Source organism: Sporomusa aerivorans, assembly GCF_041428895.1.
GTDB classification, from domain to species: domain Bacteria; phylum Bacillota; class Negativicutes; order Sporomusales; family Sporomusaceae; genus Sporomusa; species Sporomusa aerivorans.
Genome location: NZ_CP156926.1, coordinates 5219554 through 5450239, shown reverse-complemented (window position 1 = coordinate 5450239; position 230686 = coordinate 5219554). Strand labels below are relative to the sequence as shown.

Here is a 230686-nt window from a genome sequence, read left to right as displayed (position 1 = left end):
AATATGCTGATTCATGCAGTAAGTTTGCTAAAAAATATTTTCAAATTAAACCTAAAGGGGAATGAATATGAGACAAACCAGTGTATTGAGGCAGTTACTGGCCGCCGGAAGCATTGTTGTAGCCCCGGGCGCACATGATGCCTTAACCGCCAAAATTATTGAGAAAACAGGGTTCCCGGCAGTGTATATGACCGGCTATGGTCAGGCTGCCAGCCATTTGGGGAAACCGGATGTCGGCCTGTTAACCATGAGTGAAATGGTAGCCCGAGCGGCCAATATTGCCGAAGCCGTCAATATTCCGGTCATAGCCGATGCGGATACCGGTTTTGGCAATGCCATCAATGTCATGCGTACAGTGCGCGAATACGAGAAGGCCGGGGTGGCCGCCATCCAGTTGGAAGATCAGGTCGCGCCGAAAAAGTGCGGTCACATGACCGGCCGGCAGGTTGTACCCCAGGCGGAAATGGTCGGCAAAATCAAAGCGGCCGTGGATGCTCGCCGGGATGAGGATCTCATGATTATTGCCCGCACCGATGCCCGTACCGTTCATGGCATTGAGGAAGCGCTGGCCCGCGGCAAAGCATATGAAGAAGCAGGCGCCGACATCCTGTTTATCGAATCGCCGGAAAGCCTGGAAGAAATGAAAAAAATTACTTCTGATTTCAAAGTGCCGGTGCTGGCCAACATGGTCGAGGGTGGCAGAACACCGCTCTTAACCGTCACCGAACTGGCTGCACTTGGGTATGATCTTGTTATTTTCCCGACTGCGTCCACCTACACCATGGCCCGGGCGATGACCTCCTTAATGGAAAAACTTAGAGAGACCGGGACCACAGCCGGTATGCTGGAGCAAATGGTAACCTTTACCGAGTTTAATGAGCTCGTTGGCTTGCCGCAAATTAGAGAATTAGAGAGCACCTACGTAAAATAGAAAATTCCATGCCCTCAAAACGCCGAGATGCTTTGTTGCCTTGAGGCGTTTTCGGCATGTATAATGGTAATATATAGAAGATATTAAAAAATAATAATCAGTAACGGAGGATCGATGCGATGTCTGAAAAGGATAAGGCTATCTTGGATAGCCTGCTGTATGCTTTACCGGTAATCCAGCAAGCACTGCAAAATGATGCCGGGGTAACCCTTACTGACCGGGAGAAGTTTATACTGTACAAACCAGGCAAAAAACTTGATCTTAAAGTACCGCAGGATCAGCCCATCAAAGTAGGCAGTGGCGTCTATACGGCCATCCACGAAAAACGGCGGGTCGCCATGCGGTTTGATAAAACGCTGTATGGGCTTCCTTATACTTCGGTTGCCGTACCTGTTTTTAATGAGGAGAAAGAAGTCATTGGCGCCATAGCCATTACTCAGCCGGTCGAGTTGCAGGAATCCATGAAACAGATGGCCAGTGAGCTGCTTGACAGCATTAATATATTAGCCGCAACAACCCAGGAAATTTCCGCTCAGACGCAGGAGATTGCGGCCACCGGCCGGGCGCTGGCCCAGGTAGCCAGTGAATCGCAGGTGCGGGTTAAAGAGACCGACCAGGTGTTGGGTCTAATCCGAAACGTAACCAGCGAAACCAATTTGCTGGGGCTTAACGCGGCGATTGAAGCTGCACGGGTGGGGGAACAGGGCCGCGGCTTTGGCGTTGTTGCCGGAGAAATCCGTAAGCTGGCCACAACAAGCGCCGACTCCGTGAAGAGAATCGAGGAGATTATTACCAATATCAAGTCCGACGGCTCGACAATCTATACACAGATCCACGGTACGCAGGAGTCTATTGACCAAATAGCCACGGCGGTGACACAGGTGGCCGAGACCATCCAGCAGGTAAGCAGAATGGCATCTCAACTTGACGAAATTGCCGAAACTTTAAATTGCCAGGAAACATGCTAGTGCCTTGGCAGATTAGATATTAAGTTTAGATGACGTAGACTTTTGCGTGCAAGGCGGAGGGGCCGCGCATAGCGGAAATATGTAAGGCGGCGACAACGCGGCAGTGCGGAAAAAGATGCGCTAGCTAAGCCAGGAGTTAATCTGGTCAAGACACTATGTAACAGGAGGTCGGAATTATGCGGGATAATAAAACTTCCCAGGCAGCCGCAGAGTATGATGCCAATGTCCATAAAACTATTCCCCGGTATCACTTGTTTCATGAGGAAACGCTGGATTTGGCCAGGGCAATTGTACCCAAGCCCCAAGCCTGGCTTGATACCGGCTGCGGCACAGGCACGCTCATCTTAAAAGCAATTGAGCACTTTGGACCAGTACAGTTTGTTGCAGCAGATCCTTCGGGTGCTATGCTGCAGTTTGCTGCCGAAAAACTGGTTAACCGTGATATAACCTTTATTTCAGCAGGCAGTGAAGACTTAGATTATTCGGACAGCTTTGATATTATAACCGCCATTATGGCCCATCACTACTTAGATGCGGCAGGACGCCGGCAGGCTACCCGCAATTGTTTTACAATGCTTAAACAAGGCGGTTTGTATATTACTTTTGAAACAATTAGAGCCGCCAGCGAGACAGGCACACAAACCGGGCTAAAGCGCTGGCGGAATGCGCAAATCGCAAATGGTAAAGATCCGGAGGCCGCTGACAGGCATGTTAGCCGGTACGGGAGCGAACTGTTGCCAATTACTCTTACAGAACATGTACAGCTATTAGAAGAAACCGGGTTCTCGGTAGCTGAAGTTTTCTGGGTATCAGGCCTGCAAGCCGGTTTTTACGGAATAAAATAATAAAGCAGAGCTGTGGTGTCTTTGGATAAGCCACAGCTTTTGGTTGCGTTTGGGGAAGTTAAAGTCCGTACACATGAGTGGGTACGGACTTATTTTATTTTATTGAAAGAAATTCTTGTAGTAATAGAGCAACTGGTCTGCCATCTCGCCAGGATTGGGCGCGATTCAGACCGGTTTTCTCCATTTCTCTGTTTATATAGCTGTGATGTTAATCACTGACTAAAACATAGGTTTATTATATTATAGACTCAAGAGGAACGGAGGAAGTTCCATACGTACAGAGATTAAAGGAGGAAAAGATATGTTACGGAAAATTGTTCAGATAAATGAAGAAAAATGCGATGGCTGTGGGCTGTGTGTGGGGGCGTGTCATGAGGCGGCTCTCAAATTGATTGACGGCAAAGCAAAATTGATCTCTGACCATTTATGTGATGGCTTGGGAGCTTGTTTACCGGATTGTCCCCGCGGAGCTATTGAGATTATCGAACGGGACGCAGCTGCTTTTGATGAGGCGGCTGTAGAGCAACATGTTGCCAGCAGCCGGCCTGTATCCGAGGTGCCGCCACTGGCGTGCGGCTGTCCCGGCAGCTCGGCTAAAGCTATCAAACGGGCGCCTGCCGAGACCCGGCACGAGGAAGCCATCCCTGTTCAGTCAGAATTACAGCAATGGCCCTGCCAATTGCAATTGGTACCTGCCGGCGCTCCCTACTTTGACAATGCGCATCTATTAGTTGCGGCTGACTGTGCGGCGTATGCTTACGCTAACCTGCATGCGCGTTTCATGCGCAACAAAATTACTGTGATTGGCTGTCCTAAACTGGACAAGGCCAATTATGCCGGTAAACTGACGGAAATACTGCAATTGCATGAAATCAAAAGTGTTACCGTAATCAGGATGGAGGTGCCTTGTTGCGGCGGCCTGGTCAACTCTGTTAAGGAAGCCCTGGCAGCCAGCGGCAAACTGATTCCCTGGCGTGTGGTGGTTATCGGCACAGACGGCACTATCCGGGAAGATTAAGGTATAGCGTTAAATTGAAGAGGTAGCAAGTAAAACTCCTGTAGAGCCTTCAAAGGGACATTACAGGAGTTTTATTCTTAATTCATCATGAACACGTCAGGTATTTGACCAGCATGACTTCATTGCCCTGTTTATTATATAGTACCTTATCCGACCATAACACCATCAATGGAATTCCCCGGCCCCGCTCACTTGTGAGCAAAGCCTCGAAGCGCCCGCCTATGTCTGCTGACGCTAATTCGGCAACCCTGGCATTACCGCGGAAGCCTGCGCCGTTATCTTGTACACGGAGAATAAGTTTGGCGCCGATTTTATTGATTTTTATGTGGACGGAGCTGCCATGCTGGGTCGCATTCACAATAGCTTCGCCGAAGGGTATACTGATTTTCGCTGCTTTTTCGCCTGTTAAATTAATAAGGAGCTGATTGATACGGTGGCGGATTATCAAACGCTGGCTCAAGTCCGAGTAATCAAAATACAAGGGAAACTGTTTTAATCCCCTGAGCTCGATACAAAGCGCAGAGCAGTCGTCGCTAACAGTACCGTTCGTAAAACGCCGAAGCTGATCAAGTGTTTCGTCAAAGTGAGCTGCATGATTAACAATTTCACGGGGTAACCGTTCTGAAATACCGTCAGACATAAAGTAGAAAGTATCGCCGTTTTGCAACGGTAAAGTGAGCGAGTCAAATTTGGGTGTCCGGGTTGCGCCCAAATAAATGCCTGGTATGGCTACTATCCCATTGCTACACTGGGTACTGGCCAAAAGATAGTTAATGCCGCCGGACCAACAGGTGATTTGCCTAACGGTGAAATCAATTGTGAACGTTATTAGTGCAACCAAAACATTGTCTGACATGTGATCAAAAATATACTGATTTAACCAGTTGAAAGTTTCTCGGGACCATGGATCTTCCCGGTCAATGGCCTCATTCAGTAAGCTGCTGATTGCCGAAGTATACAGCGCAGTAGCTATACCGTGACCGGATACATCGATCAAATACCCATGAAGTTTTGTTTTGTCGTGTGTCAGACGATAGCCGAAAAAATCGCCGCTAACGACTGTAAGTGGACGAAAAATCGGATGAATTGTCAACTGGTCATCCTGATAATAGGGTGGCAGCAGGGATTTCTGTACTGCTCCGGCTAGCTTTACCTGCTCGTGGATTTCGGCCTGCATTTTTCTTAGTTCGGAAATATCTCGGATAACACTGAATACCACCTTCTCATTGCCGACGCTTTTGACACTGGAGCTGACTTCTACCGGAAAGAGGCTGCCATTTTTCCGCCGGTGGATGGCTTCAAAGGTGATTCCGCTTTCAGTGGCAATTTTCATTTGTGACTTTACCAGCAAAATATCCTGTTCCTGGCGCAAATCAAAGATATAGCTGTCCAGGAGTTCTTCACGTGTATAGCCATAGGCTTTGGACGCGGCGGGGTTGGCTTCCAGAATCCTGCCGCTATTACGGTTTACAAACAACATGATATCCCGGCTGTGGAGGAAAAAGAGACGGTACTTTTCCAACGCCTCCTGCACGGCCTGACGTTCAGTGATTTCTTCTTCCAATGTGGCGCTAAGCTGCTGTAATTCGACAACGGATTTTTCCAACTCTATGTTAGTGTCGCGTAACGCTTTCGCGGCATTTTTCTGCTGGGTAATATCGCTTACAAAGGCTGCGGAGAGGGTGCTTTGCGGCAGGTTAAGGGTTTTGCGTTCGGCCAGGTAGTAACGGTCGCCGGTACTGTCATAGCGTTCCCGGGATTCAGAGTTATTGCTGCCAGTCAGGTTCTTCGCGACAGGACAGTTCGGGCATACTGATGTAAAGCCAAACAACTCATAACATTTTTGAGTATTTGCCGGATCTAGACAATTAGGACGGGCTAAACTCTTATTTACGTAGATTAATTCATATGTCCTTAAATCCACAATATAGGCCAGGCTGCTGATACCGGCAACGATGTTTTCCAATAATGCCTTAGTATCCTGGATGGTCTTTACGGAATTCTCCACGTGGGCTCTGGCAAGAACCTCGCCGACCAGCGGAGCAATAAATTCGACAAATTCCATTGTCGCCAGGCTGAGCATGTTAGGCTGAAAGTCGGCGAGATGAATTATGCCAACGACGCTGCCGCTATAGACAATGGGAATAATCGCTATGCTGCGAAAGCCGGTTTTGACGCAAGTGCCGCGATATAAGCCAAATTCAGCCACGGACAACTGCTGGACAAAATCAGCCGTATCATTAACGCACAAAGAACCGCTGCTATTTACCGACAATTTGTCGCAAGCCAGCAGATTGCCGGTAATAATTCTGGTACAACTGCAATCTTCGCACGATATTAGAATCATATTTTCCGTTTCCCAAAACTCCCGGCTAAAGCCGACATAAGACTGATACGGAATATACCCATGCTCATCCAGTACTCTGATGCCGATACATTCAACGCCGGTTTCCTGCTGAATAAGCGTAACTACATTATCCAGAAACGTAGCCGGTGAGCCACTAATGCTAAGGCTGCGAATCAATGACTGAGCAGCTTGCATATAAGAACGCCGCTGATAAGGGCTACTTTCGATATTGCCAGGCAAGGCCTTTATCTCCCCCATGTCTCCCAACTAAAATGCCTCCCTTCGGGATAGTCGCGCAGCATGTTATACGCCAAGCATGTTAATAAATATATTGGTGAGCTCGGGATCAAACTGACGACCGGCATACTTTTTCAATTCCGCCACTGCTTCAGCCGGAGCTAGCGCCCGCCGGTAGGGACGGTCGCTAATCATGGCGTCATACGCATCTACAATGGAGAGAATGCGGCACTCCGCAGGAATACTGGCGCCGCTAAGGCCCAAGGGATAGCCTGTGCCGTCAAACCACTCATGATGCTTTAAGATCCAATCGGCGATTGCTGCCAGCTCCGGGATAGACTGGGCAATACGGAAGCCGATCTGCGAGTGCCGGCGCATTTCCTCCCTTTCTGGAGGCGTGAGCGGGCCTGGTTTAAAAAGAATATTGTCAGATATGCCGACTTTTCCCAAATCATGAAACTGGGCGAACAACTGCAGTTCATTGAGGTTTATTGCCGGCAGACCTGCTGCTGTTGCCAGTTGAATAACAAGTTTCTGCAGCCGGTCACCGTGTTCTTCAGTGATGAAATCGCGCGCCTTGAGCATTTCTTTTGCGGTCAGGGCTAAGGCGCTTCTGTGACTTTGGCTGCGCAGCAGCTTTTCCTTTTGCATAGCATCATCAACACGCTTAAATAATTGTTCGAAATTTTCCCGGGTTAGGTTTGTTGTCGCACAACCCGAAGAAACACTCATAGGAATATCGCCGAGACCGGAATTAATCAGCCTAATGCCTGCGTCGATTTGCTGGCAAAGGGTTTCCATATCGGTTAACGGAATATTGGGAATAATGGCGGCGAATTCATCCCCGCCAATGCGGGCTACCGTTCCGCGGGCGCCTACTAACTTATCAAGTAAACGGGCTACTTGCAGCAAGACTTTATCTCCGGCCTGGTGCCCTAAGGTTTCATTTATAATCTTAAGTCCGTCAATATCCCAGAGCAGTAGTCCGATATTAGTAATTCCTTGCCGGGATAAATTGGTTATCTTTTTCTCGAAATAACGCCGGTTGTAAATGCCGGTCAGAGCATCGTGCTCACTAACGTAAAGTAAATCACTTTCTAATCGTTTCCGTTCGGAAATATCTCTGCTGACACCTAATGTTCCCACGATCCTGCCGGTAACGTCGTAGACAGGGCTGCGGCGAACCTCAAAGCATTGTTCGCTGCCGTCCGACAGCAATTCATACTCCAGGAACAGATGCGTTTTTGCATCATCCATGACAAGATGATCATTGTGCGTATATTGCAAGGCCAAATGATGAGGGTGAATATCAAAATCAGTCTTGCCTGTTATTTGATCAGCGGTGTGCCCGCGTCGCCGGGCGAAAGAATCACTGACCAGCACATAGTGCCCGTTTAGATTCTTAACCCATAACACATCGTCAATATTGTTTAAAATCGAGGTTGTAACCTGCAAATTGAGGATTTCTGTTATTAATTGTTCTTTATTCTTTTGTACTTTAAGCATAGAGTTCCTGTCCCCCTTACTCTGTGCTGACGCAAATTTTTACAATTAACCTGCAGCTTTGCCCATTTTTATTCCTCTATTGTGAAGATGCTTTTCAACCTTGTTATTTCAAACAGCTCATTGATTGTGCCGTGTAACCCTTTCAAGGTTATACAACCGCCCTGACTGAGAACACTTTTGTTAACGGAAATTAACGCCGCTATCCCCAAACTGTCAATGTAATTCAAATTCTGCATATCAATGATAAATTGTTTACTGCCTGTTGCTATACATTTCATCAGGTCTTGGCGGAATAGAGCGGCATCTTCTGTATACATTTCACCATTTAACTTTACCAGTGAACAATTTTTCTGAACGGTTATTTGTTTCTCCATACCAGTTCACCTCCTAGAATATTGTGTAAAATTGTCACTGCCATGAAGAAAGAAAAAATAATAAAACACGCTTTTGACTAACCAATTTAATTATGAACGATTAAATTTTATTGGATATTAATTCAACAGTAAACGATTTTTTCCTGCGCTAAATACTAATATTTTTCAAATAATGATAATTCCTTTTCAACTTTTACTACTTTATACTATAAACAGCTTCTGGAAATCAGAAACTGTCACAGTTCGACAGTAATTTTCCGGCGGCTGACTGCAAAAGTGAAGGAATTATATGTTAATTAGTAGAAATAGGATTCCAGATATATAATTTCAAAGTACGGCTATTTATGAGTAATACACAAGGATATTGAGAGGAACTGGACATGAGGATATTTGATCCCGCCGACACATTATCAGCTTCCTTACATTCGGATCAGATAACGGTGATAAAAGAGGCGTTGGCCGCCCCGAACAATTTTTTTATTCAAAATTCGCCGGCTGTGATGAATAAAGCTGAGCTTATGGCTGAGATTTGTTATCAGCATGCTAAGTGCAATCTCAAGATATTATTGCTAGCCCGCTCCGGTCAGGATGTGGATGATGTGCTGCGCTGTATAGCTAAACAACGGCACATCCGGATTTTACGCGCAGGCAGTAGCGGCAAGCGGGGCGGGAAGGTGCCTCCATATACCGCCGCCAGAATCGTGACCGGCTGGCTTGGGCGGACTGCTTCCCTTTGTCAGCAGGATTTACTGGCCATAAACCAAAGACAGGCAGAAGCCGAAACGCTGCGCATGGAATTAACCGGCCTTACAGCACGGAAAACCAGGCTAAAAGCCGAATGTGATGCAGTCGCAGCCGGCATCCAGCGGCATACCAAGCAGCTGCAGGAACTAGCCCAGGGGGAAGAAAAATTGCAGCGGGATTGCCAGGGCCTCAACAGGCAGCGAGAGCAGTTAACTGCTGAGCAAACAAAAATACTCTGTGAACTGCGGGCTAATCATACCGCGCGAGAGATAGCAGATACAAAACTGGTCAACTTACTGGCTGCCAAACAAAAAAACGAAACAATTATTGCCCACAATTTGGCTAGGCGGGCAGAAATAACAGCCAAGCTGAACCGTTTGTCAGAACAGGCGGCCTGGCTTGAACAAAAGGATAATTTGAACGAAACGGTAAGTGACAGGGAGATTGCGCTCCGGCGCTTAGAAACCGAAAAAGAACGTCTGGTAAATTGCCTGTCCCTGCTTATCGCCCACAAACCAGCGGAGCCTGTATTTCTGAGTAATAACCGGGAACCGCAGGTTACTGCCGTGGCCCACTTCATCCAGTACTTCCTGGAGTTTGCCATTGTCGCCCAGAAAGTCCAGTGCCAGGACTATGTGCCGGCAAGTCCTTTTCTTAGTCAGGATATCAGGCTTTTGTCGGAGCGCACTGTGATTCTCAAAGAGCGCCATAGTGACCTTAATTTTACCGCCGAAGAAAAAATAAGCGAACTGCGTGAACTAATCCGGGTATTGCTGGAAACTGCGCACGAGTATGGCTGGACAACCAGTCTGCTTAAACCTTCCACTCAGGGAGTGACGGCAACCTATCACACTATCCGCTCATTGCGCGAGGCGGCCAATGATTTACTATGGAATCCGCCCCCGGCCATATTAGCCCGTTTAGGCTTTAATACTCAATGGAAAAGGGCATTATTTGATTTAATCGTCAAAGCTAAAGCTATAGAGCAGCTTGCTGCTTCTCCCGGCGGTTTACGGGAACAAACCTATAACGAATTTGACAATATGCTGTTGGAGTGCTGTTATCTGACCCAGCGAATTTACGAAGCCTGCTATAAACATCTTATGGCTTGCGGTCATGCAGTGGAAAAAGCCTGTAATCAGGTCAGGGAGGAGTTGGCGATTGCGGCGGCAAAGCTGCAAAAGCTTGAGACGGAGGCCCGGACTTTTACAGAGCAGACAAGCCTGTGCGCTGAGAACGGGGAAGTTGGCCTGCAAAAAAGTCTGGCTAGGATTGAGGATACGCTCCGGCAGGCCGAGGCTGGGCTAAAAAAAGCGGAGAACGCACTTGGGGAACACAAGGGTTTACTGGCCGGATCTGCCAGTAAAATTGAGCAAGAGCAGAATGAGCAGGAGGTACGGCTGAGCAGTCTTAGCGGGGAGCTTGCTGATGCCAAAAAGCGGCTGCAAGACCAGCAACGTACGCTGGTGGAACGAAAAGAGCTGCTGGCGGTGGAGCAGGCTAAACTGGCGGAGCTTACCGGTGAAATTAAAACGGTGGCTCATAAAATTACAGAAACTAGCGATAAAATGACCGAGTGGGAAACCGGGCTTGCTGAGGCCGCGGTCAAAACGTCAATTGTTGAGGAATGGATAAAGCGCATTACGGAAGTTTCACCGGACGAAAGGCAAAGTTTAATTAAGATTTATAGCAGAGAAGCTAATGTGGTAGGCATGTCTTTGGCGGAGTTAGACGCCTCTGGGCCTGCCGACTATCCTTACGAATGGAATGTTATTGTTACAGATATAGTTCAGGAAGAAACCGTTCCGGCCGTTCTCTTACCGTTATGCCGGGGGAAGAAGACCATTCTGGTAGGATAAAATTTTCAGGAGGGAAGATGTGTCCTTGGGTTACAAAAAAGAAGGTTTACAAATTAACAGCATCGCTCAGGACACAGTCTCAAGTCAGCCCGGCTTGTTTCTCCTGGAAACCCGCATGTGGGTGCTGCCTGTGACTGTTATGGCGGTGGGATTTACGCTGGGAGGGAAACGGCGCTGTACCCTGTTGGAAGAATTTGTCCTAAAGTGCCTGGCCAGTGAAGTACCCTCTCTTAAAACGCAGCAAGGTATAACCGCTCTGTTACGGTTGGATTCAATTTATGTTCAGAACTGCCTGCAGGAGCTGCTGCAACACAGGTTGGTGATACAAAGTACTGCTGCGGGTGAATTTATATACAGCTTAACAGATCTGGGCCGGGAAACGTGCCGAGGCGGGCTGATGCCTGTTCCGCCCGGTAAAGAAACAGTTTATATTTCGGTGAATGCGCAGTTTGAATTACTTGGCATTACCGGGCAGGCTGACGAAAACAGCGCTTATCCTGCGGCTGACTGGCCGGTTTTCCGATATTGCAGCTACCGGCAAACGCATGGTGAGTTCCTGTCAGCCGATAGCAGGGCTGACAGCCTGGTTAAGGAGCAGATGGCAGCCTGGTATGGCGACGACTGGCCGGCTATTGTGACGGAAAAGCATGAGCCGCAGTTTGCAGAGGAACGACAGCAGGTTTTTGGTGAAATATGGGTCTATGATGTGATTCGCCAGCAGGTGCTTTGTCATGTTTGGGATTTTGAGCGGCAAACATTTTGTGAGAAACTGGCTGCTGCTCTAACTGCGCTGGAAGCCGGCCAGCGTCTCAGACAGGCAGAGCAGGCTTTTTATCAAGCGGTGAATGATCAAAAGCTGGTAGCTCTATTTGGTAAGCAGCGTCGGCAGGACAACAATACCCTGCCGCGGATCGAAACTTTCCATGATACTGGGTTTTTTGCCCTCTGCCGGCAAGCTTGCAGCGATATGGACAAGATTATACTGCTAACGGTGCCGTGTATCGCTGAAATAAGCACCAATGAAACAGTGCTGGAGTTTATACGGGCTGCGATTAACCGCCAGGGAACTGTCTTCATTGGCGGGGGACCCGGCGTAGGCGCTGACCGGGAACCGGAACCGCCGCCTAAATGGGAAAACGTTATGCAGAGTCTGATTGATGCTGATAGCTTACCGGGAGTATTTTTATTTGAAATAGGTAATGTTAGGCAGCAGGCGGCTGTGGTTGACAGCCGGTATTGTCTGCTGGACCTATTACCATGGTTGTTTTATCAAGGCGCCCAGTGCCTTAGTAAACAGCCGGTTGCCCGGGTCTTTGAAGCAAGTTTTGTTGCTGAGCAGAGTGACTGCTTACAGGGATTGTTTTTACGACAATTGGAGCAGCAGTTGCTGAACGGTTATTTTTTGGATAAGGCCAACGGCGTTACCTGGTTTTGTGCTTTGCTAAGCCTGACGGCACATGGCCATATTCGGGAAATACTGGCTGCTGAGGCCATAGAAAAAGTAATTGCCATGCATTCCGGTGCTTTCCTGCTCAAGATTCTGGCGGTATATATCGCAAAAGGTGAATTTGCGCTTGGCTTCGAACGGCTGCTAGACTGGCTGGTGCAGCAAGGGGATAACGACGCGGTAACCGAATGGCTGGCCAAGCTATACATGGACAGTCCGGGCGCATATCAAAAAATAACAGCTATCTATGGCAAGAATAATATTAAGCAGTAATGCAAATTGCAGAGCAAAGGTTTTGGACGGGGCTTACACAGCCCTGTTTTTGTTTGCCCCTGACAATCGTGCGGCAGCGCTGCTGCCTTGCTGCAGGCTCGGTATGAGCCGTGTTTTCTATATCCTGAGAGAAAGTTCCTGGATAAGTGCAACATCGGCTTCTATATAAAACAGGCGAAAAAGATTTCTTAAAAGGATGAGTGGTATATATTGACAAAGCAGCCGGGAAGATTTACAATTATCATTATAGATGATAATGATAATCACTATCATGACTAAACGGGATTAGGCTGCGGTTTTGCACACAAGGCACTATCCGGGAATGACAATGGAAATCAATTATAGGGGTGATTACTATTAAGAAGATCGTTGTGATTTATTGGAGTGGCACAGGTAATACTGAGCAAATGGCGGAGGCTGTCGTTCAAGGGATTAAAAGCCAGGAGGATGTCAGTGTCGACTTGGTGGCAGTAGGCAGCGCCTCCAAGCAGCATGTGGCGGAAGCGCATGCCATCGCTTTCGGTTGCCCGTCCATGGGCGATGAAGTTCTGGAAGAGAGCGAAATGGAGCCATTTGTAAAGTCACTGGCAGCTGAAGATGTGTCGGGAAAACCGTTGGCTTTGTTTGGTTCTTACGGTTGGGGCGAAGGCCAGTGGATGCGGGACTGGGAGGACCGGATGAAAGGCCTGGGCGCCAAGCTTGTTGCCGAGGGTCTGATTTTACAGGAGGTTCCGCAGGAAGACGGCCTCAGCCGTTGCCGGGAACTGGGAGAAAAACTGGTGCAGGCCTGATCCCTATATTTATTATAGGCCGGGTTGAAGGATAGGCAGGGTATCTGGTTACGGCCAGGTGCCTTGCTTTTTTTGCAAGCAGGATACAATCTTTTGGTGAAAGAGCAACACAGCCTGGCAGGGAAATTAGCATTTTTTGACGAATAGATTAACAAAAAACTACAAATGCGGGAGGTATGACCATGAAGAAAAATATTCTGGTTCCATTTGACGGATCAAAGAATGCGCTTGAAGCACTGCAACTGGCAATTACACTAGCAAAACTATTGCAGGAAAAAGTCTGTGTGCTTAATGTGCAGCCAAGCTTTCATACCGCACATACCAAAATGTTTTTTAAAGAAGCTACCATTCGCGACTATCAGGAACAACTGTTTCATGAAACCACGGCTCCCGCCCAAAAGATACTGCAAGACGCTGGCATAGAATATGAACTGAAGTTAAGAACCGGCGATGCAAAAGAGCAGATTTGTCAAGAGGCAGCTACCGGCAGTGTAGAACAAACAGCTGGTTGTGCAACTACAGGGATCCGGATGATTGTTATGGGATCTCGCGGCATGAACCCGGTGGTGGGGGGCGTGCTGGGCAGTGTCAGTTACGGAGTTGTCAATGCGGCACTGTGTCCGGTTACCATTGTGCCGTTCTCCTGTTCAGAATAACTGTAGCTAATCCATATTATAAAGAAAACACGGCTTGCACCGAGCCTTTGGCGAAAGTGGAAGCCGATGTTGCCCTTATCCAGGCGAAAGTTATACTTTCAATCAGGATAAAGAAAACACGGCTTGCGCCGAGCCTTTGGCGAAAGTGGAAGCCGATGTTGCCCTTATCCAGGCGAAAGTTATGCTTCCTATCAGGATAAAAAAAGTGCGCCTATGTTGCTGTGACAGCGACATAGGCGCACTTTTTTATTTTACAATCCCAGCCAGGAGGCAATGCGTGACAAGAAGGAGCGGGACTCTACCGGTGCAGGCTGGCCGGCAGGCGTCGAACCGAAGATAGCTGTAAGATCTTGATCAGGAGTTGTGATAAGTTGCAGATTGAAATTGTCCTGCAGTACTTTCAGTACGTTCGGGGATATAAACGCCGGCGGTGTAGGGCCAATACGGATATTCTTGACACCCAGGCTTAGGAGTGTGAGCAGAATGGCGACTGCCTTTTGTTCATACCAGGATAAGATTAGGGTTAGTGGCAAATCATTTACCCCACAATTAAAGGCTTTAGACAGGGCTAAGGCAATCTGGATGCCTGAATAGGAATTATTGCACTGGCCGAGGTCAAGCAAGCGGGGAATTCCGTCAATATCGCCCAGTTCAAGGTGATTGAAGCGGTATTTGCCGCAGGCCACTGTCAGTATTATGCAATCCTGCGGAATCTGCTCCACAAGCTCGGTATAGTAATTACGGCCTGCTTTAGCTCCGTCACAGCCGCCAACCAGGAAGAACCGTTTTATTTTGCCGCTTTTTACTGCAGCAACAATTTTATCCGCCAAACCCAGCACGGCAGTATGATGGAAGCCAGTCGTGAGGCTGCCGCCTGCTTGATCGGGCAAAGACGGCAAAGAGTTAGCCTTGGCAATCAGAGCGGTGAAATCCCTGTCAGTGATATGGCCGCAGCCCTCCATGCCAACTACACCGCTGGTAAACAAACGGTCCCGGTAGGCGTCCTTAGCAGGCATAATGCAGTTGGTAGTTACTAAAATAGCGCCGGGAAATGCGGCAAATTCTGTTTGCTGGTTTTGCCAGGCGGTGCCGTAGTTGGCTACCAGATGCGGAAATTTGTGCAATTCAGGGTAAGCGTGGGCCGGCAGCATTTCACTATGGGTATAGACGTTTATGCCGGTACCTTCGGTTTGTTTCAGTAATTCATAAAGATCGAGCAGGTCGTGGCCGGTAATTAAAATGCCGGGACCCGCCTTGGTGCCTGTGGAAACTTTGGTAGGCACCGGGTTGCCGAAACGCTCGGTGTGCGCTTTATCTAAAAGTTCCATAACCCGATAATTCATCTGGCCGCATTTCATAACCATCTCAATATGGCGATCCAAATTAAAATCAACATTTGTCAGGGTAAAAAACATAGCATCATGGACAAAGGCATCCACTTCTTCGTCGCGGGCGCCAAGTTCCCGCGCGTGATAAGCATAGGCGGCAATGCCCTTGAGGCCAAAGGTCAAAATATCCTGCAAGCTTTGCAGATCCTCATTCTTACCGCAAACTCCTATTTTGGTGCAACCGGCGCCATTGGCCGTCTGTTCACATTGATGACAATACATACTCATAGCGTTATGCCTCCCGCAGTTATTATTGCTAAATTTAGTATAAAGAAACGAAGCCTTGTTGGCTGTGATATACATCACTTGGTTGAGGATACTTCACGCTGACAACTGGCTAAGTATGTTCCGGTTGCGACATATTAAAGCCGGTTTTTTTGTTCATACTAGATTATATACTAACTATATTAGGGGACGAATTCCATATGTCACTAAACGAATCGATAATCAGTATAACTGCATTTATCATTGCATTGCTGGTCCTCATATTTGTGATTGACTGGCGATATTTCCGGGACTGGGTAGTTGTTTTTCTGTTCAAGAGCAATATAGACTTTCTCTGGGGCAGTCCGGTGGTTAGCCTGAAACTAATTGAGTATCCGGATCGTTGGTTTCCCCGCTATTATGAAACCAGTGTACTGTTTGAGGTATGGGTTTTTCCCATCCTTTGCGTTTGGTATAACCAGATTACCAGGGATAAGGGGCTTGGTTCCATTATTTTGTACGCTATTATATTTAGTGCCGGCATTACAGCGATCGAATATCCGCTTGAGATCTATACGGATCTGATCCACTATATCGAGTGGAGCTGGTTTACTACATTTTATACCCTGAATATTACCTTTCTCATGTCACGAACCTTCATAGCCCTGTTTAGGCGTGGTTGCAATCACTTTGGCCGTTAGCGGCGCCCGGCGGATTTTTAGTGTGGGGATCTAAAATTTTTATTGCTGTAATTTGGTTTTTGTAGTACCATAATTGTATTCTAGCCTGTTGAGGATGATACTCTTGAGGTCATACTGTCAAACGGCTGTTAGTATCCGGGTAACTGAATATTTTTTAATACCGCTTGGATCCTTTCAGGACTTAGACGGGTAATACTCAACAGGTGTGGTATGCCTTCTTGTCTGTATTTGTGCGGACAAGAAGGCTTTTTGTTTACCTTAATATGGTTGGAGGGTGAGAAATGACAAATGTAGTGGAAAGTGTTGCCGAAATGCGGGCTATAGTTGCCGCCGCCAGGAAATCAGGAAAAACAATTGGTTTTGTACCCACTATGGGAGCTCTTCACAACGGGCATCTGGAACTTATGAAGGAAGCAAGAAAGGCTTGCGACGCAGTGATTGTCAGCATTTTTGTCAATCCAACACAATTCGGGCCCAACGAAGATTATGATGCCTACCCGCGCACCTGGCAAGAAGATTTGCAGGCTTGCAAATCCGTCGGTGTTGACGCGGTGTTCCATCCCCAGGCGGAGGAAATGTATCCTGCAGGCTGGGGGACTTGGGTGGACGTAAACGGTGTAACCGATAAACTTTGTGGCAAACCACGGCCTGGTCATTTCCGCGGTGTTGCTACTGTGGTTACGAAATTATTAAATATTGTCCAGGCGGATAAAGCTTTTTTTGGACAGAAAGATGCGCAGCAAGTGGTTGTCCTCAAAAAGCTGGTTCGCGACCTGAATATGCTCACCGAAATCAACATGGTGCCTATTGTCCGGGAAGCTGACGGACTGGCGAAAAGCTCCCGCAATGTTTACTTAAATCCTAAAGAGCGGCAGGCTGCGCTGGTATTGTATCAAAGTCTGTGCAGCGCCAGGGAGATGGTTGCCGCCGGCGAGCATAACTGCCAGGCTATCAGGACGGCCGTGCTGCGCCAGCTTAAGTCGGAACCTCTTGCCAGTGTAGATTATGCCGAAATATACTCCTTTCCGGAACTAAAGGATATCGAGAAATTAAATCAGGACGTTCTGCTGGCAGTAGCGGTAAGGTTTGGTGCTACCAGGCTGATTGATAATATGATTCTGATCCCAAAACATAGCTAGGAGGCAACCCATGTTTATTACCATGATGAAATCCAAAATTCACCGCGCCACTGTCACAGAGGCTAATTTGAATTATGTAGGCAGTATTACCATTGATGCGGCTTTACTGCAGGCGGCTAAAATCTTACCGGGAGAGAAAGTGCAAGTTGTTAACAATAATAACGGAGCCCGGCTGGAAACCTACACGATTGCCGGTGAGGAGAACTCAGGCATAATTTGTCTTAACGGAGCGGCTGCCAGACTGGTACAGCCAGGCGATACCGTAATTATCATTACCTACGCTTTGGTGAATGCCGAGGAAGCACGGCAAATGAAGCCTGTTGTCGTTATGGTGGATGAGCATAACCGTATAGCTGAGTATCGGGATTGTGAACTGCATGGGCAAGTTAGCTAAGAACTCACAATATATAACCAGGTATGTATCGTTGTGGGTCATCCTTGGCGCTATTACCGCCTTTTTGTATCCGCCGGCGTTCAAGCCCTTTGCCAAGGATATTCCATATTTGCTGGCTATGATCATGCTGGGAATGGGTCTCACAATGACGCCGGCCGAATTTCAACTGGTTCTAAAACGGCCCAAGGATATTTTTTATGGCATAGCGCTGCGTTATTTGATTATGCCTGCGGTGGCCTGGGGGGTGGCAAAAGCCTTGGCTTTACCGCCTGAGCTGGCTGCAGGCCTGATTCTGGTTGGCTGTTGTCCCAGCGGAACAGCCTCCAATGTGATGACATTTATCGCCAGGGGCGATACAGCCCTCTCGGTTTCGGTTTCCAGCCTCAATACGCTATTGGCGCCTATTCTGACTCCGGCTCTTTTTCTGCTGTTGGGCGGGCTCATTATTCCGGTCAATTCGGCTGCGCTATTTAGCGATATTGTTAAAATCATTGTTGTCCCCATCCTCCTGGGGATATCGCTCCGGGTGCTGGCAAACAAGTATGTTACTTATATTCAGCCTGTGATTCCCGCTGTATCGGTCGCGCTGATTGTTATTACCATCGGCGTTGTTGTGGCCTTAAACGCTGCCAAACTAAGCGCCGTGGCCATGATTGCCCTGCTGGCTGTTATACTGCATAATCTTATTGGCTTAGGTCTGGGGTATGGCGCGGCCCATACACTGGGAATGAGCGAGCCTAAGGCCAGAGCTATTGCGTTTGAAATCGGCATCGAAAACTCCGGGTTGGCGGCTGCGCTGGCAATCGCCCATCTGGACCCTGTCGCCGCCATTCCCGGCGCTATCTTTAGCGTTTGGCACAATCTAAGCGGCAGTGCGCTGGCCGCATACTGGGTCAAAAAAGATCATGGACAGTTACAGGCTGACGACATTAAGGCGGAAACAGTGTCACCTACTCATTAATTCTTCCTCATCGATTCAGGCCACAGCTTTATCAGCGCCGGATTATACCGGGGAGTACTGCCGTGTGCCTTATTGCTGGCCGTTTTCTCGGGTTGCTGGTTTATCTATGACGGCTTTCATAAATTAGCGTTACTTGTCTAGCACAAGAAAACTCCCGCCATGACCAGTTGGCGGGAGTTTTTCTTTCAGGCTGGCAGTATATCTTTAGCGGCATCAATTTAAAAGTACATAATGTGTTAAAAGTGTTTATTTTTTTATCAATATTCACTAGAATAGAAATAACAGCAGGGTTCTGTTTTATACCAAGGAGAGTGTTTATGAAAAAAATTCGCCAGGTAATCGCTGCAGGGACATTTGTGTTATTGGCAGCCGGTACATATTGGTACTTGTACTATTCTCACCCCGCCGGACTGCAAGCTCCTGCCGCTTTACAGGAAAACACCGATAAGAGCCTTGTAGTTAAAGGCGTGGTGGTGCCTGTGCGCCACGCAGCCCTTACCCTGCCGGTAAACGGTGTTATTGCGGAGGTGCCGGTGCAGGCCGGTGAACAGGTTAAAGCAGGGCAGCTGTTGCTCCGGCTGGAAAGCGGCGAAACCAGAAATAAACTCAGGCAGGCGCAGGCTGACAAAGAACGGGCAGAAGCAATTATTGACTGGGTCAGACAAAATCGTACGGAAGAGATCGCCACCAAGCAGGCTGCACATGCTGCAGCCCAGGCGGAACTGAGCCGTGTCGAGGCTGACTGGCAGAGAATTCAGCAGCTTTATGCTATTGGCGCGGTATCTCAGCAGCGATTTGAGCAGGCTTATGCTGATTATATACAAAGCAAGGCAGATGCCCAAGCTGCGCAATCAGTAGCTGCGACTGCCGTTATCAGCACCAGTATCGATACCATTTTACCGGCCCGCCGCGCCGAATTGGAAAGCGCCCGCGCGCATCTTGAACAAATACAGTCCACCGTCAGGCAAAGTGAGCTATATGCCCCTTTTGACGGTACGGTTGCTTTACTCAATGCCAAGATTGGCGAATATGTAACAACAACGGCGCCGGTAATGTACCTGGGGGACTGCTCTGCCTGGAAGGTACATACCGAAGATGTCACGGAAGAAAAAGTTGAGCGCATTAAGCAAGGTGCAGCTGTGGTAGTAACTTTTGCAGCGCTGCCCGATTTAAAAATTCCGGGCAAGGTGACAGGTATCAGCAATTACGGCGAGAAAAAGGCCGGCGGCGAGCCCGCCTATCAGGCTGTTGTCGAATTAGAACGGCAGGACCTCAGACTGCGCTGGAATATGACGGCTTCGATAAGGCTTGCGTCAGAATGACAAACATAACAATTTTTTCAAAAGGAGTGGCCGGAATGTACAGTTTTAAAAATGATTATAGTGAAGGGGCGCATCCCAGAATATTAAATGCGTTACTGGCAACCAACTTAATACAGGCGGAAGGGTATGGTGAGGATTGCTATACACTGCAGGCCGTGGAACTTTTAAAACAGAAGCTTAACAGGAATGATGCCGATATTCACCTTTTGTCCGGCGGTACGCAAACCAACCTTACAGCCATTGCGGCTTTTCTCAGACCGCATGAGGCTGTCATTTCCGCCAATACCGGCCATATTCTGGTTCATGAAACCGGAGCTATTGAAGCTACAGGCCACAAAGTTATCCCGGTGGAATCACGCGATGGGAAAATCAAAGTTGACCAGATCAAGGCTGTTGTTGCCGGACACACTGACGAGCATATGGTGAAGCCCAAAATGGTGTATATATCAAATCCAACCGAAATCGGGTCTATTTACAGCAAGCGGGAATTGCAGGCGATCAGCAGCTTTTGTAAAGAGAACAAACTCATTTTGTATGTTGACGGCGCCCGTCTGGGATCCGCCCTGTGCGCCGAGGGGAATGACCTGGAATTAGCTGATCTGCCTTTGTTAGTGGATGCTTTTTATATTGGCGGCACCAAGGGCGGAGCTCTTTTGGGAGAGGCGCTGGTGATTTGCAGCGATTGGCTCAAGGCTGAATTCCGCTTTCATATGAAACAAAAAGGGGCGCTGTTAGCTAAGGGCAGAATTCTGGGAATTCAGTTTCTGGAGCTTTTCCGGGACAACCTGTATTTTGATCTGGCCAAACACGCCAATGAAATGGCGGCTTTGTTGAGACGAGAAATTGCATTAGCCGGTTATCGCTTTCTGACTGATTCGCCCTCCAATCAAATCTTCCCAGTCTTACCTGACAGGCTAATTGCTAAACTACAGGAAAAATACGCATTTTATGTTTGGGAAAAGGTAGATGACGGTCATTCGGCTATACGGCTGGTAACTTCCTGGGCTACTGAGAAAACGGCCGTTGTTGAATTCCTGAATGATTTGAAAAAGGCTTAATAGACATAGTGACCGGCTGACAGTAAATTGGAGTCAGCAGTAAAATATCCTGCCAAATGGTCTCATTTGGCGGGATTTTCATTCCTGACCGGTTCAATGAAGTTTTCCTGTAACTTTTTGGCTATGAATTTGCAGAGGAAAACCATTGTGCAATGAAGAATGTATCCTGGTAGAAGAGGTGGATTTTCTGTGGATAGTATTTATAAAAGATATATTCCGGCTACGATGCCTGTCGGCGGGGATGATGATTGTGCCTGGATGTTTATTTTTAACGATAATAAAATGTTAGTCCGGGCGGATTCGGCGCAAGACGGGATACCCAGCCTGGGGGATGTACTTAAACTAGAACCGGCGCTTATCAATAAACAGTATATGGGTAAAGTTGCCGGTTCGCCCTGTTATTGCATGGAAGCCGGTGAAGGTTTTCAACCGCCGGCGGGAATGGAGTTTAGAGAATTAAGGGCTTTGCTGGGTAAGCTTGATGAGGATATCTTTCTGCTGGCAGGCAGAGCCTTTCAATTAGTCAACTGGAACCGGCTGACTAGGTTTTGCGGTAAATGCGCTGCGCCGACAGAGATTAAGCAAAATGAACTGGCCAAACAGTGTCCTGCCTGCGGGGCGGTTTATTACCCTCGGATTTCCCCGGCAGTTATTGTCGCTGTCGTGCGGGACGATAAAATTCTGTTAGCCCATAACAAGAATTTTAGGGCAAGCTGGTATAGTGTAATTGCCGGCTTTGTGGAGCCGGGTGAGACTTTTGAGGATTGCGTAAAGCGAGAGGTGGCCGAGGAAGTCGGTCTAAGGGTAACAAATATTAGATATTTCGGCAGTCAGCCCTGGCCCTTTCCGGATTCATTAATGGTGGGCTTCATTGCGGAATACGAAAGCGGCGACATCATGGTGGACGGTGACGAAATTGACGCCGCGGCCTGGTACGGCAAAGATAATCTTCCGCCCTGTCCTGGCGGCAATACCATCGCCGGGCAGCTAATTGAAGCAGTTCTGTCTTAAGGCTGAGTATTGGTGTTAAAGTAAAGTAGCTTTACCTTATATTGGAATCCCGTAATATGTACAGGATACCGGTGCTATGGGCTGGATAAAAACAGGGTATTGATAAACCTTACTTGGCATAGTCTAGATAGAAGGAGTGAGGCAAATGAACAAAAAACTGCTGTCTGTATTAATAGGTTTGCTGTTTATTGTTGCTGTGGGATATGCTAACACAGCGCTCGCCAATGCGCAGGATGCCAACCCCATTGATGAGGCGTTTGCTAAGGATTTTCAGGAAGCGCATAGTACAGTGGAGACCAATTATGTAGCTGAAAAATATATGCAGGCCTGGAAGGCTGAACTGGCGAATATTGCGGTTGTGACGAAAGGCAAATACCAGTATGATGAGGATAAAGACCGTATTGACGCCTATGTAGCCGCTTATGAGAAGGTTGCTGCTGCGGCCGTATATGTAGAATGGCTTAGATGGTCTGATACCGATGCCCCGCCTGCGGGGCGGCATTTTGGCACAGGGGCCGCAAGTGGCGGTTTGTTGGCCAAAGCCCAGATCTATAAACAGGCAACACTTAATTTAGTTACTTCGTACCAAAGAAATTCCGCAGCCGGCAGCTATGTCTACTTGTACAGCGGCAACGGCGCGGAGTTAGCTAAAAGAAGGGCAGAGTAACTCGTGATAAAGTAGACTTAGCTTCAGGTGGAGTTTTAACCCCATCTGAAGCTAAGTCGCCCTTATCCAGGGACTTAGCCGCTCGCCTGTGCCCGTAGGGGTATAACTCCCACTTATAGAAGGGGGAGTCTTAGAGCGGGTTAGTCGTCGGATAAATACTTGGATAAGAAATGTATAAAATGTTATTGACAGGATACGTTTTTATCTATAATATGAAGATAAAATCAGTGTATATGCACCGAAACTATAAGATGTGGAAGGCGACAGCATAATGAAATCTAGTCCTGGTTATTATCCTAAACCCCCCAGTCCCTGTTTGTGTCTGAATATAAGGCGGGCGTCCCGGGCGGTAACCGATTTTTATGAAAATGTTTTGGAGCCAAGCGGTATTAAAGTTACCCAGTTTTCTTTGCTTAGACATCTTGAGATGGTAGAGCCGGCTACCATCAGTAAACTGGCTGAAACCATGCGCATTGACCGTACTACCTTGAATCGCAACATGAAACCGCTTCTTGAGGCTGGTCTGATTGCGGTTAATACAGGACAAGATCCGCGTTCGCGGCTGGTTACTCTTACAAAAGCAGGCCAGCTGGCATTAAAGCATGCGGCTGAACTATGGGAGCAGGCGCAGGCCTCACTGCAGGAATATCTGGGTGTTAACGATATTAAGCATTTCAATCATTTGATTGCTAAATTGGAAGCATTAATGCCGTAATTTTTTTAATCATATTGGTGCATATACACTCAAAGAGGAGTGAGAGTGTGGAAGAACAGATTAAGAACTATATCCTGGATTTAGGTGTTGATGATGTTGGCTTTGCCCGTATGGAGGACTACCAAAGTCCTAAATCTTATGCCATTACCAGTTTCCTGCCTTCGGCCAAATCCGTTATTGTGCTGGCATATAAGCCTCTGTCCAGTTGTGAAAGCCCCAGTATGACCGCCGCTCAGAACGGCTACCTGGATTTAGGCTCCTTTGCCAGATCGTCCAGTTATCAGATTGCCCGTTATCTGGAACGGACCCACAATGCCAAAGTAGCTACCCTGCCTGTTGCTTATCCGCTTGACATCCAGGATGATCGCAAAGCGATTGCCGATTTTTCGCAACGGCATGCGGCTGTTGCCGCCGGTCTGGGATCTTTTGGCCGCCACAACCTGGTTATCCATCCCCGGTTTGGTACCCGGGTGATTTTCACCAGCATCATCACCAACCTGTCTTTGCAGCCTTCGCCAAAATGCGAAGAGTTTTGCACCCACTGTAATCTGTGTGTGGAGAACTGTCCGGCCCGCGCTTTAGATGAAGAAGGCAAGACGGACGTTGTAAGATGTCTGAGTCATTCCCAGCCCTATGGGCTGATAGCCGATATCACCTTCCAAATGCAGCGGTTAGGCAGTCAGCCGGAAGAACAGAAGCAAATGCTGACAGGCGCGCAATATGCCAGACTGCGGCAGTCGGCCCATTTGGGCAACCAGTATATGTGTTACAACTGCCTGAAGAGTTGTCCGCTGGGGTTGGCTTAAGATAACGAACAGGAGGCCTGTCGGCATGAAAATATGTTTCCTGGGCTGCGGGATTTATCAGCCGGAACTCGAGCAGGTTTTAGCTAAGATTAAAGAGGAAAAGTTATTTGAATGTGAACTTACGGTGAATTATCTGCCTATAAATCTGCATATTGATTTAAAAAAACTAAAGACGGCAGTCCTGGAGGCTTTGGCAGCCACAGAGGCCGACCGGATTATTTTACTGTATGGTTCCAAATGTCATCCTGAGTTTGATATGTTTTTACAGGATTACCCGGTTACCAGATTTGAACAGTCCAACTGTATTGAACTGATAATGGGAGACGCTATACAGGGCGGGGGAATGGACTCCAAGACCTTTTACCTGACTTCCGGCTGGATACTCAAATGGCGGGAGCTATTTGATCCGGGCTGGGGCGTGGATGAAGTAGCCATGCGGCAGAGTTTTGCCTGTTATGACCGGATTGTATTTGCCGATAGCGGTATTTGTGAAATCAGCGATGAACAGCAGCTGGAGTTTTTTGAATACGCCCGGGTGCCGATTGAAGTACAGCCGGGAGGCTTGGATTATTTTAAAGACAATATTGTGGCGGCTATCCGTCAGGCCATTGCCGCAGCAGAAGAGGAATCCTTATGACAAACCAGGAGTTGCTCTGTTCGCTAAAAAAAGAAGCGGCTGCGTTGAGTTTGCCGGCAGCTGCGACTGAAAAGCCGGATAGTGAGTTGACACAGTCTGCCAGGAAGCACCGGTATCTTGCCAGCAGGGTAGCGGAATACAACCGGCAGATATTGCTGGAAATTAGCGATAAAGCCTGTGTTGATGCCATAGAAGAGATTGATCCCGACGCACTTAACGAATTTACTTTCCAGATCAACAGCTATTTAAAAAATACTGCCCCTGATCAGGCAGAACTGCAGTGCTATGTTCGCCTGACGACTACCTACTTGACCTTTATTGCCTGGAAGCCTTTACACCCGCCGGGCCTGATTTTTGCTGAAGGACAGAAGCTGATCGCGCAAGGCGGTATATTTTACTGCCCTGTCAAAAAGCAGCAAATGAACGCAGCAGTGTCTTTATGCAAGTACTGTGTGAGCAGAGATATCGGTGAATTGCAAAACAACCGGTGAAATCTCTTAAAACCAACCAAGCCGCTATTACTTCCCGTAATAGCGGCTTACCTTTTAAAACACGGGGACAGGGATTGTGTTTTAAAGATTGATCGACATGTAACGTTATAATCAGAAGAGTTATTCTCCGTCATTAATGAATTCCCGCGAAATAGGGAAGTTTTAATAAATAGCTTCAAAACATGGTCCCTGTCCCCCTGTTTTTCTGCGAGAGAAGCAGGGCGGCCTCGGGGCGATTAACTGCCGGCAGACAGCAGTAAAAATACGGCAATGATGGCTGCCGCAACCGAGGATACGAGACCGCCCCTGTACCAGGAGCAGGCGGCTGCGACTCCGATTCCCGCAAGCGTTATTAATGTCATGTCCGCGGTGGCGTCCAGTACGCCCCGGGTAATCAAAGCGCCGAGCGCCGTGTACGGTATATAAAAGAGAAACCGCCGCAGTAACGGTGGTAACGGACGCTCCGCCAGGACAAACCATGGCAAGAGACGTGGTACAAAAGTTACCAGCATCATGCCGAGGATCAACGGAAGATGGTTGCTCATGCCTGCACCTTCTTATTTGCTCCGTCTTTCAGCACGCATACGCCAAGCAATGAGGCCGTGATAATGGCGGCAATAAGACTCCAGCCGGCGGGAAGTATTTGAAGATAATAATTGCAGGCATATATGCTTCCCGACAGGGTAGCGAGACAAAGAACATTAACCGATTTTTTGATCTCTGGGATAATAATGGCGGTAAACATAGCATAGAGGCCGATGCCCAGACTGCTCTGAAGCGTTACCGGCAAGGCCGCACCGACCAGATACCCCGCCACGGTGCCGCCAACCCAGGCGGCATAGCCAATTCCTTGCAGGGCCAGCAAATAGGACACATTCAGTGAACCGCTTTTTAAGGCGGCAACGGAGAAGCTTTCATCGGTAATACCAAAAGCAATAAAAGGCAGCCAGGCTTTATTAGTTTCTTTAAGGCGTACAGCCAGTGCTGCGCTCATCATTAAATGACGCAGATTGAGAAGAAATGTCGCCAGGACAATGTCTACAGCGGCGATGCCGGCTTTAATCAAGTCCAAAGCCATAAATTGACTGGCGCCTGCAAACACCAGCAAGGAAAACAGACAACTGTCCATAAGTGAAATATTGACTGTTTTCGCAAGCAGGCCAAAGGCCATGGCGACCGGAAAATAACCAAGGACGAGCGGTATACCCGCAGTTAAACCTTCTTTAATGCTACCCGATACTTTGTTCACGATGCCCTCCTTATTACTCTGAAATGGTGATTATAAAACAGGTATGTTATACTATAAAGTAGACAGACTTAGCTTCAGGGGGGGTTAACCCCATCTGAAGCTAAGTCGTCGGATAAAGTAACTATCTTCCGGTGGTTTTTAAACCCCGCTGAAAGTTAGCTGCCTTTCAGCCACCCTTATCCGTTTTGCTCTCCCGCTTGCCAAAACGGGTGCCTTGGTGACAGGAGGACATAGAAAAGCTTCGTGCGTTAAACGAGATTGATTCGTGCGCTATAACGCGCTTTGTGTTATTATATAATAAGATTATGAGTAATACAAGAGGCGGAGGTGTCTTTTTTGCAGGATCTCAACCGGATAATTGCCAGCAATCTGCGGCGTATTCGCGAGGAGAAGAAACTCAGTCTGGAAAAGGTTGCCGATATTACCGGCGTCAGCAAATCCATGCTGGGTCAAATAGAGAGGGGCGAGTCCAACCCTACAATTAATACCATCTGGCGAATTGCCACCGGTTTGAAGGTTTCCTTCACCGGCCTGATTAATTCTCCTCAGGCTGATACAATTATAGTGCGAAAAACAGATGTCGAGCCGCTAATTGAAGATAATGGCAAATACAGGGTATATCCGGTTTTTCCCTATGAAGACGGCCGCCGGTTTGAAATGTACATTGTGGAGATCGAGCCGGATGGTTATTATAATACAGATACGCATGGCGACAAGACGCAGGAGTTTATCACGGTGGTGGACGGTCAGCTCATCATCCGGACCGATAATCAGGAATATATTGTACATAAAGATGAATCAATCACTTTTCGGGCAGACAGGTCCCATATATATTACAACGCCGGCAAAAGCCTAACACGGTTAAGTATGGTTATTTATTATTCACTGTAAATGGTCCTGTTTGCCGGGGAAGTCTCTGGCCATAGTTAAGGAGATGGCGTGAAATGCTGAAGAAACCGCTTATTTTGGCAATTTTACTGGGTGGATTGCTGCTGCTTGGCTGGATGGCTAAGCTGAGCTTTTTTCCCACGGTTGCACCGGATAATTTGCCCGGAGCCGGATCAGGAACCGGCCAGATCCCGCCAGGAAACCTGACAATGGACAGGAAACCAAGCCGTCGCCGCCGGTTCCGGAAACGGCTGAGAAAAAATCGCTGGGAACGCAGCGTTATTCTCCTGATAAGCCGGTAATTACAAATCGCCAGACGGTCGATTTGTCGGAACACGGTATGTCGCTTAAACGGGAAGAGAATAAAGGGTATGAAGTAATGCCGGGGGTAACTGTAAAAAAAGGGGCTGTTACCATTTCACTGGATCAGGAAGAGAAGAAATCCATCCAGCTTGAAAAAAGTCCGGCTAATTCCAATAGTCAATATCAGATGATGTTAAAAAATAAATTTTAATAAACCTTTACTGTTTTATAAGGTAGGAGAACGTATGGCAAAAACATGGAAGCCTTTTGCGTTAGGAGCTTTGGTCATGCTTGTCCTGATGATTGCAGGTTATCTGGCCTTTCTAGGACCGGACAAGGTTTTGCCTGGCTCTGACGGTAAGGGAGAAGATTTTAGTAAAAACTATAATGCGGTTACGATTACACCGCTGCCTTCACTTAGGATTATTCGCGGCACCGAAGTAGCATTTGAGGGTAAGGTGGAACTGCGGCAAACTATTGCCGGACGCCTGGCAAGAAATTTGGCTATCGTTGATTTTCAAGCGACTGGCGAACATGCCGATAAGTCCTATCTTAAGATTGTGTGGGAAAATGGCGAAGTTGAAAAAATATATCCGGGAACAAAAGACAAACAATTCGCCGAGGATAGAAGGGCTGCCGAGATTTCTATCGTGGGCTATAGCATGCGCGAGCGGAAGCTCTTTAAAGATTCTCCCCGTAAAGGGACACTGACCTGGGAAATCCGATATGAGCCGGTACAATAAAACTTTATTCTGAAAGGTTGGATGGTTATGCAGTATCGTTTATTGGGCAAAACAGGGTTAACGGTATCAGAAGTCGGTTTTGGCTGTATTCCGATTATCCGTCTGGAGACAAATCAGGCGGTCAAGACGTTACGGCACGCCTACGAGCAGGGCGTCACCTTCTATGATACGGCCAATGCGTATCGCGACAGTGAAGAGAAGATTGGCCGCGCGTTTGCGGGACTGCGCGATAAAATTGTCATTGCCACGAAGACCGGGCGGCGCGACGGAGCGGGCGCGCTGGAACATCTTGAAAACAGTCTGCGGATGCTCCAGACCGATTATATTGATTTGTATCAGCTGCACCAGGTTTCGAATGAACAGGACTGGAAAGTGGCGAGCAGCGCCGGCGGAGCGCTTGAGATTGTAACCAAAGCGCGGGAACAGGGGAAAGTAAGGCATATCGGCATTACGTCCCATAGTCTGTCTATGGCCTTGCGGCTTGTAAAAACCGGACTGTTTAGTACGATTCAATTTCCCTTCAATTTTATTGAAGAGGCTGCTAAGGATGATTTGCGCGAGCTGGCCGCGGCGATGAATGTAGGTTTTATTGTTATGAAACCGTTTGCCGGGGGTATGATTGACAATGCCACGATAGCGTTCAAGTATCTGCGGCAATTTCCTGATATGCTGCCTATTCCGGGTTTTGATTCGCCGGAAGCCGTTGACGAGATTCTGGGCTTGTATGGCGAGCACAATGTTATCACCGACGCTGACCTGGCTCTGATGGACAAATACCGGATCGAGCTGGGTAAACAGTTTTGCCGTCGCTGCCAGTACTGTATGCCTTGCCCGCATGGGGTTAACATTACGCCGGCCATGGGTTACCAGGTAATAGCAGGACGGATGTCACCGGCTGTTGCTATTGAGTTTGCGCGCAATTTCATGGAAACGGCAGCCAAGTGCATCGAATGCGGGGAGTGTATCAAACGCTGTCCCTACGACCTGCCCATTCCGGATATGCTGAAAAAGCACTATGAGATGTATCAACAGCATTGCGAAAATGCCAAAAATAATAACAAGTTGTAAATTATCAGATAAATTTAGTGTTGACACAGAATAGATTTTTCTGTAATATATCAACAACAGCATATGTGAAACTTAAATGACGATGAACGGAAGAGTAGTTATACCGCGATATTGACAGCGAGCTGGGAATGGTGTGAGCCAGCAGTATCAACTATAATGAAAATCATCCGCGAGTTGCGTGCTGAACTTGTTTAGTAAGCCACGCCGGGTTCTCCTAAGGAGAAATTGCCGCCCGTTATTGCGGCGAGGTATCGAGTTATACTCCGTACCTATGAGCGGCTATGGCTTGACCATAGCAATTTGGGTGGTATCGCGGATTAACCTCCGTCCCTTGTCTTAGGGACAGAGGTTTTTTTACTTTTTATGTTAAAATAGTGCAAAGATATGAGGAGGTAAACCGGCTTGAAGATGTTGGGGGCAGAAGCTGTTATTGAATGTTTGAAGGCTGAAGGAGTGGAGATGGTATTCGGGTATCCGGGCGGATGTGTGTTAACGCTGTATGATGCGCTGTTTAAAGCTAACTTTCCCCATGTTTTAACCCGGCATGAGCAAGGCGCCGTCCATGCTGCCGATGGTTATGCGCGGGCCACCGGAAAAACAGGGGTTTGTTTTGCGACTTCGGGGCCGGGTGCAACCAACCTGATCACGGGTATTGCCACCGCTTACATGGATTCTGTTCCCTTAGTTGCGATTACCGGGCAAGTGGGCGTAGCTGTCATTGGCAAAGATGCTTTTCAGGAAGCCGATGTCTGCGGTATAACAACGCCTGTTACCAAACACAATTACCTGGTTAAAAGAGTTCAGGATTTGCCGCGGGTCATGAAGGAAGCCTTTTATATTGCCCGCACCGGGCGGCCGGGGCCTGTTGTTGTTGATATATCCCGCGATGTTTTTAATGCCGCCTTTGATTTCGTGTATCCTGAGACCGTTAACTTAAGAGGTTACAAACCGCTGTTTGCGGGTGAAACCGCGGCTGTGGAGCAAGCCGCCCAAGCATTGGCAGAAGCCAAAAGACCGGTGGTTTTTGTCGGCGGCGGTGTTACTATCTCAGATACTGCCGAGGAATTACGGCAGCTTGTCACTCATACAGGATTTCCGGTGTTTTCCAGTCTTATGGGGTTAGGCTGTGTGCCGTCCGACTGGCCCCAGCACCTAGGAATGGTTGGCATGCATGGTACTTATGCCGCCAATATGGCGACAATGGAATGCGATTTGTTACTGGGGGTTGGGGTTCGCTTTGACGACCGGGTGACAAGTTTAGTCAAGGACTTTGCGCCCAAGGCGAAAATTGTCCATTTGGATATTGATCCGGCCGAGGTTAACAAGAACGTAGGCGCCGACCTGCGGGTGGTGGGCGATCTTCGCTGGTCGCTGCCGTTGCTTTGTCAGATCGCCGCCCGGCGCAGTAAAACAGAGTGGCAAAATTCAATAATCGCGTGGAGTGCACGTGTGCAGGCCTGGAAGCGGGAACAGCCGTTAGTCTACAGCCAGGAAGCTAACTGGATTATGCCGCAGGCTGTCATCGAGACGGTGAGCCGGCTTACCCAGCAGGATACCGTCATTGTCACCGACGTTGGCCAGCACCAGATGTGGACTGCGCAGTATTATAATTTTACCAGGGAGCGAACTTTGCTTACCTCAGGCGGCTTAGGCACTATGGGCTACGGCTTGCCGGCGGCAATCGGAGCGCAGAAGAGTTTGCCTGACAAAAATATAGTGCTAATTACCGGTGATGGCAGCATTATGATGAATTGCCAGGAATTGGCGACAGTGGCCGATAATGAGCTGCCAATTAAAATTTTTGTAATGAACAATCAGGTCTTGGGTATGGTTAGCCAATGGCAGCGGATGTTTTACGGAGAACGGTATTCACATTCCAGTACAAAGGGGCGCACCGATTTTGTAAAACTTGCCGAGGCCATGGGTGTAACAGGGCTGAGGGTAAGCCATCCGGAAGACTTGCTGCCCACGGTGACCAAGGCCCTGCAGATTAGGGGGCCGGTTCTTGTGGATGTACTGGTGCCTCCTACCGAGGATGTATTGCCGATGGTACCGCCGGGAGGACGCCTGGATCAAATGGTGCTGGGAGGGTAACAGGATGAAATATACATTGGCTGTTTTGGTGGAAAATCGCCCGGGCGTATTGACACATATATCGGGACTGATCAGCCGGCGGGCCTTTAATATCGAAAGTATAGCGGCCGGCTATACTGAAGAAACGGATACCACCCGGATTACGATAAGTGTCGAGGTTGATAACGAGGTGGAACTGGAGCAGGTCGTCAACCAGTTATCCAAACTTGTTGACGTAATCAAGATTGTCAATCTTACTTATGTGGAGTCTATTGAGCGGGAGTTGGCGCTTATCAAGGTTAAAGCCAGCAAGTTAAACCGCTCTGATCTCGTGAATATCGTAGAAATTTTCCGGGCTAAAATTATTGACGTCAACCGGGAAACGGTAGCCATTGAACTTACCGGCGAGGAAAGCAAAATTGATGCTTTTTGTGAGGTGCTGCTGGATTTCGGTATTATTGAAATTGTCAGGACCGGCAAAATTGCGCTGTCGCGGGGGCCGGTGCCAGCTAAAGAAATGTAAATATAAAGTAGACTTAGCTTCAGATGGGGTTTTAACCCCATCTGAAGTTTAGTCGCCCTTATCCAGGAACTTAGCCGCACTTACTCCCGCTTATAGAAGCAGGAGTCTTAGTGCGGGTTAGTTACAGGATAAAACTTGCGGCTGTGGCAATCCCCATAATCTGAATAAGGTTGTGGGGATTGTTTCGTACATGATGTTGGAATGTTTTGAATTTTTTTCTGAAGGATGGTAGGAAATACTGAATCAATGTAGAACGTATAACATGTAAGTATTTAACAAGAATTACATTTTAGCCCATGCTTGCTCAACAGGCAGCAGCCTGACAACAGGAGAGCAAATTCATTAAGCAGCAAAAACATAACCCTATTTATGCTTGAATAAGTGAAAAAATGTTCAAATGCAATACTATAAGAATTCTACTAATTGATATTGTCAGAATTTTCTTTCTTAATCTGGGTTTTGCTTACCAATGTCACCTGGTTTTCCGGGCGGCGTAGGGAAACATTGATTAGATTTGGGAGGTGTTGCGGACGAATTGAATGTAGTGCGGTAGTTACATTTGCAATCCACGAATGAGAAGAGAAGAAAAAAGGGGGATTTATTTTTATGGCTTGGGATCCTACAGTATTAAAAGACTGGCAAATCGCCGAAGCGGCAGAAGGAAACATACCCTCTACAGAAAAGTATCAGGAAATGATGGGACTGCAAAAAGACGAAATCATCCCTTATGGCAAAACTCCCAAAATCGACTTTTTAAAGGTAATTGACCGTTTAAAAGATAAACCCGATGGCAAATACATCGAAGTAACCGCCATTACACCTACTCCGCTGGGCGAAGGTAAATCCACCACTTCCATCGGTATCATGGAAGGCCTTGGTAAACGCGGCGTAAATGTAGGCGGAGCCCTCCGGCAGCCTTCCGGCGGCCCGACCATGAACGTAAAAGGTACTGCCGCCGGCGGCGGCAACGCACTCTTAATTCCGATGACCGAGTTCTCTCTCGGCCTGACTGGCGATATCAATGATATAATGAACGCCCACAACCTGGCCATGGTCGCTATGAACGCTAGAATGCAGCATGAAGCCAATTATGATGATGCTGAACTGGCCAAAAGAAACTTAAAAAGACTGGATATAGACCCTAAGAATATCGAAATGGGCTGGGTAATTGACTTTGCAGCCCAGGGCCTCCGGAACATCATCATGGGTCTTGGCGGTAAAAAAGACGGTTTCATGATGCATTCCAAGTTCGGTATCGCCGTAGGCTCCGAATTAATGGCCATCCTGGCTGTAGCCAAGGACCTTGCCGATATGCGGGAACGCTTCAAGCATATCGTGGTTGGTTACAACAGGAAAGGCGATCCGGTAACCACCGGCGACCTCGAAGTAGACGGCGCTATGACCGCCTGGATGCGTAACACCATTAACCCGACCCTGTGCGCCACCGTGGAAGGCCAGCCTTGTTTCGTACATGCCGGCCCGTTTGCCAATATAGCCATTGGCCAATCCTCCATCATCTCCGACCGTATCGGCCTGAAGTGCTTCGATTACCACGTAACCGAATCCGGCTTTGCCGCCGACATCGGTTTCGAAAAGTTCTGGAACGTAAAATGCCGCCTGAGCGGTCTCAAGCCCAATGTCTCCATCCTGGTGGCCACCGTGCGCGCTCTCAAGATGCATGGCGGCGGACCTACCGTTGTTCCGGGACGCCCGCTGCCGGATGAATACACCAAGGAAAACCTGGGCCTCTTGGAAAAAGGCTGCGAAAACATGGTACACCTTATCAACGTTATCAAAAAATCCGGTATCAAACCGGTGGTTTGCATCAATGCCTTCTATACCGACACTCCGGCCGAGCATGCTTTGGTTAAGAGAATTGCCGAACAAGCCGGGGCGCGGGCCGCGGTATCCGAGCACTGGCTCAAAGGCGGCGACGGCGCATTGGATCTGGCCGATGCCGTTATGGATGCCTGCAAGGAAGAAGTCAACTTCGAGTACCTCTATCCGCTGGAAATGCCGCTTAGACAGCGTGTTGAACGAATTGCCAAAGAAGTCTATGGCGCAGACGGCGTAGACTGGGCGCCGCTGGCTGAAGAAAAAGCCAAGAAGTTCGAGTCTGATCCTAAGTATGCCGACTACTGCACTATGATGGTTAAGAGTCACCTGTCCCTGTCGCATGAGCCGACCTGGAAAGGCGTACCCAAAGGCTGGAGACTGCCGATCCGTGACATCCTCGTTTACGGCGGCGCCAAGTTCCTCTGCCCGATGGCCGGCGCTATCAGCCTGATGCCGGGAACCAGCTCCGACCCTGCTTATCGCCGGATTGACGTCGACGTTAAGACCGGTAAGGTCAGCGGCTTGTTCTAATTTGCCGGGCAGCTTTGTGGCTGCCACTGAAGGAAGTTGAATAAGAGTAAGCAAACACCCATAACATACTTTATAGTGTGTTATGGGTGTTTTTTAACTACAACTGCCGTAATATGTAAAGAGGATTTTGTCGTCCAGAGGCAGAACAGGATTAGCAGCGGGATAATATAGCGAAATATAATAGACTTTGAAGGTGATTATGATGTTCTTATGGCGCTCGCTTGTTTGTTTACTGCTGGCAGTATGCTTCGTAGGGGGAGGCAATACGGCCCAAGCCCAGTATAGCAACGGTATTCCGGTGTTGCTATACCACCATGTGAGTGACGACAAGACCGAACTGCCTGAGTTGACTGTGACAACGGCGGAATTTGAACGGCAGATGGCCCTTTTGCACGGCGCTGGTTTTTCGACCATTTCGCCGTCGCAGCTTAATGCCTATATGGAGGAAAAAACGGTTAGTTTGCCGGCAAAGCCTATACTCATTACCTTTGACGACGGTTATGATGATAATTATTTCAATGCTTTTCCGGTATTAAAGCGCTTCGGTTTTAGCTCGGTAATTTTTATGGTTGGCGTAAATATTGACAGGGAAAAGCGGCTATCCAGCCAGCAAATCCGGGAAATGTCCGATGCAGGAATTTTTTTTGGCAGTCATTCGGAAACGCATCGTAATATGACCACTTTATCTGCTGGCGAGCTTCGACATGAGGTCAAAACTATAAAACGAAAACTTGAAGCGATTACTCAGCGTGATACCGAACTGTTTTCCTATCCTTACGGGTACTATAATATAAGCGCCTGGGAGGCTGTTGAACTGGCAGGGTACAAAGGGTCTGTTACCGTTTTGCCGGGACTCAACAAACCAGACCGGGACAATCAGTTCTTGCTGCGCCGGATCCCCATTTATAACGATACTGATTTTAATGCACTGTTTTTACTCCTGGATCAAAATCAGCCCAAAACCAAATTGCTGCAGTACTCACCCGTTTTAAAAAAAATAGGGTGAATACAGGCAAAAGCAGGAATATGTTAACAAAATGAAGAATTATTTAGCAGAATATTAAGTTATTATTATATATTTTGCTAAATATGGTGAATTTTGTGCATAATCCTCAGCAAGCCGCACCATCGATACTTAATAAGGTGAATATGGAAGCCATCGAAGAGTTCTGCCGGCAGATTTACTATTGTGATCCATATACCTCCATGCATGCCGAGCATGTGGCCGAGCTTATGGCCGGTTTAGCCAGCCAAATGTGCATGTCTGCAGATGAGATTAATTTAGCCTATATCGTGGGTCTGATTCATGATGTCGGCAAGATAAAGATCCCTAATGACATTCTCACTAAGCCTGATAAACTTACTGATGAAGAGTTCGGGATTATGAAGCTGCATTCTGAGTACGGGGCCCAGATACTGGCCGGCATTGACGGTGCGGAAGCCGTTGTGCCCATTATGCGTCATCATCATGAACGGTATGACGGCAGAGGATATCCTGAAGGCTTAGCCGGCCATACTATACCCTTATTGAGCAGGATGCTTACCGTCTGCGACGCCTTTGATGCGATGACAACAAACAGATGCTACCGCAGACCGGTCACGCTGGAAGAATGTATTGCTGAGATAAGGCGTTTTGCAGGCAGCCAATTTGATCCTGAAATTTGTAATCTGTTTATTGAGTTTTTAGAAGAACGGTTTGGCATTGTAGCTGTAACGGCTGACTGCCGGCCATAAAAAGCATCTCCGGGAAATCGCAGGAACCCCTGGAACTTACCCTTGTAAGTTTCAGGGGTTTTGTGGTGAAAGTACAGCTTTTGCCTGAGTAAAGGCAAAAGCGGCTTCCACTTCGCCAACGCCTTGGCGCAAGCCGTGTTTTTACTGAGCAGCAGGCTATACGTTCGTCAAAGGCGTGACGGAAGCCGGTGCTGCTTTGTTATAACCGCGCTCGCCAAAAGGCTGCAGATTCTCTAACCATTTTTTCTCCAGCTTTTTCAAAGCCGCTTTGGTATCCATAATTTCGTCTTCTTTCTTTCGTAGCACCTCCAGAACTTCAAAAGTAAAAGCCGGTTCGCCGAACTGGTTCCAGTCGTCCTGCAGTCCTTTATTCCGGTATACGCCGGCCATAAGCTGCATGCGCTGCCCGGTCAGAGTTTTTAGATTAGGTGTACTGCCAATGAAGATTTTGTTATTTTGTGTATTCTTAATCTGATAAACACCCGCCTGCGGTTCAAAGGTCTCCTTGTACTCTAATTTGAGCTCTTTACGCCTGTCCATTATATTAGCCTCCTGTTATATGCTGCCGTACACTAACAAACGGATTCATCTTGATTTCATAGATTAATACGAAAAAGTTTATTAACATAAGATACTTTATGATTATATCTAGAATGTATCAAAGGATAAGCAAAAGACAACAAGTGGCAGGGATAACTGATCAAACCACTTTAGTAGTACAGCAAACTGGGCTTGCAGAAGGCAAGCCCAGTTTTTTTACGGTTCATCATCGATTACAACGGCCCAGACCCGAAACGGTCCATGGACGCCAATAGACAGATCCATTTCAATATCAGAGGTCCGGCTGGGACCTGTTATAAAGTCGATAGCCGACGGCAGATCGCCCTGGCCCCGCCGTTCAATCAAATGCCTCATAACGGTGGACATGGTCGGGACAATATTGGACGTATTCATGACCGCAATGTGTGTTGCCGGCAGCAAGCTAACCGAGCGGCCTGTTGTTGTCCCGTTAAATAAGGCGATTGTTCCGGTATAGCCGATAGCGTAATGAACCCAGGTAATACCCACATCGGCTTGTTCGGCTGCGCCAATCAGGTCGGTACGGGCGGTGTCGCTGTTCCAGAAAGTAGTTTTGACTGCCAACTGGGAGAAGTCGATGTACTTGCGTAGTTCAGGGTGATCCCAAAGTACTGCCGATTTTGCATTCAGCAGTTTAAGCCACAGTTTTATCTGATTGGTGGCTTCAGTTCCTGAGTTGACAATGGCTACTTTACCGGTCAGGGCTTCCAGATTAGCTTTAAATAATTTTAGCGGCTGATCGGCTTCAAATTGCTGTTCCCGCCAAAAGACCGGCGGGCCAACTTCCTGGCGTTTGGGAGGTTCAGTAAGGATTTTATCCCGTCCCAACGCTTTGGCCACGGTTTGTAAAAACAAGGTTTCCCGTGCAAGATCAACATGTATTTCAGTCATATGCTCACCCTATTTCTTGCGTTTTTCCCATCGGTCGCGGAATGTGACATCGGCAGCCGCCGGCAGGTACCGGGAGTTGGTCCAATTGGAGAGTAGCGGTAATTTGGCAGTAATGTAACCGTTTTTTACCAGTGGTTTTTGTCCCAAAGAAGCGGCCTTCATAGCGAACTTGTATGTGCTGGGCAATTTGAAGAATTGCCGCCACATACCAAAGGCGAATTTTTCAAATACCTTGGTGTGGCCGGCATTGACTCGCCGTTCGCGCAGTTTAAAGAGCAAATCCTGCAACGGGATTTTGGCCGGGCAGGCGCTGGTGCAGGCCGCGCAGAGCGTCGAAGCGTAGGGCAGCTCTCCCCAGAAAGTGAGGTCGTTCTCAAGGAGCGGTGTGATGACTGAGCCTATGGGGCCGGCGTACACCGAACCATAGGCATGTCCGCCAATTTGGCGGTATACGGGGCAAACATTAAAACAGGCGCCGCAGCGAATACAGTGGAGTGCCTGACGGTATTCGTCATCAGCCAGCAGGCGTGAGCGGCCATTATCCACGATGACCAGATGGAATTTTTCACAACCGTCGATATCGCCTTGTTGCCGGGGACCGTTAACGACCGAAACGTAACTGGTCAGTTTCTGGCCGGTGGCATTACGCGGCAGCATAGACAGTACGGTTTCCAAGTCTTCGAAGGTCGGAATAACCCGCTCCATGCCCATGACGCTGATAACAACCTTGGGCAGGGCTGTTGCCAGCCGGGCATTCCCTTCATTGGTAACCAGGGTAATAGACCCGGTTTCGGCAACAGCGAAGTTACAACCGGTAATGCCGATGTCTGCCCTTAAGAATTCGCCCCGCAGCGTTTTACGAGCAAACAAGGTAAGGGCCGGGGTGTCGGTTTTTACTTTTTCACCGGCAACCTTGGAGAATAACTCGGCAATTTGAAACCGGTTCTTATGGATGGCCGGGACAATGATATGAGACGGTGTTTCGCCTGCAAGCTGCAGGATGTACTCCGCTAAATCGCTTTCGACCACCGTCATGCCGGACTTTTCCAGGGCCGGGTTCAGGTGAATCTCTTCGGTAACCATGGATTTGGATTTAACGATGCGTTTGGCGTTATATTCCTTGCATAGGCCGGTAATGATGGCGCGCGCTTCTGACGCAGTCAGGGCAAAATGCACCTGTCCGCCTGCCTTTCTGACATTCTCGGTAAGCATTTTTAAATAATAGTCAAGATGGTTTACTGTATGCTGGCGGATTCTTTTGGTCTGCTCCCGCCAGTCCTCCCAGTTGGGAAGCTCCCGGGCCGCTTTGTCCTTGTTGCCGCTCAGGCGGTCGACAGCTTTGCGGACCGCTTGTCGCATCTGGTCATCCTTGAGTGCTTTGACTGCTCTGTCCCGTAGGTGTAGTGTGGGTTTTTCGCTCACGATCTCATCCCCTCATCTAGCAATTCGGCTACATGCATAACCCGTACGGCCGCTTTTTGCTTTTGCAGCCTGCCGGTAATATTCATCAGGCAGCTTAGATCGGTGCCAATAAGAACACTAGCCTTGGTTTCTAAAATGTTTCTTACTTTTTCATCCACCATTGCTTCCGAGATTTCCGGCAGTTTTACCGAAAACGTCCCGCCGAAACCGCAGCAGGCCTCTTCATGGGGCAGTGGCACATAATCAATGTCCCGGATGTTTTGGAGCAAAGTCCGGATATATTCGTCGGTATTCAGGAAGCGGCGGGCATGACAGCTGGAATGGTAGGTCACGCGATGAGGAAAACGGGCTCCCACGTCATCCTTATGTAGTACCTTAACCACGAACTCACTGAACTCATACAGCTTTCCAATCAGTTCTTTGGCTTGCCGGTACTTTTCAGGATCCTTTTCAAACAAGACTGGGTAGTATTCTTTGATGGCAGTGATACAGGAACCGGCAGGTGCGACAACATACTGACTGTGCTGAAAGGCCGTGAGCATGGTTTCGGCAATCGGCCGGGCATAGTCCCAGTAGCCGCTGCTTAAGGCCGGTTGTCCGCAGCAAGTCTGTTCAGGCGGGAAATCCAAGGTTACGCCAAGCTTTTCCAGGACGCGCACCATGGCTTCCCCGACATGCGGATACATGCTGTCACAGATGCAAGTTATAAATATGGATGCATTCATTCCCTAGTACCTCCAAAACAGAAAATATCGTCTGGCAGTCAGGCTTTTATAGTGTGTGCATTATATCCAGCATTATCCTGTGTTTTTTTTTGCTTTCAGGCAGACAATAAAATAACTTGGAGAATAGTACTGGGGAGGGTAATCAGGTTATGACATGGACGCAAGAGTACATCCCATTAGGCAATCTGGCTTTATCCGCATTGGCTGCCGCTATCCCGATCGTCGTGATCTTTTATTTACTGGCCATTCGCCGCGCTCCTGGGCAGGTGGCGGGGATTTCAGCGCTGGTAGCTGCTTTTCTGGTAGCCGTATTGATCTATAAGATGCCCGTTTCAACGGCCCTGATCGCTGCCATTATGGGTATAGCTTACGGCGTTTTCCCTATCTTCTGGATTGTAATTACGGCCATCTTTATCTATAACATGACAGTTGAAACAGGAAAGTTCGATATCATCAAAAACTCGATTGCCACCATAACCGATGACCGCCGTCTGCAGGCTTTGCTGATCGCCTTTGCTTTCGGCGCTTTTCTGGAAGGAGCGGCAGGCTTTGGCACTCCTGTGGCCATATCTGCCGGGATGCTTGTTGGCCTGGGATTTAATCCGTTATATGCAGCCGGCTTGTGCCTGATAGCCAATACAGCGCCGGTAGCCTTTGGCGGTATTGGCATTCCGATCATTGTAGCCGGGCAGGTGACTGGCATTGACACTATGAAGATTAGTCAAATGGTCGGCAGGCAATTACCGTTTATTTCCGTATTCATTCCTATTTGGCTGGTTGTGCTTATGGCCGGCTGGAAGGCTACCATGGAAGTAATGCCTGCCTGTCTTGTAGCCGGTGTGTCTTTTGCTGTGCTGCAGTATTTATCTTCAAACTTTATTGGTCCTGAACTTCCGGACATACTTTCTTCACTGGCTTCTATTCTGGCGCTGACGGTATTTCTGAAATCCTGGAAGCCGGCCTCAATCTGGCGTTTCCCGAGTGAGCAGGGCAACAAAGAAAAAGCAGCCGCTACCTTGCCATCCTATACGTCGGGGGAATTGATCACTGCCTGGGCTCCATTCATCATCCTTACCATTATGGTTATTCTCTGGGGTCTAAAACCAGTTACTAACCTGCTAAATACCGCCACAATTTCTGTTTATGTACCAGGGCTGCATAATGTTGTTACCCAGGTTGCTCCCATTGTAAAAACACCTACGGCAATGGCCGCCGCTTATAAAATTAACTGGCTCAGTGCGGCAGGCACCGCGCTGTTTATTGCCAGTATCTTATCGGCCGTTATCCTTGGCGTGAGTCCCGGACAATTCTTCAGTATTTTCGGCAAAACCTTCAAGCAGCTGACTAAGCCATTGATAACAATCCCGTCTGTGCTTGGTCTGGCCTATATCATGAATTATTCCGGGATGAGTTCGAGCCTGGGCCTGTTTTTGGCGGGGACCGGAACGTTTTTTCCCTTTTTCGCGGCGTGGCTCGGCTGGCTAGGGGTATTTCTTACCGGCTCGGATACATCAGCCAACGCCCTGTTTGGCAATTTACAGGCAGTGACAGCCCAACAGGTCGGGGTTGATCCTATACTTACCGTAGCGGCCAACTCATCAGGCGGCGTTACCGGCAAGATGATTTCACCGCAAAGTATTGCCGTAGCCACAGCCGCCACCGGACTTGTCGGTAAAGAAGGAGACTTGTTTAGCTTTACTGTCATTCATTCGATTGCTCTGGCTGTAATCGTCGGGATTATGACCTACCTGCAGGCATATGTACTGGCCTGGATGATTCCCTAGCCAGGTATATGATTAATGAAAAACACCGACACTGGGGTGGCGGTGTTTTTCCTGCGCTGTTTATAAATAAATGACCCTGCAGCAATACGTCTGTGGCTTCGAACGGCGTAGTACTAAATCCGGGTTATTAGCTTTCGCAGGGAAACGTAAGTCCCCATTTGGCGCGGACTTTGTCCAGTAAACGCATCATATCCAGTGTATTTTGATGAGTCATTATGGCGCTTTCTGTTTGTCCGCCCCGCAGGCATTTCTCTGCTTCACGGATCTGATACTCAAAACCATTGACAGCAAACGGGCAGTCGACGGTGTACCTGGTACCGTCGGCTTTTTCCACGCTAAATCCTTCCAGCGCCGAAAAGCCAGGCAGGACAATCTGACCTTTGGTACCGTAGAGAACGGCCTGGGGGTCGATAATGCTGCCGATGGTTGCAATTAAGTGCGCTGTTACACCATGTTCATATTCCAGCATGATACTGTCGAATTTGTCGGTGCCGTATTCGCCCATAATGGCGCTGGCATGAAGGGCTTGCGGTTTATAACCAAGCAACATGGCGGCTACGCCGATTGCATAAACGCCAATATCCAGCAAGGCTCCGCCGGCGAGGCCGGGATCGAATTTGCGAATATATCTGGCCCCGGTCGGCGCAAAGCCGTACTGGGCCCGGAAATGGGTCAGCTCCCCAATCTCGCCGGCGGCAATAGCCTGGGCCAGCTGTTGGTAGGCGGGGAGAAATTTGGTCCAGAAGGCTTCCGTAAGAAATAGCTGCTTTTCTTTAGCCAGCTCAATAAGGGCTTCGGCTTGAGACGCATTGACGGTAAAGGATTTTTCGCAAAGAACATGTTTGCCATTTTCCAGACATAGCTTGGCATTATCAAAGTGAAAAGAGTGCGGGGTAGCGATATAAATAATATCAATTTCCGGGTCTTGGACAAGTTCCTGATAATTGCCGTAGGCCGTGGGGATGTTGTACTCCCTCGCAAACTGCCCGGCTGTTTCCCGGCTGCGGGATGCCACTGCCTTTATGGCGCCGCAATCAGTTAACCGGGATACAGTAGCGGCGAATTTTTTGGCAATTGTTCCTGTGGAAATTATACCCCACTGAATTTGTCTCATAATAATCAGCCCTTCTTTCTTGTTTTTGAACGTGTGTTCGTGATACTATTTAGTTGTCTGCCCGGCTTCTGTCGGAGAAATATGTTATAGACTTTTTCTGTGCGCGGCGTCAGTAACCCTTTCTTACGCATAGCGGGTCAGGCGGCAATTAGGAAGCAAAAGGAACAGGAAATATGCCGGCAATAAGAGTTGTTAAAACGTCTGTCCGTAATTTAGTTGAATTTGTATTGCGATCAGGGGATCTGGTAGCTGCTTTTACCGGGAGTTCCCGGATGCAGGAGGGGAGCCGGATTCATCGCCGGCTGCAGCAGTCCCAGGGGGCTGACTATGAGTCGGAGGTAAGTCTGTCAATCGTCATTGAATTGTCAGATGCCTGTATTGAGATCAGCGGGCGGGCCGACGGTGTGATTACTGCCAGTGACGCGAATGGCGACCAGGCAGTAACTATTGAAGAAATTAAGTCTACTACCGCCGATATTGGTGAGATAGAGGAAGACTTCAAGCCCTTGCACTGGGCGCAGGCTAAATGCTATGCCCATATGTATGCGGTGCGGCACGGGCTGCCCCAAATGGGTGTTCAGCTTTGTTATTGCCAGGTTGATACCTTGGCGACTAAAACGTTTACAAAAGTATTTTCCGCCGCGGAGCTGGCTCAGTTTTTTGACAGTCTGATAACCCAGTATGCTCTGTGGGCAGCGCGGCTTGGCACCTGGACAGAAATCAGGGACGCTTCCGCTCAGCTTGTCGAGTTCCCTTTCGGTTCTTTCCGGCAGGGGCAGCGGCAGTTGGCGGTGGCCGTTTACCAGACGCTGACCAAAGGCTGTAAGTTATTTGCTCAGGCGCCTACCGGCACCGGTAAAACCATGGCAACACTGTTTCCGGCCATAAAAGCGCTGGGGCTGGGATATGTGGAAAAGATTTTTTTTCTTACCGCCAAAACAGTAACCCGGCAATTGGCCGAGGAGGCTTTCGATCGGCTGCGGCAGGCCGGATTGCACTGCAAAACGCTGACGCTGACTGCGAAAGATAAAATATGCTTTCAGCCGGAGGCAGCCTGTACGCCGGAGGAATGCAGCTACGCCAGAGGCTATTATGACCGGGTTAATGCAGCCTTGGCCGACTGCTGGCAGCAGGAAGCGTTTACCCGGGAGATTGTGGAAGAATATGCGCGTAAACATAACCTCTGTCCGTTCGAACTGTCGCTTGACCTGGCTTTATGGGCAGATGTCGTAATTTGCGACTATAACTATGTGTTTGATCCCAGGGTTTATCTGAAGCGCTTCTTTAACGAAAATAACGGCCAATACTGTTTTCTTGTTGACGAAGCGCACAATCTTGTGGATCGGGCCCGGGAGATGTTTTCGGCTGAGATAGCCAAGCAGGCATTTCTTGATATCAAAAAAGCGGTTAAAACTGAACTGCCTAAGCTCGCCCAAGCCGCCGGCAAAATTAACACTTTTCTTACTAAGGCCGGCAAACTGTGTTCCGAAGAATCTGTGGCCGGTCAGCCCAGACATTTGGTACAAAAGGAACCGTTCCAGGAGATTAATCCGCTGCTGCGCAAGTTTGCCGAGTTGGCGGAAAAGTGGCTGGCTGAGAATAAACCGGCTGTTTTCCGGGAAGAACTGCTGGAGCTTTTTTTTCAGGTTAATGCATATCTCCGGACCGGAGATATGTATGACCAGCGGTATGTCACCTACCTGGAAGCCAGGGAGAAAGACATCAGGCTTAAACTATTCTGTGTGAATCCTTCCGAACTGCTGCGGCAGGCGTTGGAGCGGGGACGGGCAACTGTCTGTTTTTCGGCAACGCTGACCCCGCTTGCTTACTTTGCGGAAATTCTGGGTGGCGAAGAAACAGGCGGTCAATTAACGGTAGCTTCCCCTTTTGACCCCGGTAATCTGAACCTGCTGGTAGCCGACAACATCAGTACAACCTACAAGACGCGGGAAAAAACGTATGAGCACGTAGTTGACAGTATTTGCGCCGCCGTCACCGCCCGTCAGGGAAATTACTTAGTGTTTCTGCCATCGTACCGGTATTTAGACGAAATTAGCCGGCGTTTTTGCCAAAGGCTGCTTCCGGTCGAGGTGATTTGCCAGCAGGGGGAAATGAATGAAGCCGAGCGGGCTGATTTCCTGCACCGGTTTGACCGGGATAACCCGGGAACGCTGGTGGGCTTCGCCGTGCTGGGCGGAATATTTGGCGAAGGCATTGACCTGACCGGCGAGCGACTGGTTGGCGCCGTAATTGTCGGTGTCGGTCTGCCGATGGTTTGCCTGGAACGGGAAATAATCAAAAATTGGTTTGATACCGAAAATGAGAGGGGATTTGAATATGCCTATGTTTATCCCGGGATGAACAAGGTATTGCAGGCTGCCGGGCGGGTGATTCGGACCGAACACGACCGGGGGCTTGTTCTTCTCATTGACGACCGGTTTGCCCACACCCGCTACCGGCGCTTATTTCCGCAGGAATGGCGCGGGGCTTTAAGAGTGAAAAATCCCGCAGGCATTGACGCCGCCGCCAAGCAGTTTTGGTCAGGCATGTGAACGGCTGTGAAGGTGCAGCTGACGCCTGGGATGGATAAAAAAGGATTTGACAATGAAAGGCAGAATAATAATCGATAACAAATAGTTAATAATAATGATAACGGAGGTGCTGTTATGCAATTAGAAAGGGCTTTTCTTGTATTAACCCCTTATGAATCCAGGCGGGTAATTGCCAAGGCAGTCAGTCAATTGACCGATGTTCAGGAAGCGTTGAAAAATGGCTGGATTATCGTGGCCACCGGGAGTACTAACGGCTATGTCGCCGAAGAACTGCTGGGCAGTCCTATCGTCAAGGAAAACTTTATATCCGGGCACATTACGCAGGGCGAAACCTGGAACACCCCGGGCAATCCTGACTTTATTTTCCCCATTGTCCTCTATAAAGGAGTGCGCCAGGATATGAGGGCCGAACAGGCGCTGGAGCAGTTCGGGCCCGGGGATGTCTTTATTAAAGGCGCGAATGCTGTTGATCACCAAGGGCACGCTGCCGTGTTTATGGCCCATCAGGCCGGCGGCACCATTGGCTCGGCCTTAGGGACGCTGTACGCCCGTGGGGCCAAACTTATTATTCCGGTTGGCCTGGAAAAAATGATTCCCAGTGTTACCGAGGCGGTTAAACATAGCGGCAATAGAAGCTATGCTCATACAACAGGCAGTCCGGTAGGAATGATGCCCATTGTGAATGCGATAGTAGTAACCGAGATCCAGGCGTTAACCGATTTATTTGCGGTACAGGCTTACCATATAGGATCAGGCGGTATCGCCGGTTCGGAAGGAGCGGTAAGTCTTGTGCTTGAAGGCGGGCGGGAAGCGGTTAAAAAGGCCTTTGATTTTATCCAAACTATCAAAGGCGAAAAGCCGCTGCAGCGCCCGAACGGAGTACCCAAGCAGTAAGGGCGGGAAATGACGCGGTTAAGATTCACAGGACAGGCAATCTGCTGGAGCAGAACAAGTAAGAGCCGGAGTTGCTACAAGCGGATCCGGCTTTTACTTGTTATATCAGAAATAATAGTTTTGTGAGACAGGAAGCCCTTGTAAAGCTAGGGGCGTTAAGGTAAAGGCCCGACACAGGCGACCGTTATACAACGCTTCGCCGCTGGCGCTTCACCTCCGCTTATGCAACATCCGCCTGCGCCTCAGCACTGTTTATGCCTAGCTTGGCAAGGAGGCGGTGGTTTTGTCTTGTTAACTCAACCTAAAATAGTACCACCACCCCTTCCAGTGGCAGGCGAGCAGGCGGGTAAGCCGGTGTACGCTTATAGCGAGCGCCGGCTTGTCATTTAATAGGCAGCAATTATAAGTTTTTGAGGCGGCAATCCCTCGGCGGCTTCCGCCTTCGCCAACGCGCGCCCGCCGTATTTTCTTTATCCGGATAATAATAGAGGATATGTCAGTTTAGGCTGCCGGTTTGTGTGAAGACGACTGCAGAGGGACGCTAATGCGTGCCGGGCGCTCAATGGCATTACCAAATGACGAATTATAGATTTATTTAATAAAAAAATAGTAAAGATTTTGCAGGAAATAGATTTGATTAGCAGAATTACCTAAAATTAACTCATTGTTTATAATGATAATTTATGAGTAAGAGTAGGCGGCTAAGAATTGAAGCAATGTAAAAAATGAGGTGGACTAAATGGGAAAAGCAATTTTTGAACAGCGGTCAGGCGTACTGGGGGTTGCCGTGGCCAGCGCCTGCGGGGTTGTTACTGCGCAACAATTAATCGGGCTGGGGGAATTGGCTAAAGCAATCACGGTGCATGCGATTAAGATGACAACGCGCCAAACGATTGTTTTCTTGATTAACCGTGAGGATTTGGAAACATTTCAACAGATGATCACCAAGCTGGAACTCAAAATGGGGGTATTTGGCAATGTGGTTCGCAGTGTCAAGGGCTGCGCCGGCAGTGACTCACTGTGTCAGCGCAGCCTGGGCAACGCCTTTGACCTCGGCGTCGCGCTGCAGGAACGGTTTATGAACCGGCCAACGCCTAAAGATTTCAAGATATCTACGGCCGGCTGTATCCGGGCCTGTACCGATCCCTATTGCGCGGATTTTGGCGTTATCGCCCAGGGACCGGATTCCTTTGATATCTATATTGGCGGCCGCGGCGGGAGTAAAAAGCCACTGCATGGCACCCGTATTCTGGATAACGTTACTGGCGAAAGTGCGGCTGAGGTTTTGGAATATGTACTGGCAAAGTATTGTGAGCTTGGACAGGCCAATGAGCGTTTGTGCAAGGTGATTGAGCGCTGCGGCATTGATGTTTTTAAACCGGCTGACGTAAAATATGCCAGTTCCCAAGAGTTTGATGACTTCCTTGCTTTTATGAATGAATAAGAGAAAGTGGTGAGTAAGGTGGAGCAAGAAACCAATTTGGCAAGAGTAAAACAATCCTTGCAGGAATGTTGCCGGGGTGACGTCAGTTGCAGCAGCTGCGCAGGCAAGCAATGTCTGGTGGGGTTCGCCAAAATTGTGGCGGACTATTCCAGCGTCAAAAAAACCTTAGTGATACCCAATGGTATTAAAATGGTGCCGCAGGCCGATTTTAAAACCTATGAAGTGGCTGACGTCGCCAGAGCATTGGCAATCATTAACCTGGAATGCAAAAACTGTATGGATAATCATGACGACAACTGCATTATCAATATCATCCGCTCGTCTTTAGAGGTGGCGTTAACCGGCGATCATCTTGAATTTACCGGCAACCCGCTGATGTATATGATGGCCCTGGGCCGTCTTAATAAGGAACTGGGCGGTGCCGTGATGGAACATTACAATGCACTGAAAAATCCATAGAATGAGAGAAAATACAAAAGAGCTGAAGTGAATGCTGGTTTTCCAGACTTCCTTCAGCTCTTTGTATTGTATGCGGAAAAAAATCCAATACTATATATCTGAGAGTAAACTCTGTTCTCACTTTAACAAGTAGGAGGCGCAGGAATGAAAAAATTTGTTTGTACAATCTGCGGGTATGTGCATGAAGGCGATGAGGCGCCGGACAAATGTCCTGTATGCAAAGCGGCAAAAGATAAATTCAAGGAGATGACCGGGGATTTGACCTGGGCTGATGAACACAGAATCGGTATTGCCAAAGATCTCTCGCCGGAAATTATGGATGGTTTGCGCGCCAATTTCATGGGGGAATGCACAGAGGTCGGCATGTATCTGGCTATGTCACGGCAGGCCGACCGGCAGGGTTATCCTGAAGTTGCCGAGGCCTATAAGCGGATTGCCTTTGAGGAGGCTGAACATGCCGCAAAGTTTGCTGAGATTTTAGGTGAAGTTGTTGTGGCTGATACCAAAGCTAATTTAAGCGCCAGGGTGGAAGCCGAGTATGGTGCCTGTGAAGGCAAAAAGAAACTGGCGACCTTAGCGAAACAAAATAACCTGGATGCCATACATGATACGGTACATGAAATGTGCAAGGATGAGGCGCGTCATGGCTGTGCCTTCAAAGGTTTGCTTGACAGATACTTCAAATAAGGAGAGAAAGCAAATGGCAAAAATAGATTGCGAGGTAACTAACTGTTCACATAATAAATCCGGTGAGTGTTACGCAAACTGTATCGATATTGTGGGCAGCTCGTCCCGGGAAAGCTTTGATACTGCCTGCGGTTCCTATTTAAACAGACTGCATTACTCGGAACTGACCAACAATGTTTTGAGTTCGGGTTTCTGTGACTGCCTGAAATGCACTGTGGAAACCTGCACATATAACAGCAACAAGCTTTGCACGTTAGACCACATTCAGGTTAGCGGATCTAACGCTGAGTATCACTCGCAGACAGCATGTGCGAGTTTTGAGTTCAGAAGCTAATGGCGATATAACACAATTAACGTATGTCTATTGATGCGTTAGCCGGTATGGCCAACGAGATCAACTAAGGATAGCGCGCTGAAGATGCAAAACGAGGGAGAGATACCTTAAATGGGTATCTCCCCCTCGTTTTGCATACTATACTCCGGACGTTGTGACCGGCAGCGACAACAACCGGTAATGGTGGTTTGGTGCTGTTAGTCGGCAAACAAATTATCTTAAAGTGGCCACTAATTTGGTGGCCACTTTTTTTATATACTGATTTAAAATATCTCCAGACCTACCGGGCAGTGATCGCTGCCCATAATGTCGGGATAGATCACGGCCTCCTTCACAGCCTCGCACAGCCGATTGGAAATAATAAAGTAGTCAATACGCCAGCCGATGTTTCGGGCCCTGGCATTCATCATATAGGACCACCACGTATAAGCTTCCGCTTTGTCAGGGAATAACAGGCGGAAGGAGTCGGTGAACCCGGCCTCAAGCAGTGTTGACATCTTGCCGCGTTCTTCATCGGTGAAGCCGGCATTCATCCTGTTGGCTTTAGGGTTTTTGATATCTATTTCCTGGTGAGCCACATTGAGATCGCCGCAGATGATAACCGGCTTTACGCTGTCAAGCTGTAAGAGAAAGGCCTTAAAATCATCTTCCCACTGGTTGCGGTAAGCCAGACGGGTGAGGCCGCGCTGGGAATTGGGGGTATATACATTAACAAGATAAAATTTTTCAAACTCCAGAGTAATGATCCGACCTTCCTGATCATGCTCTTCCTTATTCATGCCATAGCTAACTGACAACGGTGTAACTCTGGTGAAAACAGCCGTGCCGGAGTAGCCTTTTTTTACTGCGCTGTTCCAGTACTCTTCATATCCCTCCAGGACCAGTTCGGACTGTTCCCGCTGCATTTTGGTTTCCTGCACACAGAAAATATCGGCCCCCGCACTGTGGAAAAAATCTTCAAAGCCTTTGGTCAGGCAGGCTCTCAGACCGTTTACATTCCAAGATATTAGCTTCATAGTGTCCCTCTTTCTGACAAGCATAGTGTCGCCTATACCAGAGAATTCTCCGCGAACAGCCTGTTTCCTTTAGCACCGGGTAATTTAACCGCGGTTTCAATGCATTTACGTTCTTAAGGGGAACCAGCAGGCAGGAATTTTTTGCTTTTTGGATAATAACTATCAATAGAAAAATTACTCTGAGCTATTAGAGGAGGGATTTGCAATGTACGATGTCTGCATAATTGGCGCAGGCGTAGTCGGGATGAACATTGCCAGACAACTATCAAGGTACAATTTGCAGGTCTGTGTATTGGAAAAAAACGATGATGTAAGCTGTGGTTGTTCTAAAGCCAACAGCGGGATTGTTCATGGCGGTTATTCCGATGAACCGGGAACCTTAAAGGCCGAATTATGTGTCAGCGGGAACCGGATGTATGAACAACTTGATAAAGAATTAAACTTTGGCTATAGAAAGACAGGTTCGCTGGTCCTGGCTTTTAGCGAGGAAGAGATTCATACCTTGCATACACTTGCCGAATATGGCCGCCGGAACGGAGTTGAAGGACTGGAGGTTATCGCCGGCGACCGGATCCGGACTATGGAACCGTATGTAAGCACAGAAGTCAAGGCTGGTTTATATTGCCCCAACGCCGGGGTCACTTCGCCGTATGAATTTGTGGTGGCCTTGGCGGAAAACGCCGTAGCCAACGGGGTTGTGCTCAAACTGGCGACTGAAGTTACCGCAATCCAGTCCACCGCCACTGGTTTTTCGCTTACCACCGGTCAGGGCGACACCGTTATGGCCCGTTATGTAATTAATGCCGCTGGTATTCACAGTGACCGGATTGCCCAGATGGTCGGGATAAACGACTATCATATCAGTCCGCGGCGGGGCCAGTATGTAGTTTTGGATAAGGAACAGAACTATCTGGTCAAATCAGTGATTTTTCAGGTTCCGACCAAGCTGGGCAAAGGCATCCTGGTGACAACGACCTATCATGGCAACCTAATGATAGGCCCCAATGCCGAGGAGATTGAGGATAAAGAAGATGTGGGGACCGATGATAAAACCTTGGAATATATTGTGAGAACCGCGCGTAAATCCGTTCCTGATTTTAATATGAAAAAAGCTCTCAAATCCTTTGCCGGCAACAGGCCTGTATCCAGCCGGAAGGACTGGATTATTGAAGAAAGTGCTGTGAAGCGGTTTATTAATCTGGTGGGAATTGATTCGCCGGGACTCACATCTTCACCGGCCATTGCTCTAAAAGTGCTGGCTATATTACAGAGCGCCGGGCTGGCGCTTACGCCCAAGACAGACTTTAATCCGTACCGCAAGCCGATTATCCGGCCAAAGAGCGCTGACTTTGACGGGGATATCAATGCGGCCGAACCTGATCGTCATCTGATTTGCCGCTGCGAGAAGGTAACTGAGGCCGAGATCATCGATTGCCTGCAGCGTGGTATTCCTGTAAATTCGGTTGCGGCTGTAGGCCGGCGGACCCGGGCCGGCTATGGCACTTGTCAGGGTGCTTTCTGCGGGTCGAGAGTCCGGCAGGTGATTGCCCGTGAACTTAATATCCCGCTCGAGGCAGTGCCTGAACGGGGGGAGACATCTTCTACCTTAGTGGAGCGAGCAAAACGTATCGACATGCTCCAAATGTGAAAGGTTGGCCCAGTTAGGAGACCTGACGATGTCCCAATGCGGTTTTTTGCCCGGCAAAAAATTAAAATGGTTAGTTGTGGCCGTCAGCTTGCTAGTTGGCGGCCTCTCAGCCTATTTGCTGCTGGTGTGTCGCGGGACTCCCGCTGGATGAGCCTAATCGTCTTTCTGGGAGGCTGCCTCGGGCACACTGTTACTCATTTTTACCTTTTTAAGTATATTATGGATACTAGGGGACGAATAAGTGCCTACTTGCCACCGGAATCTGCAGTATTTACTATTATAACATAACAGTTTTCTGGACAACCGGAGGCGCGACTGAGACTGCCGTGCTTTCGGAGCTGGGATTTATCTACTGTACTATTTCTATTTCATATACAGAAAGGACGAATACATATGAAAATTACCAACATCCATACACGGCTTTTAATGCTGCTATTACCCTGCTTCATCATTTCTTTTGGTCTTTTGGCCAGCGTCAGCTATTATTTGTCCTCACATGCTCTCTCTAAGTCGCTTGACGAAACGGCACAGGCTGTTGGCACCGATTATGCAAAGCGTATTGAGGCTTATATTCAAAATGCTATTGTACAACAACAGTCGTTCGCTATGTTGCCCGGATTACGTAATCCGGCTGACCGGCAGCAGCTTATAGCCGCCTTGTCTGAGTGTCAAACCAATTCCCAATATCTTGAAACGACAGTTTTTATCGGTATGGACGGAATGGCTATCCGTGCAGACGGCAGTTCTATCCAACTGGGAGACCGGGAATATTTCAAAAAGGTTGTAGCTACTAAGAAACCGGTTGTATCCGAACTGCTGATGTCAAAAACAACCGGCAAGCTTGCTTTTAATATTGCTGTGCCGGTTATGAGCAATGGCAATATGATTGGAGTACTTACAGGTTCTTTTGCGGTTGACAAGCTGACCACTCTCATAAAAGATTTGTCCTGGCTGAATACCGGCTATGGTTTGCTGGCTAATGGTGACGGCACCGTTCTTGCTCACCCGAAACAGCCGGAATTAGTTGGCAAACTTAACCTGACTGAGAAAAAGTCCAGCGCCGATCTGAAATTACAGCAAGCAGAGCAGGACGACCGTATGGTCAATATGTTTAAAGCCAGTGCTGACAGTGGCAAAACAGTTCTCGGAGTTTATGATTTTAACGGCGTTACCCGGATTGCCCAGATGTCGGCAATCGATTTGCCGGGCGGCCAGCGCTGGATTTTATTGCTTACCGCGCCGGAAACCGAGGCCAGGCAGTCTCTTAACGTACTGACGCGCAGTATGCTGGGCGTTATGGTTATTTGTCTTGTTTTGGCTATCGCCGCCATCATTTTTATCAGCCGTCATATTGCCGCCCCCATCCGCCGGTTGCGTGATGAAACTATTAAACTTACCCAGGGAGATCTGCGTGAACGTCCGCTTACTGTCGACACTCAGGATGAGATTGGCCAGTTGGCCCGGGGGGTTGGCAATCTGCGCAGCAACTGGCACACTCTAATTGGCAAAGTTATCGCCGATGCCGAACAAGTAGCCGCCGCCAGCGGGGAATTGACGAACGGAGCCCAGCAATCGGCTAATGCCGCCAACCAGGTGGCCGGTTCTATTGTTACGATAGCCCAGGGATCTGCCGCACAAGCCGAATCCAGCAGCCGCATTGCTGTTGTTACGCAGGACCTAGCGTTTAAAACCGAAGAACTGGCCACTTCGGCCAATAACATCTCCGGCCTTGCCAACTCGACTTCGCAGGCTGCCGCCCAGGGTCAGCAGACCATCAGTCAGGCTGTTGAGCAGATGAAAACAATTGGGGATAATTCAGCCGTCATAAGTGCTACTATGGAAGAACTCAACACAGGCTCCCAGGAGATCAACGAAATCGTAACGCTTATCTCATCAATTGCTTCTCAAACCAATCTGCTGGCTTTAAACGCCGCCATCGAAGCCGCACGCGCCGGTGAACAAGGACGCGGCTTCGCCGTTGTAGCCGAGGAAGTCAGAAAACTGGCCGAACAAGCAGGTGAAGCCGCTCATAAAATTAGTCTGCTCATTACCCAAAATCAGGTTAATATGGATCGGGCGATCACTGCTACGCAGACCGGAACCGGCAGCATTCAAACCGGCATCGATCTTGTCGGTTCCGCCGGCGAGACCTTTAGCGTCATTGTTGCCAACGTGCTGAATCTTTCCGAGCAGATAAACACAATGTCTGCTTCCATCCAGCAGGCAGTTACCGCTATCCATTCTGTGGCCGCTTCGGCCGGAGAAATTGATACATCGGCTAAGATTGCAACTTCTGAAGCCGAGACGGTATCGGCAGCAACTGAGGAACAATCAGCTTCTATGGAAGAGATCGCTGCGTCGAGTCAAAGCTTGGCTAACCTGGCTGCCAACCTGAAGGCTGGTGTTGCCAAGTTTCAGATTTAAGCAAAAATATGTCATTGGCGGTTTCTTATCGCCAGCCAATAATCCATCTATATAACCTCTTATAAAATGAAAGCAAGTGGCACCTTAGGAAATGCCCTAAAGTTGTCCACTTGCTTGTCATTTTTAGGGCGACGTTGAAGGGAACCTGGTACTGCTGCCCGATTACCTTATCAGGTAACAGGCGCTGGATTGAAAAGACATAAGTCATTGTGTAAGCCCCATTGATCGGCCCAAGGTTTTTTTCGGCCGCTGGCTACATCCAAAATTAAGCGGAATATTTCCCAGCCTACCTCTTCTATTGTGGCTTCGCCTGTTGCAATTGTACCAGCGTTCACATCAATAAGATCATGCCAGTGTTCGGTCAAAGCAGTACGGGTAGAAACCTTAATTACTGGCGCCATGGCCAGGCCATAAGGCGTTCCCCGGCCAGTGGTGAATACCTGCACATGAATTCCTGAGGCCAACTGAAGTGTACCGCAGATAAAGTCACTGGCAGGAGTAGCCGCGTATATCAGGCCTTTCTCTGTTGGTCTTTCGCCAGGGGATAAAACTTCCGCTATGGGGCTGCTGCCGGATTTGGCTATGGAACCAAGCGCCTTTTCAACTATGTTTGCCAGTCCGCCTTTTTTGTTGCCGGGGGCAGTATTGGAACTGCGATCTACTTTACCGAGATCTAAATACCGGTCATAATATTTCATTTCCCGGATTAGGGCTTTCCCGACTTCCTCATTGACAACCCGGGGTGTTAACAGGTGAATTGCATCCCGCACTTCGGTTACCTCGGAAAACATTGCTGTTGCCCCGGCCCGTACCAGTAAATCGGCTGCATAGCCTACCGCCGGATTGGCAGTAACCCCCGAAAAAGCATCACTGCCGCCACACTGGAGACCAACCACCAAATCAGAAACAGGACAGGTGACACGCTTGCGCTCATTGAGTCGCTTTAATCTTTCGCCCGCCATTTTCACAATGGCCTGAACCATGTTTATAAAACCTTGGTGATCCTGAAGTGACAGGATATTGGCTTTGTCAGGTACGGGTATAACCTGTTCGGGTAATAATTTCTCGCAGCCTAAGCCTACAATCAGTACTTCCCCGCCAAAATTGGGATGGATGGCAAGATTGCGGAGTGTGCGAATAGGTACAACCGCTTCGGGGGCATTTATTGCTACGCCGCAGCCATAGTTATGCTTTAACGCTACTACATCATCCACATTGGGGTATAGGGGAAGAAGTTCCTCTTTAATTTTTTTAACAGCATAGTCAAGAACACCTACAACACATTGAACGCTCGTGCTAATTCCAAGAAGGTTCTTGGTGGCAACTGTGCCATTTTCATTGCGAAATCCTTCGAAGGTATAGCCTTCTAAAGGCGGCAGGACTGGCGGCACTTTATTACCTAAAAGCAAATCATCCAATTCCGGAGCTGTCGGCATGACTACCAATGACTCTTCTATCCAGCTGCCTTTGGGAATGGACTGGATTGCGTAGCCAATGACTTCACCATAACGGATGATTTCCTCATTTTGTGCTAAATCTTTTAAGGCTACTTTATGCCCTTGTGGCACATGCTCGATTAACGTTAGTCCACAAGGAAATACGGTTCCGGCAGGCAGGCCACCAGCGTTAACAATAATCGCTACGTTATCTTCGGCATTCACTTTAATATATAAGGGTTCATTAGACGTGCTAGTCATACTTGCAAATCCTCTCTATGTCAATTCGCTTTAAATTTCCTCTACTCGTTACTAATCATAGTTATCAGGCTTCCCGCGTTATCAAAGTCCAGAGATTCAGGCTCACCCTCTACAAACAAACCCTCATACTTTCCCTGAAGCACATCTCTGTAATAGGCTTCTGACAGCATAATGTGCCCGATATGAAGGCTGTTAGGAATACGAATGATTCTTGCATTGTCTTTGTCGGCATTGTTTAATGTTCGTATACATAATTGAATAGCCTCCTTATCGGTTGCCACTACAATCGGAATCCCTGCCGACTTTAATACAGTGCTAGTCAGGCAGTTGGGATACATTTTTTCAGGATCCAGCTTGTCAAACAACCGTTTCGTGATTGCGCTGGCCAGACCGGTACCCAGTCCGTTTCCATGAGAACATTCGGTGATATCTAAAAAACACGTTCTTTGAACCTTAACACCGCCGGAGGCATACTCCGTTGAAAATGTTCCCGTAATATTAGGATCTACCCCGGTTCCGCTAAAATTTTTACCTATTTCGTCGACGACAAGAACATCACATTCTCCCACAAGAAGTTTTGGCATGTTTTCAAAGGCATATTTTAATAGTTCCGGTTCTCTTTTCATAATGTCATCTCTGTGAATGGCCTCAATTTTACATGTCTCGTCAAAGGCATTTTCAATACAAGGAATTGCAAATAAAATAGGAGCTTTCGCAAGAATAACTTTTGCACTGGCGGGAATATTTTGCCCGATCTTCCCCATACCATCACTATGGACAACTTCTGCACCAGCTTGTTTTCCCAATCCTATTGTCATCATCTTGCAGGGGCCGCTCTCATAGGGCCCCCGGAATGCATTGTGAGGTTTTAACCGACAAGAAACAATTATACCGTCAGATTCATAAGCTAATTTATCCATATAGACTGGTTTTTCCAGTTCTGAATGACCTAACAGCACCGTTTCCATACAGGATTTTATGGGACATCCCATGGATGTTTCCGAAATGTTATAGCCTGCCAATAAATCAAGCTGACCTTCCGCAGTTGCCCCGCCGTGGCTTCCCATTGCAGGCACAATAAAGGGATTGGCACCACGTGATTTAACAAAGTCAACGATTGCTTTCGTAATGATATCGACGTTCGCGATCCCTCTACTTCCTGCGGTTATAGCGATATTCATCCCGCTCATAATTTGATTTGAGAATTTTTCCTGAGATAATTCTGCAAAAATAACTGCCGGTATATCCCGGGGCATAATCTGTGGCCTGGGAAAGATTTGTTTTGCGCGAAACATTTTGGGAATTTGCACATGTTCTAATAGCTTTGAAACAACGCCGCCTTTTTTTACTTCCACTTTACTCCCTCCCCGTCACTCAACTTACCTAATTTGCCGAATCTGTTTTGTTAGCACCAGCATGATTACTTTGCACGTCAGAAGGGTTGGCAGAACTTATCTCTAAACGTTTTACATCGCCAACAATAAACAAATATGAAAATGCTCCTAATAATCCAATCAGCCCTACATACAACAAAGCGCCGTTAAAAGAGCCGGTAGCTTTCAAAATGAAGCCAATAGCAAGAGGCGTGACTATGCTTGCTATGTTCCCGAAGAAATTAAAAATGCCCCCGCTAATCCCTAATAATTCCTTTGGTGATGTATCGCTAACAATACACCAGCCTAAGTTTCCTACTCCTTTCGAGAAGAAGGCCAGCGACATAACTCCGATAACGATGACTTCGGATGACACATAGTTTGCAACTATGATAGTACTTGAAAGAAGTAACCCCAGCACAATCGGAGTTTTACGGGCAACAGTTAAACTCTTCCCCCGTTTTAACAGCCAATCCGACCAAAGGCCGCCAACCATACCGCCAACAAAACCGGCAAGTGCAGGAATAGAAGCCACAAATCCAACTTTTAGCATGGACATGCCTTTCGCTTGCACTAAGTATGTCGGAAACCAAGTTAAGAAAAACCAAGTAATCGTGGTAAGACAAAATTGACCTAGGTAAACACCAAGCATCATTCGATTACTTACTAAGCCGCGGACCTGGGACCATTTGATTTCGGATTTCTTGTCACCGAGATTGGCTATTCCACCACCAGCTTGAATATAATCGAGTTCAGCCTGGTTTACACCTTTATGATTTTTTGGTTCTCTAACGTACTTTAGCCAAAATACACCTAATAGAATGCCAATGCCACCGGCCCAGAAGAAGATATGATGCCAGCTGAAAGCATGCAAAATCCAGGCCATTAATGGCGTGAATGCAGCCAAAGCAAAATACTGAGCTGATTGATATACGGAAGTCGCAAAACCGCGTTCATGAGTTGGAAACCACATTACAGTCAGTCTGCTATTTGTGGGAAATGCAGGTGTCTCTGCAACACCCATCAAAAGCCGTAAAATAAAAAGGGCAACAAAGGCCGACGAAAAATACCCTACAAAGCCTTGAAAAAAAGTGAAAATAGACCAAAGTATCAATCCCGTACCATAAACCAAGCGTGCCCCATATTTGTCCAATACCCAGCCACCAGGAATTTGCAATGAAGTATATGACCAGCCAAATGCGGAAAATGCCAATCCCATAGCGACGGTATCAAAACCGAGTTCCTTTCCCATAACTGGGGCAGCAATAGATAGTGTGGCACGGTCAACATAGTTAAAAGTAGTAACCATAAATATCATAGCTAAAATAACGTATCGGATATTGGTCTTCTTGGTAACCAATGAAGTATTATCCATCTAACTCTCTCCATTCATTTCAGATTAATCAAACTTTTCGGGTTATACAGGGTCCGTAAACCCTGTGCCTTGTACTGGCTACCGTTTTACTTCAATATTAGCAAGTTTCTCATAGAATTTCACTAAGCTGCCATGGTCACAGTCACCCAATCCGTCTACTTTGAGCGACTGCATCATTTCCATGACCGATGCGGTAAGCGGCAGTGAAACTCCGATTTCATGCGAGGTTTCAAGTACGTTAGCCAGATCTTTTATGTGAAGATTGATTCTGAACCCCGGGTTGAACTTACGATCCATTACTAAAGGAGCCTTAGCATCTAATACTGTGCTTCCGGCCAGACCGCCACGAATGGCCTGGTACACCAATTCCGGTTCAACGCCTGCTTTGGCAGCCAGGACCAGAGCTTCCGCCATAGCAGCAATATTAAGGGCTACAATTACCTGGTTGGCAAGCTTGGTCACATTGCCGGCGCCGATGTCACCGGTACGTACAACTGAGCCAGCCATAGCTTTCATAACAGCATAATACTTGTCAAATACCTCTTGTTTACCGCCGACCATGACAGATAATGTTCCATCGATGGCTTTCGGTTCCCCGCCACTAACCGGCGCATCCAATAGTTCGATACCTTTCTTTGCAAGTTTCTCACCTATTTCCCTGCTGACCAACGGTGCGATAGAACTCATGTCGATTACCACAGTTCCTGGTTTCGCACCTTCAATTACGCCATTTTCGCCAAGCACAACTTCTTTCACTTGCGGTGAGTTAGGCAGCATGGTGATTACAGCTTCAACCTGCTCGGCCACTTCTTTAGGATTAGTCGCGACGGTAGCGCCAAGTGCGGAAATTTCTTCCACAACCGCCAGATTGCGGTCAAGCACAACCAGTTCATACCCTGCCTGCAAAAGATTTTTGCTCATAGGCTTGCCCATGATTCCAAGACCAATAAAACCGATTTTCATATTATCTGACTCCTTTTATATCATTTTAGTTTATTTTAGTAAACCCATTCCGATTAGAACCTTGCGAAGACTTTCCCTCTCTTCCGCGGTCATCGGCCCTACCGGGTCCATACAAGGGCCGGCTTCAATCCCCAGTATGGTTAAGGACTCCTTTATTACAGCCGGGAAAGTGCCGATAGTAAAAGCGATTCGAAGCGGTGCCAGTGTGAATTGAGCCTGTAGCGAGCCTTTTAGGTCACCGGCTATAAATTTATCATAAATATCGGCGCATAATCTCGGCGCTACATTGGCGCATGAAGCAATAGAACCTGCTGCTCCGTAACAGAGTGCTCCGTAGATAAGCGTATCGCGGCCCACTAATACGTTAAAATCATCCCGGTCGCGAGTGAGGCGAATATATTCAGCAGTTAATGTTAAGTCGCCGCTTGAATCCTTAATGCTGATAATGTTAGCTACTTCAGCTAATTTGGCAACTGTTGAAGCAGCCAGATTCACACCGGTTTTAGGCGGATTATTGTAAAGCACTACCGGCAGTGATGTGTTTGCCGCAACCGTTTTAAAGTGTTCGAATAATTGCCCTTGATTCGGGGTAATGAACATCGGTGTTAAAACAGATACCGCATCGACTTTGCAGTCCTCGGCCAATTGCGTAAGCATCACTGTCTCCCGGGTTGTAATTCCATTTGTCCCTGCATAAACTGGAACTCTTCCTTTGGTTTCATCCATAGTTACCTGGAAAACTTCCCGCTTTTCTTCGGGCGTCAGCCCATAAAACTCGCCAGTTGTTCCGACAACAAACAGTCCATGAACACCGCCATCAATCAAGTAATTAACAAGCTTGCGCATGGCCGGTTCATTGAACTTGCCCTCTGACGTTAGCGGGGTGATCACGGCAGGTATAATTCCTCGTGCCTGAAACCGACTTTCCTTTTTGTTATTTGCTTCCATGAAAAGCTCCTCTCGTTAATCTGTTTAGTGGTAAAGCGCATAAACCATCATAGTTGTTGTGACTCATTAATCTAGATTGTCCCGCATGGAGTGGCATACCTCACTCCATACCACAAATTCTGCCGGCAAAGACATATACGCCTATACTGAACTCAATAGATATTAACGCAATAACTGTGCCAACTTCTAAAAACCCTGAAATTACTGAAAAGTATAACATTCGTCATCAAATAGAAAGCTGCTGACTCAACAACATTTGTTGTTGAACTTGTGGTGCAAAGATTATACAATACAAGTACAGCCCATTTTAGCGATATGAGGTGTACGATGTCTAAAATTGCTTTTATCGCACCGGACAAGCAGCTTTATCTGCAGAGTAAAAGAATAATCAGAGAGCTTGGCTTAGAAACAAAGATCGATATCTACCTGGCAAGACTGAAAAGAGCCATTACTCTTGCTCAGCGTCTGCAGAATGAAGATGTCGATGTTATTGTTTGCCGAGGCGGGACGGCAACATCTATTATCGATTCGAAAATCCGTATACCCGTTGTCGAAATTCCCATCACCGGACAAGACCTTGCCCAGTTATTTCACGAGGCCAAAAAAATAACAGGTCTTGCCGCTCCCAAGCTCGCAATGCTGGCATTTCGCAACATGACCCATGACATAGAATCTCTTTCTGATATTTTAGGAATTAAATTAACCATTTTACCCTTGAAGAATATGAATGACATTACTACCAGAAATGAAGAAATAGACATTAGTACTGTAGACGTAGTTGCCGGCGGAAGACGATCGGTACTTTTAGCATCGCGAAAAGGCATAAAAACACTATTAATAAAATCAGGCGATTTTTCGATAAAGTCAGCACTCTTGGAAGCCAAAAAGATCGTTCTGGCCAGAAAAATTGAAAAAGAGCAAGCACAAGAATTTAAAGCACTGGTCGACTTTTCGTCAGATGGCATTATTAGTGTAAGCCAGGATAGAATTATTAAAGTTTTTAATCCTACAGCAGAGAAATTGCTTAATCTCGCTGCTAAAGAAACCCTGGGACAGAATGTGGACACTATTTTAAACTTCCTTGACCTAAACCCATGTTTACAGAACGGACAGGAGCTTATAGGTCAGACGATTCAGGTAAACAACAACTGGCTGAGTTTTAACATAGCTCCCATTGTCGTTGACCGGCTAATAACCGGGGCCATTATAACCATTCAAGATATCACCCGTGTTCAAGAGATTGAAACAAAAATCCGCAATGATGTTCTTGCGAGAAAGTTTATCGCCAAGTACCAGTTTAAAGACATTATCGGCAATTCACCGGAGTTGGTTGAAAGTAAAAGAATAGCTCAGGAAATTGCCTCTATCGACGCTACTGTATTGATCTACGGAGAGTCAGGGACAGGCAAGGAATTATTCGCGCAAAGCATCCACAATAAAAGCCAAAGAAAAAACAGACCCTTTGTTGCTATTAACTGCGCTGCTTTGCCGTCAAACCTGCTGGAAAGCGAGCTTTTTGGCTACGTGGAAGGAGCGTTTACCGGCGCCAATAAAAAAGGCAAGCAAGGTTTGTTTGAAATGGCCCATCGCGGAACCATTTTTCTGGATGAGATATCTGAAATGGATAAGTACGGACAAAACCGCCTGCTGCGAGTATTGCAGGAAAAGCAGGTCATGCGCTTAGGTGACGACAAGGTTATCCCTGTGGATGTAAGGATCATTGCGGCAACCAACAAAGACCTTATAGATTTAATTAGTGAAGGACAATTTAGACAGGACTTATTCTACAGGCTAAAATTATTGACACTGGATCTGCCGCCGCTGCGAGAAAGAGATGGGGATGTTAAGCTTCTGGCCCTGCATTTTGTCGAGTTGTTCAGAAAGAAATATAATAAAAATCTCGATTTTAGTCCGGAAACCTACGGATTTTTAGATGAACATCCTTGGCCGGGTAATGTTCGGGAATTCATGTATTTTATCGAAAGGCTAGTAATAATAGCGAAAGAGAAAACGATCACACCGGCAGTATTGGGAAAATATTGGGATAGGAAGCATGCTGTCGGTCATAACAAACCCGGCGCATCTTTCCCGGCAGCGGCGAAATCGGAAAAAGATCAAATAATCGAAGCGCTGGAAGCGTGCAAATCAAATATCTCCCGCACGGCCCGGATGTTAAACATTGATAGAACCACACTTTATAAAAAACTGAGACTGTATGATATACAGGTTATGAAATCGTATTGAAAATCAAAGTACAATATTGAACTGAAAGTAAGGGGAGTCTTTTCGTGAACTGGCGGAGAAATCTTTGGACATTAGCACTGGCAGTGATGCTGTCAGGCTCAAGCTATACAATGGTAATACCGTTTTTGCCATTATACCTTTTGGATATCGGCGCAAGTCCGGATAATGTAAATATGTGGTCAGGCCTGGTATTTTCCAGCACCTTTCTGGTAGCCGCCGTGCTGGCGCCTTATTGGGGGCGCTGTGCCGACAGGAGTGGCCGGCGCCGCATGGTGATGCGGGCCGGGTTTAGTCTGGCCGTTGTTTATTTCCTGGGAGCGTTCGTCCGAAATCCGGTGGAATTATTGATTGTCAGACTGCTGCAGGGGTTTGCCAATGGTTTTGTACCGGCGGCCATGTCTATTGTGGCGACTTCAGCCCCCAAAGAACATCTGGGCTTTAGCCTTGGGATTATGCAGACAACGCTTTTGATCGGCGGAATTATCGGACCTTTGTTTGGCGGGACGCTGTCGCATATTTTCGGCATGCGTTTGTCCTTTGTAATTGCGGCGGTTATTATTTTTTGCGGAACGGTAATGGTGGGCAGGCTGGTAATTGAGCCGGAGACAAATCCGGAAAGTCAGGAAGGCAGCATAATGGACGATCTAAAAACGGCTTTCGCCAATCACCGGCTGATGCAGATGCTGTTTCTGCTGTTTGCGGTGCAGGCTGTAGCTATGGTACTGCAGCCGCTGATCGCCTTATACGTGGCAGAACTGCAAGGCAGCATCGAAGGGGTGGCGTTAACGGCCGGGATAATATATAGTCTGGCCGGTATTGCCGGTGCAATTGCCGCTCCTCAGTGGGGGCGGCTGGGCCAGCGGCAGGGTTTCGCCAAGATTTTGGTGATTGCGTTTGCCGGCGCCGGTATTTTTAACCTGGCGCAGTTTTGGGCGGAGAATATCATTGAGTTCAGTGTGCTGCAGTTTCTGTACGGCCTTTTTGTTGTCGGCGTTTTTCCGGCTATCAATACCATTGCCGTATCCTGTACCGATGCCAATTCGCAGGGGCGGGTTTTTGGCCTGACGACAACCGCCAATCAATTTGGCTCCATGACCGGACCGCTTATTGGCGGTGCGCTGAGTTCCTGGCTGGGCATTAAAGCGGTATTTCTTTTTACCGGCAGTATGTTATTGTTGTTGGGCGGCTTAGTGCTGTTTAACCGGTTTCACAGGGACGCGCCCGGCAATTGCCGGCCGGCTTCTGACGTCAGCAATGAATAATAAAATTTTTTTTACTTCCTAATATTTCAAAGGAAATTCTAAAAACAGTGGTTCATAATACAACCATAGACCCGATACAAACAGTAACGAGAGGATGGTTGATAAATATGAATAAAAATAAAAAATGGTTTTTAGCGTTGGGGGTTGCGGCCATGGTTACCGCAAATGGCATTGCGATGGCGGCTATGCCTGCCGACTCGCAGAATACAGTGGATGGAAAACGCCATGCTTTTGTTGGCAAGGAAGACCGCCCTGAAATGAAAGGTTTTAAGGAAGATCACGCTAAGCTGCTGGCTTTACTGAAAATAGATGCTGAAACCTTCCGGAGTGAGATCAAAGCAGGCAAGACCATGGTGACTATCGCCAAGGAACACGGGGTCTCGGAAAAGAAACTGAAAGATTTTGTCGTCAAGCAAATGACCACGCGGCTTGAGGAAGGCGTTAAAACCGGACATATAACCGCCGAGCAGGCAGCCAAAATGAAAGCCGAAATGGACAGCCGTGTAACCGATATGATTAATGGCAAGGGACCTATGCCCGGCGGTTTTGGACATAGGCCCGGACATGCGCCATTTGAAGACGCTAAATTGTTAGCGCTGCTCAAAGTGGATGCCGAAACACTCAAAAGTGAAATGAAGGCTGGAAAAACATTGGCAACTGTTGCCCGGGCGCATGGCGTTTCTGAGCAAACCCTCCAAGACTTCCTGGTACAGCAAATGACAGAGCGAATTGATGAGGGTGTAAAAGCCGGACGGCTGACTGAAGAAAAGGCTGATAAAATGAAAGCCGATCTGGCTACCCGTGTAGCCGATATGATTAACGGCAAAGGACCCATGCGCGGCGGTCCTGGTATGATGCACGGTCAGGCTCCTTTCGCCGATGCTAAATTATTGGCTTTGCTTAATATCGATGCCGAAACCCTGCAAAAGGAAATGAAAGACAACCACAAGACTCTGGTCACTATTGCCAAGGAACAGGGTGTTTCCGAACAAGCTCTCAAAAACTTCCTGACTGAACAAATGACAGAACGTATTAACGAAGGCGTGAAATCAGGACGTTTGTCAGCAGAACAGGCCGAGAAGATGAAAGCCGATATGGATACGCGTATCACGGATATGATTAACGGCAAGGGACCTATGCACCGTGGACATGGACCTCAGCCGGTCCCGGAAGAACAACAATAAAAATAAATGAAGCGCTTGCTTTGGCAAGCGCTTCATTTATTTTTACCTGCGTATAATTAACAACAATAAAGGAATTTACCATTTTTAAACAGAATACTGTGTGTGACTTCCTATATTGGAGAAATGATGATGATGCGTTTCAAAAACAGCCTTACTGTTAAATTTATGATAGGTATCGCAATAATCACCATTCTTCTTATGCTGATTAATCTGCTTTGGAATATCAGGCAGTTTAATATCCAGGCTGAATCGGAAATGAAGGAGAAAGCGGCGGTTGTTGCCCAGCAGCTTATCGCAACAAGATCTTTTATTGCGCTTAAACAAGATCAGATTAACGGCAGCTCCGGTGGCCATTATGAATTCAAACACTTAAATCCGGCCGCCGTAGGCAAAGGAATCGGGGAAATATTTAACGGCTATTCCGGCTATAAGTTTAAGCAAACAAGGCCAAGTGTGCGTGATCCGTATAACACTCCGGATACTTTTGAGATCGAAGCCATGAAGCAGTTGGCCGCCGATAAGAGTTTAAAAGAATTATGGGGATACGACAAAATTGAGGGGAACCGTGTGTTTCGCTATATGGTGCCTTTATACTATGATGAAACCTGTCTGTCATGTCACGGTAAACCTGTAGGCGTCAAGGATATATCCGGCTATTCTAAAGAAGGGTTTATGGCCGGAGAGTTTGCCGGGGCAATTAGTGTGGTATTTCCCATGTCCTTACTTGAATCTGCCCAGCGAAGCAATATTATCAGTCAGGTTTCCTTCATCCTGTTCATGGTTTTTGCCAGCATTGGGCTGACTTATCTGATGATGGAGCACATTATTATCATGCCCATCCGTGAGCTGACCGGCAAAGTCGTAGAATTGGGCCAGGGAAATTTGTCTGCGCAAATAACCGAGATTCATACATATGATGAGATGCGCAGACTGGCTAAAGAGTTTAATACTATGGCAAACAAAATGCACGATTTACATAACGGCCTTGAAGAAAAAGTAACAGAACGGACGTCGCTTTTGTCGGCGGCCAACCGGCAACTGCAGGGGCAGGGCGCTAAACTTCAGGCTATGAATGCAAAACTTACTGAGGCGGATCGCCTTAAATCAGAGTTTTTGGCAGTTATGAGTCATGAGCTCAGGACACCGCTTACGGCAATTATTGCTTTTGCCGAAATATTGCTGGTGGAAGGGGAGACGCTAAACAGTTTGCAAAAGGAATACATACAGGACATATTTGAAAGCGGTCACCAACTGCTTGATCAGATCAACGACATACTTAACATGTCCAAAATTGAGGCAGGATTAATTAAAATTAATTATAGTCAAACAGACATTAGAGAATTGCTGAGGCAGCTAATGCACAGTATTTCCCCGTTAGTAAGCAAAAAGGGACTTAGGCTTATCACCGAAATAGCGGATGATATTCCCCGGATTGCGGCTGACCGGGAAAAGGTTATGCACATACTGCGTAATCTTATTAGCAATGCCGTCAAATTTACGCCGGTCGGCGGAACCATTACCATTGCGGCAAGTTTTACCAGGATTGAGGGAAATATGCCGGCAGTGGAAGTTACAATACAAGATACCGGTATCGGTATCGACCGGGAAGACCAAAAATATATTTTTGATAAGTTTCGTCAGGCCGATAGCGCTGAATCAAGAGAGTACCCGGGAAGCGGGTTGGGGCTGGCCCTGGCGCGCAATTTAGTTGAATTACACGGGGGACGGATCTGGGTGGAAAGCGAAGTTGGCCGGGGCAGTACATTTACCTTTGCGTTGCCGGTCGTTGCGAAAGGGTGTTAGGATTGTCTTACGAGAAAATTTTAGTGGTAGATGATGATGCAAAGATACAAAAGATAGTAAAGCATTGTCTGGAACGGGAAGAATTCAGGGTTATTACGGCGGCGGACGGCGAGAGTGCGCTGGCCATGCTGAAAAAGGAAAAGCCTGATTTGGTTATCCTTGATTTAATGTTGCCTAAAATAAACGGGTTCGATGTTTGCAAAATTATAACTACCGAATATAACATTCCTGTTATTATTCTATCGGCAAAAGGCGATGAGCTTGACCGGATCATAGGCTTCAGACTGGGTGTGGATGATTATTTAACCAAACCCTTTAGCCCCGTGGAGCTGGTCCTCCGGGTTCAGGCTGTTATCCGCCGGATGCAGGGCGGGCGGCATAATCAAACCAGTCCGGCTTTGGTATATGGCGATCTTCGCATAGATTCCTGTACCAGGCAGGTAAGTGTTAACAGTGTTCCTGTCAATCTTACCAGTAAGGAGTTTGAGCTGCTGTGGCTGCTGGGAAGCAATCCCCAGCAGGTTTTTACCAGAATGCAGCTTTTAAACAAGATATGGCATAGTGATTACGAGGGGGATGAAAATACCGTTACGGTTCATGTCCGGCGGCTGCGGGAAAAAATTGAGCCCACGCCCTCATCTCCTTCTTATATTAAGACCGTATGGGGAGTCGGCTATAAATTCGTTTATGAAAAGTGATGATTTCATCAGGCGGGAAAGCCTGCAATAATAATAGGGTGTAGTACGGAAACTGCCGGTTGATGCCGGCAGTCTTTTTTTCCTGATAGAAAGTATAACTTTCGCCTGGATAAGGGCAACATCGGCTTCCACTTTCGCCAAAGGCTCGGCGCAAGCCGTGTTTTCTTTATCTCAGCATGAGAATTTTGGCAAAATGTAATAAATTTGTAAGAATTACTTAAGAATTCTGTTATTAATTTACGCTATTATAGAAAAGAGAAAGAACAAGGAGGCTTGCTGTTGGAAAGGGGCGCGAAAATAACTTTGTTCATTGGTGGTGTATTATCATTATTACTATCCGGTTTTACTGATGCTAAACCCCAAAATGAGCTGCTCCGTCCGCCGGGGGCATTGTCCGAACCGGAATTTCTGGCAACCTGTCTTCGTTGCGGCAAATGTGCCATGGTTTGCCCGCGGCGAGCGATAAAAATCGGAAAGGGCGACAACGGCTTGGCCATCGGGACTCCTTATATCGTACCCAGGGAAACCGCCTGCGATTTGTGCAGGGAATGTATCGCCGTCTGCACCAGCGGCGCATTGCGTTTAGTAGAAAAACTAAACGTCCGGATGGGGCTGGCGGAAATAAATCAGGATACTTGTCTGGCCTGGCTGGGCGATGAATGCAGACTATGTTATACCAGCTGTCCGTTTTATAATCAAGCCATAAAGCTTAAGGAGCATAAACGCCCGGTTGTGGACAAAAGTGTTTGTGTTGGCTGCGGCATCTGTGAACATGTATGTGTGGTTGAACCGGCTGCGATCAAAATCCGGGCGGGAAAACATCCATGAGTATTTTTGGTGCCCGAAAAATAGTTCAGATACTCATGTTTTCCTTACTGTTGCTGCCGGTGGTCTGGCCGCTGAATCCTGTATGGATAGGCACCTACCTGTCATCAAATGTTGCTGGCATTGCCCTTGCCGACCCACTGGCGGCGGTGGAGGTTACACTAGCCGGCCGGCATTTTGGGGAACCGCTTTTTTGGTCGGTAATTCCTTTGCTTATGGTTACTTTCGTGTTGGGCCGCGTTTTTTGCAGCTGGATTTGCCCGCTAAATACTGCTTTGGAGTTAGCTGCCATGCTTAAAACTCCCAAAGTTACCGATACCCGGAACGGGTGGTTGCCGTATCTGATTCTTGGCGTATTTCTTATGGCGGCAGTGGCAGCCAGTCTACCCCTGTTTACCATTCTGTCACCAATTGGTATTTTGTCCAGAGCCATTACGGTAGGTGCTGGAATGGAGTTCTTTTTGGTGATAACAATTGTTACGTTGGAATGGCTTTATGACCGGAAAGCATGGTGCCGGAAGTTTTGTCCGGCCGGAGCACTGTACGGACTTTTGGGAAAGTGGCGGCAGCTAACGGTCGGTATTGATCCTGCCCGCTGTAAAAATTGCCATAGATGCCGGCACGCCTGCACTATGCGGGTAAATATCGGTAACTGTACAGCGCTGGATCACCTTACCTGTACAAACTGCGGTGACTGTGTGCATGCCTGTACGGAGCAAGCCGTCTATTATACCTGGAGAAACAAAAAGAAAGGGGGAACTGTACCGCATGAATCTAATGACGGTGTTGCGAGGTAAAGAAAAGCTGACAGGTCGGCATGTGGTTTTATTTGGTATAATACTTCTTTTTTTTCTGATATTTACCGGCTGGTCGGTTGCTTATACCTCCCAATCGCAGTTCTGTGGCACCTGTCACGAAATGGAACCCATGTATCAGACTTGGCAAACATCCACCCATAGAAATGTTGACTGCGAGGATTGCCATACCAAACCGGGAGTCAGCGGGGTAGTTAACGCCAAGGCCAAAGGTCTAAAGGAACTATATTTGCATGTAACCAGCTCTAACATTGCGCCCAAAGCCGATGAGCGGGACGTAAATTGTTACAACTGCCACCAGGATAAGGTAAAACTCAATACTGGCAAGGCGCTGGCAGCAAAGGAGCCGCATACGGTGAAACATTTTGACAATGGCATGAACTGCATTACCTGTCACAGCGGCGTAGTCCATAACAGCAAGATGAATAATACGGTTCCGGGGCGGGATACATGTGCCAGATGCCATCTTGATACAATGCAGAAATAGTTTCTAAATTTTTGCCGGGAGGTAATTTTCATGAGGTTTTCACGCCGGGATTTTTTAAAGGCTATCGCTGTAAGCACGGCATTAGTAAGTTCTGGCTGTTCTCCGACACCGGGCGGCAGAAGCGCCCAGGGCACGACTGCCGGGCAAGATGTCGAAAAATGGGTCAAGGGTGTCTGCCGTTACTGTGGTGTAGGCTGCGGCGTACTGGTAGGAGTCAGTAAGGGGAAGATAACCACCGTAAAGGGTGATCCTGATAATCCTGTTAATAAAGGGCGGTTATGCGTTAAAGGAATCCTCCTGCCTAAGATCATGGACACCAAAGACCGCCTGCTTCATCCCCTGGTCAAAAAAAACGGCCAGTTTGTAAAAGTTACCTGGGAGGAAGCGCTGGAGCTTATCGCCGGGAAATTCCGGGAGGCGATTGATCAGTACGGGCCTGATTCTGTGGGGTACTACGGTTCCGGCCAAAATATCGCTGAGGAAGCGTATGTGGCTAATAAATTATTCAAGGGGGCCATTGGCACCAATAATATTGACGGCAATCCCCGGACTTGCATGGCCAGTGCAGTGGCCGGCTATGTAAGTACTTTCGGCAAGGACGAACCTATGGGCACTTATGCGGATATTGAGCAGGCCGATGTTTTTTTCATTATCGGCGCCAATATGGCGGAAGCTCATCCGGTTCTGTATTCCAGTCTGGTGGACCGGAAAAACGCCAATCCAAATGTTAAGATTATTGTCGCCGATCCGAGGCGTACCCGGACAGCAGATGTTGCCGACATGTTGCTGCAGTTTATACCGGGAACCGATTTAGCCCTGTTGAACAGCATGGCGAACGTTATTATTGAGGAAGAGCTGACTGATAGGACTTTTATTGATAATCACACCACCTTTTTGCAAGGTGAGAAGAAACTTACCTTTGCTGAATTTAAAACATTTCTTGCTGACTATACACCGGATAGGACGGCCGGTGTAACCGGCTTGTCTGCTGAACAAATCCGTGAAGCGGCCCGTTTATTTGCTGACAGGAATAGAAACGCCATGTCGCTGTGGACCATGGGACTTAACCAACGGATTCGCGGAACCTGGGCCAATAATCTTGTACATAACCTGCACCTTCTTACCGGGAAAATCTGTCGTCCCGGCAATACGCCTTTTTCGCTGACCGGTCAGCCGAGCGCCTGTGGCAGTATTCGCGAGGTAGGGGCGCTGTCTCATTTACTGCCTGCGCATCGCGTAGTGGCTAACCCCAAACACCGGGAGGAAATCGCCGGAATCTGGGGCGTCGACCCGCAAAAGATGAGCCCTAAACCAGGCTATCATACTATAGAAATGTTCCGGGCGGCGGCAAGTGGCGCTCTCAAGGTTCTTTGGGTGGTTTGCACTAATCCCGGACAGTCCATTCCCAACCTAACACCATATCGTGAGGGGATGGAAAAAACATTTATGATAGTTTCGGAAGCGTATCATCCTACGCGAACCAGTGAATTGGCGGATGTAGTCTTACCGGCGGCGCTATGGATGGAGAAGGAGGGGGTTTATGGCAACGGGGAGCGGCGAACGCAGCATATTGCTAAGGCAATAGAACCGCCCGGGGAAGCCAGACCGGATGTGTGGGCGCTCATTGAGGTTGCCAAGCGGCTAGGTTTTGGTAACCTGTTTCCTTACAGATCCAATGAAGAGATCTGGGAGGAATACCGGAAATGTACGGTCGGAACCAAGATGGATTTGCCGGCTTATGACAGGTTAAGGAAAGAGCATGGTTTGACCTGGCCGCTGCCCGACCCCGGTGGTCCGGAGACCTCCATCCGCTATGCGGCTCCTTACGACCCTTTTGTTAAAGAAGGAATTCAGTTCTATGGGAGACCCGATGGCCGGGCTGTTATTTTTGCCAGGCCTCATTCCGGTCCTCAGGAGATACCGGATGATGAATACCCCTTTTATTTGTCAACCGGCCGTGTTTTGGAACACTGGCATACAGGCACTATGACCATGAACGTACCTGAACTAAAACGGGCTATGCCGGAAATGTACGCTGAACTCAACCCGGAAGATGCTGAAAAAATAGGGGTAAAAGACGGTGAACCGGTAAAAATCATCTCCCGCCGGGGTGAGTGTATGCTCAAGGCAAAATTAAACGGCCGTGGTCAACCACGGCCGGGGATGGTATATGTGCCTTTCCATGATACCGAAATCGCAAGAATGATTAATTTTGTTACAATCGATGCCTTTGATGACGCATCTAAGCAGCCGGAATACAAAATCTGTGCTGTTAAGCTTGTTAAAGCCTAATTTACAGTAGTCGCCTCTTCATCAGCCATTGTTATATAGGCAGGGAATACGCCGAGCACACCTGGCTGCGCCCCGATGCAGCGGGCTGTTTCATTGATCAGATTCAGCGAAGCTGCTTCCACAACAATTATGATTTCCTGCCGGTCGGTAACGGCATGAACACTGACCCCTTTCATGCCTGCTAATAAGCCGGTTACCTGCTCTACAGAGGCAATCCTTGGTTTTACAATCATACTGGAAATGGCCATCACCTATGCACCTCATTTTGACATTATTGCAGTTTCTTAATCAAGTATAGAATGAGATCCATGGTGAGCACAATGGGGCATTTCTTAAGAAAGTATTACAAATGCGGCGGGCCATGCGGGCTGCACAATTTTTACTATAAGGAGAATGGATAATGCCGCACGGTGTGGTTATTGAACTGACCGGAATCAGCAAGCAATATGGACAGCGTCAGTTATTTGCCGGTATAACAGAGCGCATTCAGTCAGGTGAATGCTGGGGGGTCACTGGCCCAAACGGTTCAGGCAAATCAACTTTGCTAAAAATCATGGCCGGCATCATCCGGCCCAGCCTGGGTACAGTGCGAGTCTGCTCTGACAGCCGGGAGTTGCCGGTAAGTGAAAGGAGCGCCTGTTTCGGGATAGTTTCGCCGGAAATTATCTTTTACCGTATGCTGTCCGGTTACGAGAATCTGGAGTTTATCACCCGGGCCGGCGGTGTGGATCTAAGCGGCCGGCAATTGCTGGACTGCCTTGAGAGAGTCGGCTTGGCGCAGCGCCGGCATGATAAGATCGGCGTCTATTCCACAGGGATGCTGCAGCGCCTGAAGTTCGCGGTGCTTATCGCGATGCGGCCGCTGGTCTGGCTCTTGGATGAGCCTTCGTCCAATCTGGACAGCGGCGGCAGGATACTTGTCGCAGATCTGATAAAGGAGGCGCAATCGCAACAGATTGCGGTAGTTATTGCTACTAATGAAGCGGAGGAGGTCAACCGTGCCCAAAAGACAATTGCCCTGGCATAGCTCGCTGTGGGCTGTAATGCAAAAAGATTTGCGCTGTGAGCTTAGATCCCGGTATGCCGTTAGTTCGCTGGCGATGTTTGCGTTAGTAACGGTGGCGAGCATTAGCATGAGTCTGGCCGGTCTTAGTCCGAGTTCCGATTTGGCAGCCGCTTTGCTGTGGGTAGTTCTGTTCTTTTGCGCTATGGCCGGATTAGCAAGGGTATTTATCAGTGAACAGGAAGCAGGGACTTTGTTTGTGCTTCAGTTCTACGGAAGAGGGCAGGCGGTTTTATTTGGCAAGCTGATTTTTAATACCCTGCTGCTCATGGCAGTGACAGTTCTGGTTATTCCCTTGTTTATAGTGCTGATGAATTTGGCAATACCGCAATGGATCCCGCTTTTAGCCGTGCTGGTTCTGGGAAACATCGGCATTGCGGCGGTGGCCACGTTAACTGCCTTAATGGTTTGCCAGGCAGGCGGCAAAGGCTCGCTGTTCGCCGTTATTACCTTTCCGCTGTTGTTGCCGCAGTATCTGACAGTAATAGCAGCTACCGGCAAAATCCTTGAGAATGCTTGTCTGAGTATGCAGGATTTTTGGTTTATGGCCGGCTACGATATTACGGTACTCATTGCTTCATCCATATTATTTGACTATCTTTGGTGCGACTGAGAGGAGGTTTGTTGTGGCGCAGCGTTATTTGCCGACCGTGTTATTGTCGTTATGGACACTAGGAGTGGTCTACGCCGTATTTTATATTGTACCCCCGGCTGAAGGCCTGGGTGAACTGGTGCGAATTGCTTTCTTTCACATCCCGGTCGCCTGGGTTGCGGTATTGGCGTTCTTTTTATCGGCGGCTTGGGCATTGCAATTTTTGCGAACCCGCAGCCTGGAATATGATTGGCGCAGCTCAGCTGCTGCCAGTCTTGGTTTGTTCTTTTGTGTGCTGGCAACCGTCAGCGGCGCAGTTTTTGCGAAACTTACCTGGGGCGCTTACTGGAACTGGGACCCGCGCCAGACAACAATATTTGTCCTGCTGTTAATTTACGGGGCCTACCTGTCGCTGCGGTCTGCTATTGAAAACCAGGAGCAAAAAGCCAAAATATCCGCCATCTATTCCCTGTTTTCTTTTTTTACGGTGCCCTTTCTTGTTTTTGTCATTCCCCGCTACTATTTTTCGCTGCACCCGGCGCCTGTCATCAATAGCGCCGCCAGGGTGGATATGGATCGAATCATGCTGTATGTGCTGATCGGGGCGCTTGCTGCCTGCACGGCCATTTTCTGGCAGGCATTGACCTGGCGGGTGAACGTTAAACGGCGGCAGCATATGTTACATGTCAAAATGAGAGAGGATGTGGGCGTATGAAGAAGCGTCATATCATCGGCATCGGCATTATCATAGCCTTTGTGAGCTTCAGTCTCGTGGTTTTCAGTAATTCGCTCACGCCATATGTCAGTGTTGCGCAGGCGAAAACGGCCAAGAGTACCGTTCAGGTGCGGGGTGTGCTGGGGTCGGAAAAAGTGACCGTAGCCGATAACGGCAAAAGCGTAAAGTTCTCCCTTAGTGATGAAGCAGGGGACGAGGTTAAGGTGGTTTACAACGGTACAAAACCGGATGGCTTGGAACAAGCGACAAGCGTAGTTGCTGTCGGCAAATACCAAAATGATCAGTTTGTTGCGGAAAAGCTGCTGATTAAATGCCCGTCCAAATATCAGGGGAGTGTGAACAAACAATGATTGGCTATCTAACTACATTTCTTGCACTCGTCGCTACAGGCATCGCTTTATTTTGTTACCTTAACGCCTATCTAAAATCCTCGACCCGCCGTTCAGAACGGCATACAACCGGCGGTGCGGAAAAAGGATTGCTTTTTTATCGTATGTCAGCGGTCTTGGTTGCCTGTTCTGCCTTATACCTGTTCTATATTATTTTTAGCGATCAGTTTCAGTTTGCCTATGTGTTTGGCTATTCTTCCCGCGATTTAAGTAATCTCTATAAGTTTTCGGCCTTTTGGGCCGGACAGGAAGGATCTTTTCTCCTCTGGGCGTTGTTTCATGTTGGTTTTGGGCTGGTTGTTTCCCGACAGCGGCTTTGCGGCGCGATGATTGCTTACTGTGTTTTGCAGAGTATGCTATTGGTCACCCTGCTGGCCAAAAGCCCGTTTATGCTGCTGGCCACGCCGCAGCCTGACGGGTTTGGTCTGAATCCGCTGCTTAAAGATCCCTGGATGGTAATTCATCCGCCGGTGGTGTTCCTGGGGTATGCCGGCCTGGCTGTTCCCTATGCCTACGCGGTAGACGGTCTTTTGCGAAGAAAAAGTAATGAGTGGATCAATCAGGCCCTGCCGTGGTCTCTCTTTTCCTGGGCGGCGCTGGGGGCAGGCATATTTATCGGCGGGTTCTGGGCTTATAAGGTGCTTGGCTGGGGCGGCTACTGGGCCTGGGACCCGGTCGAAAACTCATCCCTGGTTCCCTGGCTGGCCTGTGGTGCGTTAGTTCACCTGCTGCTCTTGGCGCGTGTCCGGCAGGCGGCCTGCAAACCAGCCTATCTGGCCGCATTGTTTACCTTTGTTTTGGTCATGTATGGCACCTTTCTTACCCGGAGCGGCATCCTGAGTGACTTTTCCACTCACTCGTTCAGCGATGAGGGCGTGGGCGGCTTACTGGCCTGTTTTGTCATGATTACTGCCGTTGCGGCCCTGGGACTCACTATCGCGCGCTGGCCTCAGCTGCCGGACGGTGAGTTATTCCCCGGTATCGTAAGCCGGGAATTCTTTCTCGCCGCGGCTGCCCTGGTTTTTGCCGTGATCGGCGTTATTGTGCTTGTCGGTATGTCCACACCGCTTATTACTATGTTGCTGGGCAATCCGCAGAACGTAAATACCTCATTTTATAATACCACTACCTTACCGCTGGCTTTGCTCCTGGTTATGTTATTGAGTATTGGTTCGCTCGCCGGCTGGGGGGAAAACCGGACGCTTACGTCCCGGACGTATTTGTGGCTGAGTGTGCTTAGTCTTGTATTCGCCATTTCGCTATATTATTCCGGCATCAGGCAGCCATTGGCTGCGGCTGCTGCGGCTTTGTCCGTTACAGCCTTAGTGGTTAGTTTGTATGCCGTCCTGACTAAAAAGCTTACCCGGGCGGCCGGTTTTACTCATGCCGGTGTGGGGATAGCGCTTGTTGGCATTCTATTTTCCTCAGTGGCCAGCCAGTCTCATCATGTCCGTTTTGAAAAGGGAGACAGCCAGCAGGTCTTCGGCGCGAAGCTTACCTACCTGGGAGCCCGCCCAGCGGAAAAAGAAGCAGGCTTTTACCAGAGTTTTAAACTGGAGGGGATGGTCGACACGGTCTTGGAGCCCTTCACAAAACTTAATAAGGAAGGTCATCCCGCGGCCCGGGAGCCGGGTATTCACCGCGGACTTGCAGGAGATCTTTATTTAGCGCCGGTTATGGAGCATGAGACCAATCCGGCGCAAGAATTTAATTTGCAAAAAGGGGAGGAGGCGCAGGCGGGAGCGCTTGCCTTCAAACTAATCCGTTACGGTATGGCGGGCGGCGGGGGCAGCGAGGTCCGGGTTTATGCACTCCTGACGGCGAGCAAAGACGGTCAGGTCGAGGAGGCCAGGCCGGAACTTGTTTCCCGTAATGGTCAGGTAATTGCTGTTCCTTTTAAGGTTTTCGGGCAGTACGAATTTCGGCTGACCGCCCTTAGTCTTGGGCAGGGGACGGCCAGTATCGGTTTTACTGATTTACAGGCTGAGACTGAGCAACGGCCTATTGATGTTGAGGTTAGCTATAAGCCTTTTATTAGCCTGGTATGGCTGGGAACTGTCGTCGTGACTGTTGGGACGGCGCTCGCCGCCTGGCTGTGCTGGAAAAAATCCGCCGGTTGCGTTGTGCGGGAAAGTAAAACCAATAGACCGATGACACTTAGCAGAAGCGAATAACAGGAGGCCTCAATAATGATAGGATGCACAAAACTTCTCTGCGGTACGGCTACTGTATCAGATATTGTAAAATACGGGCGCAGTTCCCGCGACTTACCTCCCCATATGCTGCAATTCTCTTCCAATGCAACGCCGATTGTCGTCTGGAACTCTACCAATCGCTGCAATTTATCCTGCCGGCATTGTTATATCAATGCGGAAGATCACACCTACGAGGGGGAATTGACCAGCGCAGAAGCTCAGGCTTTTATTGATGACCTGGCAGGCGCCAGTGTGCCTGTGCTGTTGTTTTCGGGCGGAGAGCCGCTTATGAGGCCGGATGTTTTTGAACTGGGCGCTTACGCCAAAGACCGGGGCATCCGTCCGGTGATTTCCACGAATGGTACGCTTATCACCCCGGATATTGCCAGGAAGATTCGCGCTGCCGGCTTTCAATACGTCGGCGTCAGTCTGGACGGCGATGAAGCGGTGCACGATGAGTTCCGGGGAAAAAAGGGCTGTTTTGCCCAAACCCTGCAGGGGATCCGTAATTCAATAGCCGCCGGTAATAAAACAGGCATTCGCTTTACTGTCAATAAACTTAATTTTCATACTCTGCCGGCTATCCTCGACATTGTCGAACAGGAAGGCATTCCGCGTTTTTGCATGTACCATCTGGTTTACGCCGGCCGGGGCCAGGCAATGGCTGCTCTTGATACTACGGCTGAGCAAAAACGGCAGACGATAGAACTGCTCATGGCCAGAACGCAGGACTTCCATCGGCGCGGTATTGAAGTCGAGATACTTACCACCGACAATCATGCCGACGGCGTTTATATCCTGCAGCATTTTGAACGTAATCAACCCGAGCGGGTAGCCGAAGTTAACCAACTGCTTGAAATGCACGGCGGCTGCTCAGCAGGACAAAAAATGGCTAATATCGATCCTCAGGGAAACGTTCACGCCTGTCAGTTCTGGGGCCACAAAACCCTGGGCAATATCAGGGAGAAGCCTTTTAGCAGCATATGGCGGCAAACCCAGGACGAATTTTTGCTAAAACTGAGAGACAAAAAGAGTTACCTGGAAGGTCGCTGCGGCGAGTGCCGCTATAAGCAGCTATGCGGCGGCTGCCGGATACGGGCTGAAGCTGCGACCGGCAATTTATGGGGCGAAGATCCGGCCTGTTATCTAACTGACTGGGAGGCAAAAGGAGTATGATTATCTCTTGGAATATTACTAAGGCCTGCAATATCAACTGTATGCACTGTTACCGTGATGCCGGCGGCAAGGCCGCCGGTGAACTGGATACGGGTGAAGGAAAAAAGCTGTTGACCGAGATTGCCGAGGCCGGTTTCAAGATAGTGATTTTAAGCGGCGGCGAGCCCCTGCTCCGGTCAGACGTTTACGAGCTTATCGCGTATGCCCGCAGTCTAAAACTGCGTCCTGTTCTTGGTACGAATGGCATGCTGATTACGCCGGAAGTGGCAGTCAGGCTTAAAGACGCCGGCTTGGCGTGCGCCGGCATCAGTTTAGACAGCCGGGATAAAGCCAAACACGACAGATTCCGCGGGGCCGCGGGCATATGGGAGCAAACGCTGCAGGGCATGGCAGCCTGTCAGCAGGCAGGACTGCCGTTTCAAATTCATACAACGGTGATGAACTGGAATGCCAAGGAGATTGCAAGTTTGACCGACTTTGCAGTTGCCGCGGGCGCGGTGGCGCATCATGTATTTTTTCTGGTTCCCACCGGACGCGGTAAGGATATAGCAGAAACCAGTCTTAAAACAGCCGAGTACGAGGCTTTGCTTGAACAACTCTTGGAAAAGCAAAAAGAGGTGCCTATAGAAATAAAACCTACCTGTGCGCCGCAGTTTATGCGTATTGCCAAACAGAAGGAGATTTCCGTGCGTTTTAGCAAAGGCTGTCTGGCCGGCACTGCCTATTGTGTTATATTGCCTAACGGCGATGTTCATCCCTGTCCGTATCTGCCAATGAAAGCCGGCAATGTCCGGCAGGCTGCTTTCAACACTATTTGGCAAAACAGCCCGATCTTGAGCGAATTCAGGAGTGAGCCCCTTAAGGGCGGCTGCAGCCGGTGTGGTTTTGACGATGTCTGTGGCGGCTGCCGGGCCCGAGCCTATTATTATTCAAACGGCGATTATATGGCGGAAGAGCCATGGTGCAGTTACGGACGCTGACGGTCTGACTGCCGGTAAAGAGGCCAACTATTTTGGGGTCATTGTCCTTCTGCCGGGACATCTATTTATCCGACGACTAACCCGCTCTAAGACTCCCGCTTTTACAAGTGGGAGTTATACCCCTACGGGCACAGGCGAGCGGCTAAGTCCCTGGATAAGGGCGACTAATCTTCAGATGAGGTTAAAATCTCACCTGAGGCTAAGTCTGCTTTATACCCAATAAAACAGGAGAGGAGGAGATAGTGTTGGATACTGGTCAATATCTGAACCGCAATGCGCTAAAACTGATGGCGATTGGTTTCATTGTGGCGGTGGCTGGTATGGCAATGGCGGGGTTTGGTTATGCCCAGGCAGAAAAGCCGCAGTTTTGCGGGTCCTGCCATTCCATGGAACAGGCGTATGCCACTTGGCAGGCTTCCAATCATAAGCAAATCGAATGCACAGAGTGCCACCTGCCGAACAATAATCTGGCCGTCAAATTAGCTGCAAAGACTCAGACCGGTATTAACGATGTGTATCATGAAGTACTGAGGGATTATCCGGCAACAATCAAGGTAACAGCTCAAGGGAAAAAAATCATAGCGGATAATTGCCTGCGTTGTCACCAGTCTACGGTAGAAACTACCGGGATGGGGGCAGGCGGGCAGGATTGCACCAAATGCCATAGAAGTCTGGTTCATGGCACCAACAAGAGCAAAGGAGGGATAAAGGTTGAGTAAGTCGCAGAAATCTTTAATTGCTTTGCTTGGTGTACTGCTGCTTTTCTTTGGGTTTGTTATCATGAGAATTGGAGTAGCTAAACCCGCATCAACCGTCAAGGTGGCTAAAATTCCGGCAGGGGAGTATGATCCGGCGGTATGGGGGCAGTTATATCCACTGCAGTACGAAAGCTACAAAAAGAATGCCGACATGTCGCCATCGCCGACCGGTTATGGCGGCAGCGTGAAGGTCCAAAAATCAGAAATGATGCCTGAACTGACGACGAATTTCAAGGGAATGCCGTTTAGCATTGACTATACCGAGGACCGTGGTCATGTGTTCGCCATGGAAGATATCAGGGAAACCAAACGGATTGGTCCCAAATCCCCGGGAGCCTGTATAACCTGTAAAACTCCCTATGTTGAAAAGTTTTACAAGGAGTCAGGCTGGGGTTTTGCCAAGATACCCTTTAACGAGTTGGCAACACAGGTTCCTTCCCATGGTTCCATTAGCTGTGCTAATTGTCATAATCCGGAGAACATGGATCTCAGGGTTATCAATCCTGCGTTTACCGAAGCTATGCAGCAGCGGGGCATCGATGTGAGCAAGGCCAGCCGGGAAGACATGAGAAGCTATGTGTGCGCTCAATGTCATTCCGAGTATTACTTTGCCCCGGGCTCTATGAAAGTGGTCTTCCCGTGGGAAAAGGGGCTCAAACCCGGCGATATGTATGCATACTACGCCGATAAGCCGAACGGGTTCGTACAGGATTGGCAGCAGCCTGATTCCAAGGCGGCAATGTTAAAGACTCAGCATCCTGACTACGAAACGTTTGCCACCGGGACTCACGGTAAAGCCGGGGTTGCCTGCGCCGACTGTCATATGCCATATGTACGAAAAGACGGGCAAAAATATAGTTCTCACTGGATGACCAGCCCGCTCAAGGATCTGGATGCAGCCTGCGGCAGCTGCCATACCCAGGGAACTGCCTGGTTGGCAGATCGAATTAAGACTACCCAGGATTATACCTTTGAGGTACTGCATACCGCAGGACAAAATGTGGCCAGAGCCCATGAAGCTATTAAGAAGGCATCCGAGGCTCCCAATGCCGATCAGGCGGAATTGGCCAAAGCCCGCGAACTGGTGCGTAAGGCCGGTTGGTACTGGGATTTTGTTGCAGCTGAAAATAGCATGGGGTTCCATAATCCCGATCAAAGCTTAAACACCGCCGCCCAGGCTAATGAGTTGGCGCGCCAGGCAATAGAGTCTGCCAACCGCGCTGCGGGTATCAATCTGCTTTAACTTTTTCACACAGCAAGCACCGGTCCTTGTCAAGACCGGTGCTTGATTGTCCTGAAAGAAGGTATATCGATTTAGAGGGTTACCAGCCGGTATCCCTTTTTGTTTTGCTGGCGATTGGAACCTGTTATTCTGTCAAACTGGCAAGGGTGTAAAAAATTCTATTTGATTTACATATTACATTAAGTTCTGCAGTGTTGATGTGTGGCGGAGTCTGCTGTTTGTTACACAGGTGTGTTTATATTTCGAAATAATTGTTTTTTACAGATGGATGTTTACGAGTATACAGAATACATAGAATTTTTTTCTAATTTTCCCTTGCAATACTGTAAATAATAGGAGTCTTTGAGGTATAATGGAATAGATTACAGATATAGTTAGTAATGAGATGTGAGTTATTTATCGCTGGGTGAGGGAAGGTGATCTGAAAAAGTGCACTGGATACAAACTTTTTGTTATTGCAGGCAAACAATAGGGGGTGCGTAGTAGTTAACTTGGTATTTTTATAGCTTTAATCTTTTACAAAACTTTAGAGGAGGAAGTTTATGAAACAATACCAAAAGCTATTATTAGGATTTATTTTGGGTGTTATTGTCGGGTTAATTGCGTATTATAATTTACCTGAAAAAGCTTTTCCTTTCATGACGACATTTACAGAGTTTTGTACTTTAGCCGGTGCTATCTTCCTAAAAATGATTTTCATGGTCGTTGTTCCTTTGTTAGTTTCCGCTCTAATGCTTGGTGTTTATGAACTTGGCAAGGGCCGCAGCCTGGGAAAGGTTGCAGGAAAATCGTTAATGTATACTGTTGTTTTAAGCCTTATTGCAGTTTTTATTGCTATTGCAATTACTAACGTTATACAGCCAGGCGTTGGGCTGCAGTTTGACAAGGAACAGCTTGCAAAAAATCAGGCCGTTATCTCAATTAATAAAAACATGCAGCTTGCGCAAGCAAAACCTTGGACTACATACATTACGGATTTGATTCCTCAGAACCCTGTTGATTCTGCTGCCAGAGCATTCGGCGGTGAGATTATAGCTGTTATGGTATTTGCATTAATGTTCGGCTATGCTCTGAGCGTATGTGTTAAAGATGAAGAACATGCCTTTATTAAGGTACTGCAGGCAATTTTTGACTGTTCACTCAAAATAATCGACTGGGCTATGCAAATTGCTCCTTATGGTATATTTGCGATTGTATTTAACACTACCTACCGCATGGGTGCCAGCTTCCTGGGAAATGTTGCTTTATTTGCCGGTGTAGTTGTACTAAGCCTGCTGATTCAGCAATTTATTACGTATAGCATATTCCTTAAGTTTTTTGCTAAAACAAACCCATGGAAATTCTTTGCGGGCTGCCGGGAAGCATATGTATATGCATTTTCAACTGCTTCTTCCAATGCCACCTTGCCAATTGCCTTGGAGGTTGCAGAAAAATCGCTTAAACTTCCTTCCAAAGTTTCACGTTTTGTTTTGACTTGCGGTGCTTCCGCCAACCAAAACGGTTCAGGCTTGTATGAAGGTGCCGTATTACTGTTCTTAGCTCAAGTTTACGGAATTGATTTGACAATAAGCCAACAGGTTGTTGTGGTATTAACCGCAGTTTTGGGAGGTGTCGGCACGGCAGGTGTTCCTGGCGGTACTTTGCCGATAATCGCTATTTTGTGTGTAAATGTTGGCGTACCTGTTGAAGGTTTGGGCTTAATACTCGGCGTTGACAGATTCCTGGATATGTGCAGAACAACATTGAACGTATCTGGTGATTTGGTAATAGCCAAATTAGTAAGCACAGGTTTAACAGACGAACAATTAGCAGATGCGCATGATTCAACACCAAATATAAACGCGTAAGGATAAAAAAAGACTGTCTCAAAGAGGCAGTCTTTTTTTATCCTGATAGAAAGTATAACTTTCGCCTGGATAAGGGCAACATCGGCTTCCGCTTTCGCCAAAGGCTCGGCGCAAGCCGTGTTTTCTTTATTGCGCAAAAAAATACTTCGGTTTCAAAAATCGCATAGGCGGCAGGTTAAATTCGGGTAAGTGTAAAATACTACTACAGATCACAGGTTTTATCCTGTAACTAACCCGCACTAAGACTCCTGCTTCTATAAGCGGGAGATAAGTGCGGCTAAGTTCCTGGATAAGGGCGACTAAACTTCAGGTGGGGTTAAAACCCCATCTGAAGCTAAGTCTACTTTATGAAATGGATGGTGTTCTATATGAATTCAACGATAAACAAACATATTTCGCTGATTGGCGTCCCTATTGACCTGGGGGCCGAGCACCGGGGGGTTGATATGGGGCCTAGTGCTGTTCGTTATGCGAGAGTTAGAGAAAAGCTTGAGAGTCTTGGCTATGATATCGAGGACAAAGGCGATATTTTGACTAGCAGGCCGGGTTCCTGTTTTATAGATGGAACCAATCTAAAATATCTGGATGAAATTGAACGGGTGAATACTGAATTATGTCATATGGTTGCCGGAGAAATGGAAAAAGGCCGCTTTCCGCTGGTGCTTGGCGGCGACCACAGCATTGCCATCGGTACTATCTCCGGAGTTTTACAGCATAAAAAGCGACTGGGCGTCATCTGGTTTGACGCGCACGGCGATATAAACACTGCTGAAACATCACCTTCCGGCAATATTCATGGTATGCCGGTTGCCGTAAGCTTTGGTTTGGGGCACGAACGGCTGACAGGCGTGGGTGGCAGGGAAGCCGTACTTGACCCTAAAAAGTTTGTTATGATTGGCATCCGCGATTTGGACCCGGGAGAAAAATTGCTGCTGAAACAACTGGGGGTTCTTGTCTATACTATGCATGAAATTGACATGCTGGGTATGGCCAGGGTTATGGAAGAGGCAATCCGCATTGTTTCTGAGGACACCGACGGCGTTCATGTCAGTTTCGATATGGATGTCATGGACCCGTTGCATGCGCCAGGGGTCGGCACTCCGGTTTTCGGCGGGCTGACCTACCGGGAAAGTCACCTGGCAATGGAACTGATTGCGGCGGCTAACATTGTCAGCAGCGCCGAGTTTGTCGAAATCAATACTGTCCTGGACCATCGCAATCAGACGGCTAAGGTCGCGGTGGCGCTGATGGGGTCGCTGCTGGGGGAAAGGGTACTGTAAAGCAGGGCGGGCTCAGTACAGGATAAATTTTTTGGTATAAATTTCTGTAACCTTGCATAATTTAATAAGTTAGGTAGGTTTTTTCCTGTTAAAGTCAAATTATGTAGTAAAGGAATCCAAATCCCGCCGCAGTCTGGCAACGGCGGAGTATGAGCGAGGTTTTAAGTATGACGCAGGAAAAAACAAAACAGCTTATCGGTATTGCCTGTGTAAATCTGGCCACGTTGACATGGGCATCCAATATGGTGCTGGGCCGTTTGCTTAAAGACGCTATTGGCCCGATAACTCTATCGTCCGTCCGTTTTTGTGTCGCCGCACTGATTTTTGCCCTGCTTCTTAAGCGGCAGCCCGCCGCCGGGCAGCGTATGGGTAAGGACTTTTGGCTGCTGGCGGCTATGGCTGTTACCGGAGTAGTGCTTTTTTCCCCCATTCTGTACTGGGGACTGCACTATACCACCGCCGTGAACGGCACTATTATTAATGGTTTGGCGCCACTTATAACAGGCCTGTTTGCTACCTGGGTAATCCATGAGCCTATGTCCGGACGGCAAATGACCGGCGCTCTCTTAGCATTGGCCGGTGTTCTTTTCCTGGTTTCCGGCGGCTCCTGGTCCTTCTGGCAGACGGCGGGATTTAACATCGGCGATCTTATTATCCTTGCTGCTGTGGCCTTATGGGGGCTATACTCACTTTTCAGCAGCCGGGTTATGCGGCAGCGGTCCTCCGTCTCGGCAACCGCATTATCCATATTTATCGGCCTGCCGGCCCTGATACTTTTGGCTGTCCTGGAAATGCAGCATGTGCCTGTTCAGTTCGACGCCCGCTTGCTTCTGCTGACTGTGTATTTGGGTGTCGTACCGGGCGCCTTTGGTTTTTACGCCTGGAATGCGGGGGTTGCCCGGCTGGGAGCTGGCGGAGCTATGGTTTTTTATAACACGCTGCCTCTCTACGGGGCTTTGCTTGGTTATATATTTTTGGATGAAGCCATCGGCTTGCCGCATATTATTGGCGGCCTGTTGATTATCTCTGGCGGCATCTGGGCTGCGCGGCAGCCGGCAGCCGGTACCCGACCGGCGCTGGAGGAGCCGTAGCGTGCTGATGACCAAAGAAAAGAGGCTGATTAGGGGGATGCAACCTGATTTAATTATAATTAACGGCCGGATTTGGACCGGCGAGCCTGAGCTGCCTTATGCCGAGGCCCTGGCTGTACAGGCTGACATCATCATTGCTGTGGGGTCCAATGACCAGATCCGTTTGCTGAGCAGCTCTAACACCGAGGTTGTGGATGCTGACGGTCATTTGGTTTTACCCGGCTTCATCGACAATCACACCCATTTGCTGGTAGGGGGAATGCAACTTTTATCCCTGAATCTTCGCCAGGCCGGCAGCAAGGCGGAATTCATGCAAGCGGTTGCCAACAGGGCGGCCACTACATCGCCCGGCATATGGATTACCGGCGGTGGCTGGAATAATGACCAATGGCCGGGCGGGGAGATACCGGCCAAAGAGTGGATTGACAGTATGACTCCCCATAATCCGGTCTTTCTTGCCCGCAGTGATCTGCATATCGGCTTTGCCAACAGCCTGGCGCTTAAACTGGCCGGCATTACCCGGAATACTGCCGATCCTGCCGGCGGCGCCATCGTCAGGGATACTGACACAGGTGAACCTACCGGTATTCTGAAAGATACCGCCGTACGGCTTGTTCAGAATTGTATTCCGGCGCCTTCTGAGGAGCAGTATGATCAGGCGCTGATAGCGGCTATGCGGCATGCCGCTCAGGTGGGGGTAACGTCGGTTCAGGATATTACGGCCTGGGCTGATTGGAATGACTGGAAAACCTTTGAACGGTTCCGGCAGCAGGAAAAACTTACTCTGCGTATCTACGCCCGGACCCAAATCACGGAATGGGAAAAACAGCTGGAATTGATGGCGGCAGGGTTTTGTGGAGATGCCTGGCTGCGTCTGGGCGGCGTAAAAGGTTTTGTTGACGGTTCGCTGGGCTCAGGTACGGCGTTGATGTTCGGCCCTTATCAGGATGCGCCGGCGACAGCAGGCCTCTTAGCCGAGCAAATGTTTCCCGCAGGAATTATGCAGGAACGGATTACAGCCGCCGACAAAGCCGGATTGCCGGTCTCAATTCATGCTATCGGCGATAAGGCCAATCATATCCTGTTAGATATATTCGAGGCTGTCATTCTCGCCAATGGCAAGCGGGACAGGCGGTTTCGCATTGAACATGCGCAGCATCTGATACCGGCGGATATTGAGCGGCTGGCGCGGCTGGGGATATTGGCCTCGGTGCAGCCAGGACATGTTTATGAAGACGGCTGCTGGGCCGAGAAACGTATTGGCAGACAACGCTGTCAACTGACATATGCTTTCCGCTCACTGCTGACAGCCGGTGCAAGCCTTTCTTTCGGCACTGACTGGCCTGTTGTGCCGCTTAATCCTTTTCAGGGTATTTACAGCGCGGTAACCCGCCGGACGCAGGATGGCCGGAATCCGGAAGGCTGGGTGCCGGAGCAGAAGCTTTCGGTGGCAGACTGTTTATATGCTTATATGCAGGGGAGTGCGTATGCTGAGTTTAGTGAAAGCGCCAAAGGGACGCTTTCGCCAGGCAAACTGGCCGATATCCTTGTGGTGTCGCAGGATGTTATGACTGTTTTGCCGGAGGACATTGCCAAGACAAAAGTCTTATGCACCATTGCCGGCGGAAAAATAATCTATCAGACTTAGGCTGCGGGCCGGAAGCCGAAAGGCGGCAGGTATGACCGGGTATCAGATACGCGAACTTAGGATTACTGATTATGAAGCTTTGCTGGCTTTGTGGCAAAGTACGCCGGGAATGGGGTTGAGTGAAGCCGATTCCCGGGAAAACCTGGCAGTGTTTTTATCCCGGAATGCCGGGTTAAGTTTTGTGGCGCTTGTGGGGGAGGAAATAATCGGCACAATCCTCTGCGGTCATGACGGACGCAGGGGGTTTTTGTATCATCTGGCAGTACAGAAGCCGCAGCAGGGAAGAGGCATTGGACGAAGTTTAGTTAAGCACTCTCTGGCCGGGCTAAAAGCGGCCGGCATAACAAAATGCCATTTGTTTGTTATAGCCGATAACAGTCAGGGCATGTCTTTCTGGGAACATATCGGCTTTAAGCAAAGAACGGATATCCATATTTTTTCCCGAAACTTATAGTACGGCAGGCTATAGGAAAAACCGGTTTAGCTCCGGGGAATGCCCAAGCTGCATAATTTTGTATACCGGAATCGGGCGGGGCGGCAATTCCATGAGATAGCAAGCTCGGTTGAGATAGGCTAAGAGACATGGTGATAAATCTTAATAGTTCAAGCGCAAAGGGTTGCTGAGCACGCCATAGTGTTTATTGACTCTTTCTTTTTGTTCATTCTGGGAGTATAGTTAGATATGACAACCAAAGGCCGAATTCCAGACAAGGAAGCGGAGGAACCACTTATTGGGGTTAATTCTGCAACGCAGAAAGGATGTTTGTACTCTTGCCATCCTACCCGTCAGCTAACTTCGCAGGCTAAAGCAGGAGGTCGCAAGACCTTTAGTTTAAGGGTCTTCTTTTTATTGCCCTGACAACAAGTATAGCTTTCCGCCGGCTAGGGCAATATCGGCTGTAAGCTTTTGCTAAGGGTTCGGCTGAGGCCGTGTTTTCTTTATCCTGATAGAAAGTACAGCTTTCGCCTGGATAAGGGCAACATCGGCTTCCGTTTTCGCCAAAGGCTCGGCGTAAGCCGTGTTTTCTTTATTGCCCCGCTAATGTAATATGTTTGCGGGAGCTTTTAGGAGGGTACTTTGTGTTTCAGAAAAAAGCTGCTTTAGAAGCAGCCATCAGTGATGCCTTTATTAAGCATCACCGCAGCCTGGTGGGCAGGGGGCCTGTGGAAGCCAGGACCTATATTATCGAGGATATGGTACTCATCCGGTTTAAAGGTGTGCTGACGGTCGAGGAAACCCATTTGGCTAAAACCGACAAGGGCCGTCAGATTGTAAAAGAAATGCGGCAGATACTCAGGGAAACCTTTAGCACGGAGGCGGAGGAGCTGGTTGCCAAACTGACCGAATGCAAGGTGGTCAGCAGTCACAGTGATATCAGCACTAAAACCGGCGAACGGGTAGAAATATATATTATGGCTGAAAATCTGGAAAAGAAGCTTAGATGTTTGGAAAAGAACGGCTGCTGAGCCGATTTATAAATAAAGGGGATTTGTATGTTTGGCGAGCGGATTCAAGCATTGCGTGAACGTTGTGGAATGACGCAGGAGCACCTGGCGCAAGCTATTGGGGTATCGGTAACGGCAATTGAACATTATGAGGCCAACCGCTGGCGTCCGGGCAGCACGCTTGTTGGCAGGCTGGCAAAGGAATTAAAGACGACTGTTCCGGAACTGGTCGGCGATTGTCTGGCAGTGCAAAATGAGGACGGCAGTACTGTTTATATTAAGAACTTTGGCCTGGGCCGGTTTTGTGCCGTTGGTAAAACAAAATGACAGGCTTGGGTGATACTGTTTCATTGCGTGCGTAATTGGATGATTGAGTCGGGTTTTGTAAAAATATGTACAGTGGCAGCAGGATATAGTCTCTGTTATCGAGAAGTACCCATAACTTAGCTGAATGGCGGTTATGGGTGCTTCTGTTTATACAGAAACAAGTGTTTAACTACAGTAACCGGAGCAATGTATTGTACACGTGGGAGGAATATTCGGTGAAGGACAAAATAGGCCAGCGGGAGCGGATGATCAGCGCAAGGCGAAATAATTCTCAATGTGCTGATCCAGGAATATCTAAAGACCGATGTGACCGGCAGCGAGCCTGGCCAGGATCCCGATTTTTACCGGCGCTTTTTTGATACCGCCATGTATGGTTTAACAAATAATCTTGAACTATTAGAAACCTCATATAAACTGTATGTTAACATCTGCCGGCAGAAAGGGGTTATACTAAGCCGTAAACAGATTACCGGCTTTGATTTGCTTGACGGCGTACTGACTGACGTAGCTTTTTAGCCGGCGACTAACCTTCAGATGGCTTATAAGAAAGGACTTGGTTTGTGCTGAGTCTTTGGCGAAGGGTTAAAGCCGGTGTTACTCTTATCAGGGAGGAAAGTTATACTTTTAACAGGATAGAACGGGGTGCTGCTATTTGGAAATCCGGCAATTAAAAACGTTTATCACCATTGTGAAACTGGGGAGTTTTTCGCAGGCTGCGCAGTTTCTGGGCTATACCCAGTCTACTCTGACAACACATATCCAGTTGTTGGAGAAAGAACTGGATACTGTATTGTTTGAACGGTTTAGTCATCAGCTAATGCTGACAACCGATGGGGAAAGGCTGTATGACTATGCTGAACAGATTGCCAAGCTGGCTGATGATGCCAAAAATCAATTTGACAACTTTGCAGTGCCCCACGGGCCTATTGTTATTGGCATGCCGGAATCTTTAGGAGTATATTACCTGACCGATGTGCTGAAAGAGTATGTTGCGTTGTATCCTGACGTAGATTTAAAAGTGAAATTCGGCATAGCCAGCGATTTTCGTTATTTGCTTAGAAAGAACATGATGGATCTGGCCTTTTTTCTGGAAAAAAGTATTCAGGATACCGATTTGAAGGGACAACTATTGTGGCCGGAAGCTGTTGTTATGGTATCTTCACCTCAGCACAGGCTTGCCAGGCAGAAGCAGGTAAAGGTCAAGGATCTCCAGGGACAAGCCTTTGTTTTTACCGATTCAGGCAGCAATTACCGGATGACCTTGGAAGAAATTATGAGCAAAGCCGGCGTTCAGCCGCGCACGGTGCTGGAGATAGGACAGCTTGAGATTTTAAAGCAGTTTGTGATCGGCGACCTGGGTATCGCCATTCTGCCGCTCATCGCCGTGCAAACAGAAATTGCGGCCGGACTTTTATCGTCCTTACCCTGGCAGGGGCGTGATCTTACCACCAATACTTTTTTGGTGTACCACAAGGAGAAATGGCATTCGCATGCCATACGGGCCTTTATTAAGCTAGTTCACGAAAGACTGCTGAGATGAAGCGAGTTGACTGGGAATGAATGTATTACCGGATATTATACTGCAGCAGGCCGGTGAATTTGGTCTGGTAGTCGAATTAGGAACCGTCATATCACCGGAAATTAACGCACGTGTACAGCAGCTTACCAGGCTGCTGGCGGCCGAGAACCAGCCTGGCATTCTGGAGGTAGTTCCTACCTACCGGTCGGTAACGGTTTACTTTGATCCACTGGTTATAACACGGCAGGATTTATCAGGGGTTATTCGCCGGCTTTACGCCGGGATTACGCCGCTGAGTCTGAACAATTTGCCGTCCCGTGTGGTAAAGATTCCTGTCTGCTACGGCGGTGTCCTGGGGCCGGATTTGGATTTTGTGGCAAGATATGCCGGCTTGTCTGCCGGCGAAGTGATTGCCCAGCATACCTCCCAGACATATCAGGTTTATATGCTCGGGTTTACGCCGGGTTTTCCTTATTTGGGCGGCTTGCCGGAAAAACTGGTTGTACCGCGGCAGGAAACGCCGCGGAGCAATGTGCCGGCCGGGTCGGTGGGCATTGGGGGAAATCAGACCGGTTTTTATCCTGTGGAGAGTCCGGGCGAATGGTGGCTGATTGGCCGTACGCCCGTTCAGGCTTTTGATCCGCGGCGCAGCAATCCGTTTCTGGTTGCTGCCGGAGACTATGTCCGGTTTTGTGCTGTCGATATTGATGAGTATTTCAAGATTCGCAGAAAAGTAACGTCGGGGACCTATGCATTGCAGATGAGTCGCTGCGACGGCGGAGGATGTCCATGATTACCATTCTACAGCAAGGCGGCTTTACCACAGTTCAGGATGAAGGCCGTTGGGGCTTTCAGGCGTTTGGCATGCCCATTGCAGGCGCCATGGATAAATACGCCTGCCGGGTGGCTAACCTGCTGGCCGGGAACCGGGAGAATGCGGCTGTTATTGAAATGACAGACTGCGGGGCGGCGTTTAAGTTTGATCAGGAACAGTTTGTTGCCGTCTGTGGCGCCGATATGCAGGGAAAATTAAATGGCAAGGCTGTTGCGAACTGGTCAGCTTTTTTTGTCCCCAAACGGGGAGAACTCATGTTTGATACGGCAACAAGCGGTTTGCGCACGTATCTGGCTGTTCGCGGGGGCATAGATATACCGCCTATACTGGGCAGTCGCTCAACCTATACCCGGGCGCGCATCGGCGGTTTGGAAGGGCGGGCATTGCGCCAGGGCGACGTATTGTACCTTGGTGGGGACAGCGCATCTCAGGCTATATCCCGCATATTGCCAAGCCGTTATATTCCTGACTACAGCTCTGAGCTTACCTTGAGAGTTATGCTGGGGCCACAGGATTATATGTTTGCCGATAGCGCGAGAAAAAGTTTCCTCACCAGCACCTATGTTGTTGCGGAGGCCGACAGGGCCGGGTATTTACTTAAAGGGCCTAAAGTGCTGCCTGTCGGCAAAGAAACTGATATTGTGTCAGATGCGGTGGGGTTAGGCGCCATTCAGATCGCCTCAAATGGCCGGCCGTTCATCGTCACGGCGGATCACCAGACAACCCGGGGCTTTGCCAAGATCGGTTATGTAATTCGGGTGGATATATCTTTTTTGGCGCAGGCCAGGCCTGGCGATAAGATTCGTTTCAGCATGGTAAGCGAACAGGCGGCCATTGATGCATTGCTGGCTGAAAAGCAAATTTACGCCAAGATTATTAAAAAGTTGTAGGGCCATTTCAAGAAAATTGAAGGGCCCTATTTAATTTTTCAATTTTACGTATGGCTATTTACAATGGTATGATAAACAACAAGAAAATCATGTAACGTTGTAAAGAAGCAATGGCGCTTCAGACAAAGCTGGGAACGGACTTTGTTTGTTGCGCCCTTTTTCTGTGCCGCGTTAGCTGCAAAGGGGCGAGCAAGCGTGTTTAGGGTAGATTTAAATTGTGATTTGGGCGAGAGCTATGGCGCCTACAAATTAGGAGTAGATGAAGAAATACTGCCCTATGTTACCTCTGTCAATATTGCCTGTGGTTTTCACGCGGGAGACCCGGGAATTATGCGCAAGACAGTAGATTTGGCTCTGAAAAACAAAGTAGCAATTGGGGCGCATCCCGGTTTGCCGGATTTGATTGGCTTTGGCCGGCGCAATATGGCGATTTCACCACAGGAAGCGTACGATATGGCCGTCTATCAGATTGGTGCGCTGGCGGGTTTTGTCAAGGCGCAAGGCGGCAGAATGCAGCATGTAAAGCCACATGGGGCTCTGTACAATATGGCTGCGAAAAGTAAGGATCTGGCCAGGGCCATTGCTGAAGCCGTGTACAAAATTGATCCTGAGTTAATTCTTTTTGGTCTTTCCGGCAGCGAACTGGTATGTGCCGGCGAAAGCATGGGACTGAGAACGGCTCATGAAGTGTTTGCCGACAGGACTTACCAGGAGGATGGATCACTGACGCCGCGGAGTCACCCCGACGCATTGATTGCCGGGCATGAGCAAGCCGTAGTGCAGGTTATCCGCATGGTGCAGGAAGGCCGGGTAACTTCGCAGCAGGCAACAGAGGTTGCTATACAGGCTGATACGGTTTGCATTCACGGTGATGGCGCCGCAGCCTTGGCATTTGCCCGCCATATCCGGGAGGTACTTGAACGTTCGGGAATCGTAGTCCAGTCTTTTAGTAAGTAAAAGTGAATACCGCGCAAGTTTTTTGCAGAAAAAAACGCAGCAGCTGATAACAAGCAAGTGAACCTGTAGGCAATGGCGCCGGGCAAGGTCTCTTACAGGGGAACCTGTAAATTGTTGTCAGCTATTTTTATAAATGGGGTGAGACATTTGGGGCATACCAAGGCTGGTGGCCTATCAGCCGCAAATATGCTGCCGTTTGGTGAAACGGCTATTATGGTGGAATTCGGAAAAGGCATTGATCCTGTTTTTCATAGCAGGGTCAAGGCGTTATCCCAGTATCTTGATAACCATGCGTTTGCGGGCATGGTGGAATATGTTGCGGCTTTTGCCAGTGTTACTGTGTTTTATGATCCTGTTAGCATCACAGGCGATATGGTTATCGCTAGACTGCAAGCAATTCTAGCTAAGCTTGAACACGAAGAAACCTCCGAGGCCAGGGTTGTAGAGATTCCTGTCTGCTATGGCGGCGAATTCGGGCCAGACCTGGATTTTGTGGCTCAGCACAACGGCTTAACGACAGATGAGGTAGTTGAAATCCATACCGGCGGCCGCTATCTTGTTTACATGCTTGGCTTCGCTCCGGGCTTTCCGTACCTGGGTGGCATGTCGGAGCGGATTGCCGCACCGCGGCGTCAGTCGCCCCGGCCGGCCATACCGGCAGGAACAGTGGGAATTGCCGGGATGCAGACCGGTATGTATCCGATAACAACACCAGGTGGCTGGCAGCTTATCGGGCGAACGGCGGTTGCCTTATTCCGGCCTGCTGATAATCCTCCTACCCTCTTAAAGTCCGGTGATATCATTCGGTTCAAAGCGATTACTCCAGAGGAGTACCATACCTTAAAGGGGGCAGACAAATGAGTATAACAGTTATCCGTCCCGGTCTGCTCACAACCATTCAGGATCTGGGGAGATATGGCTATCAGAAATATGGGGTAATTGTCAGTGGCGCCATGGACCCCTATGCATTGCGGGTGGCTAATCTGCTTGCCGGTAATCCCGAGGGAGAGGCAGTACTTGAAATTACTTTGCTGGGACCCGCCCTGAAGTTTGATGCTGATGCCCTGATTGCCGTCACCGGCGGTGATTTATCTCCGGTTATTGACGGCAAGCCTGTGCCTTTATGGCGGCCGGTATATATAACTAAGGACAGTGTTCTCCAGTTTGGCGCAAGTAAGTCCGGCTGCCGTTCCTACCTTGCTGTAGCCGGCGGCTTCGGTATCGGTGAGGTGATGGGCAGCAAAAGCACTTACCTCAGGGCGGGTATTGGCGGCTTTGACGGACGGGCGCTGGCGGCCGGTGATGTGCTGGCAATAAATTCCCCGCAGAACGATTTGGATGAGTGGCTGGCGCAATTGGTCAAGCAGGGACCGAATCATCCGTTTCTGTCAACATCCTGGTATGCCGGAACGGAGCATTCTTTATCGGGCTCTGCGCCGGTTAGTGTAAGGGCTATGCGCGGCAGTCAGTATGAACAGTTTTCCGCCGCTGCGCAAACAGCGTTGTGGAATGGCGAGTTTAAGGTAACGCCGCAAGCCGACCGGATGGGCTACCGGCTGACAGGACCGGCCTTAGAATTGGCCGAGCCTCTGGAAATGGTGTCTGAAGCCGTAGCTCTCGGAACCATCCAGGTGCCGCCTGATGGCAATCCGATTATTTTACTGGCCGATCGCCAGACTACAGGCGGCTATCCTAAAATCGCACAGGTAGCTGCTGTGGACGCAGCCAAGGTTGCCCAGGTCAAGCCTGGTGGAAAAATTAAATTTACTGAAATTACCGTTGCCGAGGCGGCAAGACTGTATCGGGAACGTGAAAAGAGGATAGAGTGTCTGCGAACGGCGATAAAAATGAAGCATTTATAAGGAGTGAAACTATGCTAAGTATTAATGAAATTCTGGAGGTTATCAGAGCGGTGGATCAGTCGGCGATAAGCCGGCTGGAGTTAGAACAAGAGAAAACCCGGCTGGTGATTATAAAAGGCGCTAATGACTTACCGCCTGCGCCGGCGCAGGCGGCTGAGCCTGTCAGAGCCGCCGTGTCAACGGCGGAGGATTTGCCGGTAGAACCTGCCGCCGCTGTTGGTGAAGAAAAATATCATCAGGTTCTTGCCCCAATGCTGGGAACTTTTTATGCTGCTCCCGAGCCGGGGGCTCCGGCGTTTGTCCAGGTCGGACAAATAGTGGATACTGGTACCGCAGTCTGCGTACTTGAAGCCATGAAGCTATTTAACGAAGTAGAGGCCGGCATGGCGGGCGAGATCATGGAGGTGTTGGTGAAAGACGGTGAATTTGTTGAATACGGTCAGCCGCTCTTTAGGATAAAGCCTAAGTAACCTATCTCTTTATCGGTAAAATAAATTGAAACAAAGGAGCAAAGAAGTATGACACTGTTAGGTATTGTTGTGGTTATTGTTGGATTTGCGTTACGGTTTAATCCCCTGCTGGTGGTTGTTGTCGCCGGCATTGTCACCGGTTTGGCAGGAAACTTGTCGATTGACAAGATATTGACTATTTTTGGTGAGGCGTTTGTCAAAAATCGCTATCTTCCTTTATTCTTACTGACTTTACCGGTTATCGGCCTGCTGGAACGCAATGGCTTAAAGGAGCAGGCGCTCAATGTCATTGGCAAAATCAAGGCGGCAACTACCGGGAGACTGTTAATTCTGTACCTGTTTATTCGTGAAGCAGCTGCCGCTATCGGTCTGACTGCATTAGGCGGGCACGCTCAGTTGGTTCGCCCGCTTATCGCCCCGATGGCCGAAGCAGCCGCTGAGAATAAATACGGACCGCTGCCTGAAACAACACGTAATAAAATCAAGGCCTTTTCTGCGTCTGCCGATAATGTGGGACTTTTCTTCGGCGAAGACATTTTTATAGCCTTTGGCGCCATTTTGCTTATGAAAGGTTTTTACGAACAAAACGGCATTATTCTGGAACCGCTGCATATTGCCCTCTGGGGGATACCTACCGCTATCGCGGCTTTCATCATTCATAGTGTTCGGCTGTACCTCCTGGATCGCACCATTCAGCGGGAAGTGCAGCAAGGCATTGCGGCCAATGCATCGCAAAAGGAGTTGAACAATCATGCTAATTAGTCTTAATCACATCTATTTCATACTGGGGGCGCTTATTGCTGTTGTGGCACTGTTGTCTTTTCTGGATAAGGGTAATCCCAAGCGGTTCCTGACAGGTTCTTTCTGGGGGCTCTATGCCGTTAGTTTCTTATTTGGCAATATGATCAGTCCGGTGTATATGGGAGTTCTGGCTATCGCTATGGCCGTTATCGCCGGCTGCGGCGGTGTACGCATGGGGAAACATGAGGAAGCCGCTGTTGAAACCCGCAGTGATAAGGCTAAAAAGCTGGGGAACTGGCTGTTCATGCCGGCCCTCCTGATTCCTGTTATTACGATAATTGGAACCCTGGGCCTGAAAGATTTTAAAGTAGGCAGTCTGCAGCTTTTAGACAAAGCTAATATTACATTAGTCAGTCTGGGTATGGCTTGCGTTTTGGCTCTGGTGGCCGCGATGCTGCTCACAAAGGACAAAGGCTTGCAGCCTGTAAAAGAATCGCGCCGTTTGTTCGATGCTATTGGCTGGGCGGCTGTTCTGCCTCAGATGCTGGCTACTCTTGGAGCCCTGTTTGCCGCCGCCGGCGTCGGCCAGGTTGTATCCAACCTGGTTGGTGCGGCTATTCCGGTTGATAACAAGTTTATGGTGGTACTGGCGTATGGCGTGGGTATGGCTTTATTTACTATGATTATGGGCAACGCTTTTGCGGCCTTTCCGGTCATGACGGCCGGCATTGGCTTACCGCTGGTAGTTAAGATGCACGGCGGGGATCCGGCTGTATTGGCAGCCATTGGTATGTTCTCCGGTTATTGCGGTACGTTAATGACCCCCATGGCCGCTAACTATAATATTGTGCCGGCAGCTCTCCTGGATTTGCCCGACAAAAACGGGGTTATTAAGGCGCAGGTGCCAACCGCCCTGATGCTGTTGGCAGTCAACATATTCCTAATGTATTTCTTAGTATTTTAACGGAGTGTTGTTATGTTTAAAAAAGTACTGATCGCTAACCGGGGTGAAATTGCTGTAAGAATCATCAGGGCCTGCCGTGAGATGGATATTGCCACGGTGGCTGTATATTCAGCCGCAGACCGGGAGGCGTTGCATGTGAAGCTGGCCGATGAAGCCTATTGTATTGGTCCGGCGGCTGCTAAAAAAAGCTATTTAAACAGCTTCGCGCTTCTGAGCGCGGCCCTGGCCGCAGGCGCAGACGCCATTCATCCCGGCTACGGATTTTTGGCGGAAAACGCCGATTTTGCCGAAAACTGCACTGCGGCAGGACTGGTGTTTATTGGCCCGGAGGCCGGCGCCATTCGCGCCATGGGCGCAAAAGCCGTTGCCAGAAAAACCATGGAGAAGGCCGGTGTGCCTGTTGTACCGGGAACAGCGGGCATAATTGAAGATATCAAACTGGCAGTAAGCGTAGCGCAAAATATTGGCTATCCGGTTATTGTCAAGGCTACCGCCGGCGGTGGTGGCCGGGGGATGCGGGTAGCGCAGGATGAGGCCGAGCTCCTGAAAGCCATCCGCCAGGCGCAGAAAGAGGCCGAGCTGGCATTTGGCGATCCGGGTGTTTACCTGGAAAAATATCTTGAAGAACCCCGGCATGTTGAAATCCAGATCATGGCTGACAAAGAGGGGAATGTGATTTATCTTGGCGAACGCGATTGTTCCATTCAGCGCCGCCACCAGAAGCTGGTTGAGGAAGCGCCGTCGCCGGCGCTGAATCCTAAGCTCAGGCAAGAGATGGGCCAGGCAGCCGTACTGGCAGCCAAAGCCGTGCACTATCATGGCGCAGGCACGGTAGAATTCTTACTTGATAAGCATGGCCGGTTCTACTTTATGGAAATGAATACCCGCATCCAGGTAGAACATCCGGTTACCGAACTGGTAACCGGGCTGGACTTGATTAAAGAGCAAATTGCCGTAGCGGCCGGCTGCCCGCTTTCAGTCGCGCAGGATGAGGTCGCTATTAACGGCTGGGCCCTGGAATGCCGCATCAATGCGGAAGATCCGGGCAGAAACTTTCTTCCCTCTCCCGGAATTGTCCGTACCTACCTGCCGCCGGGGGGACCCGGAGTCAGGGTTGACAGCGCCGTGTATTCTGGTTATGAGATTTCGCCCCATTATGACTCACTGGCGGCCAAAGTCATTGTCTGGGGCAAGACCCGGCAGGAGGCCGTGAAACGTATGCAGCGGGCCTTAGCTGAGTTTGTTATTGAGGGAGTGGCGACGACGATTCCCTTTCACCGGAAACTTTTGCAAAACGAAGTGTTTCTTAGCGGAAATTTTAATACCGGCTTTTTAGACAATCATAACGATGCACTGTAGCCGCCCCGGCTGGTCAGCTGAAATCCATTAAGTTCTTTTAGGCAGGATGTTAGTAATCTGTTGCCCTGTATGCTTGAAATTGCTTATCCTAACTTTCTGTTCCTAATATTTTGGCTGGCAGCTGCTGCGGCTAAGCAAGGAGGAGAGCATGAAACGGCATTCAGGCGAAGAAATAATGCAATTGTTTACCGAAGTGGCGCCCTACCTTAATGAAATATTTGTTGAGGATGTAGGGATATCGGTAATTAAGGATGAGGTATACTCAGCCTATGTACCGGGTAAGTCCTTTGATCTGGGCCTAAAGGCAGGAGAGCCTATGAAAGGGCAGGTCAGCGAGCAGTGCATAAAAACCGGTTCCCGGGTTATCCGTCTTATTACCCGCGAACAATCGGCGTTTGACATTCCTTATATTGCCTGCGCCTATCCGGTCAAGGACGAGAACAATACAATTGGTTGCGTCATTACGACGCAGGCTATTGTCAATCAGGAGAAAATCCGAACAATAGCCAACGATCTGGTAGCTTCCTCGGAAGAATTCACGGCCAGCATGGAGGAATTGGCGGCAGGGGCGCAAGCGTTGGCGGCCGTTTGCAATGAGCTGGGGCAGGTAAGCAGCGGCTTGACCGACACCATCCGGCAGACTGATGAGATTGTCGCATTTATCCGGAACATATCCAATCAGACCAATCTCTTAGGACTCAACGCCGCTATTGAAGCGGCGCGGGTCGGTGAGGCAGGCCGCGGCTTCAGTGTTGTCGCCGAAGAGGTTCGCAAGTTGGCGACTGTCAGTGCTGAATCCGTAAAAAATATCAACGCATCGCTAACCAAGATACAGGGTTCAATTGCCCTGATGAATGATAAAGTAGTTGCTATCGATAAAACGGTTCAGATCCAGGAAACCTCCATTAGTGAAATGGCTTACACCAGCCAGGGATTAGCCACGATGGCCTCGGAATTGTCCGGCGTTTCCGACAGTATGATACATGGTGTAAAGTAAGCAGGTGTATTTACCTATAGTTGTTTATGGTCCGGAATTTGATAAATCTTGAGGATTACATGAGGTCAGCGGACAAAATCCGCTGACCTCTTTCTGTTCATTTGATGAGCAGGAATTTGTGTCAATATACAGAAGTTAGTAGAGAGGCTGGATGAAAAAACAGATTAGGGCAATAATGATGCTTATGACCAAGGAAATCAATCGTTACTATGAATGTGAGAGGTACATTACCGTGAGTAGAGAAAAAATGCTGAATAGAGAGCTTATTGTTCCGGCTATAAAAAAATATTGTTTGGAAAGCTATAAAGAATTTACTGTTTCAGACCTGATCCATAAAGGCGGGTATCGGTATAGGGTAGAAATAGAAGCCGATGGCACTGCCTTTTTTGTAGATTTCCATTTCAGGGCAAATGGAAGCACCTCAATTGATATATCTAGCGGTCAACACGTTGATAGAAAAAAGCAAATTAAGGATGCGATACTTGGAGATCCCGCCTGCTTGCTAGTGCGGTAGACAAAGTAACAAATTTAAAAACACGGACATTATCATTAAAAATGCTGAATCTGGCTTTCAAGGAGCCGGAAGAAGATAAATTTATCAAGCACTAAAATATAGCTGCTGGTAACATTAATTAATTTGGAGGGATTTTTTATGGGAAGATTTGAAACTGCAGAGAAAATTGGTTTGCGAGACAAGATTTCTAAAAAAATAATAGCAGTCTATCCCTTAAAAGCTACCGGAAGTGACACGGAAATCGAGAAGCTGGTTCGCGATTGGTACTATAAACAGAGTTGTAAGGCAGAGGATGAGCTTTTGACTGCGTTTGTCGATGTTTTGACTGAACAGGAAATAAAATCACGGCAATGACGGGACCGTTAGGGAAGGGCACTGCATAATCCCAGGATATGTAACTAGGAATAAAATAGAACCTGCGAAAATTCGCAGGTTCTATTTATTTTGCAATTGCTGAAGATGGCTTCTATCTACAGTATAAGGGGATAATTCCTGGAGAGTTCTGGAACCTGCAGGAGTTTGTGAAGAAACTGCAAAGCTAACAATCCATTTGGCAACTGCCAGCATGCTATTATAAGCCGCTAAAATATGGATAAATTCAATAATAAAGACCTGATTTAGGAAAAAACTTTTAACACTTCATATATCGCTATAGTCAATGAAAAAACAGGAAAATATTGGAATAATGCAGAAGTGATTATATAACATGTTACACAAAAAAAGTAAGAAATTTTTTGTGAAAGAAGAATGATAAAATTCCAGGGAGGAATCATGTATGAATGAAATGAGCCTGGTGCCTTTTGAAGTCAAAGAAGTAATTAATCAAGTTGCAGAAATCCCCGAAGGTGTCAAATTAATGAACGCTCCGGAAGTATGGAGTGAAAGCAAGAAAGGAAGTGGAGTAGTAATTGCGGTCTTGGATACGGGGTGCCAAAAAGATCATCCCGACCTAAAAGACCGAATTATTGGTGGCCGCAATTTTACTTCTGACTTTAACGGTGATGAAAACATTTTTGATGACAATAATGGACATGGGACGCATGTTGCAGGAACAATTGCTGCCTCGGAAAATAATCAAGGCGTTCTGGGCATGGCACCACAGGCGAGTCTGCTGATTCTCAAGGTTTTAGAAGGGAGTGGAAGCGGAAGTCTTCAGGGCATTGCCGATGCTATTGATTATGCGATTGACTGGAAAGGGCCGCAGGGAGAAACGGTACGCATTATTTCGATGTCCTTAGGCGGACCCCAAGGTTCGCAGGAACTGCATGATGCTATTATTAAGGCGACAAACAGCGGTATTCTCGTAGTCTGTGCAGCAGGAAATACGGGCAAACAGGAAGTGCAGTTTCCCGGCGCATATAATGAAGTCGTTGGCGTAGGGGCAGTTGACTTGAATAAAAAATTTGCTTACTTCAGCACAATGAACAATGAAGTCGATGTAGTGGCCCCTGGTGTTGATATCATATCGACATATCCGGGCAATAAATATGCGAAACTATCCGGCACCTCCATGGCTACTCCTCATGTCACCGGTGCGGCGGCTCTAATCATTAACCAGTGTGAAAAAGATTTTGAGCGTACCCTTACCGAAGTTGAAATATATGCACAGCTATGTAAAAGGACAAGTACGCTGGGGTATAAAAAGATGAAGGAAGGCAACGGTTTCTTAGATCTTACTGTGGGATACCAAATTGTCTTAAACCCTATGGAGGTAGAAACAAAGGAAGTTACTCTGGTATAAGTTTTTAAAACGCTCTCACAGTATTGTGTCTGTATAATCAGCCTTACAACCAACAAGTACAACATAAACGCAGCTTTAAATAAAACACAGCCTGTCCGGTCAGCGCTGTGTTTTTAACTGCAATCAGATTTGCATATATAATCATGAAACTCAGGCAAGTATTTTTTGATAAGCAACAACATCAAGCAATTGTCCGAATTTCTGTCCTACTTCTTTATAATGAGCGCATTTAACATAACCGTTCTTTTCAAAGAGCTGAATACTTGCTTCGTTTTCTCCGCATATCGTAGCTACTAACACATGCAGCTTCATTCTCTTAGCATATTCTTCGATATATCTTATCGCCATACTGCCAATACCCTTGCCGATAGAATCTGGCCGCAAGTAAATTGTTACCTCGGCAGTATTGTCATATGCTTCTCTTTTTTTGTGCTGAGCTATATAAACATAACCGCAAATTTCATCTTCCTGACAAACTACAAATGTTTTATATTTTTCATTATCAAAAAATACTATTTCACTCATCTCTGCCCGGGTTAGTGAGCGTGAATGAAATGTCGCCGAAGTATTTAAAACATAGTAGGTATAAATCTGTAGCACCTTATCTAAATATTCTTCTTTCATTTCACGAAAATAGTACTCTCTCATACCGAACTCCTCCTTGAATATTTGTGAATAAAAAAAGCACCGGGAAGCTACGGTGCTTTGAACAACTTTGGCCAATCAACCGAATCTAACTTTATTATAATACTAGTAGCACAAAAAACAAGATTGCTATGTGGCTGCTTCAGCTCCTTAATTCTAGGATTGTTATTCTTTTGGTGGCTGATAAATTTTTCTTTGGCGACTTTCAAGAATCTTTGGGTGGTGGGCATAACGCTCTTTATGCTGTATAATCTTAGTCAAAAAAGCCAATACGGAGGTGACGAGGGCCTTACAGGCCCCGGTTATGACAAAGTCTGTTCAGGTTAAGATTCTTGAGCTCGATGTGGAGGTATTCGGTAATAAAAGCAGAATACACCCTGTGCTCATCTGGGATGAGGCGGAGGCTACCCTGATTGACAGCGGTTATCCAGGCATCTTTGAGCAACTGCGGCAGGCGGTAGAGCAGGCCGGTGTTTCCTTTCAACAGGTTAAGCGCGTCCTAATAACCCATCATGACTGGGATCATATTGGTACGCTGCCGGACATTCTCCAGTTCAATGGTTCTGTTCAGATTCATGCGCATGCTGCTGAAAAGCCATATATTGAAGGCGATATTCCCCCTGTTAAGCTAACGCCGGAGCGTATTGCCGCCAGGATTGCAATGCTGCCGGAAAATATGCGGGCTGTAGCGGCTGCGACGTTTGCCAGTCTTCCTAAAGCCCCGGTTAGCCGGCTGGTGGCTGACAATGAACTGCTGCCTGTTCATGGCGGCATTCGGGTTATTCATACGCCGGGGCATTCACCAGGGCATATTTGTTTATATATTTGTGATTGCCGGCTTTTAGTTACCGGCGATCAGCTGCGGGTGGACAACGGGAAGTTAATCGGGCCGGCGCCGGAATACACGCCTGATTTGCCGGCGGCTTTGGCGTCGCTTGGTAAACTGCTGCGCTATGATATTAACAACGTAGTTTGTTATCACGGCGGTTTATATGAGGGAGATATCGCTGCCCGTATTGCCCGCATAACTGAAGAAATTTAATATTGGACGGTATAGCATATTCTTAACAGACAAAGGAATAACCAGCAATCTACTCTATTTACAAATAAAGCTATACATTGTAGAATATTGTCACAGGATAGGATACCGGCAAAGAAGCCTTCGACTCTTAAGGGTCGAAGGCTTTTATTATAGGAGAATGACTTTTATACAGGAATAGTGTTAGCTGGTTTTGGTCAGCTTACCGAACTAAGAGTTTCTTGTGTCGAAAGGAGGTGGCAAATACCGGTGTTTACTACATAATATCGCAATAATTTAGGAGGCAGAAAAATGAAGTTAAGGATTAAGCTTACACTCTTGTTCTCATTACTGACAATCATTGCATTATTGGTATCATCTATTTCAGGTTATATGTTTACTAAGGGCCAGGTTGCGGCCGGCATCCAGGAAGAAATGAAAGCCAATGTACTGTCGCATGTTAACAAACTTGACGGGTGGTTGATAAGCAAAGCCAGAATGCTGGAAATCACGGTGGGCAACTTGCGGAGTACAGTCGGTGACGGAGAAATAACCGTTCCTATGCTGGCCGGGTATAAGACCGTGGATAAAGAACTGTCAGACATGTACTTTGGCTCGGTAGACGGCAAAATGGTGGATGGCAGCGGCTGGACGCCGCCGGCCGATTATGATCCCCGCACCCGGGCCTGGTACAAGTCGGCCATGGAGCAAGGCAAACTGTGTTTCTCAGAGCCGTATTTGGACGCCGTTACCAAACAAATGGCAGTATCGGTGGCTATGCCGGTAAAGAACAGTTCCGGCCAGATTCGCGGTGTTATCAGTGAGGATATATTACTTAATACACTGGTTGACAATGTGAAAGACATCAGACTGCACGGTGAAGGGCATGCGTTTTTGATTGATGCCAAGGGCTTTTTGCTGGCTCACCCTGATCCTGAACTAGTGTCAAAAAGCGTTTTTGAAACAAATAAATTAAAAGAGATGTCAGCCACCGTTAAGAATATTCTTGGTCAGGAGCAAGGGGTGACCACCTATCGCGAAAACGGCAAGGAATATCTCATGGTATATCAAAAAGTGTCTTCCACAGGCTGGATGCTGGCAATCAGCGTTCCCCAGGAAGTGGTCTCCAGGCCGCTGGTTACCTTGAGCTGGCTGTTTGCGCTGGTAACTTTGGCCTGTGTTCTTCTAGTAACTCTAATAACCTTTGTTATGGCCAGACGCATAACCAAACCAATTGAAGCTTTGGCCGGTCAGGTCAACCTGGTTGCTGCCGGCGATCTTACCAAACAGGCTGATGCTGACGGTAAGGATGAAATTGCCGAACTCGCCGCGGGTTTTAATAACATGGTCCATAATTTGCGCGAACTTATTATGCGGGTACATACCAGCGCCGATCAGGTAGCCGCGTCATCGGAGGAACTGACTGCCAGTTCGCTGGAGTCGGCCGAGGCTTCCAATCAGGTTGCCGGCTCGGTTGCCGATATCGCGCAGGGGGCTCATTTACAGCAGAATACCGTGGAAGAAACGGCGGCGGCCATGGCTAAAATGTCCCTGAGTATCCGCCAGGCGGCTGCTGATGCTGAACAAACGGTTGCCAGGTCCGCGCAGGCGGCGGCTAAAGCCAGGGAGAGCGGTACCTCGATTGGCAAGGCTGTTGACCAGATGGCGCTTATAGAACAAACGGTGAACAGTTCAGCCAAGGTAGTTGCCAACCTTGGTGAGCGTTCCAAAGAAATCGGGCAGATTGTCGACACCATATCAGGTATTGCCGGGCAGACTAACCTGCTGGCGCTAAATGCCGCCATAGAAGCGGCGCGGGCCGGTGAACAAGGCCGGGGCTTTGCCGTTGTCGCCGAAGAAGTCCGCAAGCTGGCTGAGCAATCGCAGGATGCGGCTAAACAAATTGCTATGCTGATTACTGAGATACAAGAGGATACGGCTAAGGCTGTGGCCGCAATGGGTGACGGTACCCGCGAAGTTGGCCGGGGCGCAGAGGTAGTGAATGAAGCAGGCCGCGCCTTCCGGGAAATTACCGAGATTGTGTCGCAGGTTTCCGAGCAAGTAACTCAGATTTCTGCCGTTATGCGGCTGGTTGATGACGGTAATAAGCAAATTGTGGCGTCTGTGCATACTGTCGAAGGGTTGAGCAAAAAGGCTACGGTTGAAGCCGAAACGGTATCTGCGGCTACTGAAGAACAACTGGCTTCAATGGAAGAAATTGCATCCGCCAGTCAGAGTCTGGCCAACATGGCGCAGGAGTTGCAGGAAATCGTTAATAAATTTCATGTATAGTTGAACTAGCCGGGTTTTAAAACATGTGCCGCAAGGGTGCAGGCCAAGGCCAGTTATATTAAAAGCAGTTGAGAGTTCTCTCTCAACTGCTTTGTAATATTGGTGAAGAATGCGATTTTCTTATCTGTCTGCCGACAGACAGGAATTAACCTTATGCCGCAGGGACGGAGAGAGAGTTGTTAGAAACAGCACAAAAAAGTAATCCGACAACAAGCGAAACTGCATTACGAAACGAAAGGCCGGCAACAAGCGGAGCCGGGGCAGCTGGCTTGCGATTTTAATAAAGCCTGCCGCCAGGGCGATTAGGCTGACAATACCGGCCAAGGAAGACGGAAAATTTTTTTTGCCTCTGTTTTGTGGCATTTTCTCCGGCTCCTTTCATTAAAATGTCTTTGAGTAGTAAGCTTTTTAGAAGCTTCCTTAAGGAGACTCCTTCCTTAGTACTATTCGCTGCCGGTTGACAATAACCTGCCTGCCTGGCTGTGGTAGCTTCTGGCTGGTTGCGTGCACATATTTCGATTTATGCCGACATACATATAAAAGTCGCACAAGAGTACCGCGTATTGGGGGGGACAATATGGTAACAGTACTAGCAGGCCTTAGTCTGCTGCTGGGTGGTATTTTTATAATGCGGTATGGTTTACAAAAGGCGCTATGGCGAAGACTGCAGGCCGCTTTAGAACAACTGACCAAAACACCCTGGCGGGGGTTTGTGCTGGGAACGGCAGCGGCAGCTTTATTGCAAAGCAGTACAACCGTCTGTTTAATTACCATTGGTTTAGTGAGCGCCGACTATATTTCCTTTCGTCAGGCATTGGGGATTATTCTGGGAGCCAATGTCGGCACATGTTCAACACTGCAGCTTGTCAGCATGGAAGTTCCCCTGGCGTATACTTTGCCGTTATTGGCGGCAGCTATAATGCTTACTGCCTTCAGGCCATTCCGTTATGCCGGCATAGCCTTGAGCGGATTGTTGAGTATGTTTATCGGCTTGGATTTATTGGTTGCCGGTATTGCCCGGTTATCCGGCTCGGGTGAACTGGCGGAACTGCTTGTCCTGGCCAGGTCTAATCCACTTTATGGAATTTGGGGAGGCATTATAACAACACTGGTTTTTCAATCAAGCAGCGCCGCTACTGCCTTGTTGATGGTGCTGGCCGACATGGGCCTGCTGGATGCGGGCACCGCAGCTTATGTCGTGTATGGCAATAATATTGGTTCGTGCGTATCTTCCGTTGTTTTTAGCGCGGCGGCGCCGCTGGCCGCAAGGCGGGTTGCTTTAGCTCATATTGTTTTAAACGTTGCGGGCGTCATTTTTTTTTACCCGCTTACTCCTCTGCTTATTGCGGCTGCAGAATTTTTGTCGCCGGATTTCAGTGGTCAGATAGCAGCTATGCATACCTTGTTCAACCTGCTGTCTTCCCTGGCAGTGCTGCCGCTGTTTAACCAGTTTGTCCGGCTGGTTGTATTCTTACTGCCGGGGAGAAGGTAAAAGAATAGCTCCTTTTATCCTGAAACTAACCCGCACCAAGACTCCTGCTTCTATAAGCGGGAGATAAGTGCGGTTAAGTTCCTTATCGAAAAAATTAGTTGCTAATTTACCGGTAATACATTGCTGTTTCCGGAAAATTCTTTCTATATTATTTAGTAAAAAAAGATATACAAAATTTCCGGCAAATGTGGTAACATGTAAGCGGAGTTAAACAACTGCCAAGATAGCTGGTATTCCCTGAAACTAGACTGGCGGTCAATAAGCTCCGGAAAAAAATCGACTTATATCCCGGCTATAGGGAATAAGAACGGAGGAATGAAAATGGGAAAAACAGCAGCATTACGGACATCAGGCCGGTTTGGCGTACGGCAGATTGCTATTATCGGAATGTTATCGGCGATATCAATTATTCTTGGACTGTCAGGCTTCGGCTTTATCCCATTGCCGACGGCTAAGGCCACCATCATGCAGATTCCTGTTATTATCGGGGCGATTCTCGATGGTCCGCTCGTGGGGGCTATGATTGGTCTTTTATTTGGCTTATTCAGCATTGTTCAGAGTTTAACAACCCCGAACATTTTATCGTTTGCTTTTATAAATCCGCTGGTTTCGGTGTTACCACGCGTACTTATCGGTATAACCGCTTATTATGCCTACAAGCTGACCTGGGGCAGGCATGAAGGACTGCGAATCGGTATTAGTGCAATTGTCGGTTCGCTAACCAATACTTTTGGCGTGTTAACCATGATTTATCTCTTGTATGCGGCTCAATTTGCGGCAGCGCGGGGAATTGGCCTGGACGCCGCCGCCAAAGTCATTTATGGTGTGGCTTTGGTCAACGGCATACCGGAAGCCATTATTGCCATGGCCATCTGCGTGCCGGTCATCATGGCGATTAAAAAGCGCTATAAAAATTAATAATGATATATTGAAGATAACCCCTAACAGCCCTCAGAAAAGCAGGCTGTTAGGGGTTCTATTATTTTCTTTTTCGATAGAGAAACTTTGCGATAAAATGGGCAGACTAGCTCTAGAATATGGAGGTGGTACCCTTGTTATTGAACTGGATGATGATGAAAATGATGGATCCGATGGCGGATGAAGCTATGGTTAAGATGCTGACGGAAGATTATCCCGATAATCCGTTCCTGATGGTGACCGTAGCCGAGAAACTTTCGCCGCGGGCGCTCATGGAAGCCGCAATGCGGGCCGAAGCTGGCAAGGAATTAACCCGGCCATTAGGCAGCCCTGTGGTGTTATCCCCCTGGGATAAGGTACTGCTTAATCCCAGACAGTTATTTCAGCTACCCTATCCGAACTATACTAAAGTCGATACTAAGACGGTAATTGGTCCGAATGCCAAGCGCCCGTTAGTCCTGGATATTCCCATTATGATAACAGGCATGTCGTATGGCGGTTCGCTCAGTTTAGAGATGAAAATGGCATTGGCCAAAGGGGCTGCTTTAGCCGGAACATCGACAAACACCGGTGAGTCGGCGGTAACCAATGAAGAACGTGATGCAGCCAGATTCCTGGTTGGGCAGTATCACCGGGGCGGCCAGCTAAGCGGGCAGGAACAGCTAAGCCGTTTGGACGCCATCGAGATCCAGCTGGGTCAGGGAGCCTGGGGCGGAGCTGTTGATGAACCTATACCGGCCGATAAAATCGGCCAGCATTTAAGAGAGGCCTGGCATTTGGAAAAGGGGCAAGACAAAACTATTTATGCCCGGATGCCTGGTAAAGAGACGCCGCAGGATTATATTAAAATGGTAAATAGTATGAAGGCGCAGTATGAGGTGCCTGTGGGCGTGAAAATAGCCGGAACGGATTTCATAGAATATGAATTGGCCGTTATTGCCCAAACGCAGGCTGATTTTATTGTCATCGACGGCTCTGAGGGCGGAACGGCGGCGGCCAATCCTACACTGCAGGATAATGTCGGGCTGCCTACCTTCCATACGCTGGTTCGCACGGTGGATTGGCTGACAGCCAACAATCTGCGCAGCCGGTTTAGTATTATTGTTACCGGCGGTCTGACTACACCCGGCCATTTTCTTAAAGCATTAGCCTTGGGGGCCGATGCGGTATATATTGGAACAATCGCGTTAATGGCGGCAATGCAGGCCCAGGTGGTCAAAACCCTGCCGCAGGCGCCGCCTTCGCATTTGGCGATATACAGCGGCAGGATGACTGACAAGCTGGATATTGATAAAGCGGCCACGCATCTGGCTAACTTCCTGAAATCCTGTACGGTCGAGATGCAGCTGGCGGTCCAGGCCGTTGGCAAGCAGGCGTTCAAAGAATTGGATCGCAGCGACCTGGTGACAGTGGAAAGGGATTTAGCCGAGTTTACCGGCATCCGTTATGCCGCCAGCCATCGGCAGCAGCCGGGACAGGAGCAGACCGCCGACCGGGCGGCCAAGTACTCCCCCCAGGAGATGCAATTGCAGTAAAAAACGAGCCAGTCCGTGAATATTTTGTGTACTGACAGGCATTTTTTACTCCGGCCGTAATAGCTATATAGTAATAATTGCTAATACCGTGGCAACCTTAAAACTGTAGGATAATGGCGAGGAGATTTTTCGTAAAACAAGGCGGAGGAATGAGGCATACCGGACGTATGCCGATTGACGACAACGCAGGGTTACGGAAAATATCCCGTCAGTATCCACAGGATTAGGGTTGTCACGGTACTGGATACGGCAGGAGGGGATTGGTGTGGGTTTAGCGCAAGTTATGTCGGTCGGCACGGCTGTGCCGGCCTATTGTCTGCATCAGGAGGATATTCAGAGGTTCGCCGCCGCGTTGTTCCGGGATAACTTCGAACATCTGGAAAGGCTGCTGCCTGTTTTTGAGCATAGCCTGATTGCTACCCGGCACTTGTCCCGGCCGTTAACCTGGTATGCTGAGCAGCATTCTTTTGAGGAAGCCAACCGGATTTACGAACAGGTTGCTGTGGAACTGGCAGAGCGGGCCGCCCGCCAGGCTATCGAACGGACCGGGATCAGCCGGGACGATATCGGTGCGATACTGTTTGTGTCCTCAACCGGTATTGCCACGCCGTCGCTTGATGCCATACTTATTCAAAAGCTCGGTTTGTCACCTCATACTGCCCGCATACCGCTCTGGGGTCTGGGATGCGCCGGCGGTGTAGCCGCTGTGGCCAGGGCCGCTCAACTGGCCGCCTGTCTACGGGGGCAGGCTGTGCTGGTGGTTGCTGTTGAACTATGCAGTTTAACGTTTCAGCGTGGCGACTATTCCAAAGCCAATCTTATCGGCGCAAGTCTGTTTGCTGATGGCGCTGCCGCCGCCGTTATTGCGGTTGACGGCGGCGGTCCGGCTATTGTTGACAGTTTCAGCACCTTGTTTGCCGACACCGGCGATATCATGGGCTGGGACGTAGTAGAAGGGGGACTGAAGGTGAGATTCTCACGCGACATTCCTAGTATTGTCAAGCGGTATTTACCGGAACTTACAGGCGGATTTTGTGACAGGAACGGTATCCGTCCGGCCGAAGTCGAACATTATGTTGTTCATCCCGGCGGCGCCAAGGTACTGAGTGCTTATGCGGACAGTCTCAATTTGGCGCACGCCAAGCTAAAGCATGCCTATGACATCCTTGCGGCATACGGCAACATGTCAAGTGCTTCGGTGCTGTTTGTCATGGAGAGATTTCTGGCAGATACCGCTCCGGCCGGGCGGTATGGCTTAATGCTGGCGCTGGGGCCGGGCTTCAGCGCTGAGCAGGTGCTGTTCAAATGGTAGAATGGCCGCAGACTGTGATGGCTGCAGTGATTGTTTTGGAACGGCTGGGTGAACTGATTCTTGCGCAGCGTAATTTTAGCCGGGCTCTTGCCAGAGGGGCGCAGGAGTTTGGCGCAGGTCACTACCCTTTGTTTTTTCTTCTTCATACAGTCTGGCTACTGGGCTGGCTGATTGAAAGCACAGGCAGCAGCCTGTCGCCTTTCTGGCCGGCCTGGCTTGGGCTGTTCGCCGGCGGACAGTTGCTTAGATACTGGTGTATTGCCAGTCTGGGGCCCTGCTGGAATACACGCATTCTTGTGATCCCCGGCCTTAAAGCCGTGCAAAGAGGGCCTTACCGCTGGCTTGCCCATCCTAATTATGTGGCGGTCGCTATCGAACTGGCTGCCGTACCGTTGTTGTTCGGAGCTGTTAAAACGGCCCTTTTCGCCACTGTTGCAAACGCCGTTCTATTGTTATTGATCCGTATTCCGGAGGAGGAACGGGCGTTACAGCTATTTTACGGCGTAAAAGAGGACAAGCTTTGAACGGTAATTGACCTTGGGTTGCCTATTCAAGGCTGTTTGCTTTGGTGGCATACCGCTTTGTACAAGCGCGGGGAGTTTAAGCAGGAGTGACCGCCAGTGAAAAAATACATATTATGTAATATGGGCAAATGCCGGATGGCAGCCTGGGGAGGCGGGAGAATTGTCTTGGGAACTGTTTGACGGTCATAATTTTGACGAAGCCTATATGGTGACCGGGGAATGGGAGGTGCTGATCCGGCAAAGAAGGGTACGAATCCGGATTATCGTTGACCGTGATGGGATATACCGCTACCAAAACAATATACTATCGCGAATTTCAACTGACAGACCTCCCCGTATTTCGCCCAGGGGATATAAGACTCAGGAGGAAGCCCTGGAGGCGGTTATTAAGGAAATTACCCGGCGTGTGTAGCTACGCTTCGCAGGACTATAAAAAGTACCCCCGATAGAGGAAGGCCATCGGGGGTACATGCATTACTGAACGGTATCCCAAAAAAATTACATTCTAAATCTGCTAATTGAAGCCTGTAATTCATCGGCCATTCTAGCCAAAGCCTGGCTGGAAGCCGCAATTTCCTGCATAGCCGCAGACTGCTCCTCGGTAGCCGCCGACACGGTTTGTGTTTCCGCCGATGTATTCTTACTGATTTCGTCAATATGCCTGACAGAGGTGACAATTTTTTCGCTGCCGGCAGCTATTTGGGTAATTGCGGTGGAAATACCTTTGATTTGTTCTGAGACCTCACTGATGATGGCGACAATATCCAAAAACGCTTTCCCGGCGTTATTAACAACTTCGGTGCCGCGCTTTACTTCGTGCGTGCCGTCATCCATCGCTGTTACGGCTTTGGTGGTTTCAGTTTGCACTTCGGTAATCAGCGCTGCTATCTGTTTGGCGGCTCCCTGTGATTGCTCGGCCAGTTTCCTGACTTCTTCGGCAACTACGGCAAAGCCCCGGCCCTGCTCACCGGCGCGGGCGGCTTCAATAGCCGCGTTTAAAGCCAGTAAATTTGTTTGCCCGGCAATGCCGGAAATTGTGTCCACGATCTGGCCGATTTCCTTGGAATGCTCACCTAATTTGCCTACTACCGCGGCCGAGGCAGTAACGGCAGTTTCAATCTGAGCCATCTGACTAATTGCCTGTTCGATGGATTTTGAGCCTGCTTGCGCTGTTTGCGCCGCCTTTGCGGAGCTGGCAGCCGCTTCAGTGGCATTAGCGGCAACATTACGGGTGCTGGCAGACATCTGGGCAACAATGCTGGCTGTCTCATTAACCACGTTCAGTTGGCGAACAGCCCCTTCAGCTACTTCAGTAATGGAGATGGCCACCTGGGTGGCAGCCTGAGCAGATTGGTCAGCGCTGGCTGAAAGTTCCTCAGAGGCGGCGCTGACGCTTTCGGCTGATTGCGATACTCCACCGATGAGATTGCGTAAATTTGCACTCATGCGGTTAAAGGCGTGCGCCAACTCGCCAATTTCGTCCTGGGAAACTACCTCTAAAACCCGTTGTCTCAAATCGCCGTCGGCTATTTTAGCGGCAGCGCCGACAACCTGACTAACAGGTCTGGTAATGCTGCGACTTACCAACATACCTGCGCCAACGCCGACGAGGGCAACAAAAATATTCATGACAAGCAGCATTAATTCTATCTGATATTTTTCTTGATCAAGTCGTTGTTCTTCAGTTTTAATAAAGGCATGAATTGCTTTAACCAGGTCCTCGGCCGCCGCATTTGCCGCCTTATAGGGCTGGCCGGCCTGCTGCATATACTGGCTTACGGCAGCCATGTTGTTTTCGCGTTTGGCCTGAAAGGAGCTTTCTGCAATTGTCTCGTAGGTCATTTTCTCGGCCTTTATTGTCTGCAGTAACTTTTTCTCACCCTCGGTCGCAATAAGGCTGTCCAACCTAGCCAGCTTTTCATTCAGGCTTTGCTTGTATTGGTTATATATGGGCATGTCACCTTCGTTGCCGGTGAAATTGAAACGTCGCATTACTACCGCCTCATTGGCCAGATCACTGGCAGCTCCCAGCACTAGCAGCAATTTTTCCGTATTATTGCCGGTAACTTTTTTGGTGGCGGCGTCTAAACTGTAAAATTGCCCAAAGGTGAAAAGTGTCATAGCAGCAACCAGCAATGAGATCAGTAGAAATCCTCCCGTTATTTTTTTTCCAAGGGTTAGGCGCATTGTTTTTCTCCCTTTCTTGCGCAAATATCTATTTACCAAATGATAAAAATAACCCGAATATTGTAGAATTATGACGAATTTTATCAAATGATATCATTATTTAACGATAAATAACTGTTTATGTCAATAACACCAAGAGATTTCTATCCAGGAATATTTTACCGGTAGCTGCTGTATGTTTTATATGACAAGTTTTTGATAAAGGAAAAATAATCCGTAACAACGAAGATGAATATTAGTCTTCTTTGACGGTTTATTTTTAGAAGAAAGAGTTAATGGAGGGGTAGCCTGTGAGCTCTTTAGCTGATTCCTTAATGCAGACCGTCCAACTGCAACCCTTGACAGCCGGGCATTTTACAGAGGCACTGGAAGTGTTTAAAAACAGCGGCTGGGATGATGACAGCCTGCTATACCTGCAAGCGGAAATGAAGGCGTTTTTACAAGGTGATATTCTCGGTTATATCAGGGCCAGATTTATTGTGGCCACGCTGGATGACCATGTTATTGGCGTCGCCGCCTGGGCGCCGTCCATGTGCTCCTTTGCCGTCTATGAGCTATCGTGGGCCACTGTATCGCCGGCGTGGCGGCATCGCGGCATCAATACCATGCTGGTACAGGAACGCCTGAAGCAGATTAGGCTGCAGCACGGTTCGGGACCGTTTACCGCAATTGTGTATACCTGGAATAACCCTATGTATGCAGGACTTGGCTTTAGCTGCAGTAACGCCGGCGAGCTGCGGCCGGGGAACGGCAAGGAGAAGGAATTGCTCATGGCCCGGTTTGCCGCCGAGAAAGTGTGATCGCCTGTGTGCGTACCCGGCTAATCAGAGCAGAGTAGTATGATTGGAGTGCCTTCCGGGAGGTGGAATTATGAAAATTTACAATCTGGGTGTTTTAATTGAGCCAAGAGATAATAAATCTGCGGCGGAAATTATGACTGAAATACTACTGCAAGTCGAAAAAGACGGGCCGGAAGCCATTGCATGCCCGGTGGCCGGCAAGGTGCCGCATGAGGTTATAAAACAGGCGAAGGTCACCATCTTTCCCGATTGCCTGACGCAGGGAACCAGCCGGTTGGCCTTTGGCATTGCGCTGCCGACCAAAAAGGATCTGGGCCGGCGCTGGTTTCTCAAACGGCTGGAAGGGGACAATAAAAGTAGCTATCGACTGATAGCTACTACTGATGTGTCTGTTATTCATATTGAAGCCGAATGATTATATAAGGTTATACGAAGTTGACCTGACCATTGGAAAATGATTTAATTCTTGCCAGGGATTCTACACGGTAACCGGCATCGGTCAGTTTCTGCGCACCTGGCTGGAACGACTTTTCAATAACAATGCCGATTCCCACGACCTTGGCACCAGCCTGCTCAACAATATTGGCCAGACCGGCAGCCGCTTCCCCGTTGGCCAGAAAATCATCAATAATAAGGACACTGTCTCCCGGTTGGATAAACTGTTTGGATACCATAATGGTATTGCTTTCGCCTTTGGTATAGGAATAAACCCTGGCAGTATAAACGTCTTCACTTGTTACTTTGGGCTTCTTCTTGCGGGCGAAAATAACCGGGACACGCAGAATTAACCCGGTCATTACCGAAACAGCAATACCGGAGGATTCGATAGTAAGAATTTTCGTAATGTGTTCTCCCTTGAAACGATTGACAAACTCCTCACCGATTTTCATCATGAGTTCAGGGTCAATTTGCTGATTTAAGAACGAGTCCACCTTTAACAGGGAATTATTTATAATCAGACCATCAGTCCGGATTCTCTGTTTTAATAAATCCATAACAGCCTCCTGCATTGTTGGGCATGGTCAGAAAAGGAAAAAGCCCTATCGGGGAAACTCCGCTTGAGAATGTGAGCGAAACTTCCCCGTCAGGGCTTTTCCTTCGGGGTAGTATGCACATAGACGGGCAATTGTACACTTGCCGGTATCAGTTCTGACATAACCCAGTTAGATTCGGGTAATAAGTGTTTAAACAATATTTTAGCAAGATGTTTGCAAGGTTGTCAATTGTATATAAAACAATATTCGACATAACTTCAGCAAAATCTAAACAGGGAGTAGTGTAATGGAATTTTGTAGCAATAATCCGCTGCGGGCTATAGCTCAACTCGACGAAAAAAGTATCGGGTATGAGCTTATCTATACACCGGAGCCTATATTGTCGGTGAAAGATGGCGTTAGAATACTGGCTATTGAGGCTGGACAAACTGCGCCCACCCTTATCCTTAACTCTGACAGCGGTTTTTATGCCGCCATTGTCTCGGGGGCACGCGGGAAACTGGATTTCAAATTACTGGCCAAATTGCTGGGATGCCAGCGTGTGGAACTGGCAACTAAGAAAGATGTGCAGGCAACCATCGGGTTTACGCCTGGCCAAGTCCCGTTAACCGGTCATGGTCTTCCTTGTATCCTTGATCAAATGCTGCTAAAATATGATTTCGTCTACGGGGGAACCGGCCAGGGCGCCGTGACACTTAAAATTAAGCCGCAGGCACTGTATGCAGTTAATCGTGTTATTGCGGAATTGCATTGCTAGGGGGCGCTATGGTGATGAACACACCCGAGCAGGGCGAATTTTCCGCTGTTAACAACCGGCAGACTGGTCCTGCGGCAATTATTACATACTGACCCTATATCAACTATTATCAGACCGGAGGGCATAATCCATGAGTTTTCAAGTAATCCTATTCGACCTGGACGGCACGCTGACTGACCCAAAAGCGGGCATTACAAAATCAGTGCAGTATGCTTTGGCCAAATACAATATCCAGGAACCAGATCTGGACAAGCTGATTCCATTTATCGGGCCGCCGCTGACAGAGTCTTTCCAGGTGTTTTATTCCCTGAGCCAGGAAGACGCTGTGGCGGCAGTGGGCTACTACCGGGAGTATTTTACCAGAACCGGAATGTATGAAAATGCGGTTTACCCCGGAATCGCAAGTTTGCTGTCCGAACTGAAAAAGGCTGGCAAGCAACTGATTGTTGCCACATCCAAGCCTACCGTTTTTTCCGTACAGATCCTGGAACACTTTGCTTTGTTGCCTTTTTTTGACAGTGTTGTCGGCAGCAATCTTGACGGAACACGTATCCATAAAGCCGAAATTATTGATTATGTATTGTCGGAACTGCCGGCCGTTGACCGGGAAAACATCGTAATGGTCGGGGACAGAAAACACGATATTATTGGCGCGCAGCATCACGGACTTGCTTCCGTTGCCGTCCGGTACGGCTACGGAGCGGCGGAAGAACTGGAACAGGCCAAGCCAACTTATCTGGTAAATTCTGTTGCAGAGCTTTCCTGTTTGTTGCAATCATAATGTATGTCAAAATCTACTGGGCATTGAAACGGCTATTAAACAAAAACTATCTATAATAGTTTGCAAAGGAGGCGAACCGGAGTGAAAAACAAACTGAATCGCCGGCATAACAAATCCTTAAAACGCAGGCTGAAGCGAATGGCTGCTGCCGCTGCTGTCGCCGGTGCCGCCCTTGTTTCCTCAGCCTTGCTGCCAGGAATGCCGGCTACAGCGCATGCCTCGGCTCTGCCTGATACGGCAATGAAACCTGACACCGCAGTTCAGCAGATGGTTAAGTCTCCCAAAGGAATATATAATATGCAATCAGATAGTAAGATTCCTCTTAAAAAAGCTGCCAGAATACAAGCCAAGGCAGCTGCTCAGCCAAGCCGTCAGGTTGCGCAACAAAGCCAGCAGGCTCCTAAGCAAGCTGAGGCAGGTGCTCAAGCTGTAAAGGCTAATGTGAATAAAAAAGCTCCTGCTGCTGCAACTGCTGATAAAACAGCCGCGCCTGACAAGGGGAATTCTGAGGAAGTTATCAATGTCAAGGCCACTGCTTATGCTCCTGGTGAGCATGATAACGGCCAGTGGGGCGACAAAACCCATTTAGGCACTACTGTTCGCCCTGGCGTTATTGCCGTAGACCCCAAGGTGATTCCGCTCGGAACTCAGGTTTATCTGGAATATCCTGACGGCACCGGCCACTATGCGGTGGCGGAGGATACTGGCGGCGCCATTAAAGGCAACCGGATTGATATTGCAATGAATTCGGTAGATAAGGCATATGATTTCGGCATCAAGAATGTAAAAGTATATGTAAACCGCAAAGCATAAGAAGCATGACCATAATAACTCCACCGTGTATCGCCGCGGTGGAGTTATTTGTGCTGTTTGTGCTGCTACAGCAAACTGATTAATTTGACAGCAAAGGGCAAAAAAGCAAAAAAACTACGTTTACATTTTTATACAAAAATAGAGGAATTTGTTTGTTAAAAGGCGAATATATAGAATAATATACAATTTTTCCTAATTACATAAATTTACAACACAATGTTATCTTGTAAGTCTAAAACAAAAATAATTGGTGAAAGACTGAGGATATCATGACGCTTTCTAACCTGACTACTAGATTGAATGTAAAAGCTATCTGCATTATTTCTGTCTTTATGTTGTTTTTTACAATTTACAATCAGTGGACTACTTACCGGGACAGAAGTGCAATGCATGCACAGAATATGGAAGCGCTTACTGCCTATTTGGCAGGAGCAGTTCCCGCCGACATGCTGCTGGAAATCAGGTTGCGAAAGAACGGCGAGGAAAAATCACCGGCAGAAAGGTTCCTTGCTGTACATAATAAAATCCAGCCTATTATGGAGAATATTTTTGTTTCTTCACCTACTACTATGAAGTTTGGGGTATATTCACGGGAGCTTCGCCAAATAGTGGCCCTTGGTCCCGAAGTGGATAAATCGTTGTTGTGGAATATACCGCCTGCTTTCTTCGACGATATGTTTGAAACGGATACGGCAAAAATGGGCGAACAGCAACATTCTGTGCTCTGGTATGGCTCCCATATAACCTATTATGTCAGGCCGATAAAACACGATAATGAAATAATCGGCTACTTTTTTGCCTGTACCAATCTGGATAAAGTGAAAGATGATGTCTTTCTGGCGTTACAAAAGAATGCTTTTGGCAATGTGGCCGCCTTGCTTATTACCATTATGCTTTTCCAGGATATCTTTATCCGCCTGAAAAAAGAACTTACCTTATTTGCTGAAGCCACTGTGGAAGGGCGCGGGCGGGATTTTGAAAGTAAAATTCCGGAACTAAATCCCATTTTGCAGTATCTTAGCCAGCAAACAGAACAGATGGCCCGGCTTGACCGCTTGAATATAATCGGCGAGATGGCTGCCAGTATCGGACATGAGGTGCGCAATCCCATGACAACGGTGCGGGGTTTTTTGCAATACCTGGGCAAGAAGCCAGCCTTTGATGACTACAAATCGCAGTTTGAGCTCATGATTGACGAATTAGATAGGGCTAATAGTATCATTACTGATTTTTTGTCTTTGGCCAAGAATAAAACCATGAACTTTAAGGACAGTGATCTTAATACCATTATCCGGGATGTTATTCCTATGTTGGAAGCCGACGCCTTGCGCTTTAAATGCGAAATAAAACTGGCGTTAGGTAAAATTCCGCTGCTTAGTCTTGACATAAATAGCCTGCGCCAGCTTATTTTAAATATTGTCAGAAACGGTATAGAAGCTATGCCGGAAGGCGGAAAGGTGGAGATAAGCACATATAGCAGGGGATCCCAGGTGGTGTTGTCTTTTGCCGATGAGGGCAGCGGAATTTCCAATGAACTTTTGGACAGGCTGGGGACCCCTTTTTTTACTACCAAGGAAAATGGCGTTGGTCTTGGTCTGGCAGTCTGTTATCGCATTGTGCAGCGACATGGTGCGACGATTGCCGTAGAGAGCCAGCCTGGGCAAGGAACCAGATTCACAATAACATTTAGCCGGGAAACAGAAGAACAATAGCAGACAGAGTGGGGTGGAATGCATGTCCGAACGGTTGGTATCTTCTTTCTTCTTACTGATGAGTCTTGTATATGTTTACTCTGCCAATGAGTTGTCTTTTGGGAGTATGTCTGCTCCTAAAGCGGGCTTTCTGCCCAAAATTTCCGGAACAATTGCAGTGGTGTTAGCCATTATCATGGTCGCCAGGTCGTACTTTCCAAACTATGCCAGTTCAGGATGCCACTTCAACTGGCGGCGGTTATGTTTTCTGGTCATTGGCTTAATGGTTTATGTAATTCTTTTCAATCTGAGCGGGTACCTGGCGACAACTTTTATTACCATGGTCTATTTGCTAAAGGTAACGGAAACAGAGGGCTGGCTTACACCTTGTATGTTGTCGGTCGGTATTGCCGGCTGTTTCTATTTTGTTTTTGTGACATTGCTAGGCTGCAATCTGCCGTGAGGCTGGGAGGGAAACATGGATATCTTAACTATGCTGCTCAATGGATTCTATATTAGTATTTCACCCGCTAACCTGCTGGCCTGCATAGCGGGCGTTCTTATCGGCACGCTGGTGGGAGTTTTACCGGGAATTGGGCCGGTAGGGACAATTGCCCTGTTGTTGCCGTTCAGCTTTAGCCTGGATGCCACCGCTTCGCTTATTATGTTTGCCGGTATTTATTATGGCTCCATGTTTGGGGGATCGACAACATCCATTCTGTTAAACGTTCCCGGGGAGGCCTCCTCGGTGGTTACGTGCCTGGACGGTTATGCCATGGCGAAAAAAGGACGGGCCGGTGCTGCCCTGGCCATTGCGGCGATCGGTTCTTTGGTGGCAGGGACCATGGGTCTTATTGGTCTGACTTTTTTTGCTCCCCTGATGTCCAGGCTGGCAGTTACTTTCGGCCCGCCGGAGTATTTTGCCATTGCGCTGGTAGGGTTGCTGCTGCTGATGAAATTCACCGGCAAGTCTATGCTGAAATCAGGCTTAATGGTGGTAGTCGGGATTATGCTTGGCACAATCGGGCTGGACAGCTTAACCGGTGTCAATCGCTTCACTTTCGATGTGGATGAACTGCAGCGCGGGATTGAGTTCTCCATTGTGGCCATGGGGGTATTCGGCGTGAGCGAAATACTGGATACGCTTGTTCATACCAACAGGGAGCAGAATGTCCAGTCGTTTAAATTTCGGGATTTGTATCCCAGCCGGGAAGAACTCCGGCGTTCTGTCCAGCCAATCTTCCGGGGCGGGATTATCGGCTTTCTGGTAGGGCTTCTCCCCGGTCCTGCTGCTACTATTTCAACCTTTGTCTCCTATGCGGTGGAAAAGAGAAAAAGCAAGCGGCCGGAAGAGTTTGGCCAGGGAGCCATTGAAGGGGTGGCCGGTCCGGAATCGGCCAACAATGCGGCCGCTTCGGCCACCATGATTCCGCTATTGTCACTGGGATTGCCTTTTTCGGCCTCTTCCGCCATTTTGCTCAGCGGCTTTTTGATTCACGGCATAGTGCCGGGGCCAACGCTGGTAACCCAGAACCCGGACTTGTTTTGGGGGCTTATTGCCAGTATGTATTTGGGCAATGTGATTCTGTTGATTGTCAACCTGCCGCTGGTCGGGCTTTTCACCTGGATTTTAAAAATCCCGATCAATATTCTTATGCCGGTAGTGCTGATGATCACCATGACCGGCGCCTATTCCATCAACAATAGTATTTTTGATGTGGCCCTGCTGATCTTTTTTGGCGTACTTGGCTTTTTCATGAAGCAGGCGGACTATGAACCGGCGCCGTTAGCGCTGGGACTGATTTTAGGCCCGGTATTGGAAAACGGGTTGGCGCAGGGCCTGATTATTGGCGACGGGAGTGTTTGGTTCTTGTTCACACGGCCGATCTCAGGCACTATTCTTTGGCTGGGAGTAGCGTTATTGGTATTTCAGACTGTGTGCTGGTTTAACAAACAGGGCAAGCGTAAAACGACTCAGAGCGGTGAGCGGGAAGTTTGTTAATCGAATCCCTGGACGCAGAAGAATACTGATTCGAACTAGTGTCCGCCGGCTTTTGGCTGGTATTCAGATTATAAAGAGTGAAAAGATGGGTATTGTCGCTAGTGAAAAAATCAGAAAAATCAATATATGACCAACAGTACAACCTGTATTATGCTGGTTGGCAGCAGGAAAGGAGGTAAGGCAAAACTGTAAAAAGGTGAGTGGGAGGCATATGGCGGAAACAAATCGGATTCTTCTTATTTCATTAGTCATCTTTTGGTGTATGACAATTATGACAAGAAGCTGTGGTACGGAGGCCAAATACCCGGCTAAACCGATTACAGTAATCGTGCCGTTTGCCGCTGGCGGCACTACGGACACGATAGCGCGGATGATGGAAAAGTCGGCGCAGCAACACTTGGGTCAGCCGTTTATTGTTGTCAATAGGTCGGGAGGGGCCGCCATTAGCGGTATGAATGAACTTGCCGGCGCGAATCCGGACGGCTATACCATTGGCGTTGTGCCGGTGAGTGTGATGCTGCAACCACTGTATGGGCCAACCAGGTACCATTATCCTACCGCTTTGGAACCGTTGGCCAAGGTTGCGTCTGCACCGGCGATTATTGCTACTCGTGCAGACCAGTCCTGGCATAATATTAGTGAATTGGTTGAATACGCTAAAAAGCACCCTGGTGAGATAAAATTCGGCCATGCTGGCTTAGGTACCTCGCCACATATTGCGGGTGAGGCATTTGCCCGGGAAGCAGGAATTGATATTGTACAGGTTCCGTTCAAAGGGGATTCGGAAGTTCTTGTCGCTCTACTGGGTGGGCATATACAGCTTGGTGTTGTGGCAACTCTGTCTCCGTTAAAAGAACATGCCAAAAACAACGGTACAATCAGGCTTTTAGGAGTGGTCGAGGAAAAACGCTTAACCATTCCCGGTTTTGAAAATATACCAACGCTGAAAGAACAGGGGATCAATGTTGCCTTTAATTTCTGGAACGGCTTGGCTGCCCCTAAAGGGATTCCGACGGCTGAAAAGGCGAAGCTGGCAGCTGGTCTTAAACGAATGATTAATGATCCGATATTTAAAAAGGATATGGCGGACATTGGCATGTCAGTTGAATATTTGGGGCCGGATGAATTCAGTGAAGAATGGATCATAGATAATGCCAAACTTGCGAAGGTTGTAAAGGAAACCGGTATTACCGAGGTAATAGCCGCTCAAAAACAATAATATAAATCAAAGTTATTTACATTGACTAACAGTAAAGGTAGGGTTCATCAATAGCATTACGAAACCTGGAGGGAGATTGATTTATGGGTTCAAGGCGAGTGTTCTTTACTTCGTTGGGGATCTTTTTGTGTATAGCTATTGTGCTGGGGGGCTGCGGCACGGGAATAAAGGAAAGCGCTGCTACAGAAAAATATCCAGTCAAGCCGATTAATGTGATTGTACCGTATGCTGCTGGCGGCAGTGCGGATGTGGTGGCGAGGATGCTGGAACGGACCGCAAAGCAGCATCTTGGCCAGCCTTTTGTTGTAGTCAATAAACCTGGGGGAGCGGCTACCATCGGCATGAACGAGCTTGCCGGCGCAACCCCGGATGGGTATACCATCGGGATTGTACCGATGAGTGTGATGCTGCAACCGCTGTTTGGGACAACCAGATATCATTATCCTACTGCTCTGGAGCCGTTGGCCAAAGTTGTATCTGCTCCCATGATTATGAACACTTCTACCGAACTTCCCTGGAAAAACCTCAATGAATTAGTGAAATATGCGAAGAAGCATCCTGGTGAAATTAAATTTGGTCATGCCGGTTTGGGTACGGCAACTCATCTGACAGGGGAACTATTTGCCCGGGAAGCAGGAATTGATATCGTACAGGTACCTTTTAAAGGGGATTCGGAAGCGCTTGCCGCCTTGCTGGGCGGCCATATACAGCTTATGATTGCAGCTACTCCGTCACCTTTAAAAGAGCATGTCAAAAACGGCACAATCAGACTGCTGGGTGTAGCCGGAGAAAAACGCTTAACAATTCCCGGTTTCGAAACCGTGCCAACTTTTAAAGAACAGGGTGTCAATGCTGTTTTTGACTCCTGGCTTGGTGTAGCAGCCCCTAAAGGCCTGGCTAAAAATGACAAGAATAAAATAGCCGCCGGCATTAAAGAAATGGTTAATAATCCTGAATTTAAGAAAAGCATGGAAGACATCGGCATGGCGGTGGAATATTTGGGGCCGGACGAATTTAGCGATCAGTGGATAGCTGATAATGCCAAACTTACAAAAATAGTGAAAGAAACGGGCATTGCTGAGTTAATAGCCGCTCAAAAAAAATAATACAGTTGTTTATTTGTACTTAATTACGCTGGTTAGCAACAAGGTAGGATCTAGAAAGCATGACAGCGGAGGGAGTTTGCTAATGGGCTCGAAACGGTTTTACCTTATTTTGATTTTATTAAGTAGCCTGTTGTGTATAACAATTACGATGGGAGGCTGTGGTATGGGATCAAAAGAGACTGTTGCTGCGGAAAAATACCCTGCTAAACCAATTAATGTAATTGTACCTTTTGCAGCCGGTGGCAGTTCGGACATGATAGCTAGGGTGCTGGGAAAGGCTGCTACAAAGCAATTCGGGCAATCATTTGTTGTAGTCAATATGCCCGGCGGGGCTGCTACAATCGGTATGAATGAATTGGCCGGAGCTAGACCGGATGGATATACAACTGGAATTGTTGGTGCAAGCGTATTTTTGCAACCATTGTACGGACAAACCAGGTATCACTATCCTACTGCGTTAGAGCCGGTAGTTCAGGTTGCATCTATGCCTGTAGTTATAGCAACACTTACGGACAGACCTTGGAAAAACATAAATGAATTAGTTAACTACGCGAAACAGCACCAAGGAGAAATCAAATATGGTCATCCTGGCTTGGGTACGGCACCACATATAACAGGGGAGATGGTTGCAAAAACAGTAGGTGCTGACATAGTACAAGTACCATTCCGGGGAGATTCGGAAGCTCTTACTGCGCTTTTAGGAGGACATGTACAGCTTATTATTGCCGCCACTCCGACTGCTTTGAAAGAGCATGTGCAAAAGGGCGTAATCAAAATACTGGGGGTTGCAGAAGAACATAGGTTAACTATTCTTGGGTTAGAGAATGTACCTACACTCAAAGAACAGGGAATTGATGTTGCTTTTAGTCTCTGGAATGGCATCGCAGCCCCGAAAGGGCTCCCAGCGGCTGAAAAGGCGCAGCTGGCAGTTGGTTTTAAGGAAATGATCAATGATCCGGTATTTAAAAAGGACATGGAGGACATAGGCATGTCGGTGCAGTATCTGGGTCCGGACGAATTTAGCGATCAGTGGATAGCTGATAATGCCAAACTTACAAAAATAGTGAAAGAAACCGGCATAATAGACTTGATAGCTGCTCAAAAAAATTGATTTAAGCCAACAGCGTTCCTATTTAAGCGGGTTGGCAGCAGGAAAGGAGGTAGGACAAAACTGTAAAAGGTGAGTGGGAGGCATATGGCGGAAACAAATCGGATTCTTCTTATTACATTAGTCATCTTTTGGTGTTTGACAATTATGACAAGAAGCTGTGGTACGGAGGCCAAATACCCGGCTAAACCGATTACAGTAATCGTGCCGTTTGCCGCTGGCGGCGGTTTGGATATGGTAGCTAGAACGCTGGAAAAATCAGCGCCCCAATACCTTGGTCAACCGTTTGTTGTAGTCAATAAGCCAGGAGGAGCTGCTATCAACGGTATGAACGGACTTGCCAGCGCGAAGCCGGATGGTTATACCATCGGCGTTGTGCCGGTAAGTGTGATGCTGCAACCACTGTATGGGCAAACCAGATATCATTATCCTACAGCCCTGGAACCGTTGGCTAAGGTTGTATCTGCACCGGCGATTATTAGTACTTTGACGAATCAGCCCTGGAAAAACATCAGTGACTTGGTCGAATATGCCAAAATACACCCGGGTGAAATTAAGTTCGGGCACCCCGGGTTAGGTACTTCGCCACATATTACGGGAGAGGCCTTTGCCCGGGAAGCAGGCATCGATATCGTACAGGTTCCGTTTAAAGGAGATTCAGAATCCCTGGCTGCTTTACTGGGAGGCCATATACAAGTTATTATTACGACTCCAACTTCAATTAAAGAGCATATCAAATATGGCACAATCAAGACCCTCGGGGTAGCGGAAGAAAAGCGTCTAACCATTCCTGACTTTGAGAATGTGCCAACACTGAAGGAACAAGGTATTAATGTCGCTTTTAGTTTTTGGAACGGTATAGCCGTTCCCAAAGGCCTCCCGGTAGATGAAAAGGCAAAATTGGTAGCCGGACTTAAACAAATGATCAATGACCCGGCGTTTAAAAAAGATATGGAAAGCATTGGAATGCCAGTTGAATATTTGGGACCAAACGAATTCAGCGAAGAATGGATCATAGATAATGCCAAACTTACAAGAATTGTAAAAGAAACTGGTATTGCCGGGTTGATAGCTGCTTATAAAAAATAAATAAATCAAAAAAGTTATTTATTATATTTATAATATAAATTCGCAGTAGCAGGATCGGTTGATAACATTATGTAAAATGGAGGGGGGATTAGTCATGGGTTCAAAACGATTTTTCCTTATTTTAGTAAGCAGCCTGCTGTGTATGGCAATAATGATAGGGGGCTGCGGGATGGGGGCCAAAGATAGTGTGGCTGTGGTAAATTACCCGACTAAAACGATTACCGTGATTGTGCCGTTTGCCGCTGGAGGTACCACGGACACGATAGCGCGTTTGCTGGAAAAGTCGGCCCAGAAACAATTTGGTCAGCCGTTTGTTGTTGTCAATAAACCGGGTGGAGCAGCTACTATCGGTATGAACGAACTCGCTGGCGCGAATCCGGATGGTTACACTATCGGGGTTGTGCCAGTGAGTGTGATGCTGCAACCGTTGTTTGGCCCAACCAGGTATCATTATCCCACTGCATTGGAGCCGCTGGCTAAAGTTGCGTCTGCACCAGCGGTTGTTGGCACTCTTGCAAGTCAGCCATGGCAGAACATTAGAGAATTGGTGGAATATGCAAAAAAACATCCTGGTGAAATTAAATTCGGTCATGCCGGTTTGGGGACATCAGGGCATATTGCTGGTGAGGCATTTGCTAAAGAGGCAGGTATTGATATTGTACAAGTTCCGTTCAAAGGGGACTCGGAAGCCCTTGCCGCCTTTCTAGGAGGGCATATACAGCTTATGGTTGCGGGGACTCTGTCTCCGCTAAAAGAACATGTCAAAAACGGCACAATTAGGCTTTTAGGAGTAGCAGAGGAAAAAAGATTGACTGTTCCCGGTTTTGAGAATGTGCCAACTCTGCAAGAGCAGGGTATAAATGTTAGTTTTAGTTTTTGGAATGGCATGGGCGCCCCCAAAGGCCTTCCTGCTGCTGAAAAAGCAAAGCTGGCAAACGGTCTTAAAGAAATGATTAATGATCCTGCTTTTAAAAAGGATATGACAGATATCGGCTTGACGGTGGAGTACCTGGGGCCGGACGAATTCAGTGATCAGTGGATCAAAGATAACGCCAAGCTCACGAAAATTGTAAAAGAAACTGGTATCGCCGATTTGATAGCCGCTCAAAAAAAATGATATAAGACAAAATTTTATAATACAAGCAAGGCTAAGTCGATCAACGCCATTACGCAAAGTGGAGGGGAGAGTGCTTATGGGGGCGAAAAAAGTTTTTTTTGTTCTACTGAGTTGCCTTCTGTGTATTACTATAGCAGGGGGTTGCGGGATGGGAGCCAAAGAAAGTGTGGCTGAGGTAAAATACCCGACTAAACCGATTACGTTGATTGTGCCTTTTACTGCCGGCGGTACAACGGACATGGAAGCACGGATGCTGGAAAAGTTGGCACAGAAGCACCTTGGCCAGCCGCTTGTAGTTCTTAATAAACCGGGAGGAGCTGCCACCATCGGCGCGAATGAAATTGCCGGCGCTAGTCCGGATGGTTATACCATCGGGATTGTTCCAATGAGTGTGATGCTACAGCCGTTGTATGGGCAGACCAGGTACCATTATCCTACAGCTTTAGAGCCGTTGGCTAAGGTTGTATCTACGCCCATGCTTATCTGCACGCTGGGGAAACAGCCCTGGCAGAATATTGGCGAATTAGTTGAATATGCAAAAAAAAATCCTGGTGAAATTAAGTTCGGTCACAGCGGCTTGGGGACTGCCAGCCATATTATAGGTGAGATATTTGCGCGGGAAGCAGGTATTGAAATTGTACAGGTTCCATTCAAAGGCGATTCAGAAGTTCTTGCCGCCTTGCTGGGCGGGCATATACAGCTTATGGTGGCGGCGACTCCGTCTCCTTTAAAAGACCATATTAAAAATGAAACAATCAGGCTCTTAGGGGTTGCCAGAGAAAAGCGTCTAACCCTTTCCGGCTTTGAGAATGTACCGACTCTTCAGGAACAGGGCATCAATGTTGCTTTTGGCTTTTGGGACGGCGTGGTAGCCCCTAAAGGCATTCCAGAGGCGGAAAAGAAAAAGCTGGCAGCCGGTCTTAAGGAGATGATTAATAATCCTGAATTTAAGAAAAGCATGGAAGATGTTGGCATGTCGGTAGAATATCTGGGGCCGGATGAATTCAGCGATCAGTGGATTAAGGATAACGCCAAACTTACTAAAATCGTAAAAGAAATTGGAATCGCTGACTTAATAGCCGCCCAGAAAAAATAATAGTGCGCAAGTAAATGCACTTATCCTTAATTAAAGGGTAGCGTGCATTTTTCTTTGTGTCTGCCTCCCAGACTGGGCAAGAGAAAGTTGCTGTGGAAAGACAATGGAGGTGCATGTATTCGTACTGTGGACAAGAAGTAAAAAAAAACATAATAATTCGTGATGATTATCACGAATTATATTGAAAAGTATACGGCGATGTAATATAATGTAGAACTATAATGAACAAGATTAAAAAAACGCCATAAAAGTATTCGCAGGGAGGACTTTTTGGTGTTTTTTGTTTTTGAGCTAAAGGTATAACGTTCTACTGGATAAGGGCAACATTGACTTTCGCTTTCGCCAGAGGCTCGGCGTAAGTCGTGTTTTCTTTATAATCGGCCTGTTTACATATAAGCCTGAGCGAATTCGTTGTACAAGATGAACGCGGGGAATTTGTACTATTCACGGCAAAGTGTTACGGCCAAGAAGAGGGGGAAATTTTATCAATGAGTAAGGCAAGTGTAAGATGGGTGGCCTTGGTGACAGGTGTGCTGCTAATGGCCGGTATGCTGGCAGGCTGTGGCGGAATGTCGTCAAATGATGTTAAAATCGGTATTTTAAATGAAATGACAGGCGGCAACGCAACCATGGGTACCTCATCTGCCAACGGTGCGAAAATGGCCATTAAAGAAGCCAATGCCAAAGGCGGCGTGCTTGGCAAACAAATTCAGGCTGTTATCGCCGATAATAAAAGCGAGCCTTCGGAGTCCGCCAATGCCATGACCAAACTGGCAACCCAGGATAAAGTTGTGGCAATCACCGGCATGTTTGCCAGCTCTAATGCGATTGCCGCATCCAGTGTAGCGGAATCAACCAAAGTTCCGTTCCTGGCCGTAGGCGCAACCAATCCTAAAGTCACAGTTGATGAAAAAACCGGCAAAGTAAAAGACTATACCTTCCGGGTGTGCTTTATCGACCCCTTCCAGGGAACGGTTGGCGCTAACTTTGTACTTAATACCCTGAACCTGAAAAAAGCGGCCGTTCTGGTGGACAGCAGCAGTGATTACAGTAAAGGGCTGGCTGCTTTCTTTAAAGATGCCTTTACCAAAGGCGGTGGCGCAATTATCGCCGAAGAAGCTTACTTACAAAAAGATCAGGATTTCAAAACCATTTTGACGAAAGTAAAAGCTCTCAATGCCGATATTTTATATGTGCCCGGATACTATGAGGAAGTAGGCAAGATCGTCAAGCAAGCCCGTGAACTGGGTATTAACGTGCCCATTGTCGGCGGTGATGGCTGGGATTCGCCGAAACTGGTGGAAATCGGCACAGCCGCTGCGCTCAACAATACTTACTTTACCAACCACTATTCTGTAGACGACACCAGTGCAGCCTCCCAAGCTTTCGTCGACGCTTACAAGAAAGAATACGGTCAGGCGCCTGACGCTATGGCGGTGCTTGGGTATGATGCCGCCAATGTGCTGATTGATGCCATTAAACGCGCTAACAGCCTGGAACCGGCCAAAATCCGGGAAGCACTGGCTGCTACCAAGGATTTTGCCACAGTTACCGGCTCGACCACGTTAAATGCGACCCATGATGCTGTTAAAAACGCCGTTATTATTGAAATGAAAGACGGCAAACAAATGTATAAAGCGACAGTGAAACCATAAAATAGTCAGTAGAGCCAAAACAGTTGTATAACCGGCTGTTTTGGCTCTACTATTAGATTGCAGCCGGAAGTATCGAAGGGACGGTTCTTTTGATGCTTCTGATGTTAAAGGGACAGAGTTAATGACACCTTTTAGCTTGACAGACTTTATGGGAATGTATTACAATCTAGTTAACGATCGTTAACTAGATTGTAGGAGGGAAAAAATGCTTAACGAGTCCACCTTGCGGCTAAAGCTTTGTTTTCTAATGCTTATAGTTATTATTTCTATCGGTATCATCTGTAGTTTGGAGCCAATACCGCAGGCTAAGGAGTACCACGCGTTTGTTGACAGTAAAAAGCACTTTGGCGTAGCTAATGCGAATGATGTTATTTCGAACGTCGGCTTTATTATTGCCGGTGTAATCGGTCTTCTACGGATTCGTCAGTGGGTGTCATCAAAGGAAGCGAAACTATGGCGGTTTTTCTTTTTTTCGGTTATTCTTGTCGGTTTTGGCTCGGCTTATTACCACCTGCAGCCATCCAACACAACTTTGGTTTGGGACCGGCTGCCGATGACTATGGGTTTTGCCGCCCTGACTGCGTGTGTCCTTGACGAGCGCATAGGCGGGGAGATAGGGCGAAAACTTTTTCTGCCCTTAGTGTTTAGCGGCTTGTTTAGTGTTATTTACTGGTGGGTCACTGAGCAGGCGGGGGCAGGTGATTTGCGGTTTTACATATTGACACAGTATCTGCCGATGTTGCTGATACCGTCAGTACTCCTGCTGTTTCCGCGGCCATGGCGCCAAAGTAAATTTTACTGGTTATTGCTTGGCTGCTATAGTATGGCGAAATTTTTCGAGCTAAATGATGCCCTGGTATTTAAGCTTACTCAGCAGATACTCAGCGGCCATACCTTGAAGCATTTAGCGGCTGCCGCCGGTATTCTGCTGTTTCGACCCGTCGCTCCGGCGGCACCTGACAGCAACCGCGGTAAAAATATAATACTTTCTTGACTGGTGACAAATTTTTTTATATACTCAAGTTAACGATTGTTAACTTGAGAGGAGACTATTATTATGCAGCAAGTATTGAGATGCGAGGGAAAAAAGGCGGAGCTATTAAAAGCCAGTCTGACTTTGTTTGCCGCCAGAGGCTATGATGCTGTTTCGGTGCGGGATATTGCCAAGGACGCAGGCGTATCCGAAGCGGCTTTATATAAGCATTTTAAGAGCAAAGAAGATATGGCGTTGTATATCTTCACTGCGATTATTAGCGATTACACCGGCCGAATAGAACAAATCGACAACAGTGAACATGGCGCTATTGCGAAACTATGCCGCATTGTCGAGATAACGTACGATCTATATCGCGAATATCCTGCGGAAATCCGTTTTGCGTTACTATCGCAATATTCCTTCTGGAATTTAGTGGCCGAGAACATCAAGCCTCATTTCGTCATTCGGAAAATCTTAGAGGAGGGAATGAGAAAAGGGGAGATACCACAGCAGGAAGTTTATCTCTGGATTGCTGTATTCTCTGGAATTATGCTTCAGCCCTTAAACCAATATGCATATTTCCAGGATGTACTGCCCGAGTTTGATGCTCTGAAAACCAAGATTACATCGCTGGTAATCAAACTGTTTAGTTAAGGCGGGAATAGCAATGGATGTTCGCAAGTCGCCGGCAGTCCTTAGACAGCAGCACCAAGCGCTGGCATGGGGGACATTTCTGCTTTGGTTTTGTATTGCCGGGTACATCTTATCTGTACCAGTGCCTTGAAAAGTGTTCAGGAGGAAAAGAAGTAATAGTGATCGCTGTATTGGTACCTGGACTACATTCACGCAAATGAGGGGAGAAATTATGAAAGCTCTACTGAGAATCGTGCTGAAAATATTATTTAGGACCAGATTGATTGGTGGTGAAGGAATTAAGTTTAGCGGCCCGTCGATAATATTACCTAATCATGTATCGTTTCTTGATGCTGTTTTTTTATATGCTTATTTGCCTGCAGGCGTGTGCTTTGTTATTAATACGGCCATTGCCGCGAAGATTAGCTTTGTATTGCGTTGGGTCGATCATATCACCGTTGATCCGCTTAATCCTTATTCGCTGAAAAAAATCGTGGGCATTATTAAGGAAGGCCGTACGGTGGTTCTTTTTCCCGAGGGTCGTATCACGACTACCGGCAATCTAATGAAAGTTTATAGCGGCGTTGGTTTTATTGCTCTAAAAACAGGGGCGGTGCTGCAGCCGGTAATTTTTCGCGGTTTGGAGTTTTCCAAGTTTTCCAGGGTACAAGATAAGGTGAAGTCTCGCTGGTTTCCCAAGGTAAGTATCTATATTGATCAGACAGCGCAACTTAGTGCTGCGCCGGCGAGAAGTTTCCGTCTGCAGAAAAAGGAAATTAGTGACCGCATTCTCGTCTTGTTACAGCAGGCGATGTTTAAGGCCCGCCAGAACCAGGCAGGCAGCACCAACTTATTTGACAAATTGCATGCGGCCGGCAGGCTGCATGGCAGCAGCAAAATCATGGCCGAGGATATAACCGGTACGGTCAGTTATCGACAAGCCATTATTGGCAGTTACATTTTGGGTGGCAGATTAAAGAGCATCTTAGACAAGGAAGAAACTGTCGGCGTTATGCTGCCTAACTCCATCGGTCATGTGTTAGCTTTGTTTTCGCTGTTTTATCTTGCCAAGACGCCGGCTATTCTCAACTTTAGCGCCGGGGCCGCAAACAACATTGACTGCAGTGAAACCGCCGCAGTCAAAACCATTCTTACCTCCCGCACGTTTATCGAAAAAGGAAAGCTTGAGGAATTGGCGGCAAGATTGGCTGACAAGTTCAGGATTATTTACCTGGAAGATGTCAGGGGGGAGATTGGCCTTATTGATAAATTGACAGGCCTATATAAATACCTTAGCGGTGAAAAGGCAGCCGGGGAAGGCAGCCTGATCCTGTTTACCAGCGGCAGCGAGAGCAAACCTAAAGGGGTAGTTCTGCGCCACGAAAATATCCTTGCCAATATTAATCAGGTATCCAGCGTAATAGATTACACGCAGCGGGATAAGATGCTGAATGCGCTGCCGATGTTCCACTCCTTTGGCCTTACAGCCGGCACCTTGTTGCCGGTACTTAATGGTGTTGAAGTATTTCTTTATCCGAGTCCCCTGCACTATAAAATGCTGCCGGAAGTTGCTTATGACCGGAATGTGACCTTGTTGTTGGGTACGCCAACATTCCTGTACGGTTACGCCAAATACGCCCATCACTATGATTTTTACAGTTTGCGCTATGTTTTGGCCGGTGGCGAGAAACTTAAGGACGAGGTACGCCAAATGTGGCAAGATAAGTTTGGTATCCGTATATTTGAAGGTTACGGCACTACCGAGACGGCGCCGGTGTTAAGCCTGAATTCGCCATTGTTCAATCGGGCTGGAACAGTAGGCAGATTCCTGCCCGGTATCGAATACCGTACTGATGCGGTGCCGGGGATTGAAGCCGGCGGCAATCTAATAGTAAAAGGCCCTAATGTCATGGCCGGATATCTGCTGTATGGCAAAGGTTTTATACCGGCGCCGGTATGGTACGATTGCGGCGACATTGTGAGTATTGACAGTGAAGGTTTCGTCAGTATCAAATCGCGGCTCAAGCGCTTTGCTAAAATTTCAGGCGAAATGATTAGTCTGGATGCCGTTGAAAAAGCCGCCGAAAAATGCTTCGGCACCGACCGCAACGCAGCTATTAATGTACCGGATGATAAAAAAGGGGAGAAAATCATACTCTATACGATGCACCCCAATGCTTCCAAACAGGCGCTCCGGGCGTTTATGGGTCAGTCCCGTCAGAGTATGCTGGCAATGCCGGCGGAAGTTATTGTAATGGATAAATTACCTCTGTTGGGCAGCGGTAAAACCGACTATGTCACCCTTAAAGGCTTGGCAGTAAAGGAGGCGCAAGAAGATGCCTAGACTGTCGCCGCTGAGGGCGCTGTTTACCGCTCAATTTCTGTCAGCGTTCGTGGACAACATGATACTATTTATTATTCTAGCCATAATTAGGCGGGATGGTTATCCGGACTTTTACCTTTCTTTTGTACAAACTATTTTTTTAGCCTCTTATATTATGTTATCACCCTGGGTCGGACGTTTGGCCGATAGGAAGCCCAAGGCTGAAGTTCTTATCATTGGCAATATCGTAAAAACCGCCGGTGTGTTGCTATTGTTTGTTGGCTTTGATCCTGCGCTCAGCTATGCGGCCGTAGGCCTGGGGGCGGTTATCTATAGTCCCGCCAAATACGGTATATTACCATTTCTTACCCGCAACGGGGATGAACTGCTTAGAGCCAATGCCGGTCTGGAAAGTTATACAATTCTAGCTATTTTAGCCGGGTCGGTAGCCGGCGGTTTCCTTTCCGATCTGTCCATAACCCTGGCACTGGGAACTTGTGCGCTTTTATATGCCTCATCCATTGGCATTAATATCATCATACCTAAAGACGCGGGTAATAGAAGTATCGGCTACAACCGTGCAATTAGTGAATTTTTTGCAGATACGGCTGTACTCTTGCGTAATCCGCAGAGTCATTACTCCCTGATCGGGACAGGCTCCTTCTGGATGGCTTCGGCTGTGCTCCGGATGATTATCTTTGCGTGGGTACCGCTTACTTTGGGGATAACCAGTGGTACCGCTATCAGTATGATTATCGCTGTTACCGGCGTAGGCATTGCTGTCGGCGCATTGGTTACACCTTATCTGATTAGTATCAGAAACTATCAACGTACCGTTTGGTTCGGTTTGGCGATGGGGTTAGCTATATTAGGATTTCTTAAGATTACCAGCCTGCCGGTAGCCGTAGCCGGGCTGCTTATTGTCGGAGCGCTGGGCGGGATATACATAGTTCCCATGAACGCCTGCCTGCAGCAGGTAGGTCACCATACCATCGGTGCAGGCAAAACCATCGCCGTTCAGAATTTCATGGAAAATACCTTTATGTTTTTAGGAGTCGGCCTGTACACGCTGGCGACCAAAGCAGGGGTTGCAACCAATGTGTGTTTAGGGGCTACGGCTTGTTTTCTGCTGTTTTTGGTTAGTTATATGTTTTGGCTGGTAACTAAAAAAGCGTGATTTTTACACCATTTTGACGGCGATTGTTTTATGTCGGCAACCCCGCCCCCTATGACACTCTGCTGGAAAGTATCATTCAATATATATTGACGCCAGAGCGATTGCTTTGCTATAATGTCCACAGTTAGAGTTACATATGCGCGGTTAAGGTGCCGCCGGTTAACTGCCGGAGGAGAATAGGGAAGTCTGAGTATGGCCAAGCCATACATACGCGCGGGCCCGCCACTGTACCGGAGGAGAACTTGCATTTGCCACTCGTCAAGGGGAAGGCGCAAGCGTCGATGAACCGGGAGCCAGGAGACCTGCCTTACACCGTTTGCCAAACCTTCATGGAAAAGAGGGCTTTTTTGGGTACACCAAAAAAGCCCTTTGTTTTTTACCCACCCGCTCCGGTCGTTGCAAGGAGATACACCGAAGCAATCGCATGTCTTATCTTATACCTACAGCGTAAATCATACAAAACAATGGAGGTTATTATGGATTTATTGCAAGCAACCCTAGCTAAAATCACTGCTCCGGATACCGCCATTATGCAGCAGATACAAGCCCGCCTGGACAGCGTGATTCGTCCGGCAGGCAGTCTTGGCCGGCTGGAACAGATGGTCAGACAATACGCCGGCATAACCGGAGAGCTTGAGCCGCGCCTGCCGCGCAGCTGCATGGTAGTGGCCTCGGCCGATCACGGTGTGGCCCGCCAGGTCGTAAGCGCTTATCCTATAGAGACGACTATGCATATGACTGCCAATTACCTTATCTCCAAAGGGGCCAGTGCCAATGCCTTCGCTAATTTCAGCCAATCAGACATGGTCGTGGTTGACATGGGCGTGGCCGGTGATTTATCCCATGTTCCCGGTCTGTGGCACCGGAAAATTGCTTATGGCACCAGGGATTTTACCCAGGGACCCGCGATGACGCGGGACGAAGCCATACAGGCTATTGAAACCGGTATTGAAATTGTGAACACTAAAGTAGGTGAGGGCGCTACCTGTTTCAGCCTTGGTGAAATGGGGATTGGCAACACAACGGCCAGCGCCGCCATTGTCGGCGCATTCACCGGATTGTCGCCCGAGCAGATCACCGGGCGGGGAACGGGAATCTCAGACAGCCGGCTTGAGGTTAAAATCGGTGTTGTCCGCCGCGCGCTGGAGCTTAATAAACCGGATGCCGGCGACGGACTTGATGTATTGGCCAAGGTAGGCGGGTTTGAAATCGGTGCATTGGCCGGTGTCGTTTTAGGCTGCGCCGCCAACCGCTGCGCTGTGATGATTGACGGACTCAATACCACGGCGGCGGCTTTAATCGCCAACGCCATCCAGCCTGTCTGTCAAAAGTATATATTTGCCTCGCATCTGTCCGGCGAGCCGGCTCACATTATCGCTTTACGCCATCTTAATCTGGAGGCCTGCCTGGATATGGGGGTCCGTCTCGGTGAGGGGATTGGCGCTTCGGTAGCCATTGATATGTTGCGGGCGGCCATTAAATTGCTGGGCACTACAGGAGGTCAGACTCATGCTTAAAGATATTATTGCGGCAATAAAACCTTTGGATGAGCCGGCTATGGAACGCTGCCAGGTGCGTTTGGATAACTTAACCAAGCCGCTTAACAGTTTATATTCTTTCGAGCATATCGTCAGGCAATTGGCGGGAATTACCGGCAATTCCCGCCCGCGCAGCCTGAACAAAAGCATTGTCATTATGGCGGCTGATAACGGAGTGGCGGCTGATTTGGCCTGGAATAAGGCGCAAGTTACGACCCAGCAGCGGATCGCCGGCTTCTGTCAGGGCAGCGCGGCTATTAATGTGTTTGCCGAACATGTCAAAGCTAAGCCGGTTTTAGTGGATATTGGCGTAGCAGTTGATTTGCCGCCGTTGCCTGCTGTACGTCATGAAAAATTGGCCTATGGCACCGGAAATATAACGAAAGGGCCGGCTATGACCAGTGAGCAGGTGCTGCAGGCTGTGCAAACAGGAATCGAAGTTGCCCGGGAAGAAATCGCGCAGGGTGTACAGGTAATTGGTCTGGGCGAAATGGGGACCGCCGGACTGTTACCGGCAGTGGCTGTTACCGCTTGCTACAATGCCAGTGTACTTGCGGAATTATCCGGCTATGAAGCCGAATTGGTCAGTACAGCCCTGGCAGTCAACTCAACCTCTCCCGAGGAACCGCTTGCAGTGTTAAGAAAAGTGGGCAGTTTGACCATGGCCGGCTTGGTTGGCGTTATTTTAGGGGCGGCTGCGGGGCGGGCTGCAATCGTACTGGACGGTCTTGCTACCAGTGCGGCAGCTCTCATAGCCGTCAAGCTGGCGCCGCAAGTGAAAGACTACCTGCTGGGTTCGCATTTCGCCGCTGAGCCGGCGCACCGGGCAGCTTTGGAATTGCTAGAGCTACCGGCCTACCTTAAACTGGACATGAATTTGGGGGAGGGAACCGGGGCGGCGATGGGGATGTCATTGGTTAACGCTTCACTGCATGTTATCAATGATATGAAAACTTTCGGTGAAGCAGAGGTTGCAGTTGCCCAGGACGGACCGGGGGCATTAAAGCAAAGCCATAGTGTCAGGGATTAATACCCAGGAGATACAAAGTATTCAGCCGGCCGAAGACTGGTGGTATGATAACCATCACCGGGTTCCATTGCTTATATACCAGAAGAACTTGTCCGCCAGGAAATAAGGACTATCGGCGGCCAATCGATATTATGCCGACAATCGCCTACCTTATGGGTGTGACTGGCGAGGAATAGGGGCGGTCCGACATGGGGCGCAAGTTGCTCAATACCGGTAAAAATTTTGCCGTGCAGGGCTGGAGATTGCCGATAAAGCTATTAATAGCAGTTATTTTGGTAAGCGGTAGCTGTACGTAGATAGTATGCAGAAGGCGAGTCCCGGCTTCGCGGGTAAAGAGCCTTCTGCATTTTTAATATTGTCAGAATACAATAGATATGCTAGTATGGTAGTATGGTAGAAAACAAAAACGAGGAGGGGTTATGATTTGCTGCTTATCGAACAGAACCCTCAGGAGTCTATTCGTGAATATGTATACAGATTTTTAAAGCTAAACATTATCCATTTAAACCTTCCTCCCGGCCAGAATATATCCGAGCAGGATGTGGCAACGCAATTGCAAGTAAGCCGGACGCCGGTCAGAGAAGCGTTTATTAAGCTGGCGCAGGAGAATTTGCTGGATATTATTCCGCAAAAGGGGACGTATGTTTCTCTCATTGATACGGAGCAGGTGGAAGAATCCAAGTTTGTCCGCGAAACACTGGAGAAGGAAATCATTCAGCATGCCTGTACGCAGTTTCCTGCCGAAGAATTGTTTCAACTGCAATCCTCGTTGGCTTTGCAGGAATTATGTATTAGCGAGAAAAATTATCTCCGTTTTTTTGAATTGGACGAAGCGATGCATGGCATAATTTTCAAGGGCTGCAAAAAAAGCCGTACCTGGAATATGCTGCAGCTTATGAATGCTCACTACAATCGGGTAAGGATTTTGAATTTGAAAGATAAAGCCTTTGAATGGGACCAATTGCTTGTGCAACACCGGGAATTGGTCAGAGCCATAAGTGAGCAGGATATAGTCCTTGGCGCCAAAATTATCGATGTGCATCTTAACAAAGTGGTTGTTGATCTGGAACACTTGCGGGCCGAGCATAGTGATTATTTCATGCAGATAAAACGGCAACCCTTTTCTATATGAATCTAACCCTGGTATATTTCCGGCAAGATGCCAGTAATGCCGTGTAACGCTTGATACCGCTTGGCTGCATCCTGGCTGCCGGCTATAAAATAGGCTCAAAAATAAGGAGGATAAGTTATGCTAATGTCGTTTCGCTGGTATGGTAGTAAGCTGGATAAGATTCCCCTGAGCTATATCAGGCAAATTCCCGGCATGAAAAATGTGGTTAGCGCCATCTATCATATTCCGGTAGGAGAAGTATGGCCTTATGAAGATATTCTGGCGATTAAAAGCCAGATTGAAGCAGCCGGCCTCACTTTTAAGACAGTAGAAAGTGTAAACGTCCATGAGGATATCAAGCTAGGTTTGCCCTCACGGGACCGGTATATCGAAAATTACTGCATTACGCTGAAGAATTTAGCCAAAGCCGGTGTCGAGGTTGTGTGCTACAATTTTATGCCTGTTTTTGACTGGACCCGTACCGAACTGGCAAAGGAATTGCCTGACGGATCAACCGCTCTTTTCTATAATGAAAAAGTAATCAAGGGATTAGAGCCGGCCAAATTAGTAGCCGACATGGAGAAGGGGGCCAACGGGTTTGAACTTCCCGGCTGGGAAAAAGACCGGCTGGCTACCATTAAAAAGTCGTTTGAACTATACCAGGATGTTGATGAAGAGAAGTTGTTCGCCAATCTTAAGTATTTTCTGGCAGGCGTTATTCCCACTGCCGAGGAATGCGGCATCAAGATGGCTATTCACCCGGATGATCCGCCCTGGTCCGTGTTTGGTTTGCCGCGTATAGTAACAAGCAAAGTCAATCTGGAGCGCATAGTCAAACTGGTGGACAGTCCTGCCAACGGTCTGGCCTTGTGCAGTGGCTCACTGGGGGCCAACCCCGCTAATAACATGCCCGAAATTTTTGGCCATTTTGCGAGAACGGGCCGCCTGCATTTTGCCCATGTGCGTAACATCAAAATCTATGAACCGGGTGTATTTAGCGAGGTAGCGCATAAGGCCGACGACTCTTCGCTGGATATGTACGCTATTATGAAAGCGCTCTATGACGCCGACTTTACCGGACCGCTGCGGCCGGATCACGGCAGGATGATCTGGGGTGAAGAGGGCATGCCGGGCTACGGACTCTACGACCGGGCGCTGGGAGCCGTCTATTTGAACGGATTATGGGATGCAATTGACAGATGCGCGAAGGCTCCGGGTATTTGATACTATCCGGAATGAAGACTATGCAAAACTCTGAAGAAACTGTCATTGATTATGGGAAAGGAGCCGTAATGTGCTTACTCTCAGTAAAGAAAGTATAAAGAATGCAGATGCCTGGGAACAGGCAGGTATTGAAACAATCCAGTTTGATTACGAGCAAATGGCTGCTCTAACCAGGGAGAATCCGACCTGGGTCCATTTTGGCGCCGGTAATATTTTTCGTGGATTTATTGCCATGCTGCAGCAAAGGCTGCTAAACGAAGGTACGGTAAAAACCGGGATTGTTGTTGCCGAAACCTATGACCATGAAATTATTGATAAGATTTACGCACCTTATGATAATCTCGGTCTGCTGGCCGTTATGAATACCGACGGCAGCTTAGCGAAAAAGGTTATTGCCAGTCTTAGTGAAAGTCTGGTAGGCGATCCTGCCCGGGCAAAGGACTGGCAGCGGCTCCAGAACATATTTTCCAATCCAGCCTTGCAAATAGCCAGTTTTACCATAACTGAGAAAGGCTATAGCCTAAAAAACGCCGCCGGTGATTATAGTGCCGAGGTTCAATCTGATATGACAAGCGGGCCGGAGAAGCCCAAGCATGTTATGGCCAGAATTGCCTCGCTGGCTTATACCCGTTATAAGAGCGGACAATACCCGCTAGCCTTTGTTAGTATGGATAACTGCTCCCATAATGGGGATATCCTGCATAATTCCTTGGCCGCCTTTGCTGAAACATGGCATGAAAATGGCTTGGTGGAAAAGGGATTTGTCAGTTATATAAACAACCCCGACAAGGTATCTTTCCCCTGGAGCATGATTGATAAAATAACTCCCCGGCCGGCCGAAACAGTTAAAAATGCCTTAACTCAGGCCGGGTTCGCCAATACCGAAATTCTCTGCACTCAGAAAAATACATTTATAGCACCCTTTGTCAACGCTGAAAAATCGGAATACCTGGTTATTGAAGACCAATTTCCCAATGGTCGTATGCCGCTTGAGCAGGCCGGTGTGATTTTTACCGACCGGGAAACTGTGGACCGGGTTGAAAAGATGAAGGTATGCACTTGCCTGAATCCTCTGCATACAGCGTTGGCCGTATTTGGCTGTCTGCTTGGATATACGCTTATAGCTGATGAGATGCAGGATCAGGAGCTGAGACGGCTGGTAGAGAAGGTAGGTTATCAGGAAGGTATGCCGGTAGTTGTTAATCCTGAGATTATTGATCCCGCGGCTTTCATAAAAGAAGTAATCGAAGTTAGATTCCCCAACCCGAATATCCCGGATACTCCTCAGAGAATAGCCACAGACACCTCGCAAAAGGTGGGAATACGGTTTGGCGAGACAATTAAGGCGTATTGCGGGCGTTCAGATCTAGATATAAAAACGCTGACGTATATTCCTTTGGTTATTGCGGGTTGGTGCCGCTATCTGCTGGGGGTGGACGATCAGGGGCAAGCAGTGCTATTAAGCCCGGACCCGTTACTGGGTACACTGCAAAATCATCTTAGCTCAGTTCGCTTGGGAGACGTTAACTCCGTTGGTGATCAGTTAAGGCCGATTTTGTCTAACAAAGAGATTTTCGGATCAGACTTGTATCAAATCGGTCTGGGAGAAAAGATTGAAGGCTATTTTACAGAAATGATAACAGGACCTGGTGCTGTACGATCAACTTTAAAGAAATATTAAGCAAGAGCTCGAGTGCGGAAGAATATGCCAGCTACTCGAGCTTTTTTACGTTAGGATGGTTCTTTAACTTCATGGATAATATTGGAATTCAAAAGGAAAAATTAAGTTTATGAGGAAATATATAGAAGTAAAGTTTTCAATAGAATTGCGGGAGAAGCGATATGGAGTTAGAAGACAAGCTGTTTTTAATCGAAGAGATAAATAAACTGCGGCAGCGGGTTCATTTACTGGAACAAGAAAACGCCGGTCTAAGGCGGGCGTTATCGGAAAGTGATGAGAAGCTGAGCACCTTGGTATCTGCAGCTCCCGATTTGATTTGCTTTAAAGATAAAAATGGCAGATGGATTGAAACCAATGCTTTTACATTAAATCTGTTTGGTTTGCATAATTGCGAGTACAAAGGTAAAACAGATTCGGAGCTTGTAAATGTGTGCAAGAATTATCCGGACTTACTCAACCTCTGTATTTCCACTGACAGGTTAGCGTGGCAGAAGGGTGAAACGATACGTGTGGAAGAGGAAGTAGTCAGGCAGGATGGAAGAGCAATAACCTTTGATGTTATTAAGGTGCCTATCTATTATCCTGACGGCTCTCCTAAAGCACTCATCGTTATGGGAAGAGATGTTTCATCGCTAAAGGAAAATGAGAAACGTCTGCGACTTATTTTGGAAAATGCTCCTGTTATGATGCTTGCCGTGGATGAAACCGGCCAAATAGTGGCCTGGAATAAAGAATGCGAACGGGTAACCGGTTTTACTTATGACGAAATTGTTAATAACCGGCAAGCCTATTTAATGCTTTTTCCCGATCCGGTCTATTGGGAGTATATAATCCAGCTTTTTGTCTCTCGGGGGGCTGGTTTCCGGGATCTGGAAATTACTCTGAACTGCAGGGACGGTAGTAAAAAGGTTATTTCCTGGTTTAGTATTTCAGACAGATTTCCGGTAACTGGCTGGAAGCTATGGACTTTTGGCGTAGATATAACTGCCCGCAAGCAGATGGAAGAAATGCTCGAACGACAGCAAAAGGAATTTAAAAGCCTGGCGGAAAACTCACCAGATGTGATTATTCGTTTTGACAAGAATTTTAATTATCTGTATATCAACCAAGTCATAACAAGGTATACCGATATTGAGCCCACTATGTATATAGGCAAAAGTTTGGGAGAGATGGCATTAAATGCCGACTCTGCCACTACCGCAAGGATTTGGGAGAATGCAGTGGCAAGTGTTATTAAAACCAAAAAAACAGTCACCATTGAGTCAAAGCTTAAACTGCAGCCGTTCGCCAATCAGCTCATTTTTTATCACGCGCGTTTTATCCCCGAATTTACTGATAATGGGACTGTGGAATCGGTGCTTTGTATCATTCAGGATACTACGGAGAAGAAGATTTTGGAAAGGGAACTAGGGAGATTGGAGCGGCTGAATGTGGTTGGGGAGATGGCCGCCAGTATCGGGCATGAGGTTCGTAATCCCATGACTACGGTCCGTGGCTTTTTGCAAATGCTGACTAAAAAAACAGACTGCAGGCAATATGCCGAATATTTTGCAATTATGATTGAAGAATTGGATAGGGCTAATGCGATCATATCCGAATTTCTGGCTCTGGCTAAAAATAAGGCTATTCACAGAGAATTATGCAATCTAAACGAAATAATTAATAATATGGTACCGCTACTGGAAGCAGATGGTTTAATGGCAAATAGATATATAAAAACCTGTTTGGCTGATATACCGGCATTGCTTATTGATCAAAAAGAAATTCGCCAATTGCTGCTGAATCTGGTGCGAAATGGTATGGAGGCTACGCAAGCCGGCGGAACGGTGACAATACGGACATATTTTGAGGAAAATGACATTGTATTAGCAGTGAAAGACGAAGGCTATGGTATAACACCGGAAATTGTCGATAAAATAGGAACGCCGTTTTTTACCACCAAGGAGCAGGGTACCGGCCTGGGGCTCGCCGTATGCTACAGTATCGCCCAACGGCATAATGCAATGATTAAATACGATACAAGCCCGGCGGGTACCACTTTTTTTGTTGCTTTTCATGCAGCCGGCCAGGACTGTTTTACCTAAAAATAATGCCTCAACATGTGTTTATAGCACAGGTTGAGGCATTATTTCTGACAGTTTGAAGTAAGAGAATTTATCATAATGCAGCACTCAGCTAATTAAAAATAAAGGGCATCATGATCATTAAGGATATGATAGCAAGACATTGCATTAACTCTTTCAAATTCGTGCTCCTTTCCAGTGCTATATATGATCAATTAAATCAATATAACGACCACGTAAATAATTAATATTAGTTAGAATATTAATGTATAAAACATCCTGAGTCAATAAAAATTTGAAAATTATTGAAGAAATTGCCTGTTGATATACATTAATTTGTAATTTGGTGGAAAAATGTCGTGCTTATACAATATAGCAGTTTTGTTGCCCATTAAGGTATCTTTCAGGCAAAATGATTGGTATAGCAGCAATAAATTGTTCAGACGATACCAATACAAAAGTGGTCCTAATAGTTGAAGAGACTTTGGACCTATAATTTTCTTCCAATAAATATACGATATATATGTATATATTGAAATAATATGCCATAGGCGCTGCATTTACTATTTATCCTGTGACTAACCCGCTCTAAGACTCCCCTTCTGTAGTGGGAGTAAGAGCGGATAAGTCCCGGGATAAGGGCAACTAACCTTCAGATGGGGTTAAAACCCACCTGAAGCTAAATTTACTTTAGTGTGATCAGTCCCCTCAGACATTCCGGGCAGGTAGTGTTCGTTTACCGCCATAACTGTTAACCGCCTGGGGAGAATTAATTGAGACGTCGCTACCCGGCGGGACATTCTATAGGAGGATATTTTTTATGAAAAAATTAGTACTGCCAGTTATTCTGGTTTTGACGTTGATTGTTTTTTCCGGGCTTGCTTCGGCTGCCGGCCTGACAATTATCAATAAAACAGGTTTTGATATTTGTGAAATGCATTTTGTAGCAGGCGATGAAAGCTATTGGGGTGATAATGTTCTGAAGAGGACTGCGATCTTAAATGACGAGACGGTAACTGTTAATTGGGATAAAGGTGATAAAAGCCTTTGGAACATCATGGTAGTGGATGAGCATAACCGCAAGTTTTACTGGTGGAAACTAAACTTAAATGAGGGAACACGTATTATTTTAAAACCGGACAGAACAGCGGCTTTCCAATAGGCTGTCAGTGAGAATTAAAAAGTACAGCAACAACAAAGAGTAAAAACGACATTGGTGACAATGTCGTTTTTACAATACAAATTGCCAATCTTTTAAACAAAAAAGAAACTATATACTTGTCAGGCCGCGGATCCTTCTCTGGCAAGACTAGGAAAGCAATTAAAATTTCCCGGGAAATTGTCGAAATCTCCGGAACGGGCAGATATCACCCTGGAATCAGCGCAAAGCAGTGTAGGCTGACTCAATATTCATATTAGCCTTCTTTAGGGTTGATTATTCGCAGTGCATGAGCCATCACTATATAAGAAGAGATGGGAAATTAGTGCCTGCATATAACACATTTTTGCAAGTTGTGTAAATATCGTGGATATTTTTTAGGTTCAGGCTGACATTTTTGGCGAAGGTGTGATAAAATTAACAAATGTACTAGCAGCAGATTATACGCAGAAAGAGGACGATGTAATGACCGCCTGGAGTATATTCGAAATTATGGGGATAATAGCTTTTGCCGTATCAGGAGCATTAACCGGTATTCAAAAGCGGCTGGATGTTTTTGGCGTGCTGGTGCTGGCGGTGACAACAGCCATTGGCGGCGGGGTGCTACGGGATGCTATAATTGGTAATACACCGCCGTTGACGTTTCGAGATCCGACTTTTTTTATAATTAGCGCTCTGGCTACCATTGCCGTCTTTTTCACCTACCGGTGGCTGGATCGGTTCAAATACACCATTCAAATATTTGATGCCATCGGCCTTGGCGCCTTTACCGCCACCAGCGCCAAGCTTGCCCTGCAGCATAACCTGGATTCGCTGCTTATTGTTACGACAGTAGCTGTTATCACAGGCATAGGCGGCAGCGTCATGCGCGATGTGTTTGTAAAGGAGATTCCTTATGTCTTCCGGCAGGAAGTTTATGCCATAACCACTATCGTAGGCGCTATGGCTTTATACTATTCGCAGGCTTATTTTGCAGGCAATATACCTTTGTATCTTTGTTTTTGCATTACGACAGGACTGCGAATTTGCTGTATTAAGTACGGCTGGAATTTCCCCGTGCTAGGTATGGACTCTAAACGGACCGTGTCCGGCGGCCGGGATTCAGGCCGCTGATTAGCGGAGGTTTCCGGTGGAACCTATTTAGCCGGCTTGAAATTAATAAGCTTAATAAAAAAGTAATATGTCAAGTGTATTATTATACTGGTAGTATTCGTGGATACTACCAGTTTTAGTTTGACAAGAAATTCGGGATTTTAAAATATTCTAAAATTAAAAGTGAAAATATTGTCGAATGCATTGTCGAAACATATAATTATTTGCTATAATATACTAAATTATTGCTCGTTTTGACAAGAAAGTTAACTAGTGGTATTGACTAATTTAATAATTGGGCATTTAATGTGAGTAATGATTCTCTCATTTTATTGTATTGAAAACCCATAAAAAGAATACTGGGCAAACTATCCGAAAGGTTAGGACGCAAAGCCATGGGTCTAAAGAGGTGATAATCTATGATTGCCAGGTTGCTCTAATCAACTAACGAGATACTTCGTCAGTATTGGCAGCCGTCAACCTGACGTTTTTTTTATGTTAACGGGCTATTATACATATGTGATCTACGAATAAGTCACTGAATAAATATGAAGGAGTCATAACAGCATATGAAAATTACTAAAATTCAAACAAGGCTACTGATTATTTTATTGCCTCTCATTGTGGCAGTACTAGGGGCGCTGGCAGGACTCAGTTATTATCTTTCGACAAAGGCCCTTGTTCAGAGTGTTGACGAAACAGCTATGGCGATAGGTACCGATTATGCCAATCGTGTGCAGAGTGATATGGAAAAAATGTTATTTCAATTGGAGGACTTGGCTAGTACGCCAAATGTCCGCAGTGGTGCCGACAAAGCGCAGATTGTGCAGGCTATGGCCGAGACACAAACCCGCCTGGGCACTTTTGATGTTATGATTTTTGCTACGCCTGACGGCGCAGGAGTTTCTAATAAAGGCGCTGCTGCTACGTACAGTGACCGCGATTATTTCAAGCAGGTTATTTCCACAGGCAAATCGGTTGTTTCAGATCCCTTAGTCTCAAAGGCAACCGGGAAACTTGCAGTCGCTTTAGCCGTGCCGGTCACCAATAACGGACAATTGACCGGGGTTTTGATCGGAACATTTTCAATGGATCGTTTGAGCAATATGATTAAAGAAGTGAAATTCCTGGACACCGGCTATGGTATGTTGGCTGATAATAGCGGCGTGTTGATTGCTCATCCTAAAAGACCCGAACTCGCCGGTAAATTGAGCCTGCTTGCCAAGCAAATTAATCCCGAGCTGAAGCTGGCGCAGTCTGAACTGGATGAACGGCTGATAAATATATTTAAACAGGCGGCAGACTCAGGCAAACAGGGACGGGGGATTTACTCTTTTGTTGACGATGTGACCAGGATTGCCGTATCTACCCCGTTAGACCTGCCTGGCAACCAGCGCTGGATCATGCTGGTTGCGGCGCCGGAAGCAGAAGCTACTAAAGCGACAGATGCTTTGGCGCGTGCCATCCTTATTCTTTCCGTTGTTTGTTTAATTATCGCTGTTGCAGCTATTGTTGTGATTGCCAGACATATTGCCAAACCGATTGCCGTGATTCGGGATGAATGCCTGCTGTTGGCGCAGGGTGACTTAAGGGAACGGGCGGCCAAGGTTTCTTCGGAGGATGAAATCGGTCAGCTGGCGCAGGGCTTCCGGGAAATGAGGACGCAGCTACGGACACTGATTGCCAAAGTGCACTCACAAGCCGAACAATTGGCCGCTTCCAGTGAAGAATTGACTGCCAGCGCCGAGCAGTCTGCGCAGGCAGCAACCCAGGTAGCCGTCTCGATTACAGAAGTAGCAACAGGAGCAGGTGAGCAGTTGGCAGCTTCGCATGGAGCTACCGGTGTCGTGCAGGAAATGTCGGCCAGTATTCAGCAGGTTGCGGCCACTACCAATGAGGTGGCCGGCCAGTCCGCCCAGGCGGCAGCCAAAGCCAATGAAGGCAGTAATTCGGTAAACAAAGCGGTAACTCAAATGATCCAAATCGAAAGTACTGTCAATGCCTCGGCCAAGGTAGTAGCTGAACTGGGTGAGCGGTCAAAAGAAATTGGGCAGATTGTTGGTACCATTGCCGGCATCGCCGGCCAGACCAATTTGCTGGCGCTTAATGCGGCCATTGAGGCGGCGCGGGCTGGCGAGCAGGGACGCGGTTTTGCCGTGGTTGCGGAAGAAGTCCGTAAACTGGCTGAACAGTCGCATTCCGCTACAGAGCAAATTGCCAACCTGATTGGCGGTATCCAGGGTGATACCGATAAAGCCGTACAAGCCATGGATGAAGGTACTAAAGAAGTTAAGCTGGGCGCGGAAGTTGTCACTGCAGCCGGACAGGCATTCGAGGAAATTGTGGTGTTAGTCACCCAGGTGTCGGCACAGGTGAGGGAGATAACGGTAGCCATTGATCAAATGGCGAATGGCAGTCAACAGATTGTCGGCGCCGTCAATCAGATCGATGAATTGAGCAAAAAGGCAGCCGGGGAGGCGCAAACCGTATCGGCTGCTACCGAGGAACAATCCGCGTCTATGGAAGAAATAGCCGCCTCCAGCCAGAGTTTGGCGCGATTGGCAGGCGAGTTGCAGGAAGCGGTCGGCAAGTTTCAGATTTAAGCCAGACATAATAGTAAAAAACCTCCTATGATAGGCCAAAGCCTGTCATAGGAGGTTTTTCCTTGCGAGATTTACGCCGGAGAATCCGAAGGTTATCTTTATTCTTTCGGCGCCACCGGTTTTCCCACCCGGACCGGCAGGCTGTCGTCGGTTCTACGAATAACCAGGCATTGCTCCCGGCGGTCATCCTCCATAATTTATATTGATACAAACGGCCGAAATTGGCTCTGGCAGTATTGCGTGATATTTTATTTATCGTTTAATCAATAATTAACAGACGGTTAACACAAACTGCTTCACAATATGACATAATATAAACAACCATTATCTTTGCTTGACTCTCCTCTCTCCTACAACTTAATATAGAAGATTTTAGCCGCTCCTTACTGGAGCGGCTAAAATGATATAATGGCAATATTTGCTGTTTGGATGGTACGCGCCGGATGCTGTTTAATATTGACCAGATATTGTTGACACTGTAAAATACTTACTTTAAAATAAATACCGACGGTAGGTATCTTAATTTATGAAAATAGAAGACTTTTGAGAAACGGAGTTTTGGCAGTGACGAAAAAAGCCCCTAAAGAACAGCGGATGGAAGATATTATTGAAGCGGCGGTTACTGAATTTTTAGCAAAAGGGTACGAAGGAGCTTCCATGCAGGCTATTGCCGCCCAGGCCGGTCTGACCAAAGGCGGCTTATATTACCACTACAAAAGCAAAGATGAGATTTTGTTGGCAGCCAACGGCAAATATTTTGAGCCGGTGCTGGAATTTATCCACAAGGCAGAAACGATGTCCTGCCCGGTGGCAGGATTGCGCTATTTTGTATCTGCTTATCTGCAATACTGGGGAAGTCATCCCCGGGAAATGACTTTTATTCTACTGTCCTTGTCCAAAATTCTGGCTTGTGCTGATATGTGGCCGCTCATTAATACCTACACTAACGATATGATTTCCTTTTATGAAAGATTATTTGCCAAGGGATTAACCCAGGGGAAATTTCGCGAACACCAGCCGCGCAGTCAGGCTACCGCCCTATTTGCTGCTTTGGACGGGGCAACGCCTTACCTGCTTATCAGTCAGCAGCTATCGGTTGAGAGTGTGGCTAAAGACCTGGAGGGCACATTTATCCGACAACTAACCCGCTCTAAGACTCCCCCTTCTATAAGTGGGAGTTAAGAGCGGCTAAGTCCCTGGATAAGGGCGACTAACCTTCAGATGGGTTCAAAACCCCACCTGAAGCTAAGTCTACTTTATTACTGCACTCACAAGTCACGCCTGAAGAAGTACCGGGCGAATAAAAAGACGGAGGACATTATGCTTGCAAAGTGGTTGTCCGGACTAATGGCCGTTGATTTACCGCAGCCCCGAATCGGGGGAGCGGCGGTTGAAATGGCAGAGGTCCGCAAGACATATATAACCGGCGCCGGTGAATTTGAAGCGTTAAAAGGCATCAATCTGACGGTGGCGGCCGGCGAGTTTGTCGCGGTTGTGGGGAAATCCGGCAGCGGCAAATCGACGCTGATCAATATGATCACCGGCATTGACCGGCCTACCGGCGGTGAGGTCTGGGTGGCCGGCATGCCGGTTCATACCCTGAATGAGAACCAGATTGCCGTCTGGCGGGGACGGACGGTAGGCGTGGTATTCCAATTTTTCCAGCTGTTGCCTACATTGACAGTACTGGAAAATGTTATGCTGCCCATGGATTTTTGCAGTATGTTTGACCGGTCCGAAAGACCGGCAAGAGCTTTGAAACTTTTAGAACTGGTGGGAGTGCATGAACAAGCTCATAAGCTGCCGGCCAATTTGTCTGGAGGACAGCAGCAGCGGGTGGCTATCGCCCGGTCATTGGCCAATGACCCGCCTCTGTTGGTAGCCGATGAGCCGACAGGCAATCTGGACAGTCGCACGGCTGCCGCCGTTATTGACTTTTTCAAAGAATTGGCAGCCGGCGGCAAAACCATACTAATGGTTACCCATGACAATGATCTGGCCCGCCGCAGCGGCCGGATTGTGACGGTTTATGACGGTCAGGTAATGTCAGACAGGAATGCGGAGAATGGCAGCAGTGTTTAGCTACTCATTCTTAAAGCCGCGATGGCGCAAAGTGCTGGCCGATTTGTGGGGGAATAAGCTGCGGACCCTGCTGGTGGTATTGTCTATCGCCGTTGGCGTATTTGCGGTTGGCATGGTCTATAGCGCTTATCTTATGTTTGAACGGGACCTGGATATAAGCTGGCGGTCGGCGGCGCCGGCCAGCGCCAGTCTGTATGCCGATCCCTTTGACCAGGAACTGGTTGACAGTGTCCGCAGCCTGCGCGGCGTAAAAGAGGCCGAAGGCCGGCGCAATGTTGATTTAAGAGTACGGACCGCCGGCGGGGAGTGGCGGCAGATGTTTCTCACAGCCATTCCCGACTATAGCAAACAAAAGGTTAATATTATCAAAAGCCAGACAGGCGCATGGCCGCCGGGCGACGGGGATGTCTTGCTGGAGCGCTCTTCGCTTGCTGAACTGGGTGTATCCATAGGCGGCAGTATTCAGGTGGAAACTTCGGCCGGGCGTAAGCGTACGCTTAAAGTTACCGGCACAGTGTATGATCCCAGTCAGGTTCCCAGCATGTTCAGCGGCCGCTCTTACGGCTATATCAATATGGATACCCTCGAGAAGCTGGACGAAGAACGCCGGCTGGACCAGGTGAATTTTGTCGTTGAGCCCTGGGTGCTTAAAGGCAAGGAAACAGCGCCGGTTGAAGCCATCGGCCGGCGGGCCTGGAGCAAGCTGGAACAAGGCGACACAACGGTGTTCTGGCTGCAGGTAAACAAACCGGGCGAGCATCAGCTGCAAAGTATTATTAATGCCCTCCTCATGCTGTTGACTGTACTGGGGGTACTGTCGCTGTTATTAGGCACGTTTCTGCTGGTGAATACGGTATCGGCCATCTTAACCCAGCAGGTTCGCCAGGTCGGGATCATGAAGGCCATCGGCGCCAGGCGTGACCAGATTCTAAGGATGTATCTGGCTATGGTGGGCGTTTACGGAGTGTTGGCGTTGGTGGTGGCCGCCCCGTTAGGAGCGCTGGCGGCCAGTGCGGTGACCGGATTTATGGCCCAGGTCTTTAATTTTGATTCCGGCGGTTTGGAACTGCCGCCCAAAGTGCTGTTGCTGGAAGTCGCCGCTGCAGTGGGTGTGCCGGTTTTGGCCGCCGTTTGGCCGGTGTGGCGCGGGACGGGGATAACTGTCCGGGAGGCGATCAGTGATTACGGTATTGGCAGTGCGACCGGCAAAGGTAAGCTGGACCGCTGGGTCGACAGACTGCTGGAAAAGTTAAGAGGCCTGTCCCGGCCCGTCCTGCTCTCGCTCCGGAATACCTTTCGCAGAAAATGGCGTCTGGCTCTCACCTTGCTGACACTGACCGTGGCCGGAACTGTGTTTATGGCGGTATTCACTATTCGTTCGTCACTCTATTCTACCCTGGATGAAGCCCTTGACTATTTCCGTTACGATATCTCGGTGGGATTTACCGAAAACTACCGCGCTAGCCGGATCGAACATGAAATTCTCCAAGTTCCCGGTGTTAAAGCGGCTGAGTCCTGGGGTTTCACTTCCGGACGGATACTGCAGAGTGAACGCAAGGAAGCGGAAGATGACGCCAGTAAAAATGTGTTCATTCTGGCGCCGCCGGTCGGAACCAGGATGATCCAGCCCAAAATTGTCGAGGGGCGCTGGCTTGTACCTGAGGATGAAAGCGCGCTTGTAGTTAATACGGAGACTTTAAAGGATAGTCCTCAACTTAGAATAGGCAGCCCTGCGATCATAAAAATAGGCACCCGCAAACTTAAATTTACTGTAGTCGGTATTGCCCAAAGTACGCTGACCGGGCCGCTGGTATACGCGCCATATCCCTGGCTTACCGGCGCTATCCAGGAAGCCGGCGGGGCAAGATCGGTTCAGATCGTGGCTCAGTCGGACAATCCCCGGGAACAAACCGAGCTAGGCAGAAAACTGGAAGAACACCTTAAGAAAAACAATTTGCGGGTGCAAAATGTCGATATTACCTGGGAACAGAAAGAGCGTATCCGCTCCCAGTTTGACATACTGACAGTGTTTTTGCTGATTATGGCCATCCTGCTGGCGATAGTAGGCGCTTTAGGCCTGATGGGCACAATGGGAATTAATGTGCTGGAACGAACCCGGGAAATTGGCATTATGCGGGCTATTGGCGCTTCCAGCACCGCCATTGGCAGGATTTTTGTCGTGGAGGCGCTCTGTATTGGCGTCTTAAGCTGGCTGTTAGGCGTACTGTTAGCCCTGCCGGTAGCTGCTTTGCTCAGCTACCAGGTGGGAGTCATGTTTCTGCAAAGTCCGCTGACATTCTCGTTTAGCTTTCTGGGAGTAGGCATTTGGCTGGTGCTTTCGGCTTTGCTTTCGGTCGCGGCCAGTCTGATTCCGGCCCGTAATGCAGCCAGGCTCAGTGTGCGGGAGGTATTAGGCTATGAATAAGGGAAACGGAGAGGATGTAATGGAGACTGGACGGTTGGGAAGAGGATCAGGCTGGCTTAAGCGTCACTGGTTAGTGACCGTGGTTGTCCTGCTCGTTATAGGCGCCGGCGGCTGGTGGTTTACTGCCGGACGGCAGGGGGACAAAAAAGAGATTGCTCCGGTAAAAGCCGATAACCGGGTATTGGCCGAGGGCATTGTGTTTCCTGTACGGTATGCGCAAATGGTTATGCCTGTTGAAGGCACTATCGGTGAGGTATTGGTAGTGGAGGGCGATATGGTAAAAGCCGGTCAGCCAATCCTACGTCTGGTCCGGCAGGATTATCAGGCGCGGGTTGGCAGTACCCGCGCCGATATCAGCCGTGCTTCCGCCGCGCTGGAACAGGCCCGGGTCAATTTAGCCGATGCCGAGCGGGAACTTACGCGGCAGCAGCGCCTGCAAGCGGCCGGTGCTACATCACGGCAGCAGTACGATCAGGCGAAAACGGCAGTGGACAGAAACCGGGCAGCGCTGGCCCAGGCGCAGGCCGAACTGCAAACCCAGGAGGCCCGGCTTGCCGAGTCCGAGGGGCTGCTTGATAAAACTGAAATAAAAGCAGCTATAAGCGGCAAGGTGGCTTTTCTGGATGTAAAAGTCGGAGAGCATGCCGCTGTCGGCAGCGTATTGGTACGGATCGCCGACGAAAGCGCCTGGGAAATTCGCAGTGACGACCTGACTGAACTTACTGTCGCCAGAGTAAAAACAGGTGATCAGGTTGCTTTAACGTTTGATGGCATTCCCGGTCTGGAAATTCCGGGTAAGGTTAAAAGCATCAGACCGTACGGTGAAAAAAAACGCGGCGATATTACGTATACTGTTACTATTGCGCCTGAGCGCTGGGATGAGCGAATCCGCTGGAATATGACAGCACAGCTTGCCATTACGCCTTCGGGTATAGCTACTAACTCGCTCTAGACTCACCTCTTCCACAAACAGGAGTTCCGAGCGGATACGTTTAGTCTACGACCGTCCGGTGACGAAATTTGAGAACTTTTGCCAGGCAGCAGTTACATGGGAGACAGGGTTGTGATAAAATAAATTTAGGACAATCCGGGTGGTTGCTGGTGGGAGGAGTGGTATATTGTCTGAATCCAAATTTCGTACCCAGATGCACATGTTTCTCGATATTGTTTTGGATATCATACCCTACTTTATTTTCGGTGTTGGCTCCCTTGGCGTTACTGTACTGGTCTTATATCTTCTTTATCCTAAGTGATCGTAGCTGTGCGATAACGTCAATTAGAAACAGTTAGAGGAGGCTGAATTATGTCAGGGAATCAGAAGAAAGCGCTGCAACTCATTGAACATGATTTTGAGGATTTGGAATTATGGTATCCTGTCCTTAGGTTGAGGGAAGCAGGTCTGACTGTGCATTTGGCAGGAGAGAAGGCTCAGGAAACCTATATTGGTAAATATGGTGTGCCTGCCATAGCCGAATGTAGTTTTTCCGAGGTAAATTCTGCGGACTATGATGCCCTGCTGGTTCCGGGCGGCTGGGCGCCTGACAAGCTGCGCCGCTATCCGGCGGTTTTGGAATTGGTAAAACAGTTTGATGCAGCGCAAAAACCGATCGGTCAAATTTGTCATGCCGGCTGGGTACTTATTTCAGCTAAGATCCTCAAGGGCAAAAAAGTCACCAGTACTCCCGGTATCCGCGACGATATGGAAAACGCCGGTGCTACCTGGCTGGATGAACCGGCCGTTGTGGACGGACATATCATTTCCAGCCGGCGTCCGCCTGATTTACCCCAGTATATGCAGGCTTTTTTAGAGGTCTTGCAGAAAAAGGCCTGAGCCTGGCGAACGATGACTTTTATGAATTAACCTGCCCGAATTGAGCATATATTACAGTATGATTACAAGCCAGTGAAAGGAGGCTAAGAGTGTGAAACGGTGCTGCGCGTTTGTTCCCAATTACGTAAGTTCACCTGTTCGTGCCAGCAGTTTTGCTGTAAATTGGCTAGGTGTGTCCTTTTTTAAACAATTTTATACCGAAAACGCATGCCGGACGCTCTTGGTTTCATGTAAGCCATAAAGGTTTACACTAGTGTTGCATTGTAAAAGACGCCGGTTATGGCGTCTTTTGGTGTTTTTCAGGAGGAAATAAAATGCAACAGATTATTAGTTATCAGGAAGTTGCCAGGCTGGCTTTTCCGCTCATTATTTCGCAAGCCGTCATATTACTCAGCGGCATGATTGATCTTGCTTTTATCGGGCCTTACGGCACAGCAGCCATAGCTGCCGTATCTATAGCTAATGCCCTTTGCGCCACGTTGTTTAATTTCTGCGAAGGCTTCCGGCTTGGCACAACGGTGTTAATTGCCAAAGCTTCGGCGGCAGGTGATAAAAGCAAGGTAACTGCCGTTATCAATAGCGGGTTGTTGCTGGCGGCCCTGATTGGGCTGGTACTCCTTGTCGGCGCTCCGGTTATCAGTAACGCTGTCTACGGTTTTGCCGGCGATCGTCTGGTTGCCGCTCATGGTGTGGATTATCTTAAGGTGTGGTTATGGACGATACCGGTGATATTGTGGAATTATGTACTTGTCGGCTTGTTCCGGGGCTTGAGAGACACAAGAACACCCCTGTACAGCACCCTGGTAATATGCCTGTTAAATATTTTTTTTGCCTATGCATTTGTCTATGGCGGGCTCGGTTTTCCCCGCCTGGGGGTTAAAGGAGCGGCCTGGGCAACTATGCTGGCGAATTTTATAGGCTTGTTGCTATTAATCGGTATGGCAACCGCAAAACCGTTAACAAAACAGTATCTTAGTGTTAAACACTTATGCTGGCGCCAGCTAACCGAATATATTTCCCTGGCAGTCGATGTCGGGCTTAATACCGGCTTCACGCTCCTGGCCTTACTTATTTTTGTCGGTATGATAAAACCGTTGGGAGCCGCAGCTTTAGCAGTACACCAGATTACATTGCAGGTTTTTAATTTTGCGTATCTGCCGGCTGTCGGTTTTTTGATTACCGCCTCCATTCTGGTACCGCGGCTCTTGGAACAAAAGCAGGAGTACCTTGTAATGCCGACAGTAAGCCGGATTGGCAAGCTGAGCTTTGGCGTAATCTTTGTTATAAGCGGGCTTTTATATATTTCAGCACCGGCAGTCAGTAACCTATTTAGCCCTGCCGATAAAACCGTAGCACAGCAAACTGCCCAAGTGCTAAAACTCATTTGTTTTGCGCAACTGTTCTCTTCATTATATATGGTACTGCGGGGAGCGCTCACCGGTTGCAATGATACCCGTTTTATTGTCTGGGAAGGTTTAGGATCAGGTTATCTGGTCTTTTTGCCGCTGGCCTATCTGTTTGCTATTTATCTTGGCTACGGCGTATACGGCGGTTATGTGGCCTTCTTATTATGGTGCATAACAGATTGCTGCCTGCTGGTGTGGCGATTTTATTACCACAGGGGTTGGGGGCAGCGTAACTAATATATAAAGCAAACCGGTCGTAAATATCATAAATTCCTGTGGGATTTCGGTAAGTGAAAGCTTACAGCCTAAAGGGATTTAGTCCTGCTGATAAGCCTGCGGATAGCGGGCAGGCTGGAAAATAATACTTGACACCTTCTGTAATGTTTGCAATAATAGAACCAACTTAGTGATAACAATTATCATTGTCGTCATAGTGAGAATGATAATCATATCCATACCGACAGGTCGCAATTATTAAAGGTGGGACGCAGTAGTGACGATTAAAGCAAGGCTGCTTACGGTTTCCCTGTTATTTGGAATCTTGCCCATTTTAGTTATGTTTGTGGCGGCCAATCAATCCGGGCTGGGCACGAATCGTGAATTCTTCAATACCATGGCGGTTGCGTTAATGGTGACTCTGTTGGCGGGTCTGGTGGCACCCGGTATTATCCGCTACTGGCTTTTTGGCAGTCAGGTGCAGAAAATAAAGGAATTCTGCCAGCAGGTAAAGGCTGGCCGGTATGACGCCTATTTGAATGTTCCCAATGAGAGCAGTGATGATGGCAATGAAAATGAATTAGTAGCCTTGATGCGGGATATGAACTGGATGGTGCACCGGATCAGGATGAATGAGTCTGAACTCAGGCAGGCGGTGTCCAGTCTGGAACAGTCCAGGGCCGAAATACAATCGCAAAAACGCGAATTGGAAGAGGTTAATGCCGAGCAACTTGTTGTTCAACGCCAATTACAAGGGCGGACCCGGGAACTAACGGAAGCCGTCGGCAAGGTACGCAACCTGCTGGACAATGCCGGGCAAGGGTTTCTGTCATTTGGTGAAGACCTTAAAGTGACTGGCGAGTACAGCGCCGAATGTGTCATGCTTTTTAACAAAGAGATCTCCGGTGAGTCTGTTCCGGCGCTTTTTTATCCGGAAGACAAGGGGCAGCAGACCTTCCTGACAGCATTATTCAACAAAATTTTTCAGGAGGAAGATGCTTTCCTGCGGGAAAATTACTTTTCGCTGCTACCGGAAGAATTGGAATTTGACGGCAGTTTCATTCAAATTGCCTACAAACTGATAAATCACCCCATTGATCCTGAACGCAGGGAGATGCTGCTGATTTTGACCGATATTACCCAGCAGCGGGAGATGGAGAAAAAAATTCAAGACGAAAAAAGCGTCCTGACTATGGTAGTCCGGGCAGTGACCCACTACCGGGAATTCAGCAAAGCCATTACCGAGTATGGACTATTCTGCCGGGAAGAACTGCCGGATATGGTATTATCAGCAGAACCGGTACTACAAAAAATAAACGTTATCTTCCGGGCTGTTCATACCTGGAAAGGGACGTTCGGTCAACTGGGCATCCAACGGCTGGCGGCCAGACTGCATGAACTGGAGTCGGCGCTGGCGGCGTTGCGGGAACAAAACGAAAACGGCACGGATCAGTCTGGCTTGGCCGATTGTTTTACTGTGTATTCGCCGGAGGTTTTGACCGGATGGCTGGATGAAGAACTGGAATATCTGAAAAAGGTACTGGGAGAACATTTCTTCCAGACACTGGATACTGTAGTGGTGGAAAACTCAAAGCTGTACCAGCTGGAAGACAAAATTCAACGCCTGCTGGCGCCCTGCCAGGCCCGGACACTCATTGCCGAATTGCGTCAGTTACGCTATAAACCTTTTGGTGATCTATTAGCCATGTACCCTGAATACATAGCCAATGTCGCCGTAAATCAGGGTAAAGAAATTCAGCCTGTGGTGGTTGAAGGCGCCAAGACACTGGTAGATCCGGTAAAATATCATGATTTTGCAAAATCATTGGTACATGTTTTCCGCAATGCGGTGGCGCACGGCCTGGAAGCTCCGGATGAACGCCTGACGGCCGGAAAAGAAATTCAGGGACGGATTGTCTGCCGGATTTCTGAAACGGTTGGTAGTATGGCGGTGACCATTGCTGACGATGGCCGGGGTATTGACCATCACCTTATTAGGCGGTTGGCCGTCGCCAAAGGGATTCTGAGTGAGGCTGCCGCACAACACTTGCCGGACAGCCAAGCCATCCAATTGATTTTTGCCGATGGTTTTTCCAGCGCCGGCGTCGCTGACAGTCTGGCCGGACGAGGGGTAGGGTTATCTGCCGTTAAGGCCGAGCTGGAAAAGCTGGGAGGCCGTATTGAAATTACGACCGAACCGGGAACTGGAACGCAGTTTGCATTTATTTTACCGCTTACAGATTTGGCGGAACGCGGTCCGTTTGATACCTCAAGCTTTGCAGAACTGGTATTAAGTCAGGCAAAAGCTATGCTGCAAGAACAGTTCGCGGTGCAGGCAGACAGTTCTCAGCCGATCAAAGAAGACCGGAATACGGTCAACCTACGCAATATCTCTACTTTTATTGATATCAAGGGCAACTTCCCGGGCCGGCTGATGATAAGCGCTGACGAAACTTTGGTTGAGAGACTTGCTGCTAATTCCGCCGGGAAATACGGCATTGAACAATATGACGAAATATGGATGGAAAGTGTGTTCTCCGAGTTTTTTAATACTATTGTCGGTAATTCCCTGCAGCGGATTCCTGACTGGCAGGAAGCGCTGGATATGGGTACGCCGGTAACCATATGGGCCAAAGGGGCTACGGCTAAATACGCGGATGCCGATATATATTCCTGGCAGTTAACTACCGAATTAGGGGAAGTAAACTTAAGTCTGATTTCGTTTATGAGAAAGGATGGGGAAGAGAATGGCGCGTGTATTAGTTGTTGATGATGCATTGATGATGCGCAAAACAATAGGAACTTTTCTGGCCAAGGCCGGTCATGTGGTAGTGGCTGAAGCGGTTAATGGCGAACAGGCTGTCGAAGCCTATAAAAAACATCGTCCGGACTTGGTAACCATGGATATTACGATGCCGGAAGTTGACGGTATTGACGCTCTGACAAAAATAATGGCATTTGATCCGGGAGCCAGAGTCGTCATGGTAAGTGCTTTGGGTCAAAAACATAAAGTGTTTGATGCATTGCAGAATGGCGCCAAAGGCTATATTTTAAAACCCTTTACCGAAGATAAATTACTCTCGATCCTAAGTGAATTACTGGGGGCAACAAATGCGGGCGGGAACGGGGTGCAGCCGGAGCTGGTGCCGCCAATAGCCCAGGAAGATAAGGATCTTGCCGCCAAACTGCCGTTTGTAATGGAAAAACGGGGAGGCAGCGTGGTTATTAGCACCCTTCAGGAATTTACGCCGCTGGATTTTGGCGATTTAACCAAAGAAGTGGAAGCGCTGCTAGTGAAGCCGTCGACAGAAATTGCGTTTGACTTTACTGTCAGCAATGCTTTGCATAGCAAGACAGCCACGAGTTTCCGGCAAATTATGGAGCGGGTGGTTGAAGCAGGCGGCTTGCTCCGCATTATCTGCCACACGCAGGACTATACTTCGTATTTCCGCAGCGCAATCGTTTTGCACGCAGCAGATTTTGAACTGGTTAAAAAACGCGGTGCCTAATGTAATTTAAACTGGGTCTGTGTCTTTTTATGTTTTTATGATGAGAATAGTTATTACTATCAAGGGAAAAAGGAGAAATGAGGCATGGTTAAATTATTAAGTGAGTTATCGCCGGGAGAAATAGGTACAGTTGCCAAAATCCATGGTACTGGTCCTATCCAGCGCCGTATCATTGATATGGGGGTTGTGGTTGGGTCTAAGGTAGAGGTGCGGAAGTTTGCGCCGCTCGGTGACCCTATGGAAGTCAAGGTGAAAGGTTTTAATCTCTCGTTGCGCAAGGTGGAAGCCCAGAGTATCGAAATTAAGCTAAGCTAATTTAGGAGGATAGTTATGCAGATTGATACTGTCGAAAAAGGACAATTGATGATAGTGACTGCCTTAGGTGGTCCGAGGGAAACGCGAGCGCGCCTTATCGATCTCGGTTTTACGCCGGGTACGCCGATCTGCGTACTAAGCCGCAGTCATGAATCTATTATTGTAAAGGTCCGGGGCGGCCGGATTATGTTAAACAATCTCTTGGCCTCTAATATTGAAGTAGAACAGGGACAGGAAAAAGGAGGATTATATAGTGGTAAATTCCAAAGTAAGTATTGCTTTGGCCGGTAACCCAAATTGCGGAAAATCGACGATTTTTAACAGTGTTACCGGTGCCAGGCAGCATGTGGGCAACTATCCCGGAGTTACCGTGGAAAAAAGGGAAGGGTCCCGCCGTTTTAAGGATAAAGAATTGCTGGTAGTCGACTTGCCGGGGACTTACAGTCTTACGGCCCATTCCCTGGATGAGCTGGTGGCCCGGAATTTTATCGTGCAGGATAAACCTGACGTAATTGTCGATATCTTAGACGCCGGTAATCTGGAGCGTAATTTATATTTGGCGGTGCAGCTGCTAGAGCTTGAACGGCCATTGGTACTCGCATTGAATATGGCTGATGTGGCTGAAAGTTTGGGCATTAAGATCAAAGAGCAGGTATTAAGCGACAGACTGGGAGCTCCGGTCATTCGTACTGTCGGCAACCGGCATACCGGGATAGACGAGCTTTTGGCAGCTGCCGTTAAGGCGGCCGAGGAAAAAACGAGTAAACCCTTTCGCATTGATTACGGTCCTGAGGTCGAAGCCAAAATTACTGAAGTTAGTGCTCTCATGGCGGAAAAGCAGCACAACCTGCACTTTCCCCAAAGGTGGCTGGCTATAAAGCTGCTGGAAAACGACGCCGATATTATTAACTCAGTCAAAGGCTTGGCGGATGGCGATAAAATCATTACGGCGGTTGCTGCCGCCAGACAAAGTCTGCAGGCGATATTTGAAACAGAACCGGAGCTGGCCATTGCTACTCTCCGTTATCAGTTTGTCTCTTCCGTAAGTCAGGAGGTTATTGTAGAAACAAGTGGTGGATTGCTGACAACCTCGGATAAGATTGACAGAGTACTAACCAATCGGATATTGGGTTTACCTATATTCCTGGCACTTATGTGGCTTTTATTCAATACAGTATATACATTGGGCGCCTATCCGCAGGAATGGATAGAAAATGGGGTTACAGCCCTTGGTTCGTATATAGGCGCTTCTATGCCTGACGGCGATCTGAAATCATTGATTGTTGACGGCATTATCGGCGGTGTTGGCGGAGTTATTTCTTTTGTACCTAATATCTTGTTACTCTTTATGGGGATTGCCCTTTTAGAAGGCACTGGCTACATGGCCAGAGCGGCCTTCATTATGGATAGAGTTATGCGCGCCGTGGGCCTGCACGGCAAGTCGTTTATTCCCATGCTCATAGGCTTTGGCTGCAGTGTGCCGGCGGTTATGGGAACCCGTACTCTGGAAAACCCGCGGGACCGGTTTGTGACCATTTTGGTAGCGCCGCTGATGAGCTGCAGCGCCAGACTGCCTGTCTATACGCTGCTGATTGCTGCTTTCTTTAGTACGGAAGTGGCCGGTACTGTACTTTTTTCCATTTACCTTGTAGGCATTTGCCTGGCTATTATTATGGCGCGAATTTTCCGCAGCGTGTTATTTACCGGTGAGTCGGAACCTTTTGTTATGGAATTGCCGCCTTACCGTATACCAACCCTGCAATCCATTCTCATGCATATGTGGGAACGCGCTATGCTGTATCTGAAAAAAGCCGGTACTATCATTATGGCAGTTTCCATTATTGTTTGGTTCTTAGTCAATTATCCCAGCGATGTCAATTATAGCAAAGATTATGCAGAGTTAACGGCTCAGGCTGAAGCCGGTTTCAGCCAACAGGTGGAAGCGGAAATTACCAAACCGCTTAATATCGGTACCATAGAAGAAAATGAAGCTCTAAATACACTGATTGCCGATATGACGGCAATTAATGAAGAATTTGACCAGCAAGCCGAGGAACTCGAAGAAGGAAGTCAGGAATTAGCGGCGCTAACCGCTGCCAAGGAAACCAAGCTGCAGGAACTGGAAGCGGCCAATACCGAACTCTTCCCGCTGGCATCCCGCTATCTGGAACTGAAAGCGGAAAGTGAAGAGCAAGTTACAGTATTGAAAGAAGAGGAAGCCGGTGAAAAACTGGCGCAAAGCTACGCCGGGCAGGTCGGGCATGTTATTGAACCGGTGCTTCGTCCGCTTGGCTGGGATTGGCGTGTCGGCATTGGTTTGATTTCGGCCTTTACCGCCAAGGAAGTTTTAATTAGTACTATGGGCACCGTCTATAATATTGGCGATGCTGATGAAGGTTCGGTTGCGTTGCAGAAGGCCTTGGCCGCCGATGGCAGCCTCACACCGTTATCCGCCTACGCTCTCATGGTGTTTGTGCTTATTTACTCGCCGTGCATGGTGGTGCTGGCTGTTGTAAAACGGGAAACTAATTCCTGGAAATGGGCTGTTTTCAGCTCGGTATATTCAACAGCGTTGGCCTGGTTTATGGCTTTTCTGATCTATCAGGTGGGCAGCTTGCTTGGTTACTAAAGTAAAGGAGTGAGCGAAAATGGAAAAGATGTTTTTAGTTCTGATTGGCATACTGGCATTAGCTTATGTCGGCAGGATTGTCTGGAAGGAAATGAAAGGCGAAAGCCAATGCCATTGCTCCGGTGGCTGCGGCGGCGGTTGTCACAAGCAGGATAATTAGGAGTCGTTAATATACCCGGATTCAAGGCGGGTCAAACATATTATAACTGAGAATGATAGCCACTATACGTATGGAGGAACTGAAAGTATGATGCTAAGGTATGGACGGGTGAATCTGGGAATGGTGTTGTCGCTCTTAAGCAGCCTCTTGTCCCTGCCGTTTGGCAAACGCTATCATGTGGCGCTGGGCGTATGCTTTACACTATTAACAGCTGTTCATACCTGGCAGCATCGTAAACAGTTCGGGCATTATCTGCACAAGGAGAGGCAAAACATGGACTTATTCTCTCTGCCGGAAAGTCTTTTGGGTCCATCGGTCAAGGTTAAAATGTTTATGCAAAAAATTCAGGTGCTTCATTATATCCCCGGGCGCGTTCGGCTCTACTCACAGCATCTGATCAACAATCCAGAGGTAGTCCGCCAGGTAAGACAGCATTTGGAGAGTATGCCGGAAATCCGGGAATTCAAGCTTAACCCGGCTACCGGTTCTCTGCTTATTCAATACTCGCCTGAAGATGTGGCCCGCAATCCTTTTCTACGGGATGTAGAGCAACTGGTGGTCAAACAATATGGAAGGTGATAGAACATGACATATCTTACAGGATTGGCGTTAGGCATTTCCGCCGGGAAAAAAATTCATCAGCTTATGGCAGGCGGAGGCTTTACCCTGCTGCACGCTTTGCCTGGGAGAAGGCGTTACCGGCACGATGACTTGATGCATAACCGGGAACTGGCGCTGGAGTGGGAACAGCATCTGGCCCGGCTTAACGGTATGAGACGGGTTCAGGTAAATGCAGTTACCGGCACTATCTTGCTGGAGTATTCCTGTCAGGAGGAATACATTGATCTGGTCATGGACTATTTACAGCAACTGCACAATTTACCGGCGCCTAATGCGGATTATGGCAAGATTGGCATAAATATTCGCAGTTTATTCCGGCAAATGAACCGGACTTTATTTACTCATACCGGCCGCACCTTCGATTTGCGCACTGTGACGGCGCTGGCGATGCTTGTCAGCGGGGGCGCCAAAATCTGGACCCTTGGTCAGCGTCCTTCCGGCCCGCAGATGGTATGGTGGGCCTACTCGTTGCTGAAAGGGCGGTATTAATGGGGTATCAATATATTACGCTGCCGCTGCCGGCTGCCCTAACTTCCCGCCAAAAGGCGCTGCTGGAAGTTAGTGTCCGGCAGATTCCGGCAGTTGTCAGCGCTTGTGCCAGCGACCGTCACGGCCTGACCATATATTACCAGGGAAACTTGCCGGTGACAGAGATCACGGCCATGATCCGCAAGGTCAGTCCTGACCGGCGGCAAGCCGCTAGGATTTGCTTTAAGTCTGGCAGTGAAGAAACTTCAACTTTTACCGAATACCGGCGGGATGCCATTTTGGCCGGGGCCGGACTACTGGGACTGCAGCTATTACGGATGGCGGTGCCGGGAACTTTCACAACTTTATATCTGGCCCGTAGTGCCTTTGTTTTTTTTATTGCCCGCAAATTCATCGCCAGCGGCGTACGCTCGCTGGTAGTGGAACGGCAGCCTAATGCCGATACTCTTACCACAACGGCGGTAATGGCTTCGATATTGGGCGGCAAGCCGGAATCCAGCCTGACGCTGCTGGCGCTTTCCAATTTCGCCGAGATGCTTACTACCTATACGGCGGAAAGAGCGCGCAAGCATATTTCCAATTTGCTGCAATTGGATCAGCAGTATGTCTGGAAGATAGAAGCAGACGGCCATGAAGTACGGGTTGCTGTGGAAAGTCTGCAGCCAGGCGATAAGGTAGGTGTACACCTGGGCGAGAAAATCTGCGTTGACGGCCGGGTGCTGTCCGGAGCAGCCGCTGTAGACCAATCGTCCATTACCGGCGAATACATCCCGGCTGAAAAAGGTCAGGGAGATTATGTATACGCAGGTACCGTACTGCAAAATGGCTTCCTGGAAATTGTCGTTGAAAAAATGGGTGATGACACTGCGCTGGCCCGGATTGTGCATATGGTCGAAGAGGCGCAGACCCGCCGTGCGCCTGTGCAGAATTTCGCTGACCGTATGGCCAATATGCTTGTGCCGATTTCCTTTATTGCCGCTGGCCTGGTATACGGAGCCACCAAGGACTGGCAGCGGGTACTTAATATGCTGTTTATTGATTTTTCCTGCGGGCTTAAGCTTTCAACGGCTACAGCCATCTCAGCCGCTATAGGCCGGGCGGCCAGCCGGGGCGTACTGGTCAAAGGCGGCAACTATGTTGAGGCGCTGGCAGGCGTCGATACCGTTGTTTTGGACAAGACCGGTACTATTACGATCGGCAAGCCGCAGGTGGTGACTGTCAGAACTACGGCAGGTATTTCCGAGCGTGAACTGCTGCTATTGGCAGCTTCGGCGGAACTCCATTCAGCGCATCCGTTAGCATGCGCTGTGCTGGAACATGTGGAATGCCAGGGCTGGGTTATCCCGCCGCATACTACCACGGAAACTATTGTCGCCAGGGGCATACTGGCAGAAGTCCCCAATTTTGAGGATATTCGCGGCGGAAAGATTCTGGTGGGCAGCTGGCGATTTATGGAGGAGCAGGAGGTCGACTGCCGGGGCTTTGAAGATCAGACAAGCGCTGAACGCGGCTATAATCTGGTTTATGTGGCCCGAGACCGGAATTTACTTGGCGTATTGGTGGTCAGCGATCCTATACGCCCTAATCTCAAAAAGACTATTAATCAATTACGTCGTCAAGGAGTGGACGAAGTCGTCATGCTTACCGGCGATACTGAACTGGTGGCCAAGCATGTGGCCAATGTTCTTGACATTGACGCTTACCATGCCGAGGTGCTGCCGGAGGATAAAGCCACTCTGGTTAACCGGCTGCGGCGGCGGTCGCAGGTGCTGATGGTTGGCGACGGGGTCAATGATGCGCCGGCGCTGGCGTTCGCCGATGTTGGCGTGGCGATGGGCGGCAGGCGTACCGATATTGCTGTCGAATCAGCGGCGATTACTATCAATTCCGAAGATCCGTTAGTATTGTCTGAAGTGGTTACTCTTGGCAAACGAACCATGAAAATTGTCCAGCAAAATTTTACGGCAACCATTGCCGTAAATACGGCCGCTATGCTCTTAGGCGCAATTGGCCGGACTAATCCTATGATCTCAGCTTTGATTCACAATGCAGCCACTATTGGGGTTGTGCTGAACAGCACCCGGATTCTGATGGCCGGGAGAAGGACAAGCAGAGCTTATTACAAATAAGGGGAGGAGGTGAAACTATGTTTACAAGAAGTGATTTTTGGATAGGTCTGGTTGTTGGTACGATCGCCGGCGCATTTGGCTATAAGCTGTTGAGTGAACAACAGGCTATGCGCGCAATGTCGCCGTCAATGCCGATGCCTGCTGCACAAGGGGTGGGCGAAATCCCGGTCGATGAGCTTATGCGTCAAAAAGAACGCTTGGAAGACTTAATTGCAGAGCGTCAGGTAGGTGCGGGTAAAGCATAATTGATAACCGGCAAAAACTGCGTTATATGAACAAAGTCCAACCGCTTATTTATGAGAGGTTGGACTTTGTTTGACTGCAATATTTATCTTTCTATTTTGAAGGTATTGTCGGCAGGATGCCAGCCTTTTTTACCGATAAAGATCTGTTTTTGCGGCATATCTGCTCCGTCCTTGTAGAGGGAAAACTTGACGCTTTCGCCACCACGAACTTTAAAGTCTATTCCATCCAAGCCGCGGTCACTTGCGAAGCGGAAGCGGATGGTTTTTTTGTTACGGTCTACTTTGAGGTAGTCGCCATTCTCCAGGTATCTTTCTTCTACACTATGAAACCGGCCATCTGTTTTAATTACACCGGAGATAACATGCCGGCCCCTGCTGGCAGCGGTAAGATGAAACTCATTGTTGTTATCGTGCCAGACAACAACCCCCTGGGAATAGGCTACGCCAGGCAGATAGGGGGGGCGGCCTTCTGACCGTTCGCTCCAGGCAAAGGCGTTGCCTGTTAACATGACGAGAATAAAAGTGGTTGCGATTAATAACCGTAACTTCTTCATTGCGATAACTCCTTTTGATGGATTTGGTACCATTCTAACCCAAGTTTATGACAAAAATGTGACAACGGTTTTTGCCAGGTCAGGATTCTTTTAAGTACCCGCGTCCATAAGCTGAAAGCTAAGCGGCGTATCCGGTCACGCGGATACGCCGCTTAGCTTTCAAGGAGTTATTTCGTTAATATACCTGAAAATGCCGTCAATAGCCTTCGAATACGTCTTTCCCGCCAGTCCTACAATGAATTGGCAGTCCGTACTATTACATGCGCTTTCACCACTGCAGTATTTTGTTAAGATTTCACTCCTAGGCCGGTTTTCCTGTTTGTCTAAGACATAGGCTGAGAGCTGCTGGGCAACTTCTTTGCCGGTCAGGGAGCAAGTGGTGATTCTATTGATGGTAATGGTTTCACGCATCTGTCATTCCCCCATAAGCATGTTATATTTTTCAAATATAACAAAAAAGCAGTAAGGGAGATAGTCAGTTTATGTTAAAATACGGTTAATTTTATGTTTCCGCAAGTGTATATGTCAGGCCCAAAAAATACCTTGTGCTTCCTACTAAGAGTAAGTACAAGGCATCTCTTGGCCGCAGCCGTTTCTGCTGCTCTTATTTAAACTCGCAAAACTGTGCATCACTAAGATAAATCCAATCATGGCCTACCTTCTGAAATAACCGCAGGCACGCATCATTATCCGATACAACTAATGTAACGGCGTTTGCGGCCAGAGGCGTTTTCTGGGTATTCTTTTCAACTTCTTCAATTACTTTTTTCAGTTGATCCAAATAGAGTGTAAAGGTTCTGTCCATTAGACACCCTCCTGTACTAAAATAAGCTAATGGAATAGGGGCTGGCAAGGTTATCCTATAATCATTATAGCAAAAAACACAGAAGTTTATAATTATTTCGTTGAATAATTCTGCGACAGTTAACTGCAAAAAAATATACGTCACCCAAGGAGTCTTTAAGAATGTAAGAATCTGCCTGTTGTTGACTTTGCCGGAAGGAATATCGGCGCAGAAGATAGTCCTGGCGGCTGAAAAAAGCGGCGTATTGTTAACCCCTGGCACGGCCTTTTTTTCCCGGCAGGCGCCGGACCGCTTTATCCGCTTAAGCTTTGCTGTAGCTTGCTCTGAGGAAATACTGCAGGGAGTTAAGCTGGTGGGGGAAATAATACAAGCCGAACTGGCTAAAATTTATTAAGGCGGGGAGAAATCTTTAGTGGCTTTTCCCACGGCTTTCATACTATAATTTTGCTAGAGAATACAATAGGAGGAACAATATGCAAAAACCGAAGACCGTATTACATATTTTATTTTTGGTTATTGTTCTACTACTCGGAACTTCATCGCCGCTGTTTTCATCCCTGGCGGTCGATGCTGCCGGTACACCGGACCACATTAGACTGACCTGGGCGGCTGAACCTGCTGTAACCCAGACTATAACCTGGCGCACAGGTGCGGCTACCGTCAATGGGCAGGTACAGTATGCCGAGGCAGCTCGCTTTGGGCAATTTCCCCAGAAATCAATCACTGTTTCCGCCGAGGTGGAAGGCCTTACGACAAATTTGGGAGATGTGGCGACACATTCAGTTACGCTGACGGGTCTTAAGCCAGACACGCGCTATGTCTACCGGGTTGGCGGGCCGGAAGAATGGAGTCCGCCGTATTATTTCACGACAGCCCCAGGCACGGTCCGTCCCTTTAAATTCCTTATATTCGGCGACTCGCAGAGTGTAAACTACGGGGTCTGGCGGACAACCGCCTACAATGCCTACCAGACCAACCCCGACGCCGCTTTCTTTACCAACGTGGGTGATCTTGTTGACGTTGGGCAGGATTATGCCCAATGGCAAAGCTGGTTTAACGGCGCCCAGGGGATGATCGAGACAATCCCGGCTATGCCGGTAACCGGCAATCATGAGTGTTATACACCCAGCCGGTCGATGTCCCGGCCTGTGCTGTTTACATCCCAGTTCAAGCTGCCGTTAAATGGCCCGGACGGGTTAAAGGGGCAGGTATACTCCTTTGATTATGCCAATGTGCATTTTGTAATGCTTGACAGCCAGCAAAGCGAGCAGGGGCGATTTATGCCTAACATGCTTGAGGACCAAAAGGTCTGGCTGGAAAAAGACCTGCAGGCTACCCAGAAAAAATGGAAGGTGGTTTTTCTGCACCGGCCATTATATAATAATAAGCCGGGTGAAGGCGATGGTAATATCCGCCGTACGTTTGCCGGAATCTTTGACAAATACCATGTTGATGTGGTTTTTACCGGCCATGATCACGCTTACTCCCGTACTTACCCGCTCTTCGGGGGGCTGAAGGCGGACAGTCCGGCGCAGGGTACGGTATATGTGGCTACAGGCCGCAGCGGTACCAAAACCTACCCGAATATTATCGCTAAAGAGTGGCACGAGTTTTTTTACAATCCAGCCGTTGAACCAAACTATCTGGCAGTCGAAGTGAATGGAAGCTCGCTTAAAGTCAAGGCGTTTAAACAAAGTGGCGATTTGGTGGACGCCTGGGAAATTCATAAGCAATAAAGAAAAACAGGACCGAAACGGCAATTGCCCATTTTCGGTCCTGTTTCTTTATCCTGATAGAAAGTATAGCTTCCGCCTGGATAAGGGCACATCGGCCGTCACCTTCGTCAAAGACTCGGTGCAAGCCGTGTTTGCTTTATTCGGCGCTGAACATTTTGTCCAGTAAGTTAGAGGCCTGATCGTGAGGAATACCTTTTACAAGCACAACCTCACTAATTAAAATCTGCCGGGCGTTATCAAGCATGTTTTTATCTGCCATGCCCAGTTTCCGCTTGGTTTTGATCCTGAGCAGATCCCGTATGACCTCAATTTCCTCATGGATGTTGCCGCTCTTTATTTTGCTTAAATTCAAGCGTTGTCTTTGAGTATCGTTCATTGCTGTATCTGTTTCGCCGTCGTGAAAAGAACTAAGCACTGCATCGAGTTTGTCGGGGTCTACGACTGGACGCATTCCGAGCTTCTCCGTCTTGTCAAAGGGGAGCATTACCTGCATGTTCCTGTGAGGTATATTTACAACATAGTATAGTTGCGTTTGCCCGAAGACTTCTTTTTCTTCGATCTTCTCAATAATACCTCCACCATGCATAGGGTAGAAAATCTTATCACCAATTTGAAACATGAAGTCACCCCCTAGTTCCGATACTGTACAGTATACCACATTATTATATAAATATCAACTAAAGCAATTATTATATCACCGGGATTAAATCACGTCAATATATTATGAAAATTTTACTGTCAAAATTCAGAAATGACGCATAATTTCTTGTGGTATGTTTATTAGTCTTTGGATTGGAGCTCGGTTTTGGTGATAAAGTTAATAAAGGCTTTGGCTGCATTAGACAGATAGCGGTTTCGATTCCAGGCCAGAACAATTTCAAAATAGATGGGCTCGGCCAAAGGACGGCTTTGTATGGTTGGATGACGCTTGGTGATAGCATCAAACAGGAAGGCAACCCCTACCCGCTGTTCGATCAAACCAATAATCGTTTCAATTTGACTTGAGGAAAAAACAATATTGGGGCTAAACTGGAGTTTTTCACATTCTGTCATGATAATTTTCCTGATAGAGGTATCTTCTTTTAAAAGAATAAAGGGCTCTGTGCTAAGTGCGCTGAAAGGGATGCTTGGTAACTTGACAAGTGGGTGGGCGGGGTGCAGGCATACCCGAATTTGTCCTGAAGTGATGGGGAGAAGCTCCAGTGAGGGGGAAGTGGTTGATTTCGTAATAATGCCGATATCAATTTTTCCTTGTTCGATAAGTTTTTGTACCGATAAGGAACCGCCCTCGATGGCGCTCAGTTCCAGCAGTGGGTACTGCTGACGGAACTGGGCAAAAATGTAGGGAAAGAGAAAAGCTCCAATCATGGGGGGAATGCCAATCTTGATAGAGCCCTTTTGCAGCAGGCGTAAATCTCTCATTTCTGTAACCGAATCGTAGATACGGGTAAGAATTTCATTTACTCGCTGAAAAAAAACCAGGCCTTCGGAGGTGAGGATAATTTGCCGTTGACTGCGGTCAAACAGCTGCACACCAAGTTCCTCCTCTAGCTTTTGAATGGCGATGGAGACAGAGGGCTGTGCCACGTTTAGCTGTTCTGCCGCTTTGGAAATGCTTTTTAAACGGCTGGCCATTTGAAAGTATTCTAATTGTCGTAAATCCATGAATATCTCCTTGTATAGTTTTTATATATGTTAAAATAGAAAATCAATATTTTTAATTTATATATATTAAGGCTATAATATAGTCAAACGACAGGTTTGCCAACCGGCAATACAATAAGGAGGAAAAGAAGATGGAAAGACAAGGTAATCCAGGAATCATAAATGATACCAATACCTTTTTTGATACAAAAACAGAAGAACAATACACCGATGGCTTCTTTGGGAAAAAGCATATGGTGGCGCTGGCGGAGGCTGAGACCTTGCTGCGGCCTGAATATCATAACAGTATTATGGATAGCCTCAACTGCGGTAAACTAAGCAAGCTGATTTATTTTCTTAAAAGCGGGAGCGCCTATATCTTATTGTACTATACTTATGTGGCAAGTGTAGTAAATTAGTAAAAGTTTTCTTCGATTACTCTTATAGGAGAGGAGCAGACAGAATGAATAATAAGACGATAAGTATCAAGCTAATACTGGAAAAAATGCAGGATGACACTAATTGCGGCAAACTTCGAAAACTAATTTTAACACGATATTCAATTCTGGGAGGCTATCGCTGTGAGATTCTTGATTGGGACGAAATCTATATTTAAGAGTAGAGCCTGAACCTTGGTAAAGATGCCGGTTCAGGTTATTTTTTTGTCTTTGATTGACGGAATCAAAAAAAGATTAAAAATAATTAGATAAGTCTGAAGGATTTTATGGATAGATATAGAATACAACTTGTGTAGACAAGTACGCAACTATTCAATGTCAATTGCCCTGCTATAAAATAAAAGAAAAGAGGGAAACCAAATGTCAACAGAAATTCAAAAGTTGTATGACGAAAGACTGGGCCGGTACCAGGCAACTATTGCATTAGAACCAACTGACAGAATTCCTATTGCCTCGGGTTCTTGCTATCTTGCTGAAGTATACTCCGGCGCTACCAACCAGGATATTATCTATGATCCTGCTAAGTGGCTGCAGGCCGAGATGGCCTTTATCAAAGATTTTCCGGAAGTGGATGCGCTGAGGGATAACCGGGTCTGGGCGCCGCTCTATGATGCTGTAGGCTGCAAGACGTACAAGCTGCCTGGCCGTGATTTGCCTGCTACCCAGCAATTCCAGTTTGTTGAGGAAGAATATATGCAGGCCGATGAGTACGAATTTTTAATCAAGAATCCCGGTGCATTTATGTTGGAGAAGTTTTTACCAAGGGTGCTTGGTGAATATGGCGGGCAGGATGCCAATCGTTCGCATATGGCCTTCCTGAAAGCTGGCATGGCTTCGCAAATGATGGCTGATATTATGCGCAACCGTTCCATCCAATTGCAGACTGTGTGCGGTATGCCGCAGCCAACCACCGGTGCGTTTGTCGCTCCCTTTGACGTGCTGGGCGATGTGCTGCGCGGCTTGAAGGCCGCATTAATGGATACCTACCGCCGGCCTAAGCTGGTGTTGGAAGCCTGCGATGTGCTTGTCGACATTATGGTGCGGTTTGCGCTCTCGACAGCCGATCCGCTGAGACGTTATCCCATCTTTGTTCCGACTCATAAAGCCTGCTTTATGTCACCTAAACAGTTTGATACCTTTTACTGGCCATCCTTTAAGCGGGTATTGGAAAGATTAATTGATGCCGGCTACACGGTACGGGCTTACCTGGAGGGTGACTGGAGCCAGCATTGGCACCACTTTAATGAGCTGCCCAAAGGAAAAGTATTGTGTGATATTGATACCCAGGGCGATATCTTTAAAGCCAAAGCCGATTTTGGTCAGCAACAGGCTATTTCCGGCGGCATTCCTGATTCCACCTTTATCCTGGGAAGCACCGCGGAAGTAACTGAACGGGTTCAGCATTTATGCGAAACAGTTGGCAAAGGCGGCGGCTTTATTATTAACGGCGGCTGCAATATTCCGTATGACACCAAGCCGGAAAACTTCCGGGCTATGATTGACGCCATTATGAAATACGGTTGGTATGATAAGAATATTAAACCTGTACCGAAAGCTGCACCTGAACCCAGGGCGGCTATTGATGCCCTTGCCAAACAGTATCGCGTTACTCCCTGGGAAGTCAGAAGCAAGGAAATCGGCGGCGTAATGGGTAACGAGGCCCTGATTCAAAAGCCGTGGGATAACCTGGAGGCTATGGCCTTTAACTGGCTCTGGACCTGGTCAATGTAAAAAGAATAGATGTAAAAATACAACAACGGAGGGGTACATCATGGGACAAATAGCAGAAGCGTTGCGTGATCTTGATGAGGAGAGAGTAAATGAATTAGTGGATGAGGCGGCTAAAAGCGGTCAGTCAGCCCTGGCGATTATCGGCGAATGCAATGCCGGTATGGTGGCTGTCGGTGATTTGTTTTCTCAAAACCAGTATTTCTTGAGTGAGCTTATTTATTCAGGAGAAATTCTTACCGGTGTGATGACCAAACTTGAGCCGCTGCTGCAGGGAACCAGCGCCGCCGAATCCGCCGGCAAAGTAATTGTCGGGACCGTAAAAGGCGATATCCACGATATCGGTAAAAACATTGTCATCAGCCTGCTGCGCGGCTCAGGCTTCGAAGTAATCGATATGGGCGTTGACGTGGCTACCGAAGAATTTGCCAAGAAAGTCGCGGAAACTGGCGCCAAGGCGCTGGGTTTATGCGCACTCTTGAACTTTACTTATCCGGAAATGAAAACGGTTGTCGAGTCACTGCAGGCAGCCGGGATAAGAAATTCTGTACAGGTTATCATTGGCGGCGCTCCCTGCAACGACCAGGTACGGGAATATGCCGGCGCTGATTTTTATGCACCCGATGCCCTGGCTGCCGTCAATATCTGCAAAAAGATTTACCAGTAAGTATTTTAACAGGCAATCATGCGGCAAAGCCGGCTGATTGCAATTATAAAGGGAGGTTACGCGCTTGATTATTATCGGTGAAAAAATAAATTCCACCAAAAAGTCAATTGCGAAAGCTGTTATCGAGCGGGATGCCGCATACATTCAGGAGGAAGCGCGCAAACAACAGGCGGGTGGAGCCACTATCCTTGATGCGAACTGCGGCACGCTGGATGCCGCTGTGGAGCCGGAAGCCCTGGAATGGCTTGTCCAGACCATTCAGGCCGCTGTTGACTTGCCACTGTGCATTGACAGCCCAAATCCGGCCGCGCTGGCGCGTGGTCTGGCAGTATACAAGGGAAAACCCCTGATTAACTCTATCAGCGGCGAAACTGAACGATTCAAGCAGGTATTGCCGCTGGTAAAGCAGTACAATGCGGCGGTTGTTGCCTTATGCATGGATGACCGGGGGATTCCGGCGGTTTTTGAAACATCGGCTGAAGTCGGGGTTAAGCTGGTACAGGATCTTCTCAATGAGGGAATTGCCGTAGATGATATTTACTTTGATCCGCTGCTCAGGGCAATCGCCACTGATACGGCGGCGGCGACAGACTGCTTTAAACTTATGGCGCTGATTGCGAATAAATTCCCTGGTATTCATATTACTTGCGGCTTAAGCAATGTATCGCACGGCTTGCCGGAAAGAAAACATTTAAACCGGGCATTTATGGTACTGGCTATGGAGCATGGCATGGATGCGCCGATTATTGATCCTACCGATCCGGTAGCTATGGCGCTGGTATATGCCGCCAACACCCTGCTCAATAAAGATAAACGCTGCATCCAATACACTCGTGCTTACCGCCAGGGCAAACTAACAATCTAATTTTATCCGTCGACTAACCTTCAGATGGGGCTAAAACCCCACCTGAAATTAAGTCTGCTTTATAGCTTTGCATTTGTTCAAAGGTGTTTATGGAAGGGGCTGATCTGAACCATTTGGATCAACCCTTCCGGTCTAAGGAGGGCCAGCAATGGTTGGCCACGTCCAAAAAGAAGACTACAGTCAATAACGCTAGGCAGTACTGGCTCTTAGGCTTGCCAGCTTTGTGCTGACATTACTGACGTCGGCTCGCAGGTTACATTGCCTATGCTCAATATGGCCGGCTTTGTGTATGGTTTTTGCCCGTCATGCGCCAGTCAGCGTAGAAGGCAGGAATATAAGGAAGAAATTTACTTAAATTGCGGTATAAGGATATTGTTGAGAAGGGAAAAATTCTGTGGCGTAGAATTGAGATAAATATCAATGAAGCTTATCGTAAGGTGGATTGCAGTACTATATGGATAGGATCAACAAAAATTCTTTTACACCGCCCTTCTATCAATTAGCCACAATATTAGAGAAAAAGATATTGGGCGGGGAGCTTAAACCGGGAGAGCCGCTGCCGTCAGAGAATGATCTTGGCCGCGAATATGAACTGAGCCGGACGACTGTCCGTAAATGCCTGAGCCTGTTGGCTGAGCGGGGATTAATCAGTGCGCAGCAGGGGCGCGGTACTTTTGTTTCCCGGCCGTCGCTGGATCGGGCCCTGTTTGTTATGGAAGAATTTAATGTGCATATGGCCCAGGAGGGCAAACAAACAGGCCAGCGGCTGATTCATGTCCGGTTTCGTAAGGAGCTTCCTGAATTTGCGCTGAATTTGGGTATGACAACCGATGATGGTATTTTGTATTACTGCCGGCTGTTATTGGCCGACGAGGAGCCAGTTGCTGTGGAGCATAAATATATGCGCTACAAGAAAGGCCGGCCAATTTTGGAAAACGAGTTTCAATATAAGGCCTTTTCCGAGATTATTGCCATTCATACCGACTTTTTGCCGGTGAGAAGTCAGGCAACCCTAACGGCCGAGAGTGCGGCCGATTTTGACGCAAGATTCTTGCAAATAGCGGCAGGTACGCCTGTGCTAAAACTGCAGCAGGTTCTCTACACCGGTGACAACAAACCGGTTGGTATTGGGGTTTTTTATTATCGTCATGACAGATATTCCTTAGTCTCAGATATCCAACCGCTGAAGGGGGAACGATAAGCTTGTTAGAACTTCTGGCCAATGCCATTAGTGAGCTTGATGAACCGCTCGCGCTCGACCTGGTCAAAAAAACTCTGGATTCTGACATTTCACCTTTGGATATTGTCGAGGAATGCCGCGCCGGTTTAGTCGCCGTAGGGGAACGGTATTCCCGCGGCGAATATTTCTTAGGTGATTTAATCCTATCCTCAGAGATTTTTTCGCAGATTATGGAGTTGATTGGGCCGGTGGTAGAGACAGCGGAAAAGAAACCGGTCATTGGTAAGATTGTTTTTGGCACAATTGAAGGCGATATTCACGATATTGGTAAAAATCTGGTAGGCTCCTTACTACGCTGCTATGGTTTTGAGGTCTATGACCTGGGCGTGGATGTGCCGCCTGATAAATTCATGCTGGCGCTTACGGAATCAGGCGCCTCTATATTATGTTTGTGTACACTGCTTTCACCCGGTTTTGAGGCGTTAAAACGGACGATTCAATTGGTGCGCCTTATTGAACGCAACTCCAGGGTAAAAATTCTCATCGGCGGCCTAGTCAACGAAAAAGTACGGGAATATACCGGTGCGGACGCCTGGGTTGACGATGCGCGGCGGGGAGTGGAGATATGTCTGAATTGGAGCAAAGAAACAGCCAGATAATTCTCGAGTTTCAGCCTGCCGGCAAACGGGTGCAGGCCTTCGCCGGCCAGACCATTCTGGAAGCGGCGCAGGGACTGGATTTATTTGAAGATGGCATAAATGCCCCGTGCGGTGGCCAGGGACTATGTGGCCGGTGTCTGGTGCGGCTGGTACAGGGGGAATTATCGCCGCCGACAGTCCTGGAAGAGCAAAGGATCACCGGCGAACGCCTGGCGGCGGGGTATCGCCTGGCCTGTCAGGCTAAGCTGGCCGGTTTCTGCAAAATTGAGATTCCGGCATCGTCTGTGATTGGCCGGCAGCAACTGCAGGTGGACGGCAACCGGCCGGCTTTTATTCCGGACTGTCCCAGTAAGCGGTATAGTATTTCCGGTTTGCGTCCGGCAAGCATCCGGTATCCCTATTCTTTGTGGGGGCAGCTTATAAAAGGTCTCGAGGAGCAGCACGGGCTGACAGGTATCAAAGTTGACCTGGATGTGCTACGGCGCATTGACCCGATCGTAGCTGATGAGTCAATGGCCGTCACTGTTTTTCAGAATCGAATTGTGGATGTGGGTACACCGCAGGCAGCTTGTGAACCGCTTGGACTGGCCGTAGATCTGGGAACAACCAAAATTGCGGCTTTTCTTATGCGTCTGGATACCGGAGAAATGCTGGATTCCGAAGGCCTGTTAAATCCGCAGATCGCCTTTGGGGAAGATCTCATGAGCCGGCTTGCTTATGCCATCGGCGATAAGAAACAAGTCGGCCAGATGGCCGCTGCCGCTGCCGGCGGTATCAATGAGCTGGCGGCAATACTGGCCAACAGGCAGGGAGTGGAAGTTGCCCGGATTAGCCGGGCGGTGATTGTCGCCAACACGGCTATGCATCATTTATTACTGGGTTTGCCTGTCAGACAACTCGCATTTTCGCCTTATGTTCCGGCAGCTGTTCTGCCTGTTGAGACTATGGCCGAAAGACTTGGTCTTAATTTGGGCAGTCAGGCTCAGGTTTATATGATGCCGCCGGTAGGCGGTTTTGTCGGCGGCGATCATGTGGCTATGATTCAGGCCAGCGGTATTGCTGAGGCAGACGGGATTGTGCTGGGCATTGATATTGGCACAAATACCGAAATTGTTTTAGCCGTTAACGGCAGGATGGTTTCCTCCTGTTCCTGCGCTTCCGGACCGGCCTTTGAAGGGGCGCACATCAGTCAGGGAATGCGGGCCGTTAATGGCGCCATCAGTGAGGTAAACTTCAGACAGCAGGGGCAGGAGGTGCTTTGGCGGACAATTGGCAATTACCCGCCCATTGGTTTATGTGGATCCGGTCTTATCGACCTGATTGCCGAACTCCATCAGGCGGGTGTTATTGCGCCTAACGGCAGGCTCAATCCTGCCCATTGCCGCGTTCGGACAGAAGAAGGCCAGGCGCCTGAATTTGTGGTTGTTGAAAGGCCGGCGAGCGGCTGTGAGCGGGATATTGTCCTTACTCAGAAAGATATTGGTGAAATTCAACTGGCAAAAGCAGCTATCGCCAGCGGCGTCAGTATATTGCTAAGCACACTGGGAGTAGAGCTTTCGGCAGTCGACAAGGTCGTTATTGCCGGGGCTTTTGGGTCTTTTCTGCGCTTGGAAAGCGCCATTGCCATCGGTATGCTGCCTGATTTGCCGCTGGAACGATTCACCCAGGTCGGCAATGCGGCCGGTGTCGGCGCTTGTATGACGCTGGTTTCAGACAGCGAACGCCGGCGAGCCGAAAGTCTCGCCGGCAAGATTGAGCATTTGGATCTGGCTGTACTGCCTGCGTTTAAAAGAGAATTTGCCAAAGCGTTAAAGTTCCCGTGCTTGCGGTAATAGAGGAGGGCAATATGGACCAGCGAACGAGAATCAGGGCGGCAATAAACCGCTTGCCTGCAGATCAGATTCCCTGTGCGGAACTGGTTATAACCGACGAAATTATCCGGGCCTTGTGCGGCCAACCGGTTATCGAGTTTGACCATCGCCTGGAATTTGTCCAAACCATGGGGCTGGATGCCATCTGCCTGCATCCTTGCGCTCCTTTATCGCCCCAGGAAAGTTTGGTGCAAGGGGAACTGGTATTTAACGATTTGCCCGGATGGATTGAGAGTGATTTATTCACTTTCGCCGTCCTGGACGGGCCTGTTGGCTGGAGCGGCAAACTCTTAAGCTTTGAGGACATGATGCGCAATCTGGTGCGCGGCAACAGTGAAATGGCGGCTATCGTCGCGGCTGTTGAGAAGCTTAACTTAGCTGCCATGGAACGACTGGCCGGCGGTGGGGTTAACGGGATATTGCTGGCAGATGACATTGCCTTTAATCAAGGGGTTATAGCCCGTCCGGCTTTGCTGCGCTCCTTGTTGTTTCCGTCATATGCCCGCCAGGTTGAGTATGCCAAAAAGTTGGGCTTGCCGATTTTCTTTCATTCGGACGGCAATCTGACGGCAGTGCTGGATGATATTGTGGCTGCCGGTTTCGACGGTCTGCAGTGTATTGAAAAACTGGCCGGCATGGATATCGGCGACATAAAAAGCCGATATGGACACAAATTATGCCTGTGGGGAAACCTGGATCCGGCTGAATTGCTAAGTACACGCAGTTCAGCTGAACTTGCCAGCCATGTTGAACAGATTATCCGGGACGGCGGCAGCGGCGGCGGACTGATCTTCGGGACTAGCAGCGGTCTTTTTGACAGAATGAATCTGGATAGTATCAGGACAGTATATAAGGTGGCAAAAAGTACTGTGATTTAAACCGAAAATGGAATCTACTACAGATCCTATTTTATCCTGTGGCTAACCGCTCTAAGACTCCCCCTTCTGTAAGTGGGAGTAAGAGCGGATAAGTTCCAGGATAAGGGCAACTTAGCTTCAGATGGGGTTAAAGCCCCATCTGAAGCTAAGTTTACTTTATTATGAGACACGTGAAGAAATGGCCGGAGCCCGTCATGGGCTCCGGCCATTTGTATTTCGGCTTTTAGCTAGAGGTTACCTATTTTTGATTGGGTCGCGTCCGGCAACGTACATATTCGTGCCACGTTATTCAGGCGGCAGTGAATTAAACTTTGAAGGTTGCCACTGATGACTGAAGTTCAGAAGCTATTTGTGCCAAAGCCTGGCTGGAAGAGGCAATCTCCTGCATAGATGCTGATTGCTCTTCTGTCGCTGCTGAAACGGTCTGCGCCTCGGCGGCGTTTTCCCTGCTGATGCTATCCACCTGCCGGACAGCGGAAACCATAGCGTGGCTGCCGGCCGCAAGCTGGTCGATAAATTCGGTTATATTCTGGATTTGTGAAGAAAGTTGTTCGACAGCATCGGCAATTGTCTTAAAGGTGTTTCCGGCTGTTACAACTACTTCAATACCTGTTTGTACTCCATTGGTATTATTTTGCGTAACAGCGATGGCCTGAGTCATGTCAGTTTCATTCTTTTGGATAAGGCTGGCAATTTTTTGTGCCGCCTGGTTGGATTCTTCCGCCAGCTTGCGGACTTCTTCGGCGACAACTGCAAAGCCGCGGCCTGCTTCTCCGGCTCTGGCAGCCTCTATGGCGGCGTTGAGCGCCAACAGATTGGTTTGTCCGGCTATTGCGGAAATCAGGGTAACAATTTCGCCGATTTCGCGCGAGCCTTGTGCAAGATTGCCAATGGTTTTTTGGATTTCTTCAGATTCTGTCCCGATAATTTTCATTTGATCGCTGACTTTGTTAATCGCCTTTCGTCCTAGTTCCGCGGACTCGGCTGTATCACCGGCGATACGCGTGATCTGTCTGCCGGTTGTTGCAATTTGCTCGATGCTTGCTGACATTTGGTCTACAACGGAAGACATGTTGGTTACTGCAGTTGCTTGTTGATCTGAACCTGCGGCGATATGGGTGATGGAATCAGCCACTTGGTTGGCGGCGTTGGCCGATTGCTGCGCGCTGGCGGTTAGTTCTTCACTGGAAGCTGCCACCGTTTCCGCCTTGGATTGTACTTTTTCGACCAGATTGCGCAGTTTGCCGGCCATTTGCCCGAAAGCCGCCGACAGCTGCCCAATCTCGTCTTTGGAGTGAATCCGGTTTGCACGGTGTCTTAGGTCGCCCTCGGCCAGCAGGAGTGCTTCATCCCGGATTTGGACGATTGGCCGGGTAAACCGGATACTGATATATACCACAAGTAAAGCTCCGAGCAGTATGCAGATGACGGCTGCCATAATCAAAATTGTGCTCAGTGTTGCCACGGCGCGGGTCGCTTCGGTTTCTGGCGCGGTTACGATCATAAGCCAGCGCTGACCGCCGGGAAGATCGATCGGTGTAAAAACACTCAGCAGAGATGTATTGGTAAGCGTATAGGTTCCCCGTACCTGCGTTCCGGTCTCACCGGCAGCCTTAAACAGTGTAATCAAGCGCTCATCCAGTTCGCCGCTGCCCAGATTAAGCTCAGGGTTGATTTTTTTATCCAGCATGTTTAATTTTCCGACAAACTCCGGTTTAGCGCCATGCGCGAGGATCATGCCTAAATCGTCGGCAATCATACCATAGCCGCTGTCCAGAAAGCTAAGGTCTTTGACAACGGCGTTCAATTTGGTGAGTGGAACGGTGCCTACCAACACGCCGTTTAGTTTACCGTTATCCAGTACTGGTACCGAAACAGTAACCGACAGCAAGCCTGTGGCTTTTAAAATCATGGGGTCCGATATGACAGGTTTTTGTGTCTGGACTACTTTTTTGAAATAATCGCGGTCGCCCAGGTATACAGTGTCGCCGGCGGCACGTATAGAATTGCCGTCAGAAAAAACAAAGTTGAAGCCCTGAAACCTTTCGTTGCGTTTTAACGCTTCCGCCATGGCGGTGACGATTTGCTGCCGGTCGTTGCCGCTCCGGACATAGGGATTATTGGCTAAGTCCTGAAGATATATGACCAGTTCATGGATGGAAGCCTGAACGCGCTGGGAGTAATCAGTGCCGATTGCCGCCGCCGTCTCATCGATACTTTTGGAAAGTGATTGTTTGGCGAAGTAATAGCTCAGTCCGGTTAAGAGACTTAGCGATACTACCATGAGCGTAAGGATAATGATCAGCAGACGGACGCGAATACTAGATAAATTAACTTTCAAGATATTTACCTCCCGTATACTTAAGCTTATAGTGCGTACATAATCTTATTTCGCAAGATTATGCAGAAAAATGACATCAATCTATAGACAGACTGATGTCACAAATTCACAGTTAAATGCAACTTGGCAGTCAATAGATTATATCTTTAGACCCATAGCTTTGCGTCCTTATCTTTCGATAAGTTTGCCAATATGTATATTTTTTTGTAAACCAATGTCATTTTTTATAATCTTATTATTTTTCTTACAATTATGCAAGGCCGGTAGATATACTTTTAACCTATATAATCTATAGGTATACCGCTATATTTGCTTTGACGCAAAATAACCACATAGGATAAACCTATATAATTTATAAACATTATAGTATTAGATCTATGCGCTCCTTTATGATATAACTTGATTAAAAGATTAAAAATGCTGAATATACTGAAAAACGAACACTGTATTCCTGACGTTGCCCTTGCGCTTAGTAATTTAAAAAAGGAGCGATCAATATGGTTTGTACGTCACTACGGGACTGGCTGGCCTTTCTGGAGCAAGAGACCTATTTGAAAACGGTGACAAAAAAAGTTAACCTACAACACGAGCTGGCTGCCCTCGGTAAAAAGGCGGATGGCAAATATGCATTAAAATTCACCAACACTGGCAGGGACATGCCTGTTGTCACCGGCTTTGCCGGGAATCGGGCTTTGATGGCTAAAGCAATGGGGGTTGAAGTTGAAAAAGCGGCAGAGCATTTTTCCTGGGCGCAAACCAACCCTCTGGACTGCACTCTTGTCGGTAAAGACAAGGCGCCGGTGAAAGAATGCATTACCTTTGATGTGGACCTTGCCAAGCTGCCGATACCTGTGCATCATGAAAAAGACAGCGGTGCGTACATTACAGCGGCGCTCCTGATCGCCAAAGACCCGGAGACCGGCGCGCGCAATGTTGCCATTCACCGGCTGCAGGTTACCGGACCTAACCGTCTCGGTGTTTTAATTTTGCCCCGCCATCTGGCCCACTTTTATCAAAAAGCCGAAGCCCAGGGGAAACCCCTTGAAATTGCCCTGGCCATCGGTGTTGATCCTATTCTCCTGTTAGCCTCACAGGCTTTGGCGCCGCTGGGTTTTGATGAGTTTACCATTGCTTCGCGTTTATACGGAAAACCGCTAGAACTGGTACAATGTGAAACGGTGGATTTGGAAGTGCCTGCCCAGGCTGAAATTGTCCTGGAAGGACGCCTGCTACCCGGAGTACGGGAAATGGAAGGACCTTTTGGCGAATATCCCAAATATTATGGTCCTGCCTCTTTAAAGCCTGTTATTGAGCTGACGGCGATGACTACCCGGCAAGCTCCGATTTTTCATACCATCGTGCCGGCAACTATGGAGCATTGCTTATTGGGAGCCATCCCCCGGGAAGGCGGGATGCTGCAGCTTATTCGCAATACCGTCCCAACGACGCTTGGCGTGCACTTAACGCCAGGCGGGACTTGCCGTTACCATGCAGTCATTAAAATAGACAAGAAACAGGAAGGCGAAGCTAAAAATGCCATGTTCGCCGCTTTTAGCAGCAGTCATGAAATCAAGCATGCTGTTGTCGTAGATAAAGATGTCGATATTTTTGACATGGAGGACGTAGAATGGGCTATAGCCACCCGTTCACAGGCCGGGCGCGACGTAATGATCGTTGCGCAGGCCGCAGGCAATATTCTTGACCCTTCGACCGATGAGGGGATTGGCGATAAAATGGGAATTGATGCGACAGTTCCCCTTGCGGCGCCCCAAGACCGCTTTGAACGGATACGCATCCCGGGAGAAGAGGTTCTCAAGCTGGAAGACTATATTAAATAGGGGGCACTATGGGAATCATTGTGGCCATTACAGGCGCAACCGGCGCCATATACGGAGTTCGCCTGCTAGAGTTTCTTAAGCGGCTAACTATTGAATCACACCTGGTTGTCAGCCAATGGGCCATGGAAACCCTGCGGCTGGAAACAGCCTATTCCTTTGCGGAATTACAAACGCTTGTGACTCATGTGTATAATAATAATGAGCTTGGTGCGGCGATTGCCAGCGGTTCCTTTAAAACAGCAGGTATGGTTATTGCGCCTTGCAGTATGAAAACCCTTGCGGCTGTTAGCTGCGGGTTCAGTACCAATCTTATTCTGCGGGCTGCTGATGTCACCGTAAAAGAGGGGCGCAAGCTGATCCTTGTTACCCGTGAAACTCCCCTTAGTTCGATTCATCTGGAAAACATGCTGAGACTTTCCCGGCTAGGCGTGGTAATGATGCCGCCAATGCCGGCCTTTTATAACAAACCTGCCAGTATTGACGACCTCGTTGACCAGCATGCCGGCCGGATTTTGGATCGTTTGGGGATTGAACATAATTTTATCCAGCGCTGGCAGTAATGATTGCCGGTGAGGTTTTCGGGGAAAGCGGCTGTTGACAATCGGCGGCAACAGGCATGCAAATTCATACTGTGCCGGCCCTTCTTAAATATTGCCTTTTTTAGCGTGACGACCGGGCAGCATAAAGGCTAACCCACTAGTGATAGCTGGCGGGTTAGCCTTTTCGTGTAATTGCAAGACTGTGTTTGGTACGTAAGATTCAAACCTGTGTTTTCTTTAATCTCAGTGTTTCCTGCGCTATGGCAATAAACTCCTGAGCTGCCCGCGGCAAATATTTGCCGGCGCGGTAAGCGGCAACCAGCTTGCGGGTAGGTAACGGATCATTCACCGAAAAATAAAGCGGCCGTTCCGACATATTGCTAAATAACACAAAGGTGTCGGGAATAAAGGCCACCCCCACGCCGGCAGCGACAAAAGCATGGGCGGCCTCGGCGCTTTTAGTTTCGAGGATAATTCTCGGCTCAAATCCGGCCTGACGGCAAAGCTCAATAGTGGTCTGATGCAGTCTTTGACCTAAAACAATAAAAGGGTCTTTGTGCAATTCGGTCAGGTCCATTCGTGGCCGGGGATTTTGATCCCAGGTCGCATTGTGTCCTCTTGCCTGCGCGGGGTGATGCGGCGGCAGTGCGAGCACGAGCTCTTCGGAAAGGAGCGGCGTATACGCAAACAAATCTTCCCGTATTGGCAGGGTCATAATGGATAAGTCTGTGGTACCATTGCTAGCGTAGCTTTCGAGTTCAGTAAAATTTGCTTCGATCAGAATGATTTCAATACCGGGAAACTTTTGCTGAAACGCCAGTAGGATACTGGGTAAGATATAAGCGCTTCTAAACGGGGAGATGCCGATGGTAAGCCGGCCTTTCTTCAGTTCGGCAATATCGTCAATTTGCTGGGAGAGCAAGTCTTTTAAATCTAAGATACGCTTAGCTGTTTCCACATACAGTTCACCGGCAAATGTAAGGCGTAAGGGAGAAGACGAACGGTCAAACAATTGAATGCCGAGCCTTTGTTCCAGTTTATGAATAAACTGGCTTAATGACGGCTGAGCAATATATAATTTCTGGGCAGCTTTCGAGAAACTTCTTTCTTCCGCCACTTGTAAAATATATTGCAGTTGTCGGAAATCCATGGCGCAGTCCTCCTTATTCTTCACTATAAGCATATAGGTTAAAACTATAAAAATTATAAACATTATAGTATTAGATCTATTTGTTTATCTATGATATAACAGAAACAGAAGAAAGACAATGCCGAATTTACTGAAAAAAGACAATAAAGAGAATTAAATGTCTATTTATGGCGGCAATTATCATGACTAGCTAATGGTGACTATATTGTGAAAAATATGAACAATGTTCGGTAATGTCGTAAGTGATAAAGGGGGGTGAGATTGGAGGTCGGGGCGGCATTATAGGCTGCTAAGGAGAGTTAAACTAGGTCTTATTAATGATACCTAAAGTGTAATGAAAAAGATAATAACGGATGGATGGTGGTAAACAAATGGACAAGGCATGGATTGTCTTCGGCTGTACGGTAGCTTACATCATCATTACCACAGTGGTCGGCATGTGGTCGGTAAAGACAACAAAGGACACCGACAGTTTTATGACGGCCAAGCACCAAATGAGCGCCTGGGTTGTGGGGATACTGCTTATGTCGGAATTCATCGGCCCTGGTGCCACTGTTGGCACGGCTCAGGGCGGATTTGAAAAAGGCCTGGCGGTTGCCTGGAATTCATCTACCTTAGCTATCGGCTATTGGTTGTACTCCTATTTCCTGGCGCCCAAAATGAATGCGCTTGGTGAATATACCATTTCCGGTGCGCTGGCCAAGCACTATGGCGCAAATGTCAGAATGCTTGTATCGGTGACAATGGCGATTGCCCTGACCACCGTAAACGTGGCCGCATTCACAGGCGGAGCAGCCGCTCTCAGTGCATTGCTCCATGTGTCCATTGAGCAGGCGATTTTTATTATCGCCATCTGCGCCACCCTGAATGTGGCGTTCGGGGGCATTAAAGGAGTAGGCATAGCCAACATTATTCATGCCAGTTTCAAGTATCTTGGATTAATTATTATTGCCGGAACGGCCTGGGTCATGATTCAGGACAAGCCAATCCTGCTTGATAAGATTCCGGCAGCCCATTTTTCTTTAGTCGACGGGGTTGGACTTCCCCAAGTGATCGCCTGGGTAATTGCCAATGTCGGCGCTATTTTTTCCACGCAGTATGTACTGCAGTCCATTAGCTCGCTGCCAAGCCCGGCTGATGCGCGCAAAGCCACGATTATCGCCGGGCTGGCGATCTTTCCGATCGGTTTTATATCGGCTTACATCGGCGTTCTCGCCAGGGGGATTTTCCCCGATATCAAGAGCGTTATGGCGCTGCCGGCTTTTTTTGATCTTATGAATCCCTGGCTTGTCGGCATTTGTGCAGCGGCCATGATTGCCGCCACCTTTGTAACCATTCTGGCCTGCCAGTTAGGGGCAACCGCTTTGATCATGAAAGACTTCTATGTTCCCCTGATGAAACCGAACGACAGGCAGAACATCTGGGCTACCCGGATCATGGCGATTGTTATCGGCTTTTTGCCAATCCCCTTTGCCCTGTTTGTGCCGGGGATGATCAAAACTTTCTTTTTCGCACGGGCCTTGCGGACAGCTATAACCATCTTAGTGCTGTTTATGTTTTATAAGCCGCATATGGCCACCCAGACAGGCGGCATGGTTGCCTTGGTGCTAAGTGTGATAGGTACTGTTGCCTGGATGCTGCTGGACAATCCATGGGGTATTGACAATATTTATATAGCGCTGGTTACGCCGGCAGTAGTAATGTGCATTGACCATTTGATCCGTAAATCCAGGCAAACAGAAAAAGCTGAAGTTGGAAATTAAAAAATCGTAAGGACAGTAATTGGGAGGTGGAGTATATGACAAAAGTTCTGCTGGTTGAGCCCATCCATGAAGCAGGCATAAAAATTTTGCAGCAGGCAGGGCTTGAAGTGGTAGTGTCGCCTTCGGTGGCGACAGAGACACTGGTTAGGCTAGTACAGGACGATGTATTCGGCATCATTGTGCGGACAAGCCCGCTGACCGGCGAGGTGCTGGCGGCGGGCAGGCAACTGAAGATAGTCGGCCGCCACGGCATTGGTGTCAATAACATTGACCTGGAAGCTGCCGACAAGCTGAACATATTGGTTGCCAATGTGCCTGACGCCAATGCGTATTCGGTGGCCGAGTATGTAATTACCGCCGTCATGCTGCTGTCAAGAAGGCTGGTGCCGGGCGATACGGCGCTTAGAGCCGGACAGCTAAACCAACCTGGCGCTTCCCTGCCCGGTCTGGTGAAAAAATTCAGGCTGGGTGGCAATGAATTGCCGGGACGGTGTCTGGGGATTATCGGCCTGGGAAAAATCGGCCTGCAGGTGGCCGCCATGGCTGCCGGGCTCTTACGAATGAAAATATTGGCGTATGATCCGTATCGGACAGAGGCACCGGCAGGAGTAACGCTGGTCGGCAATGTGAATGAGATTTTCCGGCAGGCTGACTTTATTACGCTGAATACCCCGTTAACCAGCGAAACCGAGAATATGATCAATGCGGCTGTCCTGGGAACCATGAAACCGACTGCTTATCTGATCAATGCCGGCAGGGGAGAGCTTATTGACGAACAGGCTCTGGCGAATGCCCTCAAACAGGGAACAATAGCCGGCGCCGCGCTGGATGTTTTCCGGCAGGAGCCGCCCAGTCCCGGCAATCCCCTGTTTAGCGCTCCCAATGTTTTATTGACGCCGCATGTAGCAGGCTCGACTGAGGAAGCTGTCGAAAGGCTGGCCATCGGTGCCGCCCAGGCAGTTGCTGACCGGTTTGGCGGCAGAAAGCCGGCTAACATAGTTAATCCACAGGTATGGGCAAGAATCAAACCGTAGTGACGAGGAGAGTGAATGACAATGACTGTTACCGTTGACAAAGAAAGTGTAAGGATCAGCCCTGAAGATCTCAAAGAAGTGGCAGCCAGGTTGCTCAGTAAGGTCGGTGTGCCGGAGGAACAGGCGTTCAGAGCCGCCGATGTCATGGTCAACGCTGACCTGAAAGGGGTGGAATCCCACGGCGTGCGCTGGCTGGACATCTATCTTAAGCGTATTCAGGCCGGCAGCGTTAATCCTGTTACTGAGCTTAAGGTAATCCGGGAAAAAGCGGGCCTGCTGTTGTTAGACGCGCAAAACGGCCTGGGTCAGGTGGCACTCAGTAAAGGTGTGGAAATGGGCATAGCCAAAGCCCGGACTGCGGGTGTTTGCATCGTGGGTGTACGCAATACGAACCATTGCGGCGCGCTGGGATATTATGCCGAAATGGCCACCAAAGCCAACATGGCCGCCATTGTCATGACCAACGGCACACCGCTGATGGCTCCCTGGGGAGGGGTAACGCCCTGTATTGGCACCAATCCCATTTCCTTTGCCACTCCCGGCGCGGAAGGTCCCGTTATCTTGGATATGGCAACAAGCGCCAGCGCCCGCGGCAAGGTATTTGTCGCTGCGCAGAAAGGCACCCAATTGCCGGACGGTATTGCGCTCAACAAAGCGGGCGAGCCGACCACCGATCCCAAAGAAGCGCTGGAGGGTCTGCTATTGCCGGTTGGTGGCCCCAAAGGCTATGGCTTATCGCTGATCATCGACATTATGGCCGGCATCATGACCGGCTCCAACCACGGACAAAACATAACCTCCCTGTACGGTGATCTGGAAACTGCGCAGCATATTGGCCACTTTGCGATCATTGTCAATATTGATGACTTCCTGCCGCTTACCGACTTTTTTACCGGCATGGAGCAAAGCAGGCGAGAACTCAAGGGCTCCAAGCTGGCCAAGGGCTTTGACCAGATCTTCCTGCCGGGCGAGATTGAAGCCAACACCGTCAGACAGCGTAAGCAGCAGGGGGCGATTATCCCGGTGGCGACCTGGAACATTTTACAGGATTGGCTCAGGAAGCTGAATATACAGTAACAAATTCGACGTAAGCGGGAGGGAGCGAGAAAATGGTGGAACCAGTCACAGCACCGATTAATGATTTTTTTCAACCCCGGGGGATAGCTATCGTTGGCGCTTCAGCCACGCCCGGCAGCCCCAACAACCAGATTCTGCAATTTGCCAGGCAAATGAGTACAACCGGCCAGGTGTATCCGGTCAATCCCACAAAAACTGAAATTGCCGGACTTATCTGCTATCCAAGCTTGCTGGCCATACCTCAGCCGGTTGACCTGGTTGTTCTGGCCGTTGGTCCGCAGAACAGCCTCAGCGTGGCCCGGGAGATAAAGAAGCGGCGTGAAGAAAAAGGCGACGCCGGGGCAGTCGCTGTCGTTACCGCCGGGTTTAAGGAAATGGGAACGGCTGCAGGCGAAGAACTGCAAAATGAGTTGATTACTACCATCAAAATGAGCGGAGCCCGGATTATCGGACCCAACTGCCAGGGCGTGGCCGATACCGTGAGCGGGGTTAACACTACTTTCAGTGTGCCGCCTAACACCCCCCGGGGCGGTGTCACCATCCTCAGTCAAAGCGGCGCGTTTGCCACTTCATTTCTGAGATGGGCCAGAGATCAAAAGCTCGTAGGAGTGAATAAATTTGTCTCCTTAGGCAATATGGCTGATGTGGATTTCCGGGAACTCTTGACCTATATGGCTGATGATGTGAATACGAAGGTTATCTCCATGTACCTGGAAGGTATTAATGATGCCCGTGGCATGTTTGAAATTGCATCTGAGGTTACCAAAAAGAAACCCATTGTCGCCATAAAAGCGGGCAGAACCTCTATGGGAACAAATGTGGCCCAGAGCCATACCGCCTCCATTGCCGGCAACAATGACATTTATGAGGGGGCGTTCCGGCAGGCCGGCATTATCAGAGCACAAAGCGTGGCTGAGTTTTACCATACCTCGCGTGTGTTTGATAAAATGCCGCTGCCTAAAGGCAACCGGATATGCATTCTTACCGTCGTAGGCGGTCCCAGCACCATTTGTGTGGATGAACTGGTTGCCACCGGCGAGGTTACACTGGCGCATCTTAAGGACGAGCTTAAAGAGGAAATTGCCGGACACCTGGCAGCCAGCGCCAATATCGGCAGTCCTGACGGCTATATCGATATGACGGCTTCGGTAACGCCCAAAATGCATGCCGATGTTTTGAAATTATTAATGAACGAGGACGAAATTGACGGTATCATTTTTATGACAACTCCTCCCGGTTTTATCAAGGATGAGGAACTGGCGGCCGCAATCCTGGAGGGGTATCATTCCGTGCCGGCAGACAAGCAGAAGCCGCTGCTGTCCGTAATGCTGGCAGGTAATGCCGTGGCCCAATGCCGGACGATCCTGGAGGAGAATGGACTGCCCACCTTCGAATTCCCGGACGATGCGGCCAGAGTCATGGTAAATATGGTCAGATACAGCGCCTACCGGCAGCGAAACAGCTAATGCAGGGTAGTATAGGAGGTGTAATATGGACTGCCAGGAGATCATAAAAAAAAGCATTGCTGACGGCGATGCCGTTATTCCTGAGCTGGAAGCTCAGAAAATTTGCCGGAATTTCAATATTGCCTGTCCGCCCACGATACTGGCAAAGGGCAAAGAGCAATGCAGCAGCGTGGCGCAGGCTATGGGCTACCCTGTAGTCATCAAAGTATTTTCCCGGCATATTGTCCACAAATCGGATGTGGGCGGTGTAATTACCGGCATTCAGAACGCGGATCAGCTTGATAAAGCCTTTGAACAGCTTATGGACAATGTCAGCAAAAATGCGCCTGGAGCCGAGGTGGAAGGCGTGATTGTTCAGAAGCAAATGCCCAAAGGTGTTGAGGTAGTGGTGGGCGGTTTAAAAAATGATCAGTTTGGCCCGGTTGTCATGTTCGGGCTGGGCGGCATTTATGTGGAAGTTTTTAAGGATGTGTCCTTCCGGCTGGCGCCGCTCAATAAGGATGAAGCCTTGCGACAGGTGAAAGAAACCAAGGTTTATAAATTATTGCAGGGCGTGCGGGGCGAAAAGCCGTGTGATGTGGCGGCCCTGTGCGAAGTGATTGTTAACACGGGACGCCTGCTGGCTGCTTTTCCGGAAATAAAAGAACTGGATTTCAATCCCGTTTTCTGTTATCCGGACGGGTGCACGGTGGTGGACGCCCGGCTTGTTCTCAAATGACAAACAGTAAATGTGCATGGAGGTAATTTATATGGGGGAAATAAGGTTGCATGGCCGGGGTGGACAAGGGACGGTAATCGCTGCCGAGATGCTGGCCAATGCGTTTGTTTTTGGTGGAAAATACGCATCGGTATTCCCGTCGTTTGGAGTAGAGAGAAGGGGGTCGGCGGTTATGGCTTTTGCCCGTTTCGGGGAAAAGCCGATCCGGGAGCGCACCCGTGTGTACCGGCCGGATATTCTCTTGATGTTTGACGAATCGTTAACCGAGGTGGCCGCCAATTACGACGGCTTCAAAAACGGCGGCATGATTATTGCCAATACCAAGCATGAGCAGCATATTATCGACTTACAGGTAAAACAGCAGCTCTTAGCCACGGTGGACGGGGTAGGCATTGCCATGGAGGAGACCGGTACGCCGATTACCAATACCTGTATGCTGGGCGCTTTTGCGCGGGCTACCGGGCTGGTTGTGCTGGACGATCTGAAGCAGGCGATGGAACTTTACTTCACCGGCAGTGTTCTGACAAAAAACATCAGAAGCCTGGAGCGGGGCTATGCAGAGGTCAAGGTAAGCCATTTTGCCAAGCAAGCTGAAGATAAAGCGGCTGACAAGGCGTTTAATATAGAGAATGTCACCATTAAGCCACCCCAACTGACAAGCCCGTTTGAGGCCGCCTGGGACGATGTCGATAAAAAGCTGATAACGGCCCGGACCGGCGAATGGCGGTACAAACAGCCGCAGCCCAATCAGACGGCCTGTAGATTATGCGGCTGGTGCAGCGTTTACTGTCCGGCCGGCAGCATGAAGCTGGGCGAAGACGGTTACTATCATCCCGACCTCAATTACTGTAAAGGCTGCGGCATTTGCGCCAATCAATGTCCGGCGCGCGCCATCATGATGAAAGCGGAGGAGGTTCTGTAATGATTAAAGTACTTACCGGCAATAAGGCTGCGGCCAACGGCGTACTGCTGTCCCGTCCGGATGTGGTTGCCATGTATCCCATAACTCCTCAGACGCCGCTTGCCGAGGAATTAGCCCACTTTCATGCGGAGGGGCAGCTTGACTGCGAAATGGTCGAGGTGGAAGGCGAGCATACGGCCATGAGTGTTATTACCGGCGCCGGTGTGGCCGGCGGCCGGGTCTTTACCGCCACGTCCTCCTGGGGTTTGGCGTATATGAACGAAGCCCTGATGTATTGCGCCGGCATGCGGATACCGGCCGTAATGGTTGATGTTACGAGGGAAACACCCTCTATGCGCGGCGTGGGCGGCGGCCGCCAGGACATTATGAGCATCCGCGACAGCGGCTGGATTCAGATTGAACCGGAAACCTGCCAGGAAATCTTAGACTCGGTCATTATGGCCTATCGTCTGGCCGAAGATCCGGAAGTGTTGCTGCCGGTGGTCGTGGCCTATGATGGTTTTTATCTTTCGCATTTATCGGAACGGGTCGACATTCCTGACCAAAAGGCTGTGGACAAATTCCTGGAACCGGTAAAAAACAGCTCCCGTACCAGTCTGGTTTCCGGGAAAAACCTGCACTTCAGCCCCAGTATTGTGGGTAAAGAGTTTGCCGAATACCGTTATAAGACCATGGAAGCCTTTGAACGGGCCAAAGAAAAAATCGAAGCCATTGAACAAGAGTTCGCCGCCATTTTCGGCCGGCACTATGGCGGTATGGTCGATACGTACCGGAGCGAGGATGCCGAAATCCTGATTCTGACCGCCGGCAGCTGCGCCGGCACGGCCAGAGTTGTCATCGATCAGGCCCGGGAGAAAGGCATCAAAGCCGGCTTGGCCCGGATGAGGGTGTTTCGCCCCTATCCGCGGGAAAGACTGGCCGAGGTGTTTGCCGGTAAGAAAGGTGTGGCGGTTATTGACCGCAGCGTGTGTCTCGGCTGGAATTGCGGCCACCTGCACATGGAGGCCAAAGCTGTTTTAGCCGACATGGTCAATCCGCCCCGGATGGTTGATTTCATTGACGGCTTATGCAATACCGATATTACCGCCGATCATATTGAAAAGGCCCTGTATGTTACAGTTGCCGCCCTCAACGGCAAAGAAACAGCAGAGACAAATTGGTTGATTTGGGATTAAAAAGGAGGTCGCCACGGTGAACTGTAAACATTTGATAATTGGCGCCGGCCCGGCTGCTTTAGCCGCCGCCCAGGCTATCCGCACTAACGATAAAAGCGCAGAAATTACGCTGGTAACCAGAGAAGAAACCCTGCCTTATTCGCCGGCCGTATTACCTTATCTGCTTAGCCAGGAACTTACCGAAACGGAACTGTTCAGCAAAGGACAGGAATTGCTGGCGGCTCTGGATGTAAAGCTGATTCGCGGTAAAGAGGTGACGACCCTTTTGCATGAAACCAGCGAAGTCAGATTTAGTGACGGCACCCGCGCGGCCTATGACAAACTGCTGATTGCCAGCGGTGCCCGACCGCAAGTACCACCTATAGAGCATTTGGCACCGGATCAAATCTATACCTTTAGAACCTACGCCGATTTTGCCAGACTGCAGAAAACATTGGAGAAAAAACAAACTATTGCTATTTACGGAGCGGGGCTGGTGGCGGTTGAAGCGGCCGAAAAATTGTGCGAGGCCGGACATAAAGTAATTATTATCGCCAGAAGTTCGCTGTTGAGAAAATACTTCAGTTCAAATCATGTCAGCGTGCTTGAACAGGCGTTTCAGAAGCATGGTGCAACCATACTGGCCAATACGACGCTTAACGCGGTGAAACTGACCGGCAATCAGCTTGAACTGGTTATAAATAGTGGCGACAAGCTGGTTGTTGACCGGCTGATTGTGGCCACCGGCGTGGCTGCCAATTTGGTCGCGAATACAGAGATTCCGGTTGTAGAGGGCGGCCTGCAGGTGAATCACCATATGCAAACTAATCTGCCTAATGTGTACGCAGCCGGTGACGTTGCCGCCGCCCCGTCCTTCTTTGACGGGCGGCACGCTCCCTGCCCTATTCTGCCTGAGGCTGTTTTCCAGGGAACTGTGGCGGGAGCCAATATGGCGGGTAAAAAAATGGAATACGCCGGCTGGATTCCCGGCAACTATCTTCGCTGCTTTGATGAAAATCTGTTTAGTATCGGCCTTACTGGTCCGCAAGCCGAGGCTGGTTATCAGACATTGGAAAAACAGTCAGGCAACACATCCCTGAAACTGCTATTTCAGGATGAGTATCTGGTGGGGTCCGAAGCGCTTAACCTCAAAAACATTCATCCCGGTGTGTTCCTCAATTTGATCAGAAACCGGATTCCTGTGCGGCAATACCAGGAACTATTGCTGGCCAAACCGAGGGAAACCGCCTGCTGGATAATGCTGAGACAAGGTAAACAAAAGGCGGTTTAAGCGTAAAGGAGGAAAGAAAAATGCTAAATAATACCCTTGTGGTTCGAGATATTAACTGCCCGCCCGCATGCACTCTCTGCGTGGAAGCCTGCAGCAGCAGGACTGCGGCTGTGTCAGAACCTGTCATTGAGAAAATTGACTTGCCTGAACAGGACTTTCATTCGGTGTTAACCTGCAACCAGTGCAGTCAGCCGGAGTGTCTCAGCGTTTGTCCCACCGGGGCTGTAAGCCGGTCCGTCAGTGGTACGGTGACGCTGGACGCTACGCGGTGTGTAGGCTGCAGCCTGTGTAATCTGGTATGTCCTTACGGCGGGATTTTCCCGAAAAAAGCTGAGCACAAATCGGAGAAATGTGACAACTGCGGTGATAACCCAGAATGCAGCAAAGCTTGCCCGCATGCTATTCTATCCTATGACAAAGCCGGAGTTGTGGCCGAGCAAATGGGTGAAGACCTGCTGTCGCCCGGTTTGCCCTATTGCGCCGGCTGCGGCATGGAACTGGTGGACAGGCATGCCCTGCGGATACTGGGCAAGGATGTTGTACTGTTTGGCGCTCCAAGCTGCAATGTCTTAAGTTCCAAAGCAAAAGTGCCCTATTACGGCACGCTTATGACTCAGGTGGCGTCAAGCGCCACCGGCGTATCCCGCTATTTCCGGCATATCGGCAAGGATACCATTTGTCTCGCCATCATCGGCGACGGGGCAACGGCCGATCTTGGCTTCGGGCAGTTGTCGGCGGCGGCCGAAAGAGGCGAGCGGATACTCTATATCTGTTATGACAACGAAGCGTACATGAATACCGGCATTCAAAGAAGCAGCACGACCCCGTTCGGCAGCTGGACGAATACCACCCAGGTTGGCAGCCGGGGCCGGGGGCGGCAGGGAACCCCTAAGAATGTGCCGCTGCTTATGGCCTACCACGGAATCAAATATACGGCAACAGCCACACTGGCTTATCCGGAGGATTTTATGCGCAAGCTGATAAAAGCCAAAGAAGCGGTTAAAGAAGGGATGGCTTACATTCACGTACTGGCGCCGTGTCCTACCGGCTGGAAATTCGATCCCAGCCGCGTTGTCGAGGTAACCAGAGCGGCGGTCGCAACCAATTACTTTCCTCTGTGGGAAGCGGAAAATGGCCAAATAACGCTGACTCATAAGGTGGAGCAGCCTGAGCCCATAGAAAACTTTACCCGGATGATGAAGCGTTTCGCCCATCTCTCCGCGGAGGAACTCAGTTACTTGCAAGGCTATGTAAACCATGCCTTTGCCCAGGTCCGGCGGATTGCCGTCGACAGCTAGCAGGCCAACAACTTCCGTTACATAAATTATTTATAAAGGCGAAGTCGTCCCAAATTCTGGGACGACTTCGCCTTTAATCAGATAATTCTTTCAAGGATGAAAGAATCTTTCACTCCTGAAAGGATTGCTATTGCCTGATTCTGCCTGATTGCTTATAATATATTCCTGAAACTCTTTCAATATTGAAAGCTATTCATTGGTGAATACGGTTAGCAGCCGCTGGGCAAAACGGGCAGCGGGTTGCTAAGCGTATTTTTTATTTCAGGAGTAATGATGTTTTTTGTATACGATAGAACAGTATTTAGCTGGCTGCTGAAAAAAAATATTGTCAAAACAGCGAGTTAGCAATAATTTGTTTACCATACAAAAACAAATTATTTGAAATTTAAGTTATTGGCAGGCTGATTAAGGTTTTAATGTATTTTCAAAAAAGAAGACAAAAGAATCCTACAGGGACTGTATTACATAAAAATTGCTTACTAAAGTATGATTTTTTTATACTAAGCCGGTGGGTGTACACCTTATTTACTATGAATACAGAGTGTCTGTATAACGGATTACAAGCCGGCATACCGGAATTGCCCATTATTGTCGGGAGGCAGCAAGAGTTGGCATGAATATTGCTTTATAGAGGTGTATCAAAAGGCATTTATTCTTGCAAGCAAAATTATTGTAGAGGGAGGTAACCTGCATCGACTGCTTGCCGCTAAAGCGCGGCCAAGTAAGGCTGACACAACTATTTTGAGGAGGGTATTCTTATGGCGAAATCACTGAACACCAAAATTCTGACTGCCAATGAGCTTGAATTTCTGAAAGAAAAGGTTGAGACGCTGCTGTCGGCCAAAGGCGTAAAAATCGACCATCCGCAGGCCATGGAGGCTCTAAGAAATGGCGGCGCCGAGGTGGACACGGCAACCGGTCTGGTGAAGTTTCCCAAGACGGTTATTGACAAAGCCTTGCAAAGTGTCCCGAAAACATTTACCCTGGCGGCGCCTGATCCCCAATATGATCTCACTTTTCCTCATCCTGACGGCGCTTTCTATACCCGGACCTGTACCGGCGGCATGAATTATTTAACAGCCGGCGGCGAGTATCATAATGTTACCATTGCAGAAGTTGCCGAGTGGAGCAAATTGATCAACTCTTTACCGCACATTGATTTTTGCGCACTGCCGTCCACCTCCGGCAAATCGGTTCCCGGCGAAGCTATCGACATTCATACGCTTAGAACCATGCTGGAACATAGTAAAAAACATATTTGGGTACAGCCTTATGAGGCTGCTAATGTTAAGTACCTGCTGGAACTGGCGGCGGCCCGGGCAGGCGGTAAAGAAGAACTGAAGAAGCGGCCGATTATCAGCTTTATAACCTGTTCGGTGCCTCCTTTCCAATATAAATATATGGACATGGAAGCACTTTACCAAAGCTGCCTGTACGGGGTCCCCATCCAGCCTTGTTCCTTGCCGGCCGCCGGCGCCAATGCGCCGGTTACCCCGCAGGGCATAGCGCTGCTGGCTTCGACCGAAGTTATGGCCCAGATCATAATGGCCCAATTGATTGCGCCCGGTTTGCCGGTTATTGCCACACCGCTGCTATTTGCCATGGACATGCTGACAACCTATACGCTGCAGTCGCCAATTGAAACCACAATGGGCAGAATGGTGGCCATGCAGTTGTTTGAAGATGGCTATAATATCCCTGCTCACAGCTACGGTACCGGCACCGACAGTTTCCTTTTGGACGGCCAGTGCATGGCCGAAAGAACATCCCTGGCCCATATGCTGGCTTTAGCCGGGGCTTCAGTGCTGGGCGGCGCCGGACAGCTGGAGGTTGCCAAGACCATCAGCCCGCTGCAGCTCATCATTGACAACGATATTTTCGCTATGACCAAAAAACTGCTGAGGGGGTTGGAAATCAACGAGGATATGCTGGCCTGGAATGAAGTTATGGAATTGACCGGCAAAGAATCTTTTGTCGATATGGATCATACCTTCGAGCATTTCCGCGATTCACTCCGGCTGCCTACCTTTAACCGTGATTCACGGCCAAACTGGGTAAAAGCCGGTAGCAAAGACATGCTGGCGCGGGCCAAAGACGTTTACCAGAACATCATGTCAACGTATGAACCAAGCGCCGTACCTGCAGAAGTCCTGCGAAACATGGATGAAATCGTGCAGCAGGCTGACAAACAGCTGATAACCAAATAGCTAATGAACCGTTTGGATACTCTTCCTGGATTGGCGGATCAAAAGGAGGGACATATATGGAGAAACCTTATAAGAAAACAGAAAAATGGTGGCTGGGGCTGACAATATTATTTTATGCCCTGTATAACCTGCCGGGAGTTCCTGTCTATGGTGATTCCAACGCTGCCTTGTGGCACGGCCTGCTGACGATTGTTCCTCTGTGGGTCGTTGTTTACGGCGGTATGGCGGTGCTTAGCAAGCAACGGCACCTCAGGCGCGTGCCGGCGCAGAGCGAGGAACCTGCTGTTTCCAAGCAGGACAACCATTGTAAGGAGGCGATGTAATGTTAACCGCTTCTACAACCTGGGCGCTCTATATTATCTACATGGGTGCGCTGATTGCTTTTGGGGTATATACCTGGTGGCAGGAAAAGAATAAATCGGCCCGGCATTTTTATACGGCCGGCAACACGATAAACTGGTTTGTACTGTGCATGACGTATATCGCCGCGCTCATGAGCACCTGGGTGTTCTTTGCCGGACCGGGCGGCTACTATCGCGGCGGGTTTGGCTATTTTATGTCGGAACTGAGCTATATTCCATTGTTTCCCGTTCTTACCTATTTTGTGATGAACAAGGTATGGCTATTAAATACGCAGAGGAATTACACGACCCAGGCCGATATCTTTGTGGACCGTTTCCGGAGCCCCGCGCTGCGCCTGGTGTTGGCCCTTGTGTTCTTCTGCGTGTCCATGCCGTATGCCGCCGCGATTTATATCGCCTGCGGCAAGGCGGCCGCCGTGGCCACGCATGGAGCTATAACAGAGTCCAGCGCTGTAATCTTTGTTGGTCTGACAGCCCTCTTGTTTATTCCGTTCGGCGGCGTAAAATCAGTCGCCTGGGCGGCGACGGTACAGGCCTGGATCTTTATGGCGGCCCTGTGGTCCATCGGGATCGCCGCCATAGCCTATGGATTCGGCGGCGATTTATTCTCTGCCGTGGCTAATGTCTGGCAAGGTACCAATTCATGGTTTTCGTATCCCGGACCGGAACATTGGGTGCCATATTCGGCCCGTTTCGGCTATCCGATTGCCTGTGCGATCGGCTGGACGATCATGCTGCCTGACGTTTTCATCCGGGCCGGCTATTTTGGCAAAGATATGGCCGGACAGCGCCGGCTGATGTTCTTTCAACCCGTTTTGCAGGTTATTGTCTGGTCCGGCACCATGTTTATCGGCTTTACGGCCATTGCACTGGTGCCAGGCTTAAAAGGCGCTGAAACCGAACTGGTCATTCCCATGCTGATTACCAAAATTATTTCGCCGCAGGCGGCCAGTTTTGCCGCCGTTCTTATGGCGGTATTTGTCTGGGGCACGCTGGCTAAAGGTTTGTCGGCGGCAACGTCCCACCTGTTGGTGGCCGGTTCCATCATTTCGGAAGATATCCTTAACAGATTGTTAAAACTGAATGTCGGTCCCAATGTGCATATCACCATTGCCCGTCTGGCGGTTGTGGCCTTGGGGCTGGCGGCTTTATGGCTGGCGCTCAATCCGCCGGATTTGATGTGGACGCTGATTATGTTTGCCATCGCCCTGGTTATGCCGATATTCCCGGTACTGGTTGCGGCTCTGTACTGGCGGCGGGCCACGGCGCCGGCGGCGCTGGTAGCTTCGGTCGCAGGCGTTATCGGCGTAATTCTTACCTATCAGTATGGCCTGGGGGACAGCTGGTACGGTGTATTCGGCATGCTGGCTTCAGCTGTGCTGATGGTAGTCGTCAGTTATATGACCAAAGAGACGGATAAAGCAGTACTGGATGAATTCTACGGCGCTTTGGCCAAGGCGGAAGCTATCTACTATGAAGATTAACTATATTTCAGGAGGAATGTAACTATGAGTGATTTTTTAGCATTGGCACAGGCTGTATATAAAGGCGATATCAAAGGGGTTAAAGCTCTTACCCAGAATCTGATCGACAGCGGCGCCGCTGCCGATGATATTATCAATAAAGGTTTGCTTGGCGGCATGGATATTATTGCGCCAAAATTTAAGGCCGGGGAAATGTTTGTGCCGGAAGTATTGCGGTCAGCCAAAGCACTGGGCGGCGGTATGGAACTTCTCCAGCCGCTTTTGGGCGGCGACGCCGCTGGCAAACAGGCAGCTACTTTTGTTATCGGTACGGTAGTCGGCGATTTGCATGATATTGGCAAAAACTTAGTTAGATTGATTTTGGAAAGCGCCGCATTTAAAGTGATTGACCTCGGGGTCGATGTACCGGTGCAGAAATTTATTGACGCTATCAAGGAGCACAAACCCCAGTTCCTTGGTTTAACAGCGCTGTTGACTACAACCATGATGGCCATTAAGGAAACCATCGACGCTATTGAAGCTGCCGGCCTGCGGGACAGTGTAAAGATTTTGATTGGCGGCGCGCCCATTTCCCAGGAATTTGCCGACGAAGTCAAAGCCGACGCGTATTGCGCCGATGCCATCGCTGCCAAGGAAATTGCCACGCAAATGCTGGCTTAAAAGCAGGGTAACGCAACAGGAAGTTCAGGCAGCCGGAAAATTTGAATGGTTTCCGGCTGCCGGATTTTTACGACAGGAATAAAGAGCAATTACAGCAGGAGGAATCATCATGATCATTATTGGTGAGTTGATTAATACCAGCCGTAAGGAGATTAGCGATGCTGTTGACAATAGGGACGCTGCGTGCATTCAAAGGGTGGCGGCTGCCCAGATGGAGGCGGGTGCTACCTATTTGGACGTAAACTGCGGCAATAAAGTGCACAATGAAGTAGAAATTATGGCTTGGCTGGTCAATACCATTCAGGAAGCCGTCGAGGCGCCGCTATGTATTGACAGTCCCAATCCCAAGGCGCTGGAAGCCGGACTGAAACTGGCCAAGTACGGTCAGCCGATGATTAACTCGATTACTGATGAACAAGACAGATTTACGGAAGTGCTGCCGTTAGTGCTGGCTTACGAGGCCAAAATTGTAGCACTGTGCATGGATGACAATGGTATGCCCAATACTGCCGCCGACCGGATGAAAGTGGTCGGCAGTCTGTATGCCAAGCTGACCGAAGCTGGCGTTCCCGCCGGGAATATTCATTTCGACCCGCTGGTAAAACCGGTCAGCGTTGTAAGCGGGGCGGGCATCGAAGTGTTAGAGACCATTAAACTAATTAAGGAACAATATCCTAAGGTTCATTTTGCCTGTGGCCTGAGCAACATTTCCTTCGGCCTGCCATACCGTAAGATTTTAAACCGGATGTTTGTTGTACAGACCATGACCCTGGGTATGGACGGCTATATCTTAAATCCGACCGATAAGGGGATGATGGGGGTTATTTACGCGGCTAAAGCCCTCTTAGACCAGGACGAGTATTGCGGGGATTATTTAACGGCTTATCGTGACGGTTTGTTCGAATAGCCGGATACTATCGTCGCCGGACAGGAGGGTACTATGAAGGAGCGGTTTGAGAATGCGGTGCGGGAGCGGGATTATACCCCCGGCGTCCTGACCTTCGGCGAATGTATTGAGTTAGCAAGTGATCTACAGGTGCGGGTAAGTGACATCATTATTCAGGAAACCATGACAACCGAGCAAATGACGCGGGAAGAAGTAACTTCGGCGATTATGGCCAGTTTCAGTCACAACCTGTATGCTATGGAAATTGGCCTGACATCAGGGAAAAGCCTGGTAATGGGGACTGTGGGGCAAGATCTGGCCGATGAGGAAGTATGTTTGATCGGCGACCGGTTTGTCAACAAAGTCCTAAAGTATACCCTCAGCGCCCAGGTCGGCAATCATGTCATCGGTCTGATGCCCTGCGCCGGTACCGGCGATGCCTGCGTGTATACCGGTCTGATAAAGACTCTGCTGGATTTACGGGGCAACAATCAGGATACGGCCAGCCTGGCGGCATTGATGTTGAAACTGGGGGGTATTTTCCGGGCGGGAAAATCAACGTCCGGCTGCAATATGGAAGGGCTGGGCGCCGGGGCGGCCGTTACGGCGGCCGTAGTTGCCGAGATGCTGGAGGCAACACCCCGGCAAGTGGGCCAGGCGGTTGTGTTAGCCTTGTCGCCCACGATTGCCGGCCCCTGTACGCCACAGGTCATGGTGGCCGGTTTGTGCGCCGCGCACTTGGGCGGCGGGGTGCTGACCGGGTATCTGGCAGCCAATCTGGTTGTCAAGACGACCATTCCGGTAACGGTGCCGCCTGATGTAATGATCGCCCTGGCGGCTGCGGTTCACCCTCTGTCCGCCAAACATATTGTCCCGGCGGTTACAAAATATATGGAGCCGTTTTATAAGAAAAATGCCGCAGTGGAGCAGTACATTGATATTCTGGTAAAGAATGAGGACGTAGCGCGCGTTGACAACACTCTGGCTGAGATCCGCCAGGAGGCCAGAGGGCTTGCGGCAAAGACAAATTCCATTATTAAGCCTTTCGGGGAAGCTGTTGTCGGCGGCAGCAGCCAGGCGGTGGGTTCGCCGGCCAATGCCGCCAGAATTGCCCACGCGCTGGTTAAGGGCGACATTACCGGCATAAAAATAGAATTGTATTCGGAACTGTTCGCCAGGCGCGGGATTACGATTCCCGGTATATTAATGGCGGCCGTGTATGGCGCTGCTGCCGACAATTCCACTTTATACCGGAGAATCATGGATGATGTGCTGGCAAGTAATTTGACAATAGAGATCTTCGAAGTAAATGAGCAGCACATGCAGCGCATTACCATTTATGCCACCGAAAAAGGTGCCATGATTGCAACGCTAAACCGGGGCGGGGGATGCTTGGTTATAAAAAAAGCGGTGCCGTCGATAGCAGAAGCCAAAGCAGCGGCCCGTAAGCTGAACATTGAGGTTGTGGCGTAATTTTGACGGCAGGGTACAGAACATCCAGCTATTGTATAGAGAAAAACGCAGAAAAAGCGAAATCAGGGTCAGCTTCCGCGTAGAAATAGCAGAGGCAGACCCTGATAAATTATATAAATTAAGAACCCTTAAAAATCAGGCGGCTTATGCGTTGCTAGCCAGGACTTGGTGCATTCAATGAATTTTTTGGCGGCAGGTGAATTGTTTCTTAAGGAGTTTGTGGCAATGCCTATTGTCCGGTAGAAAGTTTGTTCCAGGCTGACGGCACGAACCGGCTCAGGCAGTTGGGTTAGCGTCATTTCCGGCAGAATACTGATGCCCAAGCCGTTTTTGACCATGGTAATAATGGCGCGAGCTTCTGTTACCTCATATTTTATCTTTAATTTTACGCTACGTTCAGCTAAGATGCGCTTTATTTCATCATAACTGCCCCATTTTGTGGCAATAAAGGGCTCGTCTTTAATATCCACAAAGGAAATGGACTCCTTATGCCCGAGAGGATGTTGATCCGGCAAAATACAAAGTAAGCTGTCCTTTTTGAGCGGCATAGTCTCATACAATTTTACGGTTGGCAGGGAGACAAAGCCAAAATCCACCGCGCCGTTGGTAATCCAGTCTTCAATCTCATCATAGTTGCCGTCCAGCAATTCGATATCAATGGCCGGAAAGCGGCTGTGAAACCGGGTGATAATTTCCGGCAGCCACTGCGTGGAGACGCTGGTAAATGTACCGATGCGGACCGTGCCGACATCCAGGCCGTTAATCGCCGCCACCTCATGGGTAAGCCGTTCATTATAGTGGAGAATTTCCCGCACATAGGCCAATACCCGTGCGCCATTGCTGGTTAGCGCGATGCCGGAGCGGTCCCGGGTAAGCAAAGGGAAGCCGAACTCGGTTTCCAGACTGGCGAGGGCGTGGCTAACGCCGGACTGTGACAGTTTAAGCAGGTCGGCCGCTTTGGTCATGCTGCCTGCATCGACAATCGTGCAAAAAACCTTGAACTTAAATATTGACAGATCAATCACCTCCTCTGCCCTTACATGATTTTTTTGCAAGCAACGCTTTACAAATATTCACTTTATCAATATAAAGTTTACACCTATACTATAGGGTAAGCAACTACTTTCGTTACAGATTGAGGGGGTTTTAGGCGGTTTTTCGCCCTGAAGATTCCCCGGGTGTAACTGCGTGTATTGCCGGGTGATGCATTTATAATTAAGCAGCAGCTTTAGGCGGGTGGAATGATGGATAAGAAAGAACTGTTAGAGCATCTTTGTTTATCGCTGCCTTTTATTGCCCGTATTACGGGGGGGTACGCCACGGTAACCGACCGGTTGGGGCGAAGGCTGAAAAACGTGGATTCACACGGACGGGAAATAAGCAAATATCAGGGAGAAGTTTATGATATTGCCAGGCAGGCCGGTGAAAAACAAATGCCGGTCATGGGGCCGTCCCAGTTTGTTGAGAATGCGGAAGCGTGGGCGATGCCGATTGGCGACTATGTGCTGTGCTGCAGCAATGTAGAGCGGGTGGAACGGGACAGCAGGCTGAGGGAAGCGTTGTCGCAGGCGCTGCCGATGATCGCCCGGGTTGCCGGCGGTGACGCGGTATTATTCGATCACCGCGGCGTGCGACTGGAAACCGCCGACCATACCGGCAAAAGAAGTGAAAAGCTCATCGGCAAAATCAGCCAGGCCGCTTATGAAGCCATTGTTACCCAGAAGCCTGTCATTGGCGAATCCATTGCTATGCAGGGAGTAACGGCGGTGCGCATCCCCATAACCGAAAAATACGGTCTGGGTTTTAATAATGAAGTGATGGTATCGCAAAAGCAGAAGCTGTTGGATGAGGTAAAAAAGTTTCAATATGCCCGCTACAGTCTTGCCGATATTATTGGTGAGAGCGAGGCCGTCCAAAAATGCAAGACCATTGTACAGTATGTGGCCCAGGGCGTTTCCTCGGTTTTGGTTTACGGCGCTACCGGGACCGGCAAGGAATTGTTCGCCCAAGCCATCCACAATACCAGCGACCGGCGCAACCGGCCGTTTATTGCCGTTAATTGCGGGGCTTTGCCATCCAGTTTAATTGAAGCCAATTTATTCGGCTATGTGGATGGTTCTTTTACCGGCGCCAAGAAAAACGGCAATACCGGCGTGTTCGAAGCGGCTGACGGCGGGACAGTTTTTTTGGATGAAATTAGTGAAATGGATTGGGATTTACAGGCCAAACTGCTCCGGGTTCTCCAGGAACGGGAGGTGACCCGCATCGGCAGCACCAAACCGATCCCGGTAAATGTGCGTATTATTTCTTCTACCAATAAAGATTTGGTTCAATTGATTGAAGAAAAGCGATTTCGCGAGGACCTGTACTACCGGATTAATGTAATCGAACTGCGCGTGCCTTGTTTAAAAGAGCGGACTAAGGATATCCCCCTGTTAACGAATTACTTTATTGTCAAGTACAATCCGCTGCTGGGTAAAAACATTTCCCAGGTGGCGCAAGCGGTTTATGACATTTTTCAAAGTTATCCCTGGTCGGGTAACATTCGGGAATTACAGAACTGTATTGAAAGTGCCCTGAATATGGTGCATGCGGAAGAGCGAACGCTGGAAGTTCATCACCTCCCTTCCAAGTTTTGTAACTCGCTGGCGGATAGATCGATTCCCCCAATAAGTCTTGAGGACAACCTGGCAATGGCTTTGCAGGAAGCCGAGAAGCAGGTAATTTTACGGGTGCTGCAGCAGGAGAGAAATAACCGCTACCGTACGGCCGGGCGCCTCGGTATTAGCTGTACGACCTTGTGGCGAAAAATGCGGGAAAATAATCTTTTGGCTACCTAGTACCGTGGCAATGAAAAAACGATCAAATCCCTCAGCAAGAAGGAGTTGATCGTTTTAGTTTCCGCCAGAAAAACTTGAAACTATTTAATATTTTGATTGTACTGCAGATACACAACATGAGTCTGGAGATATTCTTCCAGGCCATGTTTGCCGTCGGCGCCGCCAATGCCGGATTTGCGCCAGCCGGCATGGAAGCCCTGCATGGCCTCAAAGTTTTCGCGGTTGATATATGTTTCGCCGAATTTGATCTCTTTGCACGTCCGCATGGCTACATCAAGGTTTTGGGTATAAATAGAGGAGGTGAGACCGTATTCACAATCATTCGCCAGTTCGATGGCTTCATCCAGATCTTTGAAGGTGGTAATGGGCAATACCGGACCAAACGTTTCTTTCTGCATGATGGCGGTTTTTTGCCCGCAATTGGTCAGGACGGTCGGTTCATAGTGGAAGCCGCGCGCTGTTTCCGCCCGCTTGCCGCCTAAAATAAGCTTGGCTCCGTCGGACACTGCTTGTTTGACTGCCGCTTCAACCAGTTCCAGTTGCTGCTTACTGACCAGCGGCCCCATATCGATGTCCGGCTCGGTTAACGGATTACCGTATTTGGTATTTTTCATGGCGGCCGTTACTTTTTCAATAAACTTGTCGGCTACCGATTCATGTACATAAACTCTTTCCGCGCAATTGCACACCTGGCCGGTATTGATAATCCGGGAACTGCGAATAGCGGCGGCTGCCAGATCAAGATCGGCGTCAGCCATGACGATAGCCGGCGCTTTGCCGCCCAGTTCCAGGGAAACCTTGGTTACGTTTTCCGAGGCGGCCCGCATGATGGCAACGCCGCTGTCCACGCTGCCGGTAAAGCTGACCATACCGATTTTGGGATGACCGGCCAAAGCGTTGCCCACCGATGAGCCGGGGCCGGAAATCAGGTTGAATACACCTTTGGGCAGTGAAGTCTTGGCGACAATTTTAGCAAATTCAAAAGCGTTATTAGGAGTTTCGCGGCTGGGTTTGACGACGATGGTATTACCGGTTACCAACGCGGGAGCCATTTTTCTGGCGATCAGGAAGAAGGGGAAATTCCAGGGTAAGATACCGGCAATAACCCCAATCGGCAATTTAAAAAGAAATATATTTTCATTAGACCGGTCACTCTGAATAATCTCGCCTTCATAGCGGCGGGCAAACTCAGCCATATAATCAATGTAATCGGCGGTGAAATTAGCTTCCACTCTGGCCAGTGGCAGGATTTTTCCCTGCTCCTCGGCAATGGTTCGCGCCAGTTCTTCTGAATTCTCTCTAACGCCCCGGGCTATTTCCCGCAGATAGCCGGCTCGCTCAATGGCCGGCAGCTTCGCCCATGATTTTTGGGCCTGCTCGGCAGCGTCTACCGCGGCATCCACGTCGGCAACTGTACCTTCGGGAATCTCCGAGATAATTTCTTCAGTGGCCGGATTCATGACGGTGGTAGTCCGGCCTGAACGGTTGGATACAAATTCGCCGTTAATAAACATTTGATAGCTTTTCATCTGGAACCCTCCTCAGTCTTTTTGAGAATCAGGTATACAGTGTTGCTAATAATTGCTATTTGACAATAGCAAAAATAATCCTGCAAACATTTCCAATCATTCCTCTAATTGGCAAATAAGTGCTATGATTCAGCGAATTTATATCAATTCAAGAAATAGATCTGGGTGCAGATAACGGCAGGCAATTGATAGTATAAAACTGCGTATTGTGCTATAATAAAAACAAAAATGTCGGACTAATGACATACGGGGGTGGGGAAAAACATTATGAGTGAAGAACGGTTTGGGCGGCTCGAAAACATGATGGCGCAGCTTATTCAAATGGTAGGCCATAATAATGCCGTTACCGAAGAGTTACGGCAGGACGTTAGCGGTTTGAAGCAGGATGTCGGAGTGCTGAAACAGGATGTCGGAGTGCTGAAACAGGATGTCAGTGTGTTGAAGCAGGATATGCAAGAGCTTGAAGCCAAAATGGAGAAAGGCTTTGCCGACGTTGTGTCCATGGTTCACTTGTTAGGCGAAAAAGTGGACAAGATTGAACTGACTCAAATTCACCACTCGGATATGCTCGATGTTTTAGCCACCCGTACTACCCGGCATGAAGCTGAAATTCAGGGGCTTAAGCGGGCGAAGTAACAGGTAGATAAGAAGACCGGCCACCATCTCAATTAAGAGAAGGTGGCCGGTTTTTATTCCGTTAGTTTGTTACTTTTACCTTGATTTGTTCGCGGCCGGCAATATGCATATTCATGCCAAGCTGTTCAGGAGACAAGCCGAGAGCCAGTCCGATTAACTGGGCAAGATGCAGCACCGGCATTTCCTGCTGGCAGCCAACCGCTGCCTGGCCTTCCGGCTGGTTCATGTCAAGTGACATCTGGCACAGCGGGCATGGCGTAACAATACAGTCGGCGCCGGCTTTGACAGCGCATTGGTTGGTTTTGCCGGTAATGCGGATCATATCCTGTTCAGCCGTATAGGTGGCATGAAAGCCGCAGCAATCCAGCCTTGCGGCGAAATCGACAGGCTGGGCGCCAAGGGCCGCAATGAGTTTTTCGAGAGACTGCGGGTTGGCGTGGTCTTCGAAATTCATAATTGCCGGCGGCCGGAGGATATGGCAGCCGTAGTAGGCAGCTGCTTTCAGTCCGCGCAAGGGTTTCTTGACAAGCTTTTGCAGTCGGTCAAGACCGAAATCGTTTATGAGGACCCAGAGTAAATGGGTGACTTCACTGGTTCCCTTATATTCCAGGCCGGTGGCCGACAGAATGTCGTTAACTTGTTTCTTCAGGCCGTTATCCAGTTTGGCTTTGGCGTTGCGCAGCATCAAGGTACAGGTATTGCAAACCGTTAACAGCGGCAAATTCATTTGTTCAGCCAGGGTAATATTGCGGGCATTGATGGCGGTTGCCGCCAGATCATCGACATCCTGCACATGGGAAGCGCCGCAGCAAGTCCAGCCGGGAATTTCGATCAGTTCAATACCCAGGGCTCTGGCAACTGCTGTTGTGGCGATATAGTTTTCTTTCGCCGCTCCCTCCAGGACGCAGCCGGGAAAAAATGCGTACTTCATTATTTTTCACTCTCCCTTACTGCCTTGAGAATGGCTGCGATTTGCTCATGACCTTTGACTTTCCTGGGAGAATGAAGCGGATTGAGTTTACCGCGGCGGAGGAGGCGCAGGGCGAACGGCAGCTTAGCCATCGATCCGAACAGGCCGATGGTTTTTACCGATAGCTTGGTTTCGTTCAGGCGGCCGGTATCCTCAATATCCTGCAGGAAGGCCAGGGCGTGACGGGCGCCGGGATTATCGGTATAGCCCATTTTGATCGACATCTGGCGCAGACGGGCGATATCAGAACCGGGGGCCAGGCCTTTCGGGCATTTGGTAGTGCATTCCACACAATGCAGGCACTTCCATAAGCCTTTATCCAAAATGGCTTTGATACGCTCTTTAGCTGATTTGTCACGGGTGTCGGCGACAAATTTCCAGACCTTGGAGTAGGTAAAAGGTTCCAAGAAATCTTGATTACCGGCGCTCAGTTTGGAACATTCAGAAGCACAGGCGCCGCACAGAATACAGTTGATTTGCGGGTTGATTTTTCTAAAATCGGCGATTTGCTGCCGGCAGCCTTCCTGGGCCTTGAACTCGTCTTTAGGCTCCAGCCATGCTTTCGCAGCTGCCAGGCGCTCAGCCTTGGCATCCCAGTCGACAACGAGGTCGCGAATCACTTTGAAGTTTTGTATTGGCTCAATGGTAAGCGCATCGCCAAAGAGTTCTAAAATGTTGTCCAGTGGTGTTTCACAGGCCAGAAAGGCCTGACCGTTAACCCGAATGGCACAGGCGCCGCATACGGCCGAGCGGCAGGCGGCGGTGAAAGCCAGGGTGGGATCAATGGTCTCTTTAATGGTAATTAAGCCCCAGAGCAAAGTTTTGCCCGGCTGGTGGGGGAAGGTGTATTCCTGCAGGTAGCTTTTGGCTCCGTCAAAGCGTTGAATTTTATATATTATCTGGCGCATCAATATTTCCTTTCTGCCGGCGGATATTTGGTGATAACTACTGGCCGGTAAGATATATTGTACGCCTGGCCTTCCCTGGACACCAGGGTGTGCTTCAGGAAGTTGGCGTCATCGCGGGCGGGGAAATCGGCGCGGCAATGGCTGCCCCGGCTTTCCTGGCGATGGAGAGCGCCGAGGACAACTGCTTTGGCCACGGCGAGCATGCTGCCGAGCTCGATATAGTTGACAAAGGCAGTATTGTAAAGCTTGTTTTGATCCGGGACCATAACATCCTTATATTCCTGAATAAGGCTGTCAACAACGGTGAGTGCTGCTTCCATTTCACTGGCGGTGCGGAAAACACCGACATTATTCCACATGATTTCAGCCAGCCGGTCGCGAATAGCGGCAGTGGACAGGCCTTTGTCTTTGGTAGTAACGGCGGTGAATTTGGTATTCCACTCCGCTGCGGCCTTTTCTATGGGCTCACTGGGGATTGCCTGACGCTTTCTGGCGCAGGCTACTGCGCCTTGTCCGGCAAATTTGCCGAAAGCCACAATATCAGCCAGCGAATTGCCGCCAAGGCGGTTAGCGCCGTGCACCGATACGCAGGCCGCTTCGCCGGCGGCGAAAACACCTTCTACGGCTGTCGCACAGGTGCGGTAGTCAATTACGTCAATGCCGCCCATGGAATAGTGACAGCTGGGACGGATGGGGATCGGCTGCTCGATGGGGTCAACCTGCTCAAAGGTAATTGCCAGTTCGCGGATTTGCGGCAGGCGCTCCAGGATTTTTTCCCGGCCCAAATGCCGGAGATCAAGCTGTACATAGGCGCTTAAACCCTGACCGCCAAAGCCCCGGCCTTCTTTGATCTCTGTCTCAATGGCCTGGGAAACAAGGTCACGGGTGGCCAATTCCATCTTTTCCGGTGCATAGCGGGACATGAAGCGTTCGCCCTTGTTATTTAAGAGATAGCCGCCTTCGCCGCGGGAGGCTTCTGACATCAGAATACCGGTGCCGGCCAGTCCGGTTGGGTGGAATTGCACAAACTCGGGATCTTTCACGGGGATACCCGCTTCCAGGCAGGCGGCAATGCCGTCGCCGGTTGAGGTAAACGGATTGGTGGTGCGCAGCCAGTACATGCGGCCGGCTCCGCCTGTTGCCACTACGATAGCTTTGGCGGTAATAGGAACAATTTGACCGCCCTTCATATCATAGGCGACAACGCCGCACAGTTTGCCCTCGTCGGTCACGATTTGCAAGAGATACCACTCAGCCAGTATTTTCACGCCATGTTTTAGACATTGCTCGTAAAGGGTGTGCAGGATAACATGGCCTGTTACGTCAGCGGAAAAACAGGTGCGGGGCGAAGAAGCGCCGCCGAAATTGCGCTGGGCAATGCGGCCTTCACCGTCACGGGAAAATGGGACGCCAAAGTAGTCGAGCTCCCGGATAGCGTCCGGCATATTGCTGATAAAATGCTCGATGGCATCCTGGTCGCCCAAATAGTCACTGCCTTTAACGGTATCAAAAATATGTTTTTCTATGGAGTCATTAGGATCGGCATTCTGCAGGGAGCCGTTGATGCCACCCTGGGCACAGCCGGTGGCCGAGCGGGTGGGAAACATTTTGGTCATCAGGCCGACAGACAGGCCTTCCTGACGGCCGGCCTCCAGGGCGGCCCGCATTCCTGAGCCGCCGCTGCCGATGACGAGTACATCAAAGTTAAGCATGGTTCACCTCAATAGTAAGTTTGTTACAGCAATTTTTTCCTATAGCTGACGGTAAGCTTTTTGCCCTTCCTGGTAGAAGTTGCGGCCGGTGCTGTCAATGGCCACAATGGCCGGAAAATCAACGACTTCCATCCGGGCCAGGGCTTCGGGGCCGAGGTCGCCGTAAGCCACGACTTCATAAGCTTTGATAGTCTTGGAGATAAGCGCGGCGGCGCCGCCGGTAGTAACAAGATAAACAACACCGTTTTTCTTCATGCTGTCAACGACCGCTTCAGAACGGTAGCCTTTGCCAATCATACCTTTCAGGCCTTTATCCAGGAGCAGGGGAGCATAAGGATCCATCCGCCCGCTGGTGGTTGGCCCGGCTGACCCGATCGGTTCACCCGGTTTGGCCGGTGATGGCCCAACATAATAGACCATTTGTCCGGTGAAATCTACCGGCAATTCTTCCCCGCGGTCGAGCGCTTCCACCATACATTTGTGGGCGGCGTCGCGGGCCGCATAGATTACACCGGTAATCAACACACTGTCGCCTGCTTTGAGTTTTTTTATTGTTTCGTCGGTAAGTGGTGTAGTGATACGAATTTGTTCAGCCATGTTCCTCTTCTCCTTACAGTACGACTTCGGCATGCCGGGTGGCATGACAGTTGATGTTGACAGCTACCGGCAGACTGGCAATATGGGTAGGAAACCATTCAATATTGACAGCCAGCGCGGTTACGCGGCCGCCCAGACCCTGGGGTCCAATACCGGTTTTATTAATAAGTTCTAACAGTTCCGCTTCCAGACTGGCGTAGTCCGGGTGCTCATTTCTTTTGGTTAAAGGGCGAATCAGGGCTTTTTTAGCCAGATATGCGGCCTTTTCCATGGTACCGCCAATACCTACACCGACGACAATTGGCGGACAGGGGTTTGAACCTGCATTTTCGATAGTTTCCACAACAAACTTCTTCACTCCTGCTACCCCATCGGCCGGAATCATCATTTTTAATGCACTTTTGTTCTCACTGCCGGCTCCTTTGGGAGCCAGGACTATTTTGACCCTGTCGCCGGGTACGCTTTCCACATGAATGATAGCTGGCGTATTATCGCCGGTATTCTTGCGGTTAAAAAGCGGCTCGGCCACGGCTGATTTACGCAAATAGCCTTCTGTATATCCTTTGGCAACGCCGGCGTTAATGGCTGTTTCCAGTGTGCCGCCTTCTATGCGGGCTTCCTGTCCCAATTCGACAAAGATGACGGCCAGGCCGGTGTCCTGGCACATGGGTTTGGCTTCGTCTCTGGCAATACAGGCATTCTTGATGATTTGATCGAAGAGTTCCCTGCCAAGGGGAGATTCCTCTTTGACTTTGCCTTCTTTCAGTGCATCTAAGACATCTTCAGCCAGATAGTAATTGGCGTCAACGGCCAGCTTGGCTACGGCTGCGGTGATTTGCTGTGCTTGAATTGTGCGCATATAATTACTCCTTTCCGTTTTGGACGACCGATATTGTTAGTGACTGATTACCACAGGCCAAGAATTTCCCACCACATGGAGCCTAAACCTACCCAGATAATCAGGTTTATGACAGATATTATAAATCCAAGTCGCCACCAGGTGCCTTGTTCAACATAGCCGGCGCCAAAATAAATGGGGGAAGGACCGGCAGCGTAATGGGTCAAAGACATACAAAGATTGGACATGAAAGCGAGCGCTAATGCCACCAGATAGGGCGGTGCCCCTGCAGCTACGGCTACGGCGATAAAGGCCGGATACATGGCTGTGATATGGGCTGTCAGGCTGGCAAAGGCATAATGGGCATAGAGGTAGACAATGGTGAGGACGATAAAGGCTTGCAACCAGGGAATACCGACAATGCTGGCGGCCATAGTTTTGGCAAACCAGGGAATAAAGCCAAGCTTAGCAAGGTAATCGGCAAGCCCCACCAGGGCGCCCATCCAGACCAGTGTGTCCCAGGCGCCTTTTTCATCAAGGACATCCTTCCATTCCAATACCTTGGTGGCCAGCATGACAACAACGGCTAAGAGGGCAACAACGGTAGCATCCAGTTTAGTATATTGCGAAGTGCTCCAGAGAAGCAGAGCGCCAACAAACACCGCGGCGACGATTTTTTCGCCCAATGACATCGGACCCATGGCGGTAAGCTCTTTTGCCGCCAGAGCTTTAGCCTCTGGCGTCTTCTTAATCTCGGGCGGGTAGAATTTGTACAAAAAGTAAGGTACAACAAGAATGGAAATAATACCCGGGACGACAGAAGCTAAAGCCCATTGACCCCAGCTAAGCTGGATGTTCAGCGTTTTGGCGGCAAGTAAAGCGATCAGCGGGTTTCCGGCCATGGAGGTCATAAACATAGCCGAGGTAATAGTATTACCCTGATAGGCCGTCTGCATAAGGTAGCTGCCTACCCGGCGGGCGGTGGGGCCTGGTTCGGATTCAAAGGCGGTACAGAGACTGCGGACAATTGGAAAGAGAATACCACCGGCGCGGGCCGTATTAGACGGAGTGGCCGGACTGATAATCAGATCGCTCAATACCAGTGTGTAACCCAGTTTTAAGGTGCTGTCGCCAATAGCTTTAATCAGCAAAAAGGCGATCCTGCGGCCCAAGCCGGTTTTGATAAAGCCTTTTGCGAACAAAAAGGCGGCAACTATGAGCCAGATTGTGGTGTTGGAAAAACCGCTGATGGCTTCCGCCGGTTTTAACACACCGGCAAGAGCTGTAAAGGTCACACTGGCAAGCGCCACCGCACCAATGGGCAATGGTTGCAGAATAAAACCGAAAATTGTAGCAACAAAAATTGCCACTAACTGCCAGGCTTCCGGTTTAAGCCCTGAGGGTACGGGGAAGAACCAAATGGCTGCGCCTAAGGCAATCGTTGCCAAGGCTTTTGCAACATTACTGCTCAAAGGGAAATCTCCTTTCTGGTTTCAATTTTTTAGACGATTTTGATAATACGCCCTGTTTATACTTTAGCACTGGCGCATAAGGAAGCAAAATATCAAAAATCTATGGTACAATAGGTAGTAACTATTGCTATGGGAGGGTCTGCGGTGGAATTGCGTCAACTTGAATATTTTCAGGCAGTAAGCCGTTTGCAGAATTTTACGCGCGCTGCCGAGGAACTGCATGTAGCCCAGCCATCAATCACCAGCTCGATACAAAAACTTGAGGAAGAACTTGGTGTGACTCTTTTTGACCGCAGCCAGAAAAAAGTCACCCTGACTACCGAAGGCGCGGCCTTTCATGCCCGGATTGATAAAATCCTGTTTGAGGTTCGCCAGGCGATAGAGGAAATGGACGATTTTCGCAAGTTAAACAAAGGGACAATTAGCTTTGCCGCGCCGCCGATGATTGGTGCTTATTTGTTTCCGGACATTTTTAATCTCTTTAAGTCAATGCACCCCAATTTAGACCTGGTGGTGTACGAGGAAGGGTCTTTAGCCGCCCGAATGATGCTGGAAAAGGAAGAACTGGACCTGGGGATGATTATTCTGCCGGAGAATCCAACCGTGCTTAACACCATTCCGATTACCAGGGAAGAGATCGTGCTTTGCCTGTCGCCCGGTCATCCGCTAAGTACTGCTCAGGCGGTGAGTTTCAGCCGGCTTAAAGAGGAATCCTTTGTTCTTTTAAAAGAAGAATTCTTTCACCGGCGGCTGGTGCTGGAGGAATGCGCCCGCCATGGTTTTGCCCCGCGCATTGTTTTTTCCTCCAACCAGATTGAAACAATCAAGGCCATGGTAGCCAGTAATGTCGGCATTTCTTTTCTGATGGACATGGTTGTCCGCAGCAACCCTAAACTGGTAGGCGTACCCTTGGCTGAGCCACTGTCCATAACGATCGGGCTCGCCTGGAAGAAAGGAAAATACTTGTCAAAGGCCGCCCAGGCGTTTATTGACTTTATTGTGGCTTATACCCGGTCGCCCAGTTTCCGGGGGGCGGGGACAAAAGCAAAGAAAGTATAACGGAGAATTGTGTCTTATTTCTCTCTTTTGCATATATATGTTATAAGACGCGCGAGAGGGGGGGAATAATGACACATATAGAACCGTGGGATCGGCCCAATTACTGTACCGCCGGGGCCAGCGCCGGTCCAAAAACCATCATGGTACAGCAGGTGCTGGGGGAAAGAGAAGTCCAGAAATCGCTGGATATTCATGTGGTTGTACCGCGTCATAAACCGGCCATTGAGCAAATTGTCGATGTATTTGTTAAGAGGCTGTGCATTACCAGTGTGGATGTTATACCTAACAAAGTCATTGTCAGAGGCCAATTTGAAGTAAAGGCCTTGTATGTGGCTTGCAGGCCCCGGCATCCAGTCCACGCAGTCGAAGTATGGCCTATCAGATTCACTGCTTATGCCGATATTAGAGGCGTGCGGCGGGGCACGGACGCCGATGCCAGTGTAATGGTAGAGTTTGTTGATTATGATTGTGATGAACATACCCGCGCATACTGGCATAAAAAGAAGAGCCACGACCATGACTGGCATGACGATTACGATGACTGTGATGATGATTGGGATTATGATGATTGTGACGATGATGATTGCGACGACTGCGATTGTCATGACGAATGCCATCATAAACATAAGCCTCACAAAAAACATAAGTGTAAACCCGACTGTGATGATGACTGCGATTGCGATCACGATTATCACCATTGTAAACCGCACAGGCCGCGCCGCCGTACCCGCCGGTTTGATGTATCGGTGGTGCTGCGAATCACTGTAAAAGCTATGACTGAACGCGAAGTCACGCTGTATCAGGGGTATCCGGGCGGATTACCGGCGAAGCCCAAAGGATAATCGAATTCAATGAGGATACTGCCGGTTTTTGCGCCGGTTGGAGGCTTTGCGGCTTATTCCTAAGGAAGGTTTTTCAAATAGAAGCAGCCATACTCCGTTTTCGGAGTATGGCTGCTTACTACTTTGCTGTAGCGGCCAAGCAATGGCTCAACTACCGCACAAGGACACTGATTTTATTGATAAAATCCTGAAAGCTGATACCATCAATACAAAAGTTTGCGGCAAAGTCCTGCGGGGAATCGAAACACTGGGCGAAATCCGGCTTGTTATACCCGCTGACACACAGTTGATTATCATAGTATGTGACCACATACTTTTGCCCGCGGTATTCGAAGATCAGCTCCTCGTAGGTATTAATATCCTCATAAAAATCTTCGACAGATTTATAGGTGTCCGGCAGAGCTTGCTGGGTGCTGGTTTTTAATTTGATGACAACCAAGGTATTAACCTCCTGCGTTAGCTATTGTTCTTAGTCGTATCCTATCGCTTTACTTTATATCTTGCCTTTTGGTCAAAGTAGGTCATGTCGGCGTAACCGGCGTATATTTTTCCGGAATGAGCCGCACCTTCGGGGATAAAATACCGGTCACCCTTAGTGAAGGTTTGTTTTTGGCCGTCAATTATCAGGTCAATTTTTCCCTCCAGGACAATACCCCATTGTCCTTCGTGCGCATGCTCAGGCAAGTCAACATCTTCACTAAACTCCATAAAGATAATCTGGTGTGTCTCGCTCTGGGAAAGATAAGCTGTGATCCCTTTTAGCGGAATATCTGCTTCCGGTAAGTTTCTTATTGGCTGGGGAAAGATAGGCACAGGAAAGTCCTCCTTTACGTCAGTTAGTATGCTCTTACATAATATATGAGAACAGCCGGGACGGTAAAGAGCCAATTCAACTTACAAATTTGAAAATTGGACTGGATGTACCGCAGGACCTACCGCATGATGATAGCTGTGACAATACAAAAAGAGTGGGTTTAACCCACTCTTAGCTGATTATCGCCAATTTTGACCAGTATTCTTTGCATCGGGTAATATCACCGGTTTTTCTGGCTTCTTTGCATTTTTTCATAGTAGAAACCTCCTAGCACTCTTCACCGCATTCGCATTCATCGTCAGCCTGACAAACTTCGCAAAGCCCGAATTCGCAAACTTCTTCGCAGTAGCATTCTACTTCTGAACAACAATTAAAGGTTACCATATATATCAACCTCCGGTTTAATTATTAATTGATAATGATTATCTATTTGATTTAATTATAAAACCATATTTTGGTTTTGTCAACCGGCATTTAATTATTTTTTCGCAATGAAAGGAACCGGAGTTTTGTCAGGTTTTATCCTGTTCATCTTTCCTTTTTTCTGGCAGAGGCTTCATTGCCGGCTGAGATAGCAATTTCTTGTGACCGGCATCAATTTCTTGTCGAGTCAGTTTCTGCATAGTCGGAGGCTGCTCTAGCCAGCCGTTCTTCACCATAAGATTAGAGCCTGCTCTGGAATAAATGCCTACCTGGAGTAAGATTCTCGTATATAGAAGGGTTAAATCGGTTCTGGGGCTGGCGGCGATTGCCGTGCCGTAATTGCCGAAGCCACCTGCATTTAATAAGTTAATATGAAACAGCATCATCCTGTCGGAAAAGGGTGATTCCGTAGTATTGCTTACCACTTCACTGTCATAACTTGGCGGTCTGGACACATCTTCCCGCGCTAATACATTATTGAACAGACCTATGAACTTTTCCGCAATAGCCTTGCCTCGCAGGCAATAATTTCGAATCTCACCGGACTTGGCAACCTGTGCAAGACCGGTAATAAAGGCTTTTCCTATGCCATTCGTCTCGGCATTGTTAAAGAGGTGAGTAATTTCCAGAACGGTTAGCGGTCGCCTTTTCCCAACAAAACCGGAGAAAAAGCTCATGTTTTTGACAAAGTCAACTTGTGGCGGAATAGAAATAGCAGGGGGACGGGAATATACGCCCTTGGCTAACGCCAATTCAGTGCATTGTTGATTTACCAAAACAAGCCTGTTAAGATAATGCTCAAAAAAAGCTTTGATATCATTACAGGTACTTTGGGTATAGGCCAAAGAATAGTTCTGCAAGGCGAAGCGGGACATATGAACTTCATAAATCATATAAAACTTGTCAGAGAACAGGCGGGGAGCAGCCGGCTTTATATCTTCAGCCGTGATCCCTCTGGGGAGAGGAATACTCTCCTGGCCGAACAGATCCGTGAGATAGGCTAGACTACACCCTGTCGAATCTAAGATATATTGGCTCAACGATTTCAGGTTCTCATCTTCGATATGGCTTACAAAATATTTGTGCGCATGATGGACCAGAGATTCAAGCATGTAAGTGCTCCAGAGAAACCCCAGCTCAACTGATGTAAGTCTGATACTGTTATGGCTATACCTGTTCATAATAATGCCTCCCGTTAGCATCGGCTGAGAAATAGAACTCCACAGTATAGCTTTCGAGGAGGTAGTTATATTTATACCAGAGCAATGCCACCCGGAAGCGTTCTGTCTATATGTGCCTGGGTTTTTTGCTATAGCGCAGTCGCAATTAGCAAAGCCTCCGGTCATTCCGGTTACTCTGTAACAATTCCTGGCTAAATATGGTATAATTATTCTAAAAAACAGAGAGGTGTACGAATATGCGCGCAATAAAAAAACTGCCGTATGGAGCTGGCCTTCCGGGGAAAATAAGATATGCCGGCCAATGGAAAATAGTTTTATTCTGTTTGGTCTTTTTTGTTAGTTTTGTCTCGGTCAGCTTCGCGGAAGAAGCTGTTTTACCGCTGCCTAGCTCAACGGGCGCCGCTAATTATTATGAAATGAAACCCAACCCGTACTTCGTGTCCCTGGGCGTCAAAGGATATCAGCAAACTACCGACTATACCTGCGGGCCGGCTGCGGCCATGTCGCTTATGCGTTGGTATAGTATCCTGAGCGACCAGGCCATGAATCCTACTACGGAGCTGTTGATAGCCAAAGGTATGGGTACAGGAGACATGCATTCCAAACATCCCGGTACCAATCCTCAGCAGATGGCAGCCTGGTTAAAGCAAAACGGCTTTGAGGTAACTCTTGGTTATAATGGCACCTTAGAGATGCTGCGGGACAACTTAAAAAAAGGAATCCCCACTCTTGTTGAATGGATTGACTGGGGCGGTCACTGGGTAGTTGTTACCGGTTATTATGCCGGCCATGAAGCGCCCGCCAAAGGAGTCGACACCATCTTCTTCGCCGATCCGGCCGTTCAGTGGACAACCGTCAATAACCCTGACGGGATATCTTCCTTCAATGCCTGGCGTTTCCGGGACATGTGGTTTGACGCTCAGTACTTTAAACCTGGTAATTTAGTGCGAAATGTATATATTGTGGCTGTCCCTAAAAAGATTTAGTCGGCCAAGAAATATTTTCTAAAACCGAGCTGCCTTGCTGGCGGCTCGGTTTTGTCTTAGTCTCTTGGAAGCTTTCAATACCGAACGGGTGCTGCCATTCTTTTTGGTTATAATAACACTGAATTAGTTTGAACGGGGGACACAGGTGTTGAATGCGTTGATATTTAGAATATTTTTACTGGCGTTTTTCCTGCTAGCTGCCCTAAAATGGGGTGATTGGAAAAACTGGCAAAAGTATTACCCGACAGTCCTTTTTGTAATGGTTCAGAATTTAGCAGCTGCTTTCTTTGCCTATCATCATACCCTCTGGCAATATAATCAGGATATACTGGTAAAAAGCTATACAACGGTAGAAATCCTTAATGCTTTTGTTTTATTACCAGCCGTGACCATTACTTTCCTATCCAAGCTGCCATTTCACAAGAGTACTGTTTGCCAATATGGGTATATAGCCTGGTGGGTAGTGATATTTGGCAGTCTGGAGTTCATTGCTCATTACATAGTGGGCAGTCTGTCCTACGGGAACGGATGGTCCTGGAAAGCGTCCATCTTGTTTGACGTTGGCATGTTTTCCATTATCCGGATGCACTATATCAGGCCGCTGTTGGCCTGGGTGATGAATTTGCTAATGATATCTGCAATCATTATTTTGCTGGATTTTTCCACCGGTCAGTTTAAATAATTCTTGTTATTTCCTGTGAGCGGATCGGATTTCTGTTAATATTTCATTAGAATCATTCCGGCTACAATTAAAATAGCGGCAATAACTTTATAAACAGATAATTTTTCTCCCAGGAACAGTATACCTAAAAACAGGGCAACAAGGGGAAAGGCGGAGACAATGGGAGAAACTCGGCTTACTTCACCGATTTTAAGAGCATAATAGTAAGCCAGCTGACCTAATAGTGCAGCAAAGATACCTTCTAAGCCAATGAAAGCAACATCTTTGACAGCGGCTCCGGCAACTAAATCCCACTGTCCTCTGACAGTAACCACAACTATTAAAAGCAGACTGATAAGCAGACTGCGGATGGTCAATGCCGTTAACGGCTGGAGGTTACCTAAGCCTAGCTTTCCCAGAATGGGAGCAACCCCCCAAAGTATCATTGCGATACCTGCAAATATATAGTAATTCATCATAATGCCACCTTTCGCTATGAATTATACTATATTGAATTATGATTTGGCTTAAGAAAATTACAGTATAACCAAAAAGGGAACTGCAAATTTTGTGCAGTTCCCTTTGGATTTATAAGTCCTGGGCAATCTCCCGCCGGTAGGCGGAGAACGCCGGTACAAGTCCGGCCAGTACGCCGAGGGCGCTGCCGCCAATTATAATATAGCCTTCGGCAAGTGTAAAGCCTGTTGTCAGGGCAATGGCTGTTTTGCTTTGCATGGTTCCCGCCAGCAGTGTATAGACAGCATGACCGGTCAGGCTGCCGGCCAGCACGCCAATCATAGTGAGCAGCGCTCCTTCGGCCAGAATTATGATAAAGATATCCCGGGCGCCGGCTCCCAGGGCGCGGAGAATGGCACGTTCACGGGTCCGGCTAAGCGCCGACCAGTACACCGACAGCGACATAATCACAAGACCCAGAGCGGTGATCACGGTTGCTGCCGTTGTGAGCACCTGCTCCCCCTGGCCTAACATGGCAAACAGCCGGACAATAATCTGAGCGGGAAAGACTAGCTGGGCGGCCGGTTCCCGTAGGAATTGCTGATACAGACGCATAGCCTCGCTGTAGCCTTTGGGTTTCACCAATATGGCGGTCACCGCATGTTCCTCTTCGTGGTTAGCTGCATCTACTGCTGCAAGGGATTCATGACCGGTTGTTTCTGCCTGGTGATGCTCGTGCTGTTCATGGGCTTGCCAGATACTGTCTATTGAGACCAATATGGCTTGGTCATACGGGCCGTTTACCGGCTGCAATACGCCTACAACCTGATACGGCTGGGCATGTTCATGTTCCTGGCTGCCGGCCAGCATACCATGCACCGACTTGAATTCATCCCCGGGTTTTAGCCCCAGGTCACGGGCCGCTTTGGCGCCGATCGCGGCTTCCCAGGGGCGGGAGAATGGGCGTCCTGCCGCCAACTGCAGCCATTCCTGCTGGTCTGCTTTGGGCTGATGCTGAAAAATACTGCTGTCGGCGCCGACGATGGCATAGCCTCGGTAATTATCGCCGAAAGCCAGGGGAATAGCGGCGGCTACTAATGGGTTGGCATTCAGTTTCTCCAGCACTGCGTGGTCAATGTTGCCAATCGGCGCATCCTGTAGAAACACAGTGTTTAGGACCAACTGATTGGGGCTGCCTTTGGCTCCGACGATGAGGTCGAACGGTTCGGTGGCTTTGACCAAGCCGTTGTGAATGCCTGTGGATAAGAGGGTAATGATAACCATCATGGCAATGGTGGCAGCCACCACAAACACGGTTAAGAGGTTCTGGACCGGTCTGGTGAACAAATTACGCCAAGCAATCATCAGCCGCATAACTGGTCACCTGCCCTTCGGGCTGTCGCAGCGGAATTATGCGCGGCAGCAGGCTCATTATTTCCCGGTCGTGGGTGGCTACCAGTAAAATGCTGCCGGATTCCTGCGCCAACTGTTGCAATAGCGCCATCGCTTTATTGGCATTAGCCTGATCCAGGCTGGCGGTGGGTTCATCAGCCAGAATCAGCCTGGGTTTATTGGCAACTGCTCTGGCGATGGCCACCCGCTGCTGTTCGCCGGTGCTAAGCTGGTGCGGCAGGCTGTTAAGCCTGTCAGCGAGGCCTACCTGGGCCAGCAGTTGTTTGCCCCAGGACCGTCTGTCCGGTTTCGGGACGGCGCCGGCAAAACTCATTGCCACCAGCAAATTATCCAGAACACTTAAGCCGGCGAGCAGATTCAGCTTCTGGAAAACATAGCCGACATGCTTGGCTCGCCAGGCGTCTCGCCAGGTCTCGGGCATGGCGGAAACAGCAATGTTGTCAAATTTTATCTCGCCGCTGGTTGGCGTGAGGAGGCCGGAGATGAGATGGAGCAGCGTAGTCTTGCCTGAGCCGCTCGGCCCGGTAAGCGCCACTTGTTCTCCGGCCTTAACGGTAAGCCGCTCGACAGCGACGGCCACCACTGTCTGGGAACCGTCGCGGTACTTTTTGCTAAGGCTGGCTAATTCCAACATAATCTCAGCTCCTTTTACTAATCGGCTGCTTCGACACTGTCGGCCGCGATGCGCACCAGACTGACAAAGCCGGTTTCACTGTCTGTTTGTTGTCCCAGCTCCAGGCGCCCGGTTACTACAATTGGTTTGTCGAAAGGCAGGGCTGTGACCGGCTGGGCCAGTTTGACCAGCACGATGTCGTCAGGCCAGTCAGCGTCAGTCGAGCAGAAAGGGCAGATGGACATAGGCACTTTGGTTAATACAAAAAAGTTTAACGTCGGTTTCAGGGGCGGGGCCATAAAGCCGCTCATGCGTACCTTTTTACCGTCGAGACTCTTGAGTTTAGGCGACAGTTCCAGTCCCAGTGCGGAAGCGTTGCTGTACATTTCCTGAAACTCAAGGGTCGTAGCTTGTTCGCCAAACCAGGACAGCCATGCCGGTGCTGCTTCGGCCCGGGAATAGAACAGGGACGATTCCCTGCAAGGAACCGTCCCGTTTTGGCCCGTCCAGGGCAGCACGGTCAGCAGCATGGCCAGCAAGATCAGGCCTATGCGTTTGATCATATATGCCTCCGGGATATTTTAGCCTATGGCTATTATTTTTGATTTTTGCGGCCGTCCAGGCCAAGGGCGCGGACAATGCCGTAGAATACTTCGGTATTATCCATAACCCCTTTGAAGTAATCGGCACCAGGACCATCGGCTGTCAGCGGCACATCATCGGCGGCATGGACTTCGGAGGGGTCGCTGGTAGGAATGTTACCGGTTCGCAGTTCACTGCCCTGCGGCGCCCGCAGCGGATTGGCTACAGCCTTATCGCCGGACATAACAGCAGGGGAAGTGGGAACTTCCTGAAAGCGGTAGTTTTCGTAGTAATCAGGATGGTTGGCATATTGAACAGCCAGGGTTACGCTAGGATTAGGATCATCAGGGAACCCGTCGCCGTCTCTATCAGCAAAGGTCGGCCAGCCGGCGTCGGCATAAATGCGGACAGCTTCGCGGCCGGTTTTGCCGTCGAGCTCATGATAGGTGCCGGTAATGCTGGCGCCATGGGCATGGTCGGCAACAACCACAATCAGGGTATCGCCGTTCTTCCGGGCAAATTCTTTGGCAATGCCGACGGCTTTGTCCATTTCAATGGTATCATAGGCAGCCCGCTGCCAGTCCAGTGTATGTAGCTGTTTATCGATAGAGGCGCCTTCCACCATGAGGAAGAAGCCGTTTTTGTTTTTGCTTAAGGCGTTAATGGCCGTTTTCGTCATATCCATAAGGGTAGGCTGATCGGTGAATTTGCCGAGAGCTTCAGGGTTCTTTGTTACTTCCCGGTCAATGTACACATTCATATTGTCAAGTTGAAAGAGGCCCAGCATTTTGTCAGGCGCACCCGCCTGTTTCAGTTCTGTTTTGGTAGTGGCCACGGCATAACCCAGGCCTTTAAATTCTTCAACTAAATTGCGATCATCGCTGCGCTTGGAGCCAGGCACACTCTTGGGCAAAAAGTGGCGTGAACCGCCGCCTAAAATTACGTCAGGCCTGTGCAGCGGATTGAGCATTTCCTGGGCGATTACGTTTTGTTCGCTGCGTTTGCGGGTATGGGCCAGCATGGCGGCCGGCGTGGCGTCGGTGATATTGGCGGTGGAAACGATGCCTGTTGCCATACCGCGAGTACGTTTGGCCAACTCAATAATGTTCTCCACTTTCGGGTCGTCGAAGGGGTCTTTGGTGCTGTCGGCATATACGCCCATGGCATTTACAGCACTCTTATGACCAGTGGCATAGGCCGAGGCGCTGTTAGCCGAATCGGTTACCAGGGAATCATTGCCGGAAGTGGTGATGACAGCTAAATTGGAAAGTTTATCCATTTCCAGAAGGTCGTTGTATTTGCCCTCCGTAATGCCTTTAGATAAAATGCGCGCCATTTGGCGGGCCTGCAGGCTCATGCCGTCGCCGACAAACAGGATGACATTTTTAGCAGGCTTGCTTATCTTATTAGCGGTAACATCATAATTTACCGTGCGTTTTTCAATCCCTTGCGCGGTTTTTACCGTTACCGCTACGGCAACCTTGCCGGCCTCTGCAAAGGCTACCTCATTGATGCGGTAGGTACTCATGTGATCCAGCTTGGTAACAGCCTGTTTTCCAAAGAATTTTTCAGCGGTTACACCATTTACCGTAACTTCAATGGCGGAAGCCGGAACCTGGGTTTTGACTTCAATGGCAAAGTCAAATTTCTGGCCGATGAGAAATTTGGCCCGGTCAATCGGCATAATGTTGATGGCCGGGGTTTGGGGCGCGTTGTAAGCGGCATACGATACTGTCATGCCTGACATGAACGATATTACCACCGCCAGTGATACCAGCACCCGGAATAGCCGGTTTTGGTTAATCGCATACATCCTGGGATTATACACTCGTTGTTACACCTCCGAAGTATTATAATGTGAACAAGTTCGTCCTGTCCCCATTATGCCATAGCCACTGGCAGGAAATGTTAATTGTCGGTTAAAATTATGTTAAAAGAGCCGCTTATAGGTAAGCTGTTTACAGTTACATTGCAAAAAAAACAGGGGATATTCAGGGCCGGTGGCCTGAATATCCCCTGTTGAACGTTATTTACTGCTTTTTAAAGATGCGGCTATTTTGGCGTTTAGCTCCATAAGCTGACATACTGCTTCAGGATTATAGCCGTAGGCTTCTGCTGTCAGGATTACTTTTTGCCACGCTGGGTCATTAGCCGGCTGATAAATACCGGCAGTTTCCTGCACACCGCTTGCCGGGACGGCACGTTTGCCGGCGGCATGGCCAACAAGCCAGTCTATGCTTACTCCGAAAAAATCTGCGATCCGGCGCAGGGTTGCGATATCAGGCTCCCGGCGGTTAACTTCCCAGGAAGCCAGCGTGGAGCGGTCAACACCGAGTATTGCCGCTAGTTCCTCCTGGGTTAATTTATTTCGCAAACGTTTGATTTTTTCACCAAGGGTTTTCATAAGCCACACTCCTTATTGTTTACGATATCGTGCTTATGCCCCTGGTTCAATTGTTGTGTCCATAAGACATTTCCTGGAAGGAAATCAGGCTGCAATCGGCGAAATAGTGTCAAAAAGACACGAATGTACACGGTGTTAATAAAGGGGGCGTTTATAATGAACAATAAATGTCATAAGGCTAACGGCAATGAATTGCTAAGAGTTTTTCGCCGCGATTTAATTGACCGCATTGCTATCGGGATTGCGCATGAGATTAGAAATCCGCTTACCGTTGTGAAAGGCTATTTGCAGTTACAGGCCAAAAAGTCGGCCTATCGCAGTGAGTCGCAGGAGATCGTTCTTCAGGAATTACTTCGTATTGAGGCCTTAGTAGACAATATTGTGTCGCTGGCTCATAGCAAAGCTTTGCAGAAAAACCCCGAGAATCTTAACGATATCCTTGCCGGGATTTATCCTCTGATTCAGAATATTGCCCGGAAAAAAGGTATAACGACTGAACTAAAACTGGATGATAGTCTGCCTTTGCTGGATTTGCACGCCGGGGAGATCGAACAGCTGATCCTCAATCTGGCCAGCAACGGAATAGAGGCTATGCCGGGAAAAGGGAAACTAACAATTGGCGTCAGCCGCAGAACCAGCAATGTGCTCTTGTATGTTCAAGACAAAGGCAGCGGTATTCCTGCCAGCCAGATAGAGCAGATTTTTGATCCGTTTTTTACAACAAAAGCCGGCAATACAGGCCTGGGACTGGCCGTCAGTCTCAATATTGTGGAAAGACATCAGGGAGAGATTGAAATTGCCTCGACTATGGGAGTGGGCAGTATATTCAAAATCCTGTTTCCCATCACGGCAAAAAGCGAATAGCCAGATCGCCGCGTGTCGTGTCCGTTGCCGGTCGAGCCATAAAATGGTATATTATAGTAAATACTTTGTGTAGGCGGTGAACAAAATGAATTATCTGCTAGCTGAGTTGACTGCCGGGGCTTATGCCATCGCCGTCGAGGATACGCATTCCTGGGACGTTTTCTCCTATACCAACTGCTATGTACTGCACCGTAACGGGCAAGTCATCCTGATCGATACCGGCCTGAAAGCCTATCAGCCGGCTATCCTGGCGGCGCTCGGCGAAATCGGGATAACTGCTGATATGGTAACTCATATTCTTTTTACGCACGGGCATCATGACCATGTGCAGGGGGCAGCCTTATTCCCGCAGGCCCAAAAATATATTCACAGCGCGGACCTGCACTTAGTGGCGCCTGCCCTTAGAACCCAGTTTGCTACTTTTTTGCCGCAGGCCCGGGACTTTTTCTTTGCCGTACCTGGTTTGGCGGAGTTGTCAATCGTACTGGTCAATACCCATTCACCCGGTTCGGCAGCTATTTTTGACGCCGTTTCCCAAGCGCTGTTTGTGGGCGATTTTTTCTGTTATTTCGGGGAAGCGTTGCCTGACGGCAAGCTAGTCTCAAACAGTGAGGGCATCAAGCGGGGATCATGCCAGTATGTAGCCGGACAGGCGGCCGCCGGCGGCACTGATCACTCCCGGTTTATGCAGGGCTTAGGCCGGTTGCTCGACTATCAGCCCGAATTTTTCTGCACTGGCCATGGTGTTATCGTGAGTGAGGGCATTCAGGATTTTTTAAAACAGATGTGGCAGAGCGGCACAACAAAGGCAGAAGGATAATTAATTATTGAAATAAGGAGTGATGTGTGATGGATTTTAAATTTGCCCACAACAACATCAATGTATTAGACCTGGAAAAGAGTAGGGCCTTCTATAAGGAAGCGCTGCAGCTTACTGAAACCCGGCGGATTGAAAAACCCGGTTTCACAATTGTCTACCTGGGTGACGGCCAGACTCCTCATAAACTGGAGCTTACCTGGCTTAAAGACCGTAAGGAACGCTATAATCTGGGTGAAAATGAGTTTCACCTGGCTTTTACTACCGGTGATTTTGAAAAAGCCTACAACCATCATAAGGCTATGGGTTGTATCTGTTATGAGAATAAGGAGATGGGAATCTACTTTATCTCGGATCCTGATGGCTACTGGCTCGAGGTTTTGCCTGAGCGCTTTTAAGTCAGGCATAAACTTTTATATCCTGAGTTGCGGGAAATCTTTAGTGGATGCCAATATAAATGAACGCAAAAAAAGCCGGAACCCGCCCAAACGGGTTCCGGCTTCGTTGCATTTTAATAGGTTTCTACAAAAACTTCAAAGTGGGCCTTGGGATGAGCGCAGGCCGGGCAGGATTCCGGTGCCTCGGTGCCTGTGTGGATATGCCCACAGTTGTTGCATTTCCATTGAACCGCAGCTGGCTTTATAAATACAGAGCCTTCAACGATGTTATTGTAGAGTTTTCTGTATCTGTTCTCATGATGCTTTTCCACTGCGGCGATATTGCGGAAAACAGTGGCAATGACCGGGAAGCCTTCCTGGTCGGCGACATCGGCGAATGCGGGGTAGAGGTCGGTCCATTCTTCATTCTCGCCCTGCGCGGCAGCCAAGAGGTTGGCTTTGGTATCGCCCCAGGCTACAGGAAAATCGGCCTGGATATTGACCATCTCGCCGTCTAAGCTTTCGACAAGAAACTTAAAGAAGCGTTTGGCATGTTCTTTTTCGTTATCGGCTGTTTCGGCGAATATGTTGGCGATTTGTACGTAGCCCTCTTTTTTGGCGGTGGAGGAATAGTATGTGTAGCGGGTTCTGGCCTGTGATTCACCGGCAAAGGCTTTCATCAGGTTTTCTGCAGTTTTGGTTCCTTTTAAAGATTTCAAACGAATCCCTCACTTTACACAATTTTCTATAACTATAGAAATAGCCGGAGTATTAAAGTCGGCATTTTTCTAAGATATTAGATAGTAATTACTACAAAATCCAAAAAGAATCCTCCTGTATTTAAGAAAAATTTCTCATAATACTGTATTGAGCAGTGAAGTGTAAGCATTGAGCAAATATCTTCCATATTTATTGGTTGTCTTAATGCTATAATTTAGAGAAGGATTTATTAAAAACTGTGGAGGAGCGAAGATGACGGCAGAGAATGCTATATGTCTTCCGGCCAATGCCCAGGATCTTTTTAACCATCTAAGCGGCTATCTGGGCTGCAACCATGAAATTCACTGCGTATTGACTTTAAACGGACAGCTTGATTTTGCTCTGCTGAAAAAGGCGGCCAGGCTGCTGCTTAACGCTGAACCGGTATTAGGCTGCCGGCTTGTTGAAAATCAGCGGGAAGCCTATTGGCTGAAACGTCATGATCTGGCTCACCTTGAAATATGTTCGCTGAGGGAAACTCGTGATGTGGCTGGGGAAATGGAGCGGTTTGTCAATAAACCGGTAGATTCCTATTATGACCCCATGCTGCAGATAAAGGTCCTGCGGTCGGCTGCAAACGATGTGGTATGCATTAAAATCAATCATGCCTGCTGTGATGCCGGCGGCTTGAAAGAATGTGTCGCTTTGCTGGCTTCTCTCTATAACCGACTTTTAGCAGATGACGGCTATCTGCCGCCGGCCAATATACTGGGCAGACGGGATCATACCCAGGTTTTCGAACAAATCCATGTCTGTGAAGCCAGACAAGCCTGGGAAGATGAACAGCCGGAGCGGGATACCTGGTCATTTCCGGCAGCAAGCGCTGAAAACTGTGAGCCGCAGCATGTTATCAAAAAAGTTGCCAGTAGACATTTTAAAGAGATACAGGTCTATGCCCGCCAGCAGGGCGTCACCCTTAACGATGTGTTAGTGACCGCCTGCTATCGGGCGCTGTTTAAGATGCTGACGCCGGCTGTGGATAAGCCGATGACCATGCTGGTGACTGTTGATCTTAGACGCTATGTTCCCGGCGGAAAGGCAGGCGCCATCTGCAATCTTTCCGGGTTGGTAGTGCCGGCAATAGCCTGGGTGCCTGGCGAAGCGTTTACCGCCACTTTAGCCAAGGCAGCGGCGAATATGCGGCACTTGAAGCAACGTGCGCCAGGGCTCAGAACCGCCATTATTTCAGAAGTGTATGAGAAAATTAGTGTGGCGGCGTTATTTGACTGGCTGCGTTCCGGGGAAACGAAATTATCTTCCCCGATTTTCTCCAATATTGGCGTGATCAGCAAGGATATAATCCGTTTCGGTGAGATAGCGGCTGTTGACGGCTGCATGATTGGGCCGGCCATGTCGGCTCCCTCGTCCCTTATTGCCGCCAGTACGTATAATGACGTGCTTACTTTGGC

Annotated in this window: 217 protein-coding genes, 1 pseudogene, 4 riboswitches and 1 other annotated feature (2 of these 223 running past the window's edge); of the genes and pseudogenes, 171 read left to right on the top strand and 47 right to left on the bottom strand. The window is 48.6% G+C overall.

From position 1 onward, the window contains the following. The 5 genes and pseudogenes from SATMO3_RS26080 to SATMO3_RS26060 all read left to right on the top strand — a co-directional run. On the top strand, window positions 1-65 hold the 3' portion of the coding sequence (locus tag SATMO3_RS26080) for a glutamate mutase L (RefSeq protein WP_371373196.1). 1372 nt of this gene lie to the left of the window's left edge; only the last 65 of its 1437 coding nucleotides appear in the window; its start codon lies beyond the left edge, outside the window; its stop codon occupies window positions 63-65. A gap of 2 nt (window positions 66-67) precedes the next feature. Next, a complete protein-coding gene (locus SATMO3_RS26075) occupies window positions 68-931 on the top strand; it encodes an oxaloacetate decarboxylase (protein WP_371373194.1) in 864 nt (287 codons plus the stop codon). Between the two features lie 647 nt (window positions 932-1578). Next, window positions 1579-1899: pseudogene (locus tag SATMO3_RS26070) on the top strand (methyl-accepting chemotaxis protein); the annotation flags it as partial. A gap of 176 nt (window positions 1900-2075) precedes the next feature. Further along, a complete protein-coding gene (locus tag SATMO3_RS26065; RefSeq protein ID WP_371373192.1) occupies window positions 2076-2744 on the top strand; it encodes a class I SAM-dependent methyltransferase in 669 nt (222 codons plus the stop codon). A 301-nt stretch (window positions 2745-3045) separates the two neighbouring features. After that, a complete protein-coding gene (locus SATMO3_RS26060) occupies window positions 3046-3762 on the top strand; it encodes an ATP-binding protein (protein ID WP_371373190.1) in 717 nt (238 codons plus the stop codon). An 85-nt stretch (window positions 3763-3847) separates the two neighbouring features. On the opposite strand, the gene SATMO3_RS26055 is transcribed toward SATMO3_RS26060, so the two are convergent. From SATMO3_RS26055 to SATMO3_RS26045, 3 genes are all read right to left on the bottom strand, one after another. Beyond that, window positions 3848-6367 carry a PAS domain S-box protein gene (locus SATMO3_RS26055; RefSeq protein ID WP_371381799.1) on the bottom strand — a complete coding sequence of 840 codons (2520 nt, stop codon included), beginning with the start codon at window positions 6365-6367 and terminating at the stop codon, window positions 3848-3850. 45 nt (window positions 6368-6412) lie between these two features. Then, window positions 6413-7852 (bottom strand): HD domain-containing phosphohydrolase, encoded by a 1440-nt coding sequence (locus tag SATMO3_RS26050; RefSeq protein WP_371373188.1) that lies wholly within the window; start codon window positions 7850-7852, stop codon window positions 6413-6415. Between the two features lie 68 nt (window positions 7853-7920). Further along, on the bottom strand, window positions 7921-8226 hold the full coding sequence (locus SATMO3_RS26045) for an STAS domain-containing protein (RefSeq protein ID WP_371373186.1): 306 nt from the start codon (window positions 8224-8226) through the stop codon (window positions 7921-7923). A gap of 380 nt (window positions 8227-8606) precedes the next feature. Here SATMO3_RS26045 and SATMO3_RS26040 point away from each other — a divergent pair, with 380 nt between their 5' ends. The 4 genes from SATMO3_RS26040 to SATMO3_RS26025 all read left to right on the top strand — a co-directional run bounded on the left by SATMO3_RS26040 (window position 8607) and on the right by SATMO3_RS26025 (window position 13996). Next, window positions 8607-10829, top strand: a complete 2223-nt coding sequence (locus SATMO3_RS26040; RefSeq protein WP_371373184.1) for a hypothetical protein — start codon at window positions 8607-8609, stop codon at window positions 10827-10829. Window positions 10830-10848: 19 nt separating this feature from the next. Then, complete coding sequence (locus tag SATMO3_RS26035) at window positions 10849-12549, top strand: hypothetical protein (RefSeq protein WP_371373182.1); 1701 nt, start codon at window positions 10849-10851, stop codon at window positions 12547-12549. Window positions 12550-12905: 356 nt separating this feature from the next. Then, a complete protein-coding gene (locus SATMO3_RS26030) occupies window positions 12906-13340 on the top strand; it encodes a flavodoxin (RefSeq protein WP_371381798.1) in 435 nt (144 codons plus the stop codon). A 182-nt stretch (window positions 13341-13522) separates the two neighbouring features. Next, window positions 13523-13996, top strand: coding sequence for a universal stress protein (locus SATMO3_RS26025; protein WP_371373180.1), 474 nt, complete (start codon window positions 13523-13525; stop codon window positions 13994-13996). A 251-nt stretch (window positions 13997-14247) separates the two neighbouring features. On the opposite strand, the gene hcp is transcribed toward SATMO3_RS26025, so the two are convergent. Next, window positions 14248-15612 (bottom strand): hydroxylamine reductase, encoded by a 1365-nt coding sequence (gene hcp / locus SATMO3_RS26020; protein ID WP_371373178.1) that lies wholly within the window; start codon window positions 15610-15612, stop codon window positions 14248-14250. Between the two features lie 197 nt (window positions 15613-15809). On the opposite strand from hcp, the gene SATMO3_RS26015 reads away from it, so the two are divergent. From SATMO3_RS26015 to SATMO3_RS25960, 12 genes are all read left to right on the top strand, one after another. Further along, window positions 15810-16289 (top strand): CBO0543 family protein, encoded by a 480-nt coding sequence (locus SATMO3_RS26015; protein ID WP_371373176.1) that lies wholly within the window; start codon window positions 15810-15812, stop codon window positions 16287-16289. 281 nt (window positions 16290-16570) lie between these two features. Beyond that, window positions 16571-17428, top strand: a complete 858-nt coding sequence (gene panC, locus SATMO3_RS26010; protein WP_371373174.1) for a pantoate--beta-alanine ligase — start codon at window positions 16571-16573, stop codon at window positions 17426-17428. Between the two features lie 10 nt (window positions 17429-17438). Further along, window positions 17439-17822 (top strand): aspartate 1-decarboxylase, encoded by a 384-nt coding sequence (gene panD / locus SATMO3_RS26005; RefSeq protein WP_371373172.1) that lies wholly within the window; start codon window positions 17439-17441, stop codon window positions 17820-17822. Beyond that, the gene (locus SATMO3_RS26000) at window positions 17806-18783 is read left to right on the top strand and encodes a bile acid:sodium symporter family protein (protein ID WP_371373170.1); all 978 of its coding nucleotides are present in this window, start codon (window positions 17806-17808) and stop codon (window positions 18781-18783) included. The genes panD and SATMO3_RS26000 overlap by 17 nt, the downstream gene beginning before the upstream one ends. Before the next feature lie 317 nt (window positions 18784-19100). Further along, window positions 19101-20105 (top strand): HlyD family secretion protein, encoded by a 1005-nt coding sequence (locus SATMO3_RS25995; RefSeq protein ID WP_371373168.1) that lies wholly within the window; start codon window positions 19101-19103, stop codon window positions 20103-20105. A gap of 35 nt (window positions 20106-20140) precedes the next feature. Next, window positions 20141-21163, top strand: a complete 1023-nt coding sequence (locus tag SATMO3_RS25990; protein WP_371373166.1) for a low specificity L-threonine aldolase — start codon at window positions 20141-20143, stop codon at window positions 21161-21163. Between the two features lie 189 nt (window positions 21164-21352). Then, window positions 21353-22174 (top strand): NAD(+) diphosphatase, encoded by an 822-nt coding sequence (nudC, locus tag SATMO3_RS25985; RefSeq protein ID WP_371373164.1) that lies wholly within the window; start codon window positions 21353-21355, stop codon window positions 22172-22174. Between the two features lie 145 nt (window positions 22175-22319). Then, the gene (locus SATMO3_RS25980) at window positions 22320-22841 is read left to right on the top strand and encodes a hypothetical protein (protein ID WP_371373162.1); all 522 of its coding nucleotides are present in this window, start codon (window positions 22320-22322) and stop codon (window positions 22839-22841) included. A gap of 271 nt (window positions 22842-23112) precedes the next feature. Beyond that, complete coding sequence (locus SATMO3_RS25975) at window positions 23113-23556, top strand: MarR family winged helix-turn-helix transcriptional regulator (protein WP_371373160.1); 444 nt, start codon at window positions 23113-23115, stop codon at window positions 23554-23556. Window positions 23557-23603: 47 nt separating this feature from the next. Then, a complete protein-coding gene (locus SATMO3_RS25970; protein WP_371373158.1) occupies window positions 23604-24362 on the top strand; it encodes a 4Fe-4S binding protein in 759 nt (252 codons plus the stop codon). Window positions 24363-24387: 25 nt separating this feature from the next. Further along, on the top strand, window positions 24388-24999 hold the full coding sequence (locus SATMO3_RS25965; protein WP_371373156.1) for a DUF1638 domain-containing protein: 612 nt from the start codon (window positions 24388-24390) through the stop codon (window positions 24997-24999). Continuing rightward, window positions 24996-25490 (top strand): DUF2115 family protein, encoded by a 495-nt coding sequence (locus SATMO3_RS25960; protein ID WP_371373154.1) that lies wholly within the window; start codon window positions 24996-24998, stop codon window positions 25488-25490. The genes SATMO3_RS25965 and SATMO3_RS25960 overlap by 4 nt, the downstream gene beginning before the upstream one ends. 236 nt (window positions 25491-25726) lie before the next feature. Here SATMO3_RS25960 and SATMO3_RS25955 read toward each other — a convergent pair whose 3' ends face one another. Both SATMO3_RS25955 and SATMO3_RS25950 read right to left on the bottom strand, forming a co-directional pair. Continuing rightward, the gene (locus SATMO3_RS25955; protein WP_371373152.1) at window positions 25727-26035 is read right to left on the bottom strand and encodes an AzlD domain-containing protein; all 309 of its coding nucleotides are present in this window, start codon (window positions 26033-26035) and stop codon (window positions 25727-25729) included. Next, entirely contained in the window at window positions 26032-26739 is a 708-nt protein-coding gene (locus SATMO3_RS25950; RefSeq protein WP_371373150.1) for an AzlC family ABC transporter permease, read from the bottom strand. Before SATMO3_RS25950 ends, SATMO3_RS25955 begins: the two co-directional genes overlap by 4 nt. A gap of 336 nt (window positions 26740-27075) precedes the next feature. Between SATMO3_RS25950 and SATMO3_RS25945 the strand changes: the two genes are divergently transcribed. The 10 genes from SATMO3_RS25945 to SATMO3_RS25900 all read left to right on the top strand — a co-directional run bounded on the left by SATMO3_RS25945 (window position 27076) and on the right by SATMO3_RS25900 (window position 36438). Next, window positions 27076-27630 carry a helix-turn-helix domain-containing protein gene (locus SATMO3_RS25945; protein ID WP_371373148.1) on the top strand — a complete coding sequence of 185 codons (555 nt, stop codon included), beginning with the start codon at window positions 27076-27078 and terminating at the stop codon, window positions 27628-27630. A 53-nt stretch (window positions 27631-27683) separates the two neighbouring features. Then, window positions 27684-27929 (top strand): hypothetical protein, encoded by a 246-nt coding sequence (locus SATMO3_RS25940; protein ID WP_371373147.1) that lies wholly within the window; start codon window positions 27684-27686, stop codon window positions 27927-27929. Between the two features lie 23 nt (window positions 27930-27952). Next, window positions 27953-28141: a hypothetical protein gene (locus SATMO3_RS25935; RefSeq protein WP_371373145.1), complete on the top strand. Its 189-nt coding sequence runs from the start codon at window positions 27953-27955 to the stop codon at window positions 28139-28141. Window positions 28142-28175: 34 nt separating this feature from the next. Beyond that, the gene (locus SATMO3_RS25930; protein WP_371373143.1) at window positions 28176-28673 is read left to right on the top strand and encodes a hypothetical protein; all 498 of its coding nucleotides are present in this window, start codon (window positions 28176-28178) and stop codon (window positions 28671-28673) included. A gap of 27 nt (window positions 28674-28700) precedes the next feature. After that, entirely contained in the window at window positions 28701-29741 is a 1041-nt protein-coding gene (locus SATMO3_RS25925; protein ID WP_371373141.1) for an aldo/keto reductase, read from the top strand. 73 nt (window positions 29742-29814) lie between these two features. After that, window positions 29815-30076 (top strand) — a binding site (T-box leader). Between the two features lie 67 nt (window positions 30077-30143). Beyond that, window positions 30144-31835, top strand: a complete 1692-nt coding sequence (gene ilvB, locus SATMO3_RS25920; RefSeq protein WP_371373139.1) for a biosynthetic-type acetolactate synthase large subunit — start codon at window positions 30144-30146, stop codon at window positions 31833-31835. 4 nt (window positions 31836-31839) lie between these two features. Further along, window positions 31840-32337, top strand: a complete 498-nt coding sequence (ilvN, locus tag SATMO3_RS25915; protein ID WP_371373137.1) for an acetolactate synthase small subunit — start codon at window positions 31840-31842, stop codon at window positions 32335-32337. A 606-nt stretch (window positions 32338-32943) separates the two neighbouring features. Further along, window positions 32944-34704, top strand: coding sequence for a formate--tetrahydrofolate ligase (locus SATMO3_RS25910; RefSeq protein ID WP_371373135.1), 1761 nt, complete (start codon window positions 32944-32946; stop codon window positions 34702-34704). Between the two features lie 199 nt (window positions 34705-34903). After that, complete coding sequence (locus SATMO3_RS25905; protein WP_371373133.1) at window positions 34904-35710, top strand: polysaccharide deacetylase family protein; 807 nt, start codon at window positions 34904-34906, stop codon at window positions 35708-35710. A 95-nt stretch (window positions 35711-35805) separates the two neighbouring features. Then, on the top strand, window positions 35806-36438 hold the full coding sequence (locus tag SATMO3_RS25900) for an HD-GYP domain-containing protein (RefSeq protein WP_371373131.1): 633 nt from the start codon (window positions 35806-35808) through the stop codon (window positions 36436-36438). Between the two features lie 156 nt (window positions 36439-36594). Here SATMO3_RS25900 and SATMO3_RS25895 read toward each other — a convergent pair whose 3' ends face one another. The 4 genes from SATMO3_RS25895 to SATMO3_RS25880 all read right to left on the bottom strand — a co-directional run bounded on the left by SATMO3_RS25895 (window position 36595) and on the right by SATMO3_RS25880 (window position 40055). Continuing rightward, on the bottom strand, window positions 36595-36978 hold the full coding sequence (locus SATMO3_RS25895) for a GIY-YIG nuclease family protein (protein WP_371373129.1): 384 nt from the start codon (window positions 36976-36978) through the stop codon (window positions 36595-36597). Window positions 36979-37194: 216 nt separating this feature from the next. Beyond that, on the bottom strand, window positions 37195-37908 hold the full coding sequence (locus SATMO3_RS25890; RefSeq protein ID WP_371373127.1) for a lactate utilization protein C: 714 nt from the start codon (window positions 37906-37908) through the stop codon (window positions 37195-37197). Window positions 37909-37917: 9 nt separating this feature from the next. Further along, window positions 37918-39330, bottom strand: a complete 1413-nt coding sequence (locus tag SATMO3_RS25885) for a LutB/LldF family L-lactate oxidation iron-sulfur protein (RefSeq protein ID WP_371373125.1) — start codon at window positions 39328-39330, stop codon at window positions 37918-37920. Further along, window positions 39327-40055, bottom strand: coding sequence for a (Fe-S)-binding protein (locus tag SATMO3_RS25880; protein ID WP_371373123.1), 729 nt, complete (start codon window positions 40053-40055; stop codon window positions 39327-39329). The genes SATMO3_RS25885 and SATMO3_RS25880 overlap by 4 nt, the downstream gene beginning before the upstream one ends. A gap of 149 nt (window positions 40056-40204) precedes the next feature. Here SATMO3_RS25880 and SATMO3_RS25875 point away from each other — a divergent pair, with 149 nt between their 5' ends. Continuing rightward, window positions 40205-41839 (top strand): L-lactate permease, encoded by a 1635-nt coding sequence (locus tag SATMO3_RS25875; protein WP_371373121.1) that lies wholly within the window; start codon window positions 40205-40207, stop codon window positions 41837-41839. 127 nt (window positions 41840-41966) lie between these two features. Here SATMO3_RS25875 and SATMO3_RS25870 read toward each other — a convergent pair whose 3' ends face one another. Continuing rightward, the gene (locus tag SATMO3_RS25870; protein WP_371373119.1) at window positions 41967-42953 is read right to left on the bottom strand and encodes a Gfo/Idh/MocA family protein; all 987 of its coding nucleotides are present in this window, start codon (window positions 42951-42953) and stop codon (window positions 41967-41969) included. Window positions 42954-43126: 173 nt separating this feature from the next. On the opposite strand from SATMO3_RS25870, the gene SATMO3_RS25865 reads away from it, so the two are divergent. The 6 genes from SATMO3_RS25865 (at window position 43127) to SATMO3_RS25840 (ending at window position 49323) form a co-directional block, all read left to right on the top strand. Then, window positions 43127-45505 carry an ATP-dependent DNA helicase gene (locus tag SATMO3_RS25865; RefSeq protein ID WP_371373117.1) on the top strand — a complete coding sequence of 793 codons (2379 nt, stop codon included), beginning with the start codon at window positions 43127-43129 and terminating at the stop codon, window positions 45503-45505. A gap of 114 nt (window positions 45506-45619) precedes the next feature. Further along, entirely contained in the window at window positions 45620-46399 is a 780-nt protein-coding gene (locus tag SATMO3_RS25860; RefSeq protein ID WP_371373115.1) for a hypothetical protein, read from the top strand. A 739-nt stretch (window positions 46400-47138) separates the two neighbouring features. Beyond that, on the top strand, window positions 47139-47843 hold the full coding sequence (locus tag SATMO3_RS25855) for a hypothetical protein (protein WP_371373113.1): 705 nt from the start codon (window positions 47139-47141) through the stop codon (window positions 47841-47843). Window positions 47844-47852: 9 nt separating this feature from the next. Further along, on the top strand, window positions 47853-48302 hold the full coding sequence (locus SATMO3_RS25850) for a hypothetical protein (RefSeq protein WP_371373111.1): 450 nt from the start codon (window positions 47853-47855) through the stop codon (window positions 48300-48302). Between the two features lie 144 nt (window positions 48303-48446). Beyond that, the gene (locus SATMO3_RS25845; protein ID WP_371373109.1) at window positions 48447-48989 is read left to right on the top strand and encodes an NADH peroxidase; all 543 of its coding nucleotides are present in this window, start codon (window positions 48447-48449) and stop codon (window positions 48987-48989) included. A 13-nt stretch (window positions 48990-49002) separates the two neighbouring features. Next, entirely contained in the window at window positions 49003-49323 is a 321-nt protein-coding gene (locus SATMO3_RS25840; RefSeq protein WP_371373107.1) for a DUF1540 domain-containing protein, read from the top strand. Window positions 49324-49586: 263 nt separating this feature from the next. Here the strand turns inward: SATMO3_RS25840 and SATMO3_RS25835 are convergent, their stop codons facing one another. Continuing rightward, window positions 49587-50339: an exodeoxyribonuclease III gene (locus SATMO3_RS25835; RefSeq protein ID WP_371373105.1), complete on the bottom strand. Its 753-nt coding sequence runs from the start codon at window positions 50337-50339 to the stop codon at window positions 49587-49589. Between the two features lie 205 nt (window positions 50340-50544). Here SATMO3_RS25835 and SATMO3_RS25830 point away from each other — a divergent pair, with 205 nt between their 5' ends. Both SATMO3_RS25830 and SATMO3_RS25825 read left to right on the top strand, forming a co-directional pair. Further along, window positions 50545-51987, top strand: coding sequence for an NAD(P)/FAD-dependent oxidoreductase (locus SATMO3_RS25830; RefSeq protein ID WP_371373103.1), 1443 nt, complete (start codon window positions 50545-50547; stop codon window positions 51985-51987). 393 nt (window positions 51988-52380) lie between these two features. Then, window positions 52381-54411: a methyl-accepting chemotaxis protein gene (locus tag SATMO3_RS25825; protein WP_371373101.1), complete on the top strand. Its 2031-nt coding sequence runs from the start codon at window positions 52381-52383 to the stop codon at window positions 54409-54411. Between the two features lie 170 nt (window positions 54412-54581). On the opposite strand, the gene garD is transcribed toward SATMO3_RS25825, so the two are convergent. The 5 genes from garD to dapA form a co-directional block, all read right to left on the bottom strand. Then, window positions 54582-56108, bottom strand: coding sequence for a galactarate dehydratase (garD, locus tag SATMO3_RS25820; protein ID WP_371373099.1), 1527 nt, complete (start codon window positions 56106-56108; stop codon window positions 54582-54584). 41 nt (window positions 56109-56149) lie between these two features. Further along, window positions 56150-57463 carry a lactate racemase domain-containing protein gene (locus SATMO3_RS25815; RefSeq protein ID WP_371373097.1) on the bottom strand — a complete coding sequence of 438 codons (1314 nt, stop codon included), beginning with the start codon at window positions 57461-57463 and terminating at the stop codon, window positions 56150-56152. Between the two features lie 28 nt (window positions 57464-57491). Next, entirely contained in the window at window positions 57492-58856 is a 1365-nt protein-coding gene (locus SATMO3_RS25810) for an MFS transporter (protein WP_371373095.1), read from the bottom strand. 78 nt (window positions 58857-58934) lie between these two features. Further along, a complete protein-coding gene (garR, locus tag SATMO3_RS25805) occupies window positions 58935-59819 on the bottom strand; it encodes a 2-hydroxy-3-oxopropionate reductase (RefSeq protein WP_371373093.1) in 885 nt (294 codons plus the stop codon). 30 nt (window positions 59820-59849) lie between these two features. Next, window positions 59850-60767, bottom strand: coding sequence for a 4-hydroxy-tetrahydrodipicolinate synthase (gene dapA, locus SATMO3_RS25800; protein WP_371373091.1), 918 nt, complete (start codon window positions 60765-60767; stop codon window positions 59850-59852). A 327-nt stretch (window positions 60768-61094) separates the two neighbouring features. Here dapA and SATMO3_RS25795 point away from each other — a divergent pair, with 327 nt between their 5' ends. From SATMO3_RS25795 to SATMO3_RS25755, 9 genes are all read left to right on the top strand, one after another. After that, the gene (locus SATMO3_RS25795) at window positions 61095-63011 is read left to right on the top strand and encodes a sigma 54-interacting transcriptional regulator (protein ID WP_371373089.1); all 1917 of its coding nucleotides are present in this window, start codon (window positions 61095-61097) and stop codon (window positions 63009-63011) included. 44 nt (window positions 63012-63055) lie between these two features. After that, complete coding sequence (locus SATMO3_RS25790; RefSeq protein ID WP_371373087.1) at window positions 63056-64273, top strand: MFS transporter; 1218 nt, start codon at window positions 63056-63058, stop codon at window positions 64271-64273. A 107-nt stretch (window positions 64274-64380) separates the two neighbouring features. Continuing rightward, window positions 64381-65457 (top strand): hypothetical protein, encoded by a 1077-nt coding sequence (locus SATMO3_RS25785; RefSeq protein WP_371373085.1) that lies wholly within the window; start codon window positions 64381-64383, stop codon window positions 65455-65457. A gap of 129 nt (window positions 65458-65586) precedes the next feature. Further along, entirely contained in the window at window positions 65587-67260 is a 1674-nt protein-coding gene (locus tag SATMO3_RS25780) for an ATP-binding protein (protein ID WP_371373083.1), read from the top strand. Window positions 67261-67262: 2 nt separating this feature from the next. Beyond that, the gene (locus SATMO3_RS25775) at window positions 67263-67958 is read left to right on the top strand and encodes a response regulator transcription factor (protein ID WP_371373081.1); all 696 of its coding nucleotides are present in this window, start codon (window positions 67263-67265) and stop codon (window positions 67956-67958) included. A gap of 279 nt (window positions 67959-68237) precedes the next feature. Continuing rightward, the gene (locus SATMO3_RS25770; RefSeq protein WP_371373079.1) at window positions 68238-68786 is read left to right on the top strand and encodes a 4Fe-4S dicluster domain-containing protein; all 549 of its coding nucleotides are present in this window, start codon (window positions 68238-68240) and stop codon (window positions 68784-68786) included. Next, window positions 68783-69580, top strand: a complete 798-nt coding sequence (locus SATMO3_RS25765; protein WP_371373077.1) for a 4Fe-4S binding protein — start codon at window positions 68783-68785, stop codon at window positions 69578-69580. Before SATMO3_RS25770 ends, SATMO3_RS25765 begins: the two co-directional genes overlap by 4 nt. Then, window positions 69552-70085: a cytochrome c3 family protein gene (locus SATMO3_RS25760; protein ID WP_371373075.1), complete on the top strand. Its 534-nt coding sequence runs from the start codon at window positions 69552-69554 to the stop codon at window positions 70083-70085. The genes SATMO3_RS25765 and SATMO3_RS25760 overlap by 29 nt, the downstream gene beginning before the upstream one ends. 30 nt (window positions 70086-70115) lie before the next feature. Next, window positions 70116-72377: a molybdopterin-dependent oxidoreductase gene (locus SATMO3_RS25755; RefSeq protein ID WP_371373073.1), complete on the top strand. Its 2262-nt coding sequence runs from the start codon at window positions 70116-70118 to the stop codon at window positions 72375-72377. On the opposite strand, the gene SATMO3_RS25750 is transcribed toward SATMO3_RS25755, so the two are convergent. Further along, window positions 72374-72625, bottom strand: a complete 252-nt coding sequence (locus SATMO3_RS25750; RefSeq protein ID WP_371373071.1) for a chaperone NapD — start codon at window positions 72623-72625, stop codon at window positions 72374-72376. The two genes, SATMO3_RS25755 and SATMO3_RS25750, sit on opposite strands and share 4 nt — an antisense overlap. A 152-nt stretch (window positions 72626-72777) precedes the next feature. Here SATMO3_RS25750 and SATMO3_RS25745 point away from each other — a divergent pair, with 152 nt between their 5' ends. The 31 genes from SATMO3_RS25745 to SATMO3_RS25595 all read left to right on the top strand — a co-directional run bounded on the left by SATMO3_RS25745 (window position 72778) and on the right by SATMO3_RS25595 (window position 101997). Next, a complete protein-coding gene (locus tag SATMO3_RS25745) occupies window positions 72778-73404 on the top strand; it encodes an ATP-binding cassette domain-containing protein (RefSeq protein ID WP_371373069.1) in 627 nt (208 codons plus the stop codon). After that, window positions 73376-74053, top strand: coding sequence for a heme exporter protein CcmB (locus tag SATMO3_RS25740; RefSeq protein ID WP_371373067.1), 678 nt, complete (start codon window positions 73376-73378; stop codon window positions 74051-74053). The genes SATMO3_RS25745 and SATMO3_RS25740 overlap by 29 nt, the downstream gene beginning before the upstream one ends. Window positions 74054-74066: 13 nt before the next feature. After that, complete coding sequence (locus tag SATMO3_RS25735) at window positions 74067-74747, top strand: cytochrome c biogenesis protein (protein WP_371373065.1); 681 nt, start codon at window positions 74067-74069, stop codon at window positions 74745-74747. Continuing rightward, window positions 74744-75118, top strand: coding sequence for a cytochrome c maturation protein CcmE (locus tag SATMO3_RS25730; RefSeq protein ID WP_371373063.1), 375 nt, complete (start codon window positions 74744-74746; stop codon window positions 75116-75118). Before SATMO3_RS25735 ends, SATMO3_RS25730 begins: the two co-directional genes overlap by 4 nt. Continuing rightward, entirely contained in the window at window positions 75115-77331 is a 2217-nt protein-coding gene (gene ccsA / locus SATMO3_RS25725; RefSeq protein WP_371373061.1) for a cytochrome c biogenesis protein CcsA, read from the top strand. Before SATMO3_RS25730 ends, ccsA begins: the two co-directional genes overlap by 4 nt. A 15-nt stretch (window positions 77332-77346) precedes the next feature. After that, window positions 77347-78528, top strand: coding sequence for a radical SAM protein (locus SATMO3_RS25720; protein ID WP_371373059.1), 1182 nt, complete (start codon window positions 77347-77349; stop codon window positions 78526-78528). Then, a complete protein-coding gene (nirJ2, locus tag SATMO3_RS25715) occupies window positions 78525-79508 on the top strand; it encodes a putative heme d1 biosynthesis radical SAM protein NirJ2 (RefSeq protein WP_371373057.1) in 984 nt (327 codons plus the stop codon). The genes SATMO3_RS25720 and nirJ2 overlap by 4 nt, the downstream gene beginning before the upstream one ends. A 245-nt stretch (window positions 79509-79753) precedes the next feature. Then, window positions 79754-80227 (top strand): cytochrome c3 family protein, encoded by a 474-nt coding sequence (locus SATMO3_RS25710; RefSeq protein ID WP_371373055.1) that lies wholly within the window; start codon window positions 79754-79756, stop codon window positions 80225-80227. Continuing rightward, a complete protein-coding gene (locus SATMO3_RS25705) occupies window positions 80220-81509 on the top strand; it encodes an ammonia-forming cytochrome c nitrite reductase subunit c552 (protein WP_371373053.1) in 1290 nt (429 codons plus the stop codon). Before SATMO3_RS25710 ends, SATMO3_RS25705 begins: the two co-directional genes overlap by 8 nt. 542 nt (window positions 81510-82051) lie before the next feature. After that, window positions 82052-83356, top strand: a complete 1305-nt coding sequence (locus SATMO3_RS25700) for a dicarboxylate/amino acid:cation symporter (protein ID WP_371373051.1) — start codon at window positions 82052-82054, stop codon at window positions 83354-83356. A 368-nt stretch (window positions 83357-83724) separates the two neighbouring features. After that, a complete protein-coding gene (gene rocF / locus SATMO3_RS25695) occupies window positions 83725-84636 on the top strand; it encodes an arginase (protein ID WP_371373049.1) in 912 nt (303 codons plus the stop codon). A gap of 167 nt (window positions 84637-84803) precedes the next feature. Continuing rightward, window positions 84804-85727: a DMT family transporter gene (locus tag SATMO3_RS25690; RefSeq protein WP_371373047.1), complete on the top strand. Its 924-nt coding sequence runs from the start codon at window positions 84804-84806 to the stop codon at window positions 85725-85727. A gap of 7 nt (window positions 85728-85734) precedes the next feature. Further along, on the top strand, window positions 85735-87375 hold the full coding sequence (locus SATMO3_RS25685) for an amidohydrolase (protein WP_371381797.1): 1641 nt from the start codon (window positions 85735-85737) through the stop codon (window positions 87373-87375). A gap of 31 nt (window positions 87376-87406) precedes the next feature. Continuing rightward, window positions 87407-87829, top strand: coding sequence for a GNAT family N-acetyltransferase (locus tag SATMO3_RS25680; RefSeq protein ID WP_371373045.1), 423 nt, complete (start codon window positions 87407-87409; stop codon window positions 87827-87829). Between the two features lie 230 nt (window positions 87830-88059). Then, a riboswitch (cyclic di-AMP (ydaO/yuaA leader) is annotated at window positions 88060-88195 on the top strand. 260 nt (window positions 88196-88455) lie between these two features. Next, a complete protein-coding gene (locus SATMO3_RS25675; RefSeq protein ID WP_371373043.1) occupies window positions 88456-88842 on the top strand; it encodes a DUF2294 domain-containing protein in 387 nt (128 codons plus the stop codon). Between the two features lie 27 nt (window positions 88843-88869). Next, entirely contained in the window at window positions 88870-89148 is a 279-nt protein-coding gene (locus SATMO3_RS25670) for a helix-turn-helix domain-containing protein (protein WP_371373041.1), read from the top strand. A 276-nt stretch (window positions 89149-89424) separates the two neighbouring features. Beyond that, entirely contained in the window at window positions 89425-89664 is a 240-nt protein-coding gene (locus tag SATMO3_RS25665) for a hypothetical protein (protein WP_371373039.1), read from the top strand. A gap of 136 nt (window positions 89665-89800) precedes the next feature. Then, on the top strand, window positions 89801-90688 hold the full coding sequence (locus tag SATMO3_RS25660; RefSeq protein ID WP_371373037.1) for a LysR family transcriptional regulator: 888 nt from the start codon (window positions 89801-89803) through the stop codon (window positions 90686-90688). Between the two features lie 16 nt (window positions 90689-90704). Next, window positions 90705-91460: a 5-oxoprolinase subunit PxpB gene (gene pxpB / locus SATMO3_RS25655; protein ID WP_371373035.1), complete on the top strand. Its 756-nt coding sequence runs from the start codon at window positions 90705-90707 to the stop codon at window positions 91458-91460. Next, window positions 91457-92392, top strand: coding sequence for a biotin-dependent carboxyltransferase family protein (locus SATMO3_RS25650; protein WP_371373033.1), 936 nt, complete (start codon window positions 91457-91459; stop codon window positions 92390-92392). The genes pxpB (SATMO3_RS25655) and SATMO3_RS25650 overlap by 4 nt, the downstream gene beginning before the upstream one ends. 195 nt (window positions 92393-92587) lie before the next feature. Continuing rightward, entirely contained in the window at window positions 92588-93349 is a 762-nt protein-coding gene (locus SATMO3_RS25645) for a LamB/YcsF family protein (RefSeq protein WP_371373031.1), read from the top strand. Window positions 93350-93496: 147 nt separating this feature from the next. Further along, window positions 93497-94210: a 5-oxoprolinase subunit PxpB gene (pxpB, locus tag SATMO3_RS25640; protein WP_371373029.1), complete on the top strand. Its 714-nt coding sequence runs from the start codon at window positions 93497-93499 to the stop codon at window positions 94208-94210. Next, complete coding sequence (locus SATMO3_RS25635; RefSeq protein WP_371373027.1) at window positions 94207-95211, top strand: biotin-dependent carboxyltransferase family protein; 1005 nt, start codon at window positions 94207-94209, stop codon at window positions 95209-95211. Before pxpB (SATMO3_RS25640) ends, SATMO3_RS25635 begins: the two co-directional genes overlap by 4 nt. Before the next feature lie 11 nt (window positions 95212-95222). Beyond that, a complete protein-coding gene (gene accB, locus SATMO3_RS25630; protein ID WP_371373025.1) occupies window positions 95223-95681 on the top strand; it encodes an acetyl-CoA carboxylase biotin carboxyl carrier protein in 459 nt (152 codons plus the stop codon). A 48-nt stretch (window positions 95682-95729) separates the two neighbouring features. Next, on the top strand, window positions 95730-96443 hold the full coding sequence (locus tag SATMO3_RS25625; protein WP_371373023.1) for a DUF969 domain-containing protein: 714 nt from the start codon (window positions 95730-95732) through the stop codon (window positions 96441-96443). Beyond that, entirely contained in the window at window positions 96433-97386 is a 954-nt protein-coding gene (locus SATMO3_RS25620) for a DUF979 domain-containing protein (RefSeq protein WP_371373021.1), read from the top strand. Before SATMO3_RS25625 ends, SATMO3_RS25620 begins: the two co-directional genes overlap by 11 nt. Before the next feature lie 12 nt (window positions 97387-97398). Further along, complete coding sequence (gene accC / locus SATMO3_RS25615) at window positions 97399-98745, top strand: acetyl-CoA carboxylase biotin carboxylase subunit (protein ID WP_371373019.1); 1347 nt, start codon at window positions 97399-97401, stop codon at window positions 98743-98745. Window positions 98746-98893: 148 nt separating this feature from the next. Further along, window positions 98894-99742, top strand: a complete 849-nt coding sequence (locus tag SATMO3_RS25610; protein WP_371373017.1) for a methyl-accepting chemotaxis protein — start codon at window positions 98894-98896, stop codon at window positions 99740-99742. A 151-nt stretch (window positions 99743-99893) separates the two neighbouring features. After that, entirely contained in the window at window positions 99894-100256 is a 363-nt protein-coding gene (locus SATMO3_RS25605; RefSeq protein ID WP_371373015.1) for a hypothetical protein, read from the top strand. A gap of 138 nt (window positions 100257-100394) precedes the next feature. Continuing rightward, the gene (locus tag SATMO3_RS25600) at window positions 100395-100610 is read left to right on the top strand and encodes a hypothetical protein (RefSeq protein WP_371373014.1); all 216 of its coding nucleotides are present in this window, start codon (window positions 100395-100397) and stop codon (window positions 100608-100610) included. Between the two features lie 421 nt (window positions 100611-101031). Further along, window positions 101032-101997 (top strand): S8 family peptidase, encoded by a 966-nt coding sequence (locus SATMO3_RS25595; protein WP_371373012.1) that lies wholly within the window; start codon window positions 101032-101034, stop codon window positions 101995-101997. A gap of 150 nt (window positions 101998-102147) precedes the next feature. Here SATMO3_RS25595 and SATMO3_RS25590 read toward each other — a convergent pair whose 3' ends face one another. Continuing rightward, window positions 102148-102645, bottom strand: coding sequence for an N-acetyltransferase family protein (locus SATMO3_RS25590; RefSeq protein WP_371373010.1), 498 nt, complete (start codon window positions 102643-102645; stop codon window positions 102148-102150). 301 nt (window positions 102646-102946) lie between these two features. Between SATMO3_RS25590 and SATMO3_RS25585 the strand changes: the two genes are divergently transcribed. Then, window positions 102947-103684, top strand: coding sequence for an MBL fold metallo-hydrolase (locus SATMO3_RS25585; RefSeq protein WP_371373008.1), 738 nt, complete (start codon window positions 102947-102949; stop codon window positions 103682-103684). A 288-nt stretch (window positions 103685-103972) separates the two neighbouring features. Beyond that, the gene (locus SATMO3_RS25580) at window positions 103973-105952 is read left to right on the top strand and encodes a methyl-accepting chemotaxis protein (RefSeq protein WP_371373006.1); all 1980 of its coding nucleotides are present in this window, start codon (window positions 103973-103975) and stop codon (window positions 105950-105952) included. Between the two features lie 120 nt (window positions 105953-106072). On the opposite strand, the gene SATMO3_RS25575 is transcribed toward SATMO3_RS25580, so the two are convergent. Then, window positions 106073-106315 (bottom strand): hypothetical protein, encoded by a 243-nt coding sequence (locus tag SATMO3_RS25575; protein WP_371373004.1) that lies wholly within the window; start codon window positions 106313-106315, stop codon window positions 106073-106075. A gap of 214 nt (window positions 106316-106529) precedes the next feature. Between SATMO3_RS25575 and SATMO3_RS25570 the strand changes: the two genes are divergently transcribed. The 6 genes from SATMO3_RS25570 (at window position 106530) to SATMO3_RS25545 (ending at window position 112145) form a co-directional block, all read left to right on the top strand. Continuing rightward, a complete protein-coding gene (locus SATMO3_RS25570) occupies window positions 106530-107444 on the top strand; it encodes a Na/Pi cotransporter family protein (protein WP_371373002.1) in 915 nt (304 codons plus the stop codon). 321 nt (window positions 107445-107765) lie between these two features. Then, window positions 107766-108362 (top strand): ECF transporter S component, encoded by a 597-nt coding sequence (locus tag SATMO3_RS25565; protein ID WP_371373000.1) that lies wholly within the window; start codon window positions 107766-107768, stop codon window positions 108360-108362. Between the two features lie 134 nt (window positions 108363-108496). Continuing rightward, window positions 108497-109897: an FMN-binding glutamate synthase family protein gene (locus SATMO3_RS25560; RefSeq protein ID WP_371372998.1), complete on the top strand. Its 1401-nt coding sequence runs from the start codon at window positions 108497-108499 to the stop codon at window positions 109895-109897. A 265-nt stretch (window positions 109898-110162) separates the two neighbouring features. Further along, a complete protein-coding gene (locus SATMO3_RS25555; protein WP_371372996.1) occupies window positions 110163-111209 on the top strand; it encodes a type III polyketide synthase in 1047 nt (348 codons plus the stop codon). Beyond that, complete coding sequence (locus tag SATMO3_RS25550) at window positions 111203-111733, top strand: isoprenylcysteine carboxyl methyltransferase family protein (RefSeq protein WP_371372994.1); 531 nt, start codon at window positions 111203-111205, stop codon at window positions 111731-111733. The genes SATMO3_RS25555 and SATMO3_RS25550 overlap by 7 nt, the downstream gene beginning before the upstream one ends. A gap of 160 nt (window positions 111734-111893) precedes the next feature. Further along, window positions 111894-112145, top strand: a complete 252-nt coding sequence (locus tag SATMO3_RS25545) for a hypothetical protein (RefSeq protein ID WP_371372992.1) — start codon at window positions 111894-111896, stop codon at window positions 112143-112145. An 86-nt stretch (window positions 112146-112231) separates the two neighbouring features. Here the strand turns inward: SATMO3_RS25545 and SATMO3_RS25540 are convergent, their stop codons facing one another. Further along, a complete protein-coding gene (locus SATMO3_RS25540; RefSeq protein WP_371372990.1) occupies window positions 112232-113920 on the bottom strand; it encodes a methyl-accepting chemotaxis protein in 1689 nt (562 codons plus the stop codon). A gap of 290 nt (window positions 113921-114210) precedes the next feature. Here SATMO3_RS25540 and SATMO3_RS25535 point away from each other — a divergent pair, with 290 nt between their 5' ends. After that, window positions 114211-114720, top strand: a complete 510-nt coding sequence (locus SATMO3_RS25535; protein WP_371372988.1) for a GNAT family N-acetyltransferase — start codon at window positions 114211-114213, stop codon at window positions 114718-114720. Between the two features lie 70 nt (window positions 114721-114790). Then, on the top strand, window positions 114791-115135 hold the full coding sequence (locus tag SATMO3_RS25530) for a hypothetical protein (protein WP_371372986.1): 345 nt from the start codon (window positions 114791-114793) through the stop codon (window positions 115133-115135). 10 nt (window positions 115136-115145) lie between these two features. Here the strand turns inward: SATMO3_RS25530 and SATMO3_RS25525 are convergent, their stop codons facing one another. After that, window positions 115146-115715: a xanthine phosphoribosyltransferase gene (locus SATMO3_RS25525; RefSeq protein WP_371372984.1), complete on the bottom strand. Its 570-nt coding sequence runs from the start codon at window positions 115713-115715 to the stop codon at window positions 115146-115148. 286 nt (window positions 115716-116001) lie between these two features. On the opposite strand from SATMO3_RS25525, the gene SATMO3_RS25520 reads away from it, so the two are divergent. The 43 genes from SATMO3_RS25520 (at window position 116002) to SATMO3_RS25310 (ending at window position 166816) form a co-directional block, all read left to right on the top strand. Next, complete coding sequence (locus SATMO3_RS25520) at window positions 116002-116472, top strand: aminoacyl-tRNA deacylase (RefSeq protein ID WP_371372982.1); 471 nt, start codon at window positions 116002-116004, stop codon at window positions 116470-116472. A 130-nt stretch (window positions 116473-116602) separates the two neighbouring features. Beyond that, window positions 116603-117253 (top strand): HAD family hydrolase, encoded by a 651-nt coding sequence (locus SATMO3_RS25515; RefSeq protein ID WP_371372980.1) that lies wholly within the window; start codon window positions 116603-116605, stop codon window positions 117251-117253. Between the two features lie 81 nt (window positions 117254-117334). Continuing rightward, a complete protein-coding gene (locus tag SATMO3_RS25510; RefSeq protein ID WP_371372978.1) occupies window positions 117335-118066 on the top strand; it encodes a 3D domain-containing protein in 732 nt (243 codons plus the stop codon). Window positions 118067-118335: 269 nt separating this feature from the next. Beyond that, window positions 118336-119778, top strand: coding sequence for an ATP-binding protein (locus tag SATMO3_RS25505; RefSeq protein ID WP_371372977.1), 1443 nt, complete (start codon window positions 118336-118338; stop codon window positions 119776-119778). Between the two features lie 22 nt (window positions 119779-119800). Next, a complete protein-coding gene (locus SATMO3_RS25500; protein ID WP_371372975.1) occupies window positions 119801-120220 on the top strand; it encodes a tripartite tricarboxylate transporter TctB family protein in 420 nt (139 codons plus the stop codon). Window positions 120221-120235: 15 nt separating this feature from the next. Further along, a complete protein-coding gene (locus tag SATMO3_RS25495) occupies window positions 120236-121759 on the top strand; it encodes a tripartite tricarboxylate transporter permease (RefSeq protein WP_371372973.1) in 1524 nt (507 codons plus the stop codon). A gap of 271 nt (window positions 121760-122030) precedes the next feature. After that, window positions 122031-122978, top strand: a complete 948-nt coding sequence (locus SATMO3_RS25490) for a Bug family tripartite tricarboxylate transporter substrate binding protein (protein WP_371381796.1) — start codon at window positions 122031-122033, stop codon at window positions 122976-122978. A gap of 83 nt (window positions 122979-123061) precedes the next feature. Further along, complete coding sequence (locus SATMO3_RS25485) at window positions 123062-124084, top strand: Bug family tripartite tricarboxylate transporter substrate binding protein (RefSeq protein WP_371372971.1); 1023 nt, start codon at window positions 123062-123064, stop codon at window positions 124082-124084. 163 nt (window positions 124085-124247) lie between these two features. Further along, on the top strand, window positions 124248-125195 hold the full coding sequence (locus SATMO3_RS25480) for a Bug family tripartite tricarboxylate transporter substrate binding protein (RefSeq protein WP_371372969.1): 948 nt from the start codon (window positions 124248-124250) through the stop codon (window positions 125193-125195). Window positions 125196-125339: 144 nt separating this feature from the next. Continuing rightward, a complete protein-coding gene (locus SATMO3_RS25475) occupies window positions 125340-126281 on the top strand; it encodes a Bug family tripartite tricarboxylate transporter substrate binding protein (RefSeq protein WP_371381795.1) in 942 nt (313 codons plus the stop codon). 169 nt (window positions 126282-126450) lie between these two features. After that, the gene (locus SATMO3_RS25470) at window positions 126451-127398 is read left to right on the top strand and encodes a tripartite tricarboxylate transporter substrate binding protein (RefSeq protein ID WP_371381794.1); all 948 of its coding nucleotides are present in this window, start codon (window positions 126451-126453) and stop codon (window positions 127396-127398) included. A 148-nt stretch (window positions 127399-127546) separates the two neighbouring features. Then, a complete protein-coding gene (locus SATMO3_RS25465) occupies window positions 127547-128494 on the top strand; it encodes a tripartite tricarboxylate transporter substrate binding protein (protein WP_371372967.1) in 948 nt (315 codons plus the stop codon). Between the two features lie 488 nt (window positions 128495-128982). Further along, window positions 128983-130149 (top strand): ABC transporter substrate-binding protein, encoded by a 1167-nt coding sequence (locus SATMO3_RS25460; RefSeq protein ID WP_371372965.1) that lies wholly within the window; start codon window positions 128983-128985, stop codon window positions 130147-130149. Window positions 130150-130354: 205 nt separating this feature from the next. Continuing rightward, window positions 130355-131143, top strand: coding sequence for a ceramidase domain-containing protein (locus SATMO3_RS25455; RefSeq protein WP_371372963.1), 789 nt, complete (start codon window positions 130355-130357; stop codon window positions 131141-131143). A 63-nt stretch (window positions 131144-131206) separates the two neighbouring features. Then, complete coding sequence (locus tag SATMO3_RS25450) at window positions 131207-131779, top strand: TetR/AcrR family transcriptional regulator (RefSeq protein WP_371372961.1); 573 nt, start codon at window positions 131207-131209, stop codon at window positions 131777-131779. A gap of 211 nt (window positions 131780-131990) precedes the next feature. Next, window positions 131991-134102, top strand: a complete 2112-nt coding sequence (locus tag SATMO3_RS25445) for an AMP-binding protein (protein WP_371372959.1) — start codon at window positions 131991-131993, stop codon at window positions 134100-134102. Further along, window positions 134095-135258, top strand: coding sequence for a lysophospholipid transporter LplT (lplT, locus tag SATMO3_RS25440; RefSeq protein ID WP_371372957.1), 1164 nt, complete (start codon window positions 134095-134097; stop codon window positions 135256-135258). Before SATMO3_RS25445 ends, lplT begins: the two co-directional genes overlap by 8 nt. A gap of 130 nt (window positions 135259-135388) precedes the next feature. After that, a riboswitch (cobalamin riboswitch) is annotated at window positions 135389-135583 on the top strand. 151 nt (window positions 135584-135734) lie between these two features. After that, window positions 135735-136775 carry a nicotinate-nucleotide--dimethylbenzimidazole phosphoribosyltransferase gene (gene cobT / locus SATMO3_RS25435; RefSeq protein WP_371372955.1) on the top strand — a complete coding sequence of 347 codons (1041 nt, stop codon included), beginning with the start codon at window positions 135735-135737 and terminating at the stop codon, window positions 136773-136775. Next, window positions 136768-137826 carry a nicotinate-nucleotide--dimethylbenzimidazole phosphoribosyltransferase gene (locus tag SATMO3_RS25430; RefSeq protein ID WP_371372953.1) on the top strand — a complete coding sequence of 353 codons (1059 nt, stop codon included), beginning with the start codon at window positions 136768-136770 and terminating at the stop codon, window positions 137824-137826. Before cobT ends, SATMO3_RS25430 begins: the two co-directional genes overlap by 8 nt. A gap of 424 nt (window positions 137827-138250) precedes the next feature. Continuing rightward, the gene (locus SATMO3_RS25425) at window positions 138251-138958 is read left to right on the top strand and encodes a GntR family transcriptional regulator (protein WP_371372951.1); all 708 of its coding nucleotides are present in this window, start codon (window positions 138251-138253) and stop codon (window positions 138956-138958) included. 117 nt (window positions 138959-139075) lie between these two features. Beyond that, on the top strand, window positions 139076-140161 hold the full coding sequence (gene uxuA / locus SATMO3_RS25420; RefSeq protein WP_371372949.1) for a mannonate dehydratase: 1086 nt from the start codon (window positions 139076-139078) through the stop codon (window positions 140159-140161). Between the two features lie 70 nt (window positions 140162-140231). Beyond that, window positions 140232-141842, top strand: a complete 1611-nt coding sequence (locus SATMO3_RS25415) for a mannitol dehydrogenase family protein (RefSeq protein WP_371372947.1) — start codon at window positions 140232-140234, stop codon at window positions 141840-141842. A 161-nt stretch (window positions 141843-142003) separates the two neighbouring features. Continuing rightward, window positions 142004-143926 (top strand): PAS domain S-box protein, encoded by a 1923-nt coding sequence (locus tag SATMO3_RS25410; RefSeq protein WP_371372945.1) that lies wholly within the window; start codon window positions 142004-142006, stop codon window positions 143924-143926. A gap of 799 nt (window positions 143927-144725) precedes the next feature. After that, a complete protein-coding gene (locus SATMO3_RS25405; protein WP_371372943.1) occupies window positions 144726-145067 on the top strand; it encodes a hypothetical protein in 342 nt (113 codons plus the stop codon). A 405-nt stretch (window positions 145068-145472) separates the two neighbouring features. Continuing rightward, on the top strand, window positions 145473-146177 hold the full coding sequence (locus tag SATMO3_RS25400) for a trimeric intracellular cation channel family protein (protein WP_371372941.1): 705 nt from the start codon (window positions 145473-145475) through the stop codon (window positions 146175-146177). Window positions 146178-146508: 331 nt separating this feature from the next. Next, a riboswitch (cyclic di-GMP riboswitch) is annotated at window positions 146509-146595 on the top strand. Between the two features lie 130 nt (window positions 146596-146725). Then, window positions 146726-148759, top strand: coding sequence for a methyl-accepting chemotaxis protein (locus SATMO3_RS25395; RefSeq protein WP_371372939.1), 2034 nt, complete (start codon window positions 146726-146728; stop codon window positions 148757-148759). Window positions 148760-149323: 564 nt separating this feature from the next. Continuing rightward, entirely contained in the window at window positions 149324-149941 is a 618-nt protein-coding gene (locus SATMO3_RS25390) for a TetR/AcrR family transcriptional regulator (RefSeq protein WP_371372937.1), read from the top strand. A gap of 138 nt (window positions 149942-150079) precedes the next feature. Next, complete coding sequence (locus SATMO3_RS25385) at window positions 150080-150841, top strand: ABC transporter ATP-binding protein (RefSeq protein ID WP_371372935.1); 762 nt, start codon at window positions 150080-150082, stop codon at window positions 150839-150841. Continuing rightward, window positions 150825-153266, top strand: a complete 2442-nt coding sequence (locus SATMO3_RS25380) for an ABC transporter permease (protein WP_371372933.1) — start codon at window positions 150825-150827, stop codon at window positions 153264-153266. Before SATMO3_RS25385 ends, SATMO3_RS25380 begins: the two co-directional genes overlap by 17 nt. Beyond that, window positions 153259-154218 carry an efflux RND transporter periplasmic adaptor subunit gene (locus tag SATMO3_RS25375; RefSeq protein WP_371372931.1) on the top strand — a complete coding sequence of 320 codons (960 nt, stop codon included), beginning with the start codon at window positions 153259-153261 and terminating at the stop codon, window positions 154216-154218. The genes SATMO3_RS25380 and SATMO3_RS25375 overlap by 8 nt, the downstream gene beginning before the upstream one ends. Before the next feature lie 166 nt (window positions 154219-154384). Continuing rightward, on the top strand, window positions 154385-154519 hold the full coding sequence (locus SATMO3_RS25370; RefSeq protein ID WP_371372929.1) for a hypothetical protein: 135 nt from the start codon (window positions 154385-154387) through the stop codon (window positions 154517-154519). A 50-nt stretch (window positions 154520-154569) separates the two neighbouring features. Further along, window positions 154570-155097, top strand: a complete 528-nt coding sequence (locus SATMO3_RS25365; RefSeq protein ID WP_371372928.1) for a type 1 glutamine amidotransferase domain-containing protein — start codon at window positions 154570-154572, stop codon at window positions 155095-155097. A gap of 314 nt (window positions 155098-155411) precedes the next feature. Continuing rightward, window positions 155412-156740: an MATE family efflux transporter gene (locus SATMO3_RS25360; RefSeq protein WP_371372926.1), complete on the top strand. Its 1329-nt coding sequence runs from the start codon at window positions 155412-155414 to the stop codon at window positions 156738-156740. Between the two features lie 256 nt (window positions 156741-156996). After that, window positions 156997-159489, top strand: coding sequence for an ATP-binding protein (locus SATMO3_RS25355; protein ID WP_371372924.1), 2493 nt, complete (start codon window positions 156997-156999; stop codon window positions 159487-159489). Then, window positions 159467-160228, top strand: a complete 762-nt coding sequence (locus tag SATMO3_RS25350) for a response regulator (RefSeq protein ID WP_371372922.1) — start codon at window positions 159467-159469, stop codon at window positions 160226-160228. Before SATMO3_RS25355 ends, SATMO3_RS25350 begins: the two co-directional genes overlap by 23 nt. Window positions 160229-160312: 84 nt before the next feature. Further along, entirely contained in the window at window positions 160313-160543 is a 231-nt protein-coding gene (locus SATMO3_RS25345; RefSeq protein WP_371372920.1) for a ferrous iron transport protein A, read from the top strand. A 15-nt stretch (window positions 160544-160558) separates the two neighbouring features. Continuing rightward, window positions 160559-160834 (top strand): ferrous iron transport protein A, encoded by a 276-nt coding sequence (locus SATMO3_RS25340; RefSeq protein WP_371372918.1) that lies wholly within the window; start codon window positions 160559-160561, stop codon window positions 160832-160834. Next, complete coding sequence (feoB, locus tag SATMO3_RS25335) at window positions 160797-163172, top strand: ferrous iron transport protein B (protein WP_371372916.1); 2376 nt, start codon at window positions 160797-160799, stop codon at window positions 163170-163172. Before SATMO3_RS25340 ends, feoB begins: the two co-directional genes overlap by 38 nt. Before the next feature lie 19 nt (window positions 163173-163191). Continuing rightward, the gene (locus SATMO3_RS25330; RefSeq protein WP_371372914.1) at window positions 163192-163332 is read left to right on the top strand and encodes a hypothetical protein; all 141 of its coding nucleotides are present in this window, start codon (window positions 163192-163194) and stop codon (window positions 163330-163332) included. An 87-nt stretch (window positions 163333-163419) separates the two neighbouring features. Beyond that, window positions 163420-163911 (top strand): HMA2 domain-containing protein, encoded by a 492-nt coding sequence (locus SATMO3_RS25325; RefSeq protein ID WP_371372912.1) that lies wholly within the window; start codon window positions 163420-163422, stop codon window positions 163909-163911. A 6-nt stretch (window positions 163912-163917) separates the two neighbouring features. Then, entirely contained in the window at window positions 163918-164442 is a 525-nt protein-coding gene (locus SATMO3_RS25320) for an HMA2 domain-containing protein (RefSeq protein ID WP_371372910.1), read from the top strand. Further along, entirely contained in the window at window positions 164442-166571 is a 2130-nt protein-coding gene (locus SATMO3_RS25315) for a heavy metal translocating P-type ATPase (RefSeq protein WP_371372908.1), read from the top strand. The genes SATMO3_RS25320 and SATMO3_RS25315 overlap by 1 nt, the downstream gene beginning before the upstream one ends. Before the next feature lie 17 nt (window positions 166572-166588). Continuing rightward, window positions 166589-166816 (top strand): hypothetical protein, encoded by a 228-nt coding sequence (locus SATMO3_RS25310; protein WP_371372906.1) that lies wholly within the window; start codon window positions 166589-166591, stop codon window positions 166814-166816. A gap of 83 nt (window positions 166817-166899) precedes the next feature. Here SATMO3_RS25310 and SATMO3_RS25305 read toward each other — a convergent pair whose 3' ends face one another. From SATMO3_RS25305 to SATMO3_RS25295, 3 genes are all read right to left on the bottom strand, one after another. Further along, a complete protein-coding gene (locus SATMO3_RS25305; RefSeq protein WP_371372904.1) occupies window positions 166900-167370 on the bottom strand; it encodes a hypothetical protein in 471 nt (156 codons plus the stop codon). Window positions 167371-167529: 159 nt separating this feature from the next. Beyond that, complete coding sequence (locus SATMO3_RS25300; protein WP_371372902.1) at window positions 167530-167781, bottom strand: hypothetical protein; 252 nt, start codon at window positions 167779-167781, stop codon at window positions 167530-167532. A gap of 193 nt (window positions 167782-167974) precedes the next feature. Then, on the bottom strand, window positions 167975-168175 hold the full coding sequence (locus SATMO3_RS25295; RefSeq protein ID WP_371372900.1) for a hypothetical protein: 201 nt from the start codon (window positions 168173-168175) through the stop codon (window positions 167975-167977). Between the two features lie 100 nt (window positions 168176-168275). Between SATMO3_RS25295 and SATMO3_RS25290 the strand changes: the two genes are divergently transcribed. Then, entirely contained in the window at window positions 168276-168569 is a 294-nt protein-coding gene (locus SATMO3_RS25290; RefSeq protein ID WP_371372898.1) for a hypothetical protein, read from the top strand. 79 nt (window positions 168570-168648) lie between these two features. After that, complete coding sequence (locus tag SATMO3_RS25285) at window positions 168649-169911, top strand: purple acid phosphatase family protein (RefSeq protein WP_371372896.1); 1263 nt, start codon at window positions 168649-168651, stop codon at window positions 169909-169911. Between the two features lie 136 nt (window positions 169912-170047). Here SATMO3_RS25285 and SATMO3_RS25280 read toward each other — a convergent pair whose 3' ends face one another. Together SATMO3_RS25280 and SATMO3_RS25275 are read right to left on the bottom strand one after the other, a co-directional pair. After that, window positions 170048-170530: a CarD family transcriptional regulator gene (locus SATMO3_RS25280; protein WP_371372894.1), complete on the bottom strand. Its 483-nt coding sequence runs from the start codon at window positions 170528-170530 to the stop codon at window positions 170048-170050. A gap of 161 nt (window positions 170531-170691) precedes the next feature. Continuing rightward, window positions 170692-171576, bottom strand: a complete 885-nt coding sequence (locus SATMO3_RS25275; protein ID WP_371372892.1) for a LysR family transcriptional regulator — start codon at window positions 171574-171576, stop codon at window positions 170692-170694. 131 nt (window positions 171577-171707) lie between these two features. On the opposite strand from SATMO3_RS25275, the gene SATMO3_RS25270 reads away from it, so the two are divergent. From SATMO3_RS25270 to SATMO3_RS25230, 9 genes are all read left to right on the top strand, one after another. Beyond that, entirely contained in the window at window positions 171708-171974 is a 267-nt protein-coding gene (locus SATMO3_RS25270) for a hypothetical protein (RefSeq protein WP_371372890.1), read from the top strand. Window positions 171975-172018: 44 nt separating this feature from the next. After that, a complete protein-coding gene (locus SATMO3_RS25265) occupies window positions 172019-172171 on the top strand; it encodes a hypothetical protein (RefSeq protein WP_371372888.1) in 153 nt (50 codons plus the stop codon). Window positions 172172-172373: 202 nt separating this feature from the next. Then, window positions 172374-173744: a uroporphyrinogen decarboxylase family protein gene (locus SATMO3_RS25260; protein WP_371372886.1), complete on the top strand. Its 1371-nt coding sequence runs from the start codon at window positions 172374-172376 to the stop codon at window positions 173742-173744. Between the two features lie 40 nt (window positions 173745-173784). Then, window positions 173785-174408 carry a B12-binding domain-containing protein gene (locus SATMO3_RS25255; RefSeq protein ID WP_371372884.1) on the top strand — a complete coding sequence of 208 codons (624 nt, stop codon included), beginning with the start codon at window positions 173785-173787 and terminating at the stop codon, window positions 174406-174408. 64 nt (window positions 174409-174472) lie between these two features. Next, a complete protein-coding gene (locus SATMO3_RS25250; RefSeq protein WP_371372882.1) occupies window positions 174473-175273 on the top strand; it encodes a dihydropteroate synthase in 801 nt (266 codons plus the stop codon). A gap of 454 nt (window positions 175274-175727) precedes the next feature. Continuing rightward, entirely contained in the window at window positions 175728-176474 is a 747-nt protein-coding gene (locus tag SATMO3_RS25245) for a GntR family transcriptional regulator (protein WP_371372880.1), read from the top strand. Window positions 176475-176476: 2 nt separating this feature from the next. After that, window positions 176477-177112 (top strand): B12-binding domain-containing protein, encoded by a 636-nt coding sequence (locus SATMO3_RS25240; RefSeq protein WP_371372878.1) that lies wholly within the window; start codon window positions 176477-176479, stop codon window positions 177110-177112. Continuing rightward, entirely contained in the window at window positions 177079-178944 is a 1866-nt protein-coding gene (locus SATMO3_RS25235; RefSeq protein ID WP_371372876.1) for an ASKHA domain-containing protein, read from the top strand. The genes SATMO3_RS25240 and SATMO3_RS25235 overlap by 34 nt, the downstream gene beginning before the upstream one ends. A 14-nt stretch (window positions 178945-178958) precedes the next feature. After that, a complete protein-coding gene (locus tag SATMO3_RS25230) occupies window positions 178959-179861 on the top strand; it encodes a uroporphyrinogen decarboxylase family protein (RefSeq protein ID WP_371372874.1) in 903 nt (300 codons plus the stop codon). Between the two features lie 304 nt (window positions 179862-180165). Here SATMO3_RS25230 and SATMO3_RS25225 read toward each other — a convergent pair whose 3' ends face one another. Beyond that, window positions 180166-182202, bottom strand: a complete 2037-nt coding sequence (locus tag SATMO3_RS25225) for a methyl-accepting chemotaxis protein (RefSeq protein WP_371372872.1) — start codon at window positions 182200-182202, stop codon at window positions 180166-180168. Window positions 182203-182316: 114 nt separating this feature from the next. Further along, window positions 182317-182401, bottom strand: a riboswitch (cyclic di-GMP riboswitch). Between the two features lie 298 nt (window positions 182402-182699). Between SATMO3_RS25225 and SATMO3_RS25220 the strand changes: the two genes are divergently transcribed. Continuing rightward, window positions 182700-184040: a UbiD family decarboxylase gene (locus SATMO3_RS25220; protein WP_371372870.1), complete on the top strand. Its 1341-nt coding sequence runs from the start codon at window positions 182700-182702 to the stop codon at window positions 184038-184040. Window positions 184041-184048: 8 nt separating this feature from the next. After that, the gene (locus SATMO3_RS25215; RefSeq protein ID WP_371372868.1) at window positions 184049-184600 is read left to right on the top strand and encodes a UbiX family flavin prenyltransferase; all 552 of its coding nucleotides are present in this window, start codon (window positions 184049-184051) and stop codon (window positions 184598-184600) included. Between the two features lie 199 nt (window positions 184601-184799). Here the strand turns inward: SATMO3_RS25215 and SATMO3_RS25210 are convergent, their stop codons facing one another. Next, window positions 184800-185729, bottom strand: a complete 930-nt coding sequence (locus SATMO3_RS25210; RefSeq protein WP_371372866.1) for a LysR family transcriptional regulator — start codon at window positions 185727-185729, stop codon at window positions 184800-184802. 371 nt (window positions 185730-186100) lie between these two features. Between SATMO3_RS25210 and SATMO3_RS25205 the strand changes: the two genes are divergently transcribed. The 15 genes from SATMO3_RS25205 to SATMO3_RS25135 all read left to right on the top strand — a co-directional run bounded on the left by SATMO3_RS25205 (window position 186101) and on the right by SATMO3_RS25135 (window position 203524). Then, window positions 186101-187492: a sodium:solute symporter family protein gene (locus SATMO3_RS25205; protein ID WP_371372864.1), complete on the top strand. Its 1392-nt coding sequence runs from the start codon at window positions 186101-186103 to the stop codon at window positions 187490-187492. Between the two features lie 35 nt (window positions 187493-187527). After that, complete coding sequence (locus SATMO3_RS25200) at window positions 187528-188526, top strand: hydroxyacid dehydrogenase (protein WP_371372862.1); 999 nt, start codon at window positions 187528-187530, stop codon at window positions 188524-188526. 21 nt (window positions 188527-188547) lie between these two features. Next, window positions 188548-189603 (top strand): Ldh family oxidoreductase, encoded by a 1056-nt coding sequence (locus tag SATMO3_RS25195; protein WP_371372860.1) that lies wholly within the window; start codon window positions 188548-188550, stop codon window positions 189601-189603. A 32-nt stretch (window positions 189604-189635) separates the two neighbouring features. After that, on the top strand, window positions 189636-191069 hold the full coding sequence (locus SATMO3_RS25190; RefSeq protein ID WP_371372858.1) for an acetate--CoA ligase family protein: 1434 nt from the start codon (window positions 189636-189638) through the stop codon (window positions 191067-191069). Window positions 191070-191094: 25 nt separating this feature from the next. Further along, the gene (locus tag SATMO3_RS25185; protein WP_371372857.1) at window positions 191095-191787 is read left to right on the top strand and encodes an acetate--CoA ligase family protein; all 693 of its coding nucleotides are present in this window, start codon (window positions 191095-191097) and stop codon (window positions 191785-191787) included. Window positions 191788-191818: 31 nt separating this feature from the next. Then, the gene (locus SATMO3_RS25180; RefSeq protein WP_371372855.1) at window positions 191819-192709 is read left to right on the top strand and encodes a 2-oxoacid:acceptor oxidoreductase family protein; all 891 of its coding nucleotides are present in this window, start codon (window positions 191819-191821) and stop codon (window positions 192707-192709) included. Then, the gene (locus tag SATMO3_RS25175; protein WP_371372853.1) at window positions 192709-193884 is read left to right on the top strand and encodes a hypothetical protein; all 1176 of its coding nucleotides are present in this window, start codon (window positions 192709-192711) and stop codon (window positions 193882-193884) included. Before SATMO3_RS25180 ends, SATMO3_RS25175 begins: the two co-directional genes overlap by 1 nt. Window positions 193885-193900: 16 nt before the next feature. Further along, on the top strand, window positions 193901-195154 hold the full coding sequence (locus SATMO3_RS25170) for an NAD(P)/FAD-dependent oxidoreductase (RefSeq protein WP_371372851.1): 1254 nt from the start codon (window positions 193901-193903) through the stop codon (window positions 195152-195154). 20 nt (window positions 195155-195174) lie between these two features. Continuing rightward, window positions 195175-196452 (top strand): thiamine pyrophosphate-dependent enzyme, encoded by a 1278-nt coding sequence (locus SATMO3_RS25165; RefSeq protein ID WP_371372849.1) that lies wholly within the window; start codon window positions 195175-195177, stop codon window positions 196450-196452. A 758-nt stretch (window positions 196453-197210) separates the two neighbouring features. After that, window positions 197211-198659, top strand: coding sequence for a trimethylamine methyltransferase family protein (locus tag SATMO3_RS25160; protein WP_371372847.1), 1449 nt, complete (start codon window positions 197211-197213; stop codon window positions 198657-198659). 56 nt (window positions 198660-198715) lie between these two features. Next, entirely contained in the window at window positions 198716-198982 is a 267-nt protein-coding gene (locus SATMO3_RS25155) for a hypothetical protein (protein WP_371372845.1), read from the top strand. Continuing rightward, complete coding sequence (locus tag SATMO3_RS25150; RefSeq protein WP_371372843.1) at window positions 198982-200505, top strand: sodium:solute symporter; 1524 nt, start codon at window positions 198982-198984, stop codon at window positions 200503-200505. Before SATMO3_RS25155 ends, SATMO3_RS25150 begins: the two co-directional genes overlap by 1 nt. 24 nt (window positions 200506-200529) lie before the next feature. Beyond that, the gene (locus tag SATMO3_RS25145) at window positions 200530-201165 is read left to right on the top strand and encodes a cobalamin-dependent protein (protein ID WP_371372841.1); all 636 of its coding nucleotides are present in this window, start codon (window positions 200530-200532) and stop codon (window positions 201163-201165) included. Between the two features lie 109 nt (window positions 201166-201274). Next, entirely contained in the window at window positions 201275-202072 is a 798-nt protein-coding gene (locus SATMO3_RS25140; RefSeq protein WP_371372839.1) for a methyltetrahydrofolate cobalamin methyltransferase, read from the top strand. 33 nt (window positions 202073-202105) lie between these two features. Beyond that, window positions 202106-203524: a hypothetical protein gene (locus SATMO3_RS25135; RefSeq protein ID WP_371372837.1), complete on the top strand. Its 1419-nt coding sequence runs from the start codon at window positions 202106-202108 to the stop codon at window positions 203522-203524. 128 nt (window positions 203525-203652) lie between these two features. Here SATMO3_RS25135 and SATMO3_RS25130 read toward each other — a convergent pair whose 3' ends face one another. Further along, window positions 203653-204549 (bottom strand): LysR family transcriptional regulator, encoded by an 897-nt coding sequence (locus SATMO3_RS25130; protein ID WP_371372835.1) that lies wholly within the window; start codon window positions 204547-204549, stop codon window positions 203653-203655. A 216-nt stretch (window positions 204550-204765) separates the two neighbouring features. Between SATMO3_RS25130 and SATMO3_RS25125 the strand changes: the two genes are divergently transcribed. Then, complete coding sequence (locus SATMO3_RS25125) at window positions 204766-206364, top strand: sigma-54 interaction domain-containing protein (protein ID WP_371372833.1); 1599 nt, start codon at window positions 204766-204768, stop codon at window positions 206362-206364. An 80-nt stretch (window positions 206365-206444) separates the two neighbouring features. Here SATMO3_RS25125 and aldA read toward each other — a convergent pair whose 3' ends face one another. Continuing rightward, on the bottom strand, window positions 206445-207893 hold the full coding sequence (gene aldA, locus SATMO3_RS25120) for an aldehyde dehydrogenase (RefSeq protein WP_371372831.1): 1449 nt from the start codon (window positions 207891-207893) through the stop codon (window positions 206445-206447). A gap of 267 nt (window positions 207894-208160) precedes the next feature. On the opposite strand from aldA, the gene SATMO3_RS25115 reads away from it, so the two are divergent. Beyond that, window positions 208161-208529 (top strand): hypothetical protein, encoded by a 369-nt coding sequence (locus tag SATMO3_RS25115; RefSeq protein ID WP_371372829.1) that lies wholly within the window; start codon window positions 208161-208163, stop codon window positions 208527-208529. Between the two features lie 61 nt (window positions 208530-208590). Here the strand turns inward: SATMO3_RS25115 and SATMO3_RS25110 are convergent, their stop codons facing one another. Genes SATMO3_RS25110 through SATMO3_RS25085 form a run of 6 tightly spaced genes read right to left on the bottom strand, consistent with a single transcriptional unit; the run spans window position 208591 to window position 215026 of the window. Further along, window positions 208591-209460 (bottom strand): CoB--CoM heterodisulfide reductase iron-sulfur subunit B family protein, encoded by an 870-nt coding sequence (locus SATMO3_RS25110; RefSeq protein ID WP_371372827.1) that lies wholly within the window; start codon window positions 209458-209460, stop codon window positions 208591-208593. Further along, window positions 209460-210407, bottom strand: a complete 948-nt coding sequence (locus SATMO3_RS25105; protein ID WP_371372825.1) for a succinate dehydrogenase/fumarate reductase iron-sulfur subunit — start codon at window positions 210405-210407, stop codon at window positions 209460-209462. Before SATMO3_RS25105 ends, SATMO3_RS25110 begins: the two co-directional genes overlap by 1 nt. Next, entirely contained in the window at window positions 210407-212119 is a 1713-nt protein-coding gene (locus SATMO3_RS25100) for an FAD-binding protein (protein WP_371372823.1), read from the bottom strand. The genes SATMO3_RS25105 and SATMO3_RS25100 overlap by 1 nt, the downstream gene beginning before the upstream one ends. A gap of 39 nt (window positions 212120-212158) precedes the next feature. Next, on the bottom strand, window positions 212159-212749 hold the full coding sequence (locus SATMO3_RS25095; protein ID WP_371372821.1) for a Fe-S-containing hydro-lyase: 591 nt from the start codon (window positions 212747-212749) through the stop codon (window positions 212159-212161). Beyond that, window positions 212730-213575: a fumarate hydratase gene (locus SATMO3_RS25090; RefSeq protein WP_371372819.1), complete on the bottom strand. Its 846-nt coding sequence runs from the start codon at window positions 213573-213575 to the stop codon at window positions 212730-212732. Before SATMO3_RS25090 ends, SATMO3_RS25095 begins: the two co-directional genes overlap by 20 nt. A gap of 47 nt (window positions 213576-213622) precedes the next feature. Beyond that, the gene (locus SATMO3_RS25085; RefSeq protein ID WP_371372817.1) at window positions 213623-215026 is read right to left on the bottom strand and encodes an anion permease; all 1404 of its coding nucleotides are present in this window, start codon (window positions 215024-215026) and stop codon (window positions 213623-213625) included. A gap of 144 nt (window positions 215027-215170) precedes the next feature. On the opposite strand from SATMO3_RS25085, the gene SATMO3_RS25080 reads away from it, so the two are divergent. Both SATMO3_RS25080 and SATMO3_RS25075 read left to right on the top strand, forming a co-directional pair. Next, complete coding sequence (locus SATMO3_RS25080) at window positions 215171-216085, top strand: LysR family transcriptional regulator (protein WP_371372815.1); 915 nt, start codon at window positions 215171-215173, stop codon at window positions 216083-216085. 68 nt (window positions 216086-216153) lie between these two features. After that, window positions 216154-216927 (top strand): DUF3794 domain-containing protein, encoded by a 774-nt coding sequence (locus tag SATMO3_RS25075; RefSeq protein ID WP_371372813.1) that lies wholly within the window; start codon window positions 216154-216156, stop codon window positions 216925-216927. A gap of 151 nt (window positions 216928-217078) precedes the next feature. On the opposite strand, the gene SATMO3_RS25070 is transcribed toward SATMO3_RS25075, so the two are convergent. The 3 genes from SATMO3_RS25070 to SATMO3_RS25060 form a co-directional block, all read right to left on the bottom strand. Continuing rightward, window positions 217079-217366, bottom strand: a complete 288-nt coding sequence (locus SATMO3_RS25070) for a hypothetical protein (RefSeq protein WP_371372811.1) — start codon at window positions 217364-217366, stop codon at window positions 217079-217081. 41 nt (window positions 217367-217407) lie between these two features. Next, on the bottom strand, window positions 217408-217740 hold the full coding sequence (locus tag SATMO3_RS25065; protein WP_371372809.1) for a cupin domain-containing protein: 333 nt from the start codon (window positions 217738-217740) through the stop codon (window positions 217408-217410). Between the two features lie 513 nt (window positions 217741-218253). Further along, complete coding sequence (locus tag SATMO3_RS25060; protein ID WP_371372807.1) at window positions 218254-219345, bottom strand: DUF3231 family protein; 1092 nt, start codon at window positions 219343-219345, stop codon at window positions 218254-218256. Window positions 219346-219581: 236 nt separating this feature from the next. On the opposite strand from SATMO3_RS25060, the gene SATMO3_RS25055 reads away from it, so the two are divergent. Both SATMO3_RS25055 and SATMO3_RS25050 read left to right on the top strand, forming a co-directional pair. Then, window positions 219582-220331, top strand: a complete 750-nt coding sequence (locus tag SATMO3_RS25055) for a peptidase C39 family protein (protein WP_371372805.1) — start codon at window positions 219582-219584, stop codon at window positions 220329-220331. A 157-nt stretch (window positions 220332-220488) separates the two neighbouring features. Next, window positions 220489-221013, top strand: a complete 525-nt coding sequence (locus tag SATMO3_RS25050; RefSeq protein WP_371372803.1) for a CBO0543 family protein — start codon at window positions 220489-220491, stop codon at window positions 221011-221013. Window positions 221014-221048: 35 nt separating this feature from the next. Here the strand turns inward: SATMO3_RS25050 and SATMO3_RS25045 are convergent, their stop codons facing one another. The 6 genes from SATMO3_RS25045 to SATMO3_RS25020 all read right to left on the bottom strand — a co-directional run bounded on the left by SATMO3_RS25045 (window position 221049) and on the right by SATMO3_RS25020 (window position 226460). Beyond that, a complete protein-coding gene (locus SATMO3_RS25045) occupies window positions 221049-221471 on the bottom strand; it encodes an EamA family transporter (RefSeq protein ID WP_371372801.1) in 423 nt (140 codons plus the stop codon). A gap of 109 nt (window positions 221472-221580) precedes the next feature. Continuing rightward, window positions 221581-222822, bottom strand: coding sequence for an ABC transporter permease (locus SATMO3_RS25040; RefSeq protein WP_371372799.1), 1242 nt, complete (start codon window positions 222820-222822; stop codon window positions 221581-221583). Then, window positions 222797-223495, bottom strand: coding sequence for an ABC transporter ATP-binding protein (locus SATMO3_RS25035; RefSeq protein ID WP_371372797.1), 699 nt, complete (start codon window positions 223493-223495; stop codon window positions 222797-222799). The genes SATMO3_RS25040 and SATMO3_RS25035 overlap by 26 nt, the downstream gene beginning before the upstream one ends. Before the next feature lie 17 nt (window positions 223496-223512). Continuing rightward, a complete protein-coding gene (locus SATMO3_RS25030) occupies window positions 223513-224037 on the bottom strand; it encodes a hypothetical protein (protein WP_371372795.1) in 525 nt (174 codons plus the stop codon). A gap of 32 nt (window positions 224038-224069) precedes the next feature. Beyond that, the gene (locus tag SATMO3_RS25025; protein ID WP_371372793.1) at window positions 224070-225884 is read right to left on the bottom strand and encodes an alkaline phosphatase; all 1815 of its coding nucleotides are present in this window, start codon (window positions 225882-225884) and stop codon (window positions 224070-224072) included. 198 nt (window positions 225885-226082) lie between these two features. After that, window positions 226083-226460, bottom strand: coding sequence for a helix-turn-helix domain-containing protein (locus tag SATMO3_RS25020; RefSeq protein WP_371372791.1), 378 nt, complete (start codon window positions 226458-226460; stop codon window positions 226083-226085). 156 nt (window positions 226461-226616) lie between these two features. Here SATMO3_RS25020 and SATMO3_RS25015 point away from each other — a divergent pair, with 156 nt between their 5' ends. From SATMO3_RS25015 to SATMO3_RS25005, 3 genes are all read left to right on the top strand, one after another. Continuing rightward, a complete protein-coding gene (locus SATMO3_RS25015; protein ID WP_371372789.1) occupies window positions 226617-227324 on the top strand; it encodes a nitrogen regulation protein NR(II) in 708 nt (235 codons plus the stop codon). An 85-nt stretch (window positions 227325-227409) separates the two neighbouring features. Continuing rightward, window positions 227410-228144 carry an MBL fold metallo-hydrolase gene (locus tag SATMO3_RS25010; RefSeq protein WP_371372787.1) on the top strand — a complete coding sequence of 245 codons (735 nt, stop codon included), beginning with the start codon at window positions 227410-227412 and terminating at the stop codon, window positions 228142-228144. A gap of 29 nt (window positions 228145-228173) precedes the next feature. After that, a complete protein-coding gene (locus SATMO3_RS25005) occupies window positions 228174-228539 on the top strand; it encodes a VOC family protein (RefSeq protein ID WP_371372785.1) in 366 nt (121 codons plus the stop codon). A gap of 113 nt (window positions 228540-228652) precedes the next feature. Here SATMO3_RS25005 and rbr read toward each other — a convergent pair whose 3' ends face one another. Beyond that, window positions 228653-229237 carry a rubrerythrin gene (rbr, locus tag SATMO3_RS25000; RefSeq protein ID WP_371372783.1) on the bottom strand — a complete coding sequence of 195 codons (585 nt, stop codon included), beginning with the start codon at window positions 229235-229237 and terminating at the stop codon, window positions 228653-228655. 253 nt (window positions 229238-229490) lie between these two features. Here rbr and SATMO3_RS24995 point away from each other — a divergent pair, with 253 nt between their 5' ends. After that, a protein-coding gene (locus SATMO3_RS24995; protein WP_371372781.1) for a condensation domain-containing protein crosses the window boundary here: on the top strand, window positions 229491-230686 show its 5' portion. It continues 82 nt past the right edge of the window; 1196 of the gene's 1278 nt are visible here — the first part of the coding sequence; the start codon lies at window positions 229491-229493; its stop codon lies off the right edge, out of view.

What these genes read in the sequence shown, in the direction of transcription:
- SATMO3_RS26075 (WP_371373194.1), top strand. Translation starts at nt 68, where the DNA reads ATGAGACAAACCAGTGTATTGAGGCAGTTACTGGCCGCCGGAAGCATT.
- SATMO3_RS26065 (WP_371373192.1), top strand. Translation starts at nt 2,076, where the DNA reads ATGCGGGATAATAAAACTTCCCAGGCAGCCGCAGAGTATGATGCCAAT.
- SATMO3_RS26060 (WP_371373190.1), top strand. Translation starts at nt 3,046, where the DNA reads ATGTTACGGAAAATTGTTCAGATAAATGAAGAAAAATGCGATGGCTGT.
- SATMO3_RS26055 (WP_371381799.1), bottom strand. Translation starts at nt 6,367, where the DNA reads ATGGGGGAGATAAAGGCCTTGCCTGGCAATATCGAAAGTAGCCCTTAT.
- SATMO3_RS26050 (WP_371373188.1), bottom strand. Translation starts at nt 7,852, where the DNA reads ATGCTTAAAGTACAAAAGAATAAAGAACAATTAATAACAGAAATCCTC.
- SATMO3_RS26045 (WP_371373186.1), bottom strand. Translation starts at nt 8,226, where the DNA reads ATGGAGAAACAAATAACCGTTCAGAAAAATTGTTCACTGGTAAAGTTA.
- SATMO3_RS26040 (WP_371373184.1), top strand. Translation starts at nt 8,607, where the DNA reads ATGAGGATATTTGATCCCGCCGACACATTATCAGCTTCCTTACATTCG.
- SATMO3_RS26025 (WP_371373180.1), top strand. Translation starts at nt 13,523, where the DNA reads ATGAAGAAAAATATTCTGGTTCCATTTGACGGATCAAAGAATGCGCTT.
- hcp (WP_371373178.1), bottom strand. Translation starts at nt 15,612, where the DNA reads ATGAGTATGTATTGTCATCAATGTGAACAGACGGCCAATGGCGCCGGT.
- SATMO3_RS26015 (WP_371373176.1), top strand. Translation starts at nt 15,810, where the DNA reads ATGTCACTAAACGAATCGATAATCAGTATAACTGCATTTATCATTGCA.
- panC (WP_371373174.1), top strand. Translation starts at nt 16,571, where the DNA reads ATGACAAATGTAGTGGAAAGTGTTGCCGAAATGCGGGCTATAGTTGCC.
- panD (WP_371373172.1), top strand. Translation starts at nt 17,439, where the DNA reads ATGTTTATTACCATGATGAAATCCAAAATTCACCGCGCCACTGTCACA.
- SATMO3_RS26000 (WP_371373170.1), top strand. Translation starts at nt 17,806, where the DNA reads ATGGGCAAGTTAGCTAAGAACTCACAATATATAACCAGGTATGTATCG.
- SATMO3_RS25995 (WP_371373168.1), top strand. Translation starts at nt 19,101, where the DNA reads ATGAAAAAAATTCGCCAGGTAATCGCTGCAGGGACATTTGTGTTATTG.
- SATMO3_RS25990 (WP_371373166.1), top strand. Translation starts at nt 20,141, where the DNA reads ATGTACAGTTTTAAAAATGATTATAGTGAAGGGGCGCATCCCAGAATA.
- SATMO3_RS25980 (WP_371373162.1), top strand. Translation starts at nt 22,320, where the DNA reads ATGAACAAAAAACTGCTGTCTGTATTAATAGGTTTGCTGTTTATTGTT.
- SATMO3_RS25975 (WP_371373160.1), top strand. Translation starts at nt 23,113, where the DNA reads ATGAAATCTAGTCCTGGTTATTATCCTAAACCCCCCAGTCCCTGTTTG.
- SATMO3_RS25965 (WP_371373156.1), top strand. Translation starts at nt 24,388, where the DNA reads ATGAAAATATGTTTCCTGGGCTGCGGGATTTATCAGCCGGAACTCGAG.
- SATMO3_RS25960 (WP_371373154.1), top strand. Translation starts at nt 24,996, where the DNA reads ATGACAAACCAGGAGTTGCTCTGTTCGCTAAAAAAAGAAGCGGCTGCG.
- SATMO3_RS25955 (WP_371373152.1), bottom strand. Translation starts at nt 26,035, where the DNA reads ATGAGCAACCATCTTCCGTTGATCCTCGGCATGATGCTGGTAACTTTT.
- SATMO3_RS25940 (WP_371373147.1), top strand. Translation starts at nt 27,684, where the DNA reads ATGCTGAAGAAACCGCTTATTTTGGCAATTTTACTGGGTGGATTGCTG.
- SATMO3_RS25930 (WP_371373143.1), top strand. Translation starts at nt 28,176, where the DNA reads ATGGCAAAAACATGGAAGCCTTTTGCGTTAGGAGCTTTGGTCATGCTT.
- SATMO3_RS25925 (WP_371373141.1), top strand. Translation starts at nt 28,701, where the DNA reads ATGCAGTATCGTTTATTGGGCAAAACAGGGTTAACGGTATCAGAAGTC.
- ilvN (WP_371373137.1), top strand. Translation starts at nt 31,840, where the DNA reads ATGAAATATACATTGGCTGTTTTGGTGGAAAATCGCCCGGGCGTATTG.
- SATMO3_RS25910 (WP_371373135.1), top strand. Translation starts at nt 32,944, where the DNA reads ATGGCTTGGGATCCTACAGTATTAAAAGACTGGCAAATCGCCGAAGCG.
- SATMO3_RS25905 (WP_371373133.1), top strand. Translation starts at nt 34,904, where the DNA reads ATGATGTTCTTATGGCGCTCGCTTGTTTGTTTACTGCTGGCAGTATGC.
- SATMO3_RS25895 (WP_371373129.1), bottom strand. Translation starts at nt 36,978, where the DNA reads ATGGACAGGCGTAAAGAGCTCAAATTAGAGTACAAGGAGACCTTTGAA.
- SATMO3_RS25890 (WP_371373127.1), bottom strand. Translation starts at nt 37,908, where the DNA reads ATGACTGAAATACATGTTGATCTTGCACGGGAAACCTTGTTTTTACAA.
- SATMO3_RS25880 (WP_371373123.1), bottom strand. Translation starts at nt 40,055, where the DNA reads ATGAATGCATCCATATTTATAACTTGCATCTGTGACAGCATGTATCCG.
- SATMO3_RS25875 (WP_371373121.1), top strand. Translation starts at nt 40,205, where the DNA reads ATGACATGGACGCAAGAGTACATCCCATTAGGCAATCTGGCTTTATCC.
- SATMO3_RS25870 (WP_371373119.1), bottom strand. Translation starts at nt 42,953, where the DNA reads ATGAGACAAATTCAGTGGGGTATAATTTCCACAGGAACAATTGCCAAA.
- SATMO3_RS25865 (WP_371373117.1), top strand. Translation starts at nt 43,127, where the DNA reads ATGCCGGCAATAAGAGTTGTTAAAACGTCTGTCCGTAATTTAGTTGAA.
- SATMO3_RS25860 (WP_371373115.1), top strand. Translation starts at nt 45,620, where the DNA reads ATGCAATTAGAAAGGGCTTTTCTTGTATTAACCCCTTATGAATCCAGG.
- SATMO3_RS25855 (WP_371373113.1), top strand. Translation starts at nt 47,139, where the DNA reads ATGGGAAAAGCAATTTTTGAACAGCGGTCAGGCGTACTGGGGGTTGCC.
- SATMO3_RS25845 (WP_371373109.1), top strand. Translation starts at nt 48,447, where the DNA reads ATGAAAAAATTTGTTTGTACAATCTGCGGGTATGTGCATGAAGGCGAT.
- SATMO3_RS25840 (WP_371373107.1), top strand. Translation starts at nt 49,003, where the DNA reads ATGGCAAAAATAGATTGCGAGGTAACTAACTGTTCACATAATAAATCC.
- SATMO3_RS25835 (WP_371373105.1), bottom strand. Translation starts at nt 50,339, where the DNA reads ATGAAGCTAATATCTTGGAATGTAAACGGTCTGAGAGCCTGCCTGACC.
- SATMO3_RS25830 (WP_371373103.1), top strand. Translation starts at nt 50,545, where the DNA reads ATGTACGATGTCTGCATAATTGGCGCAGGCGTAGTCGGGATGAACATT.
- SATMO3_RS25825 (WP_371373101.1), top strand. Translation starts at nt 52,381, where the DNA reads ATGAAAATTACCAACATCCATACACGGCTTTTAATGCTGCTATTACCC.
- garD (WP_371373099.1), bottom strand. Translation starts at nt 56,108, where the DNA reads ATGACTAGCACGTCTAATGAACCCTTATATATTAAAGTGAATGCCGAA.
- SATMO3_RS25810 (WP_371373095.1), bottom strand. Translation starts at nt 58,856, where the DNA reads ATGGATAATACTTCATTGGTTACCAAGAAGACCAATATCCGATACGTT.
- garR (WP_371373093.1), bottom strand. Translation starts at nt 59,819, where the DNA reads ATGAAAATCGGTTTTATTGGTCTTGGAATCATGGGCAAGCCTATGAGC.
- dapA (WP_371373091.1), bottom strand. Translation starts at nt 60,767, where the DNA reads ATGGAAGCAAATAACAAAAAGGAAAGTCGGTTTCAGGCACGAGGAATT.
- SATMO3_RS25795 (WP_371373089.1), top strand. Translation starts at nt 61,095, where the DNA reads ATGTCTAAAATTGCTTTTATCGCACCGGACAAGCAGCTTTATCTGCAG.
- SATMO3_RS25785 (WP_371373085.1), top strand. Translation starts at nt 64,381, where the DNA reads ATGAATAAAAATAAAAAATGGTTTTTAGCGTTGGGGGTTGCGGCCATG.
- SATMO3_RS25780 (WP_371373083.1), top strand. Translation starts at nt 65,587, where the DNA reads ATGATGCGTTTCAAAAACAGCCTTACTGTTAAATTTATGATAGGTATC.
- SATMO3_RS25765 (WP_371373077.1), top strand. Translation starts at nt 68,783, where the DNA reads ATGAGTATTTTTGGTGCCCGAAAAATAGTTCAGATACTCATGTTTTCC.
- SATMO3_RS25760 (WP_371373075.1), top strand. Translation starts at nt 69,552, where the DNA reads ATGAATCTAATGACGGTGTTGCGAGGTAAAGAAAAGCTGACAGGTCGG.
- SATMO3_RS25755 (WP_371373073.1), top strand. Translation starts at nt 70,116, where the DNA reads ATGAGGTTTTCACGCCGGGATTTTTTAAAGGCTATCGCTGTAAGCACG.
- SATMO3_RS25750 (WP_371373071.1), bottom strand. Translation starts at nt 72,625, where the DNA reads ATGGCCATTTCCAGTATGATTGTAAAACCAAGGATTGCCTCTGTAGAG.
- SATMO3_RS25745 (WP_371373069.1), top strand. Translation starts at nt 72,778, where the DNA reads ATGCCGCACGGTGTGGTTATTGAACTGACCGGAATCAGCAAGCAATAT.
- SATMO3_RS25730 (WP_371373063.1), top strand. Translation starts at nt 74,744, where the DNA reads ATGAAGAAGCGTCATATCATCGGCATCGGCATTATCATAGCCTTTGTG.
- ccsA (WP_371373061.1), top strand. Translation starts at nt 75,115, where the DNA reads ATGATTGGCTATCTAACTACATTTCTTGCACTCGTCGCTACAGGCATC.
- SATMO3_RS25720 (WP_371373059.1), top strand. Translation starts at nt 77,347, where the DNA reads ATGATAGGATGCACAAAACTTCTCTGCGGTACGGCTACTGTATCAGAT.
- nirJ2 (WP_371373057.1), top strand. Translation starts at nt 78,525, where the DNA reads ATGATTATCTCTTGGAATATTACTAAGGCCTGCAATATCAACTGTATG.
- SATMO3_RS25700 (WP_371373051.1), top strand. Translation starts at nt 82,052, where the DNA reads ATGAAACAATACCAAAAGCTATTATTAGGATTTATTTTGGGTGTTATT.
- rocF (WP_371373049.1), top strand. Translation starts at nt 83,725, where the DNA reads ATGAATTCAACGATAAACAAACATATTTCGCTGATTGGCGTCCCTATT.
- SATMO3_RS25690 (WP_371373047.1), top strand. Translation starts at nt 84,804, where the DNA reads ATGACGCAGGAAAAAACAAAACAGCTTATCGGTATTGCCTGTGTAAAT.
- SATMO3_RS25685 (WP_371381797.1), top strand. Translation starts at nt 85,735, where the DNA reads ATGACCAAAGAAAAGAGGCTGATTAGGGGGATGCAACCTGATTTAATT.
- SATMO3_RS25680 (WP_371373045.1), top strand. Translation starts at nt 87,407, where the DNA reads ATGACCGGGTATCAGATACGCGAACTTAGGATTACTGATTATGAAGCT.
- SATMO3_RS25670 (WP_371373041.1), top strand. Translation starts at nt 88,870, where the DNA reads ATGTTTGGCGAGCGGATTCAAGCATTGCGTGAACGTTGTGGAATGACG.
- pxpB (WP_371373035.1), top strand. Translation starts at nt 90,705, where the DNA reads ATGAATGTATTACCGGATATTATACTGCAGCAGGCCGGTGAATTTGGT.
- SATMO3_RS25650 (WP_371373033.1), top strand. Translation starts at nt 91,457, where the DNA reads ATGATTACCATTCTACAGCAAGGCGGCTTTACCACAGTTCAGGATGAA.
- SATMO3_RS25635 (WP_371373027.1), top strand. Translation starts at nt 94,207, where the DNA reads ATGAGTATAACAGTTATCCGTCCCGGTCTGCTCACAACCATTCAGGAT.
- accB (WP_371373025.1), top strand. Translation starts at nt 95,223, where the DNA reads ATGCTAAGTATTAATGAAATTCTGGAGGTTATCAGAGCGGTGGATCAG.
- SATMO3_RS25625 (WP_371373023.1), top strand. Translation starts at nt 95,730, where the DNA reads ATGACACTGTTAGGTATTGTTGTGGTTATTGTTGGATTTGCGTTACGG.
- SATMO3_RS25620 (WP_371373021.1), top strand. Translation starts at nt 96,433, where the DNA reads ATGCTAATTAGTCTTAATCACATCTATTTCATACTGGGGGCGCTTATT.
- accC (WP_371373019.1), top strand. Translation starts at nt 97,399, where the DNA reads ATGTTTAAAAAAGTACTGATCGCTAACCGGGGTGAAATTGCTGTAAGA.
- SATMO3_RS25610 (WP_371373017.1), top strand. Translation starts at nt 98,894, where the DNA reads ATGAAACGGCATTCAGGCGAAGAAATAATGCAATTGTTTACCGAAGTG.
- SATMO3_RS25605 (WP_371373015.1), top strand. Translation starts at nt 99,894, where the DNA reads ATGAAAAAACAGATTAGGGCAATAATGATGCTTATGACCAAGGAAATC.
- SATMO3_RS25600 (WP_371373014.1), top strand. Translation starts at nt 100,395, where the DNA reads ATGGGAAGATTTGAAACTGCAGAGAAAATTGGTTTGCGAGACAAGATT.
- SATMO3_RS25595 (WP_371373012.1), top strand. Translation starts at nt 101,032, where the DNA reads ATGAATGAAATGAGCCTGGTGCCTTTTGAAGTCAAAGAAGTAATTAAT.
- SATMO3_RS25590 (WP_371373010.1), bottom strand. Translation starts at nt 102,645, where the DNA reads ATGAGAGAGTACTATTTTCGTGAAATGAAAGAAGAATATTTAGATAAG.
- SATMO3_RS25585 (WP_371373008.1), top strand. Translation starts at nt 102,947, where the DNA reads ATGACAAAGTCTGTTCAGGTTAAGATTCTTGAGCTCGATGTGGAGGTA.
- SATMO3_RS25580 (WP_371373006.1), top strand. Translation starts at nt 103,973, where the DNA reads ATGAAGTTAAGGATTAAGCTTACACTCTTGTTCTCATTACTGACAATC.
- SATMO3_RS25575 (WP_371373004.1), bottom strand. Translation starts at nt 106,315, where the DNA reads ATGCCACAAAACAGAGGCAAAAAAAATTTTCCGTCTTCCTTGGCCGGT.
- SATMO3_RS25570 (WP_371373002.1), top strand. Translation starts at nt 106,530, where the DNA reads ATGGTAACAGTACTAGCAGGCCTTAGTCTGCTGCTGGGTGGTATTTTT.
- SATMO3_RS25565 (WP_371373000.1), top strand. Translation starts at nt 107,766, where the DNA reads ATGGGAAAAACAGCAGCATTACGGACATCAGGCCGGTTTGGCGTACGG.
- SATMO3_RS25550 (WP_371372994.1), top strand. Translation starts at nt 111,203, where the DNA reads ATGGTAGAATGGCCGCAGACTGTGATGGCTGCAGTGATTGTTTTGGAA.
- SATMO3_RS25540 (WP_371372990.1), bottom strand. Translation starts at nt 113,920, where the DNA reads ATGCGCCTAACCCTTGGAAAAAAAATAACGGGAGGATTTCTACTGATC.
- SATMO3_RS25530 (WP_371372986.1), top strand. Translation starts at nt 114,791, where the DNA reads ATGAAAATTTACAATCTGGGTGTTTTAATTGAGCCAAGAGATAATAAA.
- SATMO3_RS25525 (WP_371372984.1), bottom strand. Translation starts at nt 115,715, where the DNA reads ATGGATTTATTAAAACAGAGAATCCGGACTGATGGTCTGATTATAAAT.
- SATMO3_RS25520 (WP_371372982.1), top strand. Translation starts at nt 116,002, where the DNA reads ATGGAATTTTGTAGCAATAATCCGCTGCGGGCTATAGCTCAACTCGAC.
- SATMO3_RS25515 (WP_371372980.1), top strand. Translation starts at nt 116,603, where the DNA reads ATGAGTTTTCAAGTAATCCTATTCGACCTGGACGGCACGCTGACTGAC.
- SATMO3_RS25505 (WP_371372977.1), top strand. Translation starts at nt 118,336, where the DNA reads ATGACGCTTTCTAACCTGACTACTAGATTGAATGTAAAAGCTATCTGC.
- SATMO3_RS25500 (WP_371372975.1), top strand. Translation starts at nt 119,801, where the DNA reads ATGTCCGAACGGTTGGTATCTTCTTTCTTCTTACTGATGAGTCTTGTA.
- SATMO3_RS25495 (WP_371372973.1), top strand. Translation starts at nt 120,236, where the DNA reads ATGGATATCTTAACTATGCTGCTCAATGGATTCTATATTAGTATTTCA.
- SATMO3_RS25490 (WP_371381796.1), top strand. Translation starts at nt 122,031, where the DNA reads ATGACAAGAAGCTGTGGTACGGAGGCCAAATACCCGGCTAAACCGATT.
- SATMO3_RS25485 (WP_371372971.1), top strand. Translation starts at nt 123,062, where the DNA reads ATGGGTTCAAGGCGAGTGTTCTTTACTTCGTTGGGGATCTTTTTGTGT.
- SATMO3_RS25480 (WP_371372969.1), top strand. Translation starts at nt 124,248, where the DNA reads ATGGGATCAAAAGAGACTGTTGCTGCGGAAAAATACCCTGCTAAACCA.
- SATMO3_RS25475 (WP_371381795.1), top strand. Translation starts at nt 125,340, where the DNA reads ATGACAAGAAGCTGTGGTACGGAGGCCAAATACCCGGCTAAACCGATT.
- SATMO3_RS25470 (WP_371381794.1), top strand. Translation starts at nt 126,451, where the DNA reads ATGGGGGCCAAAGATAGTGTGGCTGTGGTAAATTACCCGACTAAAACG.
- SATMO3_RS25465 (WP_371372967.1), top strand. Translation starts at nt 127,547, where the DNA reads ATGGGAGCCAAAGAAAGTGTGGCTGAGGTAAAATACCCGACTAAACCG.
- SATMO3_RS25460 (WP_371372965.1), top strand. Translation starts at nt 128,983, where the DNA reads ATGAGTAAGGCAAGTGTAAGATGGGTGGCCTTGGTGACAGGTGTGCTG.
- SATMO3_RS25455 (WP_371372963.1), top strand. Translation starts at nt 130,355, where the DNA reads ATGCTTAACGAGTCCACCTTGCGGCTAAAGCTTTGTTTTCTAATGCTT.
- SATMO3_RS25450 (WP_371372961.1), top strand. Translation starts at nt 131,207, where the DNA reads ATGCAGCAAGTATTGAGATGCGAGGGAAAAAAGGCGGAGCTATTAAAA.
- SATMO3_RS25445 (WP_371372959.1), top strand. Translation starts at nt 131,991, where the DNA reads ATGAAAGCTCTACTGAGAATCGTGCTGAAAATATTATTTAGGACCAGA.
- lplT (WP_371372957.1), top strand. Translation starts at nt 134,095, where the DNA reads ATGCCTAGACTGTCGCCGCTGAGGGCGCTGTTTACCGCTCAATTTCTG.
- cobT (WP_371372955.1), top strand. Translation starts at nt 135,735, where the DNA reads ATGGATTTATTGCAAGCAACCCTAGCTAAAATCACTGCTCCGGATACC.
- SATMO3_RS25430 (WP_371372953.1), top strand. Translation starts at nt 136,768, where the DNA reads ATGCTTAAAGATATTATTGCGGCAATAAAACCTTTGGATGAGCCGGCT.
- uxuA (WP_371372949.1), top strand. Translation starts at nt 139,076, where the DNA reads ATGCTAATGTCGTTTCGCTGGTATGGTAGTAAGCTGGATAAGATTCCC.
- SATMO3_RS25410 (WP_371372945.1), top strand. Translation starts at nt 142,004, where the DNA reads ATGGAGTTAGAAGACAAGCTGTTTTTAATCGAAGAGATAAATAAACTG.
- SATMO3_RS25405 (WP_371372943.1), top strand. Translation starts at nt 144,726, where the DNA reads ATGAAAAAATTAGTACTGCCAGTTATTCTGGTTTTGACGTTGATTGTT.
- SATMO3_RS25395 (WP_371372939.1), top strand. Translation starts at nt 146,726, where the DNA reads ATGAAAATTACTAAAATTCAAACAAGGCTACTGATTATTTTATTGCCT.
- SATMO3_RS25385 (WP_371372935.1), top strand. Translation starts at nt 150,080, where the DNA reads ATGCTTGCAAAGTGGTTGTCCGGACTAATGGCCGTTGATTTACCGCAG.
- SATMO3_RS25380 (WP_371372933.1), top strand. Translation starts at nt 150,825, where the DNA reads ATGGCAGCAGTGTTTAGCTACTCATTCTTAAAGCCGCGATGGCGCAAA.
- SATMO3_RS25375 (WP_371372931.1), top strand. Translation starts at nt 153,259, where the DNA reads ATGAATAAGGGAAACGGAGAGGATGTAATGGAGACTGGACGGTTGGGA.
- SATMO3_RS25365 (WP_371372928.1), top strand. Translation starts at nt 154,570, where the DNA reads ATGTCAGGGAATCAGAAGAAAGCGCTGCAACTCATTGAACATGATTTT.
- SATMO3_RS25360 (WP_371372926.1), top strand. Translation starts at nt 155,412, where the DNA reads ATGCAACAGATTATTAGTTATCAGGAAGTTGCCAGGCTGGCTTTTCCG.
- SATMO3_RS25350 (WP_371372922.1), top strand. Translation starts at nt 159,467, where the DNA reads ATGGCGCGTGTATTAGTTGTTGATGATGCATTGATGATGCGCAAAACA.
- SATMO3_RS25345 (WP_371372920.1), top strand. Translation starts at nt 160,313, where the DNA reads ATGGTTAAATTATTAAGTGAGTTATCGCCGGGAGAAATAGGTACAGTT.
- SATMO3_RS25340 (WP_371372918.1), top strand. Translation starts at nt 160,559, where the DNA reads ATGCAGATTGATACTGTCGAAAAAGGACAATTGATGATAGTGACTGCC.
- SATMO3_RS25330 (WP_371372914.1), top strand. Translation starts at nt 163,192, where the DNA reads ATGGAAAAGATGTTTTTAGTTCTGATTGGCATACTGGCATTAGCTTAT.
- SATMO3_RS25325 (WP_371372912.1), top strand. Translation starts at nt 163,420, where the DNA reads ATGATGCTAAGGTATGGACGGGTGAATCTGGGAATGGTGTTGTCGCTC.
- SATMO3_RS25320 (WP_371372910.1), top strand. Translation starts at nt 163,918, where the DNA reads ATGACATATCTTACAGGATTGGCGTTAGGCATTTCCGCCGGGAAAAAA.
- SATMO3_RS25315 (WP_371372908.1), top strand. Translation starts at nt 164,442, where the DNA reads ATGGGGTATCAATATATTACGCTGCCGCTGCCGGCTGCCCTAACTTCC.
- SATMO3_RS25310 (WP_371372906.1), top strand. Translation starts at nt 166,589, where the DNA reads ATGTTTACAAGAAGTGATTTTTGGATAGGTCTGGTTGTTGGTACGATC.
- SATMO3_RS25305 (WP_371372904.1), bottom strand. Translation starts at nt 167,370, where the DNA reads ATGAAGAAGTTACGGTTATTAATCGCAACCACTTTTATTCTCGTCATG.
- SATMO3_RS25300 (WP_371372902.1), bottom strand. Translation starts at nt 167,781, where the DNA reads ATGCGTGAAACCATTACCATCAATAGAATCACCACTTGCTCCCTGACC.
- SATMO3_RS25295 (WP_371372900.1), bottom strand. Translation starts at nt 168,175, where the DNA reads ATGGACAGAACCTTTACACTCTATTTGGATCAACTGAAAAAAGTAATT.
- SATMO3_RS25285 (WP_371372896.1), top strand. Translation starts at nt 168,649, where the DNA reads ATGCAAAAACCGAAGACCGTATTACATATTTTATTTTTGGTTATTGTT.
- SATMO3_RS25280 (WP_371372894.1), bottom strand. Translation starts at nt 170,530, where the DNA reads ATGTTTCAAATTGGTGATAAGATTTTCTACCCTATGCATGGTGGAGGT.
- SATMO3_RS25275 (WP_371372892.1), bottom strand. Translation starts at nt 171,576, where the DNA reads ATGGATTTACGACAATTAGAATACTTTCAAATGGCCAGCCGTTTAAAA.
- SATMO3_RS25270 (WP_371372890.1), top strand. Translation starts at nt 171,708, where the DNA reads ATGGAAAGACAAGGTAATCCAGGAATCATAAATGATACCAATACCTTT.
- SATMO3_RS25265 (WP_371372888.1), top strand. Translation starts at nt 172,019, where the DNA reads ATGAATAATAAGACGATAAGTATCAAGCTAATACTGGAAAAAATGCAG.
- SATMO3_RS25260 (WP_371372886.1), top strand. Translation starts at nt 172,374, where the DNA reads ATGTCAACAGAAATTCAAAAGTTGTATGACGAAAGACTGGGCCGGTAC.
- SATMO3_RS25255 (WP_371372884.1), top strand. Translation starts at nt 173,785, where the DNA reads ATGGGACAAATAGCAGAAGCGTTGCGTGATCTTGATGAGGAGAGAGTA.
- SATMO3_RS25245 (WP_371372880.1), top strand. Translation starts at nt 175,728, where the DNA reads ATGGATAGGATCAACAAAAATTCTTTTACACCGCCCTTCTATCAATTA.
- SATMO3_RS25235 (WP_371372876.1), top strand. Translation starts at nt 177,079, where the DNA reads ATGTCTGAATTGGAGCAAAGAAACAGCCAGATAATTCTCGAGTTTCAG.
- SATMO3_RS25230 (WP_371372874.1), top strand. Translation starts at nt 178,959, where the DNA reads ATGGACCAGCGAACGAGAATCAGGGCGGCAATAAACCGCTTGCCTGCA.
- SATMO3_RS25220 (WP_371372870.1), top strand. Translation starts at nt 182,700, where the DNA reads ATGGTTTGTACGTCACTACGGGACTGGCTGGCCTTTCTGGAGCAAGAG.
- SATMO3_RS25215 (WP_371372868.1), top strand. Translation starts at nt 184,049, where the DNA reads ATGGGAATCATTGTGGCCATTACAGGCGCAACCGGCGCCATATACGGA.
- SATMO3_RS25210 (WP_371372866.1), bottom strand. Translation starts at nt 185,729, where the DNA reads ATGGATTTCCGACAACTGCAATATATTTTACAAGTGGCGGAAGAAAGA.
- SATMO3_RS25205 (WP_371372864.1), top strand. Translation starts at nt 186,101, where the DNA reads ATGGACAAGGCATGGATTGTCTTCGGCTGTACGGTAGCTTACATCATC.
- SATMO3_RS25200 (WP_371372862.1), top strand. Translation starts at nt 187,528, where the DNA reads ATGACAAAAGTTCTGCTGGTTGAGCCCATCCATGAAGCAGGCATAAAA.
- SATMO3_RS25195 (WP_371372860.1), top strand. Translation starts at nt 188,548, where the DNA reads ATGACTGTTACCGTTGACAAAGAAAGTGTAAGGATCAGCCCTGAAGAT.
- SATMO3_RS25190 (WP_371372858.1), top strand. Translation starts at nt 189,636, where the DNA reads ATGGTGGAACCAGTCACAGCACCGATTAATGATTTTTTTCAACCCCGG.
- SATMO3_RS25185 (WP_371372857.1), top strand. Translation starts at nt 191,095, where the DNA reads ATGGACTGCCAGGAGATCATAAAAAAAAGCATTGCTGACGGCGATGCC.
- SATMO3_RS25180 (WP_371372855.1), top strand. Translation starts at nt 191,819, where the DNA reads ATGGGGGAAATAAGGTTGCATGGCCGGGGTGGACAAGGGACGGTAATC.
- SATMO3_RS25175 (WP_371372853.1), top strand. Translation starts at nt 192,709, where the DNA reads ATGATTAAAGTACTTACCGGCAATAAGGCTGCGGCCAACGGCGTACTG.
- SATMO3_RS25165 (WP_371372849.1), top strand. Translation starts at nt 195,175, where the DNA reads ATGCTAAATAATACCCTTGTGGTTCGAGATATTAACTGCCCGCCCGCA.
- SATMO3_RS25160 (WP_371372847.1), top strand. Translation starts at nt 197,211, where the DNA reads ATGGCGAAATCACTGAACACCAAAATTCTGACTGCCAATGAGCTTGAA.
- SATMO3_RS25155 (WP_371372845.1), top strand. Translation starts at nt 198,716, where the DNA reads ATGGAGAAACCTTATAAGAAAACAGAAAAATGGTGGCTGGGGCTGACA.
- SATMO3_RS25150 (WP_371372843.1), top strand. Translation starts at nt 198,982, where the DNA reads ATGTTAACCGCTTCTACAACCTGGGCGCTCTATATTATCTACATGGGT.
- SATMO3_RS25145 (WP_371372841.1), top strand. Translation starts at nt 200,530, where the DNA reads ATGAGTGATTTTTTAGCATTGGCACAGGCTGTATATAAAGGCGATATC.
- SATMO3_RS25140 (WP_371372839.1), top strand. Translation starts at nt 201,275, where the DNA reads ATGATCATTATTGGTGAGTTGATTAATACCAGCCGTAAGGAGATTAGC.
- SATMO3_RS25135 (WP_371372837.1), top strand. Translation starts at nt 202,106, where the DNA reads ATGAAGGAGCGGTTTGAGAATGCGGTGCGGGAGCGGGATTATACCCCC.
- SATMO3_RS25125 (WP_371372833.1), top strand. Translation starts at nt 204,766, where the DNA reads ATGATGGATAAGAAAGAACTGTTAGAGCATCTTTGTTTATCGCTGCCT.
- aldA (WP_371372831.1), bottom strand. Translation starts at nt 207,893, where the DNA reads ATGAAAAGCTATCAAATGTTTATTAACGGCGAATTTGTATCCAACCGT.
- SATMO3_RS25115 (WP_371372829.1), top strand. Translation starts at nt 208,161, where the DNA reads ATGAGTGAAGAACGGTTTGGGCGGCTCGAAAACATGATGGCGCAGCTT.
- SATMO3_RS25110 (WP_371372827.1), bottom strand. Translation starts at nt 209,460, where the DNA reads ATGAAGTACGCATTTTTTCCCGGCTGCGTCCTGGAGGGAGCGGCGAAA.
- SATMO3_RS25105 (WP_371372825.1), bottom strand. Translation starts at nt 210,407, where the DNA reads ATGCGCCAGATAATATATAAAATTCAACGCTTTGACGGAGCCAAAAGC.
- SATMO3_RS25100 (WP_371372823.1), bottom strand. Translation starts at nt 212,119, where the DNA reads ATGCTTAACTTTGATGTACTCGTCATCGGCAGCGGCGGCTCAGGAATG.
- SATMO3_RS25095 (WP_371372821.1), bottom strand. Translation starts at nt 212,749, where the DNA reads ATGCCGAAGTCGTACTGTAAGGAGAAGAGGAACATGGCTGAACAAATT.
- SATMO3_RS25090 (WP_371372819.1), bottom strand. Translation starts at nt 213,575, where the DNA reads ATGCGCACAATTCAAGCACAGCAAATCACCGCAGCCGTAGCCAAGCTG.
- SATMO3_RS25075 (WP_371372813.1), top strand. Translation starts at nt 216,154, where the DNA reads ATGACACATATAGAACCGTGGGATCGGCCCAATTACTGTACCGCCGGG.
- SATMO3_RS25060 (WP_371372807.1), bottom strand. Translation starts at nt 219,345, where the DNA reads ATGAACAGGTATAGCCATAACAGTATCAGACTTACATCAGTTGAGCTG.
- SATMO3_RS25055 (WP_371372805.1), top strand. Translation starts at nt 219,582, where the DNA reads ATGCGCGCAATAAAAAAACTGCCGTATGGAGCTGGCCTTCCGGGGAAA.
- SATMO3_RS25045 (WP_371372801.1), bottom strand. Translation starts at nt 221,471, where the DNA reads ATGATGAATTACTATATATTTGCAGGTATCGCAATGATACTTTGGGGG.
- SATMO3_RS25040 (WP_371372799.1), bottom strand. Translation starts at nt 222,822, where the DNA reads ATGCGGCTGATGATTGCTTGGCGTAATTTGTTCACCAGACCGGTCCAG.
- SATMO3_RS25035 (WP_371372797.1), bottom strand. Translation starts at nt 223,495, where the DNA reads ATGTTGGAATTAGCCAGCCTTAGCAAAAAGTACCGCGACGGTTCCCAG.
- SATMO3_RS25030 (WP_371372795.1), bottom strand. Translation starts at nt 224,037, where the DNA reads ATGATCAAACGCATAGGCCTGATCTTGCTGGCCATGCTGCTGACCGTG.
- SATMO3_RS25020 (WP_371372791.1), bottom strand. Translation starts at nt 226,460, where the DNA reads ATGAAAACCCTTGGTGAAAAAATCAAACGTTTGCGAAATAAATTAACC.
- SATMO3_RS25015 (WP_371372789.1), top strand. Translation starts at nt 226,617, where the DNA reads ATGAACAATAAATGTCATAAGGCTAACGGCAATGAATTGCTAAGAGTT.
- SATMO3_RS25010 (WP_371372787.1), top strand. Translation starts at nt 227,410, where the DNA reads ATGAATTATCTGCTAGCTGAGTTGACTGCCGGGGCTTATGCCATCGCC.
- SATMO3_RS25005 (WP_371372785.1), top strand. Translation starts at nt 228,174, where the DNA reads ATGGATTTTAAATTTGCCCACAACAACATCAATGTATTAGACCTGGAA.